The 230686-nt window shown below is 35.5% G+C and carries 208 protein-coding genes, 13 pseudogenes and 1 riboswitch (1 of these 222 cut by a window edge); of the genes and pseudogenes, 81 read left to right on the top strand and 140 right to left on the bottom strand.

Annotated features, from left to right (window positions below):
* Nucleotides 1-285 carry the 3' portion of an antibiotic biosynthesis monooxygenase family protein gene (locus BLV40_RS15890; RefSeq protein WP_090691651.1) on the top strand. 189 nt of this gene lie to the left of the window's left edge, so the window shows 285 of its 474 coding nt (coding positions 190-474); its start codon lies beyond the left edge, outside the window; it ends in the stop codon at nt 283-285.
* 106 nt (nt 286-391) lie between these two features.
* Entirely contained in the window at nt 392-817 is a 426-nt protein-coding gene (locus BLV40_RS15885; protein ID WP_090691648.1) for a YhfM domain-containing protein, read from the top strand.
* Nucleotides 818-855: 38 nt separating this feature from the next.
* Here the strand turns inward: BLV40_RS15885 and BLV40_RS15880 are convergent, their stop codons facing one another.
* Complete coding sequence (locus BLV40_RS15880; protein WP_090691645.1) at nt 856-2283, bottom strand: PH domain-containing protein; 1428 nt, start codon at nt 2281-2283, stop codon at nt 856-858.
* Nucleotides 2276-2752, bottom strand: a complete 477-nt coding sequence (locus BLV40_RS15875; protein WP_026590564.1) for a PH domain-containing protein — start codon at nt 2750-2752, stop codon at nt 2276-2278. Before BLV40_RS15875 ends, BLV40_RS15880 begins: the two co-directional genes overlap by 8 nt.
* Before the next feature lie 319 nt (nt 2753-3071).
* Here BLV40_RS15875 and BLV40_RS15870 point away from each other — a divergent pair, with 319 nt between their 5' ends.
* Nucleotides 3072-3290, top strand: a complete 219-nt coding sequence (locus BLV40_RS15870; RefSeq protein ID WP_026590565.1) for a hypothetical protein — start codon at nt 3072-3074, stop codon at nt 3288-3290.
* A 58-nt stretch (nt 3291-3348) separates the two neighbouring features.
* Here the strand turns inward: BLV40_RS15870 and BLV40_RS29385 are convergent, their stop codons facing one another.
* From BLV40_RS29385 to ecsA, 7 genes are all read right to left on the bottom strand, one after another.
* A complete protein-coding gene (locus BLV40_RS29385; protein ID WP_244525416.1) occupies nt 3349-3786 on the bottom strand; it encodes a hypothetical protein in 438 nt (145 codons plus the stop codon).
* 380 nt (nt 3787-4166) lie between these two features.
* The gene (locus BLV40_RS15860) at nt 4167-5576 is read right to left on the bottom strand and encodes a PH domain-containing protein (RefSeq protein ID WP_090691641.1); all 1410 of its coding nucleotides are present in this window, start codon (nt 5574-5576) and stop codon (nt 4167-4169) included.
* Nucleotides 5569-6045, bottom strand: a complete 477-nt coding sequence (locus tag BLV40_RS15855; RefSeq protein WP_090691639.1) for a PH domain-containing protein — start codon at nt 6043-6045, stop codon at nt 5569-5571. The genes BLV40_RS15860 and BLV40_RS15855 overlap by 8 nt, the downstream gene beginning before the upstream one ends.
* Nucleotides 6046-6133: 88 nt before the next feature.
* Nucleotides 6134-6316, bottom strand: a complete 183-nt coding sequence (locus BLV40_RS15850; protein WP_090691635.1) for a hypothetical protein — start codon at nt 6314-6316, stop codon at nt 6134-6136.
* A gap of 412 nt (nt 6317-6728) precedes the next feature.
* A complete protein-coding gene (locus tag BLV40_RS15845) occupies nt 6729-7448 on the bottom strand; it encodes an EcsC family protein (protein WP_026590570.1) in 720 nt (239 codons plus the stop codon).
* A gap of 13 nt (nt 7449-7461) precedes the next feature.
* Nucleotides 7462-8673 (bottom strand): ABC transporter permease, encoded by a 1212-nt coding sequence (locus tag BLV40_RS15840; protein WP_090691632.1) that lies wholly within the window; start codon nt 8671-8673, stop codon nt 7462-7464.
* A complete protein-coding gene (ecsA, locus tag BLV40_RS15835) occupies nt 8666-9409 on the bottom strand; it encodes an ABC transporter ATP-binding protein EcsA (RefSeq protein ID WP_026590572.1) in 744 nt (247 codons plus the stop codon). Before ecsA ends, BLV40_RS15840 begins: the two co-directional genes overlap by 8 nt.
* Nucleotides 9410-9986: 577 nt before the next feature.
* Between ecsA and BLV40_RS15830 the strand changes: the two genes are divergently transcribed.
* Nucleotides 9987-10421, top strand: a complete 435-nt coding sequence (locus tag BLV40_RS15830) for an HIT family protein (RefSeq protein ID WP_026590573.1) — start codon at nt 9987-9989, stop codon at nt 10419-10421.
* 26 nt (nt 10422-10447) lie between these two features.
* Here the strand turns inward: BLV40_RS15830 and BLV40_RS15825 are convergent, their stop codons facing one another.
* Entirely contained in the window at nt 10448-10639 is a 192-nt protein-coding gene (locus BLV40_RS15825; protein ID WP_026590574.1) for a membrane protein YhzF, read from the bottom strand.
* 79 nt (nt 10640-10718) lie between these two features.
* Here BLV40_RS15825 and BLV40_RS15820 point away from each other — a divergent pair, with 79 nt between their 5' ends.
* Both BLV40_RS15820 and BLV40_RS15815 read left to right on the top strand, forming a co-directional pair.
* The gene (locus BLV40_RS15820) at nt 10719-11081 is read left to right on the top strand and encodes a YtxH domain-containing protein (protein WP_090691630.1); all 363 of its coding nucleotides are present in this window, start codon (nt 10719-10721) and stop codon (nt 11079-11081) included.
* A gap of 300 nt (nt 11082-11381) precedes the next feature.
* Nucleotides 11382-11939: an HTH-type transcriptional regulator Hpr gene (locus BLV40_RS15815; RefSeq protein ID WP_026590576.1), complete on the top strand. Its 558-nt coding sequence runs from the start codon at nt 11382-11384 to the stop codon at nt 11937-11939.
* A gap of 6 nt (nt 11940-11945) precedes the next feature.
* Here the strand turns inward: BLV40_RS15815 and BLV40_RS15810 are convergent, their stop codons facing one another.
* A complete protein-coding gene (locus tag BLV40_RS15810; protein ID WP_026590577.1) occupies nt 11946-12281 on the bottom strand; it encodes a DUF1878 family protein in 336 nt (111 codons plus the stop codon).
* 119 nt (nt 12282-12400) lie between these two features.
* Between BLV40_RS15810 and BLV40_RS15805 the strand changes: the two genes are divergently transcribed.
* From BLV40_RS15805 to BLV40_RS15785, 5 genes are all read left to right on the top strand, one after another.
* Nucleotides 12401-12595, top strand: coding sequence for a hypothetical protein (locus BLV40_RS15805; RefSeq protein ID WP_035414548.1), 195 nt, complete (start codon nt 12401-12403; stop codon nt 12593-12595).
* A 458-nt stretch (nt 12596-13053) separates the two neighbouring features.
* Nucleotides 13054-13911, top strand: a complete 858-nt coding sequence (prsA, locus tag BLV40_RS15800; RefSeq protein ID WP_090691626.1) for a peptidylprolyl isomerase PrsA — start codon at nt 13054-13056, stop codon at nt 13909-13911.
* Nucleotides 13912-14481: 570 nt separating this feature from the next.
* Nucleotides 14482-14940: a helix-turn-helix transcriptional regulator gene (locus BLV40_RS15795; RefSeq protein ID WP_090691623.1), complete on the top strand. Its 459-nt coding sequence runs from the start codon at nt 14482-14484 to the stop codon at nt 14938-14940.
* A gap of 42 nt (nt 14941-14982) precedes the next feature.
* A complete protein-coding gene (locus BLV40_RS15790) occupies nt 14983-15453 on the top strand; it encodes a hypothetical protein (RefSeq protein ID WP_090691622.1) in 471 nt (156 codons plus the stop codon).
* A 102-nt stretch (nt 15454-15555) separates the two neighbouring features.
* The gene (locus tag BLV40_RS15785; protein ID WP_090691693.1) at nt 15556-15861 is read left to right on the top strand and encodes a hypothetical protein; all 306 of its coding nucleotides are present in this window, start codon (nt 15556-15558) and stop codon (nt 15859-15861) included.
* Nucleotides 15862-15932: 71 nt separating this feature from the next.
* Here BLV40_RS15785 and glpD read toward each other — a convergent pair whose 3' ends face one another.
* The 8 genes from glpD to BLV40_RS15745 form a co-directional block, all read right to left on the bottom strand.
* On the bottom strand, nt 15933-17615 hold the full coding sequence (gene glpD, locus BLV40_RS15780; protein ID WP_090691620.1) for an aerobic glycerol-3-phosphate dehydrogenase: 1683 nt from the start codon (nt 17613-17615) through the stop codon (nt 15933-15935).
* A gap of 131 nt (nt 17616-17746) precedes the next feature.
* Nucleotides 17747-19237, bottom strand: a complete 1491-nt coding sequence (glpK, locus tag BLV40_RS15775; protein WP_026590580.1) for a glycerol kinase GlpK — start codon at nt 19235-19237, stop codon at nt 17747-17749.
* A 13-nt stretch (nt 19238-19250) separates the two neighbouring features.
* The gene (gene glpF, locus BLV40_RS15770) at nt 19251-20072 is read right to left on the bottom strand and encodes a glycerol uptake facilitator protein GlpF (RefSeq protein ID WP_090691617.1); all 822 of its coding nucleotides are present in this window, start codon (nt 20070-20072) and stop codon (nt 19251-19253) included.
* Between the two features lie 225 nt (nt 20073-20297).
* Complete coding sequence (locus BLV40_RS15765; RefSeq protein WP_090691615.1) at nt 20298-20855, bottom strand: glycerol-3-phosphate responsive antiterminator; 558 nt, start codon at nt 20853-20855, stop codon at nt 20298-20300.
* A 170-nt stretch (nt 20856-21025) separates the two neighbouring features.
* Nucleotides 21026-21226, bottom strand: coding sequence for a sporulation YhaL family protein (locus BLV40_RS15760; RefSeq protein ID WP_026590583.1), 201 nt, complete (start codon nt 21224-21226; stop codon nt 21026-21028).
* Nucleotides 21227-21370: 144 nt separating this feature from the next.
* Entirely contained in the window at nt 21371-23758 is a 2388-nt protein-coding gene (locus BLV40_RS15755) for an immune inhibitor A domain-containing protein (RefSeq protein WP_090691601.1), read from the bottom strand.
* A 223-nt stretch (nt 23759-23981) separates the two neighbouring features.
* Nucleotides 23982-24872, bottom strand: a complete 891-nt coding sequence (locus tag BLV40_RS15750; RefSeq protein ID WP_090691597.1) for an alpha/beta fold hydrolase — start codon at nt 24870-24872, stop codon at nt 23982-23984.
* Between the two features lie 284 nt (nt 24873-25156).
* Complete coding sequence (locus BLV40_RS15745) at nt 25157-25804, bottom strand: metallophosphoesterase family protein (protein ID WP_090691591.1); 648 nt, start codon at nt 25802-25804, stop codon at nt 25157-25159.
* A 316-nt stretch (nt 25805-26120) separates the two neighbouring features.
* Between BLV40_RS15745 and BLV40_RS15740 the strand changes: the two genes are divergently transcribed.
* The 5 genes and pseudogenes from BLV40_RS15740 to BLV40_RS15720 all read left to right on the top strand — a co-directional run.
* Nucleotides 26121-26582, top strand: a complete 462-nt coding sequence (locus BLV40_RS15740; RefSeq protein ID WP_090691588.1) for an SMI1/KNR4 family protein — start codon at nt 26121-26123, stop codon at nt 26580-26582.
* 93 nt (nt 26583-26675) lie between these two features.
* Nucleotides 26676-26963, top strand: coding sequence for a hypothetical protein (locus BLV40_RS15735; RefSeq protein WP_090691585.1), 288 nt, complete (start codon nt 26676-26678; stop codon nt 26961-26963).
* 60 nt (nt 26964-27023) lie between these two features.
* Nucleotides 27024-27125, top strand: a pseudogene (locus tag BLV40_RS15730) (SMI1/KNR4 family protein); the annotation flags it as partial.
* Nucleotides 27126-27177: 52 nt separating this feature from the next.
* Nucleotides 27178-27486, top strand: coding sequence for a hypothetical protein (locus BLV40_RS15725; RefSeq protein WP_026590589.1), 309 nt, complete (start codon nt 27178-27180; stop codon nt 27484-27486).
* 121 nt (nt 27487-27607) lie between these two features.
* Nucleotides 27608-27715: pseudogene (locus BLV40_RS15720) on the top strand (SMI1/KNR4 family protein); the annotation flags it as partial.
* A gap of 149 nt (nt 27716-27864) precedes the next feature.
* Here the strand turns inward: BLV40_RS15720 and BLV40_RS15715 are convergent.
* Nucleotides 27865-28083 (bottom strand): Phr family secreted Rap phosphatase inhibitor, encoded by a 219-nt coding sequence (locus BLV40_RS15715; protein ID WP_090691583.1) that lies wholly within the window; start codon nt 28081-28083, stop codon nt 27865-27867.
* Complete coding sequence (locus BLV40_RS15710; RefSeq protein WP_090691578.1) at nt 28080-29174, bottom strand: response regulator aspartate phosphatase; 1095 nt, start codon at nt 29172-29174, stop codon at nt 28080-28082. The genes BLV40_RS15715 and BLV40_RS15710 overlap by 4 nt, the downstream gene beginning before the upstream one ends.
* A 199-nt stretch (nt 29175-29373) precedes the next feature.
* Here BLV40_RS15710 and BLV40_RS15705 point away from each other — a divergent pair, with 199 nt between their 5' ends.
* Together BLV40_RS15705 and BLV40_RS29810 are read left to right on the top strand one after the other, a co-directional pair.
* On the top strand, nt 29374-29805 hold the full coding sequence (locus BLV40_RS15705; RefSeq protein WP_090691576.1) for a VOC family protein: 432 nt from the start codon (nt 29374-29376) through the stop codon (nt 29803-29805).
* A gap of 81 nt (nt 29806-29886) precedes the next feature.
* A pseudogene (locus BLV40_RS29810) lies at nt 29887-29985 on the top strand (hypothetical protein); the annotation flags it as partial.
* Between the two features lie 127 nt (nt 29986-30112).
* On the opposite strand, the gene yhaM reads toward BLV40_RS29810, so the two are convergent.
* The 5 genes from yhaM to BLV40_RS15680 all read right to left on the bottom strand — a co-directional run bounded on the left by yhaM (nt 30113) and on the right by BLV40_RS15680 (nt 36449).
* Nucleotides 30113-31057: a 3'-5' exoribonuclease YhaM gene (gene yhaM / locus BLV40_RS15700; protein ID WP_026590593.1), complete on the bottom strand. Its 945-nt coding sequence runs from the start codon at nt 31055-31057 to the stop codon at nt 30113-30115.
* Between the two features lie 41 nt (nt 31058-31098).
* Nucleotides 31099-34026 (bottom strand): ATP-binding protein, encoded by a 2928-nt coding sequence (locus tag BLV40_RS15695; protein ID WP_090691574.1) that lies wholly within the window; start codon nt 34024-34026, stop codon nt 31099-31101.
* Nucleotides 34023-35267 (bottom strand): metallophosphoesterase family protein, encoded by a 1245-nt coding sequence (locus BLV40_RS15690; protein WP_090691572.1) that lies wholly within the window; start codon nt 35265-35267, stop codon nt 34023-34025. Before BLV40_RS15690 ends, BLV40_RS15695 begins: the two co-directional genes overlap by 4 nt.
* A 301-nt stretch (nt 35268-35568) precedes the next feature.
* Nucleotides 35569-35799, bottom strand: a complete 231-nt coding sequence (locus BLV40_RS28930) for a hypothetical protein (protein ID WP_090691570.1) — start codon at nt 35797-35799, stop codon at nt 35569-35571.
* Between the two features lie 32 nt (nt 35800-35831).
* On the bottom strand, nt 35832-36449 hold the full coding sequence (locus tag BLV40_RS15680) for a matrixin family metalloprotease (protein WP_090691566.1): 618 nt from the start codon (nt 36447-36449) through the stop codon (nt 35832-35834).
* A 655-nt stretch (nt 36450-37104) separates the two neighbouring features.
* Here BLV40_RS15680 and BLV40_RS15675 point away from each other — a divergent pair.
* On the top strand, nt 37105-37290 hold the full coding sequence (locus tag BLV40_RS15675) for a YhzD family protein (protein WP_090691563.1): 186 nt from the start codon (nt 37105-37107) through the stop codon (nt 37288-37290).
* A 26-nt stretch (nt 37291-37316) separates the two neighbouring features.
* Here BLV40_RS15675 and BLV40_RS15670 read toward each other — a convergent pair whose 3' ends face one another.
* On the bottom strand, nt 37317-37676 hold the full coding sequence (locus tag BLV40_RS15670) for a hypothetical protein (RefSeq protein WP_026590604.1): 360 nt from the start codon (nt 37674-37676) through the stop codon (nt 37317-37319).
* A 152-nt stretch (nt 37677-37828) separates the two neighbouring features.
* Between BLV40_RS15670 and BLV40_RS15665 the strand changes: the two genes are divergently transcribed.
* A complete protein-coding gene (locus tag BLV40_RS15665; protein WP_003195687.1) occupies nt 37829-37969 on the top strand; it encodes a YflJ family protein in 141 nt (46 codons plus the stop codon).
* A 56-nt stretch (nt 37970-38025) separates the two neighbouring features.
* Here BLV40_RS15665 and BLV40_RS15660 read toward each other — a convergent pair whose 3' ends face one another.
* Entirely contained in the window at nt 38026-38592 is a 567-nt protein-coding gene (locus tag BLV40_RS15660) for a TetR/AcrR family transcriptional regulator (protein WP_090691558.1), read from the bottom strand.
* Nucleotides 38593-38738: 146 nt separating this feature from the next.
* On the opposite strand from BLV40_RS15660, the gene BLV40_RS15655 reads away from it, so the two are divergent.
* Nucleotides 38739-39497 carry an SDR family oxidoreductase gene (locus tag BLV40_RS15655; RefSeq protein WP_090691556.1) on the top strand — a complete coding sequence of 253 codons (759 nt, stop codon included), beginning with the start codon at nt 38739-38741 and terminating at the stop codon, nt 39495-39497.
* Nucleotides 39498-40137: 640 nt separating this feature from the next.
* Here the strand turns inward: BLV40_RS15655 and BLV40_RS15645 are convergent.
* On the bottom strand, nt 40138-40449 hold the full coding sequence (locus tag BLV40_RS15645) for a heavy metal-binding domain-containing protein (RefSeq protein ID WP_026590607.1): 312 nt from the start codon (nt 40447-40449) through the stop codon (nt 40138-40140).
* Between the two features lie 177 nt (nt 40450-40626).
* Nucleotides 40627-41427 carry an ABC transporter ATP-binding protein gene (locus tag BLV40_RS28080; RefSeq protein ID WP_139265544.1) on the bottom strand — a complete coding sequence of 267 codons (801 nt, stop codon included), beginning with the start codon at nt 41425-41427 and terminating at the stop codon, nt 40627-40629.
* Between the two features lie 454 nt (nt 41428-41881).
* Between BLV40_RS28080 and BLV40_RS15635 the strand changes: the two genes are divergently transcribed.
* Entirely contained in the window at nt 41882-43186 is a 1305-nt protein-coding gene (locus BLV40_RS15635; protein WP_090691554.1) for a zinc ribbon domain-containing protein, read from the top strand.
* Between the two features lie 184 nt (nt 43187-43370).
* On the opposite strand, the gene BLV40_RS15630 is transcribed toward BLV40_RS15635, so the two are convergent.
* The 5 genes from BLV40_RS15630 to BLV40_RS15605 form a co-directional block, all read right to left on the bottom strand.
* Nucleotides 43371-44222, bottom strand: coding sequence for a phospholipase C (locus tag BLV40_RS15630; RefSeq protein WP_090691552.1), 852 nt, complete (start codon nt 44220-44222; stop codon nt 43371-43373).
* Between the two features lie 114 nt (nt 44223-44336).
* Entirely contained in the window at nt 44337-45098 is a 762-nt protein-coding gene (locus BLV40_RS15625) for a hypothetical protein (protein WP_090691551.1), read from the bottom strand.
* Between the two features lie 611 nt (nt 45099-45709).
* Nucleotides 45710-46666 carry a hypothetical protein gene (locus tag BLV40_RS15620; RefSeq protein WP_090691548.1) on the bottom strand — a complete coding sequence of 319 codons (957 nt, stop codon included), beginning with the start codon at nt 46664-46666 and terminating at the stop codon, nt 45710-45712.
* Between the two features lie 1044 nt (nt 46667-47710).
* A complete protein-coding gene (locus BLV40_RS15610; RefSeq protein WP_090691543.1) occupies nt 47711-48256 on the bottom strand; it encodes an SMI1/KNR4 family protein in 546 nt (181 codons plus the stop codon).
* A gap of 95 nt (nt 48257-48351) precedes the next feature.
* Nucleotides 48352-48789: a GNAT family N-acetyltransferase gene (locus BLV40_RS15605; RefSeq protein WP_090691542.1), complete on the bottom strand. Its 438-nt coding sequence runs from the start codon at nt 48787-48789 to the stop codon at nt 48352-48354.
* 731 nt (nt 48790-49520) lie between these two features.
* Between BLV40_RS15605 and BLV40_RS15600 the strand changes: the two genes are divergently transcribed.
* Complete coding sequence (locus BLV40_RS15600) at nt 49521-50495, top strand: hypothetical protein (RefSeq protein WP_090691541.1); 975 nt, start codon at nt 49521-49523, stop codon at nt 50493-50495.
* 683 nt (nt 50496-51178) lie between these two features.
* Here BLV40_RS15600 and BLV40_RS15590 read toward each other — a convergent pair.
* From BLV40_RS15590 to BLV40_RS15570, 5 genes are all read right to left on the bottom strand, one after another.
* Nucleotides 51179-52381 (bottom strand): L-lactate MFS transporter, encoded by a 1203-nt coding sequence (locus tag BLV40_RS15590; protein ID WP_090691540.1) that lies wholly within the window; start codon nt 52379-52381, stop codon nt 51179-51181.
* A gap of 409 nt (nt 52382-52790) precedes the next feature.
* The gene (locus BLV40_RS15585; RefSeq protein WP_026590619.1) at nt 52791-53072 is read right to left on the bottom strand and encodes a hypothetical protein; all 282 of its coding nucleotides are present in this window, start codon (nt 53070-53072) and stop codon (nt 52791-52793) included.
* A gap of 589 nt (nt 53073-53661) precedes the next feature.
* The gene (locus BLV40_RS15580) at nt 53662-55008 is read right to left on the bottom strand and encodes a SpaA isopeptide-forming pilin-related protein (protein ID WP_090691539.1); all 1347 of its coding nucleotides are present in this window, start codon (nt 55006-55008) and stop codon (nt 53662-53664) included.
* Nucleotides 55009-56062: 1054 nt separating this feature from the next.
* Complete coding sequence (locus BLV40_RS15575; protein ID WP_026590622.1) at nt 56063-56287, bottom strand: hypothetical protein; 225 nt, start codon at nt 56285-56287, stop codon at nt 56063-56065.
* Nucleotides 56288-56598: 311 nt separating this feature from the next.
* Nucleotides 56599-56850 carry a hypothetical protein gene (locus tag BLV40_RS15570; RefSeq protein ID WP_026590623.1) on the bottom strand — a complete coding sequence of 84 codons (252 nt, stop codon included), beginning with the start codon at nt 56848-56850 and terminating at the stop codon, nt 56599-56601.
* A gap of 419 nt (nt 56851-57269) precedes the next feature.
* Here BLV40_RS15570 and BLV40_RS29380 point away from each other — a divergent pair, with 419 nt between their 5' ends.
* Nucleotides 57270-57473: a hypothetical protein gene (locus BLV40_RS29380; RefSeq protein ID WP_081810959.1), complete on the top strand. Its 204-nt coding sequence runs from the start codon at nt 57270-57272 to the stop codon at nt 57471-57473.
* A 793-nt stretch (nt 57474-58266) separates the two neighbouring features.
* Here the strand turns inward: BLV40_RS29380 and BLV40_RS15560 are convergent.
* The 3 genes from BLV40_RS15560 to dhaK form a co-directional block, all read right to left on the bottom strand.
* Nucleotides 58267-58473, bottom strand: a complete 207-nt coding sequence (locus BLV40_RS15560; RefSeq protein WP_090691538.1) for a hypothetical protein — start codon at nt 58471-58473, stop codon at nt 58267-58269.
* Nucleotides 58474-58594: 121 nt separating this feature from the next.
* On the bottom strand, nt 58595-58777 hold the full coding sequence (locus BLV40_RS28660) for a hypothetical protein (protein WP_211482125.1): 183 nt from the start codon (nt 58775-58777) through the stop codon (nt 58595-58597).
* A gap of 45 nt (nt 58778-58822) precedes the next feature.
* The gene (gene dhaK, locus BLV40_RS15555; RefSeq protein WP_090691535.1) at nt 58823-60574 is read right to left on the bottom strand and encodes a dihydroxyacetone kinase subunit DhaK; all 1752 of its coding nucleotides are present in this window, start codon (nt 60572-60574) and stop codon (nt 58823-58825) included.
* A gap of 438 nt (nt 60575-61012) precedes the next feature.
* On the opposite strand from dhaK, the gene BLV40_RS15550 reads away from it, so the two are divergent.
* Nucleotides 61013-61381, top strand: coding sequence for a hypothetical protein (locus tag BLV40_RS15550; protein WP_090691532.1), 369 nt, complete (start codon nt 61013-61015; stop codon nt 61379-61381).
* A gap of 263 nt (nt 61382-61644) precedes the next feature.
* On the opposite strand, the gene BLV40_RS15545 is transcribed toward BLV40_RS15550, so the two are convergent.
* Nucleotides 61645-62025, bottom strand: coding sequence for a VOC family protein (locus BLV40_RS15545; protein ID WP_090691530.1), 381 nt, complete (start codon nt 62023-62025; stop codon nt 61645-61647).
* 197 nt (nt 62026-62222) lie between these two features.
* On the opposite strand from BLV40_RS15545, the gene BLV40_RS15540 reads away from it, so the two are divergent.
* The gene (locus tag BLV40_RS15540) at nt 62223-62753 is read left to right on the top strand and encodes a GNAT family N-acetyltransferase (protein ID WP_090691524.1); all 531 of its coding nucleotides are present in this window, start codon (nt 62223-62225) and stop codon (nt 62751-62753) included.
* 95 nt (nt 62754-62848) lie between these two features.
* Here BLV40_RS15540 and BLV40_RS29375 read toward each other — a convergent pair.
* A pseudogene (locus BLV40_RS29375) lies at nt 62849-62998 on the bottom strand (SAM-dependent methyltransferase); the annotation flags it as partial.
* Entirely contained in the window at nt 62997-64079 is a 1083-nt protein-coding gene (locus BLV40_RS15530; protein ID WP_090691519.1) for a coiled-coil domain-containing protein, read from the bottom strand. The gene BLV40_RS15530 and the pseudogene BLV40_RS29375, both read right to left, overlap by 2 nt.
* Before the next feature lie 469 nt (nt 64080-64548).
* Here BLV40_RS15530 and BLV40_RS15525 point away from each other — a divergent pair, with 469 nt between their 5' ends.
* Entirely contained in the window at nt 64549-65853 is a 1305-nt protein-coding gene (locus tag BLV40_RS15525) for a DUF5068 domain-containing protein (protein ID WP_090691517.1), read from the top strand.
* Nucleotides 65854-65915: 62 nt separating this feature from the next.
* Here BLV40_RS15525 and BLV40_RS15520 read toward each other — a convergent pair whose 3' ends face one another.
* Nucleotides 65916-67589 (bottom strand): alkaline phosphatase, encoded by a 1674-nt coding sequence (locus BLV40_RS15520; RefSeq protein WP_090691515.1) that lies wholly within the window; start codon nt 67587-67589, stop codon nt 65916-65918.
* A gap of 537 nt (nt 67590-68126) precedes the next feature.
* Here BLV40_RS15520 and BLV40_RS15515 point away from each other — a divergent pair.
* Nucleotides 68127-68681, top strand: a complete 555-nt coding sequence (locus tag BLV40_RS15515) for a hypothetical protein (RefSeq protein ID WP_090691513.1) — start codon at nt 68127-68129, stop codon at nt 68679-68681.
* 140 nt (nt 68682-68821) lie between these two features.
* On the top strand, nt 68822-69853 hold the full coding sequence (locus BLV40_RS15510) for a S66 family peptidase (protein WP_090691511.1): 1032 nt from the start codon (nt 68822-68824) through the stop codon (nt 69851-69853).
* Between the two features lie 273 nt (nt 69854-70126).
* Here BLV40_RS15510 and BLV40_RS15505 read toward each other — a convergent pair whose 3' ends face one another.
* The gene (locus BLV40_RS15505; protein WP_090691509.1) at nt 70127-71278 is read right to left on the bottom strand and encodes an acyltransferase family protein; all 1152 of its coding nucleotides are present in this window, start codon (nt 71276-71278) and stop codon (nt 70127-70129) included.
* Nucleotides 71279-71990: 712 nt separating this feature from the next.
* Entirely contained in the window at nt 71991-73220 is a 1230-nt protein-coding gene (locus BLV40_RS15500) for a helix-turn-helix domain-containing protein (protein WP_090691507.1), read from the bottom strand.
* Between the two features lie 534 nt (nt 73221-73754).
* On the opposite strand from BLV40_RS15500, the gene BLV40_RS15495 reads away from it, so the two are divergent.
* From BLV40_RS15495 to BLV40_RS15455, 9 genes are all read left to right on the top strand, one after another.
* Entirely contained in the window at nt 73755-74501 is a 747-nt protein-coding gene (locus BLV40_RS15495) for a YveK family protein (RefSeq protein WP_090691506.1), read from the top strand.
* Complete coding sequence (locus tag BLV40_RS15490; RefSeq protein ID WP_090691502.1) at nt 74491-75111, top strand: CpsD/CapB family tyrosine-protein kinase; 621 nt, start codon at nt 74491-74493, stop codon at nt 75109-75111. Before BLV40_RS15495 ends, BLV40_RS15490 begins: the two co-directional genes overlap by 11 nt.
* Nucleotides 75112-75125: 14 nt before the next feature.
* Nucleotides 75126-75764, top strand: a complete 639-nt coding sequence (locus BLV40_RS15485; protein WP_090691497.1) for a sugar transferase — start codon at nt 75126-75128, stop codon at nt 75762-75764.
* A gap of 22 nt (nt 75765-75786) precedes the next feature.
* Entirely contained in the window at nt 75787-76731 is a 945-nt protein-coding gene (locus BLV40_RS15480) for an NAD-dependent epimerase/dehydratase family protein (protein WP_090691494.1), read from the top strand.
* 30 nt (nt 76732-76761) lie between these two features.
* Complete coding sequence (locus tag BLV40_RS15475) at nt 76762-78234, top strand: oligosaccharide flippase family protein (RefSeq protein WP_090691492.1); 1473 nt, start codon at nt 76762-76764, stop codon at nt 78232-78234.
* The gene (locus BLV40_RS15470; RefSeq protein WP_090691488.1) at nt 78215-79435 is read left to right on the top strand and encodes an O-antigen ligase family protein; all 1221 of its coding nucleotides are present in this window, start codon (nt 78215-78217) and stop codon (nt 79433-79435) included. Before BLV40_RS15475 ends, BLV40_RS15470 begins: the two co-directional genes overlap by 20 nt.
* Nucleotides 79413-80216, top strand: coding sequence for a glycosyltransferase family 2 protein (locus BLV40_RS15465; protein ID WP_090691477.1), 804 nt, complete (start codon nt 79413-79415; stop codon nt 80214-80216). Before BLV40_RS15470 ends, BLV40_RS15465 begins: the two co-directional genes overlap by 23 nt.
* Before the next feature lie 3 nt (nt 80217-80219).
* Complete coding sequence (locus BLV40_RS15460) at nt 80220-81269, top strand: glycosyltransferase family 4 protein (protein WP_090691474.1); 1050 nt, start codon at nt 80220-80222, stop codon at nt 81267-81269.
* Nucleotides 81270-81367: 98 nt separating this feature from the next.
* Nucleotides 81368-82909 (top strand): hypothetical protein, encoded by a 1542-nt coding sequence (locus BLV40_RS15455; protein ID WP_090691471.1) that lies wholly within the window; start codon nt 81368-81370, stop codon nt 82907-82909.
* A 231-nt stretch (nt 82910-83140) separates the two neighbouring features.
* Here the strand turns inward: BLV40_RS15455 and BLV40_RS15450 are convergent, their stop codons facing one another.
* On the bottom strand, nt 83141-84082 hold the full coding sequence (locus tag BLV40_RS15450) for a hypothetical protein (protein ID WP_090691467.1): 942 nt from the start codon (nt 84080-84082) through the stop codon (nt 83141-83143).
* A gap of 641 nt (nt 84083-84723) precedes the next feature.
* Between BLV40_RS15450 and BLV40_RS15445 the strand changes: the two genes are divergently transcribed.
* On the top strand, nt 84724-85536 hold the full coding sequence (locus tag BLV40_RS15445) for a hypothetical protein (protein WP_090691463.1): 813 nt from the start codon (nt 84724-84726) through the stop codon (nt 85534-85536).
* Nucleotides 85537-85716: 180 nt separating this feature from the next.
* Here BLV40_RS15445 and BLV40_RS15440 read toward each other — a convergent pair whose 3' ends face one another.
* Entirely contained in the window at nt 85717-87219 is a 1503-nt protein-coding gene (locus BLV40_RS15440; RefSeq protein ID WP_090691458.1) for a multicopper oxidase family protein, read from the bottom strand.
* 150 nt (nt 87220-87369) lie between these two features.
* On the opposite strand from BLV40_RS15440, the gene BLV40_RS29650 reads away from it, so the two are divergent.
* Nucleotides 87370-87492, top strand: a complete 123-nt coding sequence (locus BLV40_RS29650) for a hypothetical protein (protein ID WP_255259939.1) — start codon at nt 87370-87372, stop codon at nt 87490-87492.
* Nucleotides 87493-87740: 248 nt separating this feature from the next.
* Here BLV40_RS29650 and dnaB read toward each other — a convergent pair whose 3' ends face one another.
* Both dnaB and BLV40_RS15430 read right to left on the bottom strand, forming a co-directional pair.
* On the bottom strand, nt 87741-89024 hold the full coding sequence (gene dnaB, locus BLV40_RS15435) for a replicative DNA helicase (protein WP_139265543.1): 1284 nt from the start codon (nt 89022-89024) through the stop codon (nt 87741-87743).
* Nucleotides 89021-89881, bottom strand: a complete 861-nt coding sequence (locus BLV40_RS15430; RefSeq protein ID WP_090691453.1) for a DnaD domain-containing protein — start codon at nt 89879-89881, stop codon at nt 89021-89023. Before BLV40_RS15430 ends, dnaB begins: the two co-directional genes overlap by 4 nt.
* Before the next feature lie 461 nt (nt 89882-90342).
* On the opposite strand from BLV40_RS15430, the gene BLV40_RS15425 reads away from it, so the two are divergent.
* Both BLV40_RS15425 and BLV40_RS15420 read left to right on the top strand, forming a co-directional pair.
* Nucleotides 90343-92589, top strand: coding sequence for an ABC transporter ATP-binding protein (locus BLV40_RS15425; RefSeq protein WP_090691449.1), 2247 nt, complete (start codon nt 90343-90345; stop codon nt 92587-92589).
* Entirely contained in the window at nt 92586-94463 is a 1878-nt protein-coding gene (locus BLV40_RS15420) for an ABC transporter ATP-binding protein (protein WP_090691446.1), read from the top strand. The genes BLV40_RS15425 and BLV40_RS15420 overlap by 4 nt, the downstream gene beginning before the upstream one ends.
* 80 nt (nt 94464-94543) lie before the next feature.
* Here BLV40_RS15420 and BLV40_RS29645 read toward each other — a convergent pair whose 3' ends face one another.
* From BLV40_RS29645 to BLV40_RS15370, 11 genes and pseudogenes are all read right to left on the bottom strand, one after another.
* Nucleotides 94544-94669: a hypothetical protein gene (locus BLV40_RS29645; RefSeq protein WP_280138905.1), complete on the bottom strand. Its 126-nt coding sequence runs from the start codon at nt 94667-94669 to the stop codon at nt 94544-94546.
* 441 nt (nt 94670-95110) lie between these two features.
* Nucleotides 95111-95998: a hypothetical protein gene (locus BLV40_RS15415; RefSeq protein WP_090691444.1), complete on the bottom strand. Its 888-nt coding sequence runs from the start codon at nt 95996-95998 to the stop codon at nt 95111-95113.
* Nucleotides 95999-96412: 414 nt separating this feature from the next.
* Nucleotides 96413-97849 (bottom strand): GntP family permease, encoded by a 1437-nt coding sequence (locus tag BLV40_RS15410; RefSeq protein ID WP_090691441.1) that lies wholly within the window; start codon nt 97847-97849, stop codon nt 96413-96415.
* 89 nt (nt 97850-97938) lie between these two features.
* Complete coding sequence (locus BLV40_RS15405; protein ID WP_090691439.1) at nt 97939-98730, bottom strand: enoyl-CoA hydratase; 792 nt, start codon at nt 98728-98730, stop codon at nt 97939-97941.
* A gap of 38 nt (nt 98731-98768) precedes the next feature.
* The gene (locus BLV40_RS15400; protein ID WP_090691436.1) at nt 98769-100373 is read right to left on the bottom strand and encodes an ATP-dependent acyl-CoA ligase; all 1605 of its coding nucleotides are present in this window, start codon (nt 100371-100373) and stop codon (nt 98769-98771) included.
* 227 nt (nt 100374-100600) lie between these two features.
* Nucleotides 100601-102318: pseudogene (locus BLV40_RS15395) on the bottom strand (sigma 54-interacting transcriptional regulator).
* A 116-nt stretch (nt 102319-102434) separates the two neighbouring features.
* Nucleotides 102435-102761, bottom strand: coding sequence for a nucleoside triphosphate pyrophosphohydrolase (locus BLV40_RS15390; protein ID WP_090691433.1), 327 nt, complete (start codon nt 102759-102761; stop codon nt 102435-102437).
* Between the two features lie 308 nt (nt 102762-103069).
* On the bottom strand, nt 103070-104137 hold the full coding sequence (locus tag BLV40_RS15385) for a hypothetical protein (protein ID WP_090691430.1): 1068 nt from the start codon (nt 104135-104137) through the stop codon (nt 103070-103072).
* Nucleotides 104138-104358: 221 nt separating this feature from the next.
* Nucleotides 104359-104550 carry a hypothetical protein gene (locus BLV40_RS28925; RefSeq protein ID WP_211482124.1) on the bottom strand — a complete coding sequence of 64 codons (192 nt, stop codon included), beginning with the start codon at nt 104548-104550 and terminating at the stop codon, nt 104359-104361.
* Nucleotides 104551-104596: 46 nt separating this feature from the next.
* The gene (locus BLV40_RS15375; protein ID WP_139265547.1) at nt 104597-107068 is read right to left on the bottom strand and encodes a restriction endonuclease-like protein; all 2472 of its coding nucleotides are present in this window, start codon (nt 107066-107068) and stop codon (nt 104597-104599) included.
* Nucleotides 107043-109580: an MrcB family domain-containing protein gene (locus BLV40_RS15370; protein ID WP_090691421.1), complete on the bottom strand. Its 2538-nt coding sequence runs from the start codon at nt 109578-109580 to the stop codon at nt 107043-107045. Before BLV40_RS15370 ends, BLV40_RS15375 begins: the two co-directional genes overlap by 26 nt.
* Before the next feature lie 166 nt (nt 109581-109746).
* Here BLV40_RS15370 and BLV40_RS15365 point away from each other — a divergent pair, with 166 nt between their 5' ends.
* Nucleotides 109747-110931, top strand: coding sequence for a type I restriction enzyme HsdR N-terminal domain-containing protein (locus tag BLV40_RS15365; RefSeq protein ID WP_090691419.1), 1185 nt, complete (start codon nt 109747-109749; stop codon nt 110929-110931).
* A gap of 154 nt (nt 110932-111085) precedes the next feature.
* On the opposite strand, the gene BLV40_RS15360 is transcribed toward BLV40_RS15365, so the two are convergent.
* Complete coding sequence (locus BLV40_RS15360; protein ID WP_090691417.1) at nt 111086-112936, bottom strand: PDDEXK-like family protein; 1851 nt, start codon at nt 112934-112936, stop codon at nt 111086-111088.
* 439 nt (nt 112937-113375) lie between these two features.
* Between BLV40_RS15360 and BLV40_RS15355 the strand changes: the two genes are divergently transcribed.
* Entirely contained in the window at nt 113376-114722 is a 1347-nt protein-coding gene (locus tag BLV40_RS15355; protein WP_090691415.1) for an MFS transporter, read from the top strand.
* Between the two features lie 152 nt (nt 114723-114874).
* Here the strand turns inward: BLV40_RS15355 and BLV40_RS15350 are convergent, their stop codons facing one another.
* The gene (locus BLV40_RS15350) at nt 114875-115606 is read right to left on the bottom strand and encodes a hypothetical protein (RefSeq protein ID WP_139265542.1); all 732 of its coding nucleotides are present in this window, start codon (nt 115604-115606) and stop codon (nt 114875-114877) included.
* Nucleotides 115607-116144: 538 nt separating this feature from the next.
* Here BLV40_RS15350 and BLV40_RS15345 point away from each other — a divergent pair.
* Entirely contained in the window at nt 116145-116720 is a 576-nt protein-coding gene (locus tag BLV40_RS15345) for a hypothetical protein (protein WP_090691407.1), read from the top strand.
* A gap of 143 nt (nt 116721-116863) precedes the next feature.
* On the opposite strand, the gene BLV40_RS29640 is transcribed toward BLV40_RS15345, so the two are convergent.
* Complete coding sequence (locus BLV40_RS29640) at nt 116864-116995, bottom strand: hypothetical protein (RefSeq protein WP_280138904.1); 132 nt, start codon at nt 116993-116995, stop codon at nt 116864-116866.
* A gap of 436 nt (nt 116996-117431) precedes the next feature.
* On the opposite strand from BLV40_RS29640, the gene BLV40_RS15340 reads away from it, so the two are divergent.
* The gene (locus tag BLV40_RS15340) at nt 117432-117671 is read left to right on the top strand and encodes a hypothetical protein (protein WP_244525414.1); all 240 of its coding nucleotides are present in this window, start codon (nt 117432-117434) and stop codon (nt 117669-117671) included.
* 20 nt (nt 117672-117691) lie between these two features.
* On the opposite strand, the gene BLV40_RS15335 is transcribed toward BLV40_RS15340, so the two are convergent.
* The 3 genes from BLV40_RS15335 to BLV40_RS15325 are packed head-to-tail and all read right to left on the bottom strand — an operon-like array spanning nt 117692 to nt 120969.
* Nucleotides 117692-118669, bottom strand: a complete 978-nt coding sequence (locus BLV40_RS15335; protein ID WP_090691404.1) for an ornithine cyclodeaminase family protein — start codon at nt 118667-118669, stop codon at nt 117692-117694.
* Nucleotides 118663-119904 carry a dicarboxylate/amino acid:cation symporter gene (locus BLV40_RS15330; protein WP_090691399.1) on the bottom strand — a complete coding sequence of 414 codons (1242 nt, stop codon included), beginning with the start codon at nt 119902-119904 and terminating at the stop codon, nt 118663-118665. Before BLV40_RS15330 ends, BLV40_RS15335 begins: the two co-directional genes overlap by 7 nt.
* A 60-nt stretch (nt 119905-119964) precedes the next feature.
* Nucleotides 119965-120969 (bottom strand): proline racemase family protein, encoded by a 1005-nt coding sequence (locus BLV40_RS15325; protein ID WP_051588537.1) that lies wholly within the window; start codon nt 120967-120969, stop codon nt 119965-119967.
* A gap of 247 nt (nt 120970-121216) precedes the next feature.
* On the opposite strand from BLV40_RS15325, the gene BLV40_RS15320 reads away from it, so the two are divergent.
* Complete coding sequence (locus tag BLV40_RS15320) at nt 121217-122614, top strand: sigma-54 interaction domain-containing protein (RefSeq protein WP_090691395.1); 1398 nt, start codon at nt 121217-121219, stop codon at nt 122612-122614.
* 323 nt (nt 122615-122937) lie between these two features.
* On the opposite strand, the pseudogene BLV40_RS15315 reads toward BLV40_RS15320, so the two are convergent.
* The 3 genes and pseudogenes from BLV40_RS15315 to BLV40_RS15305 form a co-directional block, all read right to left on the bottom strand.
* Nucleotides 122938-123573 (bottom strand): annotated as a pseudogene (locus tag BLV40_RS15315) (phosphotransferase); the annotation flags it as partial.
* 124 nt (nt 123574-123697) lie between these two features.
* Nucleotides 123698-124036: pseudogene (locus BLV40_RS15310) on the bottom strand (glucose dehydrogenase); the annotation flags it as partial.
* A gap of 239 nt (nt 124037-124275) precedes the next feature.
* Nucleotides 124276-125994 carry an alpha-keto acid decarboxylase family protein gene (locus tag BLV40_RS15305; protein WP_090691684.1) on the bottom strand — a complete coding sequence of 573 codons (1719 nt, stop codon included), beginning with the start codon at nt 125992-125994 and terminating at the stop codon, nt 124276-124278.
* Between the two features lie 682 nt (nt 125995-126676).
* Here BLV40_RS15305 and BLV40_RS15300 point away from each other — a divergent pair.
* From BLV40_RS15300 to BLV40_RS15290, 3 genes are all read left to right on the top strand, one after another.
* Entirely contained in the window at nt 126677-127123 is a 447-nt protein-coding gene (locus BLV40_RS15300; RefSeq protein WP_026590689.1) for a GNAT family N-acetyltransferase, read from the top strand.
* Between the two features lie 356 nt (nt 127124-127479).
* The gene (locus BLV40_RS15295; RefSeq protein WP_026590690.1) at nt 127480-129057 is read left to right on the top strand and encodes an FAD-dependent oxidoreductase; all 1578 of its coding nucleotides are present in this window, start codon (nt 127480-127482) and stop codon (nt 129055-129057) included.
* Between the two features lie 394 nt (nt 129058-129451).
* A complete protein-coding gene (locus BLV40_RS15290) occupies nt 129452-130300 on the top strand; it encodes a DUF2935 domain-containing protein (protein WP_090691392.1) in 849 nt (282 codons plus the stop codon).
* A gap of 680 nt (nt 130301-130980) precedes the next feature.
* Here BLV40_RS15290 and BLV40_RS15285 read toward each other — a convergent pair.
* Nucleotides 130981-131172: pseudogene (locus BLV40_RS15285) on the bottom strand (cation transporter dimerization domain-containing protein); the annotation flags it as partial.
* Between the two features lie 398 nt (nt 131173-131570).
* Here BLV40_RS15285 and BLV40_RS15275 point away from each other — a divergent pair.
* Entirely contained in the window at nt 131571-133004 is a 1434-nt protein-coding gene (locus tag BLV40_RS15275; RefSeq protein WP_090691388.1) for an alanine/glycine:cation symporter family protein, read from the top strand.
* 197 nt (nt 133005-133201) lie between these two features.
* On the opposite strand, the gene BLV40_RS15270 is transcribed toward BLV40_RS15275, so the two are convergent.
* The 9 genes from BLV40_RS15270 to BLV40_RS15235 all read right to left on the bottom strand — a co-directional run bounded on the left by BLV40_RS15270 (nt 133202) and on the right by BLV40_RS15235 (nt 142772).
* Entirely contained in the window at nt 133202-134653 is a 1452-nt protein-coding gene (locus tag BLV40_RS15270) for an MFS transporter (RefSeq protein WP_026590694.1), read from the bottom strand.
* A gap of 355 nt (nt 134654-135008) precedes the next feature.
* Nucleotides 135009-136232 (bottom strand): L-2-hydroxyglutarate oxidase, encoded by a 1224-nt coding sequence (gene lhgO, locus BLV40_RS15265; RefSeq protein ID WP_026590695.1) that lies wholly within the window; start codon nt 136230-136232, stop codon nt 135009-135011.
* Between the two features lie 72 nt (nt 136233-136304).
* Nucleotides 136305-137243, bottom strand: a complete 939-nt coding sequence (gene glaH, locus BLV40_RS15260) for a glutarate dioxygenase GlaH (RefSeq protein WP_090691384.1) — start codon at nt 137241-137243, stop codon at nt 136305-136307.
* 283 nt (nt 137244-137526) lie between these two features.
* Nucleotides 137527-137775, bottom strand: a complete 249-nt coding sequence (locus BLV40_RS15255; RefSeq protein ID WP_244525417.1) for a hypothetical protein — start codon at nt 137773-137775, stop codon at nt 137527-137529.
* 96 nt (nt 137776-137871) lie between these two features.
* Entirely contained in the window at nt 137872-138030 is a 159-nt protein-coding gene (locus BLV40_RS28655) for a hypothetical protein (RefSeq protein ID WP_170833669.1), read from the bottom strand.
* A gap of 131 nt (nt 138031-138161) precedes the next feature.
* Nucleotides 138162-138515 carry a DUF3870 domain-containing protein gene (locus BLV40_RS15250; RefSeq protein ID WP_090691379.1) on the bottom strand — a complete coding sequence of 118 codons (354 nt, stop codon included), beginning with the start codon at nt 138513-138515 and terminating at the stop codon, nt 138162-138164.
* A 21-nt stretch (nt 138516-138536) separates the two neighbouring features.
* The gene (locus tag BLV40_RS15245) at nt 138537-139979 is read right to left on the bottom strand and encodes an aldehyde dehydrogenase family protein (protein ID WP_090691376.1); all 1443 of its coding nucleotides are present in this window, start codon (nt 139977-139979) and stop codon (nt 138537-138539) included.
* 23 nt (nt 139980-140002) lie between these two features.
* Nucleotides 140003-141331 (bottom strand): 4-aminobutyrate--2-oxoglutarate transaminase, encoded by a 1329-nt coding sequence (gene gabT, locus BLV40_RS15240; protein WP_090691374.1) that lies wholly within the window; start codon nt 141329-141331, stop codon nt 140003-140005.
* Between the two features lie 16 nt (nt 141332-141347).
* Nucleotides 141348-142772 carry an amino acid permease gene (locus BLV40_RS15235; RefSeq protein ID WP_090691681.1) on the bottom strand — a complete coding sequence of 475 codons (1425 nt, stop codon included), beginning with the start codon at nt 142770-142772 and terminating at the stop codon, nt 141348-141350.
* 554 nt (nt 142773-143326) lie between these two features.
* On the opposite strand from BLV40_RS15235, the gene BLV40_RS15230 reads away from it, so the two are divergent.
* Nucleotides 143327-143473, top strand: a complete 147-nt coding sequence (locus BLV40_RS15230; protein WP_081810963.1) for a YflJ family protein — start codon at nt 143327-143329, stop codon at nt 143471-143473.
* Between the two features lie 1027 nt (nt 143474-144500).
* Here the strand turns inward: BLV40_RS15230 and BLV40_RS15220 are convergent.
* Nucleotides 144501-146039: a thiol-activated cytolysin family protein gene (locus BLV40_RS15220; protein ID WP_090691372.1), complete on the bottom strand. Its 1539-nt coding sequence runs from the start codon at nt 146037-146039 to the stop codon at nt 144501-144503.
* A gap of 561 nt (nt 146040-146600) precedes the next feature.
* Between BLV40_RS15220 and BLV40_RS15210 the strand changes: the two genes are divergently transcribed.
* Nucleotides 146601-147122, top strand: coding sequence for a DinB family protein (locus BLV40_RS15210; protein ID WP_090691369.1), 522 nt, complete (start codon nt 146601-146603; stop codon nt 147120-147122).
* Nucleotides 147123-147477: 355 nt separating this feature from the next.
* Here BLV40_RS15210 and BLV40_RS29635 read toward each other — a convergent pair whose 3' ends face one another.
* Nucleotides 147478-147612, bottom strand: a complete 135-nt coding sequence (locus tag BLV40_RS29635; RefSeq protein WP_255260047.1) for a hypothetical protein — start codon at nt 147610-147612, stop codon at nt 147478-147480.
* Nucleotides 147613-148041: 429 nt separating this feature from the next.
* Here BLV40_RS29635 and BLV40_RS15205 point away from each other — a divergent pair.
* Nucleotides 148042-148474: pseudogene (locus BLV40_RS15205) on the top strand (STAS/SEC14 domain-containing protein).
* A 92-nt stretch (nt 148475-148566) separates the two neighbouring features.
* Here the strand turns inward: BLV40_RS15205 and BLV40_RS15200 are convergent.
* Nucleotides 148567-149004 carry an NUDIX domain-containing protein gene (locus tag BLV40_RS15200; protein ID WP_090691365.1) on the bottom strand — a complete coding sequence of 146 codons (438 nt, stop codon included), beginning with the start codon at nt 149002-149004 and terminating at the stop codon, nt 148567-148569.
* 228 nt (nt 149005-149232) lie between these two features.
* Here BLV40_RS15200 and BLV40_RS15195 point away from each other — a divergent pair, with 228 nt between their 5' ends.
* The gene (locus BLV40_RS15195) at nt 149233-149757 is read left to right on the top strand and encodes a nucleoside/nucleotide kinase family protein (RefSeq protein WP_090691362.1); all 525 of its coding nucleotides are present in this window, start codon (nt 149233-149235) and stop codon (nt 149755-149757) included.
* Nucleotides 149758-150123: 366 nt separating this feature from the next.
* Here BLV40_RS15195 and BLV40_RS15190 read toward each other — a convergent pair whose 3' ends face one another.
* Together BLV40_RS15190 and BLV40_RS15185 are read right to left on the bottom strand one after the other, a co-directional pair.
* Nucleotides 150124-150975, bottom strand: a complete 852-nt coding sequence (locus BLV40_RS15190; protein ID WP_090691359.1) for a P-loop NTPase family protein — start codon at nt 150973-150975, stop codon at nt 150124-150126.
* Nucleotides 150976-151685: 710 nt separating this feature from the next.
* On the bottom strand, nt 151686-152636 hold the full coding sequence (locus BLV40_RS15185; RefSeq protein WP_090691356.1) for a tyrosine-type recombinase/integrase: 951 nt from the start codon (nt 152634-152636) through the stop codon (nt 151686-151688).
* A 1614-nt stretch (nt 152637-154250) separates the two neighbouring features.
* On the opposite strand from BLV40_RS15185, the gene BLV40_RS15180 reads away from it, so the two are divergent.
* Genes BLV40_RS15180 through BLV40_RS15170 form a run of 3 tightly spaced genes read left to right on the top strand, consistent with a single transcriptional unit; the run spans nt 154251 to nt 158006 of the window.
* Nucleotides 154251-155798 (top strand): spore germination protein, encoded by a 1548-nt coding sequence (locus tag BLV40_RS15180; protein WP_090691354.1) that lies wholly within the window; start codon nt 154251-154253, stop codon nt 155796-155798.
* A gap of 4 nt (nt 155799-155802) precedes the next feature.
* Nucleotides 155803-156891 (top strand): GerAB/ArcD/ProY family transporter, encoded by a 1089-nt coding sequence (locus BLV40_RS15175; RefSeq protein ID WP_090691350.1) that lies wholly within the window; start codon nt 155803-155805, stop codon nt 156889-156891.
* Nucleotides 156892-156902: 11 nt separating this feature from the next.
* Nucleotides 156903-158006, top strand: coding sequence for a Ger(x)C family spore germination protein (locus BLV40_RS15170; RefSeq protein WP_090691347.1), 1104 nt, complete (start codon nt 156903-156905; stop codon nt 158004-158006).
* Nucleotides 158007-158220: 214 nt separating this feature from the next.
* On the opposite strand, the gene BLV40_RS15165 is transcribed toward BLV40_RS15170, so the two are convergent.
* Nucleotides 158221-159270: a M42 family metallopeptidase gene (locus BLV40_RS15165; RefSeq protein ID WP_090691344.1), complete on the bottom strand. Its 1050-nt coding sequence runs from the start codon at nt 159268-159270 to the stop codon at nt 158221-158223.
* A gap of 161 nt (nt 159271-159431) precedes the next feature.
* Here BLV40_RS15165 and BLV40_RS15160 point away from each other — a divergent pair, with 161 nt between their 5' ends.
* Nucleotides 159432-159614 carry a hypothetical protein gene (locus tag BLV40_RS15160; protein ID WP_026590712.1) on the top strand — a complete coding sequence of 61 codons (183 nt, stop codon included), beginning with the start codon at nt 159432-159434 and terminating at the stop codon, nt 159612-159614.
* A 148-nt stretch (nt 159615-159762) separates the two neighbouring features.
* Here BLV40_RS15160 and BLV40_RS15155 read toward each other — a convergent pair whose 3' ends face one another.
* The 4 genes from BLV40_RS15155 to BLV40_RS15140 form a co-directional block, all read right to left on the bottom strand.
* Complete coding sequence (locus tag BLV40_RS15155; protein ID WP_090691342.1) at nt 159763-160089, bottom strand: nucleoside triphosphate pyrophosphohydrolase; 327 nt, start codon at nt 160087-160089, stop codon at nt 159763-159765.
* A gap of 56 nt (nt 160090-160145) precedes the next feature.
* Nucleotides 160146-160469, bottom strand: coding sequence for a hypothetical protein (locus tag BLV40_RS15150; protein ID WP_026590714.1), 324 nt, complete (start codon nt 160467-160469; stop codon nt 160146-160148).
* A gap of 61 nt (nt 160470-160530) precedes the next feature.
* The gene (locus tag BLV40_RS15145) at nt 160531-161319 is read right to left on the bottom strand and encodes an enoyl-CoA hydratase (protein ID WP_026590715.1); all 789 of its coding nucleotides are present in this window, start codon (nt 161317-161319) and stop codon (nt 160531-160533) included.
* A gap of 265 nt (nt 161320-161584) precedes the next feature.
* Nucleotides 161585-163057 (bottom strand): SulP family inorganic anion transporter, encoded by a 1473-nt coding sequence (locus BLV40_RS15140; RefSeq protein ID WP_090691339.1) that lies wholly within the window; start codon nt 163055-163057, stop codon nt 161585-161587.
* Nucleotides 163058-163262: 205 nt separating this feature from the next.
* Here BLV40_RS15140 and BLV40_RS15135 point away from each other — a divergent pair, with 205 nt between their 5' ends.
* A complete protein-coding gene (locus BLV40_RS15135) occupies nt 163263-163733 on the top strand; it encodes a hypothetical protein (RefSeq protein WP_026590717.1) in 471 nt (156 codons plus the stop codon).
* Nucleotides 163734-163768: 35 nt separating this feature from the next.
* Here BLV40_RS15135 and BLV40_RS15130 read toward each other — a convergent pair whose 3' ends face one another.
* Nucleotides 163769-165325, bottom strand: a complete 1557-nt coding sequence (locus tag BLV40_RS15130) for a fatty acid--CoA ligase (protein WP_090691336.1) — start codon at nt 165323-165325, stop codon at nt 163769-163771.
* Nucleotides 165326-165552: 227 nt separating this feature from the next.
* Here BLV40_RS15130 and BLV40_RS29370 point away from each other — a divergent pair.
* A pseudogene (locus BLV40_RS29370) lies at nt 165553-165718 on the top strand (IS1595 family transposase); the annotation flags it as partial.
* A 25-nt stretch (nt 165719-165743) separates the two neighbouring features.
* On the opposite strand, the gene BLV40_RS15125 reads toward BLV40_RS29370, so the two are convergent.
* The 3 genes from BLV40_RS15125 to BLV40_RS15115 all read right to left on the bottom strand — a co-directional run bounded on the left by BLV40_RS15125 (nt 165744) and on the right by BLV40_RS15115 (nt 168594).
* Nucleotides 165744-165959 (bottom strand): DUF6366 family protein, encoded by a 216-nt coding sequence (locus tag BLV40_RS15125; protein WP_026590719.1) that lies wholly within the window; start codon nt 165957-165959, stop codon nt 165744-165746.
* Between the two features lie 131 nt (nt 165960-166090).
* The gene (locus tag BLV40_RS15120; RefSeq protein WP_026590720.1) at nt 166091-167581 is read right to left on the bottom strand and encodes a coproporphyrinogen III oxidase; all 1491 of its coding nucleotides are present in this window, start codon (nt 167579-167581) and stop codon (nt 166091-166093) included.
* 140 nt (nt 167582-167721) lie between these two features.
* Complete coding sequence (locus BLV40_RS15115) at nt 167722-168594, bottom strand: Cof-type HAD-IIB family hydrolase (protein ID WP_026590721.1); 873 nt, start codon at nt 168592-168594, stop codon at nt 167722-167724.
* Nucleotides 168595-168729: 135 nt separating this feature from the next.
* On the opposite strand from BLV40_RS15115, the gene BLV40_RS15110 reads away from it, so the two are divergent.
* Nucleotides 168730-169344: a DNA-3-methyladenine glycosylase gene (locus BLV40_RS15110; RefSeq protein WP_090691333.1), complete on the top strand. Its 615-nt coding sequence runs from the start codon at nt 168730-168732 to the stop codon at nt 169342-169344.
* Between the two features lie 35 nt (nt 169345-169379).
* Here BLV40_RS15110 and BLV40_RS15105 read toward each other — a convergent pair whose 3' ends face one another.
* Both BLV40_RS15105 and BLV40_RS15100 read right to left on the bottom strand, forming a co-directional pair.
* Complete coding sequence (locus BLV40_RS15105) at nt 169380-169733, bottom strand: YlbF/YmcA family competence regulator (RefSeq protein ID WP_026590723.1); 354 nt, start codon at nt 169731-169733, stop codon at nt 169380-169382.
* 138 nt (nt 169734-169871) lie between these two features.
* A complete protein-coding gene (locus BLV40_RS15100; RefSeq protein WP_090691331.1) occupies nt 169872-171008 on the bottom strand; it encodes a DUF445 domain-containing protein in 1137 nt (378 codons plus the stop codon).
* Between the two features lie 510 nt (nt 171009-171518).
* Between BLV40_RS15100 and BLV40_RS15095 the strand changes: the two genes are divergently transcribed.
* Entirely contained in the window at nt 171519-172907 is a 1389-nt protein-coding gene (locus tag BLV40_RS15095) for a YheC/YheD family endospore coat-associated protein (protein ID WP_090691328.1), read from the top strand.
* Between the two features lie 18 nt (nt 172908-172925).
* Here BLV40_RS15095 and BLV40_RS15090 read toward each other — a convergent pair whose 3' ends face one another.
* Nucleotides 172926-173171: a hypothetical protein gene (locus tag BLV40_RS15090; protein ID WP_026590727.1), complete on the bottom strand. Its 246-nt coding sequence runs from the start codon at nt 173169-173171 to the stop codon at nt 172926-172928.
* A 421-nt stretch (nt 173172-173592) separates the two neighbouring features.
* Here BLV40_RS15090 and BLV40_RS15085 point away from each other — a divergent pair, with 421 nt between their 5' ends.
* Nucleotides 173593-173790, top strand: coding sequence for an alpha/beta-type small acid-soluble spore protein (locus BLV40_RS15085; RefSeq protein ID WP_026590728.1), 198 nt, complete (start codon nt 173593-173595; stop codon nt 173788-173790).
* A gap of 49 nt (nt 173791-173839) precedes the next feature.
* Here BLV40_RS15085 and BLV40_RS15080 read toward each other — a convergent pair whose 3' ends face one another.
* From BLV40_RS15080 to BLV40_RS15035, 7 genes are all read right to left on the bottom strand, one after another.
* Nucleotides 173840-174574 (bottom strand): amino acid ABC transporter ATP-binding protein, encoded by a 735-nt coding sequence (locus BLV40_RS15080; protein ID WP_090691325.1) that lies wholly within the window; start codon nt 174572-174574, stop codon nt 173840-173842.
* A 28-nt stretch (nt 174575-174602) separates the two neighbouring features.
* Nucleotides 174603-175301: an amino acid ABC transporter permease gene (locus BLV40_RS15075; RefSeq protein ID WP_026590730.1), complete on the bottom strand. Its 699-nt coding sequence runs from the start codon at nt 175299-175301 to the stop codon at nt 174603-174605.
* Entirely contained in the window at nt 175288-176085 is a 798-nt protein-coding gene (locus tag BLV40_RS15070; protein WP_026590731.1) for an amino acid ABC transporter substrate-binding protein, read from the bottom strand. Before BLV40_RS15070 ends, BLV40_RS15075 begins: the two co-directional genes overlap by 14 nt.
* 379 nt (nt 176086-176464) lie before the next feature.
* Nucleotides 176465-177304, bottom strand: a complete 840-nt coding sequence (locus tag BLV40_RS15060; RefSeq protein WP_090691322.1) for a GNAT family N-acetyltransferase — start codon at nt 177302-177304, stop codon at nt 176465-176467.
* 452 nt (nt 177305-177756) lie between these two features.
* Nucleotides 177757-179757, bottom strand: a complete 2001-nt coding sequence (locus tag BLV40_RS15055) for an ABC transporter ATP-binding protein (protein WP_090691319.1) — start codon at nt 179755-179757, stop codon at nt 177757-177759.
* On the bottom strand, nt 179754-181508 hold the full coding sequence (locus BLV40_RS15050) for an ABC transporter ATP-binding protein (protein WP_026590734.1): 1755 nt from the start codon (nt 181506-181508) through the stop codon (nt 179754-179756). Before BLV40_RS15050 ends, BLV40_RS15055 begins: the two co-directional genes overlap by 4 nt.
* A gap of 984 nt (nt 181509-182492) precedes the next feature.
* Nucleotides 182493-183152: an AAA family ATPase gene (locus BLV40_RS15035; RefSeq protein WP_090691313.1), complete on the bottom strand. Its 660-nt coding sequence runs from the start codon at nt 183150-183152 to the stop codon at nt 182493-182495.
* Nucleotides 183153-183365: 213 nt separating this feature from the next.
* Nucleotides 183366-183548: riboswitch (Lysine riboswitch) on the top strand.
* Between the two features lie 151 nt (nt 183549-183699).
* On the opposite strand from BLV40_RS15035, the gene BLV40_RS15030 reads away from it, so the two are divergent.
* Both BLV40_RS15030 and BLV40_RS15025 read left to right on the top strand, forming a co-directional pair.
* Nucleotides 183700-185115, top strand: a complete 1416-nt coding sequence (locus BLV40_RS15030) for an amino acid permease (protein WP_026590736.1) — start codon at nt 183700-183702, stop codon at nt 185113-185115.
* Between the two features lie 68 nt (nt 185116-185183).
* Nucleotides 185184-186389, top strand: a complete 1206-nt coding sequence (locus BLV40_RS15025) for an ABC transporter permease (RefSeq protein ID WP_090691310.1) — start codon at nt 185184-185186, stop codon at nt 186387-186389.
* Between the two features lie 469 nt (nt 186390-186858).
* On the opposite strand, the pseudogene BLV40_RS28065 reads toward BLV40_RS15025, so the two are convergent.
* Nucleotides 186859-186987 (bottom strand): annotated as a pseudogene (locus BLV40_RS28065) (oxalate/formate antiport family MFS transporter); the annotation flags it as partial.
* 161 nt (nt 186988-187148) lie between these two features.
* Between BLV40_RS28065 and BLV40_RS15020 the strand changes: the two are divergent.
* Nucleotides 187149-187625, top strand: coding sequence for a hypothetical protein (locus BLV40_RS15020; RefSeq protein ID WP_090691307.1), 477 nt, complete (start codon nt 187149-187151; stop codon nt 187623-187625).
* Between the two features lie 239 nt (nt 187626-187864).
* Here BLV40_RS15020 and BLV40_RS15015 read toward each other — a convergent pair whose 3' ends face one another.
* The 5 genes and pseudogenes from BLV40_RS15015 to BLV40_RS29365 form a co-directional block, all read right to left on the bottom strand.
* Nucleotides 187865-191218 (bottom strand): trifunctional glycoside hydrolase family 18/polysaccharide deacetylase/glycosyltransferase family 2 protein, encoded by a 3354-nt coding sequence (locus BLV40_RS15015; protein WP_090691304.1) that lies wholly within the window; start codon nt 191216-191218, stop codon nt 187865-187867.
* A 135-nt stretch (nt 191219-191353) separates the two neighbouring features.
* Nucleotides 191354-191542 (bottom strand): annotated as a pseudogene (locus BLV40_RS15010) (DDE-type integrase/transposase/recombinase); the annotation flags it as partial.
* Nucleotides 191532-192770, bottom strand: a complete 1239-nt coding sequence (locus BLV40_RS15005) for an anti-sigma factor domain-containing protein (RefSeq protein ID WP_090691303.1) — start codon at nt 192768-192770, stop codon at nt 191532-191534. The pseudogene BLV40_RS15010 and the gene BLV40_RS15005, both read right to left, overlap by 11 nt.
* Entirely contained in the window at nt 192763-193485 is a 723-nt protein-coding gene (gene sigI, locus BLV40_RS15000) for an RNA polymerase sigma factor SigI (protein WP_026590742.1), read from the bottom strand. Before sigI ends, BLV40_RS15005 begins: the two co-directional genes overlap by 8 nt.
* 78 nt (nt 193486-193563) lie before the next feature.
* Nucleotides 193564-194550, bottom strand: a complete 987-nt coding sequence (locus BLV40_RS29365; protein ID WP_244525412.1) for a DUF5667 domain-containing protein — start codon at nt 194548-194550, stop codon at nt 193564-193566.
* A gap of 299 nt (nt 194551-194849) precedes the next feature.
* Between BLV40_RS29365 and BLV40_RS28645 the strand changes: the two genes are divergently transcribed.
* Entirely contained in the window at nt 194850-195002 is a 153-nt protein-coding gene (locus BLV40_RS28645; RefSeq protein WP_170833668.1) for a hypothetical protein, read from the top strand.
* Between the two features lie 43 nt (nt 195003-195045).
* Here the strand turns inward: BLV40_RS28645 and BLV40_RS14980 are convergent, their stop codons facing one another.
* Nucleotides 195046-196305: an MDR family MFS transporter gene (locus BLV40_RS14980; RefSeq protein WP_090691300.1), complete on the bottom strand. Its 1260-nt coding sequence runs from the start codon at nt 196303-196305 to the stop codon at nt 195046-195048.
* 107 nt (nt 196306-196412) lie between these two features.
* Here BLV40_RS14980 and BLV40_RS14975 point away from each other — a divergent pair, with 107 nt between their 5' ends.
* Nucleotides 196413-198164, top strand: coding sequence for an SgrR family transcriptional regulator (locus BLV40_RS14975; RefSeq protein ID WP_090691297.1), 1752 nt, complete (start codon nt 196413-196415; stop codon nt 198162-198164).
* A 262-nt stretch (nt 198165-198426) separates the two neighbouring features.
* Here the strand turns inward: BLV40_RS14975 and BLV40_RS14970 are convergent, their stop codons facing one another.
* A complete protein-coding gene (locus BLV40_RS14970) occupies nt 198427-198981 on the bottom strand; it encodes an NAD(P)H-dependent oxidoreductase (RefSeq protein ID WP_026590746.1) in 555 nt (184 codons plus the stop codon).
* Between the two features lie 52 nt (nt 198982-199033).
* On the bottom strand, nt 199034-199612 hold the full coding sequence (locus BLV40_RS14965) for an ester cyclase (RefSeq protein WP_035414570.1): 579 nt from the start codon (nt 199610-199612) through the stop codon (nt 199034-199036).
* A 169-nt stretch (nt 199613-199781) separates the two neighbouring features.
* Here BLV40_RS14965 and BLV40_RS14960 point away from each other — a divergent pair, with 169 nt between their 5' ends.
* On the top strand, nt 199782-200120 hold the full coding sequence (locus BLV40_RS14960; protein ID WP_026590748.1) for a winged helix-turn-helix transcriptional regulator: 339 nt from the start codon (nt 199782-199784) through the stop codon (nt 200118-200120).
* 565 nt (nt 200121-200685) lie between these two features.
* Here BLV40_RS14960 and BLV40_RS14955 read toward each other — a convergent pair.
* The 7 genes from BLV40_RS14955 to BLV40_RS14925 all read right to left on the bottom strand — a co-directional run bounded on the left by BLV40_RS14955 (nt 200686) and on the right by BLV40_RS14925 (nt 205640).
* Nucleotides 200686-201888: an MFS transporter gene (locus tag BLV40_RS14955; protein WP_090691295.1), complete on the bottom strand. Its 1203-nt coding sequence runs from the start codon at nt 201886-201888 to the stop codon at nt 200686-200688.
* 291 nt (nt 201889-202179) lie between these two features.
* Nucleotides 202180-202758 carry a TetR/AcrR family transcriptional regulator gene (locus BLV40_RS14950; protein ID WP_026590750.1) on the bottom strand — a complete coding sequence of 193 codons (579 nt, stop codon included), beginning with the start codon at nt 202756-202758 and terminating at the stop codon, nt 202180-202182.
* 280 nt (nt 202759-203038) lie between these two features.
* On the bottom strand, nt 203039-203353 hold the full coding sequence (locus BLV40_RS14945) for a DMT family transporter (protein ID WP_090691293.1): 315 nt from the start codon (nt 203351-203353) through the stop codon (nt 203039-203041).
* 2 nt (nt 203354-203355) lie between these two features.
* Complete coding sequence (locus tag BLV40_RS14940) at nt 203356-203712, bottom strand: DMT family transporter (protein ID WP_090691290.1); 357 nt, start codon at nt 203710-203712, stop codon at nt 203356-203358.
* Nucleotides 203713-203791: 79 nt separating this feature from the next.
* The gene (locus BLV40_RS14935) at nt 203792-204370 is read right to left on the bottom strand and encodes a TetR/AcrR family transcriptional regulator (RefSeq protein ID WP_139265539.1); all 579 of its coding nucleotides are present in this window, start codon (nt 204368-204370) and stop codon (nt 203792-203794) included.
* A 185-nt stretch (nt 204371-204555) separates the two neighbouring features.
* A complete protein-coding gene (locus BLV40_RS14930) occupies nt 204556-205011 on the bottom strand; it encodes an N-acetyltransferase (protein ID WP_090691286.1) in 456 nt (151 codons plus the stop codon).
* 134 nt (nt 205012-205145) lie between these two features.
* The gene (locus BLV40_RS14925; RefSeq protein ID WP_026590755.1) at nt 205146-205640 is read right to left on the bottom strand and encodes an Lrp/AsnC family transcriptional regulator; all 495 of its coding nucleotides are present in this window, start codon (nt 205638-205640) and stop codon (nt 205146-205148) included.
* A 204-nt stretch (nt 205641-205844) separates the two neighbouring features.
* Between BLV40_RS14925 and BLV40_RS14920 the strand changes: the two genes are divergently transcribed.
* Entirely contained in the window at nt 205845-206756 is a 912-nt protein-coding gene (locus tag BLV40_RS14920) for a DMT family transporter (protein ID WP_090691284.1), read from the top strand.
* A 75-nt stretch (nt 206757-206831) separates the two neighbouring features.
* Here the strand turns inward: BLV40_RS14920 and BLV40_RS29360 are convergent.
* The 4 genes and pseudogenes from BLV40_RS29360 to BLV40_RS14905 all read right to left on the bottom strand — a co-directional run.
* Nucleotides 206832-207016: pseudogene (locus tag BLV40_RS29360) on the bottom strand (hypothetical protein); the annotation flags it as partial.
* Nucleotides 207015-207899, bottom strand: a complete 885-nt coding sequence (gene murQ, locus BLV40_RS14910) for an N-acetylmuramic acid 6-phosphate etherase (protein WP_090691281.1) — start codon at nt 207897-207899, stop codon at nt 207015-207017. The gene murQ and the pseudogene BLV40_RS29360, both read right to left, overlap by 2 nt.
* Nucleotides 207900-208070: 171 nt before the next feature.
* The gene (locus BLV40_RS28640) at nt 208071-208211 is read right to left on the bottom strand and encodes a hypothetical protein (protein WP_170833667.1); all 141 of its coding nucleotides are present in this window, start codon (nt 208209-208211) and stop codon (nt 208071-208073) included.
* 77 nt (nt 208212-208288) lie between these two features.
* Entirely contained in the window at nt 208289-209416 is a 1128-nt protein-coding gene (locus tag BLV40_RS14905; RefSeq protein WP_090691278.1) for a cation:proton antiporter, read from the bottom strand.
* A gap of 241 nt (nt 209417-209657) precedes the next feature.
* On the opposite strand from BLV40_RS14905, the gene BLV40_RS14900 reads away from it, so the two are divergent.
* On the top strand, nt 209658-211061 hold the full coding sequence (locus BLV40_RS14900) for a branched-chain amino acid transporter BcaP (RefSeq protein WP_090691275.1): 1404 nt from the start codon (nt 209658-209660) through the stop codon (nt 211059-211061).
* 142 nt (nt 211062-211203) lie between these two features.
* Here the strand turns inward: BLV40_RS14900 and BLV40_RS14895 are convergent, their stop codons facing one another.
* The 6 genes from BLV40_RS14895 to BLV40_RS14870 all read right to left on the bottom strand — a co-directional run bounded on the left by BLV40_RS14895 (nt 211204) and on the right by BLV40_RS14870 (nt 214700).
* Nucleotides 211204-211407: a hypothetical protein gene (locus BLV40_RS14895; RefSeq protein WP_026590760.1), complete on the bottom strand. Its 204-nt coding sequence runs from the start codon at nt 211405-211407 to the stop codon at nt 211204-211206.
* Nucleotides 211408-211729: 322 nt separating this feature from the next.
* Nucleotides 211730-212335, bottom strand: coding sequence for a DedA family protein (locus BLV40_RS14890; protein WP_090691274.1), 606 nt, complete (start codon nt 212333-212335; stop codon nt 211730-211732).
* Between the two features lie 10 nt (nt 212336-212345).
* Nucleotides 212346-212627, bottom strand: coding sequence for a YkvA family protein (locus BLV40_RS14885; protein ID WP_026590762.1), 282 nt, complete (start codon nt 212625-212627; stop codon nt 212346-212348).
* Nucleotides 212628-212872: 245 nt separating this feature from the next.
* Nucleotides 212873-213430, bottom strand: a complete 558-nt coding sequence (locus tag BLV40_RS14880) for a spore coat protein (protein WP_090691271.1) — start codon at nt 213428-213430, stop codon at nt 212873-212875.
* A 99-nt stretch (nt 213431-213529) separates the two neighbouring features.
* Nucleotides 213530-214309 (bottom strand): DUF2935 domain-containing protein, encoded by a 780-nt coding sequence (locus BLV40_RS14875; RefSeq protein ID WP_090691268.1) that lies wholly within the window; start codon nt 214307-214309, stop codon nt 213530-213532.
* Nucleotides 214310-214328: 19 nt separating this feature from the next.
* Complete coding sequence (locus tag BLV40_RS14870; protein ID WP_090691266.1) at nt 214329-214700, bottom strand: VOC family protein; 372 nt, start codon at nt 214698-214700, stop codon at nt 214329-214331.
* Between the two features lie 111 nt (nt 214701-214811).
* Here BLV40_RS14870 and BLV40_RS14865 point away from each other — a divergent pair, with 111 nt between their 5' ends.
* The 3 genes from BLV40_RS14865 (at nt 214812) to cotJC (ending at nt 215997) form a co-directional block, all read left to right on the top strand.
* The gene (locus BLV40_RS14865; RefSeq protein ID WP_026590766.1) at nt 214812-215027 is read left to right on the top strand and encodes a spore coat associated protein CotJA; all 216 of its coding nucleotides are present in this window, start codon (nt 214812-214814) and stop codon (nt 215025-215027) included.
* Between the two features lie 8 nt (nt 215028-215035).
* Nucleotides 215036-215299 carry a spore coat protein CotJB gene (locus BLV40_RS14860; RefSeq protein ID WP_026590767.1) on the top strand — a complete coding sequence of 88 codons (264 nt, stop codon included), beginning with the start codon at nt 215036-215038 and terminating at the stop codon, nt 215297-215299.
* A gap of 128 nt (nt 215300-215427) precedes the next feature.
* Nucleotides 215428-215997 (top strand): spore coat protein CotJC, encoded by a 570-nt coding sequence (gene cotJC / locus BLV40_RS14855; protein ID WP_026590768.1) that lies wholly within the window; start codon nt 215428-215430, stop codon nt 215995-215997.
* Between the two features lie 42 nt (nt 215998-216039).
* Here cotJC and BLV40_RS14850 read toward each other — a convergent pair whose 3' ends face one another.
* On the bottom strand, nt 216040-216711 hold the full coding sequence (locus BLV40_RS14850; protein ID WP_026590769.1) for a DUF421 domain-containing protein: 672 nt from the start codon (nt 216709-216711) through the stop codon (nt 216040-216042).
* Between the two features lie 570 nt (nt 216712-217281).
* Here BLV40_RS14850 and brnQ point away from each other — a divergent pair.
* On the top strand, nt 217282-218601 hold the full coding sequence (gene brnQ, locus BLV40_RS14845) for a branched-chain amino acid transport system II carrier protein BrnQ2 (RefSeq protein WP_090691262.1): 1320 nt from the start codon (nt 217282-217284) through the stop codon (nt 218599-218601).
* A gap of 42 nt (nt 218602-218643) precedes the next feature.
* Here the strand turns inward: brnQ and BLV40_RS14840 are convergent, their stop codons facing one another.
* The 3 genes from BLV40_RS14840 to BLV40_RS14830 form a co-directional block, all read right to left on the bottom strand.
* Nucleotides 218644-219648 (bottom strand): ABC transporter permease, encoded by a 1005-nt coding sequence (locus BLV40_RS14840; protein ID WP_090691259.1) that lies wholly within the window; start codon nt 219646-219648, stop codon nt 218644-218646.
* Nucleotides 219649-219651: 3 nt separating this feature from the next.
* On the bottom strand, nt 219652-220512 hold the full coding sequence (locus tag BLV40_RS14835; protein WP_090691256.1) for an ABC transporter permease subunit: 861 nt from the start codon (nt 220510-220512) through the stop codon (nt 219652-219654).
* Nucleotides 220513-220620: 108 nt separating this feature from the next.
* Nucleotides 220621-221355, bottom strand: a complete 735-nt coding sequence (locus BLV40_RS14830) for a YwaF family protein (RefSeq protein WP_090691253.1) — start codon at nt 221353-221355, stop codon at nt 220621-220623.
* Nucleotides 221356-221589: 234 nt separating this feature from the next.
* Here BLV40_RS14830 and BLV40_RS14825 point away from each other — a divergent pair, with 234 nt between their 5' ends.
* The 3 genes from BLV40_RS14825 to BLV40_RS14815 are packed head-to-tail and all read left to right on the top strand — an operon-like array spanning nt 221590 to nt 224548.
* Nucleotides 221590-222693, top strand: coding sequence for an efflux RND transporter periplasmic adaptor subunit (locus BLV40_RS14825; RefSeq protein ID WP_090691250.1), 1104 nt, complete (start codon nt 221590-221592; stop codon nt 222691-222693).
* Nucleotides 222690-223364 (top strand): ABC transporter ATP-binding protein, encoded by a 675-nt coding sequence (locus BLV40_RS14820; protein WP_026592782.1) that lies wholly within the window; start codon nt 222690-222692, stop codon nt 223362-223364. Before BLV40_RS14825 ends, BLV40_RS14820 begins: the two co-directional genes overlap by 4 nt.
* Before the next feature lie 2 nt (nt 223365-223366).
* Entirely contained in the window at nt 223367-224548 is a 1182-nt protein-coding gene (locus tag BLV40_RS14815; protein ID WP_090691248.1) for an ABC transporter permease, read from the top strand.
* Between the two features lie 67 nt (nt 224549-224615).
* Here the strand turns inward: BLV40_RS14815 and BLV40_RS14810 are convergent, their stop codons facing one another.
* Nucleotides 224616-225704, bottom strand: coding sequence for a DUF871 domain-containing protein (locus BLV40_RS14810; protein ID WP_090691246.1), 1089 nt, complete (start codon nt 225702-225704; stop codon nt 224616-224618).
* A 319-nt stretch (nt 225705-226023) separates the two neighbouring features.
* Here BLV40_RS14810 and BLV40_RS14805 point away from each other — a divergent pair, with 319 nt between their 5' ends.
* A complete protein-coding gene (locus BLV40_RS14805) occupies nt 226024-227226 on the top strand; it encodes an MFS transporter (RefSeq protein WP_090691243.1) in 1203 nt (400 codons plus the stop codon).
* A 21-nt stretch (nt 227227-227247) separates the two neighbouring features.
* Here BLV40_RS14805 and BLV40_RS28635 read toward each other — a convergent pair whose 3' ends face one another.
* Nucleotides 227248-228162, bottom strand: coding sequence for an Ig-like domain-containing protein (locus BLV40_RS28635; protein ID WP_170833665.1), 915 nt, complete (start codon nt 228160-228162; stop codon nt 227248-227250).
* A 534-nt stretch (nt 228163-228696) separates the two neighbouring features.
* On the opposite strand from BLV40_RS28635, the gene BLV40_RS14795 reads away from it, so the two are divergent.
* Complete coding sequence (locus tag BLV40_RS14795; RefSeq protein WP_090691240.1) at nt 228697-230352, top strand: Na/Pi cotransporter family protein; 1656 nt, start codon at nt 228697-228699, stop codon at nt 230350-230352.
* A gap of 52 nt (nt 230353-230404) precedes the next feature.
* On the opposite strand, the gene BLV40_RS14790 is transcribed toward BLV40_RS14795, so the two are convergent.
* Nucleotides 230405-230686, bottom strand: a 282-nt coding sequence (locus BLV40_RS14790) for an IS3 family transposase (RefSeq protein WP_139265538.1), incomplete at its 5' end; no start/stop codon positions are given.

Raw genomic sequence — 230686 nt, 5'->3', positions numbered from 1 at the left:
GTTACAGATGAAGGCCGTCCTGTCTTTGAACATCGTTTCAAAAGCCGCGCAGGTCTTATTGAAAACGAACCCGGTTTCCAAGCAATCCGCGTTCTTCGCCCATTAAGTAACGATACATATGTCATTATGACAATGTGGGAAACGGAGCAAAACTTTAAAGATTGGACGGAATCACGTTCTTTCGAAAATGCACATAAAAAACGCCCTGCACAAGCAAGTGCAGAGCCGCAAAAAAGTATTTTTTCAAGACCATCTTTTGTGACAACGTTTGATGTGTTAGCGTAAAAAATACCCTTATCCTTTTCAAAGGTGCAAACAACATCAGCAGAAGACGAAATCCCAATGATTTCGTCTTTTTCATTATATTTGTAGAGTAAAGGGGGGATTGGATATGAAATTCACAAAGTATTTTCTCCTTTTGTTCGCACTGATTTTATTAGTGATGACAGGTTGTTCAATCGGCATAGAAAACGAAAAACAGAATATAAAAGTTCAACAATGTATCGGTAACAAAAATAACTATGAAGATTTCAATGAAATTACGAATAATGGGCAAGTTCGTAAAGTGAAAAAAATATTAGATAAAGCTGATTGGGAAAATGTAAAAGTAGATATGACACGTCCTGCTGATTACCGTTTCATATTTCAATTTAAAAATCCTAAAATAGAAGCAAAAGCTGTTTTATATAAACTTTGGATCAGTCCCAATAAAGATAAAGTAGAAGTTGTAAGAGGTGGTCGTGAGTACGTTCAACTCAGTAATGAAGATTCATCCTCCCTATTTGAGATTTTAATAGGAGAAAAGCTTGGGAGATAACCCAAGCTCTTTTTTTATCTTTTAACGAAAGCCGTTACTTATCCTTTTTGCTTATACCAATCTCGTATGTAATTGGCATCCTCTTCACGCACATGCTTCAATTCATAATGACGCCCAATAGCGCTGCAAGCTACCGCTACAATATACGTATACAGCCTATCTTTACGCTGAAAATACGATTGCGTTTTTGTCATTGCTTGTACATGTCTTCTTCTCACGAATCCTGTATACTTGGCGATGCCCCTGTATACAAGCGTTAACTGATCAGATTTTATCGCATATCCACCCGTTTTATATTTTCCATATCCAAGAATCGTAAAGAACAAAAATAATGGCACTAATGTTAATAAAGCACTATATTGCTCGAAATACACACTTGCCCCTATAATCGGTACCGATGCAAGTCCAAAAATAATCCAGCCCATAATCAAGTAACGACGCAGCGCAGCTTTTGGCAAATGTACAATTTCCTCTTCTATTTCATACGGCAACTTTAAATAGGTCAATAGCTCTTGTACATCCTTTTTCTTCATAAGTGGGTGCAATATGACATTCATATTCTTTGTATCTATGCTTTGAATGACTTCTACTTCCATAGAACAATAGCCAAACGGTTGACGAAGAATTCCTTCTTTCATTGTCAACGCTTGAATCCGGTGCAATTTTAAAACAATCTCTTTCTTTTCGAGTAGCCCTTGTGAAATGCGAATTTCATTTCCGTTTCTCTGCACGGTAAAGTTCGCGTGTTTGAAAGCATAGCCAATTGTAGAGATGATCCATGAGATTACGATTAAAATCGCGCCCATGTATAACAAATTATATACACTATTGTCTTTCACATATGATTCTATTTCATCTATTAACCATTTCGGAAGAACGTTATCAAACTGTGTATAAAGAAAGAACAATCCTGAAAATAACAAGCCAAACTGACCGGATGTAATAGACGCTAGCAAAATTTCTTTTGCTGTTAACTGATAAACAGTTGTGTTTGTTTCTTGTCGCAAGCTTTCCTCTTCTTTTATAGGCTTCTCGTCTTCTACTTTATTTAATAAGGCGATTAATTCTTTCGCTTCCTCTTCCTTAATACCAGCTAACGTTACCTCTGGATCCTTCCCACCACCAGCCGCTTCAATTTTGAGCTTCGTTAATCCAAATAACTGATAGATAATATTTGAAGTCGTACTAATTGTTTGCACACGCTCTTTATTTAGATAGCTTTCCTTTTTAACAAATACCCCTTGTTTTATATGTAAAATGTTGTTTTCAATCCAATAAACTTTAAAGTACCATTTCACAAACGAAAAGATGGCCAAAATCAATAAAAAACCTACAATGAAAATGGGAAACCAATACCAAGGCTCTCTTTCATCTTTCGGACCAAATAAAACAACGATAATAAGCGGAAATAAACTAGAAATCCTTATATCAAATAATATCGTAATCGGATGTTGCCTTTTATTCATCCTCATCACTCACTTTCGCAAGTTCCCCAATTCGTCGTTTCAACTCTTCTGCTTCTCTCTTTGTTAATCCTGGAATACTATGAGAAGTCGCTGCCGTTGAAATTTGTAATTCTGCTAGCTCATATTTTCTCATAATCGGCCCTTGTTCGATCGTAACGTGCTGAACACGTATCATCGGAACAAGTACACGTTTTACAACAAACATCCCTTTTTGAATTTCAATCTCTTCTTCATCTAGCCGGTAGCTATAGTACCGCTGGCGTAATGCCGGAAAAATAAAGTAATCTAGCGGTGCATACAGAATCGTCAAGGTGACCAATACACCAAACAACCAGCCCCACCAATGAAATTGAATCATAAAAAAGAGATATGCTAAAACGATGCTTACAAGTACCCCGGCACCAATTAATGCATGGATTTTCCACACTTTCACCATATTCGGATGAATTTCATTTTCTAATGGATGCATGTAATCACTCCAAATTTAGAAATCTATTGAATACATATACTATTTATCCCTCATTGTAATATGTCATTCTCATACAAAACAAGGTAAAATAAACAGTTTTTGTAAAAGTGCAATTTATTATTTTTTCTTAATATGTAGAACGCATCCCATACCTAAACGAAACTGTTATCTCTCCACATTTAAATTATAGGGTAAACTGTTTTTTCCTATTCTCTTTTTTGTATACGAGACTAAACCACCATTTCTTTGAAATATAGACTATTAAACAAGCAATTCTTGCATTTAAACATAAAATATTTCTAAAAGGAGGTGCTTTTAAATGGCTAATAATCATGATAAATGCGTATGTGAACAGTTAGTAACTTTACCATTGGGTACAGAAGTAGATATTTATTTAAGTGGAAATACACTCGAAGATGTTATTTTTGTTAATTTCAATGCGGACAATTTTTGTGCAACTTTTGTAGATAATGAAACAGAACCAGGAACTATACTTGTTTTAGATTGTGGGGATATTTTAGCACTTCGAATTGAATAATTAGATGAAAAAAAAGAGCTTTCCAAAAAGCTCTTTTTTTGATTATACTGATGCAATTTTATGGAGATGAAAATCTAGCTACTTCAAAACGTGTTCCTTCGTTATTCAAAATAGTCATATTTCCTCCGCTAATCATTGTCCATACTTGAACTTTATCCCTTTTATTTAATTGTAGAATCGTACTTACTCTTACGGCATGAGGTCGCCCAACTAATTTTGGCACAAAATAGTGATCTTCTCTAACAATATTGATATCATTTACACGTATTAACATTGTTATAGTACGAGAAATATCAAAAGGATAAGTAGCAAGAAATGCTGCACCTGCAGTAATAGCATATACTCCCTTTCTTGCAGGAACAAAGGTTGAGTCGGATATATTATACTCATTTTTTAAATCGAATTGTTTCGTTTCATACGTAATCTGTTTAAATTGTGCTGTAGGTATATTCTGGTTAAATGCTTTTACAGCTCTAAATGCGGACGGTCTAATCAATTGTAGTAACGTTACGATAGGATTCCCCCCCTCTCACATTAATGTATGAATTATATAAAAAGAGTGATTGGACACAAATTTTGGAGGGCTTGAGCGTTTCTTTTTTTAATATAAAATCTTGTACAAATTAATTTCAAAGTGACATAACAAACCTGAAACAGGTCATTTTTTAACATTATGAAGCTTTTATCTTGCTACTTACTCCCTACCTTTTTGGCCAGCTATTGGGGAGCTCGTGAGGAAAAAGAAGTAAGTTCATCTGATACCTCAAAACATAAAAAAATATCGTCTATTCTATTCATTTCCTATCAAGATTCTACTCTTGCAAATACAAATAGCGCAGTTCAAATCAATTGAACTGCGCTACTGTTATATAGATGTTATTTATCCTTATACCAATCCACCATACGCTCTGCATCTTCCAAACGCATATGCTCTAATTTATAATTTGTGGATGCACTAGAGAAAGTTTGCGAACATAAATGGGCTCCACGCTGAAAATAAGACTGTGTTTTCTCGATTGATTGTACATGCCTTCTTCTCACGAGTCCCGTATATTTAGCAATATTACGATACACCATTGTCAACTGTTCCTCTTCTATCCTGTAACCACCTGCACGGAATGTCGCATAACCAAGTGACATCAGTAATACAAACAGAGGTAACAGTATCCAAATAATAAAGTATTTTCCAAAATATATACTTGCGCCTGTAACCGGAACTGCTAATATACAAAAGAAAATAAAACTGTCTAATAAATAGCGACGCAGTGCCGTTTTTGGCAAGGCTGTAATAGTAGGATTTAGTTCATATGGCAACTGTAAATGAGCAAGCAATTCTGCGACGCGGTCTTTCCGAATAACTGGATGAAGTGTAACGTTCTCCTCACCTTTTTCATTATTTTGAATGACTTCTACATGAATAGAACAGTAGCCAAATGGTTGACGGAATATCCCTTCTTTTATCGTGATCCCTTGAATGCGGTGTAGCTTTAACACAAGTTCTTTTCTCTCAAGAAGCCCTTGTGAAATACGAATTTCATCATTTTTCCGGTGCACGGTAAAGTTCGCATGCTTTAAGGCGTAGCCAATTGTAGATACGATCCAAGAAACCACAAGTAACATCGCAACTAGATAAATCCAGCCATATACATCATGATCCATCACATATGCTTCTGCTTTGTCTTTCATCCATTTCGGGATATACTCATCTACTTGCGAATAAACAAAGAATAAGAGAGAGAACAACAAACCAAATTGACCGGACGTAACCGACGCTAATAAGATCTCTTTCCAAGTCAACTTATATTCCGTCTTATTCTCCTCTTCCACACGAATTTGTGAAGAATCCTCTTGTATTTCTACAGCTTCCACTGCCTGTTCATTTAACATTGTAATTAATGATTTTGCTTCATCCATCGTAATACCTGCTAAACTGACCTCAGGCTCATTACCACCGCCAGCTGTTTCAATTTTCAGCTTTGTTAAACCTAATACTTGATATAACATACTTGAACTTGTATTAATTGTTTGGACGCGCTCTTTATTCAAGTAACTTTCTTTCTTCACAAATAACCCTTGTTTAATGTGCAGTACATTATTTTCAACCCAATATACTTTATAGTACCACTCAACAATAATAGAGATAACTGAAATCACTAGGAAACCTATCGGTACTAAATACCAAAATGGAAATTTCCCTTTTAAACTAAACAGAAAAATAATGAATGGTATAAAGTCTGTTATCTTTAATTCAAGTAACATCGTGATTGGATGCTGCCTCTTATACATCCTCATCACTCACCTTCGCAAGTTCTCCAATTTGTCGTTTCAATTGTTCTGCTTCTCTCATCTTTAAACCTGGAATACTATGAGAAGTCGCTGCCGTTGAAATTTGTAATTCTGCTAGATCATATTTTCTCATAATTGGACCTTGCTCAATTGTAACGTGTTGCACACGTATCATTGGAACTAATACACGTTTAACTGTAAACATGCCGTGCTGAATTTCTAATTCTTCTTCATTTAAGCGGTAGCTGTAATAACGCTGCCGTATTTTTGGAAAGACAAAATAATCAAGCGGTGTATACACAACCGTTAGTCCAATTAGGACATAAAACAGCCAAGCCCACCAATTAAACTTAATCATGAAAAAGAGATAAGCAAGGATAACTAACACACTTATGCCCAGCTCCATTACAACACGAGCTTTCCAAACTTTGACCATATCAGGATGAATTTCATTTTCCAGTGGCTGCATCGAATCACTCCAAATTTAGTAATCTAATATATGAATTCTTTCATTTTACTATTTTACAGAAAATTACATAGAAAGAGAATCATTTTTATTACAATTCTTTCTTTTCATCATCTTTCTTCTCCGGAATGAAATAGCCGAACCAAATGAACCAAATCAGGCTAATCAATGCCGTCCAGTCCTGTTCACCTTGAAATGCATTTATTACGTTTGGAATTTTATACACTCCAATAAACCCGAGGAAACCTAGCCACCAGTCTTTTCGAAATTTCATATTTCCCTCTCCCCTCTATCGATTCATTGATTCTCAACATTCAAAGAAAATAAAATAGGGCCTGCACTGTTTTCACGTGACATAGGGCGAAAACGGGCTCTGATCGTAATCAGTTAAACCGATAATAATATTCATACTATCACTCATAACACCACCCCCTCATCGTTGAACAATACTCCCCCAATCGTTTTTCTATCAGATTTTACCGAAAGAGTATCCCTACTTCAAACGAAGTTAAGTGGGGGAGTATTCATAACGACTACGTTTAGCTCGAACGATTGAGGTCATACCTTTTTTACTACAGTCTCATCCACATTCCTATTTCAACTATTCTTCTCTTAGACACAAAAACCCCCTTTGGTAAGATAGCCAAAGGGGCTGAAACTTCATGACTTCATTTCAAAGCGACATATCAAATCGATATTCCCTTCTGCTGAAGGAAACGAAGGCGATAGCAATTCATCGTCACCTCACCAAGCCGTTGCAACAATTGATAGTTTGCATAGGCACCGACCGGGGCACCAATAACCGGTACAAGTTGCAGCATCTTCGCTAAATCGATATAATCTCGATACTCTTGCTGAAATTTCTCCCAGTCCATATGATTTTCTTTCGCTGTGTCCCACGTTTCGATTGCTTTCCATATTTCCTTGCGATGATTGTCACTGGAAAAAGCAAGCTGAAAGACGTGTAGGATAAAGAGGCGCTCTTCTTCTTTACTCGTATCGAATCCATACATTGTCGCTGCATCGAATAAAAACTTAATTTTAATGCTGAGTAAAAGCGGGAAATCTGCAAGCCCTAAAAGAAAACCACCTGCTCCTGTTCCGGCACCTTCTGCGGCCGCAACCTTTTTATACTCATCCATTTTCTTTAAAACCTCTGCATCTCTTCTTTCAAGCGACCAATCTGTTTCTTTTAACTTCGGTTTTATAAAATTCGATCCTGCACTAATACCTTGGACCATCTTTTTAATTGTTTCTGTTAATACATTTTGCACTTTTTCCGGAATTAGCTGTTGCATTTTCGTTTGTACCTTTTTTGAAAAACGATTCATTATAGAAGAATCTTTCATGATTGTAAGTTTCCACTGCTGCAATTTTTTTATGACCTTCTCTTCATATTCAGTCATAATTTCATTCCTTTCAGTTTAAGCGTTCGATACGTTTTGCACCGTATTGATATACAAAACCAATACTAAAAGCTATGCTAACGGCAAATACAATACAAGTCATGATCATATCTTTTGTTGCGACCGCAAAAATGATGGTAAATACAACACTGCCTATACATAAAATCGCATTTAACAGTTTCAGAAAATCCTTTTTCTTTTCTTCAGCGTTCACTGGATATAAATCAAGCCAAAGTTTTAAACGATGGTGTTTCCAAAGGCTTAATAATTGATAACCAATTAAATATAGAAATACGATGCTTACAATGAAACGTCCATATAAAAACGGTATAAAGTAAAGAATCACACCGCCAATAGTAAGTAAGCGCATATAAAGACCAAAGTAGTTGCCAGATCTTAAAAATGTACGTGTATACAAATATAAATATGTACGGTTTTCCCCAATCATTGAAAGCACAAAATCAAGCCATTTTCGGCGTGATACTCGCTCTTTTAATGCTGGCACATCGACAAACATATTGGCAATGCGGTACAGGCGCATCATTTTCTTGTCTTCTTCTGCAATTAAGTATTCCCAGTTTAACGGTTTTCCCTTTACTGTTTGATACATGAATGCGAGGTATACAACCATTACAAAGAGAATCATTCCTATATAAATTACAGGCGTACGTTCTACAAGAAAGTACACAAATAATCCGTTACATATAAAGCGAATGAACCAATCCGCACGCTGCATACTTGGATCTGTTAAAAATGATTTTTCCCACGCTACAAATAAATTCCATGCTTTAACGAAAATAAGTGCGGCCACAATCCATATGTAAGCCTCTCCTGTTTGCTTCATCTGCTGAAGATATAGCGGAGCAAGTGCTGCCGCTGCAATTGCTATCACATACAGCTGAATCATAAACGTAAAGAGAAACGCTTTTGTAAAGTATGGCTTTAATTTCTCTTCAACTGGAAGCAAATACACAAGATCTGCTTCTTTTAATAACGTTTGAATGGATCCTGCTGTTAACACAAGCCCTAGCAATACTGCCATTACAAGTGCGGTCGGAAATGAAGGTGTTAGTGTCTGCAACCATTGTTGATAATAATATGCACCGGCACCAATGATAAATACGAAAATAAATTTTAAATGATCATTAAAAACATACTTACTATATGTACGAACTTCTTTTAAGAAATACTTGAACCGTTCTTTCCACAATGCTTTGCTATTCATAATCTTCTTCCTTTGTTAATGCAATATAAATATCATCTAGCGTTGCACCCGGCATATTAAATTGCGATTGCAACTCAGATAACGTTCCTTTCGCCCGCACTTCACCTTGATGTAAAATGATAAAGGAATCACAATAGCGCTCCGCAGTCGCTAAAATATGGGTACTCATTAAAATACCAGCACCACTCTTTTTCATCTTGTCCATCATTTGAAGTAGCGATTGAATCGCTAATGGATCGAGTCCAACGAAAGGTTCATCGACAATATAAAGAGACGGTTCAACAAGAAAAGCACTCATAATCATTACTTTCTGCTTCATCCCTTTTGAAAAATGAGCCGGGAACCATTTTAAACGATTCGTCATTCGAAATTCTTTTAATAGTTGCCCTACGCGTTCTTCATATTGCTTCTCCTCTACTCCATATGCCATTGCTGTTAACTTTAAATGTTCTTCTAATGTTAATTCATCATATAATACAGGTGTTTCAGGAATAAATGAAAAGCTAGATCGATACGCTGTCATATCTTCTCGAATTGTTTTTCCATTAATTGTAACGCTACCTTTTTTCGGTTCCATTAAACCAATAATATGTTTAATCGTCGTACTTTTTCCAGCTCCGTTTAAACCAATTAAGCCAACAAGCTCGCCTTTATTAACAGAAAATGAAACATCTTGCAGCACCGGCCGCTTCGTATATCCTCCTGTGACATTTTCTACACGTAATAACTGTCCCATATGACACCACTTTCTTCATTATATTCATTTGCTTGTATTCCATCAGAACGTATACCTTCATCTTATCAAAAAACAAAGGATACTACATAGTACCTAAATTTCTTCAAAAAAAATTTAATTTCTTTACATATCTCTTGCAAAACGGGACATCATAATTAGTGAAGAAGGAACACATTGAAAAAGCAACCACCAAATTGATGAATACAGCCTAGCGAAATCATCATGAAATGGGGTGTCCATAATGGACAAAGAAAATTTACACGAAACCAGATAATTTGTTTAATTTTAGAAACGGGGTGTCTCGAGGAGAGTATATACTGTTTTATAAAATAAACAAGTTCATTTTATAAAGGATTATCATTTCATTGTAAATGGGGTGTCTAAGGCAGAATACGAGCCGAATTGTCACATATTTCCTAAATAAATGAGGTGTCTGCGAACGGTAGATTATTATGAAATGCTTTTTCAATCCCTCTTCAGAAAACAGGAAGCTGAGTCAGCTTCCTGTTTTTCGTATTTGTTCTCCTATGTAAGTATGGTAAAATACGGCTAAGACCTACTTGAAAGGATGAGGACAATGAATCACACAGCGGATAATTGTATTTTTTGTAAAATTATTGAGGGACAAATCCCTTGCTCAAAAGTATATGAAGATGAACATGTGCTTGCATTTTTAGATATTAGCCAAGTGACAAAAGGTCATACACTTGTCATTCCAAAGGTACATAAACAAGACATTTTTGCCTTAACGCCAGAAATTGCATCACATATTTTTTCTGTCGTTCCAAAAATCACAAATGCGATTAAATCTGAATTTAACCCAGTCGGCTTTAATCTTCTAAATAACAACGGTGAAAAAGCTGGACAAACTGTATTCCACTTCCACCTTCATTTAATTCCACGCTACGGTGAAAACGATGGTTTTGGCGCTGTTTGGAAATCAAACCAAAATGAATATACGACAGAAAATTTACAAAACATCGCAAGTACCATTGCAAATAGTGTAAAATAAGGATAGAACACGCTTTATAAAATGGACTATAGTAACATATAAAACAAGATTGTACATAACAAGCCTACTCCTCCAAAAGAGATATACTGCTTGGCTTGTTTCTTAACCCAAAATGCTGGAGGATACGATCTTTTTTGTTTTATAAATAACAGTAAATGCATAGCACGTACAAGAAAGAAAAGACTTACGATAAAACAAATAGTTGTCACGAGTTTCACTTTTCTCCCCCCTTGTCTTAAGCATATGCACCGTTTTGTACATCATGAATATGAACAAAAAATAAGGAGGTTTCCTTTTATGTCAAAAGCTAAATCCTTTGTAACAGGCTTAATTTGCGGCGGAGCTGTCGCTGGACTAGCCGTTCTTTTTTCCACTCCTTCTTCAGGTAAAGTTATGCGCAATAAACTAAAGGAAAAAGGAAATGATGTAAAAAAGACGTTTTCAGATATTGCAGCTGATACAAAATTATTAAAACGTCAAATTATTGAAACAGCTTCAGAAGGTAAAGAAGTTTTTCAAGAATTGAAAGTTGATATGCAGGACACGCTTTCCACATGGAAACAAGATATTTCTCAAAACAAACGTCATATTGAACAAGAGATTTTAGACATTCAAAAATCAATTGAAAAACTACAACAAACAGTTCCAGAAAAAGCATAAATGATGTTCCATTCTTAGTTTTTGCATATAACAAATATTTTTTATAAATATTTCTCCTAACACGACATATCACATAGATATGTCGTGTTTTTATGCATTTACAATATATGTTATCCTCTACTACGTGAAGATAACAGTTATAGTTGTGACATCTAAAACGCTTCCACAGTTATGCATGATTTGTACAAAATTATAATTTTTCCGAAAAATTTTCACAATTCTCACAAAAAGACTTTATTAATTTTTATTTTACTGGCATAATAGATACTAATGAATAAGAATGTAAAAGTGGGTGAGTATATGAAAAGTGGAGAAAAAGAGTATTCGGTCAAAGAAGCAATGATTTTTAGCCAACGCATTGCTCAATTATCGAAGGCATTATGGAAATGTGTAGAGAAAGATTGGCAACAGTGGATCAAACCGTATGATTTAAACATTAACGAACACCATATTTTATCTATTGCCTATCATTTAAAAGGGGCTTCTATTTCTGAGATTGCAAAGTTTGGTGTGATGCACGTATCAACCGCATTTAACTTCTCTAAAAAGCTTGAAGAGCGTGGCTATCTTGTATTCTCAAAAAAAGAGGATGATAAGCGAAATACGTATATTGAAATTACAGAAAAAGGGGAAAAATTGCTGCTGCAATTAATGGAGGAGTATGACCCTGAAAACAATTCTGTCTTTAACGGAGCTCTTGCTCTTCGCAATTTTTATGGTAAGTTCCCAGAAAATATCGAATTGATCGCGATTTTAAGAAATATTTACGGACAAGATTTTATCGATATTTTTGAGAAATCATTAGAAAATATTGAGGAAAACTTTACAGAACACGATCAAAAATTAGTTAAAAAATAATACCGGTTATTTTTTCGCTTTCATACTTAAAAATTCTTGCATAATTGGCTGAAATAAGCCTTGTCTATGTAGCGCTTCCGCAGTCTCGTTTACTTCGAGCTGATGTGGAAGCGCTTTTTCAAATTGCTCCAAAAGAGCATCAAACAAAAGTAAACCTTCTTGTTTCTCTGCTATGTATTGTTCGTTCAATTGTTCACAAAGATTTAGTATACGTTCAATATCCTTTTTACGTGCTTTTTTCTTTATAATTAAAGAATAAAATGGACACTTATCTTCATCGATCATTTGAAAAAGTAATTCTACATAATATTCAGCTTGCTCTAGTCGCTTTACAACGTCCATTTTCACCCTCACTTTCTAACCCAATGTCTTCTATTTCTGAATTTTATAACACGAACAAAATATCGTATGATACAATATATAAAAGTATATGTATTTTGGCCAAAAGGAGGTATCTCCTCGTGACTCTTATAGAAATTGTTTTTGTCACATTCGCACTTATTGTTCTATTCTACACGAATTTCCTGACGCATACACTGTGCGTGCGAAAACAACTATCCGAAAATCGTCAAACGAACGCTTTTCGGGTGATTAATGTATGTATTACGATTCTATTAATTTCTAGTTATATAGAAATTATATTTCATGGAAAGTGAGGAAGGAAAGCCCCTTCCTCACTTTTTTCCTCTATAAGCAAATTATACCTATAATAACTAATAAAATAAACAGTACAAGCAATAAAATAATAAGTGATGCATTCATTCGCCCACCCCTCCCCTTCCTTTATATGCACATTGGCCCAATATGGTACCCTCTACATAATCTGACAATCACGATAAACAAATGGAGAATTTTTCTTTATCAATAGGAAAAGACGTCGAAATATGATATATTAAATTTTGTACATATTGCTTATACTATAGAATAAATTGACTTTCAGCTAAATTTCATCCTTAGCCTCGGTAAGCCCTGTTAAGCAGACTTTTCACTCTATAAGAAAGCAAAACTGATGAGACTTAATCGGGCTCTTATGAACAAACATAACCTCACATGAGGCAACAGTTCATTTGTGCGGGATGAATTAAAAATACATAATAGTAGGAGTGTTTATTGAATGAAGAAAGCTATGCTTGCCTTAGCAGCAACAAGTTTGCTTGCCTTATCAGCATGTGGATCATCTGATAAAGTCGTTACCTCTAAAGCTGGTGACATTTCAAAAGAAGAATTTTACAACAAAATGAAAGACAGAGTTGGTAAACAAATGTTACGTGGTATGGTACTAGAACAAGTACTTGTTAAAAACCATAAAGTCGATGATAAAGAAGTCGACAAAAAATACGACGAATACAAAAAGCAACTTGGCGATCAATTTGACGCTGCTCTAAAACAACAAGGCTTTACAGAGAAATCATTCAAAGAGAGCGTTCGTGCTGAATTAGCAATGACAAAAGCAATTGAAAGCACAATTACTGAAAAAGAATTAAAAGAAAATTACAAGCCTGAAATTAAGGCAAGCCACATTCTTGTAAAAGATGAAGCAACTGCGAAAAAAGTAAAAGAAGAACTTAATCAAGGTAAATCTTTTGAAGAGTTAGCAAAACAATACTCTGAAGACCCAGGATCAAAAGAAAAAGGCGGAGATCTTGGCTATTTCGGACCTGGTAAAATGGTAAAAGCATTCGAAGATGCTGCATATAAAATGAAAAAAGATGAGGTAAGTGAACCTGTTAAATCAGACTTCGGTTACCACATCATTAAAGTAACAGACATTAAAAAACAAGAGAAATCATTTGAAGATTCAAAAGCTGACATCAAAAAACAACTTGTTGCGAAAAAGATGCAAGATGGCGAATTCATGATGAAACTTCAAGAAGACGAACTTAAAAAGGCTGATGTGAAAGTCCAAGATAAAGATTTAAAAGATACTTTCGAAACGCCAAAAGCTGAAAAAGAAGAAAAAGAAAAAAAATAATGTAATAAAAAAAAAGCTGTCAGGGAAACCTGACAGCTCTTTTTATGGAATGGAACTAAAAAAGCATCTAGCAAATAGCTAGATGCAGATAAAAACACAAGAGAAGATAAAATAATCTTCCCTTAACCCGTATGCTATTATAACAAAAAAACATGAAAAAGCATAAAAAATATTATTTTTTATTTTTCAAACCTTACTAATGTTTTTTCAGGAATAAAGCGATTTTGTTGAAGCGATAACTCACCTTCCCCCTTCTCTTCCTATGTTCTCCGAATCATTCATGCTTCCATTTCTTCATATCAAATGAACCTTACCTATCATTTCGCCTAACTAAAAAAGTGCCTTAGGAGAACTTTCCTATTGTCATTAGAGGAAGCTGAAATAAGAATTTATTCAGCTAGATTTTTTTATTTTGTAAGGAATGAATTTAAATCTTAACGGTTTATACTATTTGCTACATACGAAATAACTCCTAGGAGCAACCATGAAACAAAGTGAAATATTACTCTTATGTTGACATATTTTCTATTTTAGTGTAATTTTACACTATACAAGAAAGGGAGATGCATGATGGATAAACAAGCATTTATTGAAATGGTGAATGCGAAATTAAAGCTCATTCGCGTTGAAAGTGATTTATCACAGGATAAAATGGCTGAAATCATTGGTTTATCAAAGAAAACATTAGTGGAAATTGAAAAAGGGAGACGCACGCTCACATGGTCAGGTGCAGTTTGTGTTGTAACGCTTTTTGAACATAGTGAGACAATCCAAATGACATTTGGTGATGATGTGAACGAAATTATCAAAATGATTGCTTTTTCACATTACGATACGAGTTTCCCAAAGACTTTGGGAGGAAAAGTATGGTGGCGACAAATAAAGGAGTTAAACGGGTATAAAATACAGCAAAATATTCTTTCTCAACATTATAGAATTTTAGACCCAGAAGGCTGTAGAGTATGTAGTTCATTTGAATTAGATGAAATTGAAAAAAGATTTATGGAAGTAGCACAAATTTCACAATAAAAAGATGGCATTGATATACAACAAGGAAAGGAATTGAATGATATGAAGAAAATTATGATTACAGCATTATCCATCGGTATCGTAATGGGATTATCAACGATTGCATTTGCAAATACAGGTACAAAAACTGAAATCTATAAAGAAGAGCTAGCACATTTCAAATCAATTAATCCAAGTATTACAAGCTCAGAAGTTGATTCTTTAATGAAACAAAGAGAACAATTAGATGCATTACATAAACAATTAGATGAATTAGAACTAAGTTATGGAATTCGTGTTGATAACACAAAAGATCCAAATGAGGAACCAGAACACCTAGATGATTTAACAACAGCGCAGCGTGAGAATTGCCTTCAGCTAAGTCTCAAAATTTGGGATGAAGAGCTTAAGTTTTTAGATGCTCAATATAAAGCTGGTCTTATTAAAGAAGATATATATAGAACCAACAAGAAAAACTTTCAATATTTTAAAGACGAAAATGTAAAAGAAAAAAATCAATTACACACGAATTAGCGCTATAACAGAAACGACTTAAATATAAAATAAATCAAGTGTTGGAGAGGTATTCAATTGAAAAAGAAAAAGACAAACACGATTACCATTATAAATACTTTAATGATTAGCATGCTCGTACTAAATTTATTTATTTTCACATCACGAGTTGCAGCTTTACCATGGTATATTGAGGATGGCTGGGGATATTCAGGATTAGTACTTACCTCTGCTGTTTTCTTATTCATCTTTTTTAAATCTTACCAGCTTCACAAAAATGGAAAAGTAACTACTTTACAGAAGTTCATTCCACTTGTTGCTGCACTATTTTCACTCTTCGTTATGTTCAGTTACTCAACGGATTTTATGACTATATTTGCTCTTATCGTCAATACGAGTATATTAATCATTTATATTTGGAAAATGTAAATGATGTAAGAGAAAAAGAGTTGTTCCATCGAACAACTCTTTTTCTTTCTATATATACGTATAATAAACACTTACGCTAACGCTGCCGCTTGCTCCTGCTGATCTACAGGCACTACAGCGTCCGTTAATGCTTTCTCTAATTCAGCTGTGTATTTCATTTGTTCTTCTTTACTCCAGCCTAATTTTGCTGCCATATATGCAATTACTTCTTCTTTCCACTCATATACCCAGTGAATGTTGAAGAATACAGCTCCTCTGCGGCGTACGAAGAAATCAACAGGTTTTGCTGTCATTTCATAGTCCATTGCGTATACAAGCGGTACAAGCACGTCTAACGGCATGTTATATTCTTTTGCATCTGCTTTCAATCCTTTTGCTAAGCTAAAGAGAATATCAACGTTAGAACCATAGAATTTCGCGAATTCTTCTGCCTGCTGCGTTGTTAAACCATATTTTGTTCCTTCCCCAGCCTTTTTCGTAATAAATGTTGGGAACCCACTAGAACCACCTACATGCCCACCAGAGATCGGCATATGCTTTGTTTCACTCTTCGGATAAGAACCGTGGCCTTCTTTTTGTAATAGAGACGTTACATAGTCTACTACCATCTCTGCCATTTTGCGGTATCCTGTTAACTTACCACCAGCGATTGTAATTAAACCAGATTCTGAAGTCCAAATCTCATCTTTACGAGAAATTTCAGATGCGCTCTTACCTTCTTCATAAATTAATGGACGAACACCAGCCCAGCTTGATTCAATATCTTTTTCTGTAATTTTCACGCTTGGGAACATATAGTTGATTGCATTAATGATATATGTGCGATCTTCTGTTGTCATTTGTGGTACTGCTGCGTCTTTATCATAGAATGTATCAGTTGTACCTACATATGTTTTCCCGCCACGCGGAATTGCAAAGACCATACGTTTGTCTGGTGTATCAAAATAGATCGCCTGCCCTAGCGGGAAACGTTTTTGATCGATAACTAAGTGAACACCTTTAGATAATTGCAGTACTTTTCCTTTTTTCGAATTATCTTTTTCACGTAATGTATCTACCCAAGGACCAGCTGCGTTTACAATTTTCTTACCGTACACTTCATATACTTCGCCATCTAATAAGTCGATAACGCGTACACCACATACTTTTCCATCTTTATATAAGAATCCGTCTACTTTTGCATAGTTAACTGCTTTTGCACCGCGCTTGATTGCTTCTTTCATTACTTCAATTGTTAAACGTGCATCATCTGTACGATATTCTACGTAGTAGCCGCCGCCCTTTAATCCTTCTTGTTTTACAAGCGGTTCTTTCTTCATTGTTTCTTCACGGCTAAACATTTTTCTACGTTCGCTTCGTTTTACCCCTGCTAGGAAGTCATATACACGAAGACCGATTGATGTACTGAATGAACCGAACGTACCACCTTTATGGAATGGAAGTAACATCCACTCTGGTGTTGTTACATGGGGACCGTTCTCATATACAATCGCACGCTCTTTCCCAACCTCTGCTACCATTTTCACTTCAAGTTGTTTCAAATAACGTAAACCACCGTGTACAAGTTTCGTTGAACGACTTGATGTACCTGCTGCAAAGTCTTGCATTTCGAATACAATTGTTGATAAACCACGTGTTGCTCCATCTAATGCAATACCAGAACCAGTAATCCCTCCACCAATTACGATCACATCTAACTCTTGTTTATTTACTCCGTTTAATACGTCCTTACGTTGTTTACTTGAAAATTCCATGGTAATTCCTCCCTATTATACGAAAAAAGAGACCACAAACTCCGCTATAGAAATCAATCTATAGCGCGTTGTGGTCTCTCCAAATCTCCTACCGAATTATTAACTTATCATCATTATAACACTGCTTATGATTATTTGAAAGCTTTTGTTGCTTCAATTGCTTTTTTCCAGCCAGCATATAGCTCTTCGCTTGTTTCCGCTTCCATTGCCGGTGCAAAGCTTCGATCCATATTCCACTGCGCTTTAATTTCGTCTTGGTTTTCCCAATATCCAACCGCAAGACCTGCTAAATATGCTGCACCTAAAGCCGTTGTTTCATTTACTTCTGGACGCTCTACTGGAACATCTAACATATCACTTTGGAACTGCATTAAGAAGTTGTTCTTAACTGCTCCACCGTCAACGCGTAATGTTTTCAGCTTAATACCGGAATCTGCTTCCATTGCGCATAATACATCTTTCGTTTGGTATGCTAATGACTCTAGCGTTGCACGGATAAAGTGCTCTTTCGTTGTACCACGCGTTACGCCAAATACTGCTCCGCGCACTTCACTATCCCAGTATGGTGTTCCAAGTCCTACGAATGCCGGAACAACGTAAACGCCATCTGTTGATTCAACGCGATTGGCGTATTCTTCACTCTCACTTGCATCTTTAAACATACGCATGCCGTCACGTAACCACTGGATTGCTGAACCCGCTACGAAAATACTGCCTTCTAATGCATATTCAACTTTACCATTTAAACCCCATGCAATTGTTGTTAATAGACCATGCTCAGACGCAACTGCTTTTTCACCTGTATTCATTAACATGAAGCAACCAGTTCCGTATGTATTTTTCGCCATACCTTCACCGAAGCAAGCTTGTCCAAATAATGCTGCTTGTTGGTCACCAGCTACACCTGCAATCGGTACATTTTGACCGAAGAAATGATAATCAACTGTATGAGCATATACTTCAGATGATGGTCGTACTTCTGGAAGCATGCTCTTTGGCACTGTTAACATGTCTAACAGTTCCTCATCCCACTCTAGGTTATGAATATTAAACATCAATGTACGTGATGCGTTTGAATAGTCTGTTACGTGCGCTTTACCACCAGACAATTTCCATACAAGCCATGTATCAATTGTACCGAATAATAATTCGCCGCGTTCTGCTCTTTCTCTTGCACCTTCAACGTTATCTAAAATCCATTTTACTTTCGTACCAGAGAAATATGCATCAATTAAAAGACCTGTTTTTTCGCGAACCATGTCGTTGTAGCCTTTTTCTTTTAACTCATCACAAATTTCTGCTGTTTGGCGTGATTGCCATACGATTGCATTATAAACTGGTTTACCCGTTTCTTTATCCCATACAACCGTTGTTTCACGTTGGTTTGTAATCCCAATGCCCGCGATTTGCTCTGGTTTTACATCTGCTTCACTTAAGCAAGTTGCAATAACCGCTAAAATAGATCCCCAAATTTCGTGCGCGTTATGTTCTACCCAGCCTGGCTTTGGAAAATGTTGTGTAAACTCTTTTTGAGCTGAATGAACAATTTTTCCTTCCTTATCAAAAAGAATTGCGCGTGAACTTGTTGTTCCTTGGTCTAATGAAAGAATATATTTTTTCATACTCGGTTCCCCCTTATGCTACTTTTCTACTATTTGTATTGTTTTCGCTCTTTTTGCTTGTCATATAAGAGATTGCTAGTACAATCACAGTTGCAATTATCACATAAATAAGTGCTGCATTTTGTTTTCCTTCAAATACAACTTGATGGAATAAACCTGCAAGTGATCCACCTAAGATTGGTCCCACAACCGGAATCCATGCATACTTCCAATTTGATCCGCCTTTTCCTGGGATCGGAAGGAAGAAGTGTGCAATACGAGGTCCTAAATCACGAGCTGGGTTAATTGCATAACCTGTTGTTCCACCTAATGATAAACCGATACTTACAATTAAGAAACCTACGATAAATGGGTTTAAACCATCCGCAAATTTATTTGCTCCAATTGCTAATATACCAAATACTAAAACGAATGTTCCAATCATTTCACTTAAAAGGTTTGCAAATGTGTTCGGAATTGCTGGTCCTGTTGCAAAAACACCTAACTTTGCAGATGGGTCTTCTGTTTCTTTCCAATGAGGTAAGTAATGTAAATATACGATAATTGCACCGATGATTGCCCCAATCATTTGCGCTGCTATATAACCTGGTACATCATTCCATGGAAGCGCTCCCTTAAAAGCAAGCCCAATTGTTACTGCCGGGTTTAAATGTGCCCCACTAATTGATCCTACTGCATATGCTGCGATGGCAACCGCTAAGCCCCATCCCATCGTAATAACAATCCATCCTGAATCCTTAGCAAATGACTTCTTTAAACTTACACCAGCACAAACGCCGCCACCAAGTAAGATTAACAACGCTGTCCCTATTAACTCCCCTAAATATGCTGACATAAAATCCCCCCATAATCAATTTAAACGCTTTCAATGTGATAGAGGTAAAATGAATGAACATTCATTTTTTCCCAAAGAAAAAGATCCACACCTGGCACGCTTCTATATAAAAATATAGAAACAATGAAATGTGGATCTCTTTTTTCTCCGTCACGTTTATTAACTTGTCTATAATGTTAACCGTAAATGAAAGCGGTGTCAATAAATTTTTTCACATTTTCGACACTATTTTTGGAAATGTTTCCATAGTTCTTTTTTCGATGTTGTAATCGCTGTTGCACCAGCTGCTAACGCTCTTTCTACATCATCAACCGTACGAATAAAGCCGCCTGCTAAAATCGGTACGCCCGTCCGTTCTTTCATCTCGGCAATCACACCTGTTAAAGCGCCTGGAAGCACTTCAATATAATCTGGTTTTGTCTTCTCTAACAGATTACAACTTTTCTCCATTGCACTCGAATCAATTAAAAAGATACGCTGAATCGCGACAACACCCTTTTGCTTCGCCTTCATAATCACACTTGCCTTTGTCGACAATAGTCCATATGGCTTATACTCTTGGCATAAAAACTCCGTCGCATGGCCATCACTTTGCAACCCGTGAATTAAATCGACATGTAAAAATACCTTTTTACCATGCTGCTTCGCAAGTTTCACAACACTCTTCAATTGACCGATATGAATGTCTAAAATAACAATATACTCATAATAACTATGTAATAATTTTTCTAAATCTTTTATTTGCCGAACAGCTGGCAAAATCTTTTGCTCATGAAATCCCATTCAAAAAGTCCCCTTTTTTACATCATCCTATTCTTTATAGTACACAAATTAAGGAAAAAGAAAAGCTAGTAGAAGAATTTTTTATCCTACTTTCTTGTCACGTCGTGTCGAGCGGTCGATATCATAAAAAAAAGGTGAATAACCGACTCGTTATTCACCACTTACTCTCATTACAGCAACACAGAATCCTTATCACTCTCTTGATTACGTCGCTCGCGCTCTTCCTCTAAACGCTTCATATATACTTCGCCTTCTTTTTCAATAAACTCATTATCCATCTCTTGCTCTTTTTTTGAAGTATATAAAACCATGTAGCCACTTACGACAATCCCGATAATAACAAGATAAACCCACCATGGTAAAGTTTCCAATTGATTTCCTTCCTTTCCTAAGACAAGCCTTGTTAGTTTCACTGTATGAGAGGAAGGACAAGATTATGACTCTTTTCCATACATTCTTTTTCACATCATAAAAGCAGTACCCCTTAAGAGTACTGCTTCTAGTTTTATCTTATTCTATCGATGAATCCAAACTGCACCTGCAGACTTGTCTTCAGCTTGGCCTACTACTTCAAACTTTAAGCCTAGTTTCGGTAATTTACGTCCCGCATCTGGAATGATACTGTTGATGTACTGCTTAGAATCATCAAATTTCGCAACGCCTGGTAATCCTTTATAGTCAAAGATTCCGCGAGTTGGTGAATCTACTCTCCATGCTGGCGTTTGATCAAATGAGAATGCCGCATCGGCAATTTGATAACGCGTACTGCTCTTCACAGTCGGTTGTCCATTTAATGTACCTACGATTGCCTCTGGATGAGAATCTACTACGCCTAGGAATCCTTCACCTGGATGAACGCCTACCCAGTTATCTGTAAAGCTTTGATCTGCGTACCATACAACCATTCCTGTATTAAATACTGGACCACGCGCATATTTTAATGCTTGGTCAGAACCAGCGTAATTTCTCCACTCTACATAGTAGTTATGTTTTTTCTGTTCAAATCCATCAGATACAGTAAATCCTTTTAACGTCATTGCTGGTTGACCTTCAGCATCATCAGAGAAAACAACTTTGCCATCTACAGTTAACGCTGCATTATCTAACGCAAATCCTTTATAAGCTACTGCGATATCTGTTAAATATTCAAACTGTAGTTTTACTTTTTTCCCTTTGAATTGGCTTAAATCGTATGATTTATCAACCCACTTACCATCAGTTGTATCCATACCGCCTTTTACATCATTTTCTCCCATTCTATCAATACGTGTCTTCGTTCCATCTTCTGCAATAGCGTACACGTCAAGGAAATCATACTTCGCTTCAAGCTCATAGAATGCCTTATAATCAAACTTAGCATTCGCTGCATTTGTTAAATCAAATACTGGCGTCTCAAGTGTTGTATGCATGTCATTTCCTTTTGTACTGTAATAAAACTTCTTACCAAATGCCGCTTCAATATTTTTAATATTTTTGTCCGGTAAGTTAACGCGAACAATTCCTGGTCGTTTTGACTTTGTAACACTTTGATCGATATATGTTGCAGCGCCAATGCCGTTGCGAAGTTTATCGTAATCTACTTCTAAAATATTCGCCCAGTTTCCGCCCATATTCTTTTGGAAAAACTCTTTATTTTGTGGTGACAAGCTCGTTGGCTCTGTTCCTGCAATTTTTCCAGCCCAGCTGCCTCCGCTCATAATAGACCATGACTCAACAGGTTCACCTTGTCCTGTATACTTTGTATCATACTCATCTGGTAAACCTAAATCATGACCGTACTCATGCGCAAACACACCAACCGCTCCATCTTCAGGTTCGATTGTATAATCGTATGCAGCCATCTTTCCGCCCCAATTCGGAACAGAAGCCTGTGTGCCATCAATTGCATATGGTTTTGATCCAAGTTTTGAACGGTGAGACCAAATTGCATCATCTTTCAATTTACCGCCGCCAGCTTCTTGTCCTACACCCGCATGAACAACCATTAAATGATCAATAATGCCGTCTGGCTCATTTTTATTTCCGTCACCATCTTGATCGTACTGATCAAATTGGTCAAAATCAGCCAAGTTAATTCCTTTTGCTACTGCTGCTTTTAATGCTTCCTTCACAAAGTCACGTGGTCCTAAAGGTCCTTTATTATCATGACCAGTACCAGCATCTGAACCGTAATCGGAAGCTTTCCCTGGAACAGTTAGCCATTCCGTTACAGTTCCATCAACTGTGTAGCTACCACCAGATTGTTCTTCATAATATTGTTTAAATGTGTTAATCTTCGATCCATCAAATAACGTAAATGGCTCATCACCAAATAACATTTTTTGATAATGCTCACGATCAAAGTCTTTAGAATACATATATCCTGGCGCTTGATCAATATTATTATGTTTAAAATCACTAAACTCCGCGAGTAAAACAAGCACTTTATCTGTTCGAACAGCACCGTTATATCCTTCTTGCTTCGCTGGTGCAGTCGGAACTTTTCCATTTAACTTACCAGGGGTAAATCCAGATGCTTGTCCAGCTACTGTTCCTTCAGCCGGTTTATCTGCTTGTTCCTTTTCTTGCATCTTTGCATCTTTTACTTTTTTCATAAAATCAGATGCTTCTTGCGTCAAACTATCTCCAGGAACAATCTCTTTCCCAGGGTTTTCCCCTTTCTTTTTCTCAACATACTTTTCAACAGCCTTTGATGTCTCAGCTTGTGATGCAGATTTATCAATGACGCCTCGTTCTTTTAACGCTTCTGCTAAACGTTCCTCTGGTATTAAATGTTCATCGATTGGTAGAGATGATGATGGCGTTTCAGCATATGCAGATTGCCCCCCAAATGCAAAAGTACTGCTTAATACTGCCGCTGTTGCTAATACTGATAAAGGTTTTCTCTTCCCATTGTTTTTCAATGTACTTCCTCCCCATGTTTGCAAATTATCTGTTTTTTTTGCCAATAACAATATAATATTCGTATTATGACGAATATTCAATATTTTTCAACAAATAAAATGTTGAGAAATATTTTTTTATGCAGGATGAAACACATAAGACAGCAAAACAAAAAGGTTCTGCCCTAAATAGCAGAACCTTCGTTCGAATCATCTTCTTAAGAAAGAAGAAACGGGTTTATAATTAAAAAATTCTATTGGTAGATACAGCATGCTTTTCAAAAAAAGCTTGGACATATTTCATAAACTCTTCCGGCTCTTGACGAAACGGAGCATGATACCCTTTTTCAATCATATGGAATGTACTATTTTTCAATAGTTGATGATAGGTTTCACCATTTTTCCATGAAACACTTTTATCATTTCTGCCCCAAATAATTAAGGTTGGCACCTTGATTTCATTCGCATCCATCGCAATGCGGCGCTCTCTCATTTTCGTCAATTCACTATAATGCTCTTTATCATCTCTTCTATTTTTCACCGCATTTTTATCATAATCCGTAATGGTAGATACCGTATTTACATCAACCGATAAATTCGGCTTTTGGAAACCTTCTTTTTGCTGGAAGGATTCTATTCCTGTCGAGTCCGCTAAAATAAGGTGCGTAATCGCTTCAGGATATAAATACGTCAAATTAAGAGAAATCTCTCCTCCCATGGAATGACCGAGAACAGCGAACTTATCGTAGCCTAATTTTTTCATTAACTTATAATATAAATTTGCTTGTGCTGGAAATGAATACTGAAAATCCACCGGCTTAGAAGAACGACCAAATCCTAAAATATCAACCGCAATGATCGTATGATCTTTCGCTAATTCTGGATAAATATCACCGAATCCATCAGAAGAACCACCAAAGCCATGAAGCATAAGCAGCGGCGGGTTTCCTTCACCAATTTGTTTAAAATATATCGTTTGTCCATCAATTTCCGCCATCTTTTCTTCTGTGTTCAGTCTTGTTACCATTGTATCCCTTACTTCCTGTACCTTCGCTGTAGGCCTTTCCACAACATTACAAACCACTAATAATACAAGTGCAAGACCACTAATTATATAGAACTTTAATTGTTTCAAGTTAACTGTCTCCTTTCTATTGCTGTGAATCAAGAACGAATACACTTAAAATAAGCTTTTACATTTTGTACGTATTTTATAGCCACTATAGTTGTAACAAATTAGGTTACAACTATAGTAAAAAAATATGCTTTCTCTCCAAATAGGAATGCATTGGAATATTTCTTGATTACCTTTATACTATTCAACTCACCTGTAATTATTTTAGTTACAAATAAAAAGTAAGTCAATTCTTTTCAGAGAAATTTATATTCCTTTTACTCTACTAAAAGCTTGAAATGATTCTATTTATCTCTTACGTCTGTATCTTCCCTAATAAATTCTAATATTTCTCCATTAGGTTTAATTTTCACACCTGTCAAATACCCTAAATAAGCAGCACCTGTATCTATATTCCATGTATTACTTTCAATGTCATAATGCGGATTTTCGCAAGGTGTGTGTCCTATAATTTGCAATTTATTAATATTCTTTAACGGACTGCGATTCCATAAAACGCCATACTCATCTTCCTCTATGAATGGATTTTCTGATTTTTCAGAAATTCCTGCATGACTTAAAAACAGGTGTTCATTTTCCCAATATAGCGGAAGGTTTCTAAACCATCTAACATCATTCATATAATCTCTATTCATTTTCCTGTATTGATCCAGTGTCTCTTCCCCACACTGTCTTAGCCAATTGTTATTCGGTGGATTATCAAAATGACTAATTATTTCAAACTCATGATTCCCCTTTAAAAATTTGACTTGATTAGGAAAATCAGCACTTAATTGTATTGCAAATTGGGCCATTTGAGGTGAGTTTTTTCCTCTATCAATTAAATCACCTAATTGGAAAACCATTTCATTCTCTTTATCCCAATATTTATTGAGCAAATTCTTAAATGTATAATAACACCCATGGACATCGCCTATAATAAAATAATTCATAGGGTACAGACTCCTCCTTATTTTAAATGAAAACGTTTATCCCTCTTTAACTAACTTACCCCTCTAGTGAAATTAGGGCAAGACATACATCCTCATTTTAATAAAGGGAATCTTTAATCAGTAGGGTTTTCTTCATCCTCCACCTTACTTCTTTTCTTTTGCTGAATTTTGAAGCGGGGATTTTATATACGTAAATAGCGGAAGAAAACAGCTATTTGGAATCACTATAAATCTATGTTTGTGATTTTTTGTAAAAAAGGGAATGAATTATTTATAATAAAATAAAAAACTTATTTGAATAAAAGGAGAAATTTAAATGAGAAACATTTGGGATACATCTAGTAAAAAACTAGAAGATTTAACAGATGAAATGGTTGTTTTCGCTGAAAATAAGCTAGGCGTAAAGTTACCGAAATCATATATTGACTTATGTAAAATACAAAACGGAGGGTATTTAATTTATGATGCTTATCCTACTTCTGTTCCAACAGGTTGGGCAGAAGACCATGTTAGCGTTAACTACATAAATGGGATTGGAGAAAAAGGAATTCTATCAAGCGCTTATTACATTGAAGAGTGGGAATTACCAAAAGATATTCTGCTTTTATGTGGAGACGGACATTGGTGGATTGCGCTGGATTATAGACACACAAAAGAAAATCCACCAATCCTATACATCGATTTAGAATGGGAAGAAGATATTTTCATTTTAGAATTAGCTCCTGATTTTGAAACACTAATTAACGGCCTATTCGTTTATGAATATGAGGAGAATTGATGATTGAAAGATTCACAATATCAATCGTGTTATTTGAATGGAACTCTCATGATAATAAGTGCCTTTTTATTTCAAGGATAAGTAGGTGTTCATATGAAACTATACTTTAAGGATATTGAATTAGGTGATATTACAGAAGTATCCACAGACACACCGTGGATGTGGGGGACGATTCACTTAAATGAAAATAGTAAGCCATTTCATGAATATTTTCACGGGATGGTTGATGAAGACAATGAATTCGATTTTGAAGTCGCAGATTCAGAATTTTTGGCGGAAAGTAATTGGTCTATTTTAGATGAAAATGAAGGTAAATATTTAGGGATCGATATACCGGCTATTTACATAGAAGATACAACGATCGCATGGCGCTGGAGATAAATTGACCGATGCCGAAAGATACTATCTATCCTAAAATAGATTAGAAAAAGAGGTTTTTATATGTGGAAAAACTTGATTTTAGAAATTGAAAACATACTGAAAAGCGTTGGTTATAAGCTGAATACACCCGCTCTAGATACTGAGGTTCAGAGATTAAGAGAACGTGTGATACCTTCAATCCCCCTTAAAAAAGAAATAAGGAGTGTTTAAAACAATGGGAAGATATCCACTGATTGCAATAATGAAAGAGTATGAGGATAAAGAAAATGTAATTTACAGTTTTGGTCCAAATACTGAATCTTGTATGTTATATCCAGATCTTTATAGTAGATGGAATTTTAAAGTTTTAAAGAATGAAACTAACCCTAATGAAGCATTTGTTTGTCTAGATGATATGCCGAAAAAACATATTTCCTTGTTGTATAAATGTATTCACAAAATATATGTTCACGTAAGAGAAAATGGTGGTATGGAAAATATGAATCAGATAGATTTCCCGGAATACCTTGAGTTTATTGTATAAGCTTTATAAAGTGAAACCTTAATCAGCGGCGGACTTAAGCCCTTACCTAACTTCTTTACTTTCACTGAACTTTGAGATGGGGGTCTTACTGTCCGTTAATGCTGGATAAGATAAGGTGGTTTTTAATCAGTTTATGGATCCATTTTCAATTGCGGATTTTCGTTTGAGACAAGATATTTATGAATATGGCCCAAACTTAGATGGTATAGACGATGAAGAAAACAAATAAAAGAAGAACGCCTATTAGTGAGGGTAAACGTTCTTCTTTTGGTTATAGGTCTACACGAGTATTCATTATAGCTGTTCGTAATCTATTCCGAAGCACTTACCTCTGTGTTTCCATCAACATATGGATAGGCAGGTGTATCACTAACGCTATTATGCTAAATCAGGCTTTGATACGAAATGGTCTGCGTGAGTATTAGAAGGTGCTCCGCCGTCACCTTTATTTAAATCCACATCATACGCCAAATCAGGATTTTTCGGCGCTGGAAAATCCGCGTGACTTGCTTGCGGTGTAAACGAACTATTGTAACCTAATGCTACAATACCAATAACAGATAATCCTAAAACAACAGAACCAACTTTTTTAATCATTTTAATGCCCCTTTCTCAAACGTTTTTTCTTTTGCCTGTAATGCTGTGTAGAAGTACTCACTTGCTTTTACATGATTGTTTTCACCGTAAAATTTAACTGCTAGTTTTTCTGTATATTCTTGAGTGTAATTATATAGTGATTCTTTGTCGAAATAATTAATTCCTTCAAGAATAATCTTTTCTAATTCTTCTGTTGGAACATTATTATTTAGTGCTTTTAAAATAGTAAAGTGATGTACATATTCTTCATTATTCAATTCAGTACAAATGTTTAACCCATTTGTAAGTAATTCCTCAGCAATATTTATTTCACCTAGTTTATGATGTTCTCTAGCTTGTAGAAAAATCGCTTTAAAATGTGTCGGCATTTTTGTTGTAACTTCAGATAGATGACGAATTGCCAGTGCTGAAAGATTTTGACTTGCATACAACCAACCTAGATTATTACGTACTCTTAAAAGTAACGATTCTTCATTTTGTTTTTGTAAAATATTAATTGCCGAATTATACTTTTCTTCTGCTTGTTCGTATTGGCGAAGTTGCACACACGCTGCTCCTAGAACACTTTCACATGAAGCAATGTTCTTTTCATACCCTTTATGTTTAACAAGAATTTCTTTTGCTTTATTTACATATTGAATAGCTTCAATAGGTTTATAGAAATGTTGCTTAAAAATAGCAATCCTATAATAAAATTCAGCATATTCCAACTCATCATGTATATGTTTTAACAGTTTTTCAGCTTTCTCATAATGTTCACTAGCCTCATTATAGTTCGTTGTTAATGTGGCATGTATTGCTTTGAAAAAGTGATAGTAATACGAAAGAACCTCGTCAGAAGCTGTGTTACATGATTCAATTACATCAAAACTATTTTTTGTAATGCTTAAACTATCAGTTAACACCTTATATCTAAAATCTAGTAAAGAATAATATAACAATAGACTTTGATCTTCTTCGGCATTAATAATCTTCTCATCAATTTCTTCTTTCAATTCTGTCGCTTTCTCCACTTGCTGCTTCAGCATCGATTGATACCAAGCGTCTAATGAATGCTTAATCTGTTCTTTCGTTACTACATGTGCACTCATAGAATTTCTCCCCTCATTTCTTTCTGTAATTATCTAAATATTAACACTCTTCCACAAATTGTATATAATTTCTTTTCTGCATAAGTTGAGAAATAATTTTCAGATTTTTACCAGTACAATTACGAATTGAGTGAAAGAAAGGGTATTTAAATCTTATATTGAATTTATAAAGATATAAAATTATGGAGGTCATATACGGATGGTACTACAAAGAGTAAGTCTAATAACAATTGGTGCTTTTAACTTACCTGTTCTTCGGGCATTTTATAAAAGTCTAGGGTGGGAAGAGACAGAAATCAGTTCAGATACTTATGCGGCATTTAAAACGGCAGGTGTTATTCTTTCAATATTTCCTATTGAGGAATTAGCAAGAGATGCTGGTGTTTCCATTACTCAAGACGTAAACAGCTTTCGTGGTGTAACGTTTGCTATCAATGTAGATAAGCCTGAACAAGTTGATACAACAATTGAGGAAATTCGAAATGTCGGCGGAAAAATTTTAAGGGAACCAAGCGATGCTTTTTGGGGAGGAAGAACGGCTTATTTTGCCGATCCAGAAAACAATCTTTGGGAAGTAGCATGGAATCCTGATTCTATCTTTGATGACAGAGGAGCTATGCTTTCTTTCTAGATATTATTTGGATAAACGTAGACTATTAAAGTACCTTACCAACTAGCACTTTCAAACAAGGTAAAAAAGGACTAACAAAAAATGACAGTAGGATTTTCTGTAGATGTATTTTTCTATGAGGCAGGACACCCTGACTTTTTACACAGCTTTTTCTCAACAATGTCATACAGGTGGGAGTCCTCTCGAAAGATATGATAGAGGAAACAGCCGTAAACCAATTTGCCCACGAGTTTTTAAAATCTCGTGGGCAAATTGTAGGCAAGCAATGTTAGAAGTTTGCTAAAATCACTTGCCTCATAAGTACTATTTAGTTGTGAAAAGTAGGTTTATAAAACGAACGATTATCAAGGGCAAAGACACGCTCTGTGTATTCACCTGGTTTCGTGCGGCCAAGGGCACGATCCATCATGTTCATCTTCGCATCTAAATTATCGATGTAATGCAGGATTTCTGCTTCTTTTACTAATGGTGGTTTTGGGCTACCCCATTCGGCTTTTCCGTGATGAGATAAGACGATATGTTGAAGAATTAGTACTTCTTCGCCTTCAATTTTCAGTTCATCTGCGGCTTTTCCGATTTCGTTTACCATGATGGAAATGTGACCTAGTAGGTTTCCTTCTAGTGTATATGTTGTTGAAATCGGACCAGATAATTCAATGACTTTACCAAGGTCGTGTAAAATAACGCCTGCATATAGTAAATCTTTATCTAAAGATGGATATAGCGTAGAAATTGCTTTCGCTAAATCAAGCATCGACACAACGTGATACGCAAGTCCTGATACGAACTCATGATGATTTTTCGTTGCTGCTGGATATTCTAAAAATTCATTTTGATGTTTATTCAATAAGTGTCTTGTCAGACGCTGAATGTTCGAATTTCTCATTTCAAATATGTACTGTGTAATCTTTTCTACCATATCTTCTTTTTTCACTGGAGCTTTTTCTACAAAGTCTGAGATATCTGTTATTTCATTCGCATTTGCAACGCGGATTTGCTTCACACGAAGTTGAATGCGCCCTTTATAGTTTTGAATATCTCCAGCTACTTTTACAATCGTTTCGGCTACATATTGCTTCTCTACTTCTGGTGATACATCCCATAGCTTCGCTTCAATATCCCCGCTTTGGTCTTGTAAGATTACTGTTAAAAATGGCTTCCCATTACTTGCGATACCTTTTGTTGCTGTTTTAATTAGCAAAAAGACATCGACTTGTTCACCAACTTCATATTCTGCAATTTTCTTTTTCATCCTGATTCCTCCACCAACTTAAGTACTTTTAGTATAGCACACTACACCTTATTTTCTTTACGTTCATGTGTTAATTTTATAATCTGTTTTTCTGTAAAGAATGATAATAGATGGGCATGACATGTAAAGAAAATCACTTGTCTATCCTTCGCAATTTCTTTTATTAATTGGATTGTTCGTTCTGTTCTTATTGCATCAAAATGTACAAAGCTATCATCAATAATAAATGGATAATCATGTTCAAACGTCCGGGCTAGTGCAAATCTTAGTGACAAATACAGTTGCTCCGCTGTCGCCTGACTTAGTTCATGACTATAAAAACGCATACCATCACTTCGTTCTACAATAAACGGCTCACTTTCTGATGGCGAAAAAATCTTACTATACTTCTCACCTGTTAAGTATACAAAATACTCCTCGGCCTTTTGTAGAATACGGGGCAGCTGTACTTCATGATAATATTGCTTTGTTTTTGTTAACACCGTTTTAGCAGTCGCGTATGCAGCCCACTTTTTCACTTGCTCACGTACATGCGATTTTTTCATTTCCCATTCATGTAATAAGTCACCGTACGTACTACCTTCTTCTAAATTCGCAATCTCCACGCGATGCTCCGCAATACTCTCGGTCAATTTCTTCTCTTCTGAAAGGAAGCCTTGTATACGAAGTTCTTCTTGATTTAAGTTTTCTTCATATCCTTTCACTTGGTAGTGTTCCACTAATGATAAGCTTGTTAAACGCTTTTCTAACATATCAATTTGAGGTGATAGCCGCTCTACTTGCTTCTCTGCCTCCTCAAGCTTTTCTGCTCTCTTACCAAGCTCTAAAAACATTTCTTCATTAGTAACTGCTGCCATTTCTAAGAGCGCATCTCGTTCTACTGTAAGTTGTTTTACTTGGTGCTGCAGTACTTCCCGCTCTTCTTTCCAATCAGCAAGCTTTCCTACAAGTTGCTCCTTCTTTTGCCCTTTTTCTTTTTCCTTTTGAATGCGATCACGAATCATATGAAGATGATCACATTCTGTATTTCTCATAACGTTCTCTAGTTTATGTTCAAACTGCGAAATCATTTCATATAATATCTCTTTTCGCTCCGCCATCTTTCCTACTTCGCGATATAACTGTTGCATCTTTTCCACACGTTCAAATGCTGATAATACATGCGCATATGTATAAAAACTTGGGAACGAATAACGCGCATTATATGTATCGACTTGCTCTCCCACATGAAACGTATCTCGCTCCCATTCTTCATATGCAGAAACCACTCTTTCATAGGTTCTTTCAATTTGTTGTAACTTATAAGACTCTCGCTCAAATAATTTACGTATTTCTTCATCTTTTTCTACTTGATAACGAATAGATAGTGCCTCTTCATTTTGCCTTCCACCTGCACTTTGCTGCAGCGAGAGCAGTTCTTCTTGTAAGCTATCTGAAGAATTATCTTTATACAAAACAAGTGCAAGTACAATTAAGACAAAAAAGATAACACTCGTAAATAACAACGCACGATTATCTAGAAATACACTTGTCAGCAATATCACTGTATTAACAGCTAACAAAAGGAAACAAATCGTCTGCCAACGCTTTTTCTTTTCCCGCGCGGTTTTCATTCTTTCTTCATATTTACGCTTAATGCGCTCCGCACCAGTACCTATCAAGACTGTATCTTGAAACGACTTTTCTTTTTCTACAAGGTTCTGCCGCTCTTCATCCGATAACATCTGCTTCCGAATATGCCCTACGTTTTCTTCCTGTTCTTCTAATTGCTCCTGCGCCACTTTAAAGCGCTCATCAAGCTGCTCTTTCCGATTATCTAACTCTCTCGCCTTTTGCACCGTTTGCGTTATCATTTCTTTTGCCGCAAGGCTTGTATCAAATGACAGTACCTTTTCTTTTTCAAAAGTAGTACCAATTTGCTGCTCGAGCTCTTCTATCTCTTCTTTCATATTCCCGATGCTTACTGTAATATCGCGCATTTCTTGGCGCGCATTTTCATATGACATATGCTGCATACGAAGTTCTTCTACATAACTATCTTTTTGCAACAGTTCTTCTTGTACTTCTATCCCATCCAATTCCGATTGCACCATTTCCATCCGTTTCTGGATTGAATCAAGTTGCACCAAAAGCGGCTCCAGTTTTGCTTTTATCGTTTCATAACGTTCTACACCTCGAACTGGAAACGGATTCTTCTGCTCTTCTAGCGCTTTTTCATACGCTTGTTTTTCAATGACAAGAGGTTGTAGCGTGGCCAACACTTCATAGTCTTGCTTACGTTTCTCTGCCATCTCTTTTTCATCCCGAATGTGAGCAAGACGCCCTTCACTTTCTTTTAACTGCCCCATTAGCTTTTCATACGTACCAATTTTCCCTTGCCACGCCCCAAGCTTTTCTTGCAGTTTCTTTATTTCTTGAAGCGACACATTAATCTCCGGCTTACGGCCATTCGGCTTAAAACGCTGCTCCATTTCTTTTTCTAGCTTTTTATCTAACTGCAAGAGCGCATCACTTCCAACTGCACTCGCCGAAAACAAATAATTTCCGATTTCAGCTTCTCCAACATGATGAATATTTTGGAGACCATGCATATCAAACGAAAAGACAGAATCAAACAGGTTCTCATTCATCCCGCTTAGCAGAGTCTGCAGTACTTCTTCACCAGCTGTTTTTCCATCTTCAAAGTAAACCGTCACTTCTCCAGCAGCCGTTTTCGGAAGACGCTCGATTTTGAGTCTTCCATACTGCTCCGTCATAACGGTCACCCTACCGCCGTACTTCCCGCCTTCTTTCGGTTCGTAGCGTCTTTGCCCTCTCATTGGAAAACCAAATAAAATACTCTTCATAAACGAACGAATCGTCGATTTTCCCGCTTCATTTTCACCGTACAACACCGTCAGCAATGAAAGATCCATTTCCACATTTTCTAATTTCCCATAGCCATAAATATGGAGTTTCTCAATTCTCATTTTTTATCCCTCTCTTGCTGGAATAATTGCTCTAATATAATATTTTCCGCTTCCTTTTGAATCTCTGCTTTCTCCTCTTCTGAAAAAGACTCAATCACATTACGCGCGACAGGAGATGTCCAAATCGTTCGCAGCACCGCATCCATATTCGTAAAGGATTCTAGTTCTTGCAATACACTACCAACAAAATGATTTTCCTCTTTTAAACGCTCGGTTTCAGCAAATGAAATCGTCTCATTCTTCCACTTCATTACATATACAAAATCTCTACGCTCTTCTCCCGCTGCCAAAATATGAAAAATCTCTTCCACACGTTTTTCATCACGTAAATAAGAAGCTAGAGGGCCTTGGCCAGTAAACACAGCTGTCAGAAGAGTTCCCTCCTCTTCTTTACGCCATTCGTTCAGCGCTTTTGAACAAGCCGTCATAAGGTCATCAACTGTCTGTAGTTCATCGATACTAATTTCCATTTCTCCCCAAACTACATCTGCCGTACTAAAGAAAGAACAATTCGCCTTTCGCTCTGTAATCTCAACAAGATACGCTCCCTTTTCTCCCGTTTCCTTCCGGTGGCGCCCTTGTATATTACCTGGATAAATGATATATGGCTCCTCTGCTAAAATCTCGCGTTTATGTATATGACCAAGAGCCCAATAATCAAACCCTTTCTCCTTCAGCTCACGAATTTGAAACGGCGCATAGCGATTATGCTCTGCATCGCCACCTTCCACACTTCCGTGAAGCATCCCAATATGAAAAGGCGCATCGCTCATTTTTTCATACTGCGCTGTCATATTATCCGTGACAGCTTGTTGTAAATAACTAAACCCATAAATAGATGCAACCAGTTCACCATCTTTATAAAACGGCTTCGCTTCTACATATGGCTCTGTAAACACATGAACATTCTCAGGAAACTCAATTGCCGCCCAGCTTCCTCCTAAATGATCATGGTTACCATGAATGATATAAACAGGAATGTCATACTGCGAAAGGCGCTTCATTTGCTCTCTCACAAACACTTGCGCTCTAAGACTTCTCGTTTCCGCATCATATAAATCTCCCGCAATCAGCATGAAATCAACGCGCTCTTGAATCGCTTTATCGATAATACGTTCAAATGACTGAAACGTACTTTGCTTCATTCTCTCCCAAACAGATGACGACACATTCATTTCCATTCCTTTAAACGGACTATCCAAATGTAAATCTGCCGCATGTATAAACTTTACTTCTTTCACAATGTAACGTCCTTTCTCCGTGATACTCAGTCTTATTTTAGCACGATATATCACAGATTTCTTTTGTATAATTGTTCGTTTTACAGTTGAATAGCTTTAACATTCTGATTGTTTATTCTAGAGGGGATTTTCATGGTTATATACAAGAACCATTTTCGAAAAAGATGGCTCAAAGTACTAGCTAGATCATTTGAGGCTATGATTAAAACGAAAGTAAATTCAAAAGGTAAAACAAACAAGCTGGTTTCCACCAGGTCACCTTCACTAATTTTATGTAAAGATGACCTGATAATGAGAGGATTTAGTCGGCTGGGGGAGTTACTTTCCAAGGATTTTCTTTGCAAGTGTTTGGTGGGAAATCGACTGGTAAATCATCTGGTGCATTCCCATAACTACAACCGCAATTGTTTTTAGAAGATTGCACTTTATCTGGAGTTATATTCCATTGTGTTATACTATCTTGTTTATCTTTTGTATATGAACGGTATCTTGCTTTTTTATGCAGAAAGTGTTTCTCTTTTATTTTAATCACCTCTTCTTTTTTGTTTTAATTTAATCTTTTTACTAACAATCAGGAAGATCACTAATTGAATTATAAGCATCATTAATTTGTTTTTGGGTTAATTGAGTGGATACATTGTTTATTAATGGAACGTGCATAATATTATCTTCAGCATCAACATGTTCTAGACCAAAAACATGTCCTAGTTCATGCGCAAGGATTAGTGGGCTATTAGAAAGTACATTATCTCTAGGATTTGCAATAAGAATGCTTGGACTATAAATGTTAGGACTCCAAATAGGGGCGCATCCTTGTACTATGGTACCGTTATCAAGTGTTATTGGTCCATTTATATAGAATACAGCAATATCTACTTCATTTGGTTCTGGCCATGGTCCTGTACCATAAGGTCTGCTATCTAAATCAGCTTGGAAGTTTTCAGGAAGATCTTCAAACACAGTAAATTCACAAGGGAAAGTTTGATCAGGAAGAACTACTGGACCATCTACTGGTACTCTTACAATTCTACTGCTGTCCGCAGGATCTCGAAAACGATATCTTATATCAATACCAGCCCCTACTTTCCAAATCCGATTTACCCAGCGTACATGTTCTCTAAACTGAGCATCTGTTATAGTTGACCCAGGTGCAATATAAAAGTCGATTACAACACAAGGCATTTCGTCATCTCTATATATAGAATAGGTTGTACAAATGGTGTACTACTATTAATAGATGCAGCTTGTCCATTTTAGGTAACGGCACTTGCGTATATTCGTACATTATCAGTAAATAATTGATTTAAAAATTTTGGGTAGGCTCCTATCTCTAAAAATCAATTTATATAACGGATATATCATATGAAAACACATGAGAAAATTACATTTTACTAAAGAGAAAAAGAGATTTTACTGTTTTGCTAGTGGGGAATTTATGTATCATTATGATGTTGTTCACCCAACTGAACGGTTTACGATTTACGCTTGATCCCTGCACATTGTATGGGGATTTTTTCATAAAGAAAAGGCACTCAATGAGTGCCTTCCTTCAGTTCTTTAGTTCACCAATTGTTTTTCTGTAGGGTTTCAACATGATTAATGAAAAAATATAGAGCAGATCTATAATAAAATAATAGCACTATGTTACCTGATGTTTTCATGCAATTTTACATATGGGGTGTTTTTTACCCATCCCTCTCCTTTCTCTTCAAAAATAAAGTAAATACAAAAGCCCTTCTACTTATTACCGATCATGTCACATATTTCTTTGCATATTCTAAAGATTTATGACAAAATAGTTATAAGATTCTGATTTTAATCTTTGGAGGGAATTTTCATGGGAGTATATATTCTAACAGTCTTTGAAAAAGATGGTTCCAAAATGCTAGACGAATCATTCGAGGCGACAACAGAAGCAGAAGCGAAATCAAAAGGGACATCCATTTTACAAGAAAAAGGATTGCATGAAAAAACACATCGCTGCACATCTTCAGCAGGAAAACTCGTTTTATTCCAGCGCTAAAAAAAGAAGCGTCATCCGCTTCTTTTTCATTCTATTTCTTCATCACACCACGTAAATACCACATCTAGAATCCGATTACCAATACGCACGCGTCTATTCCACTTTCCAGTTTGAATTTGGCGCTGCAGTTCATCTTTCATCTTTTCTGTCCAGTCGTGAATGGTCCCATTCCCGTCGTACGGATATATGCTAGGAAACTCTTCCTGCAGAAGACTCAGGCTTTCCGCATCCAAATGAAAATGGAAATAGTAGTTCGCCGTAAGCGATGGTTCCTGCAATTTTAAAAACGGATCGTCAATTTGCTTTCTATTTCGGTAGAAAGTAAATATATTCACCTTTCCGCTCGTAATTTGGTCAATTTGAATTTCGTGCTTCTCTATAATCACGTCGCGCCCACCTCGTTATATACTACCTTTAGTATATATGTCTTTTGCATCAAAGTTAACCATTTTCACACGAAATTCATTTCCTTCATCTACATCCTGAACCTCCAAAATCAGAATAAATTACAAAAACAAATTTGAAGGGGAGCGATTACATGTATTTCGGTAGCAAAGGTTGGTACGTAAAAGAACTAAAAAAATTAGGTATCCGTACTTATGAAGGTAAAAAACTAGAATCTTATCGTACGCATGTTTTGGCTAGTTTGCTTGAGAGAATGAAGAGAGAGTCAGCTTAATACAAAGAAAGAAGCAACGTTTTATGGCGTTGCTTCTTTTCTCTTTTTTTGTTCAATTAGCCGTCTACTCTCATATTTAAAAATTGAACAAGTTGATCATTTAAATAACTTGTACTATACGAAAAATCATTTTGATACCACTCAATAATTATGCCAATTATCGCATTCGCTTGATAAGAAGAATAAAGCGAATGATTAACTCCTTCTTTAAGCAAAGCTTCTTGATCTTGAAGTAACAATTTCTTTATTTCCTCGAACAGTAAATAGTAGTACATTAATGGAACCTTTTTGGAAAAAATAATTCTGTAAAATGATTTGTATTTTTCGATATGATGAAAAATCCGAATGGTAGAAGGATCTAAGTTACTAGTTCTCAATACTGATACATGGCGATAAGGTTCTTGATAAGAACATGCCAAATCTGCTGTAATTTCCTTAAAATATTCCTCAAATAAATCTTCTATTTGTGTATAATGCAAGTAAAATGTGCCACGATTTATTTTTGCTTTTCTACAAATTTCCGAGATTGAGATGACTTCTAGACTTTTTTCGTTTAATAATTCTAACAATGCATTATGTAACGCCTCTTTTGTTTTCACAATACGCATATCTGTACGCATCATTTTTTCACCTCTTATTAAACACATCTCTTACTATGTGTTAATTATTGAACAGTTATCGTTATTTTGCTCATTGTAAGCGTTCTTTTATATGATTATAATTTTTATTGAACAACTGTTCAATAAAAAGACAAAGGGGGCCGTTTCAGATGAGATTAAAAGGAAAAGTAGCAATTGTCACTGGTGCTGCATCAGGCATGGGGAAAGCTATTGCAGAAGGTTATGCAAAAGAAGGAGCAAAGGTCGTTGTATCAGACTTAAACTTAGAAGGGGCTCAACATGTAGTACAGGGAATTAAGGCTATAGGTGCAGAAGCCATTGCTGTTCAAACAAACGTGACTTCCGATGAGGATCTACAACGTCTTTTTGATGAAACAAAACAAACTTATGGAAAATTAGATATTCTTGTTAATAATGCCGGCATTATGGATGGAATGGAACCTGTTGGTGAAATTTTAGACGAACGCTGGGAGAAGGTTTTCTCTGTTAATACGGTATCTGTCATGAAAGCAATGCGGATTGCAGTAAATCTATTCTTAGAACAAGGACACGGCACAATCGTCAATAATATTTCCGCTGGCGGATTATACGGTGCACGTGCTGGTGCTGCTTACACAGCATCTAAACATGCAGTCGTTGGCCTAACAAAAAACACTGCCTTCATGTATGCGGACAAAAACATTCGTTGTAACGGAATCGCTCCTGGAGCAGTCATGACAAACATTGCTTCTTCAATGACTCATTTGAGCGAATTTGGTATGAGCCGCCAATCATTAGGTATGGCAATTAATCCACGCGTTGGACAACCAGAAGAAGTTGCACAACTAGCTATCTTCTTAGGCTCAGACGAGGCTAGCTTCGTAAACGGACAAGTCATTGCTGTAGACGGTGGCTGGACTTCATATTAATGTTCATGAACACCTATTATATTCACCTTTCCGCTCGTAATTTGTTCCATTTGAATCTCGTGCTTAAGCTAGAATCATATCGTACGCATGTATTGGCAAGTTTGCTTGAAAAAGCAAAGAGACAATCTGCTTAATACATGAAAAGAAGCAATGTTTTTTGACGTTGCTTCTTTTCTTCCAGTCAATTACATAACAAATAGAACTTTTCTAATTGATTAGCTATCGTTTCATACGAATACTTAAAACTTATACCTTATACGAAGAGAGGAACTATGCAATCTCCAATCATTTTGTGTGAATCACACTATTCTACTCTCAGGGCCCTTTTCTTATCATGCCGTTTTTATTTCAACAAGGAAATCATAATTTTCTCTAACTCAGTCTCATTTAAAACATCATCAATGATTACAACTTGATAAGCACCGTCCTTTCCTTTTGCAGGAACAATCATCTTCATCCCCTTTACATTGCTTCTTCTGCTGTTTAGCCGGTACATCTGTACGTGCATTTAATAAAGATAAAAACGATAAACGGATATAAAAAAATGGCTTCGATACAATATCGAAACCATCTTTTAAACATCTCTTTATAAAATTATCTATTCTATAGAGATAGTTTATTCATTTATCTAATATGTATTTTATATACGTACAGCCGTACCACTTACAGCAACCATTAACATTCCGTCACGAACAACCTCATAGTCTACATCAACGCCAACAATTGCATTTGCTCCTTTTTGCTTCGCAAGTTGTTTCATTTCTTCAATCGCAATATCACGAGCTTCTTTTAATTTACTTTCATATGCGCCAGCGCGGCCACCGACAACATCACGAACAGAAGCAAATAAATCACGTACAATATTTGCGCCCATAATCGCTTCACCATTTACAATATCCACATACTCAATAATTTCTTTACCTTGAATTCCAGAAGTTGTTGTTACAATCATTACTGACACTCTCCTATAATTTATAAAAATGTATTTGCGTTTCTTATACCTGTATTATTACATGAAAAAAATAAATAAACTATTTACTAACCTTACAAAAAGGTGACACTTTTGTAAGAATTATAAGCAAAAAGAACAGCGTCACTTTCGCGGACTCTGTTCTTTTTATTTTTCCTATTAAACGCTCTCTCTACTTTTCCTAATTTCAATTATGTATAAACTATAAAGGAGCACCCCTAGCCCTAGAATTTTTTCATTCTTAGACGCATTGGGACCTAGTGTAATAGTAGGTACGTTTAACCCCATAAACCTTTCACTCCATTCTATAGGCATATACCCTTGCTTACCGATTGCTAATGTACGTCCATCTGTTGTACGGAGAGTTGTTTGAATAAAATCAACCTCAACTTTTACATCAGATAACTTCGTTTCTTTATCCGTCATCAAAGAGCCACGTATCGAGCCAAAACTTTGTATCATTTTCTCTTTAAACATACCAAGCTGGTTATAATTCGAATCATAGATTACCCAATCATATCCGTCAGCTCCAGTATGAAAATATGCAAGAATTTCCCCGCTACTCGTTTCTAATCCATAAACATCTTTATTTCTCAAAAAAGGTATCACTGAAAAAAGAATGTTAGATGAAATGATCTTTGTTCCAGCAACATATCCCCCATCTGGATGATATAGGCCAAATTGTTTATTCTGTTTAGGCAATTCTAATACGACAAACGTATCGACATCCCAAAACGTTACATTACTTTTCACCGTATTCTTTTGTATCAAGTTTCCTTTTCGTAATTGCCAAAATCCAATTCCGAAAAAAACAGAAGAAACAAGAACAATAAAGATAATGTGTCCCCAATTCACAAATCCCCAAGTCCCGTATACACACCATAGCGCAAACAGAAAAATACCTGTTCCAATAAGAAGTTTAAACTTCCCTTTCCGCTTATAATAATCAAATAGTTCCATTTCTACATCCCTACCCCTTATTTGTATGTCTTAACTATTAATCTATCAAAAACAGATGAGATCCCCTAGAAAAAAATGGATCCGATTTAATATCGAATCCATTTTTTAAAGATTTAATTTTAAGCGCTTTTATTACAATAATTGATTTATCCAGCATTAATTCTATTTTTTTCATTTTAAAGTGTTATTTCACAAATTTTGTGCAGAAATGCTGAACTGCGTGCGGAACATGTCGGCACCATATTACCAGCACACTAAGCAGAATTGTCTATAAAACTCCTTCAACTTTAAAATGGAGGGATTTTCGTATTGTTTCTTTACTAATATTTTGATGTTTAATAACCTTATTAATCATCGAAAAATATTTATCTGAAAATTCCATTTTTACACTTTTTATAACTTATATATTAACTTATAATAGAATTATACAAAATTTGGAAAGAGGGCAAAAGCTATGGAAATTTCTTATTTGAAAAGTAGAAAAGGCATACTGGCAACAAGCATTGTTTTACTTTGTATTATAGGATTCATTATAGCTGGACTATTATCCCGGCATTCTAAAGAAGATGTTAGAGAAAAAGTACAACAAGCTTTTGAAAAACAAGATGTTGATATTTTCTTATCAGTTTTAGCAAAGGATGCACAATCTTCTCCATTTGCCAAAGATGGCGTAAAATCATTTTTAAAAGAATCAAGTGAGTATAAGCAAATGTATCCACTAATGGTAGATGCTATGGATCTTGAAAAAACTAATGTGGCTCCTAAAGCATTAGAAGCACGAACCAAAGGCGTACTACCATATACAATAGTAAAAGAAGGGAAAAGTTGGTTATTTTTCGATAATTATATTGTTAGACCAGCAAAGGCAAAAATCAACTTAAAAAATATAGATAAAGACGTTGCTTTATCTTTGAATGGAAAGAAAATTGAACCTTCCGTTTTCGATAAACCTTTTTTACCTGGAAATTACGAGCTAGTAGGAATCAAAAAATATAAATGGACAACTGTAACGGATAAAACAACCATACATGTAGGAGGAAACGATCCCGTCGAAAATGTGTCACTTAGTTTAAAAGGAAATGAATTGGACCTATCCAAAGAGTTTATAGGTTCAGAAATTATGTTTAAAGGAAAATCTACTGGTATTAAGGTTGGAGATGAGGAATCCAAAAAATTTGGTCCAATTAACGAGAAAGATGAAAAAGAAATACAATTAAAAGCAAATTTCCCTTGGGCAAAAGATGGAGTTTCGAAAATCAATGATAAACAAAAAACATCTCTATTTAAGGGAGAAAAATATATATTTAAAGTGGATGAAGACAAAGTTAATCAATTTTTCCATGCATTTTTAAAAGAATATGGGGATGCAAGCATCAAACAAAGTATTGAACCCTTCACTACAATAACTGAAAAGTATAAAAATTCAAAAGCGGAATCTTTTGCTTCAGCAGCACGTAATACAGTCTTCGATCCTTGGAAAGGAACTCTTGTAAAATCATATCTAAATAAAGAAGTAGTAAAGATTGTATCAAATGAGAAAGGATACCCTATTTTAGAAATGGAAGGACTAGCAAAATATCATATTCCAGCTGGCAAGTATTCTCCCGAAAAAGATCAATTCTGTAATGTTCAAATTAAAGCATTATATGATACAGATCAGAAAGCTTGGAAAATTAACGAGGGTTCTGTCAATTCAACTTTTACAGAAGAAATCAATAAGAATGAAGAAGAAAAATATATCATTATAAGCGTTCAATAACCTAACAAATTTATTTTCGTTAATTCTCAGCAAAAAAAATCATGTCTAGAATTTAGAATTCTAGACATGATTTTTACATTATAAAGGCTACCACATCTAGGCGAATTATTTTCAAATCGTCTGTTTTAATTGCAAATGTTGAAGTAGATGATGCTTTAACTTTTGCCATGTGTAAATGTATTTGTTATTTATTATTCACGTACGTATCAAACCATAAATGGATATATCCAGCTGTAATACGTTGCGCTTCGATTAAGCGTTTTCCCGTTACCGGCGTTACCTCAGCACGCCACTTATCAGCAGAGTCTTGTGATACAGCAGCTTTTAGGAACCAATTTTTCGTATTACTATTAACAATTGATGGGAAATCAGCTTTTGCAGCAGTAGCTGAAGCATGAACCCACTCTTCTGGATTTACACTTTTCCAATTCCAATAACCATTTCCATCTGTTACCCTATAATTGTCTTTCACCGTATCAACGAAGTTTTCATATTTTGAATGGAAGCCAAATGGATGCGAAATGTTAGTAAAGTTTGCTGCATGCATAGGTTGATTAACATCCCCTAAATAATGAAGTGATAATCCTAAATAGAAGAATGCATTTTTCAGATCTTTATTTTGATAAGCTTCACCAGCTAATTTAAAATATTTCGCTCCTGTTTGCTTTGCCTGTTTAGCAAATGGAATATACGTTTTTCCTGAATCAGGATCATAGAAGTGTGAAGCAAATGTAGAATTATCATAGTATGGGTTTTCATAATCCGCAGAGTAAATACCTTTCTCTAGATCTGTACGCCATTCATTTAATAGAGCTGTCTCATTTTGCTTCACAACAGTCGTATTTTGGTACATAATATCAATGGCTCTGTTTACAATCCATAAATGAGAACTTACACCTTCATTATGTATAGATTCTGCTGACCACTTTAGAGCAATTGGTGGATCTTGGTGGCAATTTTCATGTGCAAACGCCACACTTTGGATAGGAGCTGTTAAAGCAATTACAGAAGCTAAAGCTAAAATTTTTCTTTTCATAAATATTCCTCCATTTGATATATAATTTAAATTTCTTTCATAGGGTCCTCTCTTACCTTACTGAAAGACACATTACACATTAATAAATACGGTTATATAAATGTACTAGATGCTTTATGGTAAAGGTACTAATTCATAACCAGATTGATATGGCGGCGCAGAACTTCCCCATAGTTTATCTTGATTTGAAAATGGTTGCCCTGAAGTCTCTAGCTCAAAATATGATGTAACTCCATACTCAGAATTTTGTGGATCTGCATTGTACCAATCGGTAGGTCTACCCATTTTATCTCTAAGATAATCAGTTTTACCTGTTATTAAATTGATTTCCTTTGAATTTTGTTCCTGAACTGTTAACGTACTTTTTGATTGGTCGCTAAAATAAATCCAGCCGCGATTCCCAGCATTGACATATTTTTTAATTCCTCCTGCCTCAGCATTTGGTCCCCCAATCCACATTGACATGGTAACTGGCGTACTATGTCTTATATATCCATCACTTTCTACCCCATCTGGAGTTTCAAAATTTATAGGTGTACCATAGTACTCATTACCTTTTGTGTCCTTATGAATCTCAGCAGTACCATAATAAGATTTATCTTTATATTGAATTACATAATGCCAACCCGCAAACTTCTCATAAGTTACTCCAAGTTTTTTCTGACCTACACCTGCGAAAGCAGCATGTCGAGGCTTACCATCCCAAATTTTACGTACCATTATATAATCTTTAGATGTCTTGACTGGATCCCCATAAATATCAAGTATACGATTGTCCCCAGCTGCATAAGCAGAATTTGTTGGAAAAACAGTAATAATCAAACTAAATATGAATGCTAAGAATGTAACCATTGGTAGTTTTCTTTTCATAAACATGCCTTAATCCTTTCTTATTTTCAATAATGGTTTTACTATATGCGCGCATCGTCTACCAGTAGATAAGCCTCAGACTATCTAACAAATCTTTCATTTCTCTTTCATAAATGTTACAAAACCCTTTCAAAGGTCTAACCTCTTTACTGATAAAACTAACACGTAAAAAAGGAAACCTGCATGTTCATTAGCTTCATAGATCAGTTATTCAATAATACATATATGAATATGCAATTTTGCATATTTAAATGAATTGATATCAATACAGGTGCTTATGGTAATAAAAGCATAAAAAACGTTATCCTTTCTAATCTAGCCTGTTTAGGAAGGATAACGTTTTTTGTATTTGAGGGCATTACAATCTCTTAAGTTGCGAGGCATGTTGGTGCCTTCTTAGTGGTTTATAACATTATTTTTTTATTAGATCGAAAATGTAATACGATAAATCACCATTAAATGATTTGGGCCTTTTGTCAATTCATTGAACCTATGGAATTACTACAATCAGGTTCTTTACAATCATATAGATCAACAATATCATATCTATGTGGACCTAACAGATTAATAGTTGCTATCTCCATATGCTAGGAGGGAATTAAACTGAACCTAATTTTTTACTTAGATGTAAGAGCCACTAAAACATCTACTGGATAATCAACTGAGTTTTTCACTTTATATTCTGTCGGACTTGTAAGACCCTTAAATTGATCACCAAATTGACCAAAAATATTATCCCAAATACCATTTTGTTCAGACATCCATTTTTGTAATTTTTCTCCTGGAGTAACTGAATATGTTGCTACCTGTTGATATAATGCAGTTCTATATTGATCATATGCATAATCAGTCTTTGGATTAAAGTCAAATGTTTTTGTAACTGTACTTTCTGAATTTAAAGTAACACCATAACCAAAACTTGCAGTTAATGATTGATTTACTTTTGCAACTCCTTCAAGACCTACTTCCATTCCAATTGTATAAGATAACCCTACAGTTACATTATGCGAAATACCACTTGTAACCGCTTTGCTCCAATGATAACCTGAATTTTTATCTACTACATTTGAATCAATCAATTTCCAATTTACTTCTTTCTTCAATTTCGTATCTTCTAAAATTGGATCATTTTTAGGAATTGCTATTGTATATAATACTTCTCCTTTGTTGCCTGTTTTTTCATATTCTTCTCCAACTTTAAGCCAAGTGCCATCAGCTTTTAAAACCTTATGTTTAGAATTAGCATCTATTTTTAATCCATAAACTCTTGCTCCATTACTCTTAGCAACAACATCTACATATACATAATCAATTAACTTTCCATCTTCTGTAGACACATGCCATTCATTAGGAAATTCTTCATAAGGACCTGTAGGAATGTAAGGAAGTTGCGTACCATTTTTAGCAACCTGAGCTGCTGTCATAGGTGCTTTTGGCCCTTGTGAATCTACTACAATTGGAAGATTTCCTACATTCGTAGAAGTATCAGTAGCTGCCGAAGAAAATCCTGGTGCTACAAGTAAAGCTGTACTCAATACAAATGCTGCAGGAATCATTTTTTTTATACGCTTCATACTATCTCTCCTCTTTTTTATTATTTCTACAAGACTACCAAAAAATGAAATTGTACAATTTGCTACTTATACTTTTTACTGAAGAATAAAATAACTTTTGCTACGTTTAGTTTAATTTAAATATCTTTCAATACACTTTCATAGATGTTACAAAAGTCTTTCGGTAATGCTATCTTTTAATAATATTCATTATTCGCTGGAGCTGCTTGACTTGCAGAAGGCTAGATAGATCAACTCATTGCTCCTACAGCTAGCCCTGCCGTGACTTTTTTTAATATTGATTTTATCCTATCTCCCCTCTTCTTCTATAATTTCTACAAGATTACGAAAGATGAAATTATACTGTACATTGCTTATACTTTTACTGCAGGATAAAATAACGTTGGCTATGTAGAAACTTAGAATGCTATTTTTACAAATATGATACTTTTGTGATTCTGGATTACTTCCAAACCAAACTAACTGATCATTCAGATAATTAACTCGACATAATGTTACCTGCAATTTTACCGCACTTTTATTGGTGTAGCCTTCTCCTTTCTTAGTGGTCATACCAATTACACCTTTATTAAAACATTAGATTTTTATTGCGTAAATAGTAGAATTTTGTCGATCATATTCATTAATTTAGTTATTACGTATTAATATGAGTAAAAATATTATACTTCTAAAATGACTGTTTTATTTTATTCTAGTAATTATAATAGTTAGAACTTAATATAACTGATAAAAAAATAACAATTTTAATCCATAAATAAAATTCAATACAATTTAAATGTTATTCATATAATTTAATCACACTCTGTATATCGGTTCCCTTTATTTGGATATGTAAAATTACATCAAAATATAGGTTTAAATAAGGGGTGCTCTTATAAATAACTAGCTGTAAAGAAAGAAAATTTTTTGTTTAGGGTCTACTTCAATCTCTTAAATTGATGTAAATCCATCTACAATCCTATTAATCTAACTGGTGCAATTCTGATGATGTCATAAAAAAACAAAAGAGGATGTAAATAATAATTTACATCCCCTTTTGTAACTCTAATTTTCATTAGAACACTGCATTCTATTATCTTCTTCCAAACAGATTTCTATGAATTCAAATAAACCTTTTGCCTCAACAGAACGTTTTCCCCAATCATGCCAAAAATATAGCACTTGTCCTACTACTCCAGATTCTGATGGATCTGTATCAATGCAAAGATAATCCCCAGCACCATTTTCTGCAATTGGAATCCACTTAGAATTCCAAAGAACAGGTTTAAATTCATTTTCAATATGCGCCTCTAAATCATCTGAATCGAATTCATCCTGTAGAAATGTCCAGTTGTCTATAATTTGAGAAGTTGGGGAAAGGACCAAATTTCTTACAAAAGATTCAACCCCAAGTTCCCAAATTTGTCCGTTATATATCTCGTAAAAACTTTTCATTTCTTTAGGAAGTGTAATACCCAGTGTAGATTCAATTAACTGAAAATCTTCTTCACTTGCACCCGGTTGGAGGTTTAATGTTTTTTGAAAGTTCACTTCAAGGCTTGAACCTCTACTAATTATACGTTTCCATAGTAATTCAGCTGAATTTATCATGTCTTTTCCCCTCCGATTATATTTCAAAAAATTCAATTTAAAACACACACAATTACTATTAATCTAAGGCTTTGAATTATCCCCATAACGAAAATTTAATTAATTGGTATATACTTTTTGAATCCCTTACTTATAGTGCCATCATAGCCATTTTTAGAAAAGAATTTATGTGCTTCTATTCTATTTGTACTACTTAATAAAATAATTCTTGTGGATCCCCTTGCAATTGATAGCTGTTCTACATGTTTTAGCAACTTTTCACCTATCCCATTACCTCGAAAATCTTCATTTACAATTACATACTCTAGAACTGTATATGGTCTAAATTGATATCCAGGATCAAGACAAAAAGTCGTAAATATACTTCCTTTAACTTTACAATCTTCTTCATACACAAATAAGAAATTATTAGAATCATTCTTTATCTGCTCAATTCTTTCTGGTAAAACCCTAATGTTTTTACTATGCGGTGCTAATTTTTTATATAGATTTTCAATTTCATGACTGTCTTTTGGTTCAGCTTCACGAATCATATAATTCCCCCCTCTATTAATACTGATATATCAATGGTTCAATCTATTCTAATATCGCATCTGTTGACTCTATTGTATCCTAAAACAACGCTTTTTTAGTACAATTCAGATAATAATATGGTAAAAAAAGAGAATGGAAGGGGTGGCGTTTTTTTATTACAAGTTAGAACAAAATCTCGTTCTGGGGTAGTTGTATTTCCTTAGCTTGTTGATAGCGATGTGGCGAGACCCCACTTAAGAATACTAAGGGCTGGAATCTTATTGGTTCCTTAAAATGTATATATGGGAAAATAATGTAAAAAAACTATTGTATGTTTAAATTCTTTGTGTTACATTTATGTTACAAAATGATTACCGAATGTAACTTTTGTTACTTCTTGTTTTCTTTTGTTTTCGGTATGTTACGGTTTATGGTTCGTATCCAATCAACTGAGATTATTTAAAACTAAAGAAATAGCAAACTATAAGCTAAAAATAATTTTTCTATGTGTATAAGTGTGTGTGTAGTAAAGAGTCTGAGTTAGAGCTTTATGCCCATTATTAAAAATCCTTTCTGTCTTGAAAGAAGAAGGCTACCAACTATTTAGGAGTTTTTAAGTAATGTTAGTGAATGAAATGTACTTCCTTTCCCACACACAATGTAGTACATATTCTACTTTCGGTCTAATTACTACACAAACTTTTATACATATGAAGTTATTGTTTTAGGAATATATAGGGGGAGAGGGAAAATGAGAAAGTTATTAACACTAATTGGACTTGCGTTTTTAATGCTAGCTGGATGTAGTAATGGAGATTTTGAAAAAGCCATGGATGAGGGGAAGACCGCGCTAACGAATAAAGAATATAAAAATGCCTTATCATCATTTGAACGAGCACTAGATGAGAAAAAAGATGATTCAGATGCAAAAGTGTTTGTAGAACAAACGAAAGCAATGATTGAAGCAGTGAAGCTAAAAGAAGAAACAAAGGTAGAAGAATCAATTAAGTCATTTGAAAAAGTAGAGAACATGAAGAATGGAAGTAATACGCTTATAAAACAAGCAAAGGAAGAACGAACAGCATTACTAGCCATCTTAGAACAAAAAAAGAAGTATAGTGAGCAACTGGTGAAAAGTGAAGAGTTAATAAGTAAGAAAAATTATTCAGAAGCGAAAGAGATTTTAAATAAGCTAGTTTTAGAAACAAAAGATAACAAGAATCTTGCAGAATATAATAAAAAAGCCTCAGGATTAATCACTAAAATTGGTGAAGAAGAAAAAAATACAAAGAGTAAAACAGTAGCAGCAGTGAAGGAACAAAAAACAGATGCAGTAACGAGTCAAAAGGTAGAGGCAGGAAAGAACCAAAAGGTAGAAACAGAGAAGAATCAAAAGGTGGAGACAGGAAAGAACCAAAGGGTAGAAACAGAGAAGAACCAAAAGGTAGAGACAGAGAAGAACCAAAAGGTGGAGACAGAGAAGAACCAAAAGGTGGAGACAGGAAAGAATCACGATGAATTTACTTTTGAGAAAGCTATAGGATATATCAAAAAAGAATATAATGAAGAATACACTTACACTCTTGAGGATACTCAAGTAGAAAATGGAAAGAAATATTATAAAATTAGAGTGCGTACGACATATAAAATAGAAGGCGCAGCTGGATCAGGATTTACTGGGGTATTCAAGGTATTTGAAGATGGTACAATTGTTGAAATGCACTAAATCGATGAAAAGGATACGATGAACCGTATCATAAGTAAATGAAGTTTAAAAATAAATACCTAATCCCTATTACAACGAAGCAATACGATGTAACGGGGGATATGAAACAAAAAAGTAACCCTACAAAAATGTAAGGTTACTTTTTTGGATCTACTATTAATCTGTAGCTTCAATAGTTATAAAGTTCAAATGTATTAAGTATAGGGTCTCACCACACATCCATCAACTTAATAAATTTATAACACCTCAAAACAAAAATTGTGTACATTTTTACCTGGGGATGTCAATTTTCTCATTTTGGAGTCACTTCAAAATACTAGCTTGATAGCGATGTGGCAGTACTCCTTTTATTCCAAAAGACTACTTTTCTTTTTTCCTAAGCGTCAAATATTCCCCACCTACTATTTGTAAATAACCCATTAAATAATCTCCCATACTACATGTGAAGGTTTTTTTATGAAAAGACACCCTATTAAAAAATAAGAAACTTATATTCAAGACTATAAAAACAGTGGATTCTCAAACGTTGCCTGGTGTCAAAAACAGAATCTATCAGTTCATCGGCCATATTACTGGCTGAAAAAAAGTGAAGGGAACAAAAAATAACTCCAAAATCAACTTTTATTGTAGATTTCGGAGTTACTTTACGTTTACTTTTAGAATGTAATAAAAATTTGAAGTGCTTACGCTACACTGCGATACTCTTCTTGTTTTTCTTTTTTCTGATTAGGTGCTTGGATTAAAACTGCGATAATAAATGACACGACACATAATACGCCAATCACCATGAAAGTTGGTTTAAATCCACCTAAAATTGCACCGATAAATGAACCTGCAAGTGCTCCAAAACCAAAGCCTTGGTACACGATTCCGTAGTTTTTACTATGGTGTTTCATACCGAAGAAATCGCCAACAATGGCTGGGAAAATCGTGATATTTCCACCGAAGCAAAACGCTACACTTGCTACACAGACGAAATATATACCATAATTTAAATCAACAAAGCTGAGTACAAAGACTGACATCGCCATAACGACAAACGTACCGGTAACAATTTTTAAACGGCCAATTTTATCTGATAACGGTCCCAGAATGATTCGACCAACTGTATTAAAGATTGCAACCATAGCGACTGCGTTAGCTGCTGTTGTTGCGCTAAGCCCTACAAGTTGAACACCGATATCTTTTACCATGCCAATTAAGTATAAGCCACTCATACATGATGTAAATAACATAATAAATAACAGATATACTTCTTTTGTGCCTAACATTTCTTTTGTTGTATAGTCCTTGCTATTTGTTTCATGTACTGCACCTTGTTCAGCAGCTTGATGGATTAAACAAGCACCAATCACTATCATAGCTGTAACAATTAAGCCCCAGTAAATAAATGCTTGTGATACGCCAACTGAGTCAATCAGCATTGCGTTAATGTATTTAAAAATCAAACTACCTGTACCATATGCAGATACAGAAATACCTGCGATTAAACCTTTACGCTCTGGGAACCACTTAATTAAATTAGATAGTGAAGTGATATATGCTGTACCATCTGCGTAACCTACAACAACTCCTGCTAGTACGTAAAGCATTACTAATGAGGAAGCTTGTGAACTAAGCATTAATCCAATTCCTAATGCTAATCCGGCTATCATAATGAGTTTACGAAGTCCCCATTTCTCTTGCAATTTACTCGCAAACAAAGTTGAGAATGCTAAAGAAAGGCTAGTGATTGAGAAGGTTATAGCAACAGCATTAAGACCCCATCCGTATTTACTCACTAAAGGCTGATTGAATAAGCTCCATGTATATATAGTTCCAAGTCCCATTTGTACAATGACTGTGCCGAGGACAACAAGCCATGGATTAACAGGTGATCGTTTCATGCCATCCCCTCCTCTCTTTTTATTTCAATTCTATTCAATAATCGTCTAACGACGTTTCGTATATCTGTAATACAATGTGTTAAAAAATCGTATACTTTTTTTGCCCTCATTTTTGCCACCTCTTTCTATTTGATGGCTTTATTGTATAGGATGTAAGTAATTGTGTAAGCACTTACAACATAGAACGTCAAATATATGAAATCAGTTACAGAAAAAGCGGGATGAAATACAAAAGCTGCTTGTTACATACGAAGCAGCTTTTTGCATAAGTACGGCTGGGTTTTAGAAATATGACTCACATTTACGAGATTCCCCTAAAATATATTAAAAAAGCAACATTAAAATTTAACACAACCTAACGAAAAAAGACAAGAGTGATTCCCTTGTCTTTTTTAGAAACATATATGTATTAAGATTTATATTTTTTTACTGTACAAGGAATCGTTACAATATATAAATCTATCGCATAGATTGTAACCCAAATACCTTTTCCTTCAGCTTCTAACTTTTTATTTAGTTGCGATAAATGCTCTGAAACTTTTCTTTTTCCCCATCTTCTCGGAAACCATTGAAAAACCTTAGGAACATTATATTTCTTGTTATACCAGACATTCAATCTCCAAAAAGTGAAAAAAAATGAGACAATAATTACAATGCAAAAAATATCAAAATACGAAACTCCTAAAACCATATTATATATTCTTCCTTTTCACTAAAAATTTGATGATTCATTTCTATTTCTAATATTTTGGTCCCATCATCATAAATTGGCTTGATAGACTTTCCATAATTTTCTCCTTTTAAAAAATAACTTATTATTATTAATTATAAAACTTTTTAAGAGAAAAAAATGTATAAATCAAAAAAAAGAAATATTTTAATACTATTATTTATAGCAATAATCTGCGTAACATTATTTATTCAATCCAGAAATAGACATACAAAAACGCCATCCTTTCCTATAATTCTACAGAAAGAATAGCGTATTTTTTCATTTTATGGGTATTTTATTTTGTTAACTTGATAGCGATGGGGCGCTACCCCTATCTGTAATCTTCTTCATATATTTGTACTAGAACCCTTTTTCTTCTTATTATTTAAGTAAGATTTTAGACTATTTCTTGTATGCCTTTAGGTATATCATATAGTTTTTTCATAATTGCATTTATTGCAAGCGTTTTCATTTTTGAGGATTGTTATAATCTACATTTTTTCACAAAACATTTCTTAACATATTTAACTTTAAGCATTGGTAACAAAATCCTTATTGTTTATAGTTTTTAACTATGATTTTTCCCTATTTTCAATATATAGATTCCTAAAATAACAAATCCTAGTCCTACAAACGGGACAGTTGGAAACTTCGTTCCTGTTGATGGCAGGTGATGCTTTTCCTTACTTGCAATATCATTTTCCATTGTGTGCTCTTTACTTTGTATATCATAAGATTGTTTAGTACTTCCATATGTAGCATGCACTTCTTTAATTTCCAGACCACTTGTTATTTTTTGATTCTTTATTTCTATTTCTGCTATCTCGCCAGTTTTTACTTCCATTTTTTTTATTGTAGGATCAAGTACATAACCCTCTGGAGCCTGAATTTCTTTTACAACATATGTACCAGTAGGAAGTTTATTTAATGTAGCAATCCCATTTTCAGTTGTAGTGATTTCTTGTCTAAAATCCCCATGTTCACTTACAACCTCAAACACTGCCCCTTTTAAAGCTTCTCTATTTTCTCCTACCTTCATAATTTTTAACGACCCTAAAAATTCCCATCTTACTACTATATCTGTACTGCTTTTTTCACTCATTCTTGGTAATAAAGCTGTTGTATTCTGAACCCTTTTTTGGCCATCAAAGGTAACTGCTTGTAAGCTCTGCAATTTTGCATTTACCCTTATCTTGAAATTTCCACTTGTTGCGTTTTTGGGAATCATCACTTTAAATTTTTCCTCTATAGAGAATTCATTCTTTTTTTCACCTTGTTCATTTATAATTTTAACTCCTTCTGGTGCGCCCTCCACTTGAACTGAGTATACTCCAGATAATGAATTTGATTGAACTGTATATAAATTTGTTTCAAAAAATTCCCCATTTTGCTCTACAGTTTGTTTTCCAGTAGGTATTACGTTCAAATATATTTCCTGAACTTCAGTACCTTTAGAAGCCTTTTCTACCAAATGTTTTACAAGGTTATATACCTGTTGGTTTTCTGGCTTTGAATCGGCAAATTCAATTTTTTTAGATACAATCCAGATAGCTAGTTGAGTTGCATAGTAGGCTTCCTCTTTTGTAGAAACCCCTAATTCAGCCGGCGTTTTTTGAGGGTATCCATAAAGTAAGACACGATATACTAAATCACTTTCTTTTCCAATTTCAGGAAGGACATCTCCATTAGGTGAATCCAGATCAGGTGATAAACAATATGCAACATCTTTTGATGACGTTCTTAGTAAGTCTGCCTTTATCTTTACTTTATTACCTTTGAATTTAATATAATTCCAGTTCATTTGAAACTTTTCTTGATGTATTACCTCGGCTGCTGCTTGCGGAATAGAAACCCCTAGCAGTATAATGATTAAACTTATAATTCCAAACCATTTTGTTAATATCCTGCGTTTCATTTCATTCCCACCATTCATCAAATTTTTAGGAAAAACCTTACATGCTGATTGTATTTGCTGTAAAAGAATATTAGTTTGATTTTTCAGATATTTATAGGTATAAATAATGCTTGTGTTATAATTTAATATTTTCTTATAATCTTTATCGTTTAATTAGATTTACAATATTTGTTAAAAGTACTACTTACTTAACTAAATGTACGGGCGTAAATATTATTCTATACTATTAAAAACTAATTCGAAAAATCAATTTTCGGAATTTAAATATATGTATTTAAATATAAATAAATTTAACAATCTATCTATTAAATGAATGCTTTTTCTATACAATTTACCTTCACAAAAAACCCGTCTTTGTTTTCGAAAGATTCAGTCACATTTATATTCATTATATTCAGAGAATACATGGCTTGCAATTCTTTTTTTATGTTATGATATTTTGTTTATTGATTCTTGTACAAGAATCAATAAACAAAAGTAAAATAATTTTAATCCTTTATCATTCTTTTAGCTATTTATATACATTCATGGATAGACCGAAAATCATATATACGCATGTGCGTTGTAACTTAAAAGGTTAATACACGGGACAATCAAACTGTTTCAACAGAAACATAAAGGACACTATTTAATGACTGATTTGACAATTTCATTATATAACAAATATTAACAATCAAAGATTTAAATTTTGAGAATTATGTGAATTTATCAAACAAAACAATTAATTGTATTTTTTATCCCTAAAAAATCCCAATCTTTCATTTCACATAAAATCAACATCGATATGATAATAAATTATAAAAAATATATGCATAGATAAATCGAGAAGAATGAGCATTCTTAAAGAGAAACATATATCTATATTCAACAATAATTTATACATACAAACTGAAAGTATATTTATGCCCACCTATAAACTATAAAAACAGACATTTGTTAACTATCTCTATTTTCGTTCATTGTGTTCGTTTGTTTTGTTACCTTTTTATCACCCCTTAACAACAAATAAGACGCTAAACCGATCTCGGTAGCGCCTAACGAAGTAACTATAGAATTAATCATTAATAAGTATATCTGGTCCCTGCCTCAACATATATGCAAAACTAGAAATAAACACTATGCAAAATATAATAACAGAAGGCCACATATTAAAATAAAATCCTTTACCTGCAATTAATCCGTATATGTTTTGGAACAAGAAATTAGCACCTAAGATAATTCCCCCTAATATCGAGCTGACCACAATGCTGATTATATAAAATTTAAATTTCTGAAACATTTTTCCTCTACCCCTTTTCTAAAATTAACTTTATTTAGTCTGTTTTAGAAAATTATACCATTTTATTTTTTTATACCCTTAAATCTAGATACATTTAAGGATATTTTAAGAGAAGGAAGTGTAAGTACTATCTCTTCAAATGTCCATTTGGTTCAATAAAAAAGAGCACTACAATGTGCTCGCCCAATACGATTATAAAAAATGAATGCGTTGTGTCATAATTTTAATATATGCCCGTCTCATTCAATGTTTTACTAGTTTAATGTATAATTTCTATATAACAAAGAAAAAAACACCCGTTTGGGATGCTTTTAAATCCTTTCTATAACATAAACCATTGTCTTTTTTGATGGTGCATGATAAGAGTAACCTTGATTTTTATGAACATACATTTCATATTTACCTATCACTTGAAATCTTTCTGTTTCAGATTCACCGAATTTCGTTACAGAATCGCATAAAATAGTTAATTCTTTTCTATTATTGCATAACAAATTAGAAATTTGTTTTTCAATATATATTCCCCCTACCGCTAATTCTTTCAACATTTCTCCATATTGCATAATTTCTCCACCTCACCAAAGCGACAACTCTAAAGAGGATGGGCGAAGACAAAGAATCTTCCTAGTTTCCATAAACCAGCTGTAGTACCGTCTTTACGCATTAAAATAAACTCAGTTGTAAGTGCATGTTTAGCTCATAATAAAAGCATCCTATTTGGATGCTTATCATGTAAGTATCTAAAGTTATTCATAAATACGGGTAAAAAACATATATGTTACGATACATATTTTTTCGTTTGGGGTAATTCTAAATTCTTAAGTTGATGGGCATGGGAGCGTCAGGATTCTGCGCTTTTACAACGTTAAGCATATTTTTCTAACAATTATCCTAACTAATGTAACCTGATCTCCTTATAAATTCCTTTATTTAAATGTATAATTATATAAAAATTATAACATTTTGAATCGAGGTGACAATTATGAGAAGTTTAGGTTCATTAGTAATCTCTACTATATGTTCAGTAATCCTTATTATTTGGAATGCCTATACCTTCTATAATAAATTCACAGCCGGAAATACATATTTTTGGATTAGTGGCATCATAGGTATAATGTTCCTTCTATTCTTTGTCAGAGACATGCGAGATATCATCAAGAAAAACTATAAAACGTCAACAGATTAGGAGCGAATACACATGCGGAAAAAGGGAGTCATTACAAATATCATTTGGGATTCGTTTCACCTGAAAACATAAGTGGAAATTTGGGAGAACTTTTATATTGCAGGATATTAGAAAGGGAATGCCTATAGACTGATCTATACTGCATTCCCTTATTTTAATTGTATGTCCACTATATTTCTATTCTTCCTTTTCTAAAATTAAAAAACTGACATTCAAATTTCTTGGTTTTCGCCCCTTTCTGGCTCCACGCCATTGTAATGTAAACTCTACATGAAATGTCCAATCTATTAGCTGTTGAAAATCCCCCCCTGTAAACTATAGTAACTTTTGTAAAGAAAACAACTTGGATAAAAACAAGTTGCTTTCTTTTATAGGGTATAACAAAGAAAGAGTGGAAAAACAATACTCAAACATGTAAATCAAATGGAGTAAACCGACCGATAAGACTAAAAATTCAGAAAATTTATTCGCTAAGGGTTTTTGTTTACTCTTTCTTTGTTGTTATGAGTTTAACATGAAAAATAATATAAATCAACAAAAAATCTCAAATTTCTTACAAATTCGACATTTTATTTAAATACAATATATAAAGTGAAACTTTAATCAGTAGGGGTCTTCTTCATCCCCACTGATTATTAGCCCTCACCAATCGTGCTTTTACAGGCCGTTCATGCGGGATAAAAAGCGAGATCTTTAGAATAACAACAAGAAAAGCCACTGAATAAACCTTTTCTTGTTGTTTGAAATTAGCTTTTTTCACCCTTGATATTCCTTATTTAAAAAACATGTTATATTATTTTTTTCTCTTTTCTCCTTCTTCTATATTCCATTCATCACCCCAATATATTGAAACTCTATCTCCTTCTTGCATACTTACCTTTGGCTCTATTGCAGCTTGAATCTCTTCACTTGCATCTTCCGCATTAATCAATCCATCCATATTTTTATTTTTTTGAAGTGCTAAGCTTTCTTTTGGATTATTTGATTTATTAGTAGGCATATTGATCTCTCCTCTTTCATTTAGTAATTACTACGGACCCTGATATTATTTCTAAATTATGAAAGTTTATGCCTATTCTATTGCCAAATTGTTTATATGAAGCTTGTTTACCAAGAGCTTTTCATACTTGATTTATAGGATCATTATTTTCCCAATTAGACATCCAATTTTGTACTCCCGCACCTGGAGCGAATTTGAAAATTAAATACCACGGCGAAACACCTTTTGCTCTTGCATGCAAAAAAAGTGAAAAAGAAGCAACGTGTATTGAACGTTGCTTCTTTCTCATTTTCCCTCTATTCATCTACACACCGCGGAATTTCCAGTATCCAGAAACACCAAACTACCATTATTTTAAACTACGAGAAAGCTCTGTAAAGATAACCCCTAGTGCATAAGCACCTGCATCTGGATAACCTAAGCTTCTTTCACCAACCGTACCAGCGCGGCCCATTCGAGCAACGATTTCTTTTGTATATTCTGCTCCTTTAACAGCAGCCTCTGCTCCTTTTTCAAAAGCAGTCTTAAAGTCTGTACCAGCTGCAGCACTTTCTGACCAAGCGTTTACACAAGGTACAAGCGCATCCACAAGCGTTTTATCTCCTACCTCTGCTCCTCTTCCGAAAGATCGCTCACCAATAGACTGTATCCCTTTAAGTGCAGCCTCCAGCATTTCGGCAAACTCTGCAACTGTTAATTCCACTTTTCCTTCAATCGCCTTACCTGCAGCACGGAAAGCCCCGCCCCAAATGGGACCAGAAGCTCCTCCGCAATGTTCCATAATCACCATAGAGCACGCATCAAGGAAAGTCCCAATATTTAAATATTCTTGATCTAAAATCGAGCTCCATTCACGCTTTAATTGTTTAAATCCTTTCGCGACACTCATTCCAAAGTCACCATCGCCTGCATGCGTATCTAATTCGCAGAATGGTACTTCGTTCTTAATAATAACCTCGCTCATTTTATCTACAAGATAAATCATATTATTTAATGTAAGTACCTCATCCTTGATAATAGCGTGTTCTTCCGCTGTTTCCATCTCAAAGAAAACTGGCTTCTCTTCTACATCGCTGTTAATATCAATGTATTCCACACTCTCAATTGGCCCATCTACCTTAAACGCAGGTGTATTACATTCTTTCGATAGTAATGTTTTCAGCTCATCATCTAGTTTCATTACAGTTAGAGAAACCCCAGCCATATCAATACTTGTCATGTAATTGCCGACAAACGTTCTATTAATTCTTATATTTCTTTTACTTAACTCTCTCGTAACGGCATTGTTAAATAGATACAGTTCTTGAAGCGGTGTACCGCCGAAACCATTTACTAAAACAGCAATTTCAGCATTGTCTTCTAGCCCTAAATCCTTCACAAGGTCATTTGTCATGCGTAAAGCTAGTTCGTCTGCAGTCGCAATTTTTTCACGTTTTCTACCTGGCTCTCCATGAATACCAACACCATATTCCATCTCATCTTCACCCAGTTTAAAAGTAGGCGATCCACTGGCAGGAACCGTACAAGAAGTTAATGCGAGACCAATTGTACGAACATTCGCCGCTGCTTTTTCTGCTACAGCTTTCACCTGCATTAAATCCATACCTTCTTCCGCTGCGGCACCAGCTATTTTGTGTACTAACAAAACCCCCGCAACGCCGCGGCGCCCTACTGTATACAGACTATCTTCTACTGCGATATCATCATCTACACGGACATATTCAACTTGAATGCCGTCTTCAGTAGCTAAGTGAGCACCATTTTTAAAATTCATGATATCTCCACTGTAATTCTTAATAATAAGAAGCGTACCTTTTTTGCTAGCTGTTGCTTTAATCGCTTGATATACTTGAATTTGTGAAGGAGACGCAAACACATCTCCGCATACTGCCGCATCTAGCATTCCTTTTCCGACTAACCCCGCATGCGCTGGTTCGTGTCCACTACCGCCACCACTAATTAAAGTGACCTTATTTTCGTTCATTTCTTTCTTCTTAATTACCTTGTACTTCTTTAGCAACTCCAGTTCTGGATGAGCTATAACCATTCCATTGCACATCTCCATAACGAGAGTTTCAGGTTGATTTATAATTTTTTTCATTTCTTATTTCTCCTCTACACGTTTTGTTACATTCTTTATATGCCTATTCGTATCCACACTTCCACCTAGCTGACATGACACATGCCCTTCTGAATTATGATATATTTAAAAGCATATTCTCACTAACTATAGTAAGATGAAAGCGTTTTATAGTAAACGGACAAAATGAACGATTTGTCTAAAGACATCGACTTCATTAGTAGATAGGATTAGCCTCAAATGTGGACTTATAAATACATCTGAGGCTTTTTGTATTATGTTCAAAATCGATTTCATTCCTGTTTGTTTATATATTTGGTGTTTCATCGTGACGAATTTTTTGTTATTGTTTAACTTTACATAGTAAATAAGCGGTGATGACATAGATATCGAAATATTTAAGATGATATTTTGTTTAGAACATGAATGATCACTTAAGATAGGAAAGAAGGTATAAATATGACAGATATAGTGAATTTAGCTTTATACTCCATTTTGTTTATCATCATCATATCCATCATATGTTTAATTTTATCAGTATTCATAAAGCTTTCTGGGAAGAAAACGAATCATCGTCGTTCTATTGAAAAAGAACGAAAAGTACATTCTCCGGCAAAAGACACAGGGCAATATAAAGATTCAGAAATCACTACCAAAGATGCTGAAGCAGAGTGGATGAATGCGGTAATGACAACATCTTTTGTTGTTGCAGCTATGAAAAGTGCCCATGAAGATTCAAATATCGATCATGATTTAGGAAATGACAGCCATGGCTCAGATTCAGCAAGCCATAATGATTCATTCGATGGTGGGGACTCGTCGGATTAGCTAAGTACGGAGAATACTTAGCTTTAAAGTATTCATTTCAAGATGCTTATTTTCATATGATATAAAGAGAAAAAGCACTCTTATGAGTGCTTTTTCCCCGACTTGATAACCACTTTAATTTTAATAATATAATTGCATTTGGATTCTCATCCAATTACATTCTACTACACTTCAACATAATTTGTATTGAGAAAATTAATATTTCATTCAAATTATCTTCTATGAAACATTCGAATTCCTTTTTAACCTCTGTTCCTGATAACTTATTTTTTCTCCATCACAGCAAAGTAATTCTCTTCATGATCCGCAAAGTTAAACACTCTACCGGAAGGCATATTTACAATTTCTCCGACTGTGATATTTTTATTTACTAGGTCGCCACGGAATGCATCAAGATTTTCCGTGAAAAACATTAAAGAAGGTGTACCAAGATTTAATCCCGGTGACATTTTCGCAACGAATTCCTTATTGTGCAAAATGATACTTGTTTCTGCACCCTTTGCCGGAGCAATTTCAATCCATCGCATTCCTTGACCGTTATCTTCTTCAGAAACTACACGAAATCCTACTTTTTCTGTCCAAAAACTCACTGCCTCATCTTGGTTATTTACATACAACATAATTTGACCGACTTTATGAATCATAGACTTTCCACTCCTCTATACAAATAAATGTCTAACCTTTTCCATCGCCAAAGTTTCTGATACCCTAGCGACAACTTAATAGATACGACAATAACTGAAAACTTCCTTCTAAAAAGAATGAAGCTTTTTCGTTTAGGTAGGAGATTATGAAGGGAAGATAGAATATTATCAAAATATTTTATAAGGGAGGAATATCCTTGCTAATTTCAAAAGATACTGCTAGTTACATGATTCGTACTGGAAAAATAGAAGATGCAGAAGCAACTTTAGACATACAGAAATCAATTGTTTCCGAAGGTCACTTTCTTATTTCATTACCAGAAGAGTTTAAAAAAACATCATCCGAGCAAAGAGAATGGGTGCAAAGCGTATTGGAGAATGAAAGAAAAACATTAATTGTAGCTGAAAAAGCTGGTGAAGTTGTTGGTTGGATTGTATTTATGAACGAGAATAAAAAGCGATTGTCTCATACAGGTTCCTTTGGAATAATGATTAGTAAAAATTACAGAGGAATAGGAATTGGAAAAATGCTACTCCAAGCTTTATTAGACTGGGCAGAGAAAAATCCTTTCATCGAGAAAGTAAGTTTAGGAGTTTTCTCAACAAATCATAGCGCAATATCTTTGTACAAAAAGATGGGGTTCATTGAGGAAGGCCGTAAAATGAAAGAATTTAAAATGAATGATAATGAATATGTAGATGATATTCTTATGTATAAATTCGTTTAGTGAAATCCTAATCACAAGTACCACGCAAAAAAAGCCGTTCTCCTATAAATGATGGAGAACGGCTTTTCCTGAATCCCCTGTTCATGTAACAAGGATTAAGCATTATTAGCTATTATCATAAAACGGTTTGAACTTGTACGGATTCCTTTTCCCGTTTTATTATAATAAATTTCCCCATCAAATCTTGGTAGGATCGGTGTGTGTTTAAATAGGAATATGAGTTCTTCGGGTGTTTCTTAATAATCAATCAAATGCCTTTTTCATTCTATTTCGTACGATTAATATCATTCCACCTAAGATTGATAACACCCCTAGAGGCATTGTATTGAATTCTGTACCTCCAGCGTTAGGAAGTTCCCTGTTATCGTTTTTCATTTGAAGAGCCTTGTTAGTCTGTTCTAATTCAGATACTTTCTTTTCTACATTTTGCTTCGTCTGTTTCAATTCAGTTACTTTCTTTTCTACATTTTGCTTCGTACCTGTTAATTCAATTAATTTATTTTCTATATTTTGCTGCGTCTGTCTCAATTCAGTTACTTTCTTTTCTACATTTTGCTTCGTACCTGTTAATTCAATCAATTTATTTTCTATCGTTTGCTTCATCTGTTTTAACTCAGATATTTTTTCTTCTATCGTTTGCTTCGCATGTGCTAATTCAGTTAATTTATTTTCTATATTTTGCTTGATCTGTTTTAACTCAGATAATTTCTCTTCTGCATTTTGCCCCGACTGTTTTAATTCAGTTAATTTCTCTTCTGCATTTTGCTTGATCTGCTTTAATTCAGATAACTTCTCTTCTGCATGTTGCCCCGACTGTTTTAATTCAGTTAATTTCTCTTCTGCGTTTTGCTTGACCTGCTTTAATTCAGATACTTTCTCTTCCACATGTTGCCCCGACTGTTTTAATTCAGATACCTTCTCTTCTGCATCTTGCTTCGTCTGTTTTAATTCAGATACTCTCTCTTCTGCTTGTTGCTTCGCTTCAGATACTTTCTCTTCTACATGTTGCCTCGACTGTTTTAATTCAGATACCTTCTCTTCTGCATCTTGCTTCGCCTGTTTTAACTCAGATACTCTCTCTTCTGCTTGTTGTTTCGCTTCAGATACTTTCTCTTCCACATTTTGCTGCGTCTGTTTTAATTCAGATACTCTCTCTTCTGCTTGTTGTTTCGCTTGCTTTAATTCGGATACCTTCTCTTCTGCTTGTTGCGTGATAGAATCATGTATTTTGATGGTATCAGGAACTTGAGCATTAATGGTATCAGCTCCTGTTATCATCGCTAAAGCTAGTGTGGATATCGCTACTGTTTTTTTAGTACTCATCATTTTGTACCTCTCTTCTTTCATGAGCAATAAGTTTTTACGTTCAAATCTTAATATATAAAAATTTAATAATATCAGCATAATTATACCAAATGTTTATAAAGGAAACTAGAATAGTAGGATGATATATAAAATACACGAGAAGCTTTTTGTATATTGCCTTTTTGCATCAAACTTATTCCCAAAATTAACTGCCTAAATTTGCTAATTCCTCTTTCTACATAATGTCCTTTCATTTCAGTTCCGCTTTTATTGAGATTTGGGAATTACAACTGGACCTCATACATCATCTTTCTTTATGAAATTCACAAGAGTGGTATTCTTCTTTAAACATTACAGAGAAATAGAAAAAGCTGGTAAACGGTAAATCTTTTTTCTATAATAAAACGTAGAGGCGATTAGGAAGGGTTATATTCAATTATTTGATTGCCTAGATTAAACGTTTAAAAGGGAAAAAACAGGGGGAAGAAAAATGTCGAAAAAATTAATGTCTTTATTTTCTGTCATGATGGTTGCAGCCCTTATGATAACTGGCTGTGGTCAAAGTGATAAAGCAAATAATGAACAAAAAGAGAATGTGACAAAAGAAAATAAAGAAGAGAAAAAAGATACACAAAAAGAAAAGAAAGAAGAAAAAACGGATACATCAAAAGAGAAAGAATCTAAAGATACAAACACGAAAGATACGGCAGCTAACGCAAGTGATTATTCAAAGCTTATCTCCTATATGGAGAAAGAAACACAAGGTAAAACGAAAGTTCTTTATGAAAACAAGGAACCGCAATTACATAAATTACAAGATGTTTCCGTATCACTTGATAACTACACATTAGTTGAATTGAATGATTTTCATACCAATTTTGATATTCCTTTTAACAGGCAGACAAATGGTGGGGTTATTCTTGCACACTATACTGTAAAGAACGGTTCAAATAAAGATGCTTATTATATGCCAACTTTAAACATAACATTTACAGGCGCTACAAAGGATTACAGTAACTATAAAGATTTAATTCCAACAGAAGAACAATTAACTGAGAAATTGTCTCCAAAGAATAATTATTTAGTAGAAGCAGGGAAAAGCGTTTCTGGTTATGTTGCTTACCCATTTAGTAAAGATGATTTAACAAAAATTTTAGGGCTATCAACGGTATCAGTAATGGTTCCTGAAGCGCAGGCTAATAAAGGAAAATTTGATGCTCCAATCGGAAGTCCGGGGAAATTTGCGTTAAGTTTAAATCAACAAGGTAGTGAAAAGACTGCAGCAGATAAAGCTTTTTATCAAGATAAAGTAACTGTTGATAACATGGGCGAGAAAACGATGCTAAGTGAGAAATCAAACATTAATAAAAGTGAACAATTAGGTAATACCAATGTTACATTAGAGGGATACCAATTCACTAAATTTACGCCAAATTCCGTTGAAGCTCCTCGATTTAAAAATTTCAAAAATGGCATTGTTTTAATGACAGTCAAATTTAAACTCGATAACAAAGAGCCTGAAGATATTGGGTTGTCTTCATTAAGTTCTACACTAAGAGTGAATGATGGTGCGCAGTATACGCTAAGCGAAGGCATGTTGCTGAATTATAAATATAATGATTTGATTAAAGCCGGAACATCTGGCGAGTTATTACAGGTTTTCACCTTAGATCAGGAGCAGTATGAAAAGATTTGGAAAGACAAAAGCTTCGAGATCGAATTAGGACCTATGAGAAATAAAGACGCAAAAGATATTTCAAAAGGGAAACAAGTGAAATTCACATTACCGAAATAAAGCCACAATAAAAGCCGGGGTGAGGTTGTTTCCTCCCCCGGCTAATGCTATTTATAAAGCATTCACCGAGAATGCTTTGTAAATAGATGAACTGCCTTTTCAGGTATATAAAATTTCCCATTACTCTCTACAACGATACTTCCTAACTCATAAGCTCTTCCATCGATACGGATTATATTCTTATTAACAAACAATTGAGCTTCCCCTTTATTGTGTTTTACTACGAGCACCGGGTTTGCTACATCTGTTTTATCGATTTTTACAGTTGCACCAATTTGTTTAAAGGCTGATTCAGCATCTAAAAATAATTTGTTTGTTAACTCTTCTAAGTGAAAGCCCATTGCTTTGGCCATTACCTTCGCAATATCTGTATTTTGGACGAAACCATATGGCTTCCCAAGGCCGTAAGAGTATAAGAATACATCTTCACCCGTATGCCCCCCCGTTGTAAAACCAATGTTCGCACGGTTGGCCAATAACTTAGTAAGTATTGGACCTACATCCGTTTTCTTTTGTGCAGCTTTTAACTTTGCTTTTTCATCATGAGTTAAATCTCCTAAACCATAAAGTGCAGCTATCTCTTTTACATTAGATAAATCATCTTTTAGTTTATTTGTAGCACCTTCAAGTGTCATTTTTGCCTTTTTCAGTGGAGCAATGTAGGCAGATACCGGTGTGGTATCATATCCTTTTGTGGTATTTTTGTTACCGATGGAAATACCACTGTTACCATGGTCCGTTACAGCAATGACCATCGTGTTCCCATCTTTTTTTGCAAACTTTAACGCTTCTGCAACCGCAGCATCAAATGCTAATATATCGCTAATCATCCCGATTGGGTCATTGACATGCGCTGCCCAATCGGGCTTACTGCCTTCTACAAATAAGAAGAATCCATCTTTATCTTTTGATAATGTTTGAATTGCTTTCCCCGTCATCTGGGAAAGTGTTGGCTGCTTGGGATTGGTTGCTTCACGATCCATATCAAACGCAAGTGCAGTATTTGAGAAAGAGCCCCAAATTTTATCGGATTTAGAGTTTAATAAGGCATCCTTCGTTTCCACAAAGTCGTACCCTTTGTCTTGGATCACTTTTATTAAATCTTCGTTGTCTTTACGGATTCCATTGTTTCTCACAGGTTGCAGCGCTGCCTTTCCTCCGCCTAATACAATTTCCATATTTTGATAAACCTGTTGTTCACCAAGTACTTCAAAATCTTTGCGGTTCGCATGATGAGCAGAGAAAGCAGCCGGAGTGGCATGCTGAATTTCTGATGTAGCAATAATTCCTGTTGCGCGGCCTGAACGTTCTGCGCCTTCTAAGACGTTGGCAACTGGACGAAACCTGTCTTCTTCTTTGATTGGTTCTAAGCCAGGTGAATTCACAACAGAAGGTAATACGCCCACATAGCTCGAATTTGATTTATTTCCTGTCGCTAAAGCTGTTGCTGCCGGCGCTGATTCCGTAATAGCTGATTCCGCCGAATAAGTACGAACCCCTCCTGATACAATTTGATCTAGCGCAAGAGGTGCACCTTTATACCATCGGGCCAATGTTGTTGCTGAAGAGCTTGTCCCATCCATAACCATCATAATTACGTTTTTGGGTTGCTGCCTTGCTTTTTTCACCTCAGCTTTTACCTCGTTATCATTCATCATGCTTCCTGCACCTAATAAACCTAGCACTATCGTTCCCGCTAATGTTGGCCCCATCATCTTTTTCCGAAAATTAGTCATTGTTGTCCCTCCATAGGTTGTTTTCGGCATCCCCACTCTAACATTCGTATGTAAACAAGCTGTTTCTTCTTATTTAGTAGTACCCTATTGTCACGAAGCTAACAATAAAGTGAAACTTGAATCAGTGGGGGTTTTCTCCATTCCCCACTGATTATTAGCCCTCACCAATCGGGTTTTTACGGACAGTTCATCTCCCACCTAACTTCTTTAGAAAGCGGAAGCGGCTCGCTCAGAATCACAGGACGTTGAAGCCAAGGGCAGAGAGGCGCTTTTTGCCTCGTCCGAGGGGCGCTTTTTACCTCGTCCGAGGGGGCGAAACGACCGGAGATTCTAGCCGCTAGAGCTAGACATCGCTTTCGCTGAATTTAGAGGTGGGAATGTTACTGTCCTAAAATAGCGGGATAACTCCTTCCCTTGGCAGCCAAGTATTTGCAAAAGTTTTTACAGGAATTACTGTTACTCTTTTAACCGAATCTTAATTTTAAATATTATAATGAATACAGGATTACCAGAAAATACAGACAAAGGAGAAAACATATGGATTATATGAAGGATAATTTAATCCCCCTTTTAGACGACTTTAAAAAAGAACCAACGAAAGAAAATGTAACCGAAATATTAAAGGAATTCGGTGTACAGTACCCTGAACATTGGGCTAAAGATGAGATAGAAGGTAAAGAAGCTGTTCTTGCCAGCTTTCGTTTTTTAAGGCCATTCCAAGAAATATTGGATATGTATTTATATAATCATGAAAGCTGGGTTCAAAACTCGATTCAGCGTGCGAATGAACAAGCAACACCCGATACAAACAACTTGATTATAAAAGAAATGGTGCAAGCAGGAATCCCACCTGAAAAGATTGGATTATTTGCGTACTGGATAGCTAGGTCCGCTATGAATGAAATTTTATATCGTCTATCAGATGCAGGCGGCGGAGATTATGATTTACCAAATGAAGGAGAAGAGCTACCCTCTTGGAGACTAGAAGAATGTTCACCACATAACGGAAATCCAATGAATGTAGAACGGACAGGGCGACTGTTACTTGAATTACATAATATTTTTCCGTTCCACAATCCAGGTGAAAAATAGGAAAAACGACAAACAATTGAATTCCCCTCTATAGCAGAATGGCAGGGAATTTCTTGATGATGTAGAAAAAAGTCATATGCTATATTTTCCAGCTATGCGAATCATATAGTGAATCGAATGATATAAGGGTGGGAGTTACGGTGTTAAGAAAACCAGAAAGATTACAACCAGGTGATCGCGTTGCAACAATTAGTCCTTCTTGGGGAGGCGCAGGCGATCCCGAACTAAGATGGCGTTATGAACAAGGGGTAAAAAGATTAGAAGAAGTGTTTGGTCTTGTGGTTGTGCCTATGCCAAATAGTTTGAAAGGCTCTGATTATATTTATGAGAATCCAGAGGCCCGTGCGATAGATATCATGACAGCATTTCAAGATAAAAGCATTAAAGGGATCTTTGCGAATATTGGCGGACAAGATAGCATTCGCTTACTTCCTTATATTGATTTTGATGTCATACGTGAAAATCCAAAAGTTTTTATGGGGTACTCTGATGTGACCATTCCACATTTATTTTGTCATAAAGCTGGTATTTCTTCTTTTTACGGTCCAGCTATTTTGACTGATTTTGCTGAAAACGTTGAGATGGATCCATATACAATTGAAATGGTGAATCGAACGCTCTTTTCAAATGAAATGATTGGTGAAATTGAGCCGGCTACAGAATGGACGAGTGAACGATTACTATGGATTGAATCGAACAAAAATAAACGACGTACCATGCAGCAAAATACTGGATATGAACTACTTCAAGGCTCGGGTATCGTACAAGGCCGTTTAATCGGAGGTTGTATAGAAGTACTGGAGTTCGCAAAAGGAACATCGCTTTGGCCTGAGAAACAGTATTGGGAAAACAGCATCCTGTTCTTTGAAACATCTGAAGACAAACCAGATCCAACTTATATCAGATATTGGTTACGAAATTATGCAGCGCAGGGCATTTTACAAAACACAAATGGCATCATTTTCGGCAAACCGAAAGACGAGAAATACTATGAAGAATATAAACATGAAATTCTAACCGTTATGCAAGAATATGGTTTAGAAGATTTACCGATTCTTTATAACTTAAACTTTGGTCATACCGAACCTAAGTTTATTTTACCTTATGGCGTGGTGGCAGAAATAGATTGTGAGAAAAAGAAATTCTCGATTTTAGAAAGTGGCGTGCAATAAAGTAAAACTTGAATCAGTGGGAGTTTTCTTCATCCCCCACTGATTATTAGCACGACCAATCGAGCTTTTACAGGCAGTTCATCCCCCTACCTAACTTCTTAAAGTGGCTCGTCCAGAATGTGAGGGGGATGGAGCTTCTGACGTAGAGGTGTTTTTTACCTCACAGGAAGAAGCGAAGCCACTGGAACTGTGCAATACTTTCGCTGAATTTTGAGGTGGTATTACTGCCCACAAATAGCGGGATAAACATAAGAAACATTTTACTGAAGAATCTTATAAAGAACGACTATATTTTTCTTCACCTTCCCTAGTTAAATGCCGCCCAAGGTTTATGCAAGGTTTTTCAATAAATAGATACCCCAATGAAGATAGTAAAAAAGAAAGAGAAAAGGAAAGAAACACTATTAATATGGTAGGTAGTTTATCATAAAATAAATGCATAACTGAGAATAAAGAAATAAGATGATATAAATAAAGGCTATAAGAAATCTTTCCAAGAAAAACAAATACTTTTCTTCTTAATAACGCACTAAATGTCCATGAAGCGACACTCATAATCATTACTATACAAACCCCAAATGAGACAACGTAGTCCCTCAATATATAATTGTTCAAAAAATCTACTTCTCCAATCATTCCTTCATACATAAAACAAATAATCGCAATCAGTAGCAATGCAACTTTTACCACTTTTTTTATATTGAAGGCGTAATGAAAAATCAAAGAACGATACTTGGCTAATAGAGCTCCCAGAAAAAAAAGAGTGATGTAGTGAAAACTTAAAAAAACACTAGTTATGCTTCCACTAGGATCAAAGAAATACAAACCTATAGTCGAAGAAAAACTTAAAACAATAAACCACAATAAGGAATATCTGAGCCTTTTGCGTATAAAAAAGAAAGTCAGAAATGGAAATACAAGCGAAATTCTCATTTCATGAACAAGAGACCATATAACATTGTTATATGCGTCCGTGTTATACTCACCGATAAAAACAAAATGTTGTAATAATAAAGTTAGCGTATCTGTAGTGGTCCATGATTTACTAAACCAATCACTAATATATGGCATATCATTACGAATAAAAAGCATTTTAGTAATAATAGCAATGCTGATTGCTACTACATATGGTATATAAATTCGGCAAATCCGTTTTATTATGTATGTATCATAATGAAATTTCTCATTATGAATAGATAAATACAAAACAAAACCACTCAATACAAAAAAGAGAATAACAGATTCGTTGCCGCTACTAAAAAAAAGACGTAAAGGAGTTTCCTTGAATAAATAAACTATGAAGGGACTATTTAACTCATATCGATAATTTTCGTACGCAGGCAATAGCATCATATGATGCCCGATCATTACAAGAAGTGCTGCTAATCCTCTTAGAGAGTCAAACTCCTCATATCTTTTCATCATATTACACCTACTAAAAAGGTTTTTATTAAAATACAAGTTGACTTCAATCTTTTTGTTTACAAAATTATCATGTTACTTACAGTTGTAGGAGAATAATAAAGTTTTAAAATGCGTTCTATATATACTTATTTCCCTTTGATACATACGAATACTAGCCATCCATTTCTACGATGATATGGAGCGAATGATTGCGTTTGGAAGGCTCCGTTTCGATTACAAGGAACAGATAAAGCTTACATTTCTCCATATTTTATATCGATTATTCGCTATGTCTTCCTACTCACACGAAAGAAATTGTGATACTTTTTCCTAGCTGCTTATATAAGTTCATCTGTAGTACACCTTCATTCATCAAGGAAGGTACTCCTCTCTTAATTTGTTTAGTCGCAAACTTAAAAATCTCCTATATTTCCCCTATTCATAAGACAGATGTATTTACACAAAATATTTTATGCTACCAAATATAACACGCGTTGGTAAAAAATGAAAATACGAAATGATTATTCTTTAATAGGAAAATAAAGTAAAAAAAGAATCCCGTAGGATTCTTTTTTATTTCGAACATTCATTTCATCCAAGCTAAAAAAGGTAAACAGAGAAATTTTTTGAGGTAAGAATATTATTACTCATAAATACTGGGATAAATTGAATCGATGCATTTATATGTGACCAAGTATTACACATATCTCACCTAACTGTTAAGATATCGAACCTATATCACGGTATACTTTTCACGATATTGCTTAGGAGTCATGTTACATATTTTTTTAAAAACTCTTGTGAAATAACTTTGATCATAAAAGTTAAGCCAAGCACAAATATCTGATAATGGATATGTAGTTAATGTTAATAGTTTTTTTGCTTCTTCTACTCGTTCCCTTTGAATATATTCACTTAAAGGAATTCCTACTTCTTTTTTAAACAATTTAGATAAATAAGTAGGATTAATATCAAGCAGCGTAGCGAGATTATTGAGAGTTATTTCATGGTAAATGTTTTTGCTAATATGATTTAAACATGTAGTAATTGTATTCGAATAGCTTTGAACGCTATATTCTTTAACACGATCAGCAAAAGCACATAAAGCGTCCTCAATTAATCTATTGACGGAATACATATTATCTAGTTGTTCAATGGTTCCCATATAGAGAGAACTAAGCGAAAAAGCAATTTCTGGCGGAAGATTCCCCTCTATTGCATAACGAGTAGCTAAAGTAATGGCCATTATCCCATTATTTTTTTGATTTCTTAGCTGATTTCTTTTTGATGAAATTACAGCATCTTCTTGCGGGAATGCATATGCATATTTTATTAATTTTTCTTTGTCCCCTTCTTTAATGCATGTGAAAAAATTCCGTTCCAATAATATATCGTAATGATCAGGATTATTTTGACGGCGGGCTGAAATATATAAGTCAGGATTCGCAATTTCATAGGCGGTTTTCTCTAATAATTTATTTTCTCTCCAAACAGCACCTACATCTAACTTTTCTTTAAAAATCATGTAATGCAATAAAATCCCTATATCAATTAAAGTTATTTTTTTTATCACAGGTACGGAATGATAGTATTCAATTCCATCTTGGATTCTAGCATTTTCGCCAAATTCATCCATAAGTCTAATGGCCATGTTCTCTGATACTTTGGGATATGTAGAAGGTCCAATAAAAAAGGTTCCTTTTATAGATTCATAATCTACTATGCGAATGAAAACGAAATTTTCCAGATAACTGTTTCCCCTCATAAGCGGAAAATTATAGAGATCATTTTCTTGAAAAAGCTCACTCAGTTGTTCTTCCCTAGAAGAATAAAAAGGACTGCAAATATCATTAGAAGTAGATTTATATAAGATTTTTTCATCTGCAGATAAAAATTGAATAGATACTTGAAATGTTTTATATAAAATATCACACAAATATTGTATATCCATAGAATGATTCATTATAGTCTCCTTTTAACTAGATAAGATTATAAAGCTCCATATAAAAAACCAAACATTTTAATTCATACATTTATGTAATACATTTGTGGATTTATAAATAGATTTATGAAGAGTTAAATATACCTAAAAATTCTATTATTTTCAATAAAATACAATTAACATCAAAATATTACCATAAATTTTCAGAAAAAACACTTATTATTTAGATTTATAAGAACAATCACACAATGATCAACTTCTTCATTTAAATATCCGTTCCATTCATATATTTGTTATGCACATCTTTCTTGTAGTCATAGACATTTCAAAAAACATACTCACATATACTCTCCTGGCACTCTTAACTTAATGATGATGTGGCTATTCCCTACATAGTAAAAATTTAGGAAGAAGCATTCTGTTCAGATGCTAAGTTTATAATTTTTCCACCCCAGTATAAATGTTATAAGGATTTTTTCTAAATCAAGGGTGATAATTCCTATTCGGAAAATCACGCCAAAACTCTACTATTAAATTGAAAAAGTGGTGAACGAGATGAATGAAAAAGTAAAGATAAAAGAGTTTATACAGATTTTAAAAAGGCGACTCTTAATCATTATACTTACGACAATTTGTACAAGCGGGTTCATTATTATTTCATCCATGTACCTTATGAAACCGATTTACCAGTACTCCACCCAAGTTCTTGCTGGATCTTTAGGTGTAGAAAAAGAGGAAAATCCAGTAAATAAGGTACAAGATAACAGACAGCTAGCTCTTTCATATATGGATATTATAAAAAGCCCATATATCATGATAGGCGTAAAAGAAGAGCTACACCTAACTCGTTCAAGCTATGATTTGCTGAAACAGGTTTCCGTTACTAATAGAAATGATTCACAGATTATTACGATTTCAGTGAAAGACTCTGATCCACAATTAGCTAAAAAAATTGCACAATCTGTCGCAAAGCAATCCATATCTAAATTTAAAGACTATGCAAATGTAAACCGACTTAATATTCTTAATGCTTCCGAGGTAATGGAAGAAGCCGAACTACTTTTTCCAAAACCCAAATTCATTATAGCCATTTCAATCATAATCAGCTTTTTTGCCGGAATTGGTTTAGCAATTCTACGAGAACACTTTGATAATTCAACTTACACCAGTCGGGAGCTCGAACACCTTGGTCTCCCGTTATTAGGAAGAGTGAACTTACATACCAAAAAAAGAAACAACAAGCAAAAAACAACTTATAAGAGCTTACCTTCTATGAAACGAGGTGAACATAATGGCTATTAAGTTTAAGAGGAAATATTTCTTTAATCCAGATGATATCACCATCAAAGAACGATTTTATAGCATATGTAACCATATTGAACCGAACCTTCAAAAGGAAACGTCAATATTAATGATTACTTCCCTTGCACAAACACAAAATATAACCCATGCTACTGCTTATTTGGCCCTTGCTTTTTCAGAACAACGAAAACGAGTGCTGGTAGTGGATGCAAATCTGCGTCAACCTTCTTTACATCATGTGTTTCATATTGATCATTCATTTGGCCTAACCAACTTACTCTTAAGAGAGAAAAATAAGGATACTCCAATAAAAATAACGGATTATCTATCTTGTTTACCTACAGGCGAGGATCTTTATGAGCCAGTGACATTGTTAACATTAGAGACCTTCCCAATCCTAATTGAGGAGTGGAAAGAGCATTTTGATATCATCCTGTTTCACACATCCGATTTCTTAAACACACCAGATGCACAAATACTCACAAAACATTGTGATGGCACTGTTTTAATGATACAGGAAGGCCGTGATAAGTTAGATAAAATTGCGAATGTAAAAAAACAACTAGAACATAGCAAACATGAAATAATCGGTACAGTCATTATTTCATAAAGGGGGAGTAACTTTTGGACCCAAAAATAAAGATTGATAGACAGGTAGAACTACAAGTAACGCCTCTATCAACTTCATCCTACCTTCTTGTTAAACGACTTATAGATTTTATTTTTTCGCTTTGCATGCTGTTACTTTTATCACCCATTTTAGTTCTTTTTTGCATTCTTATTCCAATCGAATCAACTGGTTCTCCCTTCTTTTATCAACAGCGCTTGGGGAAAAACGGAAAAGATTTCAAATTAATAAAGTTACGCTCCATGTTTTTAGATGCCGAAAAAAATGGTCCTCAATGGGCAAGTAAAGAGGATCCTAGGGTTACAAAAATAGGTAACTTTATAAGAAAAACTAGAATTGATGAAATCCCTCAAGTTATTAACGTGTTAAAAGGAGATATGTCGCTCATTGGCCCTAGACCTGAAAGAGAATATTTCTATAAAAAGTTTGATAAGTCATTGCCTAATTTTAAACATCGTTTACTTGTAACGCCTGGAATAACAGGATTGGCGCAAGTGAATGGTGGATATGATCTAACTCCCGAAGAAAAATTAGCATTCGATTTATACTATATCCAGCACAGATCATTCGCTATGGAAATCAAGATTTTATGTCGAACATTGGCCATTGTATTTACTGGAAATGGTGCTAGATAAATATTGAAGGGAAGAATAAAAAATGAAGAAAGTGCTAGTAACGGGGGGCTTCGGATTTATCGGATCCCATATTGTAGAAAAATTAATTCATAATAATTATGAAGTGGCTGTGTATGATAACTTATCCACTGGGTCCGTAAATAATGTCCATTCGAAAGGTATAGCTTTCTTTGATAATGTAGAAGATGAAAGATCATTAGAAAAAGCGATGGAGGCGTTTCAACCTGACTTTGTAGTTCACCAAGCTGCGCAAATTAGTGTACAAAACTCCATTTCAAATATAACAAATGATGCGCTAATCAATATAATAGGGTCAACAAATATCATAAAACTCTCTCAGAAATATCGTGTTAAAAAAATCATATTTGCTTCTTCAGCAGCTGTATATGGCGATTCTAAAGTCATGCCTATTTCAGTCTCACATCCTTCTCGCCCCTTATCACCTTATGGCGTCTCCAAAAAAACAGCTGAGGATTATTTAAAACTCGCAAAAGAATTATATGATATAGACTATGTCATTCTTCGTTACAGCAATGTCTATGGTCCAAGGCAAACAGCAAGCGGTGAAGGCGGAGTGATTTCAATCTTCATAAATCATTTCATTAAACAGGAGCAATCTATTATTTATGGGGATGGTTTACAAACAAGAGATTTTATCTATGTAGACGATGTAGCAAGCGCCAATCTTAAGGCATTGAACTACAATGGAAGTGGTACTTTCAATATATCATCAGCAACTTGTACAAGTATCAATGAAGTATTCTCGATGATTCAATCGATTGGGAAACAAAATATCCCCCCCATTTACCAACCTGCAAAAGACGGTGACGTCAAAGAAAGTTTGCTCTGCAATAAAAAGAGCATTCAACAATTAGACTGGCAACCTGTATATGCATTGGAAAAAGGTCTTGCGAATACATATGATTATTACCTGAAGCAAAAAGAACCTACATCTGTATTTAAGTGACTTTACAGTTGTGAATTGGGAGAGAAATAAGTGAATAAGAAAACAAACTCAATTATTAAAAATATATTCCACTTACTTTACAGCACGATTTTAGCTAATGTTTTAAATGCAGGTACGCTCATACTATTGGCAAATTACTTTAACTCAAAGAATTATGGAATATTTAGTGTAGCACTAGCTCTTTCCATGGTCATGCATTTTTTTACAGATTTAGGAGTCAGTAATACGTTCCTTCGAGAAGGAGCAAAAAAAGAAAACCCAAGCGCTACATTCTTTTCTTATATAAAAGTTCGAGTCATATGTTTACTTTTCACATTTATTATCTTTTCTTTCGGTATCCATGCCTTCTATCATGAACAACAAATTCTTTATATGATGTATAGTTTAATGATTCCTTTAATCATCGGCCTAGTGCTACAAAGTATAGGGATAACCTACTTTCAATTATCTGAAAGAATGCAATTTATTGCATCCATAAGAATCTTCTCGGCCATTGTATTAGTCACCTTAACCATTTTGTGTATAACCTTACAAGTGGATATACATGTAACAGCTTTTTTATATGGTTTTTCTTATTTAGCTGGAGGCCTTTACTCCCTGTATTTACTCAGAAAAAACGTGAAATTCAAATGGCAAGTCCCTTTTCAAAAAGAATTATTGATCAATATTAGCCCGTTCTTAATTAGTGGGTTATTTATTATATTAACTCCTCAACTAGGTCCATTAGTATTAGAAAAAACACTTCCTTTAGGGCTTGTTGGTCTCTTTGCAGTAGCTTACCGAATCCCCTCAGCTCTCTATCAAATACCAGGGGTTATTGCAGGTGCATTCTTCCCACTGTTATTTAAACATTATAGTCATGGGGAAATAAAGAAACATACAGAATTAAATATCCTGCAAATGAAATTTATGTCCTTAATTGGAATGTGTATGACAATAGCTTTATTCTATTTATCCCCCTATCTGATAACGATTTTATTTGGAGATAAATGGGGATCTGCAGTTGAACCTTTAAAAATATTATCCTTTATTATTGTCTTACAAGGATTTAACATCGCCATTGCTGACGGGCTCACAACAAGAGGACTGCAAAATCGCCGTACGATTGTTCAGTTTATAACCATCTCTATTGGCTTACTGTCTTTTTATTATCTCAGTGTTACTTATGCAATAGCGGGGGCAGCTTTTTCTGCTTTAGCGATGGAAATCGTATCATTTATTGGTTATGTATTAGCGAATCCAATCAGAAGAACCGTATTAACCAAAGTCGTTATTCCATACGGATCCTACTTTTCAATAAGCTTTATCCTATTACACTACTTATTATATAAGTTTCCTTTTATCGCCATGTTTTCTACCATGATCTTAATGTCTACGATGGTTTTACTATTTGATCAAGCTACTCGGGACTTGATTAAAGGCTTTATAAGAAAGAAAAAACAACAGAATATCAACCATTTAAAAGACGGGAGACAACGAGGGAATGGAAAGATTACAAATTAAAAGAAATACTTCTACTTTAGAAGTCTTTCTTTTGTTATTTTTTATTACACTTAGTAAATATAATGTATCCATCGGTTTTTCATTAAAAATTTACATGATTTTTCTAGCCGTTTTTTTCTGTATTTATTTTCGAGACTTTTATTTTCGTCCCCTTTATCATTATGAAATTTTATTGCTTTTATTTTATTTTACCTATTGTCTAAGCGGTGCTTTTTCACAGTATCCAGAAGCAAGTATTCGCGTCATTCTAGGAGTAATCCTTGTCCTTATCTGCTATTTCATCATGAGGTATATGCTGGAGCAAGCTTCAATTCATTCTATTGAAACTTCCATTGCAAATGTCGGGATACTATTTAACGTGATTAGTTTGTTACTATACATAATTGGACTACAAATAACCGGGGGATACCCAACAGGCGTTGAGATTACTTCTTACGGATTATTATTAGATAGAGATTATCCAAGGTTAATTGGACTACTGGATGACCCAAACATCTTCATTTTTTATAATACATTGTTTTTTTCGTATTATTTAACACACTTAAAAGGATTTAAAAACTCCTTTGGATTTATCTTATGTATAATTACTAACCTTCTTACTTTTTCTCGAGGCGGTATTGTTGCCCTAATACTCGTTATCATTTTGTATATAATATTAGCGGATTTTCAAAAAAAGGTGAAAATGATACTTGTTGCCCTGTTATGCCTAGTTGTAATGTACGCCGCAAGTTCTTTTATTCAAATCGATTTGAATCAGATTATTTCCAGCCGTATCAATGACTTTTCTTCTGATAAAGGAAGTGGTCGATTTGAATTATGGAAACAGGCCATTACCTATTTTATGTCTCATCCCCTTTTGGGAATCGGTGCCTTTAATTTTTCGGATTATTACGCATTTGAACATAATGAAAAACTATATGTTCATAATACATATCTAGAAATCTTAGTAGAGGCTGGAATTATTGGTTTTCTGTTTTACTTTTCTTTTTTATTACTGTTCATTATCAAGCTCTTTAAGACTAAATTACATATTGAAAAACCTTTTATTATTCTTACACTTTTTGCTTTCTTATTGCAGATGGTATCCCTTTCTCTCATGATTAATGAAGCGCTTTTCTCCTTTCTAGCAATTGCTTTAAAATATATTTCTGTATATGAAAGAAAAGAGGCTGGTTTTTATGATATACACGAAAAAAGATAGCGAATCATTGGTTTCTGTGATAACCCCCTCGTATAACAGCTCCCCTTTTATAAAAGAAACCATTGAATCCGTTCAGGCCCAATCATATGCTAACTGGGAAATGATTATCGTTGATGATAAGTCGAGAGATGACTCCGTCCATGTCATCAAACAATATATAGAAAAAGACCCGCGAATTAAACTGATTACTTTAACTCAAAATGTTGGTGCTGCTAGAGCTAGAAATATAGCATTAAAAGAAGCTCAAGGAGATTATATTGCCTTTTTAGACAGCGATGATCTCTGGTTACCTACCAAACTAGAAGAACAAGTCGCTTTTATGCAAAAAGATAATCTTGCTTTTTCTTTTACCTCTTATTCTTTAATTGACGAACAAGGAAATGCAATGAATATTCAAGTTCATGCACCGAAAGTTGTCGATTATAAATATCTGCTGGGAAATACGACGATTGGCTGTTTAACCGTGATGTTAGATAGGCATCAATTTAAACAAATTGAAATGCCCGTTATCCAGCCTGAAGATACTGCCCTATGGTTAGTATTATTACGGCTAGGATATCAAGCATACGGCTTACAAAGGAGTTTATCTAAATATCGTATTGTAAGTAACTCTACTTCAAGGAATAAATTAAAAGCTGCCTACCGATATTGGAAACTATTACGAAACCAAGAAAAGTTAAACTTTGTCAAAACCAACTTTTATTTTAGTCAATATGCCTATCATGCGTACAAGAAAAACAGAGGAGACCGACCTCCTTCTATGACCAGTGGAGGGAAATAAAAAATGAACAATATTCTACTATTAACTGATAAACTCATAACGGGCGGCGCTGAGATGTATTTTTGCAAACTAGAAAACCATCTCAAAGGTGAAAACATGACGTTTTATTCAGCAGCTGCCACAGGGGAGTTGTATCATCAAATTCATAATAAGCATCATTTTATTCCTTTAAGTTTAAAAAATCATCCTGCTAACCTCTATACATTAAGTAAACAAGTGATGAAATTGGACATTGATGTTATCCATGCAAATAGTTTCAGAATGTTACTGTATTCTATCGCAATTAAAAAAATCACGAAAAAAAGAATGAAGCTCATTTATACAAAACATAATGTTACAATACTTGAAAAAAAGTTTCCCGCGCTATTTAAAAAAGTGTTAAATCAACATGTTAATCAAATTATCGCAGTGAGTAACTTCGAGAAAGACAGCTTACTGCAATTGGGTATAAGAAAGGACCTTATTCGAACAATTTACAATGGTGTTGATGTAAAGCATTTTTCATTTCAACAAACACAACCTAAAGAAACCCTCAATATCGGAATTTTAGCCCGGTTATCAAAAGAGAAAAACCATGAACTTTTTTTAAAAATTGCAAATGAGTTAAAATATGTACGTAACGTAATGTTTTATATTGCTGGGGATGGACCTGAACGGGACTTTATTGAAAAAATGATTCATGATTTCAAGTTAAATCATAAAGTGAAGCTTTTAGGTAATACATCTAATCCCTATGAATTTATTTGCAGTATGGACTTGCTACTTCTAACGTCCCTAAGAGAAGTGTTTCCAATGGTAGTCATTGAAGCAATGGCTTCTGGAACACCTATTATTTCTGTAGATGTTGGCGGTATCAAAGAAGCTATCATAGATGATGAAACCGGAATACTCGTTTCCCATCATTCTGAAAAAGAATTTGCCAAGAAAATCCAGTTACTTCATGACAACCAAAATCTAAGAAAATGTTTAGGAAAAGCAGCAAGAGAAAAAGTAGAAAAATCCTTTTCCCTCTCAAATATGATTCATTCTACACTTGAAACCTATCAATATTAAAAAACAAACGATAATCTCGTTTGTTTTTTCTTTTATATATATGCATTTTTTCAAACATGCATATTATATAATATCTCACATATAAGGAGTGTTATAAGTTGACAGAGCCTCTTAATTTTACTGAAGACTGCCAAAATCAAAATGTTGTTAATATTGATTGTTTTGGTGCCAGTCCAGATTTACTCGATAATTCCCAAGCTATTCAAGAAGCCATTAACTATTGCGTGGCCAACAATTATTCTAAAGTTGTTATCACCGGGAAGAAACAGTATACGATCTCCTCCCCTATTATTATGAAGTCCAATGTACATCTTGAAATAGACCCGACTGTAACATTAATCGTTAAAGGAAATTTTCAAGTGTTTGAGCTTCAAAAAAACACTTCAATCTCTGGTGGTTCGATTGAAATCGTGGATAATAGCTTTAACTCATCCGTTCTTTTTCTTTCCGGTGCCAATCAAATAGAAATTCATAATCATACTTCTATATCAAATATTAATATTATAAACCGTACAACAACTTACCAAGGTATCGCAATTCATTTATCCTGTAAAAAGGCATGGGATTTCATAAGCTTCTTTAAAGCATACTCCATCCAAATCACAAACTTTAATACGGCTATCTATTTAAAAACAGAAAAGCTTGAGGATATAAACAATCCTTGTTGGATTAATGCAAACTCCTTCCATTCTATTTTTATAGATGGTTGTCAGTATGGTATCGAGATTATAGGAAATGGTGAATTACCTTACGAAATTTCAGGAAACACCTTTACGGGAATCCAAGTTCAATGCCGGAAACAAACAAAAAAAGTAATCCGCTGTTCAGGTGCCTATAATATATTTGAAGGAATCATATGGGACGTCTTTCGTATGGATGCTGCTCCCCTCGTTATCGAATTCTCTTCCACTTCTCATCATAACTACCTATTCTCAAATCAAGTTTCCACATCGATTATCGATCGTGGCCTATACAATCGGTATACCACGCCACATGAAGAATCGCTTCCTGTATACCCTCCTCTAGCATTAGGAAAAGCCCAGCTAGTTGGGAATCAAGATGATATATTAGTAAATGCAAATGTCCGTTACGCAGTGCGCCAACTTTCTGGAAAAGCCCCCTACGGAGGACATATTAATAATTGTTTTAACTTGCTTGATGAGCAAAGTGTAAATTACGTGGATGTTCCGAGTACGCAGCCAATTGTAATCGAGTTAGATTTTTCTAAGCAGCCTATTAATATGCTGAATTGTATTGGTATCTATTTTGGATGGAATGAAAGCCCAAGTCGCATTTTAATTGAATATCAACAGAGCCTAAATGGTCCATGGCAGGTTGCTAAAGATCTTCCGTTTAATGCTGGAAATACTGTGCTTTCAGAAGTAAGGTCAACTATATTGTATAAAGTTAAGTTCACACTAAGCGGATATACACAAGATCACAAACGCTTTCGGATAAATCGAATATTCGCAAGGTCATCTCTGCAACATGGCTCCTCATGGTTACCAACTACTGGTGGTACTTTATATGGAGATTTAGAATTTCAAAAAGGAAATGCTGTGACGTTAACTTCCCCAAATGGAACAAAATGGAGATTGAGTATAAATGATCAAGGGCAAATTAGCACATCTAAACTATGAAAATCATACAAATTAAGATTCATTTACTTCCATTAGTAGATGTCATATGCTCCCCTTCGATATCTTCAAATGTTAACTAAACAAAAAAAGCAAAATACTCTAACAATTCTACTTGCATCATCATGCCCCTAGAAGATCAATTTCAACTTATACGTAATAATTGTCCCCTTCTCTACATGAATCTAGGGGCTTCTCCTAAGAAAGCCACGTCCGATTGAGAGAACCTTACAGTTACTGTTTCACTTTATTTGCTTGTCCACTATCGGAGATTCTGCTCATAGGCACAGAAGAAATATCAATAGTCGTATCCACACTCTTATCCGTAAGCTCAACAATCGTGTTTCCATGATTGATTTGGTTCAAATCCCACAACATCCCATGAAACTCATTATGTTGTCCGCTCACCTTCAAAACACTTTTTGTTTTACTTGAAGGTTGTATCTGTAAATTGGTAAATTGATTCCCACTAGCCTCATTCGGTATCGTTGAATAACTATCCATGTAAATCATGTTTACACAATCCTCTAAAGAAAAATTCAGAAACCGATTAGCATTGATCCACGCATATCCAGAATTCGGTTTATCCACTTTTAACTTTACTCCATTCTTCATTCCTACTACCTTAACGTTTTCAAAGTTAACAAAAGAAATCTCATGCTCTTTTCCACCAGCGTATAACGATATCCCTGTACCCTTGTTCGTTTCAGACCAATTGATAATATTTATATCCTTTATATGTGTTTTGTTCCAAGTGTTATAATATTTATGTTTACCATCTAAATAGATCACTTCCGAATTAAAATTCGCATCATCAATTGCAATATAGGCCCCTTCCATTGAAGCATTCTTCTCAAGTTCAATTACCCTGAAGTTACCATTCACAATAAACTGTGTTCCATACCCGAATAATAACTTAACACCTTGCTTCACAACGATAGGTGAAGTAATCTTATACTTTTTGTCATCAAGAAAAACCGTCTTTATTTTACTATCCTTTGCTTTATTAATAGCTGATTGAATTTTATCAGAATCACTTGTTCCTTTAAAATCCTCAACATATATCTTCTCTTTTCGATCTGAATTAGAATGATTCTGATAGTAAATAACAAAAACAATTAGCACTATACCTAAGAAGATTAAACCAATTATCTTTTTCATCGTACTCATCCCCATATTTAGTTTCCTTTCTTCGGTTCGTTATATATGAATACTCTACTGTTATCGTCAATAGCCTCAAGTATTAACACAGTCATGAAACGAGATTAAAAGACCGCCATACATTCTCTATGAACTGATATGATCTCACCTAAGCAGGAAGTATAAAACCCCACCTTTTTATACAGTAATATTTAAACCTTATTTACAAGGGATTTTTAACTAAAAAGAGAATAATTGGATTTTATACCATTATTTATAACTCTTACCTCTTTTATTTTCTTGCAGATAGATCTTTTTTGCAAGCAAAAGGTGTATACGCTTACCATTTTCTTTTCCTTAAAGATTTACGTCCGAAGTATCAGAAGAAAACACATATCTCAACCGATCACTTTCTCTTGTAATTGCAATAATTTGAGCATGGCGGACCAACTCGTTCACCATATATGCTTCCATTCACGAGAGGTTTCACCCATTTCTTTAAATCTGTTTCCTCTATACTTTGAATTACCTGTAGTAATATGCAAACAATCAATACGAATAACTAAAAATTGAAGAATGTAACATGCTTTCAAAAACAACAAATTGTTATGGTAAGATTTCCAATGTATAATTATGGTATTGTTTGTTTTTAGGAAAATAATACGGGGGAATTTTTAATGAAAAAAATCATACTAGGGACACTTACAACGTTCTTGTTATTAGCTGGATGTAATAATTCTACTGAAAGTAAACCAGCTGATTCAAAAAAGATCGCGGCAGAAGAAGAAACGAAATCTACAAAAAATGAGGATAAACAGGATTCGAATCCGAAAAAAGATGAAGAAGTTTTATCACCTACCAATCAGATTACAAAAGATTTCATCACACCATTATTAGTAAAACCAGAAACACCTGCTGATATTATGAAAATACAAGTACAAGAAGATATGAAGCAAAAACTTGAGGAAATTAATAAAAAAATGAAAGCGAGTCTTCAAAAAAACTATACATGGTACATGGAGTATATAAAAGCAGCACAGCCTGGAGAAAGATTAGCATATCATGAAAATATGGGAATTACACAGGAAGAATATGAATTGTTCCTATCATCAGATCAATATATGAAACTTGTTAAAGGACAAGAAGGAAAAATTCACTTCAAAAAGATCAATAACAATGTATACGAGATTCAAGCTAGCTCTCCAATCAAATTATTAAACAAAGTTCAAATTGATTTTGCTAGCAATACATTAAAAACAGAGTTTGGTACACTAAATTACGATGGTAAAGTCGAAGCTTCCGATGCCCAAAAAATAACTGGCAGATGGAATGGTGAGCAGTGGAAACTAAGCACAGGTAGCTTCACCGCAACGTATGCAATTGGTCAACTTGAAGACTCAAAAAAAACAATTATTTATATAACAGCAAAAGGCCTTTTAGATGGAAAAACAATCAATCAAGATCAAGTGATTGAATTTAAGGCACAATAATTCATAAGATAAAAAATGTTTTAGGCTATAGAAAAGAGTATTAAACTGGTAAAAAACAGTCGTAGATGTGCAAAAATAATAAGTATCCCAAAACTCCGAAAAGCCCCTTTCAGAAATGAAGGGACTTTTCATTCATATCATCAGCGTTATTGGAAGTTTGTTTTCAATTCATTTTAACTATCATTTTAATTTGAGCCTATTGGGATTGGAAGGTATGATTTTTAATGGTCTCATCATGTCATGGTCTTCATGCTCTAAACGATGACAATGCCATACATAGTCTCCAGAATACGGTTCAAACTTCATTATAATTCGAACGATTTGTTCACCCCCTACTAGAACGGTGTCTTTTAAACCGAAATCGGCCGGGAGAGGATCTAACAATTTTCCATTCAGATCGTGGCGATCAAGGACACGAAAATTAACAAGATGTATATGGATAGGATGAATTCCAACGGTTAAATTCACTAACTCCCATATTTCGATAGAATCAAGTAATGGTGTTTCTGTCACTGGATCGTCCCATTCTTTATCATCTAATAAAAGCATAGGACGCCCAAATTCATCTTCTGAGTCACTTAGTGTTAACCGTCTTACTTTTCTTACCTCAACTTCCTTTAATGGGATAAATTCAATGTTGCTTAAGAGACATGGAATTTTGCTTTTATCAGGGCAAGACAACGGCTTAGTTACTTGGAACTCCATTACCTCGCCAGTTGGATTTTCTAAATCACTTCCATTTTGTAATACTACTTTCTTCCCCTCTAAACCTGAGAAGTCAACAATGATGTCCATACGTTCAGCAGGTGAAACATCCAAACTTTGTACTCTAATTGGCCGTTTAAGAAGACCACCATCTGTTCCGATTAAAAAGAATGAACTAAGGTCACTAAATTGGAACTGATATGTTCGAGTATTAGAAGCGTTTAATAAACGAAATCTGTATTTGCGGGGCTCTACTTTTAAAAATGGCCATACTTTCCCGTTAACTGTAATTGTATTTCCTAAAAACAGAGGAACAATAGAAGGACATGGTAAATTAGGGGATGGATTATCTGGTTGAGCAGGATAAAAGAGGGACCCGTCTGGATTAAAGGATCTATCTTGAACGATAAGCGGTATCTCGTATTTCCCCTTCGGAAGCGGAAGTGATCTTTCTTCCTTATCGCGAATCAAGTAAAGACCTGCAAGACCTGCATACACATTCAGACGAGTAATCCCAATCGCATGGTCATGATACCAAAGGGCAGTTGCTCGTTCTCGATTCGTATAATAATAAATCTCTTTCACGAATTTAGCGCCTGTTTGTTGAAAGTTTCTCGTAAACCATGCTTCAGGATGACCATCACTATCTGGTTCACTTGGGCTTCCATGTAGATGAACAACAGTGCGTACTTCTGGATTATCATGGGCTCCGTGAACGGTTTTATCAACTGGTAAAAAGTGTTTTTTAGGTAAATCGTTTGTCCATCTCACATATATAGGATGATTTTTTTCAACATCAAACGTTGGACCAGGTACTAACCCGTTATAACCCCATACCTTCGTTTTAGGTAAATCTCTATGAAACTTGTGTAGTGTTTCAATCATGCGTACATCATAAAGCGGCTTTCCTTTATATGTTCCTTTCGGTTTGATTATGGAAGGAATCGGAAGGGAATCCACAAATTTTTTTAGTCCCAAACATTTTTCTCTCCTTTCATTTAATAGAGTATAGTATATTTTATTAAACAAATATTTTTTTGTTTGTATACTTGTCTAACAAAACTTTTGATAAGTGGGGGAGTATTCATATTCATCAAGGATTTGATTTTCTTCTCTTTTAAAAGCTTTATGCAAGAATATATACATTCTTCTTTTGTTGCGTATGTTATTGATGCAATTTCAGTTGCATTACCAACAATCAGTTTTCCAAGTATTTTATACATCTTTAGCAGTGCAGGTACAAAAGAATGATTAGACGCAAGTACCTACACATCTCTTGTAACACTTGTATGAGCAGTCATCGCCACTATTTAATCTGAAAGAAAAAAGACACTCGGCGAAGTGCCTTTTTTTATACTCCTAATGTAGACCTCAATTCGATTCTATTCCCTACTGCTTGAAGAAATTTTCGATTAGCAGATCCTTAGTCTTATCCAGACTGTCTAAAAAAAGAATCAAGATCATTTTAGGCGGGGGACTTACTAGTATTTTTTTAACCCTTACCTCTCCACAAACCTCCCAATTTCCTTCAGAAACCGCAGATTCAGCATCCCAACAGGTCCATTCCGATGCTTCGCTATCTGAATTTCTGTTATATCTTTATGCTCCGTCTCCTTATCATAATAATCCTCCCGATACATCAGCATAATCACATCCGCATCCTGCTCAATCTGCCCTGTCTCTCTTAAATCAGAAAGTAGCGGGCGCTTATCATGACGCGACTCCACCCCGCGAGACAATTGTGAAAGCGCTACGACGCACACATTTAAATCACGCGCTAGCAGCTTCAGCTTACGAGAAATTTCACTCATTTCCTGAAACCTATTTCCCCGATATTTCGAATCGCCTGTAATAAGCTGCAAGTAATCAACAATAACAAGCAATTTCTTATCCCCATGCTTTCGTTTCAGCTTCCTCACTTGCACCCAAATCTCCTGCGTTGTGACTCCTGCTTTATCATAAATCTCTAGCGGCAGATCCCCAATTTCCGCAAATGCGCGGCTCGTTTTTCCCCAGTCCTCTATCGTAAAACGATGCTTCGGGTTTTTCAGCCGTCTTCCAGATACCTCACCTAAACAAGAAACCATTCGTTTCAAAAGTTGCTTATCGCTCATCTCCAGGGAAAACAACCCAACTGCCGCATCCGATTTTGCTGCATGAAGCGCAATATTTAAAGCGAACGCCGTCTTTCCCATCGAAGGCCGCGCCCCAATCACAACAAAATCCCCTTCCTGCAAGCCACACGTCATCTTATTTAAAGCTGGAAAACCAGTCTCAATGCCAGTAAGTTCTTCTGTATCTTGATGAAGCTCTTCATAAAGATCGACTAACGTATCCTTCAAATCAAAATCGAGTGTGCAATCCACCTCTTCCAGTTCACAAAGCCTCGTAATCGTCTCTCCAATTACTTTCTCATCCTTCTCCGCAAGAAGCCGTTCGCACATGCTGTGTGCCACGCTTCCCGCCTGGTTCATTTTCCAAGCATTTCGAACAAGCCCCTCATAATAAAAGAAGTTGGTAGTAGTAGGCACACCCTCAATCATATTAACTAAGTATTCCATTCCCCCAATTTGCGCCAAAAAAGCAGCATCCATTCTTGAAACAAGCGTAACAAGATCAAGCGGCTGCATATCTTCCTCTACTTCCCGAATCAACTTGAATATAGCTCGGTGCACAGCCGTAGAAAAGTGCTGCTCAGTCAAGCGGCACTCCTTAATCAGTTCTCCTTCAAGAAGTAAAGACCCTAATACCGTCTGTTCTGCCTCAACATTTTGAATGCTCATGGACGCCATCCTTCTTCCTTGAGAAACTTCTGCAACTCTTCTTCAGACGGCACATTTTTCTCCCACTCCTCGCACTCCTCAAGGAACTTCTCAGTTTCATACACGGCAGTCGGCTCCTTCTTCCGAAACTTCACTGCCGCCTCTTCTACTTCACTAACCTTCGTATATCCCTTTCCGTGCCAATCTCGCAAAATCCCCTTCACATAAGCAATCGTCCGCTTATTATTTTCATAAGAAATCTGAAGTGCTTTTAGTACAAGCTCCTCCGACAAATCAGCCATCCATTCACTTAATTCCTCCGCTGCATAAGACGACAAACTACCGAAGTGTTGTTCATAAAACGTAAATACACTGCTGCCCGGTTCCGCTTCTTCTACTTCCACATCCGCTTCACAGCTTGCAAAGGTTTCTTTAGGGATAATCTCAGACAATTCACTCGGCATACCGAAATGCTCTAGCAATAACGGAATATGTAACTCTTCCTCCAAGCATCTTTGAAGAAACATACGGACAAACTCTTTGCTTTTCACAGTCTTCAACTCACGTAACACGCACTTCTCCACGTTTGTATTCGTAATCGGATTATAGCGTAACCAATTCAGAATATATAACTCCTTCGTTTCCGCATCGTACAATATCTTTCCATAATCAACAAAGCGCTGCAGTAACTTCTCAACGGTCTCCCTGTTATAACCTGTTTCCATCTCCGCCAAGCGCTTCGGCAGCGAATACATCCCGCACTGCGTCGTCTTTGAACACGTCAGCAAATATATGTAAAAGTACCTCTCCTCCGGCGTTAAATCGAGCACAAAATCATCCTGCCAAAAATTCACCTGTACATTACGATATACTGCCATGTGTATTCCTCCTATCCTTTAATGAAACATATGTAATTTTGAGTTCCATCATGTATATAGGGATGAGGGAGGAATTTTGGCGGGGGTATTTTATATTTTTCAAAAAAATGACTACGACTACATTTCTTCGAAGGAATGCTTGTAGTAGTTTTTTTATTTTGTTTTTGTAATGCTTTATTATTTGTAAGGGGCTTAGTAGAGGTTTATAATGGGCTGTTGAGGGGCTATACATCCGTATGAAAACAGCAACACCATTTTATAACTTTTGGTCAACAGTTATGTTTTTTCATTTACATGTAAACCAGGATTCAAAAAACATATAGTTATAGAATGATACTTAATCTGTGGTCGAAAGTACATAAAAAGGTGCTAGTATGCATTACGGAGAATACAAAGAATAAAGTACAGAGACGAAGTAAAAACTAAAAAAATTAGACAAGGAAATTGGAGAGATGAATTAAATGTTAAAGATAATTAAACATTTAAAACCTTTTACTGCCTCAATCATTGCAGTTATATGTCTATTATCCATACAAGCCGTATGTGACCTATCACTGCCAGATTACATGTCTAAAATTGTGAATGTAGGTATTCAGCAAAAAGGTGTAGAAAACGCAGTACCTGAGGTTATTCGTAAGAGTGAGATGGATAAACTTAAGCTCTTTATGAATGAAAATGAGAAGAAAAAAGTAGATAACAACTATGCGCTTTTAGATAAGAACAATCTTTCTCAAAGTGAGCTAAAAAATGATTTGAAAGATTATCCGCAGCTGGATAAAGAACCCCTTTATAAGCTACATACAGAGGATAAAAATACAATTAACGAACTGAACGATATCTTTGGGAAACCAATGTTAATTACACAAGGAATTGAAAAAGGCGGCCCATCTGCTTTTACTCCTGCTGCGCCAGGTGATAACAATACACCGGCGAAACTTCCGCCAAATACAGATCCTTTCGCAGTCATTGCGAAAATGCCTCAAGATCAAATCAATGCAATGAAAGAAAAGGCAGATGAAAAGTTTAAGAATATGCCAGGCAGCATGGTAACACAGTCAGCCGTTTCATTCATTGAGAATGAGTATAAAAAGATTGGCATCAATACAGATAAGCTTCAATCCAATTTCATTCTTACTTCTGGCGGAAAAATGCTGCTTCTATCCTTAGTAAGTATGGCAGCAACCGTTGTCGTGAGTTTACTTGCTGCAAAAGTAGCTGCGGGACTCGGCAGAGATCTTAGAAAGAAAGTATTTCGGAAGGTTACAAACTTCTCAAATGCGGAGTTTGATAAGTTTTCCACTGCCTCTTTAATCACAAGAAGTACAAATGATATCCAGCAAGTGCAAACCCTTATGGTTATGCTGCTTCGCATTGTATTCTATGCACCGATTTTAGGAATAGGCGGCATTATTAAAGTACTTACTACAGACCTTTCAATGGGATGGATTATCGCAGTTGCAGTTATCGCCATTTTAAGCTTAGTCATTGGTTTATTTAGCATCGCGATCCCTAAGTTTAAGAGTATCCAAAAGTTAGTAGATAAAATTAACTTAATCACTCGTGAATCTTTAACAGGTATGCTCGTGATTCGTGCTTTTAATAATCAAAAGCATGAAGAAAAGAAATTTGAAAAAGGAAATCAAGACTTAACAAGAACGAATTTATTTGTAAGCCGTTTAATGTCATTTATGATGCCAATGATGATGTTTATCATGAATGCCGTTACTGTACTGATTATTTGGGTTGGATCACACCAAGTGGATATGGGACATATGCAAGTTGGTGATATGATGGCATTTATGCAATATACAATGCAAATCATCATGGCCTTCTTAATGATTTCAATGGTATCTATTATGGTTCCGCGTGCTTCTGTATCTGCACAACGTATCGCAGAAGTTTTAGACACTGACGTTACCATTCATGATGCAGAGGAACCAAAACCTTTCTCTTCAGACAAGAAAGGTTACGTTGAATTTAAAAATGTTAGCTTTAAATATCCAGGTGCAGAAGAAGATGTGCTTTCTAATATCACCTTTACCGCAAAGCCTGGAGAAACGACAGCTTTCATCGGAAGTACAGGTAGTGGTAAATCAACATTAATCAACTTAATTCCACGCTTTTACGATGTCACAAGCGGCCAAATCTTAATAGATGGCACTGATATTAGAGAAGTATCTCAGAAAGAATTAAGAGAAAAAATTGGTTACGTACCGCAAAAAGGAGTTTTATTCTCCGGTACAATCGAAAGTAATTTGAAATACGGTAAGAAAGAAGCAACCGAAGAAGAACTAACAAAAGCAGCAGAAATCGCTCAGGCGATGGAGTTTATTAACGCGAAACCTGAAAGCTTCCGTACAGAAATATCACAAGGTGGTACGAACGTTTCAGGCGGTCAAAAACAAAGGCTTTCTATTGCGCGTGCTCTTACAAAAAAATCGGAAATCTTCATATTTGATGATAGTTTCTCAGCTCTTGACTTTAAGACAGATGCAGCATTGCGCAGAGCTTTAAACAATGAGATTGCAGGAAGTACTCTTTTACTTGTTGCCCAAAGAATCAGTACCATTATGAATGCAGATAAGATCATTGTACTTGATGAAGGAGAAATAGTCGGAACAGGTACTCATGAAGAGCTTATGGAAAACTGTGAAGTTTATAAGCAAATTGCTTTATCGCAACTTTCAAGAGAGGAGTTGTCATCATGAGTGAGAAAAAAGTAGAACATAATAAACAAGGTGGTCCTGGTGGTGGCCATGGCGGCGGTCATATGGGCGGCGGCATGCGAAAGATTGAGAAGGCAAAAAATTTCAAGGGAACGATGAATAAGCTCCTTCAATACTTGAAGCCCTATAAATTATCAATCTTAATCGTTATCCTTTTCGCAATCGGTAGTGCCGCCTTCGCAATCGTCGGTCCAAAGATTTTAGGTAAGGCGACAACAAAACTTTTCGAAGGACTCGTAGACAAAGTAACAGGCGTACACGGTGCTGCCATTGACTTTACCTATATCGGAAACATTGCCCTTCTGCTCCTTGGATTATATATAGCGAGTACTGCGTTTGGCATTATCCAAGGCTATATCATTTCGGGAGTCGCACAAAAGGTATCTTATAACTTCAGAAAAGAAATTGATGAAAAGATCAACCGTATGCCGCTGAATTACTTTGATAAAACAACGCACGGGGAAGTATTATCTAGAATTACGAATGACGTAGATACGGTGAGCCAGACTTTAAATCAAAGTATGTCGCAAATCATCACATCCGTTATTACCATCATCGGTGTATTCATCATGATGTTATCAATCAGCTGGCAAATGACATTAGTCGCGCTCTTAATCTTGCCAGTATCCATGATACTTATCATGGCAGTCGTAAAACGATCACAAAAATACTTCAAATCCCAGCAAGAATATTTAGGACACGTTAACGGTCAGGTCGAAGAAATTTATAGTGGTCACAATATCGTAAAAGCCTTCAACAAAGAAGAAGAAGAAGTGAAAAAATTCGAAAAGGTGAATGATACCCTTTACCACTCCGCATGGAAGTCTCAATTTTTATCTGGAATGATGATGCCGATTATGATGTTTATCGGGAATATCGGTTACGTAGCTGTCTCGATTTTAGGCGGATGGCTTGCGGCCAAGAGAACCATCGCAGTTGGAGATATTCTAGCCTTTGTACAATATGTAAGAAACTTTACGCAGCCAATCGCTCAAGTAGCGCAAATCGCGAACGTACTCCAATCCACAGCTGCCGCTGCAGAAAGAGTTTTCGAATTTTTAGAAGAAGAAGAGGAAATGCCAGAATCAGAAAATCCAGTGAAGCTGCAAAAAGTAAACGGAGAAGTTACCTTCAAAGATGTTCAATTTGGATACAATCCAGATAAGATCATCATCAATAACTTCTCAGCTAACATTAAGCCTGGGCAAAAAGTAGCAATCGTCGGACCAACCGGGGCTGGTAAAACAACAATCGTCAAACTATTAATGCGATTCTATGACGTAAACAGCGGTGCGATCTGTATAGACGGTCACGACATAAAAGACTTCACGCGCGAAGACTTGCGCAACATGTTCGGGATGGTACTGCAAGACACATGGCTATTTAACGGCTCCATCATGGAAAACATCCGTTACGGTAGACTAGACGCAACCGACGAAGAAGTAATCGAAGCAGCGAAAGCCGCGCACGTGCACAGCTTCGTAAAAACATTACCAAATAGATATAATATGGAACTAAACGAAGAAGCAAGCAACGTATCCCAAGGACAAAAGCAATTACTCACAATTGCCCGCGCCCTTCTAGCGGATCCAAAAATACTCATACTCGACGAAGCAACAAGCTCAATCGACACTCGTACAGAGGTACTGATTCAAAAAGCCATGGAAAACCTCATGGAAGGCAGAACAAGCTTCATCATCGCTCACAGATTATCAACAATCCGTGATGCAGACTTAATCCTTGTTATGAAAGACGGAGATATTGTAGAACAAGGTAATCATGAAGAGTTATTGAAAGCTGATGGTTTCTATGCTTCACTTTATAATAGTCAGTTTGAAGGTGCGGATGCTTCGTGAGATTGATGGGACACTCCTCTTTTTTAGAGGGGTGTTTTGTATTTTATATAATATTTAATAACGAATTAGTTCGTATCATTTTATAAAAGTGTAATAAGGTCAAGCGGTGTCCGTCTTCCTCTATTTTCCTTATCGGCTTGAATACGGAAAATAGAAGTACTGCTCCGCGTCTGTTCGGCATCCATAAGAAAACCAGCAACACTCATTTTGTTGCTGGCTTTCTTTCAAAATATGCTTTATCTCTATCTCTCTAATCTAAATAATAAGCTGAACATTAGTCCTCATGCACCTCAACTAAAAAACGCTTTCTTGAAACCCACCACGTTTTTCCGATTCTAGCTACTAATTTTTCATTGTCACTCTTAACTACCTCTTGTACTATTTGTTATTGAAAATCTATAGAACATTTTCTTTTTTACATAATAAATGTTCCTTATTCGACTACCCAAAAACTACTTTTAATAAGCGTCCAAGTTCATTAGACGGCCAGGAAGTATAACATAAACGATTTTATAAAGATCCAGATTCATAAATTACTCTTCTAAAAATCCACCTGTTCTATTGCTTTAAAATTCTTACATTCCTCTATTTCAATTTAACTCCCTAATGCTCATTACATTCTGATTAGTGGGTAATTTTACTTAGTGTTACGAAAGTTTTTTTGCCTTATCAGAAAACTCCTGTAATACATGGATAAATTCCTTCATATCACTAGCTACTTTTTCCCCAAAGCTTTGTAATGTTTCTGAATTAGGGTTACCCTCATTGTCTATAAAAGTATAAAATGTCCTAGGATCTCTTTCTGTTATTAAAAAACGGAGATTGAATGATAAATTTAAAACATTCTTAGAAACTTCAAAAGCTTTCTTTTTTACTATTTTGTAGTTCTCCGCAATATTATAGTCGTCTTCCACAAAACATCCTTCGAATTGTTCATCAATAGGATAATTATCCGGGTCAAGAACCATTACCTTTTCATAGGCCAACTTTATATTTTCATCATACGCATCTAACTGAGCTGTTATTTTTTTGAAAATACTTGCTCTTCTTTCATCGTGAGTTCCCTCAATGAGGTACTGTCCTAACTTAGTTATAGAAATGCTTATTATATTTTTACTCTTATTGCTCTTTACATAATCTTCAGTCAAAAGATTATGAATTTCTTCCGAAGTCAAAAAGTATAAATTCCTTTTTTTAATTACATTTGACTCTCCAATTTCATCATGGTGAATCATTAAGAAAAAATCTGGTCTTGGTATATCTCCTAAAAACAACGTTTCATACATATAAGAATATTTTATTTCAACATGATCACTAGTCCTATACTTAGATTGAATACGTCCAAACCTAGGATAGTCTAACTGATTTATATGTTTATTTGTATCAAATCGTTCAATTAAAAAATCAGTACCATCCCAATCAACGGAACGGCTAAGTATAGTAAAATCTTCTACTAGTAATTCATAAGTTCTTGCCTCTCCAATATCTCTCTTTCTATCATTTTCAATACCTATTTTTAAATTCTCTTTAGACACTCTAATCCCCCTCATTATAACTTGGCATATTCATATATTCTTTAATTTTAATAATTAACTACTATATATTCCAGCTAAATTAAAGACTTCATTCAAAACATTTTTTATCAAACATAAATATACATGGTCAATCTTTATTTTAAAGCTACAGTAATAAGATTATATTTTTATATAAGAAAGGAGCGATAAAGAATTCTTGTAACACATTTAAAAAGATACAAAATCCTAATATAGATTTACTCTATAAAAATTATATCGCTAATAGTACGAATTCTTAACAAAGAAAATTCAAACATGAAAAAGCACCCTCTGATGTATTAGCAGAGGCTTAAGAAAAAGTCTTTTCATATGTACATAAACCACATTCCAGACATACGACAAGCCATCATTTCATAAAATGATGGCTTTACAAACTTATACAATCGAAAACATCAAATACACGCCAACAACGAAGAAAACAGCAGCTGTCTTAATTAAAGTAATACCAAAAATCTCTTTATACGCTTCCCGGTGCGTTAATCCTGTTACTGCAAGTAAAGTGATAACTGCTCCGTTATGAGGAAGAGTATCCATACCTCCTGCTGCCATTGCGATAACGCGATGCAGCACCTCTAATGGAATACCAAAATCCGCCGCTGCTTGAATATATTTGTCGGCCATTAACCCTAATGTAATACTCATTCCGCCCGATCCTGATCCTGTTAGCCCGCACAATATATTTGTCATAACTGCTCCATTGATTAAAGGATTGGAAAATGTTCCAGTCAAATAATTTTGAATCATAACAAAGCCAGGTAAAGCAGCTATAACAGCACCGAATCCATACTCGGCTGCCGTGTTCATCGCAGCTAAGATTGAACCACTTACGCCCACGCTTGTAATCGATTGAAACTGTTCTTTTACCGCTTGGAAGTTTAATAATATAGCGCTGAATATACCGATAAGAAGTGCGATTTCCACTGACCAAATCCCGACGACTTGCGCCATATCAATTGTTCCGTACTCCTTCAAACCGATGGATGCAAAATCAAATCCTTTCGTATACCAAACGGGGATAAATTCTGTAAAAACTTTATTCATCACTCCAACTAGTACAAGCGGCAGAAACGCCAACCAGTAACTAGCTGGAATCCTATCACCTGAAACAATCGGCGTTGGCGCCATTTGTGCATTAGTTGCGGCAGCCATTTCAGAAGCCGCATCCCCTTTTCCAAAATAACCTTCACCCTTGGCAGCCGCCTTCTTTCTACACCTTTCCAAATACAGCATGCCGCATGTAAAAATAAACAACGCACCGATAATTCCTAATGTAGGGGCAGCATAAATATTTGTTTTAAAAAATGTAGTTGGAATAACATTTTGAATTTGAGGTGATCCAGGAAGTGAATCCATCGAAAACGTAAATGCACTAAATGCGATTGTCGCTGGAATAAGACGTTTCGGAATATCCGCTTCGCGAAATAATTGCGCCGCAAATGGATAAATCGCAAACACCGCGACAAATAAACTAACGCCGCTGTATGTAAGAATCGCTCCCATTAACACGATGGAAAGAATCGCCCTTTTCACACCTATAAAACGAATGATAATTTTCGCGATTTTTTCTGCGATTCCAGTGATCTCAACCACTTTACCAAATATCGCCCCAAGCAAAAACACAGGAAAGTATAATTTTATAAATCCAACCATCTTCACCATGAAGACATTAGAGAAGAACGGTAAAACGAGCGCTGGATCAGTCAAAAACACAGCTAGCAAAGCACATAACGGAGCGAATAAAATGACCGAGAATCCCCGGTAAGCAACAAATATAAGCAAGCCAAGCGATAACAGTACAATCAATAAATCCATAATCCCTAGTCCCCCCTCAATTCTCTCAAATTTGTTTTACGCTTGATATGTTGTTACGATGCCTACCAAAGGCAGACATCGTATTCTTTTTATTTATGCTGAAAAAGCGGTACTCTCTTTTCTATAAAAGCACCCACTCCTTCTTTTACATCACTCGTTTGAAAGACATGGCCAAAATTCTGAGCCTCTATTTTTAGCCCTTCCTCAAGAGAATAAGATAATCCTTTATTGATAGATTGCTTCATCAACGACAAAGCAGGAAGAGAAAATCGGGCCATCTTCGCAGCCAATTCCCTCGCCTTATTCAGCGCTTCACCGCGCGGAACAACATGATTTACCAACCCAACTCGCAGGGCCTCTTCGGCACTGAGCGGTTCACCAGTAAACATCATTTCTTTTGCCCTCGCAGATCCGATTAAGCGAGGCAAACGCTGCGTTCCTCCCGCACCTGGAAACAAGCCTAACTTTACTTCCGGAAGCCCAATTTTGGCCTGTTCTTCTATAATCCGCAAATCACATGATAGGGCTAATTCACAACCGCCCCCAAGCGCTAATCCGTTAATCGCAGCGATGACAGGCTTCGGCAATCTTTCTATTTTATTTAATGGGTTCTGAAGCCACAATGCTTTTTCCTCCGCATATTCACTTCCTTTCCCAATCCATTCCGGAAATGACTTAATATCTCCTCCAGCAACGAAAGCTTTTTCTCCTGCACCAGTTAGAATCACAACGATCACTTCATCATCCCGTTCAATTTCATCAACCACTGTCGTCAGTTGTTCAATCACAGCGTAGCTCAATACATTCACAGGAGGATTATCAATGATAATAGTCGCGATTCCTTTTTCTTTGGACCATGAAACAACTCGCTTATTTTCCAATGCAATCCCTTCTTTCTAATTATGTAATGAGACAATCTTCAACTCGTTCTTTTAATAACATACCCCGCCTGCTCGCGATCCCAAGCAGTACCGATTCCTTCTTCCTGCAACTTAAACTTCTGAATCCGTTCCGTCGCGGTTTTTGGGAAAGATTCACGAAACTGAACGTATCGCGGCACCATGAAATAAGCCATGCGTTCTTGACACCAATCGATAATCTCTTCATGGGAAATTGTTTCCCCTTGCTTTACAATTACATACAATTTAACATCCTCTTCTCCCACTTCTGATGAAACGCCGATAGCTGCTGATTCAAGCACTTTCGGATGATTATTCACGACCTTTTCAATTTCCCAAGAAGAGATGTTTTCCCCGCGCCTTCTAATACACTGCTTGATCCGGTCGCAAAAATATAAGTAGCCTTCCTCGTCCTGATAACCGCGATCTCCAGTATGGAACCAGCCTCCTTCCATCGCTTCCTCCGTTTTATCCGGCATTTTATAGTAACCTTCCATAAATGTTTGTCCCTGTAACGAGCGGATGAAAATCTCTCCGATTTCACCAGTCCGTACTTCATTTCCTTCCTCATTAACAACCCTCGTCTCTACGTAAGAATACGGTTTTCCGATAGAAGGTGGCTTATTAGCATTCAATGGATTCGTTACACAAAAGCCCGTCGTTTCCGTTAATCCGTAGCCTTCCACAATCCGAACGCCAAATCTCTCCTCAAATGGATTCCAAAATTCCTTAGGCGTAGCAGCACAAGCCGTCACCCTTGCTGGATTTTCATAATCATTTTCCTTTTCCGGTTGCTTACAGAGAATCGGAATCATAGATCCTAAAGAATTGAAAATCGTTGCGCCATGACTGCGAATTTCATCCCAAAAACGAGAAGCACTAAACCGCTTTCCAAGCGCAATCGTCGCATTGGAAGAAATAGCACCGAGCACTGTATGGGCCTGGGCGTTAATATGAAATAAAGGCAGCGCTGTAAATAAAATATCTTGCGAATTCGCGCCAACCATATAAGTAGCGAATGACTGTGCAGAATTGACATAAGCAGAATGACTTAACATGCCCCCTTTCGGTAATCCAGTCGTTCCAGAGGTGTAAAGGATACTGTTGATAGAAGAGGAGGAAACAGATTCATTTGGAAGATAGTGATGATTTGTATGCAATACATCTTTCAATCCGATTACCGGTCGTTCTTTACCATCACCCATAGTGATTACGTTTTCATTATTGTCGTAGACAATAATCCCAATTTCCCTTTTTATAAATGGCAAACACGAAGCAATTTGAGGAACAAATTCTTTATCAACGATTATTAATTTACAATCAGAGTGGGATACAATATACTGCAAACCTTCTCCCTTTAAATGCACATTAAGAGGTACCGCAATTGCTCCCATAAAAGATAAAGCAAACCATACATCCAGATATTCAGGGTTGTTATGAAGCATAATACAAACCTTGTCACCTTTTTGAATACCAAGTTCACTAAATCCCGCTGTGGCCCTTGTAATCCGATGATAAAGCTCCTCATACGTAACCCTTTGTTCTTCAAATTGTAAATACACCTTATCAGGCGACTTTTCGATACTTTGCATAAGAAAATGTGGCAAACTCTGATTCTCAAGCACTAGATTCCATCCCCTTCCTGCTAAAATCCTTTTTCTTTATATAGCAAGAAACATGCCAAAGCTTGTCTCATTCCCTATTCCCTTATTCCCTCAGGGACAAGCCCCCAATCTCTCTTATATGCCCATCTTCACATGTCGCATTTATGCTACAAATGATAACAACCATGTCGCATATATAAGAAAGCGTTGCAAAAACGCGACAAATAAAAAAAGGGCCTATTTGCCCTTCATCCAATTCCGTATCTCTCTATTTTTCGATATAAGCTAGCCCGATGAATTCCCAAAAGCTCCGCTGCCTCTTTTCTATTTCCAGCTGTCTTTTCCAAAGCTCTCGCAATCACCCTTTTCTCAGCGGATTCCACTTCCACCTGCAGTGAATAGCTTATCTCGTTCTCCCCTTGATATCCCTCATGATATATCTCTTCTTCCAAATCCTTTTGCCGTAAATAAACAGGAAGGTGATGTACGTGAATAATCGTTCCTTCTACAACGTTCATCGCTCTCTCCAGCACATTCTCTAGCTCCCGAATATTCCCTGGCCAATCATGCTCCATAAAAATGTCCCTTACCCTGTCGTCCAACGAAAGAACGCTACTACCAAGCTCCTCATTCAATTTCCGAATTAAAAATTCCGTTAAATGTACCATATCTTCCTTTCGCTCTCTTAGCGGAGGTATATCAATCGCAAACACATGTAGCCTATAATATAAATCCTCTCTAAATCCCCCTCTTTGTACCATTTCCCGGAGATTTCGATGCGTTGCCGCAATAAAACGGACATCAATCTTATGCGTTTTTGTGCCACCGATTCTTTCAATCTCTTTCTCTTGCAGCACGCGAAGCAACTTCACCTGCATGTCCAAAGACATATCGCCGATCTCATCTAAAAACAACGTTCCCTTATGAGCGAGCTCAATCTTTCCAGGCTTACCGCCCTTTTTCGCTCCGGTAAAAGCACCCTCCTCATATCCGAACAATTCAGCTTCTAAAAGATCCCTCGGAATCGCAGCACAATTCAAGCGAATAAACGCACCATCAGCACGTGGACTCGCATGATGAACCGCATTGGCAAAAAGCTCCTTTCTCCTCTTATCAAAACCGTAGAACGGCTTTTCGAAACCTTCAAAGCCATAATTTTCACTTCTTCCATTTTCGCACTCTCACCTACAATACTTTGAAACGAAAACCGTCCTTCTTGCAGTCGCTTTAGCTCAGTTTGATAGTATGATAACTTCGATTCCATCGTGCTAATCTGATCCGCCAAAGCTTTAAACTGCTGGATATCATGAAACATGATCTTACCAATCGCACCAATAACCCGTCCTTCCTTCATAATAGGAATACGATTTGCAATAACATTCTGACTATTGACACGCTGAATATGCCCAATCTCCACCTGTCCCGTCTTCACAATAACATGCATCCGCGTATTCTCAACAACCTCCGTACAATGCTTACCAATCGCTTCCTTCGGATCATCAATCCCCAAAAATTGCGCATAAGCACCACTAAAAAAATTGATAATTCCTTGCTCATTCACCCCTATAATACATTCAGACAATAAATTCAAAGCATTTTCATATCGGCTAATAGTGCTTTCCAAAGACGATATGCTTTTCCCCTTATTTTCTAGAATGACAATCGATCCGTCTTCTTTCCCGCCCTTATATACAGGAGATTCATTCACAGTGAACACTTGGTTGCCGATCTTGCACTCATACTTGTGCAAACTATTATTTTGATTCACTACTATCTTTTTACTGTTAGCAATAATCATCGATATGTGCTTACCTATTATTTCGTTTTCCGTTTTGTTTAACATGCTGCAAAATGATGGATTGCTGAACGTGATTGTTCCATCATAGCTTGTAACCGCAATTCCATTATTCATTACCCCAAGAGCTTGACTCGTTAACTGCATATTTCCCCCTTCGTCCATATACATTTGGAAGCCTCCTATCAAATCTTGCTCTTTCTCACCTGTCCTATATATTTTATAACACCTTGTGAAATACTTGGACAATTTAAAACCAATATATGCTTTCGAAATTAAGCTGAACTTTAGTCTTCATGTACCTCAACTAAAAAGATTCGCTCCTGAAAACCACCGCGTTTTTCTGCTTTTTGTTTCCGTACTTTTTCCACATCTTCAAGCGTTATACCTTCGTGCTGGGCTAGTGTGTTTATGAGTTCTAATAGATCGGCTAGTTCTTCTATCTTATGTTCCTGAATTTCTGCTTCTAAATACTCCGTTAACTCTTCTCCTATTTTCTTGCCTATTTCTTCTATGTATTCTTTTTCATTTAGTGTTCTTGTAATCGGTGTTTTTCCGTTGTATTTGATGATTTCTGGGATGCGGTCGCGTATTAATTTGTTGTAGGTTGGCATTTGCATTCCTTCAATAATTTCGATTTAATTTTATTATATTACAAAAAAAGTACATATTAATACTTAACGTAAAACAAATGTATGACCCTGTTTCAGCGCTCCTCCCTATTCCAAGCAGGACCGGATAATTGTGACATCCCATTATTCTATCTACTATTTTTTATTTCTCTATTCCTTTTGGTATCACTTGTTATTTAAATTCTATAGGTTATTTTTTCTTCACATAATAAATGCTTTCCAATGAACTTGGCTACCTCTCAAGTATACAACTACTGATCCATTTAAGGAGCTACACAGATAATACTTAGTCATTCCAAACCATTATTAACACTTAAATAGTCCTTAACCTCATTTTCAAGAGCAAGGCATAATCCCCTTAACCTATCTAATCTTTCTTCCATGCTTTCACTTGGTACAATGAATTTATATAAGCGTTCCCCTTGGATTTTGTTATGATGATTCTGTATCTGTTTTATCTCATCTATATTCCACTTAAACTTTGAAAAATCTGTTTCTATAAAAGGTGGATGAGCAGATTCATCCCCATCACTAAACATATACTTCATTTTCATTGAATCAAATATTAACCAAAGTAATTCATCCCCTGTTACAAACACTGGAACTTTTTTAGCAGACATAAATTTTTGACTAACTAATGTAGGTAAAGTGAGATCTAATGCAGCGTTCCAAATTCCATGTATAAAATGCGGAATAGTTTTCTTGCTTGGATGAATTAGTTTTCTAGCCTTAGGATGACCACTTAACAATAAATTACCGTAAATTATATGAGTCAAGCTCATTAAATCTACTTCATTAGAAAGAAAATCCATATAATCAATCATTTTTTGTACCTTTGAAGTTTCAGTCCTATCGTTATAAATTAGATATAATTTAAGTAAACATGCATAGCTCAGCATCATTAAATTTTGAAATGAACTCTGTTGTTCTAAACTTGCTACTTTAGATGGTTGTCGTTCCGATTTATCTCTTACAGGTTCTGAAAATTGAATCAGTTTACCATGTTCAATTATTTGTATAAAATCCATGTTAAATAAATTTCTTAAAATATTAATCGTTTCATTGAGTTTTTCTTGATTAATTGCAAAATTATTAAGATTTCTGCAAGATTCTTCTACTCCTAAGGAATAATCAACCTCTATATCATATTGTTCAATATGCATAAGGAGTTTTTTCAATTCATTCCAAAGTACTTCATTTGATATTGTCTTACTAGGCTGTCTATAAAAATCTCTAATATATATACAAATATTAGTATCGAGCTGTAATTGAATTACACTTGGATTTAATATTCTAGTTAATTCTTCTATGGACTTAAATTCTTCTCTAATATACATAGAACTATATCGAAATTTCATACCTTTTCCCCTCTCCCAGCACAATTCAAAATACTTATATTGGTACTCTTTATTTTTAACTCTACCATCTTTACACTAGCTTTAATTCCTCAATTTGTTTTGATTAATAACCTAAGCAGCTACTTGATTGTTTTATTAAACCTTTCACTCAACCTCTGATTTACTTCAATCATTATTTTATCTCGTTCATCCCTTTTCAACCAGTATTACCATTCTGGTATTCACACCGCTTTTGATCTGTTAAAAAGAAAAAACGCATCCTGATACTTTCTGCAAATAATAGAATCAATCAACTGATCTTTACCAATAAACCCTTCACACATTTTTTCAATATCATTTCCTACACTCTCTAATTTTTGATACTGTTTAGTTAAATCTTTCGCTGTCTTAAAACCATAGATTAGGATGGACATAGAAAGCAAATGAATTTTCAAAAAGTACACTAGTATAGCGATGTAACTATTTACTCATCCCCTCTAAAATCACCCTAAACAACACCGAAGAATTCCTCACAACTAAGTCCAACGGCAACTCTTTAAATCTCCCTTCTTTCCCAATCATTACAATCTCCTGCTCATAATCAATCCTGATCTGAACATCTTGAACACAATAACTCTTAATAGAAGACGCCTCATCCAAATCAGAATGATCCAACACAACTTTCACTTGCTTTGTAAATCGTCGCAGTGTTTTCCAAAGAACACGTTCTTCTCTTGCTTTCATGAATAGTTCAGGAAGTTCTTGCACTTCTTTTAATAGTGACATGCTTGTAAGCATATACGTTTGAATCCCATATCCTACTGGACGAATGAGATGATCGAGCTTTTTCCATGGCTCTAATTCAAAATAAACGCAGTCATTTGTTTCATTGCTAGATAATGGATTCTCCCTGTTTATATGGATATCTTTAATTTTTGCGACATATTGAATACCACCGTTTTCTCCGTACCACTTTTTCGGTGCATATAAGGCTATGTATTTCGATTCTTGCCAGCCTGGTTTTAATTGTGAGACAGGAATTTGATATAAGCCTTCTTTCATATATGTTTCATAATCTTTTTCTGTTTTCACGCTACCGACTAGTACCTTTGCATCTAAAGAGGATCTCCATTCTTCTTTTGTTCCTCTTGGAAGAATCCCTTCTCTTATAATCTCTTCTGGGCTTTTTTCAATGAGGTGGTCAAGAAATTGTTCTACTAATGTTGTTGCGTTTGGTAAGAATGGGAATCCACCAATGTTTACTTTTTCAATGCTTTTATAAAAAGGATGGTGCTTATATTCTTCCTCTTGATTCCATGGGAATAATACATAAGCTCCGTAAGCTGTTCGCTCAAACGGTCCACCTTGGTCTACTACTAATGCATCTCGATACCTATGCATCGTGTTAATGTCTTCTTCCATTGGACCCGGTGTTCCATACTGTCTTTCATAATGGGAACCACTTTTGGCAAAATCAATTCGATATTTGGCGTCAAAAATGTATTGATATTGATAGTCCTTCCCTTTCTTCTCAATAGCGAGCATTGTATCCGGCTTTTGAGTAACCGTTGGTAATGCTTTGTTTCTTTTTTGAAAATAAAGCTCAATCACTTCATCTGTTTCCGGGTGCCGAAATACTCTTTTTGCCGTTTTACTTTCATCAAGTGTCACATATAATCCATCTTGCCGAACTTTAATAATATCTTGATCCACTGTTTCATATTTTTTAGATAAAATTTGTCCAAGTTTTAAATACGTCCAATACTCATATAATCTCGCAACATCTTTAACAGACATTTTAAAAATTTGCCCTCTTAGTGTTAAACCTCTCGATAACATTAGAAAAATTTGATACGCATCTCTATAACCAGATGCCATTTGAATAACAAGAGAAAAAACAGAGCGATCTAATGTACCAATCCTATTCCAAAATGGATCATTCAATTCATTTTCCATTCGAGATTTCATTTTTCTTACGTTTTGAATCAGATCATCATCAATTGACAAGCCCTGAAATCCAGAATCCTTTTCCAAACCTTTAAGTAAATCATCGATTTTATGTATCACTCTTTGAATCATCCACTTAACAAATCGATTTTCCAATGTATCGTACGTTACTTCCTTATAAGCAGTAATGCCTTTTGTCGGAATCATGTTTGCTCTTACTTCTTGAAACAAGTGAGGTCTTTTTCGTAAATAATTCATTCCAACAGAATCAAGCCTACGAATCTTTTCCCCTTGTACAAGCTGATGTCGAGTAGTAAGTGTATGGTGCGGCTGCCTTTTAATATGAGAAATTGCCTTCATAAATCTATGAAAAGAGTCATTGAGAATACGATAAAACTCACTTTTAGATGGATTAGTCGCATAGATTGTTGATGCCCCTAAGTAAGTTCTTTTCAATAAATGAAACGCCAAATTATAAATTTCATCGTTCACTTCATCCAATAGCGCTCGATAGTCATCCTTGTAATCAAGCTTTGATGGAAAAATCTCTAATGTAACTGTTAGCAGAGACTTTTTATCATTTCGAATTTCAAATGTTGTATAACCTACTTCATTTGGAAATGAGAGATTCCCCATTAATAGTTTCAATGAACCCATTTGAGTAGAGCTGATTGCCTTTCGAAGTGATGGATGTTCATGGTGAAAAGACAACTCCTGATCATTTTTAGGAACGACAACAAGCTGATAACTCCTATTCTCGAAAAAGATAGGAGAGTGCTCAGCTAATTCGCTAAGCTTTTGTAACCGAGCATCATATACCATGACAGAATCACTTGTTCCAAACACATGAAAATGCATCATTTCATCTGAAGCAATTGATTGATGTTTTTTTAAGCTCTCATATTTTTCATGATAGGGATTCCCTTTAATCGTCAATGACAAATCTTTTGTCTCAATCTTAACTAACTCTATATCACCGTTAGATCCAGAAAGAGGTGAAGCCATCATACTCGAACCTCCTTAACATATGAGACAGCTTTTTAGCAGAACGAGGATACTTCGCATAAGGCACAACATCTTCATTATCAAATTCTTGATTTGTACATAGCGTATATAATTTCTTTAGTGCCTCTTCTGTCCTTCCATCGCTTCCTGCAATACGCGGTAAGATCTTTTGATAGATTTGATAGTCTAACGCCTCATCAAACGATAATAGTTCACTTTTTTCATTGTAAGCCACGTAAAAACAAATTTCGTCACGTATCCGGTACCCAACTTGCGCTCCAATCAGTTCAAGAATCTCATTCATTTCAATTAAAATATGAGATACTTTCTTCACGAGATCTTTATTAAGCTGAAAGCATTCTTTTAAATGAAGAAACTTGGCTGTTAAGGAACTATTGGAAACGCACTTTTCCTGTACTTCTTCTGCATCCATTAAAAACTCAAAGGAATCTAATTTCACTTGATTAAATTCAATCGTATTTGCACGATCCAATACCTTTTTACTTAATGGATGTGTCGTTTCATCCATATTGATCGTTCCAACGACGTACACATTTGATGAAATCGTAATTCGTTCCCCAACTATTGATTCTGGAAGAACAGCCGATGTAACACATACTCCCTCTTCCCATCTACGACTTTCAATGACACTTAAAAAATCACTGAAATAGTACTCTACGCGAGCTAAGTTCATCTCATCGAGCACAACGAAATAAGGCTTGTCCAGATTCTCTGTTGCTTTTTTCAGAACTTGAATTAACGGCCTTTCCTGAAATTCACCTTGAATATTCACATAACCAAGCAAATCAGAACTATCGCTCCAATCAGGGCGCACGGGAATAAGCGTGAACTGTCCATTTTTCTCAGTTGCCCCTAAGCTTTCAGCAAACCACTGAACAATCTTTGTTTTCCCTGTACCTGAAATACCAGACAAAATAACAAAGGGCTTCGTTTTTAAAGAAAGGAAAAAGTTAACAATATCTTGCTTATCGTAATAGAAACCTTTGCTTTTCATATAGGAAGATACATGATCTACAATTTCCTTCCCATTCAAATCCATTTCTTTTTTCTCCTCATGAATCACTGCACGATTAGTTCCTTTCTCTCTAAAGGCAATGTATCCTTCATAATAGCGAAGCATTTCTTTTAAATCTTCCACTAATTCTGCTTCACTTGGCATTTGTTCAACATCATATGGAATGTATGCAGCTGTAGAGTTGGCATATCCCTTCGCTTTTGGACTTGTACCAAGGAAAATATCATCATCTTTTTTTATTTTTTTAGACATTTGTATATGTTGACGGATCTCAGACTTAATCTTTTCCATTTCCTCTTTAGAAGTTTCAGTTACTCCTTGTGCCATTGTTAAATATAATTGCTTCATATCTTCACTAAATAAATAAACGATATAATACCCTCTCTGCGTCGATGTCGTAATGTCTTTATTCATGATAGCAAGCCATGGCACAGCGGCCCAATTCCCTTGTCCAACTGAGCCCGTAACAACGTACTGATTATGATCGATAAAAGATAAACGAGTTACCTCCGTTGTCATTTCATTTCGAACAACTGAACCAAGTTTATGACCTGCAAATTTTTCCGTTCTTGCTTTTAAATACTCATGCATAACAGTTAAAAACTTTTCACGTAAATTACTACTCATATTACCGCCCTTTTCACTATTCTCTTTTAAATATCGTTCAACTGGATCCCATTTATCGTTAATTAATCCTACCTTCTCAAGCCACATTAACAAATTATGAGTACGTTCCTTGGCTACTGATTCAACCATTAAATTATCCCCTCGTGAATTTCGAACAATCGTCCTTCCTAAATTCACTAAAGCCTCTTTCTTCTCAGGCTTTGAATAACTACGTAAGAGATCAAGTATAAATAGGGCAATTTGAAAATATTCCTGTTTCAAAATCAAATTGCGAATAAAAGCATCCTTATTTTTTGATTCAATATATTCATTTAATAGAGTTGTATTAATCCCATGAGCTTCATTCAAAAAGCCTAATAGTCTCAAATCTTGTCGTCCACGAGATTTCACTCTATATAAATTCCCATCAATTTGGTGACTAAGATTTTTCGGATCATATGTATTATCTATTACCTCTTCTAAAAATGTGATTACTTTATGATATTGCTCACATGGTAGATCATCTGTTTGAAATTCTTTGAATGTAATAGCCTTCGAATTATTAATCGTTGTTACATTTACAAAAGGTAATTCTGCAAATAATGATATACGAAAAGCATTATGCTCCTCTTCTTGTACAAAATCGCTACTATTTATCACTCGAATATTTATGAATTTTTCCCATGCTTGTTGAAGAGATTCATAAGTTACACTAAAGCGTGAAATTTTCTCCGATCCTTTTGCACGTAAGGATTCTCTTTCAACATATATCTCTTTATCACCTACCTTTGTGATCCAATTAGAATCTCTATCGATATCGGTAATTTGCTTCATGACTTTAGCAAATTCAATAATTGTTGTATCCAGCATTTTTATCCCCCATAACGACAATTAATTACAATTACTGTTATTTTATCAAACTATCATAAAAGAACAAAAACATTCGAATAGAACCATATCCTAGCGTAGGGATTTTTGGTTATATGGTAAAATCAATTTATAATTTGTATTTATTATCCATAGAAGGAGTGGCTTCATGCTGAACATTGACAAGTATGCTCCAAGAAAAATATTTAAAAATAATCGAAAAAAGTATCTTTTTGATCCGATAAGAAAGAAGCTTATTCTACAAACACCAGAGGAGATAGTTAGACAAAAGTTTGTCCAATATCTAATTTCAGAAAAAAATGTACCAAAAGATATGATTGAGTTAGAAGTACCCATGTCGTATTTTGTTCCAAAGGCAAAAGGGAGGGCAGACATTATAGTCTACACCTTAGAACATAACAATCGTGTTCCAATTTTAATAGTCGAATGTAAATCGCAAAATACTCCGTTGATAGATGACGTATTTGATCAAGTATATAACTATGAAGAAATTCTATATGCTAACACTGTAGCAGTCACTAACGGTGTTGAACTTTTTGTTGAGGCCTGGAGTGAAAAATCCAAGTGTTACATGCCGTTAGAAGAATTACCTAATTACATAGATTTAGTTAATGCGAATAATTTTAAATACATTACTAATGAGTCCTTTGTTTATCAAAAAAGGAAATTTGAAGATTTCACTCAAAAGGATGTTATTGATTTTTATAAAGGGCATTTTGGGGGAATTACAAATGAAAACTTATATTCCTTTATTATTAATCTTAATGAATTACTTTGGGATGACACTGTGAAAATTCCATACAAAGAGCTTTATGGAGTAAAGTATCTAGAAGATGTTGGTATAAGATATACAAAATTCGGGAACGTAGCAGGATATGATTGGACTGGCGAATACCGTTCGATAATAGTTGAGGATAAAAAAGGAGACCATCAAATAGTTAGCCTAGCAATATTAGGAGGATATCTAATTGTCGCCATTGACAATGATAAATACAGTCATAATTCATTACAATTGTTTATTCAGGATTTTGTTAAAGTAAATGGACATTTCATTGAAATACTTCATAACGGGAGGCTTACTTTAGGTAAGAGTGGCATGGTTAAATTTTCTGAAGTTCTAGAGTTTATTGAGAAAAAGGAACCTAATTTGCTGAACAATGATAGAAAAATAGAATTGGGTAAATTAGATAACTCAAGACAATTTGATTGGAATCAGGAAGATGTTAGAGAATTCATTGGCCGATTAATCAAATATGCATTGATAAGGGATGAATTTAGAGATTACAAGAGACAAAAATTAAAGAAACGCAATAGGAAAATAAAACATTGTTAATGAAAAAGATTTATTGCCTTTACTTTAACCAGCTACCATCAATTACAAATATATTAAATACCATTTAACACTTTCAAAAATAAAAAAGAGAACAAAACTGTTCTCTTCTTTTAAACAATTGCCAAGTACATCCCCTGCACTTGGCAATCCACTTCTATATATGAACCTCTTCCTTAGCAATATCCGTTAGCAGTTTTATAACACTTTGACATTCTCCATCATTGAACAACTCACTCATTGCGTGTAGTACTGCACCTTCATCTGACCAATCATCAACGTTACATGTACTCGTATAAATTCGTGTATAAGCTGCTTCCGGCTTTTTAGCCCTTGCACTTATTTTTATCCCTTTACTCTCTAGCATTGTTAATAAGGCTATTCTTTTATGAGATTCTAACGGCCCAACTTCTATTATGAACTTCAATCGGTTGTCTTTTAAACGTTCAAACCACATGATTACACAGTTGTTTAACCACCAATTCCATTTCGGTACACCAAATTGTTCTTCAAGCAATCGGAACTCTGGCATAATGAATGATGGAAGTCTATGATGGATATTGTAAAAGTCTCCTTGAAAGCCTTGTTGATGAACGAATAATTGAAACGCATCCGCTAAAGTATCCACTTCCATTTGATTACGCTCTACTTCAACAATTTCAGAAGAAGGTGTCTCTTCTCCATATATAAGGCCTTCTATCGTTTCCGATATCGTTTCAATTACTTTGTTAAAATCACTACTGTTATACATTTTATTCATGACACGAAGAATCTCATCTTGATCTGCCCAATCACTTATCTTTTCATACCCTGCATAAATTCTTGTGTACATGGATCCAGATTCTTTAGATCTTCCTTTAATGTTGATTCCGTTTTCTTCTAACTTACATAATAACTTTAATCTCTGTTTGTATTCTAGCGGTCCAACTTCGATAATCAGTTTCATGCGCCCATCTTCTTTTCTTTCAAACCATGTAATAAGAGCGTTATTTAGCCACCACTCATGAGTTGGAATGCCTACAATATCATCAAGTTGTTTCCATTCGGGGAAAATAAAAGACGGAATGCGAATATGTTCATGATAACAGTCATTCGGAATTTGATTTTGAGTTACGAATTGTAAAAATGACTCTCTCATTACACTATTTCCTGCCTCACGTATAAAGGTGAGAGTTTCAGCATAATTCATATAAATTTTGCGAAGGTCTTCTTTCTCTTCCGCACTTAAACCTTTCACCGCATCTAACAAATTATTATTAGCAAACTTTCCGGCTACTTTCCCATCACCGCTTAGACATAGAAAATCAACAGCATCTTTATGATTTTTATATATAGTTAGCGCTAGTTCAATATCTTCCTCATCACGAACAAGTTCACCTTCTAATATATCAATATAATAGGAAAGAAAATCTTTAATCGTACTAGACGTATATTCACTGTTAATTTCAAGCTGTCCTTTTAATATATTTAATATATCTCCATAATCTAAAATGAAATATTCTTTATGGCTTGGTGCACTACCATCTAAACTTAAAAATATTGGAATGATAGTATACCCTTCATATTTACTACTAACAAAATCTAAGTAATTTTGTAATTGTCCATCTGATTCTGATGACTTATATTTATTTTCAATGAGAATTACGATCTTTTGTGATTCTGATATTGCTAAAATATCAATTCGCTTATTTTTACTTGTTTGTACTTCACGAAAAACTTCCAAATCTTGAAGTGACTGTTTATGTAATTTAATAAAATTATACTTACTAATTAAATCTTCATTTTCTGTTTTTACAAACGTTTTAGAAAGCACCTTACTTACAAAGAACGAACTTAAATGATGATTTCCCTTTGGATCTAGTAACCAAGAAATCATGTTAGAATGCCTAATCTCAAACTTATCTACCTTTAATATTTTAAAAGGATTAAAACGATTAAACTTACTGTGCAACTTCTCAAACTCAATTGAATTATCTAAGAGTGATAAAATCTCAAAATTGTAATCCATTTCTAGCACCACCATTTACAAGATTATAAAACCAAAAGTTGTTATAACTGAATTATACCTTACAATATGGCACTATTTACGTCTTATATCTCATCCTTTATATTACCCTTCAAATATATCAGCAATTCAATATAAAATAGTAACCACCCAACACATTTCACAACTTCAATACACTCCAAGCAAACAAGCCCCCTTAAAAGATATCTACCGAGAGACTCACTCGATCCACGACTAGATCTACCCCTACAATAGAATAGCCGTAACTCTGACACCAGCATGCGTTGGGACGACGGGATGAATTTTCGTTATATTGAGACTTTTCAAATAAAAAGATATAATTTATTTACGCTTTCATACTTAGTCCATAATGCTGTTTTTCAAATTACTTCTATAGTCTTCAAATGCAGAAAACGAATTTTATTCAAAGGAGGGTTTAATCATGTCTCAATCCACCAATCGCGCAAATACGAGGCGCATTACAGGAAACATCTTCAAAGGTTCGGTTGGAAATCTGATTGAATGGTACGACTGGTACGTCTATTCTGCTTTCGCCGTGTATTTCTCAGCTGAGTTCTTCCCTAAGGGGGACTCGACAAGTCAACTGCTTAACACGGCAGCTATCTTCGCCGTTGGCTTCTTAATGCGCCCGCTAGGAAGCTTACTGATGGGCCGTTATGCGGATCGTCACGGCCGACGTGCCGCACTAACGCTTTCCATCACCATCATGGCCGGTGGTTCTCTGATCATTGCCTGTACCCCAGGTTATAGCACCATCGGTATAATGGCCCCTATTATTCTAGTTCTTGCACGTCTGCTTCAAGGGTTGTCATTAGGTGGAGAATATGGAACTTCAGCTACATACCTGTCCGAGATGGCAAGCAGCGGTCGCCGGGGGTTCTACTCGAGCTTCCAGTATGTAACACTTGTTGCTGGACAGTTGGTAGCACTAGGTGTTCAAATCGTCCTCCAGCAAATACTCAGCGAGCCGGATATGAAGTCTTGGGGCTGGCGTATTCCCTTCATCATTGGAGCAATGGGAGCAGTGGCTGTATTGTGGCTGCGCCGTACGATGGATGAATCGGAGCAATTCTCAAAAATGGGATCTGAAAGCCGCGAGAGTGCTGGAACCATTAAAACTCTGATGAAACATCCTAAAGCAGTATTAACAGTGGTCGGGCTAACGCTCGGTGGAACTGTTGCCTTCTATACTTATACGACGTATTTACAAAAGTTCATGGTGAATACTGTAGGCCTGCCTAAAGAAGTCGTTAGCTGGATTAACTTTATCGCCCTATTAGTATTCGTCGTACTTCAACCGCTCGCTGGTATGTTATCCGACCGGATTGGACGACGTCCGCTATTGATTGGTTTCGGCATCCTCGGAACTTTACTAACAGTGCCACTATTTCTAATCATGGAGCAAACGAAATACCCTATCGTTGCTTTCTTACTTATGATGGTAGGTCTCATTATTGTCACCGGTTATACTTCCATCAATGCGATTGTGAAAGCTGAGCTCTTCCCAACTGAAATCCGTGCCCTTGGCGTGGGATTCCCTTACGCAATCACTGTTGCGGTGTTCGGCGGGACGGCAGAGTTCATCGCGTTATGGCTGAAGAGCATTGGACACGAGTCACTCTTCTACTTCTATGTAGCTGCTTGTATTGCTATAAGCTTTATCACGTATTGGCGTATGGCTGAGTCTTCAAAAACCTCTCATATCGAAGCTGAGCTAGACGATGAAAATACGCTAGCTACTCGCAAATCTGGTTCACGACACTCTTAAATACCATAAATAGCTATTTTAAAACGATAATTCACCTAAAAAACCCCTTGTATATCAAGGGTTTTTTTAGATAAAAAGCCTTTCTTCTTGAATGGTTTGAAGAAATAACGTTTCTTTTACATTTTCTATATGTATTTACCTCACTGAACTCATCATTTCCCCAACCTATATCTATCCGCAAAAGAAACCCCACAACGCGGACAGTGTACGTCCCAATCATGCTCAGTCGGCTTATGATAATTACGATGTAAGTACTTATATAGCTTTTTACCCGGCATGCTATGTCTATTGCTATTCCAGCATTTGCTTTGTACCCAAAACGATTGGCAACTTGTACACTCGCAATATTTTTTAAAGTCGTGATCTGTTGGTATTTCACTAACCTCTTTGTTTCCACAATCAGGACATATGAGCTCCCATCCAAGATGGAAATGCAGCATCATTTTAGAAAATAAAGAAAGACCCTCTTCTTTTCCTGGTTTGAGTAAAAAGTAACCGTACTGATGAGGTTTTGTTTCTTCAAAGTCATTTTCTAGTTCAGCATCGGCATGAACTAGAAATGCTGCTTTTCCACGAGGGTGCATCAATTCTCTGTACCTTTTTGCGGATTGAATCAAATCTCCTTCTAGCTGTTGTCGCATTCGGCTATAGGGCTTGTATTTAGCATCTAAAAACATATATACTTTCTCTTTTTGTCCCTGTTCAATCGCAAACCCTATATCAGGGAAATTCCCTTGTATATTCACTTCACTTCCAATTACTATCGAACAAGAGGCGGTAACATATAACCGAATACAAAATCCCCGCAGCGTACCGTTTTCTTTATAGTATTCCAAAACCTTCTGAAGGGCCGCTTCTTGTTTTGGGGCGAATCCGAGAGTCATTACAAAGTGCTGCAACACTTTAAAAAATGCCCATTTTTCATAAAGATCAGGGGATTGTAATAAGTCATTCTGAAATGCCTTTAGAGTCTCATACTGCCGAAGACACTTTTGTAATTCCTCTATACCTTCGAATGCTTCTTGGTATAGAGGGTGAAAGTTAAATAGGTGCGTATCCCCCTTCGCTTCTTCCTATATAACATGGATTTAAAAAGAAAAAGATTCGCAGCAATACAAATACCACGAATCTTTTAACTACTAATTGCAAGTATTTTCCCCACAGGGTTTCGAAAAGAATAAAAAAAATTACTTAGAAAACGATGAATGTCTTTCATTCTTAGAAACAGTACGGGACGTATTGATAACACCTTTCACTTTATGACCTATTACTGCTTTCCTAATGTATTATATTCTTTAGGATACCCAAGCTCCATTCATTAGCCCGGTTCCATAACTCATCTGAAAATGCTATGATTTCATTGTCAATATTATCTAATTATCGAATAACTAAAGGAAAAGACAACAAAGAGGAGGAGAAATTATGGGGTTTTTTAGTAGATTTTTTAAAAAAGTGGAACAAGTAAACGATGGTGAGGCAACCCTCAATGAATTAAATGAAGAATTATATGTTGAATCTCCAATAGAAGAAGCAAATAGCTATTGGGTATCAATGGCACAAAATTTAATTGTCAATACTGTAAAGGCCGCTGACAATAATGTAGAACGCGCTTTTATATTGCTTGATTTTAAAAAAGGAGAGGCTTCTTTTGATATTTTTTATCAAATTGACGGGCAATTGTATTTTTGGAATCAGTTAGAAGATCAAACGATTAAAAATAGAATTAAGAACGAGTTGTTACCTCAAGCTTCGGAAGTTTCAGATGCAGTAAACCAGCAATTTCATGAAGCGGACCATCCTACAATCTCGTATGCAGAATTGCAATTTGAATGGGAAACAAAGGCCTGGTTTTCACACATCATCTGGGAAGACGACCCTGCCTCTCAATTACCAAAAGCTCAAATATTAAACGAATGGTTCAACCTAATTAAAAAAGAAACTCAGAATAAGCCACTTGATAGTGATACAAAATTTTCTTGGTATCCATCAATTTCTTAAAGTTGATGAACATGATTGCTACACCAATAAGAAATAGACAAAAGCCGATGTCCTTATCGTATGGAAATCGGCTTCAGCTAAAGCGTCGCCTAAAAAATGGCCTGTAACGTGTAATTCTACATCTCTTCCCTTACAATGTTCTTTTACTTTTCAGCTTGTTCAAATTGATTATGATATTCCCACTGTTTATTATCTTCATTCCAGTATTTTTCTGGATGAGCACCTTTCGTTCCTGCTGTTGGAGGTAATACTGGATCATGCACCCATTCACGCATAATAAAATGATTCCAATCCGTTTTTATATCATTAAACGTTTTACTAGGACCTATAGGTATTTCTATCCCCCTATGTTCACTGTTTTGAATGTTGCACCTCCCTCTGTCCCCCGACTACCATTACTTGTGTTTTCCCATCTACTACTCTTTCAAAAGCTACAGCGTCCATTCCAGTTTGTTTGTCATGGAATGTTTTTTCTACTTTACATGTTTGAACAACATTATCATCAAAATCTTTAACGTCAAATTTTTTTAAAATCCCTTATTGCTACGATATGCAGCCCTTGCTAATTCATAATAATTCAAAACATTTTCCCTCCCAAGAATTTTAATATATTCTAAATATTAAATAATATTTATGGAGGGAAGTGGAGTGAGAAAATATTGTTTAGGATTAATCATGGTCTTTATCCTAATATTTATAGGAGGTTGCAGTATGGATCAAAAAAATGAAGAACAACAAATAATTGATAAAGCAACAGAAATAGCCATACAACATTTTAAAGAAACTGAACATACAGATATAGTTGTAACGAAAACAAAATTTGCTCCAAAAGAGTTAGGTGGAATATTTGTAATTGGATATGTAAAAGGGAATAAAGAAAGAAAAGTTACTGCGACAATCCATTATAATAATAATTATGAAGTAGAATCTATTACCTTGGACTCTGAATAATACCTAAATAGAATCCACACTCACAACCGAACCCTATTCCCTACCCCATTTTCAATCGCTTTCTCATACAAATACTTCGCCACTACAATATCCACAACGGCCAGCCCAACAGATTTAAATACGGTAATTTCTTGATCCGTTTCCCTGCCAGTTCGTTCGCCGCTAATAATTTGTCCAAGTTCTGCATGGATATCGCTTTCTTTGAAAACACCTTCTTGTATTGGGATTTGCAAGTCACCTGTTTCTTCTAGTGCTGCTTCTTTTGATTCTACTACTACTTTATTGGCTGAAGAAATGACATGAGAAGGTAGTTCTTGCATTTCCGGCCTGAAAGAACCGACAGCATTTACGTGAACACCAGGTTTGAGTGTGTCTGAAAAGACTGGCGCGTGAGAGTTCGTTGTGGTGACAATAATATCTGCTTCACGTACTGCTTCATTCGAATCTGAGTATATGTAGGTAGGTTTCCTAAATTTCTCTTGTATATATACAGCAAATTCGGCAGCTTTTTGTTCTGTTCGATTATAGAGGATAAGCTTTTCAATATCTCGTACAGCAAGCACAGCCTCAGCAATTCCTTTCGCTTGTTCTCCTGTACCGATAATACATAAGTTTTTCGAATCTTGACGAGCTAGATGCTTCGTTGCCACACCTGATAAGGCACCTGTTCGAATCATCGTTAAGTATGATCCTTCCAAAAGCGCAAGTGGTTCCCCCGTTTGAAAATCCGATAGCATAACAATCCCGTTTATTGTTTTCTTTCCTATTTTTTTATTATTTGGAGCCACCGTTACTACTTTTAATCCAAGTGCCCCAAGTTCTTCAGCTACTGAAGGCATGATTAATGCGGTATTTTGCGCATTCGCAAATGGCAAAGCGGAGCGAATAGGAGTGATTGTTCTTTCTGCCGAAAACTCCTTTAAGGCAATGGCCGCATATTCAATTATTTCGCTCATATCTACTAAACTTCTTTGTTCATCAGTACTTATGACTAACATGTTTGCTCACCCTTTTCTAAATCTTTCTCCACTGTTTCACCAGATGCCATATTCTTATTCACAACCTGCGCCCCCACTAAATCACCTGTAATATTTACAACTGTATGTCCCATGTCTACAAGCGGGGACACAGCTGCGATAATAGGAATAATTGTGAGCGGTAGGCCTAACGTCGAGAGTAAGATCGTTGCGGTAATGACATCTGCACCTTTTACTCCTGCACACCCCGCCGCAAGTACGATTCCTAGAAATACGGTTTGTACAATAAGGCCAAACGTAATTGGAATGCCGTATACGTTTAATGCGAAGATAGCTAGAACACCTAGTGCTGCTGATAATCCATTCATGTTAACAGTGGCGCCAAGCGGAATCGTAAAACCAGCTACTTTCTCAGGTATATGAAGTCTTTTTTGAGCTACCTCCATTGTTACAGGAAGCGTAGCACTACTTGATGTTGTACTAGCAGCCACAAGCATAGCTGGACTCACTTGTTTGTAAAAATAAAGTGGACTGATTTTCCCAATCGTTCTCAATATAATTGGATACATAATTAACAAAATAAGTAGTAATGACAAGTAATCGGCTACTACATAGCTAACGACTGCCGTGAGCATGTCAGCTCCAAATGTCCCAACTACATTAGCAATCAGTGCCATAATGCCGTAAGGGGCCAATCCAATAACGAGTTCAGCAATTTTAATCATTAATGCCGATCCTTCATGGGCTAATTTACGAATTCCTTTCGTTTGATCTCCAAGAAGAATGAGTGCCATACCGACAAAAATTGCGAAGATAATAATTTGAAGCATATTCGTCTCTGAGGCTGCCTGAATGACGTTAGAAGGAAACCACTGGGTGATGTTATCGACAAAATTAAATTCTTCTGCCTTAAAGTTCTTCCCTTTCTCAAGAAGGCCTTCAACCCCTTTACCAGGATTAATTAAAAAGGCTATTGCGACACCAATGCTTGTGGCTAATACAGCGGTTACTGCATAGTAAACGAAAATTCTACCGCCGATTGATTTTAACATTTTCGGATTTTCAAGCTGGGCAATTCCCGATACAATACTTAAAAACGTCAATGGAACGATAATCATCTGTAATAAACGGATAAAGATATCCCCAATCGGTTTTAAAGCGACAACTTTCGGTCCTAGTGTTACTCCCAGCAAAATCCCTATGAATGCCCCAATCAAAATTTTGATAGGTAAACTCTGTTTCCTCCACCACTTCATCCTGAATCCCCCCTTATAAGAAGAGTTGTTTTCTAAGCAGAAAACAACTCTAAAAAAACATTAAGCTAGTAAAAACCCTCTCTTCAACGGATCTCTTGGGTCCATTACAAATTGGTGAAATCCTGTAATAAACGCCTGCCCAGTCACTTTTGGAATAACTGCCTCATATTCCTCTACTTTTGTCACTGACAATACTTCACCGATAAATTGTCCGTCAGTGATACACTCATGGATGAAACTTTCTCCGCTTTGCAAGGCATCCTTTTCAAAAAGAGTTGCAAGTCTAGCTGAAGTACCAGTGCCACAAGGAGAACGATCTACTTGCCCATCAGCAAAAATGGTCACATTTCGTAAAGTAGCATCTTTTTCATTTGGTTCATCAGAAAAGATAACGCCATATATTCCCTTTAAACCTTCTTCGAGAGGATGTTTTACATCCATTTGACTTTCAATATAGTGTTTAATTTTCCCGCCCCACGATTGAATGGCCGATAAATCTTTAAAGTTTACTTTCAAATCAAATTCTTTACTGTCTACAACTGCATAGAAGGCTCCTCCAAAAGCAATATCTACTTGAAATTCATAGCCATCAATCTTTATCGGAACATCTTTCTTGTAAACAAAGGAAGGTACATTTTCAAATGATACAGATTCTACTTGAGTTCCATTATATTTTGCATACGCAATTACCTCTCCTGCAGGGCTATCAATGATAAACTTCTGTTTGTCGCCCGTCACTTCGAACATGCCCGTTTCAATTCCTACTGTGACGACCGCAACAATTCCATGACCACACATTGTACTCCAGCCTTCATTATGCATAAACAATACGCCAAAATCAGCATGAGGGCTTGCCGGCGGCGTAATGATACAACCATACATTCCATGATGCCCTCTTGGTTCATACATCAAAACTTCGCGAAGATGGTCTAAGTGTTCCATACAATAAGCTCTTCTTTCTAATTGTGTGTTTCCTTTTATCTCTGGCACTCCGCCTGTAATAATACGTAATGGTTCCCCCGCTACGTGTGCATCAATTGTTGTATACATTTTACTAATATTCATACCTTTTCCCTCCATTATCGTCATTCACTTATTTTATGAAATACTTATCATTTTAAAAGTATCCTACCTTTTTATTAGCAAGTATCGTGCCAAGTATAAATTAACCTAACATTATTAATATTCATTCAATTTCATTTACATTGTCCTGAAAAAGTTGTATCCTTTTAGCGACAAATCTGTCTACGAGTGTCTACTTTTGTATACGTTTTATATCGGGTTTACATATAAAATCATTGGAGGATATTCTATGAAACAATCTGATTCTTTTGCGATTCCTACATTGCATACGCTTCTCTCTTCTGTAGAAGAAGCAATTTCTATTGTAAATACGAAGGGAGTAATGCTTTATTGGAATGAAGCAGCAGAAAAAATGTATAACATAAAGAAAGAAGATATTATCGGAAGGAATGTTCAGGAATTTTTCTTAAAAGAAGATATTATGAATTTAAAAGTCCTTGAGAGTCAGCAACCTGTTCGGGATATTTATCACCTCCCGCGGCCAGATAAACATGTATTGATTAGCACAACACCTATTTATAATGAAAGCAATGAACTAATTGGCTCTATGTCCGTCGAACAAGATATTACCGCTACGATTAAATTAAATGAAAAGTTATCCTCTACATCTGAAGAACTCCAGCAATTAAAACAACAAATAATTCAAAATAATAGAGATGATCCTTTCAGCAACATAAAAGGAACTAACTTGGAAATCCAGCATATTATTCATGACATGAAAAAGGTCGCGAAGACAGATGCGACCTTTTTGATTACTGGGGAAAGCGGTGTTGGGAAGGAGCTTTTTGCTCAAGCGATTCACGATGCTAGTTTAAGAAGTAAGAAAGCATTTATTCCAATTAATTGTGGCGCTATCCCAAATGCTTTGTTCGAGAGCGAGTTATTTGGTTATGAATCAGGAGCATACACCGGAGCCGCTAAAGGAGGCAAACCTGGAAAAATAGAATTAGCAGACGGAGGTACGTTATTTCTAGATGAGGTAGGAGAACTCCCACTTGATATGCAAGTGAAACTTCTTAGAGCTTTACAAGAAAAAGAGATTTATCGAATTGGAGGACAAACACCTAAAAAAATTAACGTCAGAATTATTGCCGCAACGAATCGTATATTAGAAGATATGGTTTTAAGCGGTACTTTCCGGTCTGATTTATTTTATCGACTCAACGTATTTGCTGTCTGCATCCCGCCGCTTCGTGAGCGTACGGATGATATTTCCTACTTAGCTCATCATTTCTTAAAAGAATTTTCTTTTAAATATAACAAGTCAACTCCTTTTGTTCATCAAGAGGCAACGAAGCAATTACATGCATATTCTTGGCCAGGTAACATCCGCGAGTTACGTAATATGATAGAAAGATTGATTGTCCTTCACGAAGGCAGCCAAATATACGAATCAGACATTCTCAAGCTACTGCCGCAAACAAGGTCTTTTTCAGGCCCCGTGAACCAAGATGTACTTTCACTTACTGACGAAAAAGAAAGTCTAGAGAAAACACGCATTCTTCAAACCTTGCAAGACACGTATGGGAACAAAAGCATTGCAGCAAAAATATTAGGAATGTCACGAGCTAATTTATATAAGAAAATCAAAAAGTATGGGATTGTATTCAATAAAGAAGAAAATTGATACCATGCCTCTAAAAACTCCAACTTACTTCTATCAAGTTGGAGTTTTGCTTACCTTGCTATCTCTTCCCACTTCATAAAACACTACGAATCCAATCCTTAATGATCAGGCAACAAACTGAACAGCAGAATCCTTCCGTTAAGAAAATATTATAAAAAACCATAAAGCTACTCCTAAGTAATTCAATTATTGCGGAGAAATCTAAAATAACGGGCTACATAACATATTCATTCACAGGTTAATTTGCATAGTAAATAACACGCAAAAAAAGCTCAAAGTCCCTATATGACCCTGAGCTTTACTTTTGCATAAGACTTATTTCATTACATCCACTCTTTTCCATGTTCACGAATGAATGTAATATCGTTTTGATAATGTTCAAGGTGTCCTTCATCTATCATTTTTTGAAAATTTATATCGCCTTCTTTGGCTTTTCTTTTCATGTATTTACATAACCCTTCTAATCGTAACAATACCATCTCTAAATAATCTTCTTCCATGCCCTCACCGTAGGATTCAAAAAACAATTTAACTCTTTGTTTTATACGGTCGGCATGCTGTAATGAATTATAATAAACTGCCTCACCTATTTCAGTATGATACACTCTGCTTAAGGGGACACAAGTGTAAAGAGTATAGGCTATGTCCCAGAGTCTTGGACCAGGACCAGCAACATCAAAATCAATAATACCTACTGGTTTTTCATGATTAAAAATAATGTTATATATTGCAAAATCATTGTGGCATACAACCTCTATTTTATTTGGAGTATTGTCCATTAATTTCCAATCATCCGATAACGGAAAGTCACTTACAGCATCATGGTAAAGACGGAGCATCTTCGCTATCTCTTTTAAAACATCATTAGACCACATGTATTCTTTTAAAGGATAATTACCAGCTTCTCCTTCAATAAATGATAATATCTCTCTATCTTTTTCATCAATCCCTAAAAACTTTAATTCCCATAAAATATAGGTATTTATAATCTCCATCATATGTAATTTTTATCTAGTTTAGAATTGCAAGAACAAGAAGATAAAACGGCGTTGAAAGAAATCAGGAGAATCTAGATTTAGGGTGTTCAGAAAGAGCGCCCGGTCCTTGTGTTTCAGCTAATGAATAATGAAGATAAAACAAACCATTATAATGAAATTGTGGATGAAACGCTAGCCCTAGCAATCCTCTTTCATCATATCCACTGCCAGATCCACCTTGTTCAGACTTCCCTAATTTTATGATTCGAGAACGAATATCTAAAAAAGTTCTTATTTCTCCATCTCCTATGTAAAAGATTTCTCCTATTTGGGTTGCAATAAATAATCTTTCAATTGATTCACCTGGAAGTATAGTTGTTCTTAAAACGGTGGGTAGATTTATCTTACTTACAATGGGTTGTAAACGAACTTTTACTTTTATCAATTAACGTTACACCCCTTTCTATTATAAGAATATGATTTGGACTGTGCTATTAGTATCAAATAAGAGATGGCAATTGAATATAAAAAAGCGTGTTATGATTATCTTCTTCAAAACACGCTTCTTCCTAATATATCGAACATTCATCAACTTTATATTTTAAAATACACCTAACAATTTTTCTGTAAATTTTTCAGAATTCCTCTTAAAAAATTAGACTTATCTTCCTGGTCTATTCAAGACTATTGCTGAGTACGCTGCATTTCCTGCTTCTCCATATGATTGCGCATCTGTTGCATATATCTAGGTGCGTCCATTGGATCTTCTACAATCATTTCAATAATACAGAGTTTTTCAGTACTTTCTATTTCAGCTTGGTTTATTGCCTGATTAAGCTCTCCGTAGGTACGAACTGTGACGGTAAACGCGTCACCTCCAAAAACTTCTGCTATCCTAGTATAAGACCATTGAGGAATTTTGTTGTACTTTTGATTTTTTGTTTTCACATTCAAATATTTTTCAATCGTATAACCATCATTGTTTAAGACAAAAATTATAGGCTTGCATCCATAATAGAACATGGTACTGATTTCTTGAGCTGTCAGCTGCAAGGCTCCATCCCCTGTAAACAGTAACACTCGCCGTTCAGGCACAGCCATAATAGCACCGAACGCCGAAGGGGTTGCGTAACCGATGGACTGCCAACCGCCTTGCCCAATATATATTACATCGCTCGGCAGTCTCACCTCTGCCATTCCGTTATAGAATGTCCCGGTCTCGACAACTACAATGTCTTCCTCTTTCAGCATGTGCTGAAAACGTGGATAATAGTTGGCCGCTATTAGAGGGGCATCGGCGTTAGCATTTAATTGGTCGTAAGGGAATGACATTTTTTCTACCAAACCTTGTCCCTTATAACCCACATTCTGTATTGCAAGTAACATGTCAGCTGCAAGAACATTCGGATACTCTGCCTCAGCAATTTTAACCATATCTGGTTGAATATTGACCGTTATCAGCTGGTTTAGTTTTGCGGTAAAACTCGCGGTATTAGTATCCGCCAATACCATACCAATTGCGATGATACAATCTGCATTTTCTACCTTACTTTGAACTTCAGAATCTCCAAAAGATCCTAAGTACATTCCCACATAATTTGGATGGGTTTCGTCGAATCCTCCCTTTCCGTACATCATCGTTGCAACAGGAACATTCATGGTGTCTGCCAGTTGCTGAACTGCCGTTTGAAGACCAAAACGCATGGTTTTTACATCCACCAGTATAACTGGTCGATGTGCACGATCTAGTAGCCTATGGACATGATTCACCGCAGCATGAAGAGTCTTCAAATTAGATGTTGGGCGCTGGGGTGTTGGCTCTACACGGGTTTTAATCGGCTTGGTTACTAAATCATCGGCCACAACTAGATATACAGGCTTTTTCTTTTCTTTAGCAATTCGAATTGCGGCTGGAATTTCAATTTTAGCATTTTCGGGCGTAAGCACCGCGGTGTATGCAGTAATTTGCTCATACATGTTGCGAAAAACATCAAAATTCCCATCCATTAAAGTGTGATGCATCAGCTTATGCTCTTTTTGATCATTTTCGGGAGGCGCACCCACTATATGAATGATTGGCACATGCTCACTATTAGCTCCGGCTATAGCATTACAAGCGCTGAGTTCTCCGACTCCAAAAGTTGTAATAAGAGCAGACAACCCTTTAATTCTTGCATAACCATCTGCAGAATAGCCCGCGTTTAGTTCATTCCGACCTTCTATAAAGCGGATACCCTTATAACACTCTAGAGTATCAAGAAGTGTAAAATTATAGTCCCCTGCAATACCAAAAATTTCGGTAATGCCCTCCAATTTTAAACAATCGAATAAATACTGACCAACCGTTTTTTGAGAAGGTTGCCTTTGTAAACCAAAGTTATCCTCATTTATCATGTTTTCCACCACTTGTTCACCCCTTATCTATTTCTTAAACTGTTTTGTTTTATAGTATTCTTTTTGATAATACCCTTTAATTGAACCCATTATCCGTTGCACTGAGCCAAAGCAGTATATCAAACGCAATTAACTAATACAAAAACCTGTTGTTATTAAAGATACATTTTTTATAATTCAAAACAATTGTAGGCTTGAGATAAGGTTTAAAAGTTAAAAAAGAATACTTTTTTGAAGAAACTTTAATCATTTTAAATGTGTCAAAATCTATCAAATATCGCTATATTAACAGTTATTTAGAATTATGATTGCACCTTCTTTTACAATAAAAATTATCCCTTTTGATGATCTAAAGGGCATATTTATAATAAAAAGAACATCTTCTGGAATTGAAAAATCGATTAAGGAACCATTGAATGACAATAAAATATTCTGTTAAAGAGCCAATTAATTGAATAACGGTTATTAAGTTAACAGTGAGGTTGGGTATGAATAATTAGAGCTTTAATAACATATAGAGGAAAGAATATAATTATATTGAATATAATAACGTATTTTTAATTGTACCTTTAAGGGGGCGTTGTCGATGAGAAAATATTTCTATTTGATTGGGCAAAAAAACAAGAGGATAACGTTTCACTAGCCCATAAACTACGTGGTTCCTCTTCAATATTAGAAGGAGAGTATCAGATTGAAGAAAATTTATTTAAAACCTATTGACAAAAGTAATTGGGAAGAAGCAATTAAACTGTCTGTTAAAGAAGAACAACAAACATTTATTACATCCAACCTCTATTCTATCGCAGAAATTCAATTTCTAGATAATTTCTATGCAAAAGGTATTTATCTTGATGAAAAAATGATAGGATTTACTATGTTTGGGATAGATTCTGATGATAATAATTATTGGATTTATAGACTTATGATTGATAAAAAATTTCAAGGGAAAGGTATAGGTAAACAAGCTATATATCTGGTTATTGATGAAATAAGACGAAATAATTACGCAAACATTTCTTTAATAATGATTGGATATGCTCCTGAAAACCTTACAGCTAAATTTGTATATAAAAAAGCAGGATTTATTGAAACTGAATTATCACCTTGGGGTGAACAGTTAGCTAAGTATTCTTTATGAGCACTTGGATTCTCCACGTTGACTATTAGACTTATTAAAGAAAAGAGTCCAATAGTATAACAATGTAGATAGGAAATGATTAAAATTTTTTATAAAAGAATCAACCAACTGAAAATATTAAGAGCGTGTTTTGATTAACCTTTTTTTCAAAACACGCTCTTTTCTATGATTATTTATCAAAGTTATTAGTATCAATTTGAATAAACTTTATTTAAAAGCAAAAACAATGTTCAAATAAAAGTATGTCTAAATTGAACATACCATACAGCCACAATTTGCTGTTTTCTAAGCTCAAAGTTTACCTCTCCAATAAGTGGAAATAATAGAACTATAAAACATCGAATGGAGGATTTATAGTGACGAATAATGAGAATTACAGTGGAATATTACCCCATAATACCGAATCTTATTGGACGAGCAGTATTCATTTACCAGAATACCCTTCCTTAGAAAATGACATGCAGGTCGATGTTATTATTGTAGGAGGAGGAATTACTGGCATTACTTCTGCCTATCTTTTAGTAAATGAAGGTTTAAAAGTCGCTGTTATAGAGGCAGACAAGTTATTAAATGGAACGACTGGACATACGACAGCTAAAATTACGGCCCAACATAACATGATTTATGACGAGCTTATCAAATATACTGGAAAAACTACCGCAAGATTGTATTATGAAGCAAACATAGATGCTTTAAAATTCATTCAAGCCACAATTAATAAACATCACATTGATTGCGATTTCACTCAACAAGATGCTTATCTGTATGCCACAACAGAAGAATATGCATTTAAATTAGAAAAAGAAGCAGCAGCTTATAAAGAGCTTCGTATTGAAGGCGAACTTGTAAACAAACTTCCAATTGACTTAAAAATACATAATGCACTTGTTATGAGAAATCAAGCACAATTCCATCCCCTTAAGTATTTAGCTCATCTTTCAAATATAATTACAGAAAAAGGTGGATACATCTTTGAAAATACCACAGCAGTAAATATAAAAACAGGCGAACAACCTGTAGTTCTTACCCGTGGAGGAGCTAAAATTACAGGAAAGTATATTCTCTCTTGTTCTCATTTCCCTTTTTATGAAGGCGCAGGACTTTACTCTACAAGAATGCATGCAGACCGATCCTATATAATTGCTGCTAAGACAAAAACAGATTATCCAGGTGGTATGTATATTAGTGTAGATGAACCGACACGCTCTCTCCGTTCTACAACAATTAATGGAGAAAAATTTATTCTTATCTCTGGAGAAAGTCATAAAACGGGACAAGGCGGAGAAACACTAAAACATTATGAAGCCTTGGAAATATTCGGGCAACAAGTTTTTGGGCTTGAAAATATTGCATACCGTTGGTCAGCTCAAGATTTAATTACACTAGACAAAATTCCTTATATCGGTGAAATTACATCCGATCAGAAAAATATATTAATTGCTACTGGATACAGAAAATGGGGTATGACAAACGGAACCGCAGCGGCGCTTTTATTTCGAGATATTATATGTAGAGAAAAGAACAAATACCGAGAATTGTATACCCCTTCTCGTTTTCACATGAATCCAAGTTTAAAGAACTTCTTAGTAGAAAATGCAAATGTTGTTGGCCATTTAATTAAAGGAAAGTTAGAAATTCCTCAAAAGTGCATCCATGATTTATCTAACGATGAAGGAGCTGTCATTGACATTGATGGACATAGAAAAGGAGCTTATAGAGACGCAGAAGGTAAACTTCATATTGTAGATACAACTTGTACCCATATCGGATGCGAAGTTGAATGGAACAATGGTGAACGTTCTTGGGATTGCCCATGCCATGGTTCGCGATTCTCGTATACAGGAGAAGTACTTGAAGGGCCTGCTGAAAAGCCATTACAAAAGTATGACTATAAAATGCTAGATAATCTTACTTCAGAAGACTCTGGTTATTAATAAAAAACACTTAACCAAAAAGAAAGAGCGTGTTTTGAAAAAATATTTATCAAGACTTAATTTTATAAAATGGTTTAATATAAATCCCCCCAATATATTATATATGTTGGGGAATTTATATTATTTACATTCGTTCTTCGTTATATGGGGACCCACCACATCACTATCAACTAGGGATACATTAAGGAAAACTTCAGAAGAAAAGCAAGCCCACTCCTTATCTATTTGTGTATAAGGAGTGGGCTTGCTTTTCTTACTGATAATGATAAGATAGGTTAATTTTACATGTATACGAGATTTATCATTATCATCATGAACTTTTGTTGATGGTATATATATATTTTTTTACTCATAAGAATAGAACTAGCTTAGTATTTACTGGGGGGGATTAAGAATGAATAGGGATGAAACCTCATTACACCCTGATACGGGTGTTACGTCTGTAATGTTTGTTGAACGATCATTAAATGAAATTCGTTTTTGGTCTAGAATCATGAAGGAGCATTCTTTTTTTCTTCGATTAGGATTTAGATGTGAGGATACCCAACTAATCGAAGAAGCTAATCAATTTTATCGATTGTTTGAACATATCGAACAAATAGCATATTCCTATACAAATGAAACAGATCCTGGGCAAATAAAAAGATTTAATTCAGAAGTACAACAAGCTGCAACTAATATTTGGGGATTTAAACGAAAAATTCTAGGATTAATTCTCACATGTAAATTGCCAGGACAAAATAATTTTCCGCTGTTAGTGGACCATACAAGTAGAGAAGCTAATTATTTCAGAAACCGTTTAATGGAATTAAATGAAGGTAAATTAGATGCCCTTCCTGATGCTATTATTAAAGAAAATGTTTTCTTTTTAAGGATTATGGCAGACCATGCTAAATTTATTGGTCACCTTCTTGATCCATCGGAAAGAAAGCTTGTAGATACAGCCCGGAATTTTAGCAATGATTTTGATGAATTGATGTATCAAGCAATCGACTTAGAATCTATGAAACCACAATCTCAAACAGTGCCTCTTTTAGATCAATTTTTAGATCAAAATCGTGTGTCAGTTACATCTCTTCGTGATTTCAAGAAAACGGCACGTGATTTAATTGAGCAATGTAAAATAAAGAGTATCATTCATCCATTATTAGCAGACCATGTATTTCGTGAAGCTGATAGATTTCTTGAAATAATTGATATGTTTGATGCTCATCTTACCAATATTAAATCACAACCTAGATAGTGAAAAATAAGAAAAGATACTATTTTTCCTTAAGCTGAGAAGTTAACAGTTTATTGTTAACTTCTTTCTCTATGATGGACTCATACATTATTTTATTAAATATTACCAAAGGGATTTTTAATGTATAATTTCTTTTGATAAATTGAGGATTTCAGGAAAATTGACGGTAGGCAATAGTTTCAGGAATTTGAAAGTAAACGAATAATAAAAAAGTTACTTTCATGGATGATAAAGAATGTTAATTATTAAAGGTTAACTTAAGGAAGATTTTACACATGTTTTGAAGAAAAAAGACGACCTATTAAATGTCATCTTTCGTTTTTCTTTTAGAACAATGCTTTAATAAAAACATTTTATAAATTTACGTATATTTAGGGGGGAACCCCTTGCTTAGCTTTCCCCACCCTTTGCCTCACACCCCAAAATACGGGATCAGCCCCTAATCTACAGGCTGACTGAGAATTCGTCGATTGATGGTAATCCAAGTAACTGTAAATAATATCATTAATAGTATTACAATGGGATACAATTTGGTTTGAGGTATCATGCATTAATCCTCCCATTGCCTCTGCTACAATCTGATTTAATATGAGATCATATTTTAAAATGGAAAACTGATAATAATACTAACAAAAACATCCTCTGACTATTTCCTTTTATAAATCTAAAATTCAATAAAACTATTTCTCCTCATACCATGGGTTTAAATGAATTAGTACTTCATATACTTCTGGGTTCTGATTTATTATAGTATTTTTTATCTCTCTACAAATATCATGTCCTTGTTGGATAGTTAAATATGCCGGAACACTAATTCTAATATCAATTAATACATAGTGACCATGATCACGCACACGCATTCTTCAAACCTTGCAAGACACATATCGGAACAAAAGCATTGCGACGAAAAAATTAGGAATGTCGCGCGCTAATTTGTATAAGAAAATCAAAAAGTATGAGATTACATATGTAATACATCAAAACCTCGAATGATGAGCTTTATTAAAGAGACCATCATTCAGGATCATTCAAGTTTCCTTTTCATAAAAACTAGACTAAGCTTCTCTCTAGTTTTTAAAATTTCACAACTTACTTTGAATAAAAATTCTTCTTTCTCCCATTGAAATTATTTAAGAAAAACAAAATAGTCAGAAAAATAAGTATAATGTTGTTTAAAACGATATTAAGAACCATTATTTCATACTACATTTGCTTCTACGATATTTTTTAAATATACTTTTCTTATAAATAAAAAAAGGAAGTGCATGATATGATTGATATTTTTAGTAGATTCCTTGAGATAACGAATAACATTTTATGGTCATATATTCTTATTGCAATGTTAATCGGCCTCGGGCTTTATTTTTCTTTTAAATTGAAATTTGTACAAATTAGCCATTTTGGTGACATGGTACGATTAATCAGTAATGGCTTTAACAAAAAGACAAAGAAAAAGGATAGCATATCCCCGTTTCAAGCATTTTGTTTGAGTGCAGCAGCCCGCATTGGAATCGGAAACTTAGCTGGTGTGGCGCTAGCTATTTCAATGGGCGGACCCGGTGCAGTCTTTTGGATGTGGTTCATCGCGATTATTGGAGCTGCTACAAGCTTTGTAGAGTGTACACTTGCACAAATTTATAAGATAAAAGACGGACGTGGATTCCGCGGGGGTCCCGCTTATTATATGGAGAAGGGACTAAATAAACGCTGGATGGGCGTTTGGTTCTCACTCCTGATTACTGTTACTTATGGATTAATTTTCAACTCTGTACAAGCAAATACAGTAACATTAGCATTTGAAAACGCATTTGGTTTAGAACGGTACATCGTAGGAATTGTAATGGCTGCATTAGTTGCGATTATTATTTTTGGTGGTATTAAAAGTATCGCACGTATTACAGAAACGATTGTTCCGCCAATGGCGATTGTTTATATCGCCGTAGCTGTTTTTGTTGTAATTAAAAACTTCTATATTTTACCTGATATTTTTCTAGAAATATTTAGAGGTGCATTTGGTTTAGATCAAGCAATTGCTGGCGGCATCGGGGCAGCAATGAAGTATGGTATTCAGCGTGGTTTATTCGCAACGGAAGCGGGTATGGGTAGTTCACCAAACGCCGCCGCTACATCAGATGTCACTCATCCTGTAAAGCAAGGACTTGTTCAAGCGCTTGGCGTTTTCGTTGATACGTTTTTAGTATGTACTTCAACAGCATTTATCGTCTTATGCTCCGGGGCATATAAGCAAGCGAATTTAGAAGGAATTGAGTTAACACAAATTGCATTAAGTTCACAAATCGGCTCATGGGCAAGCAGTTTCTTAGCGATTATTATTTTCTTATTTGCGTTTAGTTCATTACTAGGAAACTACTATTATGGTGAAACCAATATTGCATTCATTAAAGAAAGTAAATCATGGTTAATGATTTATCGCGTTGCAGTAGTTGCGATGATTTTATTCGGATCCGTTGCGACACTTCAAACTGTTTGGAATATGGCTGATTTCTTTATGGGTCTTATGGTATTTACAAATTTAATTGCCATTACCCTTCTTGGTAAGTTTGCATATGCCGCTTTAGCAGACTATATAAAACAAAAGAAAGCTGGAAAAACACCAATTTTCCAAGCTGATTCTATTCCTGGCTTACAGAATACAGAGTGTTGGGAAAAAGAGAATTCAAAGGAAGAAAAACAAGCCGTATAGGAAAAGAAAGAAAATCCAATTTCTTACTATGAGAAATCCCCCTTATTACAAATTGAATTTGTAATAAGGGGGATTTTTTTGAATGCATAATCCTACTCATTTTTGTGCTTGTTTGAATTAGAGAAAAGTGCGATGCGTTACTTATTCAACCAAAGAGTTTTAAAAATTGCAAAAATACAAGTTACTTTTCATACACATTATGAATTTTTCACTGCTTCAATTTCTAAAGATTCTTCGTGCCACCAAAGTGCTTCTTCAGGGTCTTGCTTCGCTATTGCGTGTGCTTCTTTTTTCGTTTCTACAGTCGGGTACGAACCTTTCAAGGCACGACCTGACGTTGTCACAAATAGTAGGCTAAATACAATGATGCCAATTAAGCTGACACCGGTTAAATAAAATGCGGGTGCAAGTGCATTTCCAGTAGCATGAACTAAATATGAACATACGAGCGGTGTTGTTCCACCAAATATGGATACGGAGATATTAAATGATATCGAGAGTGCACGATAACGTACATCTGTGAAAAAGAGAGATGGTAATAAAGAAGGCAGTGTTCCTTCATAAACACTAAGGAAGAAACCTAAAACAAAGATACCTATAAAAATAGCTGCAATATGTCCATTGCTGATTAATAAAAAGGCAGGAATTGAACATACTGTCAAACCGAGTAATCCGAATTGTACTACACGTTTATTACCAACTTTATCGCTTAATTTCCCGAAATAAAGCGCCAGTGGAATCATGAGTGCCATCGTAATTGAAATAATGATTAAACCAGTCGTTTCTTTAATTTTTAATACTTGTGTTAGATAAGAAGGAATATAAGAAAGGATCATATAGTTTGTAATATTAAAGAAGGCAACAATTACTGTGCTTAAAAGAAAGTCTTTTTTATGATATTTCAAAATATCAATAAACGGAATTTGTTCATCTTCTTCAGAATCTCCCTGCGCTTTTTCCATCTCTTGGAATATAGGAGATTCATCTAAATGGCGGCGTAAATATAAACCGACCAAACCAATTGGGGCAGCAATTAAGAACGGGATACGCCATCCCCAGCTAAGCATTTGTTCATCTGTTAACACTACCGTCAAAACAGTAACGATTACTGAAGCCGCGATGTAACCAGAAAGCGTCCCAATTTCAAGACCACTACCAAGTATACCACGCTTCTTATCGGGAGATGATTCAGCGATATACACCATCGCTCCTGAATATTCCCCACCTGTGGAAAACCCTTGAACCATACGAGCAACTAATAATAAAATCGGTGCCCAAATTCCAATTTGTTCGTAGGTTGGTAGTAGTGCAATGAATAATGTCGAAAGTGCCATTAAGATAATAGTTGTACTTAACACAATCTTTCGGCCATATTTATCACCAATTCTACCAAAGAAAATACCACCAATCGGCCTAACTAAGAAGGCAGCAGCAAATGTACCAAATGTTAATACAAGCTGTAAGCCACTATCGTGAACACCAGAGAAGAATAATTGACTTAAAATAACCGCTAAATACGCATATAGGCCAAAGTCAAACCACTCCATTGCATTCCCAATACCAGTAGCAATAACGGCTTTCCTGGCTTGTTTTGGGTTCACTACAATTACATCTTGAGGTCCAAAATCTAAATTATTTTTTTGTTGCATATAATAAAAACAGCTCCTTATTTCATTTAAATCATTAAGCACACTTTCTCTTATAGAATAAATTCAATACGAAGCACTTAAGGAAAAGCACCCTCTCTTTACCTGTTACTATTGTTTCATAAAATCAATTCCTTGTCTAACGATATGGGGTATAGATCACATAATAAAGCGCTTTCATAAAAAGGGATACACCCTATAAATATTTCGGAAACATCCGTATACCCCATATTTTATACAGAAATATTGAGTATTCTTCTCCTATACCATTTATTTTCCAAATATATCGCTTGTTTCTCAACATATATCCGTAATTCAATAAATTTCGGTATTCGCCAAAAAAAATTAAAAAGCTACTTCAAAAAGTAGCTTTTGACAAGAAATTTCGGTCCACAACCACATCCGGCACTTTCCCCGCAATTTCCTCCCCAATCTTCAAACTAGCCGTTGCTGCTGGAGACGGTGCATTACAAATATGCATAGAGTTGATGCCCGGGATAATACAGAAGTCATCTACCATATTTCCATTCGATAGAATCGCCTGCGCCCTTACACCAGCATGAGTTGGAACGATGTCTTTCTCTGTAAGTTCTGGTATGAGATGCTGCAAGCTTTTAAGAAAAGATTGTTTACTAAAAGAACGAATCATTTCCTTCATGCCCTCTTTCATATTCGGCATCGCCATCTTCCAAAAGCCTGCGTATGTCATTGTTTCCATAAAGTCTTTTATATCAAAATCCTTTTTTGTATATCCTTCACGTTTAAAACTTAACACTGCATTAGGCCCAGCATGTACGTCCCCATTTATCATTCTTGTAAAGTGAACGCCTAAGAATGGAAAGTCTGGGTTGGGAACAGGGTAAATTAAATGTTTTACAAGATGACGTTTTTCTGGAATGAGTTCATAATATTCACCTCGGAACGGGACGATTTTCATATCTGTTAGTATTCCTGCTTTTTTTGCGATTCGGTCGCTATGTAGTCCAGCGCAATTAATGAGAAATCTTGTTTCAAAGACGCCTTTGTTTGTTTCGATTGTAACGAAATCTTTGTGTTCAAAAATTCGTTCTGCTTTTGTACCTAAGTGTACTTCTCCTCCGCTTTTCTCTATGAAACGTGCAAATGTATGACTGACTCCTTTATAATCGGCAATGCCGCAAGAAGGAACGCGAATAGCTCCTACTCCTTTTACGTGGGGTTCGATTTCCGCTAGTTCTCCTTGGTCGATTTTTGAAATGTTCAGCCCATTTTGTAGACCTCTTTCATACAGGTTATGCAAAAGAGGAATTTCTTCTTTTTCTGTTGCAACGATCACCTTTCCGCACATGTCATAGGCAATGCCATTTTCTTTGCAGAACTGAACCATCGCTGCGTTTCCTTCTTTTGCAAATCTCGCTTTATAGCTACCTGGTTTGTAGTAAATGCCAGAATGAATGACACCGCTATTATGTCCTGTTTGGTGATGCGCAAGTTCGTTCTCTTTTTCAATTACTGCGATTTTGGCATGAGGAAATTTTTTCGTTAAGGCCATTCCAGTTGAAAGCCCCACAATTCCTCCGCCGATAATTAGAAAATCATACATTTAACTTCCCCCTTATGTCTGTATCCCCTATATTAGGAAAGGCAGGCCTTATTGTAAGACCCGCCACATGTATTATTTAGAAAAACAGCCGCGCTGGCGCATGAGTTCTCGATATAGATCTTTGTTTTTCTCAAAAGGAGCGCGCCCATGCATCCAAAATAAATTGTTTAATAAAACAAGATCCCCAACTGGTAGTTTTAATGCGTGTGTTGCTGGAGAGTTTTCAACAGAGTATGATAATTCCTTCAAATATGTTGCCTGTTCAATATTATCCGGATAAGCAAATTGATCAATAAAACAAATGCACGGTGCATTGTTTACATCAAAAAATGTTTCACGGTATACGATTTCTTGCGCATTTTTACTTGGAGGCGCTTTGTACGTAACCTTAACTGATGCGAGTGGATGATTGCGAAACTTATCAAGTTCTTCCCAATCATCTAAATGAAGCAGGCGTGATTCGCCGCCTACTGCATTCTTTTCCTCTATTTTCATCATAAGGAGCCAATCTGTCGGTTCGTCAACAAATGTCCCGTCTGTATGAAGCGTAAATAATCGATATGCTTGGCGAAGATACGAATCACTGCTATCTGTATCTTTCACGTTAAATCTTGCGTAATACGTTCCTGTCATCGCGTCAAAGTTAGACGTACCAATTAAATGTGTTAATGCAGTTGCAAATTTCACATAGTCTCCTGCATCAGTCGTTTCGCCTTGTACACCAATTGTAAACCCGCCCGTTTCACGGTCATGAATAATACCTCGAACATTTTCCATAAAGGATTCACCAAAGAGCTTTTTCATTTGATCCGCAATAATAAAACGCGAATACGGAATATATTGTAAGGATTGCTCCGAATGTTCTTTTACCCCTTCGAAAAACTGCCCAAGCAATTGCCCGTCTAACACAATATGATACAACCTTTTATGTTCTGGATGAGGCACAATTTCATACCCCTCATATTTCTTCGCAAACTTCATCTTCACTTCTTGCTTTGTAATCACTGACATGTTATTTCCTCCTTTAGTTTAAATAAAACGAAAAAGCCAGTCATACGCATCTACAATAAAAATTGTAGAAAACGTACAACTGGCTTTAAATTACGAGTGTTCTTTAATCTCTTAAAGTACAGTAATAATAGACAGTTTTTTTATGAAAATATGTGCAAAACAGAAAATGAAGATCGGATATAGAGAAGGCTAATTTCTCGTATGGATCTTATCACTTTGTAATTATATGATAATTCAAAATATTTACACTGTCAATATGTTTTTATTATTTATTTTCATGTAGTTAACCATAATACTTAATCTCAGCATTCTCTTTCTTTGCTCGAATCGTGATTCTTCCAGTAAATTGTGGTGGATTTTCATATTTTTTCTCAACTTCATCAAACATAGCTGTTAAAATAGATTCTAACTCGCCTAATGTAGTTTCCTTTGATAACCCTTTTACTCTTGCAATTTCAATACTTTTATAGGCACCCTCAACATTTACTAGCTCTTCTTCACCGAATCCTTTTACTTCAAATTCTACTTTCATTTTCTCCAAGTCATTCCCTCCTTCTGAAAACTGCTCTTTAGTAGAAGAGCAATCCTACTTTTATTGTATATGAAGCAGCAATGATTCACACTATATTCATCTATTATAATTTTTATATTTAAGAGAACCTTCTTTTGACATGTACTTTTCATTTTCTTTTTCCTGGACACACGCTTTACATATGTTACACGTTTTCACCATACCATTTTTCGCGCACCCTCTTTTTTGCTTTACACCTTGATTTAATTTTGACATTTTATCAGCCTCCTCATTAGATAAACATAAAAAAGCCAGTTATATTCCGCTCACTAAATAAGCTGAAATATAACTGGCTCTCGTCTATGAACGCTCTTTACAGAATAAAGTGCAATAAACTAGGCAGTTTGTTATAGATTTGTCTCCTCGCACTCTTCTAGCGGTTTGTTGCCATTTAAATAGTTTGTATATTGACGATATAAATCTTTTACAGCGCTAATAATTGCATTTTGCGCTTTTCCTTGATAGTGATACGTGATTTCTTGAATGATATCTTCAATACCATCTCGTAAACTATGTCCTCTTAACATTTGAGCAATAAAGTCTCTCCCATGTTCAGTAGCAAGGGTACATGACGCTTCAATTATAACGTGATATTTGTGATCTGCTTCTATTGTAATTGTTAATGTTTCATAGACACTGCGTACAGCCATCCCTTTCGGAAGTCTTGAGTGTCCTGCCATGAAAAAAGTACCTTTACACATGTTCATCCCCCATTTTATAACTTATACTTGATCGATATATACTGTCTTCACTCTTGTATAAAATTCTGCAGCTGTTTTTCCTTGTTCACGTGGTCCCGCGCTCGAATTTTTCATTCCCCCAAACGGAACTTGCGGCTCTGCTCCTGCAGTTTCTGAGTTGACATGGACCATTCCAACTTCCATATCATCGATAAACTGCTGGGCTAGACTGAGATTATTTGTACAAATAGATGCGCTCAGCCCATATTCTGTATCGTTCGCCAAATAAATTGCTTCTTGATAATTGTTCACCTTAAATAAACAAATAACAGGGCCGAAAATTTCTTCTTTCGCAATTCGCGCGTCTTGCGGTACGTCTTCAAAAATAGTCGGCAGGACATAATATCCTTGTTTTAACTCATCTTCTTCTGGTACGTCGCCTCCGCAAAGTAATGAAGCCTCTTTCTTTCCAACTTCAATCATCGATAAAACAGCGTGCTGTTGACTCTCGGATACGCACGGCCCCATAAACGTATTTTGTTCGAATGGATTTCCAGCCTTAAGCGCTTCTGTACGCAATAGGAGCTCACTTCGAAATTCTTCATAAATGTCCTCTTCAATAATCACTCTGCTTGTCGCTGTGCATTTTTGCCCCGTTGACATAAATGCACCTCTTATCGCAATATCGACTGCCTTCTGAACATCAGCATCCTTTAATACGACTAATGGGTTTTTCCCTCCCATTTCTAACTGCACTTTCTTTCCGCTTGCAATCGCGGTTTGCTGAATGGTTTTTCCGACGCTATTCGAACCAGTAAAGGATATCGCTTTTATATCCGGGTTTTCTGTTAATTCCGTTCCAACGACTGAACCTTTTCCGAATACACAATTAATCACTCCAGCAGGAATTCCTGCCTCGTGAAAAGCATTCACAAGGTGATAGACTGATTTTGGCGTAATTTCAGCAGGCTTTATGACAACCGTATTCCCGTAAATAAGTGCCGGCGCCATTTTCCATGCGGGAATCGCAATTGGAAAGTTCCACGGCGTAATAAGTCCGACTGGTCCAACTGCTACACGTTTGCTGTAGAGCATCGTTTTCGGATTTGCCGAAGGAATCATTTCTCCTACTGGCTGATTCGCTTCTCCTGCATAGTATTCAAGAATACTGATTGCTCGCTTCGTCTCTCCCATTCCTTCCGTAAGCGTCTTTCCTTCTTCGCTTGTTAAATCTTGACCGATTTCCGTCACTCGTTCTTTTAAAATTGCAGCTGCTTTCCACAAATAGCTAGCACGCTCATGAAATGATAACCCTTGCCAACTTTGAAACGCTTCTTTCGCGGATGCGATCGCGGATTGTGTATCCTCTCTTGAGCTTAGTGGAAATTCCCCTAACACGTCTCCGTTATGCGGATTATAATTTTTCGAATATTGATTCGCAGATGGCTCTCTCCACTGGCCATTTATATAATTGAAAAACTGCATTCTTCTACCTCCATCATTGTTTCTTATTTTGATAGATTCGCAATCGCACTTTCAAGAATCGCAAGCCCTTCCTCAAGTTGTTCATCTGTAATAACAAGTGGCGGTAAGAAACGAAGGACATTTCCATAAATTCCAGCGCTTATTGTGATTACACCTTTGTTATGCGTTTCTTGCATAATCGCTTTTACTTCTTCTGTTGCTGGCTCTTTCGTATTGCGATCTTTGACAAGTTCGATCGCCGTCATAGCCCCAAGGCCTCTTACATCTCCAATACATTCATATTTTTCCTTCCAGCTATGGAACACTTCCATCATACGGCTACCGATGACTTCAGCACGTTTTACTAATTGCTCTTCTTCAATTACATCTAAAACAGCGAGTGCAGCTGCGCAAGCAACCGGACTTCCTGAAAAAGTACCACCAAGTTGTCCCGGCCCAGGAGCATCCATCAATTCCGCTCTTCCTGTTACTGCGCTAAGCGGCATCCCTGCAGCAATGGATTTGGAAAATGTCATTAAATCAGGAGCTACGCCAAAATGATCTATCGCAAACAAACTTCCTGTACGAGCAAAGCCCGTTTGAATTTCATCAGCAATCATGATAATTCCATATTTATCACAAAGGTTTCTAACGCCTTGTATAAACGTAGCACTTGGAACGATAAATCCACCTTCACCTTGAAGCGGTTCCAAAATGATGGCAGCAATATTATCACTCGCTACTTCCTCTAACATAAAACGTTCGAAATACGCTAAAATTCGCTCATCTACTTCTTCTTTCGTCATGCCGTCTTCTGCGCGGTAATAATACGGATAAGGCAGCTTGTATACATCTGATGCAAACGGGCCAAATCCATGCTTATAAGGTTTTACTTTACTCGTAAGCGACATCGTCAGAAGTGTACGTCCGTGATATGCACGTTCAAACGAAACGATGGCACTGCGCCCAGTCGCTTTCCTAGCGATTTTCACAGCATTTTCTACCGCTTCCGCCCCGCTATTAGCAAACATTGTTTTTTTCTTAAAATCTCCTGGCGTTAATTCATTCAATCTCTCAGCTAGTTCAATATAGCTTTCATACGGTGCTACATGAAAACAACTATGAATAGAAGATTCCACTTGGCTCTGAATGGCTTGTACGACCTTCGGATGACAATGCCCAACATTTTGCATACCAATCCCGCCTGCAAAATCTATTAATTCATTGCCATCTACATCCGTAATGATTGCTCCTTTTGCCGACCCTACATATAACTGCGTAATATTATAAGGGCCACCAGGCACCGCATTGTTTCTTCTCTCATGTAGACTATTAGATTTTGTCGTTACAATATTTTGCTTTTCTTTTAACATGGAACATACCCCTTTCTTACTCCTTCTCTAAACTAACTTTCGAATCTTGTATAATCGTAAACTCTTCGTTTATCGGTACTCGTTTATTTCTATCTCTTAAGAAATAAATTGCGATAACGATAGCAGTCGCTAACATCGTCATATAAAATTGCATTCTCATATCCTCTATAAACGCTTGTGCAACAAATATCGTAATAATCATCGCAAGTGTTGCATATGTGAGGTAAGGGAATAACCACATTTTTACCTTTAGTTGCCCCGGGTCTTCTCTTTCAGCTTTTCTTCTTAACCGAATATGTGAAACGGCAACGAACATATACATCAGCATTGTAACGCCGCCTGAGCTATTCGCTAAAAAAGCAAATAATTTATCAGGTGATATGAACTTGAGCATAGCGCAAATGAATGCAAATACAATACTTGCATAGATTGCCCAAACGGGTGTCCCTCTACTGTTTAACTTTGAAAAAATAAAAGGAGCGTCTCCCTTTTTCGCAAGTGAAAATAACATACGAGAACTCGTGTATATTCCGGAATTCATAACCGAAAGGAGCGACAGAAACACAACTCCATTCATAATTTCTGCAGCAGCAGGGATTCCTGCCATCTGAAATAAACTTGCATATGGTAGTTTCAATAATTCTGCATTGTTCCACGGCATAAAAATGACCAAAATCGTTACAGACCCTACAAAGAAAATCATAAGACGCCATACAACACTGTTAATCGCTCTTATTACGTTTTTCTCTGGATTGTCAGACTCCCCGGCCGCAATCGCTGCTACTTCACTCCCCGATAAGGAGAAAGAAATAAATACAACACTGAGCAATACAGGCATAATCCCTTTTGGAAAAAAGCCCCCGTTTTCAGAGATCATCGAAAGGTCTGGTCTATCTACGTTAGGAACAAGTCCAAAAATCATTGCAATTCCTAACACTAAAAATGCAAGAATCGCTACAACTTTAATAAATGCTAACCAATATTCAAACTCTCCATATAACTTCACTGAATAAACATTTGTCATTGTCATAAGGATAATCACGAACAAACTCGCTATCCATGTTGGTATGGAAGGAAACCAATTATTGATCATCACGCCTAACAATACCGCTTCAATTGCGATAATGATGAGCCAATTGAACCAATATAACCAACCGATTGTGTACCCAGCCCAAGGTCCAATTGCCTTATGTGCATATGTTGAGAATGAACCACTATCAGGGTTTACCGCAGCCATCTCCCCGAGCATCCGCATCACAAGTACAACCATTAAAGCGCCAATGATATAGGACAAAATGGCAGCTGGACCTGTTGATTGAATAATTGTCCCACTTCCTACAAATAAGCCTCCCCCGATAACCCCGCCAATCGAAATCATTGTTATATGCCTGGTTTTTAAGTCTTTTTGTAATTCCTTTTTTTCTTGCACCAAAAAGATCACCAACCTATAAGTATTTATTTTCATAAATCCTTTTCTTAAAGTGAACATACATAATATCGAAACATCACCCATGATTGATAACGCTTTCTCAAAATCCTCCTATAAAGTGAAACTTTAATCAGCGGGCGGGTTCTTCATCCCCACTGATTATTAATTGAACGAATCGGACCTTTATGGGCAATTATCCTCCACCTTCTGAATCTTGAGGCGTGGAGTCTTACTGCCCGTTAAGACGGGATAAATAGAAACAATAAAAAGAGCCAGAAAAACAATGTAAAGAATTACATTGGATTTTACTGTCTCTATCCTTATGGCTCGTCTTCCTGCTAAGGAAGTTCAAGTGGAAAGAAGCCAATCATCCTCGATTAAATTGAACGAAATCATATCCGGGCATGCAGAGAGGCTAATCACTGTCATCCGATAATAAGCTAATAATAATACAAATAGACTGAATATTCAACATTTATTTTAAATTCAGTCATTCGCTATAAAAAAACGAAATTTATAAATTCCAAAACATATACTATTTAAAAGTAAAAAAGGAAGTGATTTCCATGTATTACGGAACAAAAGGATGGTACGTAGCCGAACTTAAAAAAATAGGCGTTCGTTATTATGAAGGAAGAAAATTAGAAAGCTATCGTGCCCATGTTTTACGCAATTTATTAGCTGCAAAACAAGAAGAACTTAAAGGTAAGTAATCTATTATGATTCATCGATAAAACGATATCGACTGTTCTTTCGAATATATAAGGTAGCACCGCACACCCATCAAACTAAGATTATATAAGTTTAATTTCATGTGAGATTTTTTCTTCCTTTTCAACATAAAAGATGCAGCTACGAAGACACCAATTACTGACCTTGAAACATATCTAGATGCAATTAAAAATACCTTCATGTACATCCAGTCGATACCAAGACTATGGGACCTGGAGCTATGTTCCATACAGAATTTCCAACTAGCGGCACTTATAAAATATGGGGACAATTCCAGCATAAAGGTAAGATATTTACAGTACCGTATGTAATTACTATTCCTTAACAACAATCAATACAAATAATAAAAAAATCGCTTCAGATAGCGATTTTTTTATTATTTACTTTTATCTTATTTAAGAGCAGTTAGTATCTTCGGAAAAACCAGTGAAACATATATTCTTTCATAAAGCTTTTAATAAGAATATAAGGTCTAATCCTTGTTGAATATAGAATTAGTCCCTATGTTTACTTCATATAATGTTTTGTTATGTAATCCTGACATGATTAGAATATTCTTAATGGAACATTTTGTTATTTCTATTAAAATGGAATAAAAAGGAGATGATTATACTGAAAATCTTTTTCTATTTCTTACTCATCCTGTTATTTCTTGTGGTTGATTACTATTGCTTAGATATGGATAGCAAAAGATGGGGATGGTTTAAAAATAGAAGTAAAAAGCAAAAAACAATCTTTTTTACTCTTGTTCTTCTCTTAACCTTCATAGGATACATACTTCTTGATGCTAAGTACTTTCTTTCATAAGCTAAAAGAACCAATTTTTCTTTCAGACTCAATAGTTCATAGCACTCACTTTCCGTTCAGTACTTGTGAAGTGGGATATTAAAGGTTTTACAATACTTTATGTTATTGACACTCCCCCCTAAAGGAGCAAGCTGGAAAAACCAGTGGGATTCTTGCAACCAATTAAAAAAGCGCCCTATAAACAGGGCGCTTCACTTTTACCTAATGACTAATATTAGCCGATGGGTATAATGTTGTTCCTCCAATTGAAACTTTTATTTCATTTGTTAATGGAACATTTTGTTCATTAATAATTGTTCTCCACCATTCCCATGCAAGACCTGTACATTCTCTTGCTACGACTTTTACATTTTTTGAATTCGGTGGAAGTGGTATGACTGTATTGAAATGAGCAGTTCTGTCTCTTCCGTTTCCTTCCCAGGTTTTATGTGTTAGTACTTCTTTTCCATTTTTATCATATGAGAATTCATCCCAAGATACATCAAATTGAGCAACATATCCACCAGTATGATCAAGCGTCATTTTAGCACGAGAATATTCTGTAGTTGTAGTCTCAATATAATCTGTATTGTTATGAACAGCAGCAGTTGCGTTATCTTTTAAGAAAGTGCTTGTATATGAAATTGGGTATGCTGGATTTTTAGAACTTAATTCTGCATTATCTTTAATGATATTTCGGATTTCATTAAAATCTTTTGTAACAACTTTGTTATGCTCTTTTGCATCTCCGCCTAATACTACAGCGGTAAAGGTACTGTCTTCAAAAATATCTTTGTACTGTCCACTCGCTTCAACGCCTTGCCCCTTAATTAAGGCTTTAAAAGCAGTTTGTACATCTTTGCTCTTAGATGATGTTTCTAATTTCACATAAACTGTTCTACCATAAGCTACATTTGACACCATAACAGGCGGAGCCGTATTACTTACCCCTTTACGAGTTAACTCTGGAAAAGTAACGCTATTATCAAAAAGGTCTGATGGATTGTTAGGTAGTTCTGCACTTACGGTATAAAAGATTTGCTTATATGCCGCAACCATCACTTTTTTCTCTCCATTTGCAATCGCTTTAAAGTCAATGTTCAGTGCATTGTCAAGATATTTAGCGTTAACATTAAGAGCACTTGCTATTTGAGATTTACTATACACCATAGATTCTGTATACTGCATTCTTGCAGGTAACGTATGTGTTTTTGAATACTTTTGATTCCAAGTAGATACTAATTCATCTACTGCACCAGACACATTACCATATGTAGGATTTTTGACAGTAATTGTATTGTCTTTTCTCATACCAGGTAAGTCTATACTAATATTCAATGGTTTTCTCTTAGCTACTAACAAACTAGGTTGATTATCTGCAAATGCTTTATTTGCAAGTTGTACTGCTCCTGGATATGTACGATTAGCCACAGAATCAATAATTGAAATATCCACTGGTGAAGTTGTAAGTGATTTTTTCTCACGTTCAACTACTACAAATTTACCATTTGAATTTGTACTTTCTTTCGGAACAAAACTCTCTACTTTATCACCATTTACTGCTAAAACCTCTTGATTATTATACTTTAGATTTGCTATACCAGTATCAATGCCACTAGCATTTTTTGTTACATCAGCTGAATTACTTGTTTTTGTTTCCGCGAAGGAAATAGATGAATAATTAATAGTGCATAAACTAACTGCTAAACATGCTAGGAATTTTATTCCTTTATTCCTTTTTGTAATTTTCATAAAAATCAACTTCTTCCTTTTTTCTCGTATTAAGGTATGATCATTATTTATAAATAATTGCTAAATAGTAAACTTACATAAATGCTTTTAAAAGCTCTTGAACGAATGGAAGTACTCCACCTACAAATTTTAAAATTGGCATTACGATTGTCATGTTATTGCCTCCTCTTTTGTTGTTGCTAAGATGTGACTTATTCTTTATGATTTTATTATAGTAAGCGCTTACATTTATAGCAATATATTTTCATATGCAATATTGCATATCTGAGTAAGATCAACGAAATCTCACATTTCTCATTAAGGCATGTGTTTGTATAGCACCACATCGCTATCAATCTCACATTTTGAATTGCACCCAAAACGAGAAAATTGGCATCTCTAGGTGAAATGTACTTTAGTTCATCTCGATACCTTTATCTTGAGCTTTCGATAATATACTCGGAATAGCAATAGAGTTACTCCATGAAAGGGCCAGATTACGGAATACGGGAAGAATATTTTTATTTAAAAGAAGGAAACATCCCCTTTTAATAGAATGTAAACATTTTAATTAAGAGGAGGTTGATGTTGTTGAAGAGACGAGCTTTACTGGTATCTTCATTACCACAGTATGAAGAAGAGATTGGCAGATGGCTATGGTGTCTAGAGGATGTTCGACGTACTCTTATAACTGAATTAACTGGAATCAGCCAAAGCTTAATTGATCAAAAATTAGGCGAAAGACAATCAATTGGGACACTTTTGTATCACATTGTATTGATTGAGGCAGATTGGTTATATGTAGAAGTACTTGGAACCGATTGGGATCCTGAAATTAGCGCATTATTTCCTTTAGAACATCGAACTGACGGCAATTTAACTCACTTTGAGGGAGAAAGTATAGAGGAACATTTTTACCGCCTTAATAAGGTACGTGAAGTATTTCTTTCCCACTTTCGTTCAATGGACTTAACCGATTGGCGTAAACCGAGAGTACTTGAACATTATGACGTCACACCTGAGTGGGTTGTTTACCATTTGATTGAACACGAATCGCATCATAGAGGTCAAATTTTTCAAATTCTTCGGGAATTACGAAATGATAAGTGTTAAAGAGGAGGAACTATAATCCATCTTGAATTAACGGAATGGCTTTAGTTAGTTATTACATCAATAAATGATGTTTAAGAAACAATAGATAAATCAAGTGGTATAGTTATTTCATTATTTTATCACGTTATTTGCGGGCAGTAAGCCTCCCAACCTCAAAATTCGGCTAAGGCATTGTCCAGTTCCAGTGGTTAAAATGTTCGGTGGCTTCGCTTCTTCCCCCCTCACATTCTGGACGAGCCACTTCCACTTTTCTTTAAGAAGTTAGGTGGGAGATAAACTGCCCGTAAAAGCCCGATTGATGAGGGCTAATAATCAGTGGGGGATGAAGAAAATCCCCACTGATTACAGTTTCACTTTATTGCATCACCACAGAAACTGCTTTTTCACCATTTTCATGAAATCGTCTTACAAAATGAATTTTTCCTTGTTTGTCAGCAAAAGCGATATTGCCATTTTCCAGGATGCTTCGTTTGTTCCAAACCCTGTCCATGCCTCATTTGATGAGATTTGTGCGTACTACCCCATATCCATCAACTTAAGAAAAGTAAACACCCCCAAAACGAAAAAAACAGCCGACTTCTCAAAATAACTAACTATAGAGAAAGAAAATTTTCATTTGGGGGGTACTTCAAAATTTTAGCTTGATGGCCATGGGATACCGCCAGCATTCTGGAAAAAAACTACGCTAAGAGCATGCAAGATTTTATACAATTTTTCAGCTAATCTAGTAACAAGTGATAATCCTAAAACCCACGCTAGGATAGGAATGTATAAAAGAGTGAACAGAGTCATAGAAAAAGAAAAAGGCGGATTCCTTGTGAGAGTATGGATCCGCGTTGTCCTTGCTACCGATAATGAGACGTTATGTTAAGTAGATATGTATATATTATTCATAAAAAATTAATCATTCCTTCTTTTAATTGATTTCATAAAGTTTTTTACACATAATTGTAACTAAGGGGGATGATTCTAAGTTGAGTAAACAGAATATTAGCACAACGGTTTCAGGGGATTTAATTGTTACCCATCTGATTGGCAAGATTAAAACAGATGATGTTAACGAATGGTTTAAAGGATTCGAGAAAGTTTGTCAGCAATTCATTTCCGAAGGTCGGAAATACAAATTGTTGGTAGATAGAAAAGGGTACACCCCAGATCATTTTTCAGTTCAAAAAGCATGGAAAGATAAGTTTTTCAATGAAAACATTTTGAATCATAGTAAAGCAATTGCGTTTCTCCTTGAGGAAGGAGAGATAATGAATTATTTACAACAGTCCAATACAAAAGAATCTGTAAATTTTTTCGATAATTATGAACAAGCATTAATTTGGTTGAATGAATATCCAATATAAAACCTTTAGGACTAGCATTTAGCTAATCCTTTTTTTGTTGAAATCAAAACTACCGATAACGAAAATTATTGTTAATTTTTTTCTCTCTTTGTCTATACAGAAATGTGAGCAATACGGTCAGTCTTAGAAGTCATAATATCAAGTATACCTTCAGGGGATATTGGTTTCTGCTGTAATTGGTCAGTAGTGCGCCAAACTAGTTTTACCTCTTTTGGCAGTTCTTTATGTATAAAGATTTCTTTGTTTTCTGTCATATGAACAAAACAGCGGTGTATTAAAGTACAATGATGGTTTGTCTTCCCGTTGTATTCAAAAACCGTTTCATTAATACAAACAAGCTCACCTACATTTACTTGCAAATCATATTCCTCTAGCAGCTCCCTCACAATCGAATCAGAAGCTGACTCTCCAAATTCAATGCTTCCACCAGGCAGACGATAAAAACTCTCTTCTAGATCACATTGAACGAGAAATTTGGTTCTATCCGCATTTGAAATGATTCCTTCTGCCCTAAGCTTTGGTCTATCCATGTACATTCCCCCTTGCTTCTAATTGTAGCATTTGAAATAAGAAATTCAGCACGAATTTTATATTGTATATTACATTCGCTTTTTGTTAACATAACGCACCATTATTGGTAGAGAACTATTTAATACATAACGAAAAACAGCTGTTTACTTTAGATAGCTCTTCCTCACAAGAGAATAATGTTAATAATTATAAGAGAATAGAAAAATTTAAAAACGGGAGTTGAATAAATGGATGCTAAGGTAATTGCTATTAGTGGAGTAACTGCTGGAGGAAAGACTACATTGGTTAATCAGTTAGTAAAAGAATTTCCTAATGCATATGCTTTATACTTTGATAATTATGAAATAGAAAATGCACCAGATGTGAAAGGAATTTTAAACAGACCATCCGATTATTTTAATGCTTATCAATTAGATAGCATGATAAATGACTTAAAAAAAGCAAAAAATAAAAGTGATTATATTTTTTTAGATCATCCAATAGGTTATGAAAACAAACAAATAGGTATGCATATTGATAAGGTAATTTATATAAAAACCCCCTTAGATATAACCTTTGCAAGATATTTACTTAGAGACTTTTCTGATTCTTCCGCGAGTGAGATTTTAGAATGGGCAAAAATTTATTTTGGGGAAGCTAGACCAATGTTTATTACACATGAAGAAATAGTTAGTAAACATGCAGATTATATAATTGATGGCACACTTGGATTAGAAGAAAAAATAGCCAAAATTAAACAGCTATTAACTTAGAAACTACTTAATAAACAACTGTATACTACATACATGTCAAGTTAACATAACGTAATATTATCGGGATTTAATGTATTTAGAAGACTATTAAAAGTTCTCCAGATTGTTTAACTGGAGGACTTTTGTATTCACGTAATCTTTGTTATCGGTAGTTAGGTTTCTTTAATTGAATGGGAATGTTTTGATCCAGTAGAAGAATGCAAAACCTCCAGCTACAAATAAAGCAGCTAAAATGAATGTTATTAGAGGTATTTTATTTTTCATACTTTTTCCTCCAATGATTTAATCTTAAGCTAATTTAGTTAATATAACATGCGTTAGCGGAAGTTAAGAATTCTTAGTTTCTTGCTCAATTAAAGCACTACATTAATCTAGAAATTCAAGTAATTTCAATTTTTCAATTATCATTGACTTATATTTGATAGCTTCATACTGTGAATTATCAATTTTTGTCTTTTTTATATTTAACATATCAAATATTTCTCTTTCAATATCTCTTCTTGCTTCTAAAACTTTAATTGTTCCGTCTAAACCGTGATAGCCTTTCATTTTCACATACCCTTGATTTGTATAATACTCAATAAATCCAGCAGACCATTCTTTTGCTCTTTCATTAAATACCTTTCTGAATGAGAATTCCAAATCATCTTGTTCTATATAAAACAATACTGGATTTAATTTCTCTATGATTTTCGCTAATGAATTAATATAACTTATAACTTTCTCTTTTTTTTCACCATATTTGACCATTCCGATTGTTAATGGATTTTGTATGAAGCAACATTCAAAAATATAAGTTTTATTTTCGTTGTTGGCTATTTCAACAAAATCCCTCCATTTTTCAGTTATTAATTCAATATTCCTCTCTAGCGGTAATTCATATATATCATTTTTGAAAATGGTATTTAATAAACTTTCAGGAAAATTAGAGCTGTATTCATTTTTAATTTTTTTATATGGCAATAAATAATTGTTTCCTCGCTTCGTGACTCTATCACTAATTACTCCCCTAAAATTACCACTATTCACTAACAAACTTTCGAATTCACTTTTATCAAAACAAGATACCCCATCATAATCAGCAGGGTGGTCTGGATTCCCTTCAAGAAATAACTCAACGTCAATATTTTTTTCAATTAGAATATCGTAAAGCAAGTTTGCAGTGGTGGATTTCCCAAAGCCAGGAAGCCCTTCTACTATGATTAATTTTGTATTCAAAAAAATCTACACCCTTCTAAGACAAAATAAAAAGTTTCAAATTAAAAATAAATCGTCCACTGAACTCACCCTCACCTTTTTTCTAAATTTTACCATCTGAATAATGCGGTAGTAAAGAAGTTTTTCTTGTATATCGTATACATAATCGGTTGACATAACGTCTCATTATCCGTAGCAAGGAAAAAGGCGGAACCTTACTCTCACAAGGGATCCTCCTTTTTTGTTCTATGGATTTATGCATTTTTTTATACATTCCTATCCTGGCGTGGGTTTTAAGGTTCTCGTTTGTTACTGGATTAGCCGAAAAACTGTATAAAATCTTGCATGCTCTTAGCGTGGTTTTTTTCCGAAATGCTGGCGGTCCCCCTTCTTTTGAACTTGATGCAAATGTAAGGGCGCACTATAGTTAGTGTTTCATTTTCTTTGAATTATTTTGCATTCTCGGCACGATTGCTATGTAAAAATTGCACAAAAAACGAGCCAACTTTCTTAACTAAGAAAAATTGACTCGTTTCAATTTATTCACGTTCGTTTTTCAATTAACTGAATTTGAAAAATATCTGATTCCTTTATACCTAGAACCCGCATTTCATCTTTAAACGTTCTCTAGGATTCAACGTGAATGGATTTTGTACTTCTATCCCTTAATGTGTACACTCTCATGTACTGTAGCTTCTGTTTCTTATTTCTTTCCACACGGTCTTCCCCCGTTATTTTTGATTGATGTAATCATAATATCTTTTTAACGAAAGTTTAGACTTAAAACCTACCTGTTTTATTATTTCGTATTCTGAAGTTTGATGCTCAATAAGTCTTAAGATGAAAGTGTTCCGTAAGTGTTGCGCTGAAATACCTTTACGTAAATTTGCTCGAGCAACTTCAAGTCGAATCATCTTTTGAACAGCAATTTCTGTTAAAGCTTTTGGTGCATCATTTTCATATACCCACCGAAATGTATTTCGAGTATAATCGAATGCCACAAATAGTGGGTCATTGCTATGATATTTTGGGCGAACAGGTTCAGGGATCGTTTTATAATAGCTAAACAAGCGTTTTTTATCATCTTCACTTAATACAATCGTTCTTTCTATCCCTGTTATTCCTGGAACTGTAAGAGTATTATTCTCAAAATGAACGTGCTTCATTTGTAATCCCACAAGCTCTTGTAGTGATAGTCCATAGTTCAGAAGGAAATGTACAATAGAAATGTTTCGATCCTGAAGCATGGGACGAACGGCACTTTGTCTCTCTGTTAATCCGTCCAATGAGGTTAAAATATACTGTAACGTTTTTTCTTCCTCTTTTGAGATAAAGTCCTCATCACGTAACGCACGATTTGGTTGGATACTCAATTGCATCTCATCTAAGGGATTTGGCAGTTGTAAATACTGATATAGTCTATTTAAGACAACATAGACACGATGCATTGTTTTATCAGAGTACTGTCGTTGCTGTTTTAAATCAGAGAAATACGCTTCATAATCCTTTGTACCAAGCGTCGTCCATATATTACGTGTAGGGAGTTTTTTAGAGTTTTGCAACCAATGACCAAAATCTTCAATATCATAAACATATCGTTTTATTGTAGAAGGCTTGCGGCCTTTATTTAATAAGAAAGAAGAAAAATGTTGTACCGTATCTTGAAATTCTTTTGTTGGCATAAGCTTATCATCCTAATTTTTCTTTTAGTATATCAAATTTTACACATATTCCACTCACCCATTCATCCCCAAAGAAAACATATAAATAAAAAAGATAAGACCAGAAACTCGGTCTTACCTTTGGCATAAGGAGAAAAAACAGGGTGATAACCATTACTTTTCTATCATATTACATTAACTGTTAATCTCGAATATTATAGATAAAAATAGTGATAATACCCATATTGAGAAATTTATTACTAATTTGTTTGTACAGTATCAAAAAGTACATCTTTTGGTAGGGTGGTTTTTGAGTAGAAAACATGGTGCCAAAATGTATGAAAATAATTTTAGGTTTATACCGAAATCAAAACACACCTTTAGGTACACATTAGCTATAAGAATTTAATGATCAATTTTACAAACTATAAAAAGTCATGAACTTAGTTTTACTTTCTATTATATACAAGTTGTTAGGGGCGATATCATAGGCTAAAGATTGTTCCAAATATCCACTTAGAAATTTCTGATAAGTTTAAAAATATAACAACAAAACGTTTAAAATATGATAAAATACAATTACATTTGAAAAAGAGCAGTGGGTTCAAGTTGTTATTTACATGAACTCCAAAGAAAAAAGCCAAATCTATCTAGAATTTGGCTTTTTTCTTTTTATGCATTTGTAGCTAAAAATAGCATGGTCTATAAATCCTTGTTAGGGGCAAGAATTTAAAGAAGAGTTTAGCTTAATTATGATTTTACATAAATTACATATTATAGTAAATTGATATTATTTGTACTAAATATTGTAAATGTTCAGATATTTAATCCTTATATTATTTATGAGCAAAGTTATAATTAGTGAGTTTTAAAAATGATACAAAATGTTAAAATAATAAAACCCAGTGATATCAGTACGTGTGCATGATATCACTGGATTTATATTTGGATATTTAACGGTGTGTTTTACAAATTATAAAAAGATGTAAACTTTGTTTTACTTTTTACTTACGAACCGTCTAAAAATTGAATAAAAAAGATGGGGTCCCAAGAGTTGTTAAACTAACGGGTGCTTTATGAAGAAGATGGCATTTAAATTCATAAGAAAAGGAGCTTGATTATACAAGTTCCTTTTTATTGTGCTATTTTCACTGTTTTTTGGTGTTTTGTACTCCAAAACCAAACCCATTAGAAAATAGTTAGGGATATTTTCGTTAAAATGTGGGTGGCACGCCATCGCCATCAAGCTAAGAAAAGCAAATACCCCAGAACGAGAAAAGTGACTATAGCATTTTCATGATGTATGAAACAATGAAAGCTACTTTCTATCGGTTTTTATGAAGCTGATAGAGAGTAGCTTTTCTATTTGGGTTATTGAAGAAAAAGACGAACAGGCATATTTAAACTCAAAAATGCTACACACGTCATGTGAGGAACAGGTGGCGGTATGATTCCTAAAAAAATTATAGAAGATTATTATAAAAAAGGATGATAGGCATAGGATCGGTATATTTGTTTATCCCGCATTAACGGGCAGTAATAATTCTGGCGTCCCCTCTCTAGTTATTAGGATATTTTTTCTTAATATATACATACTAAACATACTATAGAAGGCACATAGAAAGTGAGGGAGTCATGGCTAAATTTCTGAAACGGTTAAAATATAGAGGCAATCCTAAGTCATTTTCCATACGAGACAATACTCATTTTCGGGAAAAAGATATTGAGGACTCCCTCTTAGACGCTGATTTATCGAAAAACATAGCTGATATTCAGAATGTATTTCGTCAAGCACCTGATTTAGTGATTCGTCGATTTCAAATGAAAGCTGATGGATTAGAGGCAGCTTTAGTGTATTTGTCTGGATTAACAGATAAACAATTGATTCAAAATCACGTTCTAAATCCTTTGATGAATAGTGTTTTTGATACGAATACGGAACTCCCAATTACATTAGGACATATTAAAATTATTAATACATGGAGTCAGATTGAAAATGCTATTTTTGGAGGAGATAGTGTTTTATTAATCCATGGCCGAACAACAGCGCATCAATTGGATACGAAAGGATGGCCACAAAGAAATATTGAAGATACTCATAACGAAATAGCCCTAAAAGGTGCGCATCAAGCATTTGTAGAAACTGGAAGCCAGAATATCGCAATGATTCGAAGATATATTCCTCATCGCGAATTAATGATAAAAGAAATAATAATTGGTGTACGAAGCAAAACGAGGATTTCTATTTTATATTTGAAAGATGTAGCTTCTGACGATGTGCTAAAGGAATTAGAAACACGGATTCAAGATATTACGGTCGACGCTGTTGAGAATACTGGTGAACTTATCGAATTTATTGAAGATAACCCGTACTCACCGTTTCCGCAATTTATATTAACTGAAAGACCCGATGTGGCTGTATCTCATATTCTTCAAGGTAGATTTGTGGTTGTTGTGGATCATTCCCCAAGTGTATTAATTGCTCCGACAAATTTTATATCTTTTTTTCAAGGAATTGATGATTACGGGACACGTTGGTTAGTTGCCTCGTCTATTCGTATACTTCGTTTCTTGGCTTTTATGATTGCTCTATTTTTACCTGCGAGTTATGTTGCGTTTATTTCCTTTAATTTTGAAGTCATTCCTGTAGAACTTTTTTTGTCTATTGCAGAATCAAGAACGCGCGTACCATTTTCTCCAGTTATGGAAGCACTGCTTATGGAAATGACATTGGAAATGATGAGGGAAGGGGCTTTGCGGCTGCCTACTCCGATTGGTCAGACGGTTGGAATTGTAGGTGGAATTATTATTGGACAAGCGGCTGTTCAGGCGGGGATTGTAAGCAACATTATGATTATTGTTGTTGCTGTTACAGCCATCGCTTCTTTTATTATCCCTAATTACGACATGGGAGCGACAGTTAGGCTTTTACGCTTTCCGATGATGCTATCAGCTGCCTTATTTGGAATTGTAGGACTTGTTATCGGGTGGATGACATTAATTGCGCATCTTATCAGTCTTGAATCGCTAGGAACTCCTTATGGCACTCCGTTAGCACCATTTCGCTTTGCAGATATGAAGGATGCTTTTGTACGCTTTCCTCTATGGACAATGAGAAGTCGTCCTAAGGGTACGGAAGCCATTCAATCTATTCGACAAAGAAAGAACCATAATAAAAGGTGAAACTATGAAAAAGTATGCCTATAATGACATCACCCTTATGCAGTATATTTTTTTAATCAATGGAATGCAGGTGGGAACTGGAGTGTTATCTCTCCCACGAGTGCTTGCAGAAAAAGCTGGAACAGATGGATGGATAGCTATACTGATCGGCTGGGTATTCTCCACAATAGCAGGTATTTTTATAGTGAAAACAGCTGCAAGGTATCCCGAGGACACACTTTACGACATTCTTATACGATTATTTGGAAAAATAGTAGGGAAAGCACTCGTTGTTATTTACATGATATATTTTGCCTTTTATTCCGGTATCATTCTTGTGAACGCTATGCTTTATCTTAAGGGATGGCTTCTTCCGAAAACGCCTGACTATATCATTATCTTTTTGTTTTCGATTCCTACCTTTCTTGTTGTACGCAACGGCCCTCGTATTATAGGACGGTACTCCGAACTTATTTTTTATATGATGCTTTGGATTCCGCTGTTTTTTTTGATACCACTAAAAGGGAGCGGGAGCTGGCTGCCCTTCTTTCCACTCTTAAAAGAAGGGTGGAAACCGGTATTAACGGCTGTACCGACCACTATTTTTGCTTATTTAGGGTTTGATATTGCTTTCTTTTTATATCCCTTTTTACAAAAAAAACAGTATGCAGTCCATGGAATCGTTATCGCAAACACTTTAACGATGTTATTTTATTTATTTGTTACTATTGTTTGCTTTGCCTATTTTAGCCCTGATAGCATTACACAATTTAACCAGCCGGTACTAAATTTACTTAAAGTAATTGAATTTCGTTTTTTAGAACGTTTTGACATGATTTTATTAGCTGTTTACTTAACCGTTGTTTCCACAGCCTGGATTCCTTGCATATACTGCGCTGTATTTTGTTCGAGCCAATTACTTGGGAAACAAGAGCACAGCTCTCATGTCGTTGTTCTATTATTACTCATTATCGGCTTCGTATTTTGGACTCGTCCTAGTTGGAATCAAGCCGAAACTTGGCAACAGGTAGTATCGAATACTGGATTTGGATTGACGTATATATCACCTATCATTTTATGGATATATAGCTGGGTATATGAGAAGTCTCGCTAGGGGGGGATACATTGAAAAGAAAAGTACTATGTTGTATTTTGTTATCGGTATTCATGATGACTGGATGCTTTGATCAAACAAATGTTGAAGATGTTTCCCTTACCCTTCTCCTTGGTATCGATTTAGATCGCAATAATAATTTATTGGTGTACATGTCAAGTCCTGTTTTTAATAAAGAAGCAAAGGTAAAAGAAGAAACTACTGGTGTGAAATCTGTTACAATTCGAAATGCTAGAGCGCAATTTGATGCCACGGTTATGGCGCTAACCTCTGGAAGTAAAACACAGGTTATTTTAGTTGGCAAGCGGCTAATGAAACGAAAAAACTGGGGAGATTATCTCGACCCATTTTACCGAGACCCTAAAAATTCAGTTACTACAAGGGTTGTTGCTGTAGATGGACCTGTTTCGGACCTCATCTTTTATCACCCAAAAGATAAGCCGCGTCTTCCTTTATATTTAACACAACTAGTTGATACTGCCTATTTAAGAAATATCACAGTAAAAACAACTCTTCAAAAATTACATGAACAAATAGCAGACAAAGGGATAACAGCAAGTATTACTGAGATGAAAAAAAAGAATAGAATATGGGTGACAGGTACAGCTTTGTTGGATGAAAAAGGAAGGTATAAATTAACGCTAAAATCCGATGAAAACAAACTATTACGCATTTTGCAACAAGAAACTACAGGTGAGTTTCCATTTACAATTCCAATTAAACTAAAGTCGGATAACCAGGATAAAGATTGGATAAGCTTTAGTGCCCAAAATATTAAAGTAAAGACAAAGGTAAGGTATGATAATCATTTTATATTTAATATAGATGTAAAAATGAGAATCGGTATTACAGAACGACTTTTTTCGTTCAATACAAGAAAGGACGCAGCAAAATTACAAAAGGCGATTGAAACTAAGCTGGAAGCTGATTTCAAACAATTAATAAAGAAAGTACAAGCTGCCAAAATCGATCCGATTGGGCTTGGGGTATATGCAAGAACTTACACATATCCAGAATGGAAAAAAGTCCAAAATAAATGGAATAATGAATTAGCAAAGGCCGATGTAAACGTCAAGGTAAATGTAGAAATTGGTGGGATGGGAACGATTAAGTAACATGAGTTCACCTGAGATTCATACCAAAATTACAAGCCGCTTCAATTTTAAGAAGGTAAATTTCTTTAATAGCTGTGCAACTCCACATGTAGTATGTAAGGAGATTGCCTCATAGGTTATTTACAAATTGTAGATAAGAAATATTTAACGCTTATTCCAACAACATTCACCATATAAAAAGAGGTTACCCTGGTACCAGGGTAACCTCTTTTTATTATTCCCCAATCAACTCCGACATCACATAAGCAAACACAAGCGCCTCCGTATGTGCAATTGAACTCTCATGCGTACGCTCAAATGCATGAGAAGAATCAATTCCTGCTCCAATTAGCGCGTGTTTCACATCAAAACCTGCACGGATTGCCGCAGATGCATCTGATCCGTAGTATGGATAGATATCTACTTTATATTCAATATTGTTTGCTTTTGCAAGTTCCACTAAATGTTTACGTAAACCGTAATGGTATGGACCACTAGAATCTTTTGCACAGATGGATACTGTATATTCATCTGATGCCTGCCCGTCTCCAAGCGCTCCCATATCAACGGCTAAATATTCAACTGTTTCTTCTGGAATGTTAGAGTTACCGCCATAACCAATTTCTTCATTATTAGAGATTAAGAAATGTGTTGTATATGGCAATGTAATATTTTCATCTTGTAATCTTTTCATTAATTTTAGTAGGATTGCAACACTTACTTTATCGTCTAGATGACGTGATTTTATGTATCCGCTCTCTGTAATTTGAACGCGTGGGTCAAATGAGACGAAGTCCCCAACCTCGATTCCTAGTTCACGAACTTCCTCCGCTGAAGATACGCGCTCATCAATGCGGACTTCAATATTTTTTTCATCGCGTTTTGCTTCACCTGCATCTTTATAGACATGCACAGATGTTTGGTGCATCAAAATTGTACCAGTATATGTTTTTCCGCTCGCTGTTTCAATTTCACAATATTCTCCTTCAACAGAGTTCCAGCGAAATCCTCCGATCATCGATAAGCTAAGACGACCATCAGATTTAATTTCTTTTACCATTGCACCTAATGTATCAACGTGAGCAGTTAGTAAGCGGTGTTGCTCATCGTTATTTCCTTTTACCGTCAAAATAAGTGCACCTTTATTATTACGCTTCGTTTCTACATTCCATTCTTTTACGTAGTTTTCAATAAAGTTAATGATTTTTCCTGTGTTTCCAGATGGACTTGGAATAGAAACAAGTTGTTTAATTAATTCCATCGTTTCTCTTGCGTGATGTGCCAATGTTGTTCCCCCTCGCTTTTTTCTAATATTCAGTATACCGAAATTATTGCCAAATCTCTACTTATAATGATGGAGATTTCTGTATATTTCATTTTCGGAATTACATAATTATGGTAAAACATTCTTTCATATCATATAAATATTAAAGGGGATTCATTGGAATGAAATTAACGAAAAAACATGTAGAAATTGCATTAATCTGGTTTTTATCATCTTTGCTTTGTTTACAGGTTTCTTATACTCTGCATACATCTACTGCGATTACAATTGGATGGGGACTAACAGGAATACTTTTTATCATTAGCCTTTTTGTAACGAAAACAAAACTAGCAAAAGCAAAATAACAAAAAGCTCAACCTTTCTAGAAAAGGATGAGCTTTTCATCTATATATAGCTATTAATTATCTTAACTACTTATCCTTATTTTCTACTAGCTTGCTGAAAAAATCATGTGAAGGTCAATTTTAGTATTTTGTATAACTCTCTACCAAACTACTCCTCCAAAACATCCAGCAAATAAATTCCTCTCTCAAATCCACCGAGTTCTTCTTCTTTTTGCTTACGAATACGTTCAATATCTTCAAATGTCGCCCCTTCTGCACGCGCGAGTGAGAGGATGACTTCTAATGCGTCCGCAAGTGAATCTAATGCATGTTCACGTTCTTTCATTGAAGCAAATTCACGAATTTCTTCCGTTCCAATTTTCGCTAATGCTTCTATGTATGCTTGCCCTGTTAATTTTTTTGAAGTATATGTTTTTCCAGACATTAAAATCTTTTCTGGAACGAGATCTCTAACTAATTTATTATAAGTTGACATAGTTCTACCCCCACCAAAATATCATACTTATACTATAGCATATCTTCTTTCCATATTTAGTAGCATCCTAGCTCCGCTTGGTAGAAAAACCATTTCTTTTTCACACACGCACTAATCATATCAATCCCTGTTCCATGAGCTTGTACATGCGGAAAGAAGTAATGGTCCGGTTCGTTATTTTCTGTTCCATACAATGTTTGATAAGCTGTAGGAAGTGCCTCTTTTTCTATATTTCTTTCCTTCGTAATTTCTCCTCCTATAGCAACCTTTGGATGCCCTTCAAAAAATAACGCCGTACGAACAGCAAGCGTTGGTGTGCTATGTAGAGCAAAATAGATTAGTATAAATAAACCGATAATATATATAACTTTTCTTTTCATTTTTTCCCTCGTTATTTAAAAAAGTGCTAACACTTAGGATTGTGTTAACACTTTCTCTTTTTTATTCCCCTTTAAACGCAGGCAGACGCTTTTCTAAAAATGCAGCAATTCCCTCTCTATGATCAGCCGTTTTTCTCATTGCATATTGTCCACGTTTTTCAAGCTGAAGCGTTTGTTCTAAGCTTGAACGATTCACTTCACATAGAATTTGTTTCGTTTGAATCATGGATTTAATTGGTTTTTGAAGCCACTCATTGATCTTTTGTTTTACAGCATCTTGGAAGTTTTCTCCGATAACTTCGTCAATTAATCCACACTCTAACGCTTCTGTTGCTGATAACTTTTTACCTTCCCAAATGATTTGTTTTGCCATGTTTTCACCGAGGCGTTTTTGTAAGAAGAAATGCCCCCCGCCATCTGGTATTAAAGCGATTCCAATAAAATTCATCGCAATGATAGATGAAATGTCTGCTACTACATAATCTGCTGTTAAAGCAATACTCAATCCAAGCCCTGCAGTTGGGCCATGAATTGCGCTGATCACAAGTTTTGGCATTGTATATAACGTTACGACAATTTCTGAAATAGTGTTCATAATACTTTCAAAATGACTTTCATCATTACTAGAAAGCATAGATTTAATATCTCCACCCGCAGAAAAACCACGTCCATTGCCGCATAGTACGACAATATGAACGTTACTTTCAGCTACTTCTTTCAATTTTGCTAATAATTCTTTGAGCGTAGGTTCATCTAGCGCATTTAATACCTCTGGACGATTCATCATAATCGTTGCTACTCGTCCTTCATATTTCACAACTACAGACTCTGCTTTACTTTTTACTTCCATTATATATCCCTCTTTCCTACTTAAAAGATTATATTTATATAATTAAAGAAAAGAGGTGTAAAACCCTTCTTTTTTCGTAATTTTCTGTCTAATATTCTCGAAAATTTACGAATTCCCTATTATTAATGAAAGAAAACAATCTCTTTTTCTAAAATATACTACTGAGTTCCAACAATTTTAGCGATATATTGTTGATTTGAAAGCAGGTTAAGAAATCAAAAAATAGCATCCAATCATATGGATGCTATTTTTCATCATTACAATGCTACTGTGCTTTCACCATCTTCAGCTTTTCTCTTTGTTCATCATTTGCCAAATTGAGTAGCGTCTTTTCAACGTGTGGTTGCAGGTGCTCAAGCGTTACACTTGCCCCCATTTTCTCCGTGTGATCAACAAAGTTCAATAGTGCTATCGCTCCTGAAGCATCCATATAGTGCACATCATTCAAACGTAATATCAAATGAGATTTCACTTCTTGTAACGAAGAGAAAATACGATCAACAGATAAGAAGGAAAGCGGCCCCTGAATCATATACATTTCCCCTTCTCCTTTTATAATAGAAGCTTTTCGTTTCTTGCATTGCACCATATATAAAATGAAGGAAAGTAGTATACCAAACGCAACAGCAATCATTAAATCAAACTTCACTGTAACTACCATCGTGAACAGCATCACAATGACATCACCTTTTGGCGCTACATGCATCTTTTTCATACTATCCCAATCAAACATGCCGATGCCTGTTAAAATTAAAATACCTGATAATACTGCAAGTGGAATATATTGCACAACTGCACCGAGTCCCATAATGAAAATAAATAAAACTACGCTATGCACACAAGCAGACAATGCTGTTTTCCCACCACTTCGTATATTCACAATGGACCTTACAGTTGCTCCTGCCCCTGCCAATCCGCCAAACATTCCACTAACGATATTACCTATTCCCTGTCCAATCAACTCTTTATTACTTTTATGCCGCGTGCCTGTTACATTATCCATCACAACGGATGTTAATAATGAGTCAATTGATCCTAATAACGCAATACTCAGCGCCGGTAAAATCATTTCCAGTACAACCGCTCCACTAAAGGATGTCAAATGAAGTGACGGCATTGCTTCTGGAATGGCTCCAATCTTTTCAATCATCTCGTTTAATGGTATCGCTCCCACAAAAGGTAATTGAATCGTAAGCCCCTGTAATACATGAGAAAATAACGGCAGTGTTGCCGTAACCCCAACTAGTGCAATTAAGCTCGATGGAATTGCTTTTATCCACTTCCCTGCAACAAGCATAACGAGAATTGTTAGCAAAACAAGTAAAAAGCTATTCTTTACATGCTTCATTTCTCCTAAAATAATCAGAAGTGCAATTCCATTCATAAATCCCGAAACTACAGAATATGGAATATAACGGATATACGAACCGAGCTTGCATATACCAAATAAAATTTGAAATATCCCTGCCATCATAAATGCGATAAAGCTCGCTTCTAATCCGTGAGTCGCGATCACTCCTGTCGCAATCACTGTAATCGGGCCTGTAGGACCTGTTACTTGCCCGGCTGTTCCGCCAAACAATGCAGCAAATAACCCAGCAAAAATGGCGCCGTATAATCCGACTAACGCACCTTCAGACGTTCCTGTTGCAGCAATCCCAAATGCAATCGCAAGCGGCAGTGCAACAATTGCAACAGTAAAACCTGATAAACACTCTTTCGCTATTCTTTGAATCATAAAAAAATCACCTCGATATAATGTCCACGTTCCATTGTAGCGTGGACAAAGCACATTCGTCAGCGCCTTTTAGAATAAACTCTTGACAGTATCGTGAAGTAATCGCCTTCATTTTTCAAATCCCCTTCTCGCTAACGCTTTAGAAAACAATTCCCCTATGCTATAATGAACGGATTAAATCTTTTACTATATATTTGGAGGCACTATGCTAACTTTTGAAGAAAAATTATCGATTATCGAATCTTTCCCAGAGTTGGAAAGAAAGAACGTATCATTAAAACGTGTGAACTTTCATTTTGAAGAAAGTCGCTTAGACAAAAAGAACGTTGTATATCATTTACACCCAAACGGTAACGGATTCGTATACGCAGGCGGCATTAGCGGTTATAAAACAGATGATAAAGGCATGGTTAACATCCGTGAGTTCTCAGCAGAAGAACTACGCTCATTAATCCAAAAATCCATTGACCTTCTATCTCAAGAACAAGAAGAAGTAGTAGCACAAGCTGCACCTGCTAAAGAAGAAGAGTGGCGCAATGAAGACGGCCATATTCTTACTCTTATCCAAGAAGACGATATGTGGAATGTGTACGCCGGCAGTAACTTAGACGGTACATTTAACTCTTATCCAGAAGCTGCAGAATACCTTGATGAAGAAGGTTTCTCGCGTAAATAATAAAAATGCCTTTCCAAATTGGAAAGGCATTTTTATTATCTTTTAGCACCTTTTAACGATTCTCTAAGTACAAATTTCTGCAGCTTTCCGCTCGCATTACGAGGCAGTTCATCTGCAAATATGTAGTGACGCGGACGTTTATAGTCAGCTAATTCATCACTTTCTTTACAATAACTTTCTAAATCCGCTTCCGTAATATGTTCATCTTTTTTCACCACTACCGCAACAACACGTTCGCCCCATAGTTCATCTGGTTCACCAAGTACAGCAACATCTAGTACGCTAGGATGACTATGCAGAAAATCTTCAATTTCACGCGGATAAATATTTACCCCACCACTTATCACCATATCGTCAACACGATCTGCTACATATAAATAACCATCTTTATCAAAATAACCAAGATCGCCCGAATGATACCAACCTTTATACATAGACTTTGCGTTCGCTTCTTCACGATTATGATATCCTGCCATCATGGTTGGTCCACGTGAAATAATTTCTCCCACTTCATACGGTGGTAACACGTCATCCGGTTCTGCCGGGCCCTCTTCGCTTGGTTTTACAATTCGAATTTCGTGACTAAAGCAAGGAGTTCCAGCTGAACCGGCTTTCGTAATTTGATCTTCTTCTACTAAGAATGCAATAACCGGCCCCATCTCTGTCATTCCATAAATTTGGACAAGATCAATATGTAGACGCTCTTTACATTCTTTTACGAGCGCTGGCGCCATCGCAGCTCCCCCATATATTCCAATTTTCATCGAACGCAATTCATATTGTGATAAATCCTCTTGTAACATCATATTCCACATCGTTGGTGCAGCAAAGAATGTCGTGATTTTTTCTTTTTCAATTGTATGTAGTACCGTCTTTGTATCAAATTGATGTAAAATAATATTTTTCCCACCAACTTGAATTCTTGGTATAATACCAGCATTTAATTCACCGCAATGATATAACGGTGCTACTACAAGCCCAATACTATCACGGTTATATTTTAAGAAATACGTGCAAATCATGCTATGTTCAGCCATGTCACGATGTCGATGTAACACCCCTTTTGGATGACCTGTTGTACCACTTGTATAGAGCATAGAGCAATAATCTGTTTCCTCAACGACAATATCCGCCGGCTCAGATGAAGCAGCATCTACCTTTTCATGATACGAAGCAGCGTATGAAGGCACATCATCTTCTATATACAAAAAAGAACTGTTTGGGAAATCTCGTTCAATGGCAGCAACTGTCTTTTCAACAGCTTTTTCAAATACGACAACTTTGGAGGACGCATCTTGGAGAATATAAGTTACTTCTTTTGCTTTTAAACGGAAATTAATTGGATTGAAAATCGCTCCAATTTTAGCGCAAGCAAGGTAAACGTTTACAAATTCATGGCAGTTATATAAATAAACTGATACAGTATCCCCTTTTTTCACACCTTCTGCAAGCAGAGCATGCGCTGTTTTATTGACCTGTTCATCCCACTCTTTATATGTCCAGCGGATATTCTTTTCAGGTTCCACTAACGCTTCTTTATTTGCATATTTCCCTACAGATAACTCAAAAATCCTCCCAATCGTCATATACATGTCAAAATATGCCCCCTTTTAACTTTCATAAATCTATCATTTCGTCTATAAGTAGACATTTCCTCTACATTTTTACCTTCTTTTTCTGATCATTCTCGACATTGTTTTACAAACATATCCCATTTTGATTTGCAGGCATCCAAGCCGTGGCTATGAAGGCAAAAAGTGATATCCACTCATTTTCTCCTTTTGTTTTAACATGGCATAGGGCGAAAAAAGGCACTGGCCGTTTAAAGACCTGGATGAGAAAATTTCAAGGTGTGGCAACCAAATACCATGATAACTCTCTATTGATTCAGATAGCTTGAAATGCAAGTAGAACAAATGTTAATGTTTATTTCAGCGTGTCCAAAATCCAATCATACTACGGCTGAATTCTTGAAAAGTGCATAATAAAAGACCTCAAAAAGAGGTCTTCTTATTTAAAGAATAGTGATGCTAAGACAAAACCTAGTACAATTACAAGGATTAGGATGCCGATACCTTTCCAACCTAAACTACCTACTAAATCAGCAAGGTTTCCAGTTCCAGCCCTATTAAATGCATCATTCATATTTCCAGTTGGATTTCTTTTTAACTCTTCTTGCCTTAGTCTTTCTCTTGCTCTTTCAGGAGTTTCTTTGTCCTCGCTCATTTTGAAACCTCCTATTTTTTGTAATCATAACACAATTTGTTGATTACAAGGAGGCGATTATTAATTAGTTGCTTCCCCCGCTTTAACTAATAATCCGTGGAGGATGAGCCCCCACGGATTAAAGTTTCACTTTATGAGAATAGCTCTTTTAAAATTTCAAGCTTATCTTCTGTATATTTAATGTAACCATCATTATATGATTTCGGATCTTTCGGGTTTGCGAAATGCGTAATCGCCCCCGTTTTTGGATGAACAAATTTACTTGATGCACCGCAACCAAGACCGATAATGGATTGTACTTCTTCCATAATCACGATATTATAAATACTTTCTTGCGTCGGCATTGCGTAACCAACATTTTCTAAGTTACCTAAAATGTTCTTTTGGCGGTATAAATAATACGGTACGTAGTTATGATTCTTTGTCCACTCTTCTGCTTCATGCATCATCGCTGTAATTTCTTCGCGACCTGCCACTTTATATTTACGCTTATTTTGCGTCATTTCAGAAGCACGTTTAAATGATAATGTGTGAACTGTTAATGATTCTGGCATCAACTTTTCTGTTTCATCTAACGTATGTTTGAAGATTTCTAACCCTTCACCAGGAAGACCAATGATTAAGTCCATATTAATATTGTTCATTCCCATTTGACGTGCCAGATGATACTTCTCAATCGTTTCTTCCACCGTATGATGACGTCCAATTGCTTTTAATGTTTCTTGATGGTACGACTGCGGGTTAATACTAATACGGTCAATGTTCCATTTATTTAATACTTCTAGTTTTTCTGGCGTAATCGTATCTGGACGACCTGCCTCAACTGTTACTTCGCGTACTTCTTTCACATCCGGGAACGATTGATACATTTCCTCATACAGCATATCCATCTCTTCTGCTGTAATACTTGTCGGTGTACCGCCTCCGTAATAAATCGTTGTAACCTTAACACCTTTTTCTTTTAAAAACTTACCGATTTCACGAACTTCATAATGCAGACCGCCTAAGAAAGAATCCACCGATCCTTGACGCCCATTAATCGCATAAGCAGGGAATGTACAATATGCACATTTTGTCGGACAAAACGGAATACCGATATAAATACTTACTTCTTCTTTCAAACGATATAAATCTGGAACAACTGCTAATTGGCAGTCAACAATGCGCTGCAGAAGTTCAATTTTTTCTTCGTGGATTAAATAGCTTTCACGAAGTTCCTTATGTGCTTCTTCTTTTGACATACCGTTTTGAAGCATTTTGTGAAGAAGCTTTGTTGGACGCACTCCTGTTAAAATGCCCCAACTCTGTTCCAATCCTGTTAACTGCTGCAGAACAGAAAGATACACATAAGAAACCACATGCTTTACTTGCTTCATTCTTTCTTTTTCTTCTGTAAAAGAAGATAAATCTTTTGAGAACGTTTCTTCATATACATCCCCAGTTTGAGCGTCTGTTAAACGTGCTGAAGCTGTCACGTTTCCTTCTATCTGTATCTCAACAATAAGATTCGCATCTTCTTTCTCAAATCCTATCGTACTTTCTTCAAAAAATAAGCCGCTAATATTTTGCAGCGGACGTAAAAAACGATCATCTTGTAACGTTTTTATTGAAATTAACAACACTTATCACCTTTTCATTTGTAAACTCTCTTTAGTTTACTTGAAGGGCGTTTTCAGGTCAATACAGAAGCTTTTACCTCATTTTCCCGGAAAGACAAACACTAAGAAACGCAGCTTTCAGGCTGCGTTCTTTCGTCATCTTATCACCATTTATGAACCTGCGAGTGATTTTTTAGAAATGGAAGTGGAAATTGCTTTCGAAAATGTTCTTTAATCATATACTCGACTCCGTTTTCACTATTAGAACGCGTAATCCAGTCTGCTGCTTGTTTCACTGGAACAGGTGCATCTCCCATCGCAACTCCTAATCCAACATTCTCGATGACATCTAAATCTTCCAAACTATCTCCAATTGCTACCATTTCACTCAGTTCGATTCCAAGGTGTTCTCCCAATAATTGCAATCCTCTTAATTTCGATACATGCAGCGGAAGAATTTCTATCCTTCCCCCATCGGATTCTACATACTCGACATTTTCAAACGCTTTTTTCAACGTTTTAAGCGCACGTTCTCTTTCTCCTCTACTTGCAAAGACAACGTCAATTTTCGGAGCTGCAACAGGTTGATCACGAAGTGCGTCCCCTAATGAATCTACAAATTGAACAGGATAAAATAACGGGTCCGAACTCGATAATACAGTGCGCGCAATTAAGTTTGGTGTATTTCGTTCACGGTTACCAATAGAAAAACGTTCATGTGAAATACGGATATTACATTCAAAATGTTCCAGTACTTGCACGATATTAAACGTTTTTTCCTCTGATAATCTTTTTTGAATGAGCGGTTTATCTAATGAAGCAGAAATAAAAGCACCGCTATGCGTAACTAATATGGAATCTAGTTTTAATGACTTCGCTATTTTATGAGCTGATTGAAAGTGCCGACTTGTAAATAGCGTAACATATACACCTTTTCGCTTTACAAAATCAATCGCTTCTCGTGTTCCTTTTGGTATCTTCCCGTTTTTCTGCATGAGTGTTCCATCTATATTAAGAGCCAACAAGCGATAAATCATGACGCATTCCTCCTCTTAGCTGCTTTTACTCTATCCATAATTTATGAAAGAAATTTATTAATTAGAACGAGTTAGAATCCTTGTCATAAATTTGGTTTATGATATACGTATATCATCAGTAAAGGGGATATCCATATGAAAGCACCTCCTTCTTTTTATGAGGGCGATACATTAGAAGTTGCTAAAAATTTACTTGGTCAGAAACTTGTACATATAGTAGATGGAATCAAACGAAGCGGGTTCATTGTAGAAGTAGAAGCGTATAAAGGGCCAGATGATAAAGCTGCACATAGCTATGGCGGAAGACGAACCGAACGAACGGAAGTCATGTTTGGTGCACCAGGACATGCCTATGTATATCTTATTTATGGTATGTATCATTGTTTTAATGTCATCACTGCTCCAGTTGGTACCCCTCAAGGCGTTCTCATCCGGGCACTAGAGCCTATTGATGGAATAGAAGAAATGAAAATAGCACGCTATGGTAAAACGGAACTTACGAAAGCACAATACAAAAATGTAACGAACGGACCTGGAAAGCTATGCCGCGCACTTGGAATTACTTTAGAGGAACGAGGGCTATCACTGCAAGGGGATGAACTATATATTGAATTAGTCCCTGAAGAAGAACATCTATCCTCTCAATATGAAATAATGAATGGTCCCCGTATCAATATTGACTATGCAGAAGAAGCCGTTCATTATCCTTGGCGGTTTTATTTTAATGGTCATCCATTTGTATCTAAATAAAAAAGACGTTTCCCTCCCAGGAAACGCCTTTCTAATTAAGCTTGATATGAAGTATATACTTCTTCAAGCGGCTTCATGATAATTTTGTTAATGTCGCCGATTACAATATTTAAACGTTGCTCTGCTTCCATTAATTTTACGATTTTTGGATCTTGTTGAATAAGCGCTACAACTTCTTGTGCTTTTTGGTTATCTTCTTCTGTGATTTCTTGGCCTTGCATCATTTTTTGTTGTAAGCCCATTTGCATTGTACGGAATTGATCAAATAGTTGTTTTGACGCTGCATCTCCTTGTACTTCTGCATAACTTTCTTTTAGTGCTTGAAAATCTGTATTTTCTGCGATTGCTTTTTGTAATTCATATGCAACATCATGAATATTTTTTGTCATTGTATTTTTCCTCCTTTAGAGAGCTCGGTCTATTTTCCCTCGCTCTTTGAGTACCTTGTGATACGCACCTTTTTACAATAACAAACTATACACGAGATGTGAAGAAATTTCACTTTATTTATAATTAGAGGCATCCGATTAGCTGAAAAGCAGCAATAACAATCCTTGAAGCAGTCCAATCGTCCCTCCTAATAACGCTCCTAAATATGTAATCATCTTCAGTTCACTTTTCGTAATCGATAGCACAAGATCTTCTAATCTCTCTGTTGAGAATGTAGATACTTCTTGTTGTACGATTTCAGCAAGACGTAAATTTTTCAAAATCTGTTCGGTATTGTTTATTCCAAACACTAAACCTTTTTTCACTAAACTTGGAATCATTGTTTGTACAACCTTTTCCCTAACTGGTTCACACACTTTTTGAACAGATTGATCAAAAAATCCTCTTACTGTTTCTTCTATTTTAACTGTTGATAGAATTGACTTTACAAGCCTTTCTTTCTCTATAAAGGATTCCAGTCCCTTCACTTCTATTCCCTTTAATTTCTCCCACTCTTTTTGCAGTACATCACTTAAAAGCTGCTTCGTTCCTTCTTGTTCTAAAAACTTAATCACTTCTGGTTGCAGACGATCCACTAAACTTACATTCCCTAAAAACATACCTACTAAATTTAATAATGTACCTCGTGAAGCAAAGAAGTCATCAATCATTTTAGCAAGGCGCTCTTTTCCCTCTGCACTCTCAAAAAAGCTTTTACCTCTATCTAAAATAAATGATGCTACATTCGGAATCATTTGCTCCACTTTTTCATGAACAGAACTAGGTAAAGCTTGTTCCCACGTATATGTATAATATTGTGATAAAAACGCCTCAATTTTTTCCACAATCATATTTTCAATTTGTTGGACTGCCTTTCCTTCTACATCCTCTAAGCCCCATTTTTCTAAAACCTCTCGTAATGATTGCTCGTTCACCAAAATTTTATCTACCTCTAGTTGTACCCACTGAATAAGCTCTTGTTGAAACTTTTCATCTGTTAACTTCTTTCCGATTCCTTCTGGCGTTAACAAATGATCCACAACCATTTTTCCTAGTTGCACCGCAAGTTCATCACGACGTTTCGGAATCAATCCTGGTGTAAATGGTACTCGAAACTTTCCAATATAAATAGGGCGATGCGGGCGAAATAACATTTTAATCGCTAAATGATTCGTATACCCACCAATTATCGCTCCTAACCCTGTTGTTGTTAACATATTTAACCACATATTCATGACAATATCAGCCTTCCATTTCTCCAAATATATATCTATATCTTACTACAACTTGTTATAAGAACAATACGCAACCATCACTTCATTTTGCGATATACTTGCTTTCGCTTGGCGAAAAAAATTCTGACCGATTCTATCCATATCCATAGCCGGAATCCTACCTCCCACCTAAAAGAAAAGTTTTTCTGTCCGTTTTTCAACTCTTGTACTAACACATTGATCATCCAAAAATAGAATATCGTTATACGGGCAACAGTATAATGGTATGGAAACATGTTTGCAATGTATGATGAAACCGTTTTGAAGCCATTACCGCGCAACTTCACAAGAGAAACAAAAAAAATTGAGCCGCTCTCTCTTCTCTTTTTACATAATGGATTCAATAGAGCACTTCGAATTATACATGCTAATTCGAAAACAACATGATTATTCACTGGCCGAAAGAGCTTCCCACGGCCCATTACGGTTGCATCCATTTACACCGTAACTGAAAAAGGAGTGACTACTATATTGAAAGATCATATTTACACATTACAAATTTCTACTGATCATCCAAGGTCATTAACATTGCCCTATATATTTTCTAGTCCTTCTCTCTTTACATTTCTTTCCTTCGGCATACGACATACGGCATGTGAAAATATTGAAATTCATTATACTTATGCTCACGAAATTATAATTGGCGAACAAATTGCGAAGGAACTTTATCTCCCGTTTTCAACTACCGTTCATGCTTTCATTCAAAATCAAACACTTATATTAGGGCCATTAATCGGTATTTTCACAACAGGTTTTTCGGAATCAGCTTCTCATCCCATTGGCGACCGTTCCATCGGTTTCAAAGAGTTACTGACCACACCTCATTCTTTACACCCATTTGTTTTCTTATTTGGTGCACAACATATAAACTGGGATGAAGAAACAATTGATGGATACTTTTTCAGAGAGGGGAACTGGGCACAGTGTAAGGTTCCTTTTCCAAACGTTATTTATGATCGATTGCCTAATCGGCAAGCAGAGCTTTACAAACCTATTGTTCGGGCAAAAAAACAATTACAAACAAAATACGCCATTCCGTGGTTTAACTCAGAATTTTTCAATAAATGGAATATACATCAGCTTCTTATAAATGAAAAAACAGTCGCTTCCTTTTTACCTCAAACAGAAACATTTCAGCACTTCGAACAAGTAGAGCGTTTCTTATCATCATACAAACACATTTATATGAAACCTGCACATGGTAGTTTTGGGCGCGATATTTATCAAATTCTTTATTCTGCTTCAGAAAACCGTTATTATTGTCGTTATCGTGAGAAGAACCAGAATAAATTACGAAAATATCACTCTTTGGAAACACTTATCAATCATGTTATGCAAGGTCAGGATTTAAAAAAGTTTATCGTTCAACAAGGAATTGTATTATTACGTATAGATGGGCAGCCAATAGATTTTCGAATTCATACAAATAAAAATCGTTTTGGTAATTGGAGAGTTAGTGCTATCGTTGTCAAAGTTGCTGGAAAAGGCAGTATAACAACTCATATAAATAGTGGCGGAGAAGTAAAGCTACTCCAAGATATCTTTCCTGATGCAACGGAGCGTATTCGAATTACGAATAAATTAACAGATGCAGCCTTACAATTAAGTTCTATTTTGGATCAGCATATAGAAGGAAATATCGGAGAAATTGGTTTTGATTTAGGTTTGGATAAAGATGAGAAGATTTGGCTATTTGAAGCCAATTCCAAACCTGGAAGAACCGTATTTCAGTCCGAAAAATTACAAGAATATAATGAACTGACGAGACAGTTATTTTATGAGTATGCCATACATTTAACAGAACAGCATTCTTCTCATTCAAAAAAGCTATTACCAGAAGATAAAACTTCCATCCTATAATAGGTGGAAGTTTTTTCATTACATCAGTTTTACCATTAGTTCAGTTTGTGTGCCACACGTCCCGCAATAGAAAACATGAACACAATATTGCTCCGAACTCTCCCCTGTTAACCCGTCTACTGCACTTAATAAATCTTGATCCATATATGCGCTATAAGCATCTGTATAATCTACAACTTTCCCATAATCTTGGAGTACATTCATGCAAATTTGACAACTATATGTTTGAGCCTCTAGCGCATTACAAAGTGGACAGATTGCCATTGATAACTCCTCCAATCATAGAGGTTTCATATTTACGATTAGTGTGACCTTCTTTTAGAAAAATACAAATTAAAAAAACGAAATAAAATCATTCTTTTTAGGTGGGAGAGAGCATCCGGCCATGCATAGAAGCTGTCAAATCCTCTTCCTACGCCAGACCTTAGCAGAAAACCAATAAAGAAAAAGAGTGCTGGCCACCTCTCGTTATCCACAGCCGTGACGTATATGGTGAAAAATCAAAGTTGGTTTATTCATTTACAAAATTTACAATTTATTAAATCGCATATCTTTCTACGTAACACCCATACTATGATTACACTCATCTCAAACAATGGATTAGCGCCAAACGGGCGATAATCTGGTTCAACTCCAGCTAATCCAACCAAAAAAAACTTTTATACTCTAAGGAGGATATATTCCTATGGCAAACCAAAATAACCCATTAGTAGTACCAGGTGCAACAGCTGCAATCGATCAAATGAAATACGAAATCGCTCAAGAATTTGGTGTACAATTAGGAGCAGATTCTACAGCTCGTGCAAACGGTTCTGTTGGTGGCGAAATCACAAAACGTTTAGTAGCAATGGCTGAGCAAAGCCTTGGCGGATTCCAAAGATAAATATATATGGCAAAAAGGTCTCAGGGTATTCGCCCTGAGACCTTTCTTTTTACTGAAGCATTTGTAAAAATCGCTTCGTGCGTTCTTCTTTCGGATTTGTAAATACCTCTTCTGGTGTACCTTGCTCCACAACAACGCCGCCATCCATAAAAATGACACGGTTCGCAATCTGATGAGCAAAGCGCATTTCATGTGTTACAATTACCATCGTCATTCCTTCATTTGCAAGTTCCTTCATTACTTTTAGGACCTCTTGTACAAGTTCTGGATCTAATGCTGACGTTGGTTCATCAAATAATAAAACTTGTGGTTCCATCGCAAGCGCACGAGCAATTCCGACACGCTGCTGTTGTCCGCCTGATAGTTGGAATGGATATAGATTCATCTTGTCACCAAGTCCAACTTTTCCAAGGAAATACGTCGCTTTTGTCTTCGCTTCTTCTTTCCCCATCTTTTTCACTGTAACAAGCCCTTCCATAACATTTTGGATTGCTGTTAAGTGAGGAAATAGATTGTGATGCTGGAACACCATACCTGTTTGTATACGAAGATTTACAATATCATTCTTCGTTATTTTTTTAGAGAAATCCAGTTCTTTATCACCAATACGAACAATACCTGCATTTGGTGTTTCTAATACATTCAGGCAACGTAAAAATGTTGTCTTACCAGATCCAGATGGTCCAATAATTACAACAACCTCACCTTTTTCCACGGCTAAATCGATATGACTTAGTACAGTGTTCTCACCGAAACTCTTTTGTAAATGTTGAATTGAAATCATAAAAACAAAAACTCCTTTTGTAAAAGGATTATTTTAAAGTATAACGTTCTGAACGTTTTTCTAATATTTGTTGCACGATAGATAATAAGAAACAAATCACCCAATAAATAAGACCTGCTTCAAAATAAACAATTAAAAATTCATAGTTCATCGCTGCGATTTCCTGTGCTTTTCGGAACATTTCTGTTACTAAAATTAACGATGCTAATGAAGTATCCTTCACTAAGCTAATAAACGTATTCGAAAGTGGCGGAATCGATACACGTGTTGCTTGTGGTAAAATAATGCGTTTTAGCGCTTGTGGATATGTCATACCAATTGTATACGCTGCTTCCCATTGTCCTTTCGGAATAGACAAAATAGATGCACGAATAATTTCAGATGCATACGCACCAACATTTAATGAAAATCCAATAACAGCTGCTGGATATGGATCAATCTCAATTTGTAAAGTTGGAAGTCCATAGAAAATAATAAATAATTGTACAAGAAGTGGTGTTCCGCGAATAATAGATACATAGATACGAGCAATCCATTGTAAAATGCGACTATTTGAAATGCGAGCTAAAGCCGTGAAGGTCGCCAATATAATACCGATCACAAATGTGATAAGCGTTAATGGAATTGTCGTGAAAAGAGCACCCTCCAGCATAGGCTTGAAGGATGCTTGCATGATATCTATCCATGTAGATAATCGATCTGTAACGATTACACTACTTAGATACATTTTCACCGAACCATTTTTTCGTTATTTTGTCATACGTACCATCTTTTTTCATATCTTCTAACGCTTTATCTACTTCTTGTACTAATTTATCGCTACCTTTACGGAATAAAAACCCACTTTGTGATGCTTCTTTTTCTGTATCTGCAATTTTAATGTTTGCATCTTTTTTCGTTTGTAAATAGTTTAATACTGATAATTTGTCATTGATTGTGAAATCAACACGTCCTGAGTTAAGTAATTCTACTGCTTGGCTAAATCCTTCTACACCTTGGATTTCTGCGCCATTTTTCTTTGCAATGTCCGCATAGTTACTTGTTAAAGACTGCGCTGCTTTCAAACCTTTAATATCTGTAAATGATGCTGGCTTATCTTTATCTTTTCGAACGACAAGTGCTGCTGAAGAAGAAATATATGGTTTAGAGAAATCATATTTCTTTTGACGATCTTCACGAATTCCAACCTCGTTTGCAACCATATCGAAACGTTTTGCATCTAGTCCAGCAAGTAAGCTGTCCCATTGTGTTTCTTTAAATACTGGTTTCACGCCTAGACGTTTTGCAATTTCTTCTGCTAACTCAACGTCAAATCCAGTTAATTTATTGCTTGAATCATGGAATGTAAATGGTGGATATGTACCCTCTGTACCAATTACAAGTTCACCACTTTGTTTAATTTTTTGTAATGCATCTTGACTACCTGTATCTTTTTTCTCTTCTTTGCCACAGCCCGCTACAATTCCGATCGCTAGTGTAGCTACTGCAAGCACTGAAAATAATTTCTTCATGATATTAGTCCTCCAAGTATTCAGATAGGAATTTAAAAACTATATTGATTGTATGCAATCTTGAACAATTTTTCAATGAAAATGTTCGTGATTAGTGTATCCTTTTTTTTCATAATCAAACAACATGATATAAAACCAATACATACAAAAAATAAGTAACGTTTTTAAATATAGCATTTATAGAGGAAAAGGTAAAACAAAAAACCTTTCTTTTTAAATGAAAGAGAGCGGCCAACCATGCATAGATGCGGACAGGGCTGTTTTCGCCTCATGCCGCACGAAAAATCAATGTTGTTGCTTTTTGAGATAAAGAAAGGGAACTCCTATGATTTGAGTTCCCTTTCTCCATTTAAGTCCCTGTGGAATAATGAGTGTTCATTTATAAGAACTTTCGATAAACCTGTGTATTGTGAAGCGGCTTAAAGCCTAAAGAATTGTACAACCTCTCAGCACTTTCATTTCCCTCTAAAAAACATATTCGAATTTCTTTGTACCCTGCTTCTAACATCTCGTTCATACCGAATTGTAAAGCCTTACGTCCATATCCCTTTCCTTGGTGACTTGGCGCAACCATTAAATTATCTAATATCCCTTCCCCAGTCGTAACCGATGCAACAATTTGCTCACCTTCTAACACCAAATATACATTATTTTTATTGTTTAATTTGTATGTTTTTACACTGTCTTCTGGAGCGAGGTAAGGTTTAATATCATTCTTTTCATGCAGCTCGTAATAACATGCCTGCACCATTTTTACAAACTGATCAAAAAATCGATCTTCATATTTAATAAACTTAATTTCTGTTTTAGGAAAGGCCCCTCCCTTGTATACCGATTCAAGTGAACCCCACCATTTTTCAAACCCCATTTTCTTAGCAAAACCAGTAGGGTTTTCTGATTCGACTCTCATATAAGTACATACAAAATCCGGTTTTGTTTCAGAAATCACCTCTTCCATCGCTTTATATAATGTAGAACCAATACCCTTTAAACAGGAATCTGGTTCTACATAAACACTGATTTGAGCAATAGACTCTCCAGCACTATTTGTATAGACAGATGAGTATGAGAACCCTTCAATTCCATTTTGTTCATATAAGAGAAATTGCGTAGAATTTAGGACAATATCCTCTAAAGAACCTACCTCTTCTTCTATCTCCATACTTTGTATTAGATGTAATATACTGACCTTATCTTCTTCCCTATAAGCACGTATCATTTAAATAATCCCCATCTCCCATTGCATAATTAGCCTGATGCGTATTCCACGACCCTATCCTTTAACGGCACATCGCACAATCATTAGTCCTATGTTTGTTGTCCAGAATTTGAAACCAACTCAAATCCACTTTACGTTTCCCTTCTTCTGAGCACAAAGAATACGCCTCATCAATTTCGCCAATACCTTAAAACGATATCGGCGCACAGAGGGCAGGTGCCCCTGTTTCTCAACACCTTTAAAAGAGCTTGCTACATTAGCAAGCTCTTTTAAGAATCTAATACACAATACCCAATCATTCCGCACAATAGCAAAAAGAAAGCAATGTTAAATGTAACTGATAATTCTTCCATCCCTATCTCCCCCTTTCCTCCAACATATCACATGGATAAGGAAAGATACGGAAGCATTTGTAAACATTGCTTTAAAGTTTTCTGAACATTTCGTGAAAGTTACGCACTTTGACTTCCTTCCATTTGTGTTTTGTACATTTCGTAATAACGACCTTTTTTCTGTATTAATTCATCGTGAGAACCCTTTTCGAGAATCGTTCCCCGGTCGAGTACAATAATTTGATCCGCGCTCTTAATGGTTGAAAGGCGATGTGCAATGATAAAGGTTGTTCTTCCTTTCTTTACAACCTCTAGCGCGCCCTGAATCATCGCCTCTGTCTCTGTATCAATACTTGAAGTCGCTTCATCTAATACTAAGATGGCAGGATCAAATGCTAGCGCACGTGCGAAGGATATAAGTTGACGCTCTCCAGTTGAAAGCGTACTTCCTTTTTCCGTAATTTCTTCTTCTATATTGTTAGCAAATCGCTCTGCTCCTACATCGTGCAGTGCTTTTATAACTCGATCATTTGAAATCTTTGGATGCTCTAAACTTACATTTGAAGCTACCGTACCACTAAATAAAAATGGATCTTGCAGCACAATCCCCATATGCTCGCGAAGTGCCTGCTTTGGTATATCTTTCACATCATACTCATCAATTGTAAGTTTTCCTTTTTGAAACTCATAAAATTGGAAAAGTACATTCATAATGGAACTTTTCCCAGATCCAGTATGACCAACAAGAGCAATCGTCTCTCCTTTTTTCGCCTCGAAAGAAATATTTTTTAACACCTCATCTTTTCCGTTATAAGAAAATGAAACATTATCAAATCGAACATTTCCATTCAGACGCGGGATACGCTCTTCCTGAAGTACTTCTCCCTTTTCATCCAACAGTTCAAATACACGTTCCGATGCAACCCGCGCTTGCTCTAAATTCGCGAGCTGATTTACCATATTTGTAATTGGTGAGAAGAGCCTTGTTAAATAATCGACAAATGCATACAGCACTCCTAAAGAGACAACCCCAGCAGCACTCAAAGAGGCGCCGCCAAAATACCAAATAACGGCCGTAAAAGCAATATTACGCAAGACTCCTACTAAGTTATGGGATGTCGCTGCATTTAAATTTAAAATTTTATTTTGATACTTAAAGTAATCTTCATTTAATTCTTCAAATTCTTTCTTTGTTGTACGTTCTTGACGAAATGCCTGGATGATAGGCATCCCTTGGATTGATTCATTCACTGTTCCATTAATATCTGATAACCGAGAGCGCATCTTATGATTGTACACCGAAGCATATTTTCGATATACAACAGCCCAAACAATTAAAATTGGTATGATGATTAAACATAGAAGCGCTAATTTCATATCAAGTAAAAATAAAGCAATAAAGATTCCAATAATATAAATAAAACTAGAAGCAAATGTCGCTAAAACTGTTACATATAACTCACGAATCGCCTCTGTATCATTCGTTACACGCGATACAATTTTCCCTGCTGGTAAATGGTCGAAATAACGGATCGGCAGGGTTTGAATATGAGAAAAAACATCTTCGCGCATAATTTGAATGATTTTATTCGATGCTTTCTGTAAGAAAAACTGCTTACCATATGCAAATAAAGATACAACTAATAATAGTGCAAAATATCCTCCGCCAAGTAAAAGCAATCGTTTCATCTCAGGTTCATAAAACGAATATACCTCTTTAGCTGTTAACATTTTTGCTTTATACACTTGCGTTGCTTTCCCACTTTGAACTGTAACGATATCTCCCTTTACAGAACGCGTTCCCTCTGCTGCAATTTTGTTAGGTACAAAGTAATAAGTGAAACCGACCTGTATAATACGAACTTCTTTTCCTTTTTGTTCCCCTTGTTCAAAACGGTCGCTTCGCTTATACCAAGTGCCGTTATATAATACTGCGTCCTCACCTTGCCCCGTTTCATACCAAGGCTTCTCGATGCCGACAATATGATCATCAATCATTACCTTTGCCACAAATGGCCCTGCGAGCTCTGCAATAACGAAAATAAATAACATTGCAAGTGCCACAAAAATCGTTCCTTTTACTTTCATGGCGTACTTAAATAACCGCTTTGAAACACTCATATTTTCACCTCACCCTCTATATTCTCACCCTGTTGTCTTTCAAACTGCTCCGCATACCAGCCGTCATTAGAAACGAGTCTATCATGCGTTCCCTCTTCTATGATTTCACCATTATCCATAACGAGAATCCAATCCGCATGCTGCACAGCTGACAGGCGGTGCGTTGTTATAATTGTTGTTTTTCCGCTTCTTTCTCTTCTTATATTTTCAATAATCGCCGCTTCCGTTCTGGCATCCACAGCCGATAATGAATCATCTAAAATTAAAATTTCTGGATTTTGAATAACAGCTCTCGCTATTGAAATCCGTTGTTTTTGCCCGCCAGATAAAGAAACACCTTTCTCTCCAACAAGCGTCTCTAATCCTTCAGGAAGAAACTCCAAATCTTTTTTGAATGCCGCGATTTCAATAGCCTTTTCAAGTTCCTCCTGACTTGCTTCCCTGTTTCCAAACAAAATATTTTCGCGTGCTGTTTTTGAAAATAGAATATGCTCCTGCGGTACATACCCAACCCAGCCTCGCACGCTTTCAGTTGAAATTTGACCAAGCGTAATGTCTGACACTGTAATATCCCCTTCTCCAAGTGGATACTGGCGAAGAAGTTGTCGAACAAGAGTCGTTTTACCACTCCCTGTTTTCCCAACAACGCCAAGCGTTTCTCCTTGTTTTAATGAAAAAGAAACATTTTTCAAATTAAGTTCAGGTGAAGCCGGATACGAAAAGGAAACTTTATCAAAATCGATATACTCTGGTTCGTGTACACGCATCGGCTTTTTCACGTTCTTCACGTCAGGCTCATACGCTAACGTTTCATTAACACGATCTAGCGAAGCATTCCCCCGCTGCATGACATTAATTAATTCACCAATCGCAAACATTGGCCAAATCATCATCCCAAGGTAAACGTTAAAGGAAACAAGTTCCCCAAGCGTCACCTTTGATTGGAAAACTAAAAACGCTCCATATACAAGACCAATTAAATAGCTAAGACCAACTAACATCTTCACAGTTGGCTGAAACAGTGCATCAATTCTTGCTACTTTCATATTTTTTTCATATACATCTGTTCCTAATTGATGGAATCTTTCTTCATCCGCTTTCTCCTGCACATATGCACGAATAACACGCACGCCTGCAATCGATTCAAGTACTTTATCATTCATATCCCCAAACGCATCTTGCGCAACGGTAAAGCGTTCATGTAACTTCTTCCCATATATATTCATCGCATATGCCATAATCGGCAGGGGAAGAAGCGCCGCAATTGTAAGTTGCCAACTAATTGAAAAGCCCATCATAAAAACAATTGTGAGCATATATAAACTAGAATCAACGAGCGTCAATATCCCAAATCCTGCAGTCATAGCAATCGCCTTTAAATCATTTGTCGCTCTCGCCATTAAATCACCAGTACGATTTTTGTGATAAAAGGTCGGTGTCATTTTGAGCAAGTGTCCCATAAATTTTGAGCGCATCGTTTTTTCAAGCACGAATGCCCCGCCAAATAATTGGTGCTGCCATACATACGTGAGTACATATCCAACTATCGTCGTCACGACTAAGATCCAAATATATTTCATAATTACTTCGCTTGTTAAAGACCCTATTTTTATATGATCAATTGTTAAACCGATTACTTTTGGAGGAATTATCTCTACTACATTTACAATTAAAAGCGCTCCAATTGCGATACTGTACCTCTTCCAATGTTCTTTAAAAAACCATGTTAACTTTTGTAATACTGAAAACAATGAAATCTCTCCCTTCTCGATCTTGTTTCAGTCTATCTCTGTTATCCACTATCAAAAGGCCCCACTTTTACATTGCGTAAATTGTACTGTTTCATCATTACATCTCACCTTCCATATTTTTCTTTATCGAAACCATACAAAGTATGGAAACAACCAAAAGTAAAGACAAAAAAGCGCATACCGCCGCTTGACGATATGCGCAAAAACGCATAAAAGCGTACGTTACGAAATACGCAGCGTACGCTTTTTTGAAAACAAAAAAGCACTATCTTTCCGTACGGGTTGCGTAATGATATAAATGTTTTCCACCACGTAATACAGCTAAGCCAGTCATATTTACCATTACAATCATTACACACACCTCCTTGTTTTATTTTCCATTTTTAATTTTATAACTTGAGCAACTTTTCTGTCAATTGTTTTTTCATTATTTTACCAAAAAACTTTTATCACAAAAAATGAAAGATATACACTCCCTTTTCAATACTCGAAAAAAATTATCTATCAATAATATTATGATAACCTTATATTCCACTTACAAATAAGGTAAATCCCTTTCAGAAAGAGCATGCAAAATAAAAATCATATAAGAAATCATTCCCATAAATATTTTATTTAAAAAATATTATCCCCCCCCACAATCACCATATACTCACTCTTACAAGTTGCTATTTTAGGAGGACAAATCCTGTTAGAAGCTAATCTACGGCCGTAGATTAGCTTCTTTTTTATATAAATACAAATTGAAAAGCCTTTCTTTTTAGTTAGGAAGAGAGCGTCCGGCCATGGATAGAATCGTCAGTTCCTTTAAGCGAGAACAAAAGGAGAAAGCGAGCGGAGATTACCTTTTATTTTCATAGCCACGACTTAAGTGCTTGAAATTGAAATCCCCCCACTTCACTTCATTTAGAGAAGATGGACTTCTCAGTTAAAATGGATACATCTATGTTGGAAAATCAAGTCGGATATATATTCTTTTATTCCCTATTCACTTATCTCATATGCTTTAGGGTTACTACTCATTACCCAATCCATTACATTCTCTAATAAAGATACAGAGTAATTATGTTGTTTTTCTAGATTCAAGCGAGACAAAATATCAAAAATATTTTTTGTATTTTCTTCAATACTCACTGCATCTACAAAATGGACTACATTAGGAGAAACAGTATTCATATATTGAAAATACTGCTTTTGTGGTTCTATAAGCCTTAGATGTTTTTCAAAGTTACTTCGTCTTTGGGTCGTATCATTTTCTTTCCTTTTTCTTAATTCTGTTTTACTTGTAGAAAGATGAATGTAGACACCCGGAAATCCTATCTGTTTCCGTTTCATTTGACTTACATAAAACTCTTTCAAAAACGGTAAAGTTTGTGGAAACTCCCCCTCATAAATCCAGTTATACCAAATGGGCTGAAAAATATCTCCATCAAATAAAACTACATCATACGATTTTAATTTTTCTTGTGCGAGTTGCCATCTTTCAACTTGCCTTTCGAGATACCAATTTTCCGGTTCAGGATTAGGGCGCTGAAATAAGAAATTTACTTCTGGAATCACATAAGCATTGTACAACTCCGCAATCCTTTTACACGTCGTCGTTTTACCAATACCACTGGCACCTTCTAAACAAATTAGCGTCATACCGTACCTCCATTTACTAATTACTATGTAATTCTTTTTCCGAAACACGATTTCACTATTACGCTTCAATAGTTTAACACATAAATTGACCGAACTTCTTTTACTAACAAATTGTTCGCTATAGTCTGACTATTACCATATCCATTGACGTATAAAAATACATTTGTTACCCTTGATTATGTTAATTTAATACATAAATCCTCATTCGTATCTCGGTGAGGTAGAGGTTGCAGTCATTAAGAGTATCATTTCAGGAGATGTAGTGGCATCAATGAATGAATGGGAAAGGAATGGTTGCCGAAGTAAGACATGCCCACTGTGCATTCTTGCTGGGTCTGCTATTTAATAAGTGCAGAACTGTCACAAACAATTTGTTTGTGGAGAGCTATCGAGAGGTATGTCGTGGGTTTCCTATAAGATAGAAAGCACGTAGCGACAATGACACGTGCTTTTTTTGTTTTGTATGAAGCTTACCTTACTTCCTTTTTGGAAGACATACATATCTCCTCGCTTGACTTGGTTATACTAACTTGGGAGGTATTCTTTTATGCAACAAAAAAAATGGGGCTTTTGGGTACTGACAGCATTTGTTGTCGGCAATATGGTTGGCGCTGGTATTTTCATGGTGCCTAGTACATTAGCACAAACAGCAAGCCCACTCGGTGTTACATTAGCTTGGTTAACAACAGGATTTGGTGTTTTAATGCTAGCTCTTGTTTTCGGTAATTTGGCAATTCGTCGTCCTGATTTAACAACAGGGCCACAAAGTCATGCATATGCTTTATTCTCATCACCAAAAAAGAAAAAAATGGCTGGTTTCAGCATAGTTTGGGGCTACTGGGTCGCAAACTGGGCAAGTAATGTTGCTATTATTACATCTTTTGCAGGTTATTTATCACTCTTCTTCCCTATTATGAAAGATACACGTATCTTATTTTCAATCGGCTCTTTCGATGTGGAAGTTGGAAAACTGATTACATTCTGCATCTGTTCTTGCTTACTATGGGGAACACATATGATTTTAACAAACGGTGTAAACGGAGCCGGGAAATTAAACTTCCTAGCAACAACAACAAAGGTGACTGGATTCCTTCTATTTATCGTTGTTACTTTGTTTGCATTTCAAGCTTCTAAATTTGGACAATGGTACACACCAATGATTGATAAAGAAGGCGTGTCACATGGACTACTTTCACAAGTAAATTTAGCTGCCCTTACAACACTTTGGGCATTTATCGGTATTGAATCAGCCGTTCTTTTATCAAACCGTGCGAAATCGCCAAAAACGGTAAAACATGCTACTGTAGCTGGCTTATTAATAACTGTTGCCATTTATTTAGGAATTACAATTTTAACAATGGGTGTTCTTCACATTGATAAACTACAAACTTCTGAACGTCCATTAGCTGATGCATTAAATGCTGCAATGGGTCATGGCGGTGGGAAATTAATGGCACTCCTTGCCCTTACTTCCCTATTCGGCTCTATCTTAGGCTGGATTTTATTAAGCTCAGAAGTACCGTATCAAGCGGCAAAAGAGGGGTTCTTCCCTTCCTTCTTTGCAAAAACAAATAAAAAAGGAAGTCCTATTTACTCATTACGATTAACAAACATTATGTCACAAGTATTCTTATTCTCAACATTATCAGGGACAATTGCTGAGGCCTATACATTCGTTATTACTGTCTCAACCTTAGCCTACTTAATCCCTTATCTCGTTTCACCGATCTTCCAATTAAAACTTGTTGTAACTGGTGAAACGTATAAAAATGAAATGAGCTCACGAATTATAGATGGTATTGTCGCATTCATTGCCCTTTGCTATGCACTATGGGTTATTAAAACGGGATCCTCAGATATAAAAACATTCCTTCTTGGAATTGGCTTATTTGTAATTGGTTTCGCCTTTTATCCATTAATGAATCGTGATCAAAAAAGAAATAAAAACGAACAAGTTGCTTAAAGCAATTTGTTCGTTTTTATTTTGGTACAAGAAAGAAACCTTTATAATAGATGATAGAGGTGAAAAACATGTCAATTGAAACGCTATGGAGCGATCGCTTTCAAAAACATCTTCAAAACAGCATAATGTATTTTTTCCGGATGATTAGTGGTTTATTGTATAGCTTCATCTTTATCTCGTGTATCGGTGCTTATTATTACGCCAAGTTTTTAAAAACAGCTCCTTCTAAAGGAATCTCATTATTACTCATCACAACTGTACTTACAATCGTTATAACGAGATGTAAGATCCGTACTTTTATCCAAAAGCCTGACGCTGTCTATTTACTGGCACTTGAAGAGAAATTAACACCTTATTTCAAACAATCTCTTTTCTATAATTACGCCATACAGCTTTTCCCATTACTATTTACGTTTCTAATCATTACACCGCTGGCAATACAAACATTACAGACACCTGTTCCATTCTTATGTACGATCTTTTTCATTTTAATGTTAATAAAAGGTTGGAACCTGTATATCAATTGGATATGGCGTGATCAATATAACAGCCAAATCTGGTTCATCATTCGATTCACTTGTAACGCACTGATTCTTTATATGCTCTTTCAGTCCGTATCAGTCGTTCTATTCGGTGCTGTTCTCTTGCTTCCAGCCTTTATACTTATTTATACAGTAAAACAACCAACAAAACGAATTAACTGGGAGTATATCATTGAACAAGAAGAAAAAATGGACATGCACTTTTACCAATTTGCAAGCTTTTTCACTGATGTTCCGCAGCTGAAAAAACAAGTAAAGAAAAGAAAATGGCTAACAAATTGGATAGAACCTATATTACATAAAAACCAATCTACTTTTTTATATTTGAACACTTTATCATTCTTACGTGCAAATGATTATTTTGGAATATACATTCGATTAACTGCCATTGGTTCTTTTATTTTATATTTCGTACCAAATATATTTGTAAAAGGCGCTATTACTTGTTGTCTCTTATATATGACCTCGATGCAACTGCGTTCCTTGTGGAAATATTTTTCGGGAAATACTATTGTGGCATTATATCCGATTGCATCTGAAGAGAGGGTACGTCAATTTCTTATTCTTTTATTTTCATTAGCAGTCGTTCAGCTGGCGGTATTTTCTATTATTATATTCGCTTCACTACAGCAGTTTTTACCTATCCTTTCAACTGTTATAGTCAGCATATTTTTCATTAAATTTATTATCGTACCAAAAACAAAAAAACGAATTTCTTCATCGGAAATTTAAATGAATGATTGTGTATTCTGTTTTTATATTTTCAACAATTAAATAGATTAGGAGAAGTAAAATAAGTACATTAAAGAAAGTATCTATATAACATAACTAATGAAACACTCATTAAATAGCAAAACTAACTCTAGAAGATATGTACCTAGGATGATGTATCTTCAATTTATTGAACTACCCCACCTACCTCTACACGCGCTTGAGGTGGGGGATTCTCCTGTTTCGGTCCTAGCCAAAACAGTTCCCCTCGATAAAATTGTTTATAGAACCTATAGACACACTAAAATATCTGCTTCATTTTATTTTATATAAACGAAAAAAAGAACTCATTAGAAGATGAGTTCTTTTTCGGCTCGTGTTCTTCAAATAAAATTTTTAAAAGAAGACAGTTACAATTGTTACATTTATATATTATGGAATCAAATATTTATTTTAGGAATTACCATAATGTAATAAAAATTCACAATGCTCACGCTACACTGCGATAATTTTCTTGTTCTTCTTTTTTCTGATTAGGTGGTTGAATTAAAATAGCGATAATAAATGACACAACACACAATACGCCAATCACCATAAAAGTTGGTTTAAATCCACCTAGGCTGGTTGCTTAACTGTATTGGTTATATTGCTAGTTTCTTATTTCTTTTGAATTGACTTTCTCTTTTTACAACGCTGTTTTCGTAAGAATTGTTGCTATCTTGACCATACTGATAAAAGGTTGACTTTCAACTAGTAAATTAGATTTAAAGGAGGGTTAACATGAAAGATGAATTAAGTATAAATATCTATTTAGATGAAACTGATACTCCGTTTTCAAGATATTATAGCTCAGATGATGTTCACCTAAGCTCTGACCTTGAAGATTTTATTTTGTCAAAGCTACACAGTGGCAAAAGAAAAGAAGTAGAAATATTTTTTTCAGGTCAGAATGATTTTGATGAAAAGTCATTGAAGACTGCCACATTTAACACTTTTTCTAACCTTTTGAACGAAGAGGAATATACATATGCTAGAAATGTCAAAAAGGCTATTGTTTTATTTGTGATTGGTATTATTATTGGGGTGATATTCTTGAAGCTTTCAAGCAATCATGCCTATATTGCAGGAGTATTAAGCATTGTGTGTTGGGTTTTTATTTGGTCAGGTACAGAGGTTTATTTTTTTGAAAATCAGCAAATCAAACGAGACATTAGAAAATGCAAGAATATTCTAAATGGTAATGTGTACAAAAAATAGAATTTTAGCAAATATTTACATTTGTGAAGCTGATTTTCAGATTCTATCTTGTGCATTTATTTGGGTTATTGTTTGGACTTGGAAATTGTGATGAAGATTAATATCGCCAGACGAAGAAAGCATATTTTCCCGTTCTCTCTTTTTCTACCACTTGCATTTTTCGTTCCACATCATTCATAGCTATTGTTATTCAAATTAAGAAGCTACTAGTAAAAAAAGAGAGCAGATTATCTGCTCTCTTATGATGCCTCATTATGTTTAGAGGAGTGCTCAACACTTCCCATTCTCTTCAATTTATTCCATCCCACAGCTACTCCTCGAATAGATGAAAAGACAGATTTAATTACAACATAAGTCATAAATTGACGATAAATAAAACGTTGTAAAATTAACCACGCTAATGGTTTAGGATTCTCTTTCTCTAATTTAAATGCGAAAAGAGAAGCGAAAAGATCCATTACAAAGAACACAAGATAAAATCCTAAAACTTTTAGAGGATTGCTACCAAATAGCCCCATAATCATTAATATATCTGCTAAAGGAGCAATGAATTGCAGAACATATTGAAATAGCCACATATTAGGTAATGCAACAAACCCTAATGTTTTATGCTTTGGATTAAACAACGCCTTTCGATGTTTCCAAAGACATTGCAGTGTACCATACGACCAACGATATCGCTGTTTAATGAGACTTTTCACATCTTCAGGCGACTCCGTATAAGCATACGCTTCTTCTTCATATACAATTCGATGCCCTTGACGTAAAAATGTTATAGTAAGATCCGTATCTTCTGCAAGTGTATCTTCGCTTAAATATCCAGATTCAACTACATTCTTTTTACGCCATGCCCCAATAGCTCCAGGAACTACCGTGATACAATCCAATTCATCAAAGGCTCTGCGTTCTAAATTAAATCCTGTAATGTATTCAACATGTTGCCAAGTAGTTAACAAATTCCGTCTATTTCCCACTTTGACATTTCCTGAAACTGCCGCTACATTATGATCTTCAAAGTGCCTAATCATTAGCGAAATAGCATCTTGCGCAATAATAGTATCCGCATCTAAAGTGACAATGATTTCTCCTCGTGATTTTTGAAATCCTAAATTCATCGCGGATGATTTTCCACCGTTTTCCTTCTGAATTAAACGAACTTTAGGATGTTTATGGAATGCTTCTTGAATTACTTTTGACGTATCATCTTTCGAGCCGTCATCAACAACAATAACTTCAAAATCTCTATAATCACTATCCAAAATTGAGCGGATGGTCTTGGCTATAACCTTCTCTTCATTATATGCTGCTATCACAACACTAACGGAAGGCTGATAAGACGAATTAGTAAATAAACGGGACCTTGTTTTCCTTTTTTGCTTGAATGCAAAATAAATTAAAAATAGGAATCGGAAAATACCTAATCCAATAGCAATATAAAAAATAGTTGTTAATATGTGCTTAGCATATCCCGCTCCAGAAAAAACAGCTTTATTGTAAAGTAAATATTGCTTACCCTCAGAAGAAACGGGAGGCATAACTTCATCTCGTTCTTTATTCATTAAATCTGAAATTGTTACAAAACTATATCCATGCTTTTTAAGGTCTTTAATAATCATTGGCAGCGCCTCTACCGTATGAGTACGATTCCCTCCTGCATCATGGAGAAGAACAACATTACCTTCCCCCTTATAAATGGGATTAAGAGCACGCTTTACCAATTCATTTGTTGATGGCGTCGCCCAGTCCTCAGGATCAACTTTTTCTGCCACCATTGTATAGTTCATATTTTGTGCACGCAAAATAGGCAATATTTCATTTGATGAATCCGGGTTAGCATCTGCTTCATATGGTGGCCTAAATAAAACCGTAGAATGTCCAGTTATTTCCTGAATCAGGCGCTGAGTTGTATTCAGTTCTACTTTTGTTCGTAGTAAAGACGTATCAGCTACGTTAGGATGCTTGAAGGTATGATTGCCAATTTCATGCCCTTCATCGTATATTCTTTTAACAAGACTAGGATTTAGTTGAGCGTTTTCACCAAGTACAAAAAAGGCTGCTTTTACTTTATTCTCTTTTAATATATCTAGAATTTCCGGTGTGTATTTAGGATCTGGTCCATCATCAAATGTTAGTACTACTTGTTTTCCTTTTGGTTTTCCATAGCGCTGCACTTGATATGCAGATGGTAGTGATTGATACACTTCATCTGTAAGATAACCTTCTTTGCCTACTTTAAAATCTCTTAATCCATTTTGTCTTTCATTCTCAATCTGTAAAATTTCGCCTTGTCCAGAATAATTTACTTCATCTAAACTAGCGATTTTATGTAATGCATCAGGATTTTTTTGTATTTCAATAGGATCTTTTAAAGCTTTCCATACAGTAGGATCTTCTGATCCTAGTCTCCATAATGCAAACCCCTTTGCATTGTTGTTCATTGCGATTTTTACTTGATTATAAAGAGTAACACTATCTAAGAACCAAGCAGTATGTTCCTTCGCTCCTTTTTTATATCGAAAATAAGGATTTCCACTAATCTTATCCCATTGAATTTTTATATTTGAATCATGAGCCATTGTCATAACTTCTGAGAAAGTTAAAGACTTCGCAGGTGCTTTACTCTTTACTTCCCAATCATATCCATAATTACCAAAAGCAACGATAAGTTTCTCAGAGGGAATGTCTAGTTCATTGAGCGTATGTTCAAACCATTTATTTGAAGCAATTGGTCCTGGTTTCCCTGCCCCATAGTGTTCGTCATACATCATGACAATCATACGATCTATTACTTTAGCTAATGCACCATAATCAAAGGCCTTATCATTAGCAGGGACATCTTGAGTTACGAGCAAATGATGTTTGTGAAAGACCGTAGTAAGTTCTTTCATGAAATCTGTTAATTTATCTCTATCACCTTCAGGTATTGACTCAAAGTCAATATTAATACCCGCAAATTGATTCTCTTCAATTCGCTTTACTAAATCATTAATAAACTTTGTCTGTACATTATCTGGAGCATTCAGTAACTTATGAATAAGTTTACTATCAGGACCAGAAGCTTCTTGAGTATAGTTAGTAAGCAAAGGCATAATTTTCACATGATTTTTTTTTGCCAACTGTACAATCTCAGGTTTAATCTCACTACTAATTGTTAAGTTTGCTTTTAAGTGATACCACTCTGGTACTAACATGGTTAATGAATCAATATTTTCTTTTAAAGAAGCAGTACTATTTTCATCCCAGTTTACATAAAAACCATAAACTTCTTTAGGTTGTTCACCATTGCCTGTTGATTTTCCCGAATTTTCATTATTCTTTTTTTCGGTATTAGGAGATTTGAATTCTTCCTTCTTTAACTGCTGGTCGCTGAGTTTTTGATTAATAGGTACAAGCTTAGTATCTTGCTTTACAGAAGGATTCATATTTGGAATTTCTGGTGTTGAAAAAATACTTCGAAAGAAAAAATAAAATACAATACTTACGCTAACTATTGAGATACATAGAAACCAACTGAAAGCTATTTTTCTTCTTCCTTTAGGATCATAAAAAACGGGTTTTGATTTATCTGTCTCTTGTTGAATTTTTTTCTCCATTATTTTTTTACATACTCCTTTTCTATTTATTCTGAATACAAACGCAAACTATTTTAATAGATAGACCTTCTAGGGTTTTGGTGCGAAAATAGCTTAATAGGAATATAGAACAGTAATTTTCTGTTAACTTTGAGATCAAACGACTAATCCAAATAACCTATGAATGACTTCAACCTCATTTTGAGCAGATTTCACCCTTTGGTGAAGTTGCCCTTTTTTCATCATATGCATGGCTTCGATACCTCTCAAAATCAAGGTTGCTGTACGAAATGATTTCAATCCTAACATGGAACGAACCCTATTCTTCAATATTCTATGGATTTTTCTTTTCTTTCCCCTGATGTTGCGTGACAGGAACGTTTTTGTCCTCTTTTTTATGCCCGTTATTTGCGTTTATATTGCCTTTATTTTCTTGCTGAGGCTCTTTATTTTCTTGTTTATATCCTTTACCGTTGTTTTCTTGCTGAGGCTCTTTATTTTCTTGTTTATATCCTTTACCGTTGTTTTCTTGCTGAGACTCTTTATTTTCTTGTTTATACCCTTTACCGTTGTTTTCTTGTTGAGATTCTTTATTTTCTTGTTTATGTCCTTTACCGTTGTTTTCTTGCTGAGACTCTTTATTTTCTTGTTTATGTCCTTTACCGTTGTTTTCTTGCTGGGACTCTTTATTTTCTTGTTTAGACTCTTTACCGTTGTTTTCTTGCTGATGCCCATTATTTCCTTTTGATTGCTGGGGTTGCTGTTCCTGGGATTGCTTTTGTTCTATTTGCTCTTGCTTCTCAAATCTTTCTTCTTTTACAGGAGACAAATCCGCTGATGCATCGGATGATGACTTTGGTTGCGAATGTCTCTCCTGAGGGTGTTCCTCCTGATTAGACGGCGGTGCAGGAGGAGTAAGCGATTTCTTCTTCTCATTCTCTTGCTTTATATAGGCGCCTATGCTGACTCCTGCTTTCTTGGCATTCTCTCGCACTTGCATCGTACTGCTTTGATATACGACTGTAACATGTTTTGTCTCATACTCTTTCTTTAATTCTTGCATAGCCTTTTCCAACTGGGGTTCTAGCGACTTGTCCTTTGTAACAGCTGTTAGCATAACTTGCTTGTCATTCGTTAAGTATCCATCCTCTTGACTTTGCTTTACAATGGTACGTACTACGTCTTGCAAAGGTTTATTTTTCCATCGTTTCATTTCTTTTAAAATGCGCTTTCCATCATCATTACAAGCTCGCAAATCTATAACACGAAGATCCTTTGTTACGCTTGCCTCTAAACTTGGATTAATATCAATTGAGACATAAGCGAATGCTTTTTCTTCCGGTTGGTAGTAGAAAAACAGAAACACACATAGAAAACAAGCAACAAGTAATGATACGGGCTTTAAAAAAGAAGGGATTGAAAAACGCGGTACTCTTTGTTCTTGTTCGTTAAACGAGATTTCCTCTCCAATCATATAAGAGTGCGATTTTCTTTTAAACGTAATAAACTCTCCATCCGGAGTTAAAACAACTACGCTACGTTTTTTTATATCCATCACAATCCCTTTATTCATCATGCTTCCCCCCTCTTATATAATCAAGAATATATGTATAGTTGTTTGCAAAGATAATACACATTGCAATAATGTATTTTCTATGCCGCTCCAACGTTTTCCGACTTGCCCTAACACGCGGTTCAATGTGTTTAAGCGGTAACTTTTTCTTTCGGAACAGCTCTTCCATCATTTTCTCTTCTTTTATAATAATCTTTACAATTTCTATTAAGTGCTCACGCGTATCACGATGCTTTGGAGATTCCTTAGCAAGCTCTGAAAATGTGATTTTAAACTCAGCTAGCACAATTTGAAAATGAAGAATTTCCTCCTTACGGTTTCTGTTTTCCATCTCTTTCATATACTCCGTAAGCGATACCTGCATTTCTACCATTTCCTCTTGCTGGTCTTCTTTTAAAAAGACGAGATTATGCTTAGACTCCTTGCGTATATAGTCAATTACATCTCTTTTTATAAGAAGCTCAGCAAACGCTAGAAAAGATTTTCCTTTTTTATATGAATACTGTTCAATTGCTTGATTAAACGCAAACAATCCAATGCTATATTCATCATCCTGCTCCGTAATATACCGGCAGCAGACAGACGAGATTGATTTTCGAATAAAAGGCCGATACTGTGCGATAAAAGCTTCCTTATCTCCTCCGTTGTTTTGTATGTTAAATACGATATCTTCTATGGTCGGTTTGTTTATGATCTTCATCACTAAACTCAACACTAGTAATCCCCCTCCCTCCTTTTGCTTCAAATAGCAAAATGGTCACTAAAAAAGTGACCATTTCACCACATTTTCTTACTACTTTTCTTTGTGCTTGTCCTCTTTCTGTTCTTTATGCTTTTCGTGACCGACCTTTTTACCGTTGTCTTGATGATCATTCTTTTCTGTTTGACCCTTTTGGTTTGATTGCTCATGCTTCTCATGAGAAATAGGCGGTTTATGTGCTGGTTGCGCTGGTTTTGCTGACTGTGCCGGTTGTGCTGGTTGCGCTGGTTTTGCTGGTTTTGCTGGTTGCGCTGGTTTTGCTGGTTTTGCTGGCTGTGCCGGTTGCGCTGGTTTTGCCGGTTGTGCTGGTTTTGCTGGTTGCGCTGGTTTTGCTGGTTTTGCTGGCTGTGTTGCTTGTTCTGGTTGCGTTACTTGTTCTGGTTGCGTTACTTGTTCTGGTTGTGCTGAAGTCACTTCTGTATTTTGATCTGATTTCTTGTTTTCTTTTGCAATAGCGTCCGCTTGTTTTTCTTGCTCTTTCTCTATTTTAGCTGCAATCTTTGAAAAACTCTTCTCTATATTTTTGGTAATTGCGGCTTTTGCTTTCTGATTTTTCACTTGATCTAGCACTTTTGCTAATGCTTCGATGTTGTTTCCGATGTGCACTTTTACTTTCGCTGCTTCTTTTTCTTCTTCGTCAGCAGATTTTTCTGTTTCTGCTTTCTCTTCGCCAGAAAGCTTATCTGCTTTTTCTAAGTCTTCCGCCGCTTTTTCTAATGTATCTTGTGTAAGATTTCCTTTTCCTTTTTCAATTAGTACACTTGCTTCAGTAATTCGTTCTGCGGCTTGCTCAGACAATAGCTTCGCTTTCTCTAAATCGTTTGTCGCAAGAGCCATTTTAATATCTTCAACCATAGTTTTCACAAAATAAAAAACGTCACCTTGTACTAAAGATGTTTTTTCTGTTTCCGTTGTTTTTATCGCATCTGTGTTTTCGCTAGCATACGCTGCTGTTCCTATCAGAAACGAGCTGCATGCCATCATAGTTACCATAGTGCCTTTTAACAGTGTTTTTTTCATAATGATTTTTCCCCCATTTTCTTTCCTCACTATATATATTCGGAGGAAAGAAAAATTTTATGGGGGTCAAAAAAATATTTTTTTATAAAAATAGATAAATAATTTTTTCAAAAATAGAAAACTGACAATTTCATCAATTTTTCCATAGATTCATATGTAAAAATACTCGCATTCATTTTATCTCAGTTCTGGTGCAAAAATGTTTGATCACATATATAAAAGATGGGAGCCCTACGATGAACAACACTTAAACTTTAACGCCCCCAAGTAACTCTGAGGAAAACCAAAGAAATATTAGTTTGCAAACATTAAGGGTCATTGGACTCATTGTATTAATTAGTGGTTATACCATTGTCACACTCTCTGAAGTAGGTGAACTGAAGAACCTTTTAATGAACCCAGGCACTAGCAATACATTAGCTGAAGCAGACGTTTTTTTTAATGGAATATAAAAAGCGAATCATTATAAAAACGATTCGCTTTTTATATATTTCCTTATCCTATATGAGGTATGTTTTCTTCACGGTATTCTGTCCTACTAATTGCTTTTCTAAATAATAAAATACTACTTACACCCACTAGAAAATAAACGAAGCTCATTCCCCATGATGCTATAAAAGAACCTAGCATAATGCCTAATGCGCCATTCATTTTGGCTACTTGAAAAACCATTCCGTTAATCGCCATATAAGAACTTCTCGCATTATCTGGTACCATGTCTGCCATAATGGATTGACGAACCGGCACATACATCATCTCACCAACCGTTTGAAAAAGCCCTGCTATTAATAAAATCCACAAACTATTACTCGATCCAAGTATTGTAAATCCAACTGTATAGATAAACAAGCCAACATATAGAATTTTCAAGTCATTAAAACGTTTCATCATTTTAATCACAAGCGCTGAAAATAAAACAATCAAAATCGTATTCTCTGCGGAAATCCAACTTAGCATGCGGATACCTGTTAGATCAAAACGAATATCGTTGCCAAATGCAAAGTGCATCGTTTCAAATTCTTTTTGCAAGCGTACACCTAAATAATTATTGATCTGAAATTCTAACGATAACGTACATATACTTGCCAAACAAAATATCAAAAATGCCCTGTCTGTCATAACAACCTTGTAATTTTCAGCCATTTCTTTTAAAACATGCTTCTGTTTTGTCTTTTGCTGAGTAACATATACTTCTTCCATATATGCTGTAATCAAATACAATGTCAGTAATGCTACTACTGTTAATACGACAAACAGTTGAAAGCGATAGTGTTCAAATAATAACCCTCCAAATATCGCCCCAATCGCAATAGACAAGTTGATTGCCCAATAATTGATACTGTACATTACCTTTCTATTCTCTGGTGTACTCACATCAATTAACATCGCCTCTGTCGCCGGGTTCATAAGCCCTGAACCAAGGTTATTCATTAACATAAACACGAAAGTAAGCCAAGGTGAATCTACATAATCTGAATTTGCAATTCCCATACAAGCAATTGAAACAACTTGTATCACTTGTCCTATAACCATAACCTTTTTTCGCCCTAATCGATCTCCAATATAACCGCCATAAAGCCCGATAATTAGCGCTGCCATTACGTTCACTAATAATAAAACGCCTGCAAGAGCACTTCCAAGCTTTACTGAAAAATAAATTGCCATAAACGGGAAAATCATCGTTGATACCGTACGTGTTAAAAATGAAGTTATAATTCTAATTTTTATATTCCGATGCATGCTCCAAAATCCCATTTGTTCTCTCCCCCTTATGTGTATTCATTTTACTTTGAAAAAAAGGGAGAAAAAGGTTAGAATATTCTAAAGAATTTCCCCTTTTAGAAAGAAGGAGTCGTTTAAACATGAAAGTGATGGACTACTATATTCAACTACGATTGCATGATCCAGAAAAACAGTACATACATAATAGCTTGCAAGAACTAGCCGATATTTTATACTGCAGTACAAAAAACGTGAAAATTGTACTTAGAAAAATGACTGAAGAAAAGTTAATTACGTGGATACCAGGACGTGGACGAGGAAATAAAAGTGAAATTCTCTTTCACCATACCATTTCAGAAATAGTTATTCCCTATGCCGAATTCCTATTACAACAAGATAAATTAAAGGAAGTATTTCTTCTTTTGAAAGAACCGTTTCCTATTTCCCTTCGAAAAGGTTTAGAAGACAAACTACAACAACATTTTGGATACAGACCTTTAAACGATATGTATGACGTGTTAAAGATACCTTGTTCGAGAAAGATATTACCGCTTGATCCAGCATTTGCAGCTGTCACAACAGAGGGTCACCTCATTAGTCAAATTTTTGATACGTTAGTTGTTTACAACTACGCCACAGAAGAAATTGAGCCACATCTCGCTCATACTTGGGAAGTGAGTGATGATCAACTTACATGGACTTTTCATTTACGCAAAGGCGTTCAATTTCATAATGGAACCATTTTATCTTCTAAAGATGTTCAATTTTCATTTGAAAGACTACGGTGTGTTCACTCTCCCTACGCTTGGCTAACAGAAGAGATTGTACAGATTGGAACACCATCACCATTTCAAGTAAGCTTTCATTTGCGAAAGCCAAACTTGTTTTTCCTACATTATGTAAGTTCAATACAATTAGCTATTCTACCTCATGATGCAGAAATACAGAATCATCATTATATCGGGACAGGCGCATTTCAATTACATTGTTATGATGATGATCAAGTTATATTAGAAGCATTTGCCGATTATTTTAAAGAACGTGCTTTACTTGATCGTATTGAATTTTGGCGGATTCCGGAACATGCACAAATACATACACATTATGAACTGCCAAATACTGAACATACAAAAGAACACGAAGTACAAATAGAAGAAACCGGCTGTATATATGCTGCATTCAACTTTACAAAACCCGGTCCCCATCATGATATTTATTTTCGAAAAGCTTGGAGAGAGCTATATGATGTTGAATCGATTATTCGCGATTTACAAGGAACGCGCACAATTCCCGCATTCAGCTTCTTTCCAGAGAGAAGTCGGATAGCAGAAAAACAATCCTATTCTTTACAGAAGGCTAAATATTACTTACAGAAGAGTACCTATCAAGGTGAAACTATACATATGTATTTCTTCTCCTTTAAAGATAGTGCCCGTGATGCCATCTGGCTAAAAGAACGTTGCCAAGCCTTAGGCATACAAGTGGAATTGCACCCTTTTCCAGTCTCAGACTACTCGGATCGTTCTATTGATCAAAACGCAGATATTATTTTAATGGGAGAAGTTTTGAATTCAGATATAGAAATAGCTTTTCTCAATATATTTAAAAGTAAAAGCTGCTTTATTAATCGATTCATGCATTCTCACTACAAAAAGCAGATTGATTGTTTACTAGATACGTTCTTAGCAGAAGAAAATAAAGAAAAGCGCTATAAACTTATGTATGAAATTGAAGATTTTCTTCAAACAGAATATATTGTTCTATTTAATTATCATGTTTTTAAGAAGAAAACATATCCCTCTTCTTTGAAAAACGTAACAATTGACTCTTTTGGTTGGACCGATTTTTCAAAGCTCTGGATTCATCCTACGGAATCAGCTAAAGCGTATTGAAATCAAATTAATTAACTATTTATATATCCATGTTATATTTCCGACATATAAGTCGCATTTATGAAAACAAAAGAAGTTCTTCACTCATTTTCTCCTTCTGTTTTCACATGACATGGGGCTAAATGATCGGTCCCCTTCCCCTCTTAAAAGAAATGGTTTTATGTCGATCTTTCAATCCGCATTTATATAATATGAATAACTTGCATAACCGTAAAACCTCAATCTGAAGATTGAGGTTTTACTAGCTATTTATTTCTAAAATTCAGAAAATGTTTACCACTTCTTTTAAATGCATTTCAAGTTCTTCTAAAAACGTATCAATGTTAGGGTTTTTGACTACATCATAGCACGCAAAACTCTTTAAAGGTTTCATGCCAATAAATTTCTGCACTCGGTGCAAGTGACTGATTGCTTCTTCTAAATTCTCACCCTCAAAAAATTGCGAAGGATCTTGAAATGCTTTCTTGGTTGCATTCCATGTAGTAGAAAACATATATTGTTTCTCTGTTAGTAATCCTCCTGTGCCATATTGATCTGCCCCTTTAAAAAACAAACCATACTCATATACTTCATCCATATACGTTTTAAATAACCCCGGAACACTAAACCAATAGATTGGCGTTTGATAGATTATAATATCTGCCCACAAAAATTTTTGTTGTTCTTCCTTAATATTGTATCCATCTTGGATAATCGTTGTTTTCACATGATTCTTTTCACTTAGTAAGCTGACCATGTGATCAACCAATGTTTGATTTAATTTCCCTCCGTCTGCACTATATTTTTGATGACCATTTATGATTAATATGTTTTTCATCGTGTTTCTCTCCTTTATCTTTATTGAATTTTATATTTACATTCTCTATCATTTAATTCTCAGCTACTACTCCAAGTTGTTGCATAAGAGTAAGATTATCTTCTAAATGCCAGTCTTCAGTAATTTTCCCATCCTTAATGCGCAAAATATCTATTGCAAGAAAGTTAATTGGCTTTCCATTATGTGTTCCTGTAAAGGATAAACGAGCTGTAACCTTATCACCAACCACTAATAAATCCTCGATCGCGCAATGTATATCCGGAACAACTTTACGAAAGTTTTTTGCAGCAAATGCTAAGCCTTCGGGACCTTGCGGGCGTCCTTTTGGCAACGTATTATCAAAGAATTTCTCTGTAACGGTTTGTGGAATAAGATCCGCATTGCCAGTATCCCAAAATGCATAAAAACGTTGGGCTGCATGAATCATTGCTGTAGCTTCTTTTTGACTTAATGAAGGATCGATTGTCATTGTCTTAGGTTCTGGCATGTCTTTCAACAACTGAATTTCACTTTTAGAAGTAGACGTTTTTGTATTACTGCATGCAGTAAACACAGTACCGATTATGACAATGCAAATTACAAGGAAACTAAATGACCACCATACCTTTTTTGTTCCATTTTTCATTTTCATTATAGTCACCCCCTTAGTTTAGAAATCATTTGTGGTTCCTAATGCTATTTTATATGTAGTAATTTCCCTTTTGGAAGTAGTGATATTTTTTACATATAGTTACTAAAAGGATAGTTTTGTGATACTATAAAGCAAATCAATTCAAAAAAATTTTATGGAGGCTATTTCCATGAGCAATATAGATCCGATTGTATTAACGAAAGGTTCACCTGGTATACCTTGTCCTATTGCAAAAACACTCGACGCAATTGGAACAAAATGGACATTTTTAATTATTCGTGATCTTCTTATTGAAGGAACATTGCGATTTAGTGATCTACTAAAATCAATGGATGGTATCAGCCCAAAAACACTTTCACTTCGCCTTAAAGAATTAGAAAGTCAAGGTATTGTAACGAGAACGGTATATCCTGAGGTTCCTCCCCGAGTGGAATATACTCTCACGGATAAAGGGAAACAATTGGAAGGTATTTTTATCGAATTAAAGCGCTTTGGGCTCACTTTATAAAGTAGGAGATTTCTTCATCACCCACTGATTATTAGCCCTCACCAATCGGGCTTTTACGGGCAGTTTATCTCCCACCGAACATTCTAGCCACTGGCACTGGACAATGCTTTAGCTGAATTTTGAGGTGGGAGTATTACTGCCCGCATAGTGAGATAAAATAAAAAGGAGATGACAGCCTATACACAAATATGCGGCGGTCAATCTCCTTTGTTATTTATCTTTGATTGATAGGAATGCTTAATTGCTAGATACAAAACATTCGAATTTATAATCGAAATTATAAATTCAAATCAAAAAACAAGAGATGTTTTTTGATTTGAATAGCATTCTGGAAAAGAGTAATTATGAAATCGTTTTATATTTTAAGATTGAATCTGGCAAAGCAATCCATGTTTTTACTTCCTCTCTATATCATTTTTAGCTCTTATTATCAATCTATCACCATGTTAAAAAATGAAAATCCATTCCAGAACCCCTATAATTTCACAAAATCCCCCTTCAAGTTCTAAGGGGCATTTTGCTTATTTTCAGGCTATATTTCAAAATTCACTTTACTTATTTTTCATTATTTCGCTAAACTTTCTGCCAACTGTTTTTCTTTCCACATGAATGTAATACCAAGACCAATAGCCATAATAAGAGCAGAGAAAAGGTACGGGTAATGAATGTTTACATCAAATAGTATTCCCCCCATAGCCGGTCCAACGATATTACCTAAACTTGTATAAGTTGAGTTCATCCCAGCAACAAAGCCTTGCTCTTTCCCAGCTGATTTTGATAAAAATGTTGTTAATGCCGGGCGAAGTAAATCGAATGCAAGAAAGATAAAACACGTTACAGCCAGTACTACCCAAAAATTAGAAACTAATGTAGATACGACAGCTAATATTGCACCTGTAATCAAACATAATTGAATCAACATTTTTTCACCAAGTATATCTACTAGCTTTCCAAATAAAAATACCTGTACAACAACACCAAAGATTGAGCTTATTGTAATAATGGTAGCAATATCCTTCGGTGTGAAACCAAATTTATGATCAGAAAACAGACTAAAAACAGTTTCATATGCTGATAAACCGAAAGCAAGTACAAATACAATAACAAATGCGATAAAGTATACCGGACTTAGGGACTTTTTTAAATCTCTCATAAAGTTTGATTGCTTCGTACTAGCAGAAATTTCTGCTAGCTGCTGTGCTGTTAACGGTTCTTTCAGAATAAATATGGAAGAAACGCATGCAATAAAGGCAATGGTTGCCGCAAAAAAGAAAGGCACGCGTATACCATATTCTGCAATAAACCCACCGATGCCAGGCCCAATAATAAAACCAGTACTGATGGCAGCAGAAAGATATCCCATCGCTTTTGGCCGTTCTTGAACAGATGTAATATCTGCAACATATGCCGTAACACCAGGCATAATAAAGGCAGCACTAATTCCTCCTAACATCCTTGATATATAAAGGACCGATACATGCGTTCCCAAACCAAAGATAAGTTCTGAAATACCAAAAAGAAATAATCCAATTATGATAATTTTCTTCCTGCCATAACGATCGACCCAGCGTCCTGTTAATGGCGACATCAGTAATTGCGCCACTGCAAATACGGCAACAAGATATCCCATCGTTTTTCCTGATAATTGCATAATATTCATAAATGACGGCATAACCGGGATAATGAGACCAATTCCGAGAAATGCAATGAATATATTACTAAGAAGAATGATTAATACCATCTTTTGTTCTTTTATTGATTTCTTCATTTATCAACACCTCTTTCTGTAAAAATCATTGATGTGAAATCCTTCCCGCTAATGATATCCACGAGGGTTTTTGTTAGAGAAAATTCTTCCCCCCTACAAATAACGGGATACAACAAAATCACTGATTGCTGAAACATTATATCTTCCATATGGATGGAAGAATGAAATTTACTTATAGCATTTACCTATGCCTTTCTTTTTCATAAAATCCCTGCCTTGAAATGACTGATTTTCATTCATTTTAGGTGAAGTGAATCCATCTCTTTGCTATAAATGGATTCACCTCACAGCTTATTCACGAATATCCAATGCATGTGTTAAAAAGTCTAGTACTTCAGCTTTCTGAAGATTGACCTGATCGTCCTGTTTATGATCATATAAATAAACTTGCTCTGCTGCGGATTCAACAAGAGCGATACATAACTTTGCAGTTCTTTCCACATGAATAGAATTACGAATTACGCCTAAATCTTTTGCTTCACTTAAGAATTGACTTAACCACATATAAAGAGGCTGATATACAGCTTCCCATTCTTTTATATGTTCAGTGGACGCAAGACCAGCATACATTAATGCTTGTATTTCACGATTTTCCTCTATAAAGTCAAAAACAGCATCTATCACTTGCATAACTTTCTTTGAAAAAGGTTCATTATTTTGTACCTTTTCTTTTACTGCATGTATCATCTTTTCAACCATAACTTCTGCAATTGCAGGCATAACAGATAATTTAGAAGGAAAATACAAATAGAAAGTCCCCTGGGCAATGCCAGCCAATTTTACAATGTCAGAGATCTTTGTTTTTTCAACCCCTTTTTCCTGGAACACTTCAATAGCTGCATAAACAATTTTCTCTTTTTTATTCATTATCTGAGTCCTTTCACACACGTATAGAACGACTGTCATTCATTCTATATGAAATTTTATTGTACTGTCAACAATAGAGCCGAATCTAATGTGAATTTTTCTAATATACTGTTTTTGGGGTGGCTGAATCAAATTATAAAAGCGGTTATTACGATTTTGATAGAAATATTAAAGAGAGGCACACCCTAGATGATTCACCTTTATCTCTCCATGAAAAAATCTCCTGATAGAACTTAGAAGATTGTTCTATTAGGAGATAAAATCATACATATATTTCCCCTCTTTAAGAAAGGGCCTTTAATCCCGTAACTCCGCATACAATAAGAGCCACACTGATAATTCGTGCCTTACCTTTTGATTCTCCAAATAGAAACATATTTAACAAGACGGCGCCCGCTGTTCCTATACCAATCCAAACTGCATAGGCAACACTTACCTGTAAAAATAGGAAGGATGTGTATAAGAATGCAAAAGAAATAGCAAATCCACCTATATAAATGACGCCATTTGTTACTGATTTATCTTTACTATACATTTTAAGACCGATTACACCAATCATTTCACTAATTGCGGCACAAAAGACGAAAATCCATCCCATCCTTAAGCAGCTCCTTTCATAACTTCTTCTTGTTTTGCTTCTTTGTTATCAGCTAACTTCAAGCCAATAACGCCAGCTACTATCATAACTATAAAGAATAATTTTCCTAGACTAAAACTTCCTCCAAAAAGAAAAACGTCCATCAAGAAAGTTCCTACAGTTCCAGCTCCGGCAAAAACAGCATATACTGTTCCTGTCGCAAGATGTTCGCACGCTTTAGACAACATGTGGAAATCAACCATAATGATTCCCACAATTATCATCCAATGCCACCATGCGTGTGCAGTATTAAAACCAAACACCCAAAACACTTCAAAAATACATGTTAATATTACATATAACCAAGCTTTATTTTTCATAAATTACCATCCTTTATGACTGACTATCATTCATTTTTCTTTAAAAAAATTTATCCATTATGTTACAACCAATGGATATTTATTTTCTTATATGCAATGCATGTGTTAAAAAATCCAAAATTTCAGCTTTTTGTAAATTAGCTTCCTCCTCTTTTACATGATCATATAAATAAATTTGTTCTGCTGCTGATTCAACTAAAGCAATAAAAAGTTTTGACGTTCTTTCAACATGAATAGAATTCCGTACCACATTAGCTTCCTTCGCTTCTTCTAAAAAGCGTTTTATCCAAATGTAAAGAGGTTGATATACACTCTCCCACTTTTTTATATGTTCAGTTGATGCTAAACCAAGATATATTAATGCCTGTATTTCGTAATGTTCCTTTGTAAAATCAAAAATTGCATCTACGATTTGCGAAAATGTCTCGAAGAAAGAAGAGCTGTTTTTTGTTTTTTCTTCAACTGCACGTATCATCTTCTCAACCATAACTTCTGCTATTGCAGGCACTACAGATAGTTTTGACGAAAAATATAAATAGAAGGTTCCTTGAGCGATACCAGCAGATTTCACGATATCTGAAATCTTTGTTTTTTCAATTCCTTTTTCCCTAAAACATTCGATAGCAGCGTATACAATTTTTTCTTTTTTGGACATTATCTACACCCTTTCATGAAAATGACTGAATGTCATTCATGTATATTCTACATGAATGATTTATAAAATGTCAAATCATCCATTTTTATTTTTTATACCTCCTTTTGTTCGTAGCTAGGCTTATAGAAACAACACATACTCAATAGTGATACGTTCTCGCTGAGTATGTGCCCCATACGCTCTAACATTCACACCACATACCGAATCATCGCAACTTCATCACAACAATCAAATTTCGGACAATGTCTACAATCCACCCACACTTTTTCAGGTAACAACTTCTTATCAACAAAATCAAAACCACACTTCTGAAAAAATGTAGTTTCATACGTTAAGGAAATAACTCTTCTTACCTTTATTTTAGAAGCCTCACTCACTACATGATTGACTAACATACGTCCTAACCCTTTACCTACATATGTATCTGATACGACTAATGAGCGTATTTCTGCAAGGTCTTCTCCTAAAACATGTAATCCAGCAACCCCTAAAATTTTCCCTTCTTCTTTTACAACATACAAACTTTGCAAGTGTTGATACAAAGATAAAAGAGAACGTGGAAGAACAACTCCCTCCTTCGAATATACTTCAATTAAGTTATATATATCTTTTACATCACTTGTAATCGCGTTACATATTTGCATAATTGATCCCCTTAAATTAAATATTTATAACCTCTGTATGTATATTAATTCGTAAATTTATATAATAATACACTCACTCCTTACTCACGTCAATTATTATTCTGAATTTTACATATAAAAAACAAGTACCGCTCTCATTCAGTACTTGTTTTCGAATTTCTTATCGGTAATACTGTAGAATACTTAATTTCACGAAGCGCTAAGCTCGTTTGTATCTTTGTAATTCCAAGCTTATTTAACTTTCTAATAAAACGCTCAAGTTCCTTACGATCTCTGTTTGCGACCTTTAATAAGTAATCATACTCCCCTGTTAAACAATGACATTCCAATACTTCCGGCATAGATTCCAGTTCCCTTTCCAGTACTTCAAGTTTTTCAGATTGATGAATATTTGTGCTCATAAAAATAAAGCATAATAAATCGAATCCAAGCTTTTCCTGGTTTAAAATGGCAACTTGTTTATCGATGAAGCCTTCCCCTTCTAACCTCTTTATTCTTGCATGCATTGCAGCTGGTGATAAATTAACACGACGTGCAAGTTCGGCATTACTTACCTGTGACTCCTTTTGTAAAATATCTAAAATTTGTACGTCCAAATCATCTAACACTTTAATAATAGATGCCTCCATAAAAATCCCCCTTTTTTCTTACCGACGATTCTTCGGAAAAATGTATAATAATCTCAGTAAAATTAAATAAAGTTTCGTAATTATACCATCTAACAAAACATTTTATTGAATTTTAACCATTATACAAAAGAATGTATTGGATAACAAAGAAAAATGCTAAAATTATTTACAATTCATTCTCACTTTTACAAAGGGGTTTAAACGATGCCTTATTTTTATGTCTTTTTACTACTTCTAACAAGCTTACTATGGGGGGGAAACTTTGTCGTTGGAAAATCACTTGTAGATCATGCTTCTCCAATGACGCTTACAAATTTAAGATGGATCATTGCCGTTCTTTGCTTATTACCAATTGTCTGGTTTAAAGAAAAGAAAATTCTCCCGCCGCGCGCCGCAATTCTTCCCTTACTACTTATGGGAATCACCGGTGTTGTTCTCTTTAATATTTTTCAGTTTTTAGCGTTAGAGCAAACTTCGGCAACAAATGTAGGGCTTATTTCTACACTAAATGCGATTTCAATTGCAATCTTTTCATCTTTATTCTTAAAGGAAAAAATCAATACACTTCAAATCTTATCTATGATTTTTTCTTTTTTTGGTGTAATTCTCGTCCTTTCAAAAGGAAATATCGCACTGTTATTTTCATTACATTTTAATAGCGGAGACTTGTGGATGATGGCCGCAGTTTGTATTTGGGGTATCTATTCTGTTTGTAGTAAATGGGCAACAAAAACAACTACACCAATGATGGCAACTTTGTATTCTGGTATTTTTGGTGTCATTATATTGCTTCCATTTAATATACCAAGCTTTACTGTTTCCAATATTAATGCTTCATTTATCACTTCACTACTATATACAGGTTTAATTTCAACTGTAGTCTGTATGGTGTTTTGGAATATTGGCGTTCAAAAATTAGGAGCAACTACATCAGGTATCTTCCTAAATTTCAATCCCATTTTCACTGCCATTTTAGCGTTTCCTTTCTTAGGGGAAGAACTAACTTGGATACAAATTGTAGGCACATTCATCGTTGTTACTGGCTGTTATTTATTTTCTCATTTTAAAACAGTTGCACATCAGCCTAGCCAAACTTTAGTACGGCAACACTCTTAATAGATAAATATCGCCATTATCTTTAACATAATGGCGATATTTTTACACGCTTCATTTTTTTCATCTCATTTCTTTTCAATAGTGCTGTTCTCCTGCTGGCAATAAACACTCTGTCGCCTTTCCAGTATCACCACCTTGAATTTCCCAGCGTTCTAGAATGGAAAGTAATTTTGATTTATAATTAAAGTTTTTGCTTCTCTTTACAGCTTCTTTGCATTATGTATTTCCTTTCGTGCCATTTCAATAAATCCCACTTCTTTATAGTGTCTTTTTCACAAATCCTTTCGCATCTGTTAATTTTTCAAGTGCTTCCCCATATTCGCACTGCAGTAATATCATGACAATTGCAGCTTTCACATTACGCTTTGCTTTCTCGTAATATACTGCCGCTTCTTTATAATCTACTCCTGTCGCCTCCATAATAATTCGCTTGGAGCCCCCAACTAATTTTTCATTTGTTGATTGCACATCAACCATTAAATTTTTATAAACTTTTCCTACCCCAATCATCGAAGCTGTTGAAATCATATTCAGCACTAATTTTTGTGCAGTTCCGGCCTTTAAGCGTGTAGATCCTGTTAACACCTCTGCCCCTGTTTCTATTTCCACGCTCATTTTTGCAAATTTACTTATTTCTGCCCCTTTATTACAGGAAATGCTAGCTGTACTTGCACCAGCGGAGTTTGCATATTTCAATCCGCCAATTACATAAGGTGTTCTACCGCTTGCAGCAATTCCAATAACAGTGTCCTTATCATTTAACTGAATAGCCTTTAAATCCTCTACTGCCAATTCTTCTCGATCTTCAGCACCTTCCACTGCCTTCGTAAACGCTTTTGATCCACCTGCGATAAATCCTTGTACCTGTTTCTCATCTGTTCCAAATGTCGGTGGACATTCGGCAGCATCTAAAACTCCTAAACGCCCACTTGTACCAGCTCCGATATAAATTAAACGGCCACCATTTTGAAAAGATGTGATAGCACTTTGTACAATTTTTTCGATATGCTCAATCTCTTTTTCTACCGCTATAGCAACCTTATAATCTTCTCGATTCATTGTTTGTAAAATCTGCTTTATACTCATTTCATCTAAATTCATAGTATTTTCATTACGATGCTCTGTCGATAAATTTTCTAGCATTCGCTCACCTACTTTGAAATTTCATTTCACACCTTTATTACATCTTCGCGAAATTTAAAATCGAATATTCGAATATATTTTATGGGATTTCATTTCTTCTTATAATAAAAATGTGTCTATTTCATGCAAAAAAAAGATGAGGTTCCCCCACCTTTTCTGATTTCAATTTTCCTAATCGTTCTGCGGTTTCTCTTGTTTGCTTAAAGTAGAAACAATTTGTGCATTTCTGTTATATACCCAGCAACCTTTTTTAGCTGGTGAAAATTGATTCCTCTGATTTTCTATTTTAGATAGTAACGTTGACGATTTCACTATTCAACCTCCATTCCTAACGGTTGCTTTTATTTTAATGAAAAAGAACTTATCAACAATCGATAAGTTCCTTTCGCTTATACAAAATACTTCTTCAATAATGGCGGCGTAATAATCGTTGTAAGTATAACAACAATGACAATTGCCGTGAAACTTTCTTTCGCCAATAAATTCGCTGTTAATCCATTAGCTGCGATAATCAGCGCCACTTCTCCGCGTGATACCATCCCAGCTCCAATGCTAATCGAGGATTTCAAATTAAATCCTGTTAACCTTGCGCCTAATCCAGATCCCACTAATTTCGTAAGAATTGCAATGATTGTCATGATAGTGATAAACCAAATTTGGTTTCCAATCCCTTGAAATGTTATTTCCATACCAACGCTAACAAAAAAGATCGGAACAAAAATCGCATACGCAATCGGCTCTATTTTATGTTCTACTTCATGTTTATATGTTGTTTGGGAAATTGAAATCCCCGCAGCAAATGCACCGATGATACCAGCAATTCCCATTTTTTCACTATAGTACGCAAATGAAAAACAAATAATAAGTGCTGCACTTATTAATGCCTCCGATACTCGAAGTGGTACCAGCATCCTCATAATCCACGGAACAACTTTCCAGCCAATAAAAACAATACTCACGAAAAAGATAATTTTCTTAGCGATGACAAGTGTAATATTCACATCTTGCGCGCCTAAAAAACTCATCACAAAAGCTAATAAAATGACCACGATAACGTCATCAAACACCGCAGCTCCTAAGATTGTTATACTTTCTCTTGTATTCATTTTTCCTAAGTCACGTAATGTCTGAACAGAAATACTCACTGATGTTGCACACAGCAATAATCCTAGAAAAATGGCATGTGATTGTAACATCCCAAAGGCGAGTCCTGCCAAATATCCACCGAGAAAAGGAAAAATGATACCTCCCATCGCTACCGCGAATGAAGATTTCAAATTACGATTTAATTCTTCTAAATCCGTTTCGAGCCCTGCCATAAACATAAGTAACAAAACACCAATCTCACTCAGTTCATCAATAAGTTCAGAGCTATTAATAATTCCAAAGACAGCAGGTCCAATAATAATTCCCACAATTAATTTCCCTAACACCGATGGCTGGCCAAGCCGGGCGCTAATATCGCCAGCTAATTTCGTACAAAGTAAAATAACGACAAGTTCAAAATAAAATAACATAGTATCTTCTCCTACTAAAAAATGCTTATATTCTTGAAGATAGTTTTCCCTTCCAATCAAAATTTTATTTTTCATATTTTTATTTGACAAAATATTCTGAATTATAATAAAATGACTACAGCAATTCTAGAGTTTTTATAATCCATACACAACTGTACCTCTATTCACTTACATACTCTTTTACAATGGGCTCGTATTATATTCGCAGTTGTGAAAATCAAGGAATGAGAGGGGAGTCCAAGTGAAGTCACTATTACGAAAAAAGGCACTTACTACTGAATCACCAAAACAATTACAAAGAACATTAACCGCATTAGATTTAACCTTCTTAGGTATTGGTGCTGTAATTGGGACAGGTATTTTCGTTTTAACAGGAATCGTTGCGGCCAAGCACTCTGGTCCTGGTATTATGTTATCTTTTCTTATTGCCGCATTTACCTGTGCATGCGTAGCTTTCTGTTACGCAGAATTTGCTTCTTCTATCCCTATGTCAGGAAGCGTTTACACATACGCATATATGACAGTTGGAGAAATTGTTGCTTTTATCGTCGGTTGGTGTTTAATGCTTGAATACCTACTAGCAGTTGCAGCAGTAGCCGTAGGATGGTCAGGGTATTTACAATCGTTACTTTCCGGATTTAATATTCATCTACCTGCCATTATCGCCTCGGCCCCCGGGACGGGAAAAGGCGGAATAATCGACTTACCAGCCGTATGTATTTTACTTTTGATTACACTCCTTCTTAGCTTCGGTGTACGCGAAAGTGCTCGCATTAATAATATTATGGTATTAGTTAAATTGGCAGTTATCATCGCGTTTATCGTAGCAGGTGCAAAGTACGTCAAACCTGAAAATTGGACACCATTTTTACCATTTGGATATGATGGAATTATTACAGGTGCAGCAACCGTATTTTTTGCTTTTCTAGGATTTGATGCCATTGCAACTGCTGCTGAAGAAACGAAAAAACCGCAGCGAGATTTACCCATTGGAATTATCGGTTCCCTTCTAATTTGTACGGCACTATATATGATTGTATCCTTTGTTTTAACTGGAATGGTTCCTTATACACAACTAGATGTTTCAGATCCAGTTGCTTTCGCTCTTCATTTTGTTGGTGAAGATACGATCGCTGGGTTATTAGCTGTCGGTGCAATGACAGGAATGACAACTGTTCTTTTAGTCGTTATGTACGGACAAGTTCGTGTTTCTTATGCAATGAGCCGTGACGGGCTACTTCCAAAAGCATTATCTCATGTGAATCAACGAGTGAAAATTCCTTTATTAAATACATGGATTACTGGAATTGTAGCTGCTTTATTAGCGGGTCTATTAGATCTACATCTACTTGCAAATTTAGTCAATATTGGCACATTAACTGCCTTTATATTTGTTAGCTGTGCTGTACTCATTTTGCGGAAAACACATCCAAATTTAAAGCGAGGATTCCGAACTCCATTCGTACCGATATTACCAATCGTTGCAATTTGCTGTTGTCTCTATTTAATGATTAACCTTTCCGCAACAACGTGGAAAAGTTTTGCTGTTTGGCTTGTTATTGGACTATGTGTATATTTCTTCTATTCTAGACGCAATAGCCATTTACTGACTAAAGAAAATAATAGTGAACAAAAAGAAGCATGAAAAAACAGCTCGCCATATTAGAGGCGAGCTGTTTTACATTCGAGGTTTTTCTAGTAACGTTTGTAGAATGAAAAATATGCTGATGCAAGCTGTAAACCAATTGATACACAAGCTTCTATGTTCGCATACTCATTCCCCTTTACTATTTTGCTTCTTTCTTTTTCTTTCTCCATACATTTAAGCTATCAAAGAAAAAGTTAATAAACAACGTTCCTAAGCCTGCTAATAAAAAAGTCATTAAAAATAGAATCCAGATGCTTTTGTCTTTCAAAAAATAATATCCAACAAGGAGCACAACTGCAGTCCATACATACTCAAGAATTCTTTTTAGCTTTTTCTGTTCCAAAATATTCGCTCCCTTAATGTTTTATCTACTTTTATTCTAACACGAATTCATATATCAGCGGAATCACTCTATATATCGGCGATTCGGCACAACTCATCAATTTTTCCACAATAGACAATATGAACTCTTACTATGAAAAAAAAGCTTGTCCAAGAATTCTTATAGAAATCACGACGATTAATTGTTGCCTCTTCTTTATTTGTTGTCCCATTTACACATATATGAAACTAAATAGTAGATATGATGTTGATTAGTCCTGCATGGAATACAAAAGGATTTAGATCTATAATCTAGAACAGGCATTAAATCGTCTCATCATCTTTTACATAGATTCCGCTTTATTTCTCTTTTTCACAAACTTGAAAATGAATATTCCTATTACAATGAGACAAACAACTCCTAGTATCGGTAACGTATATTGTTCGACCATTGCACCTGCGTTTTTCCAGTGAGGTCCTAATTTCAATCCTACATATATATAAATTGTCGTGAGCGGTAACATCGCCACAAATGTATATATGCTAAATTGCCAAATGTTCATTTTCGCCATCCCACATGGCACTGAAATGAGCGTACGAACTCCTGGAACAAAACGTCCAAGAAACGCCACAGCTGGTCCATATTTTTCAAAGAAATGATCTGCTTTTTGAATCTGTTCTTTCTTAATAAAAAAGTATTTCCCATATTTCAGTAATAACGGTCGACCACCATAATAACCGAGTGCATATAGTGTTAGAGGCCCCGTCGTTCCTCCGACCGTTCCAGCTAATACCGCAAGCCAAAAGTTCATATCTCCTTCATATACCCAATACCCCACAAGCGGCAGCACAATTTCTGCTGGAATAAACTCAAATGTTAATGCTAGAATGACACCAAAATAAGAAAACTGCTTTAAATAATCAATTACATCTAAAATAAACTGCTCCATTTATTAACTCCTATCCTTTATTTAAATTATATTTTTCTTGTAAGTGCTTCGGCGCCATTTTCACAATTCGCTGCAAAATAAATAAGACAACAGCAATATCATCTAATACACCAAAGAATAGTAAAAAATCAGGGATAAGATCAAATGGAAACATGACATACCCGATTAATAAAGCAATGGATAGGATTTTCTTCTGCACTGCGACTTCTTTTGATGTAAAAAAGTCATATAGAAATGGACCAAACTGGCGAAGATGAAGCATAAATCGAAATCGGTTTATAAACTTTTTCACTTTTCACCTCTCCTTTTCTGCATACAAAAAGGACCTTTACCAAATATAGTAAAGGTCCTAAAAAAGACAATAAGGGGCCTTTACCATTGCTGGTAAAGGTCTCACTAACAACAAAGATGTTGCCAATAAAGCCGAGGGTTTCTCCCTGTAATGACGACTTTATTGTGATAAGTTACTCCCCTTTATATACGCAATCTTATAAAATTACCTTAAAATATTTGCTAGAACTTGTCAATCTTTTTCAGTTATCCTTCATGAAGTGGCTGATACATACTTGCTATGGCTTGCCTTTCAGAACTTGGTGCTGGCGATAGTTGATAATATCCTTTTTTCACCATATACTGCCAAATATCATAAGCATGATGACTACTGTTTAAGAAGGTATTTTCTAAAAGCGTTCTTAGCTCTGGATTCGCACACTCTAATAAAGAACCTGCACAATTAAACGCAGACGACTTTTGATTCAGTAAATATCCAAGTGCGATTGACCGATCATTAGGAGGCTGCGCAGCCACGCTTGGTGTAACGGGGGAATATTGTTGTGAAGGTGACTCTGTATAAGAAGCTAATACTGGTTTTAATTTAGACGGCTGAAACTTTGATATATTGGGAGGTGACTCACTTTGTATAAATTCCACCTTCAAATTATAATCTTGCACATGAAGAGGAAGATGCTTCTGTAACATTTGTTTCAACTCCGTATCCTGTGCTTGCTGTATATATGTAGACATCGTATTAATTGTGTTATAGTCTCCTGCTATCAGTTCACTTAAGTCCCGTAATTCATGCGTTGCTAATTGCATTCCTATTCCTCCCTTCTATAAATTCCTTTCTAGCATCTCCTAAAAAAACAAAAATACCATATAAAAGTCCACATCTCTGCGAATTTTTATTAGTATGAATTAAAGTGGATTACACTTTGGCGTCTCTAAGCCAGAAGCTTGTGCCAGTTTCAATAAATAATAACATTCTTCCCTTGCCATATGGTCTGCCATTCTTGCAGAGATGATGCTTAATACTTGATTAGATATTCCCAATTCCTCTAGCTCGTGAAGAAAATGAGAAAATAATTTCAATTCCAATGAAACATCTTTGGTAAATTTCTTTAGGGCTGGAAAAGAGTGTAGTTCTGTCCGTAAGTAACCCGTCATTTCCACAGCTTTCAAGTAAAATTGTTCAAAGTGCTTTTCATATTTCTCGCATTTCTCTTTCAGTCGTTTTTCTACAAGATCTAGCCCACCTGAAATGGAACCTGCATGCCCAGCTGCATCCGTTAGCCAAACGAGATGATAATGTAACTCATGAAAAATAGGTGGCACTTCTCCTTTCATTAAATACTCTAACACAGTTATATACTCTTCCACTTCGTTCACCATATGGTTAAGAAAAGTTGGTGTAAAGTGAATTTTGATTTTTCCTTCTAGCTGCTTTTGTATAATACCCAGCTTAAATTTCCTAATTCCCTCTGCCGCTTCATGTGCATCTTTCGCAAATGCAATTAAATTTACTGTATGGATATCGCTGAGGAACCTATCAAATATTTGGACAAAATACATCGCTTTTTGAATATCTTCTTTCTCATTTGGAGCTAAAGCATCTAAAAGAAACTGGGCGTGATCTCCAAGAACCTTTAGCCAAAATTTATGTTCAAACAATGCATTTTCTTCATACGTGCTATTCATCCCATTAACTCCTCCTTACTTACACTCTCGGCTCAATTAAAATTCTATACCCATCAGGATCATGCACAACCATCCCCCTTCTCTCCGTGTTACATCCCTTTAATTCTTCAAATGACACACAATAGAATTCTAGTTTTTTCCGCACCTTTTCTATATCGTCAAATGGCAAATTAACATTTATATAAGAAGATAATGCCCTGCCGACAGCCTGATCTTTGTCTCGATTTAAAACGAAGCAAATTCTCGTTGCATCAACATCATACCAAACACCAGGCACATGTAATTGCGGACGGTATCTACTCGGTTTAAACCCTAAAACCCCTTCATAAAAGTATAAGGTTTCCTTTAAATTCCTCACTTCTAATACAATGTTATTTGTAATCGTCTCCACATATACCTCCCCCTTGTCCCTACTAGTTTTTCTATATGAGTCATAAATGACAATTATGTCTGAATACAATACATAGTGATGAATATTTCACTTGTAAAGGAGGCTTATATTATGGACAAATTTATGAAATCTTTCACACCTTACCATGGCCCAAACGATCCTTGTCCGCCTATTGGAAAGAAATTTTATTCAACTCCTCCTCATTTATATATGGGATTCCAGCCACCAAACTTACCTCAATTCCCGCCTAACGAAGCGTTAAGAAAGGGCACTTTGTGGCCTGCTTTCTATGATTTTTATGAAAACCCTTATAAGAAAGGAAGGTGAGAGAATCCGTGGCTCAAACATTGCCAGATGAATATTATAAGTGGATAGAAGAGCTGCAAGAACTCGATTTTGTATTAGTCGAACTCACGCTTTATTTAGATACTCATCCAGATGATGTTACAGCTATCAATCAATTTAATGATTTTTCCTATAAAAGAAGGTTGCAAAAGCAAAAGATTGAGGAAAAGTATGGTCCACTTCAACAATTTGGTAATAGTTATTCTAAAGCACCGTGGGAATGGAGCAAAGGTCCATGGCCATGGCAAATATGAAGTGAAAATCGAATCAGTGGGGGTTTTATCCCCCACTCATAATCAATCTTCACCTAACTTTTTTCTTTTGCTAAATTTTAAGATCGGAGTATTACTCTCCATAAATAGCGGGATAAAGGAGATAAAATATGTGGATATATGAAAAAAAATTGCAGTACCCTGTGAAAGTAAGTACTTGTAATCCAGCACTTGCTAAATTATTAGTTGAACAGTATGGCGGCGCAGATGGCGAATTAGCAGCTGCTCTTCGTTATTTAAACCAGCGCTATACCATTCCTGATAAAGTAGTCGGTTTACTAACAGATATCGGCACAGAAGAATTTGCTCATCTTGAAATGATTGCAACAATGATTTATAAATTAACAAAAGACGCGACCCCAGAACAGATGAAAGCCGCTGGGCTGGATGCTCAGTACGCCAATCATGATAGTGCACTATTTTATCACAATGCAGGCGGCGTTCCATTTACAGCCACATACATACAAGCAAAAGGGGATCCAATTGCAGATTTATATGAAGATATTGCTGCAGAAGAAAAAGCAAGAGCAACATATCAATGGCTCATCAATTTATCAGATGACCCTGACATAAATGATAGTCTTCGTTTTTTACGTGAGCGCGAAATCGTTCATTCCCAACGTTTCCGCGAAGCTGTTGAAATTTTGAAAGAAGAACGCGATAAGAAAATATATTTTTAACTATTTTGTGCACATACCAAAACAGTATGTGCACGTTCCCTACTAATATTTTTGAATATAAAGACTCCCTCCTTTACTCCATTCCGCATAACATACTTCTTTCAAATCTGTTTTCTGCTTCTTTAGCTCTTTTTGCAGCCATACTTCATGTAACCCAAACTTTTTTAAATTGTATGTAATAAGCTCCCCGTCGCTAATAAGAAGGATCGGCAATACATTTTCCTTCCCTTTTATTTTCAAATCTTTTCTTGTTGGCATATCTACATCATATTTTTTCATCACACTTATCGATCCATCATTTTCTAAAACTGCGAACGCTACATCTTGCAAAGAAAATATATCCTTTGCACGAAGCAAATGCTGAAGTTGATCAACATCCAAACGATTTTTCTTCATTTCGGTCCAATCTAACTTTCCATTTGCAATTAAAATAGATGGTTTTCCCTCAAGGAATAAACGAGCTTTTCTCCATTTTTGCGTAATAATTTCTGTAGTTAATATGAAAGCTCCCCACACAATAACGGAAAAGATAATCCTTCCTATATGGGCATCTTTATTATAAATAGCATCCCCTAAAAAATTCCCTAAAACGAGTGCTGAAATAAAATCAAATGGTGTAATTTGACTTATTTGCGTTTTCCCAAGGATTTTAACGACAAAAAATAACACAACATACCCAAATAGCAGTTCAATAAAAATTTCTACATAATCCATACTCTGTCACCTTTCTTTATTTCACACATTTTTATCGCGCTATTCGCAGACAGTGACACCTTCACATCATCATTTAGAAAAAGAAACTAGACAAAATCCCCTCACTAGTTAAAGTTTTACTTTCTTAATCCAAAACAGCTTTACACGTAGTATGCCACCTTAAATGAGAAAAATATAAAGCGAAACTTGAATTAATCAGTACCCATCGGAATTTCACAAAAAATCATCTCCCACCTACCCTCTTAAAGAAAAGTGGAAGTGGCTCGTCCAGAATGTGAGGGGATGGAGCTTCTAACGTAGAGGTGTTTTTTACCTCGCAGGAAGAAGCGAAGCCACCGAACATTCTAGCCACTGGAACTGGACAATGTTCTCTATGAATATTGAAATAGGAAGATTACTGCTCTCACATAGCGGGATAAACGTATAATTATCCAACTTAACGCATTATTTTTAATTTTTTTTAAAATTCCCTGTTGCTTTCTAGTCATCAGACGATTAAAATTAAAACAGTTACTCGACAAATTATTTGAATTTTCGACAAAAAAAGATTCTTAGGAGGCTTTTCTATACATGCGTACAACTTTAAAACCATCACAAATTCTCTCCATTAGCTTATTGCTATTTGCAGTTTTTTTCGGCGCTGGTAATATGATTTTCCCACCACTTCTTGGGCTTTCTTCAGGAGAAAACATGTGGGTTTCTATTTCAGGATTTGTCATTACAGATGTTGGTTTATCGTTATTAGCAATCGTTGCTGTTGCCCTTGCAGGCGGTAGCTTTAACAACTTAGCGAGCCGTGTTCATCCAAAATTCGCAGCAGTACTAGCTATTATTATCTACCTTTCAATTGGCCCACTATTTGTTATTCCACGAACTGGATCTGTTTCTTATGAAATTGGAATCGCACCACTTTTCCAGGACCAATGGTATTCCATGTTACTGTTTAGCCTTATTTTCTTTACGATTGTTTACTTCTTATCATTAAACCCATCCAAATTAGTTGATCATATTGGAAAAATATTAACACCAATCTTACTTGGAATTATTGCAGTTATGGCAACAAAAGCAATTCTGTCTCCAGCGGGAACACCTATCCCCCCTGTGGGCGACTATAAAGAAATTCCATTTTTCAAAGGGTTTTTAGAAGGATTCTTAACATTAGATGCGATTGGTGCTCTCGTTTTATCGACAATTGTCGTAAATGCGATTCGTCAAAATGGTGTTGAGGAAAAAAAATCTATTGCAAAATACACAATTCTTTGCGGAAGTATTGCTGCTTTCTTCTTAACAATCGTTTATTTCTTACTTGGATATATCGGAGCATCAAATGGGAATTTAGGACAATTTGAAAATGGTGGACAGCTATTAGCAACTATTATGTACCAATTATTTGGGACAAGCGGTAATATTCTGCTAAGCATCGCCATTATATTTGCTTGCTTAACGACAGCTATTGGTGTAGTTAGTGCATTTGCCAATTATTTCACAAATGTATTAACCAATGTTTCTTATAAAAAGCTTGTCTTATATGTTTGTATTTTTAGCTTTATCGTTTCAAACCTAGGACTCAGCTTATTAATCAAAATTACGTTACCTGTGTTAATCATTCTTTATCCAATTACAATCATCTTAATTTTTGTATCATTTATTGATAAATATACGAAACGTAAACCATCTGTATACATCGGTGCAATGATTGCTGCATTCATCATTAGCTGTATTCACGCGCTTGATAATGTGGGAATGATGCCACATGCGATTACATCTATTGCAAGTACAATTCCTTTTTACAAATTAGGGATTGGTTGGGTCGTCCCAGCAATTATTGGAGGTATTGTAGGATACTTTATCCCGCAAACACAAACAGAAGGTAAAGTTTCTACGAAATAGAAAAAGAAGCAAGCATTCTAACAAGTGCTTGCTTCTTTTCTTTTACATCGTATGTTTAAATGTAAATAACTCTTCTTTAGGAAGTGAAACCTGCTGCACCTCTTTTACTCCTTCTTGTTTTTTCCTTTCACCTACTCTTACTTTCGCGATTGCATCCTCTATACTTCGTGCAATCATATTCCCTGAAAAAATAGTAAGTCCAAAGAAAGTAATCGGTACGAGTGGAATCCACGGATGCACTGTTAGGGATCTAAAATAGACACCTATTAAACCTGACCATTCATGTGTATAAGAATCTAGTTCTTTATCCATTCCACCAAACTGTACCGTCCCTCCAAAAAATACTTCAAGTAATCCTAAATGAAGAAAAAGAATCAGTGTTTGAATAAACTGCTGCATAAATACAAGTACAAACGTCATATATAAGTGCGGAAACACATGTTTCACAACAATATGCCGCTTACTTCCTCCTAGTATACGAGCAGCATCTATAAACTCTTCCTTTTGTAATTTCCGCACTTCATTCGCAATATAGAGAGAAATTGTAGGAATTGCAAGCACAATAAACAGTATGACTTGAAATGATGCTCTCTCAAAAAAACTTGATGTTTCTGCTCCATTTGCAAAGCTAGTCGCAAACCGAAGTAAAAAATATGCAATCATGACCGTTGGAATTACTGTAAAACTATCAAAAAAAGCTTCAATTTTTGAAAAGCCTCTTTTTATATAAGTTCCTAATATTATGCCAAAAAACACACCTATTATCATACGCATGATAGCAATAAAAGCAGATATACCAATCGTCCATTTTGCACCCTCAATAACTAAATTTAAAAGATCATAACCTTTTCGATCTGTTCCAAGTAAAAACTGCAATGAAGGCGAAAATGGTGGCACTTCTGGATTTCCTTGTGCATCATACTGCAAAGATACTTGCCGAATCTGTCCATCATTCCATATCGTATTTCCAATGCTTACGAGAACTAATACAATGAGAAATAAACTACTGATCCAAAACCTTCTATCACGCTTTATATATTTCCACATCTCTTACGCCCTCTCTTTCATCGCATCCGGAACGAAGTAATGAAACGACTTAAATAAAATAAAAATTGGGATGTAAATAAGTAAAACACCGATTGTAAACATCTCAATCGCTGGATAGTCTTTAATGAATATAAAAATACCGTGCGTATTAAAAAGCCATTCGATAATATATAAATTCGATAACATGAACCAAATATTCGTTTTCGCAAAAAACAGTGTACTAAGCAATACATTTCGTACAACATGATGATTTAAAATATAAAAACGTTCCAATCCTTTTGCCTTCGCAAATAAAACATAGTCTTTTTCTAATTCTGTTTCAAAGCGAAGCAATAATAACTTTATAAACATAATCGTAGTTGGGATACTTAAACAAATAATCGGTAAGCCCCGAATTGATTCTCCCCCTAGTGCGGCAATTTTCACCGGTAAAAAACCTGTCTTTTGAAAAAACCATACGACAATAATTTGTGATCCAATAATAAGAAGAATGTCTGGAATAGACTCAAGAAAAAGAAGAAATGATTTGATACGATTTTGTATGTGCGGACGACTTCTAATTATGATATAAACAATACCAAAAGCCATACATAGAGAAATAAAAAATGAAGCTAAAAAAATAACCATCGTTTCTTTATAATGGACGAATAGTTGCGGAAATAACGGTTTATTCATCCCATATGTTAAGTTTGGAAGATCTATCAGTTTGATAGCTAACATCTTTACAGCCTGTACATACTGTGAAAAGTTAATATGCAATCCTTCAAATAATTTTGGAAGAGCACCTAAACAAATGATTCCTATAATGGAAAGGATCAATTGCACTGTAATATCTACCCCATTTGAAACGACCTTTCTTACCATTTTTCCCCTTCTCTCTATACAAATTTCCATTCTATTTATATTCTGTTCTATTTTATAAATAATTTTCAGAATTGTAAATATTTTCTATACAAAAAAAGAATCGCTAGATTAAGATTCTAGTGATTCTTTTTGTATCCGTTTTTCATTGCTAGCAAATGGCATATACAAAAGTAAACAGCCTATAAACGCAACAATTTCTAATGAAATAATATAGTATGGATGCGGTCCTAACATATCAAGTAATGAAGCTGTTTCAGGTTTATGTGTTAAAAACATATAATTGCCACCGGTTTCATAATTCACAAACGAAACGATTGGAATTAATAGATTTAAAAAAATCATCGTACGCTTGATTGAGTGAAAAGTCGGCCTATATCCTTCTACCCATGTCATAAAGAGCGGCGCCCATATTAATAATACATGTGCAATGAAAAATTCTATGAAGCGAAAATGCGGGAAAGCATACTGTAAGTTTGGCGTTAAGATTGCTTGTGATGCACCAATGATCCCCGTAAAAAAGACGATTTCGTATATTTTATAACTTTTTGTAATAACCATCATTGTTGCTAATAGTAAGCTAATCGTGCATAGTTCAAATGGTAATGATGTACTCAACTGAAAAATCCCAGCCTTCACTTGCCATACATCAAGCCCGATTTCACTTCCAATGAATAAAAAAGCTATCGCATAGCGAACCATCTTATTCCATTTCTCTTGACGAAGTAGATCTTGAAAATGATATAGAAAATACACTCCTATACCGATAAGAAGAAGTATAATAACATGTTGTTTTGAGTATGGAACAAACGGTTCTAATGGAACTGCTCGAAAATAAGTTTCCATTTTTCTCCCTCCTTTCCTTCATACAATATTATTGTAAGAAAGAAAAGGCTCGTCAATGAATTTGCTTACTTACAAAACAAACCTCGCTTATCCCATACAATCTCAGCCTAATTTTTATTAATCTGTAAACCTTACAAAACTGTAATGTTATTGTAAGCTAAAAAGATTTGTCATATTCCCCTTCTCTTCTATACTAAAAGTAGATACCAAAACGAGCGAAAAGGTGATAAATAAATGAAAAAGAAAAATAAAGTAATCATTACTGGTTTAATAACAATTGGAATTGCCGCAGGTTCATATTTTGCTTTTGCTGGCGGTGGTTCTGACGTAGCTATGGCATACAGCAGTTATAAAGTAACAGAAAAGCAGATTGAAAATGCACAAAAATTTGGCGGCGAAGTCATTCCGAATGGAATAGAAACAATCGCATTTGACCCATCAAAAGGTACGTATGAGCTATCTGTTAAAAAGGGCGATGAAGTAAAAAAAGGGCAGCTACTCTTTAAATATAATGATCCTGCTATAAAATTAGGTGTAACAGAAGCAGAAATGCAAAAAAAAATGGCTAATAAAGAAGTGGAATTACTAAACAAACAACTAAATGCAGCAAAACAAAAGCTGCAAAAAGATAAAAATGCCGGTTCACCAGGGGAATTGTTAAAAGCAACTGAAACTGAAATCGGGCAACTTGAATCTCAGCTTGAAATGAAAAAATTTGAAGTTGAAAAAGCAACGCAAATGATTCAAGCAAGCAATGAAAAACTAAATACTCTTTCTGTAACAAGTCCTGCCGATGGCGTAATTGAAGATATTACAAAAAATGCAGATGAAAAAACTGGTATGAGCGGCATTACCCTTCGCACTGCTGGTCCTCTAAAAGTAAAAGGTCAGCTATCAGAATACGAATTAGCTCACGTTAAAGTTGGGCAAGAAGTAACCGTTACATCAAAAACTGTCCCTGGAAAAACATGGACTGGTAAAGTCACTGAAATCGGTACAACACCAGTAAAGAGCATGGATGAAAACAAGACAGTATCTAACTATCAATTTATTGTTACATTAGATAATAATGAAGAATTGCAAACTGGATTCCACGTATACGTAACAAGTAAATCAGGTGAAGCAACTGGTACAGTTGTTCCAAAAAGCAGCATTGTGAAAAAAGGCGATAAAAATGTTGTATTCATCGTGAAAGATGGAAAAGCAAAAGAACAAGCAGTAACTGTTGAATTCGAAACAGATAGCGAAGCAAAAGTGTCCGGCGTGAAAACAGGTGACCAAATCATCTCTAAACCTGAAAAAGACTTAAAGGATGGTATGGAGGTTAATGCCCAATGATTGATTTAAGAGGCATCACGAAATCCTTTCAAAACGGTGAAGAAACAGTTGAAATTCTGCATGGTATTGATGTAACGCTAAACCAGGGAGAATTCACTTCTATCATGGGGCCATCTGGGTCTGGTAAATCAACATTAATGAATATTATCGGGTGCTTAGATAAGCCGACAAACGGAACTTATTCATTAGCTGGACAAAACATTTCAAACATGTCTGAAACGGAGTTAGCCCATATTCGGAATAAGGAAATCGGATTTGTATTCCAAAACTTTATGCTGCTTCCTCGTCTCAATGCACTGCAAAATGTAGAGTTACCACTTATCTACGCTGGAGTAGACAAAAAGGAACGCCGCGAGCGTGCGCTAGCTGCACTAACAAAAGTAGGTCTAGCAGATCGTGCAACCCATTTACCAAATGAACTATCTGGTGGGCAAAAGCAGCGTGTTGCCGTTGCTCGCGCAATTGTAAATAATCCAAAATTCATTTTAGCCGACGAACCAACTGGTGCACTTGATACAAAGACAAGTAAACAAATTATGGACCTCTTTTACGAATTAAATAAACAAGGCTCAACAATCATTATGATTACCCATGATCGAGAAATTGGGGAAGCGGCAGCACGCCAAATTGTAATTCGTGACGGAAATATCGTCCAAGATTGGAGAGGTTAATTTTGAACACAAGTGAAAATATACGCATGGCCCTTTCCTCTATCTTCGCTCATAAAATGCGTTCTATTTTAACGATGCTTGGGATTATTATCGGGGTTAGTGCGATTATTACAATCATCTCTATTGGAGACGGAACAAACGCAAAGTTCCGTGAACAAATCGGGAAAGAAAAGACGGATCAATTTTCAGTAAACTATACAACAGAAGATTATGCTGATATGGATGGAAAAATATCAGCAAGCATGTATGACAATGTTTCAAAAATCCCTGGTGTTCAAGATGTATACCCTGACGTTAGAGGAAAAGAGAAAGTATATGCCGGAAAAAAAGAATTAGATATTGATATAATTGGCGCGAAAGGTGATTATTTTGAAGATGCTTCTAAATTTAAGCTTGAGCATGGCAGATTTTTAACAGCTGCTGATTTAGATAAACCAAAGCATGCCATTGTACTAAATAAAGATGCATTCGATAAATTGTTCTCTTCATGGGAACCAAACTTATATATTGATATAAAAGGTACGCCTTACAAAGTAATCGGTGTATATTCTATAAAAGAAACGATGGGTGGTATGGAGTTTAAAGAAGGTATCATCTCTGCTGAAAACTGGCCTGTTCTATTTGGGAAAAATAATTATGACAGCTTAACAGTAAAAATTGCTCCAGGTCAAGATAAGGGAGCTGTGCAGGATGCAGTTGTAAAATCATTAAATGATGCGAAAAAACCAGAGCACACAGGAAAATTTAAAGTACCAGATCCACAAGAAGTATTAAAAGAGATTGATAACTTCACAGGTATATTAAAAAGTGTATTCGGTGGTATTGCAGCAATTTCACTTTTAGTTGGTGGTATTGGTGTTATGAATATCATGCTCGTTTCTGTAACAGAACGTACGCGTGAAATTGGTATCCGTAAAGCACTTGGTGCAACGCGCGGAAAAGTATTGATGCAATTCCTAATTGAATCTTGTATTTTAACAGCATTAGGCGGATTCATTGGATTTATGCTCGGTATTTTCTTCGCTTGGATTGTCGCAATTTTCGCGGGATGGCCACTTGTTGTTTCCATAAAATTAGGTTTAATTTCAGTAGCATTATCTATGTTAATTGGTATTCTATTCGGGTTACTGCCAGCTAACAAAGCTGCGAAACTTGATCCGATTGAATGTTTACGATATGAATAAGCGAAAAAGGTTGCCTTATAATAGGAGGGCAACCTTTTTTAATTCAAAAAATTCATATTGATAGGGATTATTTTTTTAACACAAATCCAAACTTATCCCAAGCCTGTAAATAATCCAATAAGAAGATTTCCTCCTCTACTACACGGCCAACTACATTTGTCTTCCCTGTGTTTACCATATCTTTTAAAGCAATCTGTAATTCTCCTTTATATTGACCATATTGTTCGTTATCGATAAGAATGTCACCACGTTTAATCGCTCTTGTGTTATGCGGTTTAAACTCTTCTTTTTTATATTTCACACGGCTTTGTGTTGAACGAATCATATATTCAGACACATCCCCGCGGTAAAAATGTGGTTCTTCTAATATGATCTTTCTTTCTAATTCTGTTGTTGTTTCATAAATCTCTATATCAAACGTTTGCTTTTCTTTATTTACTTCTCCGAGCGCTTTTAATTCTTCTTCTGATGCATATGCATTCGCAATGATTACATCATCAATTAATTCTGTTGCAAATAAATGTTTTGCCTGCGTTGTCATCGGCAATTCACGATGTTGTTCAAGTGTACATAAACCTTCTGTTACCGGCCATGGACCATATGTCGCATCAAATGATGTAATAAAAGCAGCAGTTCTCATGCCGTAATCTTTAAATTGTTTTGAGCATTTTATAAAGTGATCATAAGAAATGCCCGAATAACGATGCGGATAAAAATTATGACAACCAATTAAATTTTCACGGTTCGGACGATGGCTCATAATATTATCAACATATTTCGTACCGTTACTCATATTAATCTCAATTTTCAATCCATACGGGCTATATGTCATAATAGATTCTTCTAATCCTGAGAAACCAACATCTAGACGAATACCATATGCACCTAATTTACTGAAGAATGAAAGATCGTTGTAAGAAATATCAAGCTGTTCAAAAACGGCCGGACTAATATCAACAAGTACTTGGAAACCTAATTCATTCGCATACGAAATCGTTTCTTTAAACTCTTTAACAATTTTCTCTTTTTCCCCATCTACTGATAATAAACATGTAAACACACGTGTAAAACCATATCGATGTGCTAATGTTAAATATTCCTTATCTTTCTCTACTGTAGAATGTTCTGGATAAATAGAAATACCTAATCGTCTCATGCATATACGCCTCTTTCTTCTTCATCATTTTGTAAACCCTTTCAAATATGAATAGTAAAATAGTAGAAACCCCCATCTACTTCACTATTTATTTGAATCAGATTTCTTTTTAGAAAAAACATCTCTATCAATCATAACAACTAGCAGACTATACATCTATACTTTACCTTTTTTGCAGCAATTTGTGTAGTGATTACACAAATTTGTAAATTTTTTGGTCTCAAAATTGTTATTTCATTTCGATTCACCTTTCTTGACTGTTCGATTGGCCACTACATATACTCAAAAGAAGAGAGAAAAATATTTAGGGGATGAATATATGGGAGAAGCAGCACTCGTAAAACGAGAACCATTATGGACAAAAGAATTTATGGCGCTCATCTTAACAAACTTATGTATGTTTTTAGGTTTTCAAATGTTAATTCCAACATTACCTGTTTATGTGAAAGAAATTGGTGGTACAAGTTCAAACATCGGATTTGTTGTTGGAATGTTTACTGTGGCAGCTTTAATTATTCGGCCACTCACTGGAAATGCACTACAAAAATTCAGTAAAAAGCTTATTTTAATGACTGGTACTGCAATTTGTTTACTAGCGATGGGCAGCTACCTATTTGCCTCCACTGTCTTCCTTCTTCTTGCTGTTCGCATTTTACACGGAGCTGGTTTTGGTATTACAACAACCACATATGGGACTGTAGTCTCTTACTTAATTCCTGCAGCACGCCGTGGCGAGGGTATGGGATATTTCGGCCTCTCTGGAACGATCGCGATGGCACTTGGTCCTCTTATCGGACTCTGGCTCATGCAGACTTATAGCTTTACGATTCTTTTTTTATGTGCGCTATCTTGCACAATAATTTCATTAATATTAACAAAGTTACTCAAAATTCAAGCAACTGAAAAACCAATTCCAGAAACACACGAAACGTTTTTAGATGGATTTATCGAAAGGAAAGCTTTACTTCCTTCATTATTAATACTATGTATTACATTAATGTACGGAGGAATTGGGAGCTTTATCACGTTATTCGCAGCGCAAGTCGGTATCGCTGATATTAGCCTTTTCTTCTTATTTAACGCTCTTGCCATCGCAGTAACACGTCCCTTCTCCGGAAGGTTATACGATGTAAAGGGCCATACATTTGTGATTATTCCTGGTGTTATCTTAACATTTGCAGGTATTATCCTATTATCATATACAACAACAATACCAAGTTTAATTATTGCAGCAAGCTGTTACGGAAGTGGATTCGGCGCCATACAGCCCGCCTTACAAGCATGGATGATTGACCGTGTAGCTCCGCATCGCCGCGGCGTTGCTACTGCAACATTCTTTTCTGCATTTGACCTTGGCATTGGAGCAGGTGCTATTATCTTCGGATTCATCGCACACTTTACAGACTATGCAACTGTCTATCGTTATTCCTCTGTGTTACTTATCACGTTTCTGTTTATTTACATTACAAATGTACGAAAGCAAAAACAGATGGATAAAAAAAATGAAAAGGCTGCTGGATGACCCAGCAGCCTTTTCTAACTCTTATTTATCACGATGATACTTTAAATTTGTTGTTACATTGTCTCCAAAATAAGTCTCAGACCCATTTTCTCCAGGAGCCAATATTTTCGTCGTTAACAGTACTTTATTTCCAGCTAATTGAATCGTTCCCTCTTGCAATACATTACTTCTTAGATTTGTAAATGTAAATGTTCCAACGCCATTATTATCAAAGGTAACAATAGCTCCTCCCTTTGCCCCATCCGGTCTCGCATTTGCACAATCTCTCGACTTTTGACCATGCATTTGTGCACCTAAATGAACTCTCGCTACATTTTTTTCACTAAACTGGAGTATAACAAAAATCCCATTTCCACAATAGTCATCTGAATCTGTCCATTTCCCATTGTATGATGTAAAGTCTTTTACTTGTACTACTTCTTTTTGGACATTTCCCTGCGGTTCAGATTCATTTTTCTTTTCAGTTTGCTCAGTTGTATTTTGTTTTTGACTCTCTTTCACGTTAAAAACTACTTTGAGCGGTTTTCCTATTTCTGAACCATCTGCTTTTCTCACTTTACTTGTTACAAATACCGTATATGTACCTTGTTTTTTCTCTTTATCCTTAGATTCAATAATAAGCTTTGTTCCATCTATTTTTAGCTTACTATCTACCTTCGCATTTTCTTCATCCATTACATAAACAGATTCAGGTGTCACCGTACCTGGATCAATTTTATGTTTCAAATCGATTTCCATTGGATCATTAGCAGTAATAGATGCCTGCACCGGAACTTCTTCAAATTGATCTTCCTTTGTAACCTTCTTTTCCTTTTCCTTCTCTTCCTTTTCCTTCTCTATTTTCGTATCAACTTGTTGCTTTTCAGAATTACAGCCTGATAAAATAGTCCCACATAAGATAAACATTATCATTAAAACCGTAGATCCATATTTCATTACTTTTTCCCCCTACTTAATTCTAAGCTAGATTATACAATCTTTATTTAACTATCTATTATTCTACTCCCCTTAACACTCTCACATTATACCAATTTTACAAAAATATAGAAATATCCATATTTATATGTTGTTTTATCACACCGGCTGCTTGTAATTCACAATAGCAGTTATGAAATTCGTAATTGTAAATGGAAATTCTTTCGTCAGGAACAATGCCTACTTTTTACAAATAGTGAAATGAGTTTACTGATACATATTCATGCTATTACTTTGCAAGACATAATTTATGTTTCATATTTCTCTAGCATTAACCCAAAACATATACAAAGGGCCTTTACATCTAATGGTATTCCTTTACAAAAACATCCTAAATACAACATTAAAACCAATTAAATCCAGGAGTTTCTTTAAATAAATGTAAACTTTTAACCCCTTTGTAAATTTAGTGTTAATTTTATCAGTAAATCGTTTACAGTACCTCAAATTTTAGTTGATAATTACACCGTACATGAAATTTAAGGAGTGAAATGTGTGGAATTTAATGTTCAAGACATGATCTTCCAGTTTATTGGTGGATTAGGTATTTTCTTATTCGGGATTAAGTACATGGGGGACGGACTGCAACAAGCAGCTGGTGATCGCCTCCGCGACATACTTGATCGCTTTACAACTAACCCACTTATGGGCGTACTAGCAGGTATGTTAGTTACCGTACTCATTCAATCTAGTTCAGGAACAACTGCTTTAACAGTTGGACTTGTAAGTGCTGGATTTATGACGCTAAGACAGGCAATTGGTGTTATTATGGGGGCAAATATTGGTACGACCGTTACAGCATTTATTATTGGAATTAAAATCGGAGAATATGCTCTTCCAATTATGGCAGTTGGAGCAATCTTACTATTCTTCTTTAAAAATAAAAAAGTCCAATCTCTCGGACAAGTCGTTTTCGGATTCGGTATGTTATTCTTCGGTTTGGAATTAATGAGCACAGGTATGAAACCTCTTCATTCTTTAGAATCTTTCCAAGAATTAACTGTTAGTATGAGTAACAGTCCAGTCCTAGGGGTTATCGTAGGTACAGTCTTTACATTAATTGTACAAAGCTCAAGCGCAACAATTGGGATCTTACAAGAATTATTTGGCCAAGGTGCAATCGATTTAAAAGCTGCTCTACCTGTACTATTCGGTGATAATATCGGAACAACAATTACAGCTGTATTAGCAGCGATTGGTACTTCTATTGCAGCAAGACGCGCAGCACTAGTACACGTTATCTTTAACATAGTTGGTACCATCATCTTTACAATTTTATTAGTACCATTTACAAATTTGATTCAATATTTCCAGACATCGTTAAACTTAAATCCAGAAATGACAATTGCTTTTGCTCATGGAACATTTAACGTAACGAATGCGATTATTCAATTCCCATTCATTGCAGTGTTAGCATGGATTGTAACAAAGATTATTCGCGGAGAAGATGCTGCAATTGACTTTAAACCACAGCACTTAAATCCAATCTTTATTGAACAATCTCCTGCCATTGCCTTAACAGAGGCGCAAAAAGAAATTATTCGTATGGCAGAGTTCTCATTACACGGACTAAAAGAAGCAACTCAATTTTTAAATACAAAAGAAAAGAAACATGCTAATACGGCAGCTCAATTAGAAGGTGCTATTAACAACTTAGATAGAAGAATTACCGATTATTTAGTATTACTTTCTGAAAAACCACTTTCACCAATGGATTCCGAAAAACATTCAGCCTTAGCATCTGTTGTCGGAGATATTGAGCGTATTGGAGACCATGTAGAAAACGTTGTGGAGCTTGTAGACTCTCAAATTTCTAATCGCATAACACTATCAGATGAAGCAATGGCAGAACTAAATGAAATGCTTGAACTTACAACTTCAACATTGCAAGATGCAATTGGCGCTTTAACAAACTTTGACACTGCACTCGCACAAACAGTCCTTACAAAAGAACGTAAAATTGATCAAATGGAACGTGTGTTGCGTAAACGCCACGTACTACGCTTAAATGAACGTAGTTGCTCTGGTGATGCGAGTATCATCTTTGTTGATATGGTAAGTAATTTAGAGCGTATCGGTGATCACGCTGTCAATATTGCAGATGGAGTTTTAGGAGAACAAGGAAAATTCACATTAAAACAAACACTATAGTACAAAAAAAGACGTCCTGGATGAAATGAACCCAAAAAGTTAGACAGAAAAATTAAGCGGCTGATTGGATATGAGTCCGGTATTGTACTGGACTCATTCCATTTAACTTTACTTTAATTCTTTTGTGGTTGTAATAATGAATATAATCCTCTAATTCTACCTTAAAATGTTCCATACTTTCAAATTCTTTAAGGTAGAGTAATTCAGACTTTAATAAGCCAAAGAAATTTTCTATGACTGCATTGTCCAAACAGTTTCCCTTACGGGACATACTTTGGATAACCTTGTATTTTTTTAGTGCTTGTTGGTATTTCTTCATTTGATAATGCCATCC

Source organism: Bacillus sp. 166amftsu, from assembly GCF_900107445.1.
GTDB lineage: Bacteria > Bacillota > Bacilli > Bacillales > Bacillaceae_G > Bacillus_A > Bacillus_A arachidis.
Note: the sequence above shows the minus strand (reverse complement) of the source record. Positions and strands in the feature narration are given on the sequence as shown.

Bases quoted from the DNA above. Each gene is read 5' to 3' on its own strand.
- BLV40_RS15885 (WP_090691648.1), top strand. From the start codon at position 392: ATGAAATTCACAAAGTATTTTCTCCTTTTGTTCGCACTGATTTTATTA.
- BLV40_RS15880 (WP_090691645.1), bottom strand. From the start codon at position 2,283: ATGAATAAAAGGCAACATCCGATTACGATATTATTTGATATAAGGATT.
- BLV40_RS15875 (WP_026590564.1), bottom strand. From the start codon at position 2,752: ATGCATCCATTAGAAAATGAAATTCATCCGAATATGGTGAAAGTGTGG.
- BLV40_RS15870 (WP_026590565.1), top strand. From the start codon at position 3,072: ATGGCTAATAATCATGATAAATGCGTATGTGAACAGTTAGTAACTTTA.
- BLV40_RS15860 (WP_090691641.1), bottom strand. From the start codon at position 5,576: ATGTATAAGAGGCAGCATCCAATCACGATGTTACTTGAATTAAAGATA.
- BLV40_RS15855 (WP_090691639.1), bottom strand. From the start codon at position 6,045: ATGCAGCCACTGGAAAATGAAATTCATCCTGATATGGTCAAAGTTTGG.
- BLV40_RS15850 (WP_090691635.1), bottom strand. From the start codon at position 6,316: ATGAAATTTCGAAAAGACTGGTGGCTAGGTTTCCTCGGGTTTATTGGA.
- BLV40_RS15845 (WP_026590570.1), bottom strand. From the start codon at position 7,448: ATGACTGAATATGAAGAGAAGGTCATAAAAAAATTGCAGCAGTGGAAA.
- BLV40_RS15840 (WP_090691632.1), bottom strand. From the start codon at position 8,673: ATGAATAGCAAAGCATTGTGGAAAGAACGGTTCAAGTATTTCTTAAAA.
- ecsA (WP_026590572.1), bottom strand. From the start codon at position 9,409: ATGGGACAGTTATTACGTGTAGAAAATGTCACAGGAGGATATACGAAG.
- BLV40_RS15830 (WP_026590573.1), top strand. From the start codon at position 9,987: ATGAATCACACAGCGGATAATTGTATTTTTTGTAAAATTATTGAGGGA.
- BLV40_RS15820 (WP_090691630.1), top strand. From the start codon at position 10,719: ATGTCAAAAGCTAAATCCTTTGTAACAGGCTTAATTTGCGGCGGAGCT.
- BLV40_RS15815 (WP_026590576.1), top strand. From the start codon at position 11,382: ATGAAAAGTGGAGAAAAAGAGTATTCGGTCAAAGAAGCAATGATTTTT.
- BLV40_RS15810 (WP_026590577.1), bottom strand. From the start codon at position 12,281: ATGGACGTTGTAAAGCGACTAGAGCAAGCTGAATATTATGTAGAATTA.
- prsA (WP_090691626.1), top strand. From the start codon at position 13,054: ATGAAGAAAGCTATGCTTGCCTTAGCAGCAACAAGTTTGCTTGCCTTA.
- BLV40_RS15795 (WP_090691623.1), top strand. From the start codon at position 14,482: ATGGATAAACAAGCATTTATTGAAATGGTGAATGCGAAATTAAAGCTC.
- BLV40_RS15790 (WP_090691622.1), top strand. From the start codon at position 14,983: ATGAAGAAAATTATGATTACAGCATTATCCATCGGTATCGTAATGGGA.
- BLV40_RS15785 (WP_090691693.1), top strand. From the start codon at position 15,556: ATGATTAGCATGCTCGTACTAAATTTATTTATTTTCACATCACGAGTT.
- glpD (WP_090691620.1), bottom strand. From the start codon at position 17,615: ATGGAATTTTCAAGTAAACAACGTAAGGACGTATTAAACGGAGTAAAT.
- glpK (WP_026590580.1), bottom strand. From the start codon at position 19,237: ATGAAAAAATATATTCTTTCATTAGACCAAGGAACAACAAGTTCACGC.
- glpF (WP_090691617.1), bottom strand. From the start codon at position 20,072: ATGTCAGCATATTTAGGGGAGTTAATAGGGACAGCGTTGTTAATCTTA.
- BLV40_RS15765 (WP_090691615.1), bottom strand. From the start codon at position 20,855: ATGGGATTTCATGAGCAAAAGATTTTGCCAGCTGTTCGGCAAATAAAA.
- BLV40_RS15745 (WP_090691591.1), bottom strand. From the start codon at position 25,804: ATGAATTATTTTATTATAGGCGATGTCCATGGGTGTTATTATACATTT.
- BLV40_RS15740 (WP_090691588.1), top strand. From the start codon at position 26,121: ATGAGAAACATTTGGGATACATCTAGTAAAAAACTAGAAGATTTAACA.
- BLV40_RS15735 (WP_090691585.1), top strand. From the start codon at position 26,676: ATGAAACTATACTTTAAGGATATTGAATTAGGTGATATTACAGAAGTA.
- BLV40_RS15725 (WP_026590589.1), top strand. From the start codon at position 27,178: ATGGGAAGATATCCACTGATTGCAATAATGAAAGAGTATGAGGATAAA.
- BLV40_RS15715 (WP_090691583.1), bottom strand. From the start codon at position 28,083: ATGATTAAAAAAGTTGGTTCTGTTGTTTTAGGATTATCTGTTATTGGT.
- BLV40_RS15710 (WP_090691578.1), bottom strand. From the start codon at position 29,174: ATGAGTGCACATGTAGTAACGAAAGAACAGATTAAGCATTCATTAGAC.
- BLV40_RS15705 (WP_090691576.1), top strand. From the start codon at position 29,374: ATGGTACTACAAAGAGTAAGTCTAATAACAATTGGTGCTTTTAACTTA.
- yhaM (WP_026590593.1), bottom strand. From the start codon at position 31,057: ATGAAAAAGAAAATTGCAGAATATGAAGTTGGTGAACAAGTCGATGTC.
- BLV40_RS15695 (WP_090691574.1), bottom strand. From the start codon at position 34,026: ATGAGAATTGAGAAACTCCATATTTATGGCTATGGGAAATTAGAAAAT.
- BLV40_RS15680 (WP_090691566.1), bottom strand. From the start codon at position 36,449: ATGCCTTGTGTTGTAATCGACTTTTATATTGCACCTGGGTCAACTATA.
- BLV40_RS15675 (WP_090691563.1), top strand. From the start codon at position 37,105: ATGGGAGTATATATTCTAACAGTCTTTGAAAAAGATGGTTCCAAAATG.
- BLV40_RS15665 (WP_003195687.1), top strand. From the start codon at position 37,829: ATGTATTTCGGTAGCAAAGGTTGGTACGTAAAAGAACTAAAAAAATTA.
- BLV40_RS15660 (WP_090691558.1), bottom strand. From the start codon at position 38,592: ATGATGCGTACAGATATGCGTATTGTGAAAACAAAAGAGGCGTTACAT.
- BLV40_RS15655 (WP_090691556.1), top strand. From the start codon at position 38,739: ATGAGATTAAAAGGAAAAGTAGCAATTGTCACTGGTGCTGCATCAGGC.
- BLV40_RS15645 (WP_026590607.1), bottom strand. From the start codon at position 40,449: ATGATTGTAACAACAACTTCTGGAATTCAAGGTAAAGAAATTATTGAG.
- BLV40_RS28080 (WP_139265544.1), bottom strand. From the start codon at position 41,427: ATGGAACTATTTGATTATTATAAGCGGAAAGGGAAGTTTAAACTTCTT.
- BLV40_RS15635 (WP_090691554.1), top strand. From the start codon at position 41,882: ATGGAAATTTCTTATTTGAAAAGTAGAAAAGGCATACTGGCAACAAGC.
- BLV40_RS15630 (WP_090691552.1), bottom strand. From the start codon at position 44,222: ATGAAAAGAAAAATTTTAGCTTTAGCTTCTGTAATTGCTTTAACAGCT.
- BLV40_RS15625 (WP_090691551.1), bottom strand. From the start codon at position 45,098: ATGTTTATGAAAAGAAAACTACCAATGGTTACATTCTTAGCATTCATA.
- BLV40_RS15620 (WP_090691548.1), bottom strand. From the start codon at position 46,666: ATGAAGCGTATAAAAAAAATGATTCCTGCAGCATTTGTATTGAGTACA.
- BLV40_RS15610 (WP_090691543.1), bottom strand. From the start codon at position 48,256: ATGATAAATTCAGCTGAATTACTATGGAAACGTATAATTAGTAGAGGT.
- BLV40_RS15605 (WP_090691542.1), bottom strand. From the start codon at position 48,789: ATGATTCGTGAAGCTGAACCAAAAGACAGTCATGAAATTGAAAATCTA.
- BLV40_RS15600 (WP_090691541.1), top strand. From the start codon at position 49,521: ATGAGAAAGTTATTAACACTAATTGGACTTGCGTTTTTAATGCTAGCT.
- BLV40_RS15590 (WP_090691540.1), bottom strand. From the start codon at position 52,381: ATGAAACGATCACCTGTTAATCCATGGCTTGTTGTCCTCGGCACAGTC.
- BLV40_RS15585 (WP_026590619.1), bottom strand. From the start codon at position 53,072: ATGGTTTTAGGAGTTTCGTATTTTGATATTTTTTGCATTGTAATTATT.
- BLV40_RS15580 (WP_090691539.1), bottom strand. From the start codon at position 55,008: ATGAAACGCAGGATATTAACAAAATGGTTTGGAATTATAAGTTTAATC.
- BLV40_RS15575 (WP_026590622.1), bottom strand. From the start codon at position 56,287: ATGTTTCAGAAATTTAAATTTTATATAATCAGCATTGTGGTCAGCTCG.
- BLV40_RS15570 (WP_026590623.1), bottom strand. From the start codon at position 56,850: ATGCAATATGGAGAAATGTTGAAAGAATTAGCGGTAGGGGGAATATAT.
- BLV40_RS29380 (WP_081810959.1), top strand. From the start codon at position 57,270: ATGAGAAGTTTAGGTTCATTAGTAATCTCTACTATATGTTCAGTAATC.
- BLV40_RS15560 (WP_090691538.1), bottom strand. From the start codon at position 58,473: ATGCCTACTAATAAATCAAATAATCCAAAAGAAAGCTTAGCACTTCAA.
- BLV40_RS28660 (WP_211482125.1), bottom strand. From the start codon at position 58,777: ATGAATAGAGGGAAAATGAGAAAGAAGCAACGTTCAATACACGTTGCT.
- dhaK (WP_090691535.1), bottom strand. From the start codon at position 60,574: ATGAAAAAAATTATAAATCAACCTGAAACTCTCGTTATGGAGATGTGC.
- BLV40_RS15550 (WP_090691532.1), top strand. From the start codon at position 61,013: ATGACAGATATAGTGAATTTAGCTTTATACTCCATTTTGTTTATCATC.
- BLV40_RS15545 (WP_090691530.1), bottom strand. From the start codon at position 62,025: ATGATTCATAAAGTCGGTCAAATTATGTTGTATGTAAATAACCAAGAT.
- BLV40_RS15530 (WP_090691519.1), bottom strand. From the start codon at position 64,079: ATGATGAGTACTAAAAAAACAGTAGCGATATCCACACTAGCTTTAGCG.
- BLV40_RS15525 (WP_090691517.1), top strand. From the start codon at position 64,549: ATGTCGAAAAAATTAATGTCTTTATTTTCTGTCATGATGGTTGCAGCC.
- BLV40_RS15520 (WP_090691515.1), bottom strand. From the start codon at position 67,589: ATGACTAATTTTCGGAAAAAGATGATGGGGCCAACATTAGCGGGAACG.
- BLV40_RS15515 (WP_090691513.1), top strand. From the start codon at position 68,127: ATGGATTATATGAAGGATAATTTAATCCCCCTTTTAGACGACTTTAAA.
- BLV40_RS15505 (WP_090691509.1), bottom strand. From the start codon at position 71,278: ATGATGAAAAGATATGAGGAGTTTGACTCTCTAAGAGGATTAGCAGCA.
- BLV40_RS15500 (WP_090691507.1), bottom strand. From the start codon at position 73,220: ATGAATCATTCTATGGATATACAATATTTGTGTGATATTTTATATAAA.
- BLV40_RS15495 (WP_090691506.1), top strand. From the start codon at position 73,755: ATGAATGAAAAAGTAAAGATAAAAGAGTTTATACAGATTTTAAAAAGG.
- BLV40_RS15490 (WP_090691502.1), top strand. From the start codon at position 74,491: ATGGCTATTAAGTTTAAGAGGAAATATTTCTTTAATCCAGATGATATC.
- BLV40_RS15480 (WP_090691494.1), top strand. From the start codon at position 75,787: ATGAAGAAAGTGCTAGTAACGGGGGGCTTCGGATTTATCGGATCCCAT.
- BLV40_RS15470 (WP_090691488.1), top strand. From the start codon at position 78,215: ATGGAAAGATTACAAATTAAAAGAAATACTTCTACTTTAGAAGTCTTT.
- BLV40_RS15465 (WP_090691477.1), top strand. From the start codon at position 79,413: ATGATATACACGAAAAAAGATAGCGAATCATTGGTTTCTGTGATAACC.
- BLV40_RS15460 (WP_090691474.1), top strand. From the start codon at position 80,220: ATGAACAATATTCTACTATTAACTGATAAACTCATAACGGGCGGCGCT.
- BLV40_RS15450 (WP_090691467.1), bottom strand. From the start codon at position 84,082: ATGGGGATGAGTACGATGAAAAAGATAATTGGTTTAATCTTCTTAGGT.
- BLV40_RS15445 (WP_090691463.1), top strand. From the start codon at position 84,724: ATGAAAAAAATCATACTAGGGACACTTACAACGTTCTTGTTATTAGCT.
- BLV40_RS29650 (WP_255259939.1), top strand. From the start codon at position 87,370: ATGCAAGAATATATACATTCTTCTTTTGTTGCGTATGTTATTGATGCA.
- dnaB (WP_139265543.1), bottom strand. From the start codon at position 89,024: ATGAGCATTCAAAATGTTGAGGCAGAACAGACGGTATTAGGGTCTTTA.
- BLV40_RS15430 (WP_090691453.1), bottom strand. From the start codon at position 89,881: ATGGCAGTATATCGTAATGTACAGGTGAATTTTTGGCAGGATGATTTT.
- BLV40_RS15425 (WP_090691449.1), top strand. From the start codon at position 90,343: ATGTTAAAGATAATTAAACATTTAAAACCTTTTACTGCCTCAATCATT.
- BLV40_RS15420 (WP_090691446.1), top strand. From the start codon at position 92,586: ATGAGTGAGAAAAAAGTAGAACATAATAAACAAGGTGGTCCTGGTGGT.
- BLV40_RS29645 (WP_280138905.1), bottom strand. From the start codon at position 94,669: ATGAGTGTTGCTGGTTTTCTTATGGATGCCGAACAGACGCGGAGCAGT.
- BLV40_RS15410 (WP_090691441.1), bottom strand. From the start codon at position 97,849: ATGGATTTATTGATTGTACTGTTATCGCTTGGCTTGCTTATATTTGTT.
- BLV40_RS15390 (WP_090691433.1), bottom strand. From the start codon at position 102,761: ATGCCAACCTACAACAAATTAATACGCGACCGCATCCCAGAAATCATC.
- BLV40_RS15385 (WP_090691430.1), bottom strand. From the start codon at position 104,137: ATGAAATTTCGATATAGTTCTATGTATATTAGAGAAGAATTTAAGTCC.
- BLV40_RS28925 (WP_211482124.1), bottom strand. From the start codon at position 104,550: ATGTCCATCCTAATCTATGGTTTTAAGACAGCGAAAGATTTAACTAAA.
- BLV40_RS15375 (WP_139265547.1), bottom strand. From the start codon at position 107,068: ATGGCTTCACCTCTTTCTGGATCTAACGGTGATATAGAGTTAGTTAAG.
- BLV40_RS15370 (WP_090691421.1), bottom strand. From the start codon at position 109,580: ATGCTGGATACAACAATTATTGAATTTGCTAAAGTCATGAAGCAAATT.
- BLV40_RS15365 (WP_090691419.1), top strand. From the start codon at position 109,747: ATGCTGAACATTGACAAGTATGCTCCAAGAAAAATATTTAAAAATAAT.
- BLV40_RS15360 (WP_090691417.1), bottom strand. From the start codon at position 112,936: ATGGATTACAATTTTGAGATTTTATCACTCTTAGATAATTCAATTGAG.
- BLV40_RS15355 (WP_090691415.1), top strand. From the start codon at position 113,376: ATGTCTCAATCCACCAATCGCGCAAATACGAGGCGCATTACAGGAAAC.
- BLV40_RS15350 (WP_139265542.1), bottom strand. From the start codon at position 115,606: ATGACTCTCGGATTCGCCCCAAAACAAGAAGCGGCCCTTCAGAAGGTT.
- BLV40_RS15345 (WP_090691407.1), top strand. From the start codon at position 116,145: ATGGGGTTTTTTAGTAGATTTTTTAAAAAAGTGGAACAAGTAAACGAT.
- BLV40_RS29640 (WP_280138904.1), bottom strand. From the start codon at position 116,995: ATGCGTGAATGGGTGCATGATCCAGTATTACCTCCAACAGCAGGAACG.
- BLV40_RS15340 (WP_244525414.1), top strand. From the start codon at position 117,432: ATGGATCAAAAAAATGAAGAACAACAAATAATTGATAAAGCAACAGAA.
- BLV40_RS15335 (WP_090691404.1), bottom strand. From the start codon at position 118,669: ATGTTAGTCATAAGTACTGATGAACAAAGAAGTTTAGTAGATATGAGC.
- BLV40_RS15330 (WP_090691399.1), bottom strand. From the start codon at position 119,904: ATGAAGTGGTGGAGGAAACAGAGTTTACCTATCAAAATTTTGATTGGG.
- BLV40_RS15325 (WP_051588537.1), bottom strand. From the start codon at position 120,969: ATGAATATTAGTAAAATGTATACAACAATTGATGCACACGTAGCGGGG.
- BLV40_RS15320 (WP_090691395.1), top strand. From the start codon at position 121,217: ATGAAACAATCTGATTCTTTTGCGATTCCTACATTGCATACGCTTCTC.
- BLV40_RS15290 (WP_090691392.1), top strand. From the start codon at position 129,452: ATGAATAGGGATGAAACCTCATTACACCCTGATACGGGTGTTACGTCT.
- BLV40_RS15275 (WP_090691388.1), top strand. From the start codon at position 131,571: ATGATTGATATTTTTAGTAGATTCCTTGAGATAACGAATAACATTTTA.
- BLV40_RS15270 (WP_026590694.1), bottom strand. From the start codon at position 134,653: ATGCAACAAAAAAATAATTTAGATTTTGGACCTCAAGATGTAATTGTA.
- lhgO (WP_026590695.1), bottom strand. From the start codon at position 136,232: ATGTATGATTTTCTAATTATCGGCGGAGGAATTGTGGGGCTTTCAACT.
- glaH (WP_090691384.1), bottom strand. From the start codon at position 137,243: ATGTCAGTGATTACAAAGCAAGAAGTGAAGATGAAGTTTGCGAAGAAA.
- BLV40_RS15255 (WP_244525417.1), bottom strand. From the start codon at position 137,775: ATGAAAGTAGAATTTGAAGTAAAAGGATTCGGTGAAGAAGAGCTAGTA.
- BLV40_RS28655 (WP_170833669.1), bottom strand. From the start codon at position 138,030: ATGTCAAAATTAAATCAAGGTGTAAAGCAAAAAAGAGGGTGCGCGAAA.
- BLV40_RS15250 (WP_090691379.1), bottom strand. From the start codon at position 138,515: ATGTGTAAAGGTACTTTTTTCATGGCAGGACACTCAAGACTTCCGAAA.
- BLV40_RS15245 (WP_090691376.1), bottom strand. From the start codon at position 139,979: ATGCAGTTTTTCAATTATATAAATGGCCAGTGGAGAGAGCCATCTGCG.
- gabT (WP_090691374.1), bottom strand. From the start codon at position 141,331: ATGTTAAAAGAAAAGCAAAATATTGTAACGACAAAATCTAATAGTCTA.
- BLV40_RS15230 (WP_081810963.1), top strand. From the start codon at position 143,327: ATGTATTACGGAACAAAAGGATGGTACGTAGCCGAACTTAAAAAAATA.
- BLV40_RS29635 (WP_255260047.1), bottom strand. From the start codon at position 147,612: ATGGACAGGGTTTGGAACAAACGAAGCATCCTGGAAAATGGCAATATC.
- BLV40_RS15200 (WP_090691365.1), bottom strand. From the start codon at position 149,004: ATGGATAGACCAAAGCTTAGGGCAGAAGGAATCATTTCAAATGCGGAT.
- BLV40_RS15195 (WP_090691362.1), top strand. From the start codon at position 149,233: ATGGATGCTAAGGTAATTGCTATTAGTGGAGTAACTGCTGGAGGAAAG.
- BLV40_RS15185 (WP_090691356.1), bottom strand. From the start codon at position 152,636: ATGCCAACAAAAGAATTTCAAGATACGGTACAACATTTTTCTTCTTTC.
- BLV40_RS15180 (WP_090691354.1), top strand. From the start codon at position 154,251: ATGGCTAAATTTCTGAAACGGTTAAAATATAGAGGCAATCCTAAGTCA.
- BLV40_RS15175 (WP_090691350.1), top strand. From the start codon at position 155,803: ATGAAAAAGTATGCCTATAATGACATCACCCTTATGCAGTATATTTTT.
- BLV40_RS15160 (WP_026590712.1), top strand. From the start codon at position 159,432: ATGAAATTAACGAAAAAACATGTAGAAATTGCATTAATCTGGTTTTTA.
- BLV40_RS15155 (WP_090691342.1), bottom strand. From the start codon at position 160,089: ATGTCAACTTATAATAAATTAGTTAGAGATCTCGTTCCAGAAAAGATT.
- BLV40_RS15150 (WP_026590714.1), bottom strand. From the start codon at position 160,469: ATGAAAAGAAAAGTTATATATATTATCGGTTTATTTATACTAATCTAT.
- BLV40_RS15145 (WP_026590715.1), bottom strand. From the start codon at position 161,319: ATGGAAGTAAAAAGTAAAGCAGAGTCTGTAGTTGTGAAATATGAAGGA.
- BLV40_RS15140 (WP_090691339.1), bottom strand. From the start codon at position 163,057: ATGATTCAAAGAATAGCGAAAGAGTGTTTATCAGGTTTTACTGTTGCA.
- BLV40_RS15135 (WP_026590717.1), top strand. From the start codon at position 163,263: ATGCTAACTTTTGAAGAAAAATTATCGATTATCGAATCTTTCCCAGAG.
- BLV40_RS15130 (WP_090691336.1), bottom strand. From the start codon at position 165,325: ATGTATATGACGATTGGGAGGATTTTTGAGTTATCTGTAGGGAAATAT.
- BLV40_RS15125 (WP_026590719.1), bottom strand. From the start codon at position 165,959: ATGAGCGAGGACAAAGAAACTCCTGAAAGAGCAAGAGAAAGACTAAGG.
- BLV40_RS15115 (WP_026590721.1), bottom strand. From the start codon at position 168,594: ATGATTTATCGCTTGTTGGCTCTTAATATAGATGGAACACTCATGCAG.
- BLV40_RS15110 (WP_090691333.1), top strand. From the start codon at position 168,730: ATGAAAGCACCTCCTTCTTTTTATGAGGGCGATACATTAGAAGTTGCT.
- BLV40_RS15105 (WP_026590723.1), bottom strand. From the start codon at position 169,733: ATGACAAAAAATATTCATGATGTTGCATATGAATTACAAAAAGCAATC.
- BLV40_RS15100 (WP_090691331.1), bottom strand. From the start codon at position 171,008: ATGAATATGTGGTTAAATATGTTAACAACAACAGGGTTAGGAGCGATA.
- BLV40_RS15090 (WP_026590727.1), bottom strand. From the start codon at position 173,171: ATGGCAATCTGTCCACTTTGTAATGCGCTAGAGGCTCAAACATATAGT.
- BLV40_RS15085 (WP_026590728.1), top strand. From the start codon at position 173,593: ATGGCAAACCAAAATAACCCATTAGTAGTACCAGGTGCAACAGCTGCA.
- BLV40_RS15080 (WP_090691325.1), bottom strand. From the start codon at position 174,574: ATGATTTCAATTCAACATTTACAAAAGAGTTTCGGTGAGAACACTGTA.
- BLV40_RS15075 (WP_026590730.1), bottom strand. From the start codon at position 175,301: ATGTATCTAAGTAGTGTAATCGTTACAGATCGATTATCTACATGGATA.
- BLV40_RS15070 (WP_026590731.1), bottom strand. From the start codon at position 176,085: ATGAAGAAATTATTTTCAGTGCTTGCAGTAGCTACACTAGCGATCGGA.
- BLV40_RS15060 (WP_090691322.1), bottom strand. From the start codon at position 177,304: ATGATACGTGCTTATAGGGAAGAAGATAAGGTCAGTATATTACATCTA.
- BLV40_RS15055 (WP_090691319.1), bottom strand. From the start codon at position 179,757: ATGAGTGTTTCAAAGCGGTTATTTAAGTACGCCATGAAAGTAAAAGGA.
- BLV40_RS15035 (WP_090691313.1), bottom strand. From the start codon at position 183,152: ATGACGCTAATTTGTTTAGAAGGTGCCAGTGGTATTGGTAAAACGACG.
- BLV40_RS15030 (WP_026590736.1), top strand. From the start codon at position 183,700: ATGCAACAAAAAAAATGGGGCTTTTGGGTACTGACAGCATTTGTTGTC.
- BLV40_RS15025 (WP_090691310.1), top strand. From the start codon at position 185,184: ATGTCAATTGAAACGCTATGGAGCGATCGCTTTCAAAAACATCTTCAA.
- BLV40_RS15020 (WP_090691307.1), top strand. From the start codon at position 187,149: ATGAAAGATGAATTAAGTATAAATATCTATTTAGATGAAACTGATACT.
- BLV40_RS15015 (WP_090691304.1), bottom strand. From the start codon at position 191,218: ATGGAGAAAAAAATTCAACAAGAGACAGATAAATCAAAACCCGTTTTT.
- BLV40_RS15005 (WP_090691303.1), bottom strand. From the start codon at position 192,770: ATGAATAAAGGGATTGTGATGGATATAAAAAAACGTAGCGTAGTTGTT.
- BLV40_RS29365 (WP_244525412.1), bottom strand. From the start codon at position 194,550: ATGAAAAAAACACTGTTAAAAGGCACTATGGTAACTATGATGGCATGC.
- BLV40_RS14980 (WP_090691300.1), bottom strand. From the start codon at position 196,305: ATGGGATTTTGGAGCATGCATCGGAATATAAAAATTAGAATTATAACT.
- BLV40_RS14975 (WP_090691297.1), top strand. From the start codon at position 196,413: ATGAAAGTGATGGACTACTATATTCAACTACGATTGCATGATCCAGAA.
- BLV40_RS14970 (WP_026590746.1), bottom strand. From the start codon at position 198,981: ATGAAAAACATATTAATCATAAATGGTCATCAAAAATATAGTGCAGAC.
- BLV40_RS14965 (WP_035414570.1), bottom strand. From the start codon at position 199,612: ATGAAAATGAAAAATGGAACAAAAAAGGTATGGTGGTCATTTAGTTTC.
- BLV40_RS14960 (WP_026590748.1), top strand. From the start codon at position 199,782: ATGAGCAATATAGATCCGATTGTATTAACGAAAGGTTCACCTGGTATA.
- BLV40_RS14955 (WP_090691295.1), bottom strand. From the start codon at position 201,888: ATGAAGAAATCAATAAAAGAACAAAAGATGGTATTAATCATTCTTCTT.
- BLV40_RS14945 (WP_090691293.1), bottom strand. From the start codon at position 203,353: ATGGGATGGATTTTCGTCTTTTGTGCCGCAATTAGTGAAATGATTGGT.
- BLV40_RS14940 (WP_090691290.1), bottom strand. From the start codon at position 203,712: ATGAAAAATAAAGCTTGGTTATATGTAATATTAACATGTATTTTTGAA.
- BLV40_RS14930 (WP_090691286.1), bottom strand. From the start codon at position 205,011: ATGCAAATATGTAACGCGATTACAAGTGATGTAAAAGATATATATAAC.
- BLV40_RS14925 (WP_026590755.1), bottom strand. From the start codon at position 205,640: ATGGAGGCATCTATTATTAAAGTGTTAGATGATTTGGACGTACAAATT.
- BLV40_RS14920 (WP_090691284.1), top strand. From the start codon at position 205,845: ATGCCTTATTTTTATGTCTTTTTACTACTTCTAACAAGCTTACTATGG.
- murQ (WP_090691281.1), bottom strand. From the start codon at position 207,899: ATGCTAGAAAATTTATCGACAGAGCATCGTAATGAAAATACTATGAAT.
- BLV40_RS14905 (WP_090691278.1), bottom strand. From the start codon at position 209,416: ATGTTATTTTATTTTGAACTTGTCGTTATTTTACTTTGTACGAAATTA.
- BLV40_RS14890 (WP_090691274.1), bottom strand. From the start codon at position 212,335: ATGGAGCAGTTTATTTTAGATGTAATTGATTATTTAAAGCAGTTTTCT.
- BLV40_RS14880 (WP_090691271.1), bottom strand. From the start codon at position 213,430: ATGCAATTAGCAACGCATGAATTACGGGACTTAAGTGAACTGATAGCA.
- BLV40_RS14875 (WP_090691268.1), bottom strand. From the start codon at position 214,309: ATGAATAGCACGTATGAAGAAAATGCATTGTTTGAACATAAATTTTGG.
- BLV40_RS14865 (WP_026590766.1), top strand. From the start codon at position 214,812: ATGGACAAATTTATGAAATCTTTCACACCTTACCATGGCCCAAACGAT.
- cotJC (WP_026590768.1), top strand. From the start codon at position 215,428: ATGTGGATATATGAAAAAAAATTGCAGTACCCTGTGAAAGTAAGTACT.
- BLV40_RS14850 (WP_026590769.1), bottom strand. From the start codon at position 216,711: ATGGATTATGTAGAAATTTTTATTGAACTGCTATTTGGGTATGTTGTG.
- brnQ (WP_090691262.1), top strand. From the start codon at position 217,282: ATGCGTACAACTTTAAAACCATCACAAATTCTCTCCATTAGCTTATTG.
- BLV40_RS14840 (WP_090691259.1), bottom strand. From the start codon at position 219,648: ATGTGGAAATATATAAAGCGTGATAGAAGGTTTTGGATCAGTAGTTTA.
- BLV40_RS14835 (WP_090691256.1), bottom strand. From the start codon at position 220,512: ATGGTAAGAAAGGTCGTTTCAAATGGGGTAGATATTACAGTGCAATTG.
- BLV40_RS14830 (WP_090691253.1), bottom strand. From the start codon at position 221,355: ATGGAAACTTATTTTCGAGCAGTTCCATTAGAACCGTTTGTTCCATAC.
- BLV40_RS14825 (WP_090691250.1), top strand. From the start codon at position 221,590: ATGAAAAAGAAAAATAAAGTAATCATTACTGGTTTAATAACAATTGGA.
- BLV40_RS14820 (WP_026592782.1), top strand. From the start codon at position 222,690: ATGATTGATTTAAGAGGCATCACGAAATCCTTTCAAAACGGTGAAGAA.
- BLV40_RS14810 (WP_090691246.1), bottom strand. From the start codon at position 225,704: ATGAGACGATTAGGTATTTCTATTTATCCAGAACATTCTACAGTAGAG.
- BLV40_RS14805 (WP_090691243.1), top strand. From the start codon at position 226,024: ATGGGAGAAGCAGCACTCGTAAAACGAGAACCATTATGGACAAAAGAA.
- BLV40_RS28635 (WP_170833665.1), bottom strand. From the start codon at position 228,162: ATGAAATATGGATCTACGGTTTTAATGATAATGTTTATCTTATGTGGG.